The sequence below is a fragment of the Gulosibacter sediminis genome (assembly GCF_023370115.1).
Taxonomy (GTDB): Bacteria; Actinomycetota; Actinomycetes; order Actinomycetales; family Microbacteriaceae; genus Gulosibacter; species Gulosibacter sediminis_A.
In genome coordinates this window covers 2125276-2355430 of record NZ_CP097160.1, presented here as the reverse complement: position 1 = coordinate 2355430, position 230155 = coordinate 2125276, and the positions used below count along the sequence as shown (strand labels likewise).

Here is a 230155-nt window from a genome sequence, read left to right as displayed (position 1 = left end):
CCTTGCTCTCACCGGCTGTCATTCCAGTCGGCAGCAACGGTCTTCGAATGATCCCGGTGACCGCTGGCCCCACCCGTATCGAGTACCTCGCGTGGAGCAGCTTCAATCCGGCCCCCGCGGCAAGAGCATTCCTCGAAAGCCTGCCGATTCCTCAACCGGGCGACGACAAGTAGGTGCATGGGCAGGAAGTCGAGTGCCAGCCCGTCGGGTTTCGCCTCAAAAGTGCTTGACAAGTTCGACTGTTCCTTCGGGGTTCTCGGCGTGCTGGACGAATCCTTCGCTCGTGTACAGATAGACGTTCTTCGTGCTCCGCGATCCGGTGCTGAGCTCTATACGGTCGCAGGAGCTGGCGAGAGCATGCGTCGCGTGCTGGAGGAGCCAGCGCCCGATTCCCCGCCCGTAGAGATCGGGAACGACGGCGAGTCTGCCGATGTGCCCTGTTCGCGATGCGCGTCGAGCGCGAACCATTCCGATGAGACGACCGTGGAGCCAGAGTCCGACGCTCTCCCAGTCGGTGAGCCAGGCCTGCACGTCTTCGAGGGTCTCGGTGAACGGAGCGAGGTCCAGCGTTTCGTTGCTCAACGCTTCGTCGACCCAGCAGCACCGCTGCAGAACCAGTACATGCGGGGCGTCGTCGGGAGTCAATGGGCGTGTATAGCTACCGGGCAACGGTCCGACTTCGATACCGGGTCGTGCAGCCTCCCGCATGGGCTTGAGTGCGTGAGCTAGTCTGACCAGCTCCTCCAGCAAGCCGTTCGTCGACGCGGTCAGCTGTGCGCTCGGACGCACCCCGGTCGAGTCGATCGTGTCTTTCAGGCGCAGGGCGACGGTCGAACCGAGGGGGACGAGACGAAGCGTCGTTATCACCTGCTTCGCGTGCTGCACGGATCGGGTGCCTGCCGACGTGTTGCCGTAGCTCACGAACCCCATGGGCTTCCATGCCCATTCGCGGCTCAGGTAGTCGAGGGCGTTCTTGAGCGTTGCGGGCATGCCGTAGTTGTATTCAGGCGTGACCGCGATGAAGCCATCGGCCTCGTCGACGATCTTGCTCCACGCTGTGGTGTGCGGGTTTCGATAGGCGCCGAGCGCCGGATGCTCCTCCTCGTCGAAGAACGGGAGATCGAGATCGCGCAACGACACATGCTGAAGCTCGATGTCGAGTGCGTCTGCGCGGGGGATGAGGGTTTGCAGGAGCCAGTCTGCAACCGCCGGGCCCATCGCTCCGGGCCGGGTGCTGCACGTGAGGATCACGACTCTAGGAGACTTCGTTGACATGTAAGCGAGTGTAGATCGTACAATGATTACATGTCAACGAAAAGGATGGGGTCGGCGGCGCCTTGGTTGAGCGAGGATGAGGAAGTCGCCTGGCGCGCGTTCCGTCGCATGATGATCGCCGTGCGGGCCGGTGTGGTGCACGACCTTGCGGCATCGGGCCTCTCGGAGCCCGACTACGAAGTGCTCAGCACTCTGGTCGAAGCGCCGGAGATGACGAGCACACTGCATGCCCAGGCGCAGAAGATGGGGTGGTCGCGGAGCAGGCTCTCGCGTCATGCCGGCAGGATGGAAGCGCGAGAGCTGATTCGCCGTGATCCCGACCCGGCGGATGGCCGCGGCTGTCTGCTCGTGCTCGCCCCCCTCGGGCTCGACGCCCTTCGCGGAGCGACTGCCGTGCACCTGGAATCCGTGCGCCGTCGCTTCGCCGATCGGCTCGACGCGCGCGACCTCCTCGACATCGTGCGAATCTCTGGAAAGCTCGCCCACGCCCCAGAGTTGGGTCTACGACACGTAGGCCGTGAGTAGTCTGTCGAGAACCCTGTGGGACTGCCGGCGAGCCAGGTCGGTGTCATCGTGTTGGGCCGTCCAGAGGGCTGCCTCGTTCATCGCTCCGGAGAGCTGCGCGGTCGATGCATCGAGGATCTCTTCTGCAACTCCTGCCTCACGTAGTGCCTCTCGCAGATGCGTCGCCGAATTCTCCGCGTCGAGCCGGCGCCACTCCTGCCAGCCGGTCACCGCTGGTGCATCGATGAGCAGGATGCGCATGGCGGCCCCGTTCGTGATCGCATCGAGGAACGCGTGCGACCCGGCCCTGAGCTGTTCGAGAGGGTGTGGGTCTGCATTCTCCGCTGCCGCGACGACGGCTCGTGCGACATCGGCTTGGAGGCGGGCGATGACCTCGGCGAACAGTGCGACCTTGTTCCGGTAGTGGTGGTAGACCGCTCCTCGCGTGACCCCGGCGTCCCGGGCGACGTCATCGACGGAGACTTCACTGAAGCCTCGTGCTGAGAAGAGCCCCTTCGCCGAATCGAGGATGCGTTGTGCCGTCTGGGCGGCGTCGGCTGCGGATGCGCGGGGCATGGTCCTCTTCCTTTACGTACAGTGTGCATGTATGCTGGCTTCGTTACATTCATATCGTACGTAAAGGAGTGCGATGTCCGTCACCAGCCTCTATCCCGTGCTCATGTCTCGCGATGTCGACGCCGCGGCGTCCTTCTACCGCGACCTCGTCGGTTTCGAGACGACCTTTGAATCCGACTGGTATGTCAGCTTGCGCTTAGGCGCGTTCGAGCTGGCGATCTTGGCTCACGATCACTCCACGGTGCCGGCCGGATACCGTGAGCTCCCCCGAGGAGTGATCGTCAACCTCGAAGTTAGCGACGTCGATGCCGTCCACAAGCAGCTGGCCGGCAGAACAGAGGTGAACGTGGTGCTACCGCTTCGCGACGAGGACTTCGGGCAGCGGCACTTCATCGTTGCAGCCCCCGACGGCGTCCTGCTCGACATCATCCAGCCCGTGGCCCCCAGTGAGGACTACGCGAGCGCGTACGTGCAGCCATAGAGGCTCCCTTTCGGCGAGACCCTGGGTCCGGTCACCGCAGGTCTCGCCGAAGGGGAAGGAAGAGGGCGAGAATCGCCGCGATGACCGTGTATGCCACGAGGGTCGCAGCGCCGACCACAGGTGAGACCATCGTCGCGGGCGTCAGGGCTGTCTGGCTCGCGATCGCGCCGGTGAGGAAGTCAAAACTCGTCAGCGATGCCGTTGCGCCGCCCGGCAGGAACGGGTAGACCGCATTGACGCCGGGAACCATCTTCAGGACGTACTCGACGAACAGGAAGTAGCCGAGCACGACGCCGATCGCTACGAAGGATGAACGCGCCAACGCGCCGCCCCCTACTCCAAGCAGTGAATCGGCCCAGGTTCTCTGCCGCTACTTTGCGGGTTCGGGCTCCCGGGTGAGGGCCTCGTTGTGCAGCGTCTCGAACTCTATCGGGGTGAGCATCCCGAGGGAGCCGTGGACGCGGCGGTTGTTGTACCAGTCGACCCAGCCGGCGGTCGCGAACTCGACGTCCGCGAGGGTCCGGTAGGGGCCGGCGTGGAAGACGGTGGTGCGGATGCACTCGGTCTTGTAGATCCCGTTGATCGTCTCCATCAGCGCGTTGTCCAAGGCGTCGCCGACGGTCCCGATCGACGGGGCAATGCCCTCGAGGGCGAGATGCTCGGTCAGTCGAATGGCGGTGTACTGAGTCCCAGCGTCGCTGTGATGGATCAAGTTTCATGGTGAGACCGGGTTTCCTTCCCTCTCGCGGTGCCACAGCGCGATGCGCAGCGGGGTCATGACCAGGTCGGTCTGCTTCGAGGTGGAGGCGTGCCAGCCCACGATTCGCTGGGCGAAGACGTCGACGACGAACGCGACGTAGACGAACCCCGCCCAGGTGCGGACGTAGGTGAAGTCGGTGACCCAGACCCGGTTCGGAGCAGGGGCGGTGAAGTCACGATTCAGCAGGTCACCGGCCCGTTTCCCGTCCGGGCCGGGGATCGTGGTGCGGACCTTCTTCACTCGCCGGATACCCTCAAGACCGAGGGTCCGCATCGCCCGGTCCACCGCCCCGCGGGAGGTGCCGGCCAGGCCTTCCTGGCGGCGGGGCAGCGCGACCCACTTCCTACGTCCGTAGAGTCCCTCGGGCGTCATCTGGACCTGTCCGGTGGCGGGGTTGATGGTCCAGGCGAGGTCGCGGATCTTGTCCTCGACCAGGGCGTCTGTGACGGTGCGGGCCGCGATGCTGGCCGGATTCTTCCAGGCCCGGTAGGTGCGTGCAGCGATCGTCAGGCCCTGCTGACGCAGGACGCGGAGGATCGGCTCGACTGCATAACCCTCGGCTCTCATCTCGTCGATGAACGCGCAGATCAGCGGTTGCGAGGGTCGAGCTCCCCCGCGAAGAAAATCGAGGCGCGGCGCAGGATCTCATTGTCCTCCCGCAGCTGCTTGTTCTCGGCCTTCAGGCGCTTGACCTCTGCAGACTCCTCGGTCGTGATGCCGGGGCGGGTCCCGTCGTCGACCTCGGCCTGCGCCAGCCAGCGCCGCACGGACTCGCGCGAGACACCTTCCTGCCGTGCCACTGCGGTGACGGCGGCGGTCAAGGTGGCGTACTCCTGGAGGTGCTCCCTGACGAGCCGCACGCACCTCGCGCGCATCTGGGGATCGATCTTCTTCGGCATGCTGTCCATCCTCTCGGACTCAAACAGCAGCGGCATCAAACCTGGGCCGATTCAGGGCCGGCGTCGAGGCCTTGGTTGGTGAGGTGGTGGCGCAGCTCGATGATGCGGGCGCGGATCTCGTCGGCGATGGCGTGGGGATGCGTGTTTGGGGTGCGGGGTTTGGGGTCGAGGCCGGTGGGGCCTTCCGCGTGGTAGCGGGCGAGGAGGCGGTGGAGGTGTTGTCGGCTGACCTCGTAGTGTCGGGCGGCTTCACTGACGGTCATGGTGCCGTGGACGATGGCGTAGACCGCGAGTTTGTGGGCGTGCATGAGAGCACTGTCCCGGATGTCGCAGATGTCCCGACTCAGGTGTCGCGGATGCCGCGACGCAGCTGTCGCTGATGTCCCGACTCAGCTGGTTTCCGCGTGAAGCTAGGGTGCGGAGTGTCGCGTATGTCGCGCTGCAGGTGTCGCGTTCAGGTTGTCGCGTATGTCGTGAACCTAGACACCCTATCCTCCGCAAAGCTCCGGATATGGGTGCTCATCCCAAACAATCTGCGATGCAGATTGCGAATCCCGCATCCTCCGCAAAGCTCCGGATACGGGATGCCAACCTCAATCAATCTGCTACGCAGATTACAAATCCCGTATCCTCCGCAAAACACGAGCCGCGATGTCTGATGACATCGCGGCTCTCTGCTTGTGAAACGGACCTACGACTGGGTGACGTCGAGGCTGAACTCGAGCTGGCCCTCCGGCTCGACCTCGACGAAGCCGAGGCTCGGCGCATCCACGCCATAGTCGGCGAAGGTGAGTGGCACCGTGCCGACGATCTGCGCCGTGTCGCCGTTCACGACGACCTCGAGCGTCGCCGTCACGGTCTGTGCGACGCCGTGCAGCGTGAGAGTTCCGGTGACGTCGACCGACACGGTTTCACCGCTCGTCACGTCGTCGGGCAGCTCGGCCGCCTCGGCGAGTTCGAAGGATGCGGTGGGGTAGGTGCTCGCCTCCATCGCGTCGTTCACGAAGTAGTCGTCGCGGTTCGAGTTGTCGGTCGCTATCGACGCGACGTCGACCTCGATGGTGCCCTCGGTGAGGGTGGTGCCGTCGATCGTGAACGACCCCGACACCTCCTCGGTGCGGCCGACGACCGTGACGTCGTCGCCCTGCAGTACCTCGTCGACGCGATAGCCGGCATAGCCGCTGTCGACGCTCCACTCGCCCGAAACGTCGTCCGATCCACTCGCGGTCGAGGCCGAAGTCGTCTGCGAGATCGAGGGCTCGGCGACGTCGCTGCTGCCGCCGAACACGGCGCGATACATCGTGGGCGCGAGCAGCGCTGCGGCGATGAGCACCACCACGACGATGCTCGCGACCCAGAGGGTGATCTTCTTGCCTCGGCTCATGGGGGTGCGGGTGGCGTCAGCCATGCGAAACTCCTTCGACACGGCTTGCGGCCGCGGGGTGGGGGGACTCTTCTCTCGTCGCGATCGAAGATAGGCAAGCGTAAAATGCTGCGACTATGCGGATGCTAGGAGTCACCTATGCGGGTTGGCCTCCCGCGCCTACGCGTGCGGCAGCGACTCGTCGCGCCCGTAGCCGCCTGGCTCGAGCTGGAACGTGCAGTGCTCGATGCGCACCTCGAAGTGCTCGCGCACGCACTCCTGCAGCTCGCGCAGCACGGTTTCGGTGTGCGCCTTGTCGAGGCACTCGTGCTCGACCTCGATGTGCGCCGTGAGCACGGGCAGGCCGGTGCCGATCGAAGTGACGTGCAGGTCGTGCACCTGCCGCACGTGCTCGTTCTCGAGCAGGTGCTGGCGCAGCAGGTCGAGGTCGAGGCCCGCGGGCACGGCTTCCATGAGCACCCGCACGCTCCGACGCAGAATCGAGACGGCGCGGGGCAGGATGAGCGCGGCGATGAGCAGGCCGGCGATCGTGTCGACGGTGGTCCAGCCCGTCGCGGCGATGACGATCGCGCTCACGATCACCGCGACCGAGCCGAGCGCATCGTTGATCACCTCGAGGAACGCGGCGCGCAGGTTGAGGTTGTTGTTGCGCGAGCTCGCGAGCACGGCGATCGACGCGATGTTGCCGACGAGGCCGATGATGCCGAACACGAGCAGTCCCTGGCTCGGCACCTCGGCGGGCGCGAAGAGGCGCGCGATGCCCGAGACGATCGCGTAGACGCCCACCGCGAGCAGCACGAGCGACTGCGCGGCCGCCGCGAGCACCTCGGCGCGCCGCAGGCCCCACGTGTGGGTGGTCGACGCGGGCTTGACCATGAGGTTCGCGGCCACGAGCGCAAGCAGCAGGCCGCCCGCATCCGTGAGCATATGCGCCGTGTCGACGAGCAGCGCGAGCGAATTGGTGAGGATCGCGCCGACGAGCTGGGCGACAAACACGGTGGCGGTGATGCCGAAGGCGATCGCGAGCCGGGAGCGGCCCGGGGCCACCGCATCCGACTGGCCGTGATCGTGATCGTGGTCGTGCACCGCAACCTCCGTATATATAAACAAATACTTATATTTCAGAGTAGCTCGCCGAGCTCGCTTCGGCCACCCCGATTCTGCCGCGCGAACGCTGGCCAGTAGGCTGTCTCGGTGAATTCCGTCGTTATCGCCGTCGTCGTCATGCTTGCGCTCTCACTTGCGCGGTTGCATGTCGTGCTCTCCCTCTTTATCGGCGCGGTGGTCGGTGGCCTCGTCGGCGGCCTCGGCCTCGACGGCACCATGCTCGCATTCCAAGACGGTCTCGGCGCCGGCGCGAAGATCGCGCTGAGCTACGCGCTGCTCGGCGCCTTCGCGATGGCGGTCGCGAACTCCGGCCTACCGCGGCTACTCGCGGATGCGCTCATCCGCCGGCTCGAGGGCGACGGGGCGAGCGCTTCGACCCGCACCGTGACGATCACGAAGTACGCCATGCTCGCGGGCATTCTCGCGATGTCGGTCATGAGTCAGAACCTCATTCCGGTGCACATCGCGTTCATCCCGCTGCTCGTGCCGCCGCTGCTCAGCGTCATGAACAAGCTGCGCATCGATCGACGCCTCGTCGCCTGCGTGCTCACGTTCGGCCTCGTGACGACCTACATGTACCTGCCGTTCGGCTTCGGCAAGATCTTTCTCGAAGACATCCTGCTCGGCAACATTGCCAAGGCGGGCCTCGACACCACGGGCATTAACGTCATGGAGGCGATGGCGATCCCGGCGCTCGGCATGGTCGCTGGCCTGCTCATCGCGCTGTTCGTGAGCTACCGCAAGCCGCGCGACTACGAGGACCTCCCGATCATCGGGGCGAACGTCGAAGAGGAGGAGCACCCGACGCCGTACCGCGTGGCCGTGTCGCTGCTCGCGATCGTCGCCTGCTTCGCGACGCAGCTCATCATGAACGCGGTCGGCGCGCAGGCCGACGCGCTGCTCGTCGGCGCGCTGCTCGGGCTCGCGATCTTCCTGCTCACCGGCGCCGTGAAGTGGAGTGAGGCCGACGACGTCTTCACGCAGGGCATGCGCATGATGGCGCTCATCGGCTTCATCATGATCACCGCACAAGGCTTCGCCGCGGTGATGGATGCGACGGGTGACGTCGCGCCGATGGTCACGGCGGTCGAGCAGGTCTTCGGCGACAACAAAGCGATGGCCGCGTTCGCGATGCTCTTCGTCGGCCTCGTCGTCACGATGGGCATCGGATCGTCGTTCTCGACGCTGCCGATCATCACGACCATCTACGTGCCGCTCTGCCTTGCCCTTGGCTTTTCGCCGCTCGCGACGGTCTCGATCATCGGCACGGCCGGCGCGCTCGGTGATGCCGGTTCGCCCGCATCCGACTCGACGCTCGGGCCGACGGCCGGGCTCAACGCCGACGGGCAGCACGACCACATTCGCGACTCGGTGATCCCGACGTTCCTGCACTACAACTTGCCGCTGCTCGCGGCCGGTTGGGTGGCAGCGATGATGCTTTAGCCCGCGCGCACCGGCAGGTCGTAGCGGCGGCGGATGCTCGAGCCGAGCTTGCGAATGTCGGCACCGTACACGTGGATCGAGATCGCAAGAGCGTCGCCCGAGTTCCATACCTCGTGCAGGTCGCCGGGAGGGGCGAAGCCCTCGACGCTGCCCTGCAGGTTCACACCAGTGCCGGTCTCGACGAGGTAGTCGCCGGCGGCATCCTCGACGACGCGGTAGCGCAGCTCCGACTCGTTGCCCTCGTAGACGCCGACGACGCACCACGAAATGTGGTCGTGCACCGGCGTGCGCTGGCCGGGCAGCCAGACGAGCGCGACGATCGAGAAGCTGCCGTCGTCCTCGACGTGCAGCAGGTTCTGCTGGTAGGCCTCGGGGTTGGATGCGCGGGCCGACTCGGGCACGAGGCCGGGCACGTCGAGGTACTGCTCGAGCACGGCGGAGACAGCCTGTGAGGTCGGGGCGGCCGCTTCGGCGCGGGCCACAATCTGGCGGATCTTGCTGATTAACTCTGCGCGCGCATCCGCCGCCGCATCAATCGTCATAGTCACTGCTCTTTCCTGGGCCGTCGCCACGAGCAGGAGCCTACGCCGCTGGCATGACCGGAAAAGTAAAGGACCCCCCGCGCACCCGCCAGAGCCTGGTTACCCTTGCTTCGTTTCCGACCTGGGGGAGTTGGCCTGGGTGGCGCCACGCGGGGAGCCGACTTGTAGTTTACCTGACGGTCGAGGAGGCGCGCACGTCGGGCGGGCCGCTGCGCCGCAACAGCCCAGCCGCCGGTCGCCGGGCGTCGTTACGATGACACCGTGACCGCGAGCATCTACATCACGTCATCCGAAGGTTTTTCCGGCAAGCAGGCCGTTGCACTCGGCGTGCTCGAGACCCTCACGCAGCACAGTGGCCGCGTAGGTCTGTTCCGTCCCGTTACGCAGAGCGCGACCCGCGACGACATCCTCAAGCATCTGCTCGAGCGACTCGACCCGAACCTCGGCCTCACGCCCGAGCTCGGGGTTGGTGTGACCTACGACGAGGTGCATGCCGACGCGACGTCGGCGCTGGGGAAGATCCTCCAACGCTACGACGCGGTCGCGAGCCGCTGCGACGTCGTCGTGATTCTTGGCAGCGACTTCACCGACGTCGGGAACCCGGCCGAGCTCGACTTCAACGCCCGCGTCGCCGCGAACCTCGGCGCGCCCGTGCTGCTCGTGCTCACCGGCCTCAACCCGGACGACCGCAGCGCCCGCACGCCGGCCGAGCTCGCGCAGGTCGCCGCGAGCACGCTGCCAGTGCTCGAGGCCGAGCACGCCCAGCTACTCGCCGTCGTGGTGAACCGCGTCGGCGAAGGTCACCTCGACGAGGTGCGCACCGGCGTGCAGGCGGCAGTGCGGGATGCCGAGGTCGCAGCCACCGCCGAGGTGCCGGTCTGGTGCCTGCCCGAGAATAAGGTCCTCAACGCCCCGAGTGTCGACGAGCTGCGCGCCGCGCTTGGCGCCGAGCTCTACTCGGGCGACGAAAAGCTGCTGGGCCGCGAGGTGCTCGGCATCACGGTGGCCGGCATGTCGATGGAGCACGTGCTCGAGCGCACCTTCGAGTCGGGCGTCGTCGTGGTTGCCGCCGACCGCACCGAGACGATCGTCGCGCTGCTGCTCGCCCAGCAGGCGCGCACGATGCCCTCGCTTGCGGCGCTCGTCGTGAACGGGCCGTTCGAATTCTCGCCGATCGTCGAGTCGCTCATTCGCGGCGTCGACCTTGAGCTGCCGATGCTGCGCACGAATCTCGGCACCTACGAGACGGCGCAGCGCATCGTGAACACTCGCGGCCGTTTCCTTGCCTCAATGGTCCGCAAGGTCGACACCGCGCTCGCCGACTTCGCCGAGTACGTCGACCGGGACGCGCTGCTCGGCCTGCTCGACGTGCCGGAACCGCAGGTGGTCACGCCGCTCATGTTCGAGCACACCCTGCTCGCGCGCGCCCGCGCCGAACGCAAGCACATCGTGCTGCCCGAGGGCAACGACGACCGGATCCTTCAGGCTGCCTCGACGCTGCTCACGCGCGAGGTCGCCGAGCTGACGATCCTCGGCGACGAGCCGAGCATCCGCAACCGCGCATCCGAGCTCGGCCTCGACCTCGCCGAGGCGCACATCGTCTCACCGCAGGACCCGGCCATGCTCGAGCGCTTCAGCGAGGAATACGCGCGGCTGCGCGCCCACAAGGGCGTCACGATCGACCAGGCCCGCGATCGGGTGCAGGACGTCTCGTACTTCGGCACGATGATGGTGCACCTCGGCCTCGCCGATGGCATGGTGTCGGGCGCGGCCCACACGACGGCACACACGATCAAGCCGTCGTTCGAGATCGTGAAGACCCGGCCGAACGTGTCGATCGTCTCGAGCGTGTTCCTCATGTCGCTCGCCGACCGCGTGCTCGTGTACGGCGACTGCGCCGTGAACCCCGACCCGACGGCCGAGCAACTCGCCGACATCGCGATCTCGTCGGCCGAGACGGCGAAGCAGTTCAACATCGAGCCGCGCGTCGCCATGCTGAGCTACTCGACGGGCGACTCGGGCGCTGGCGCCGACGTCGACAAGGTGCGCGAGGCGACCCGCCTCGTGCGCGAGCGCGCGCCCGAGCTACTCGTCGAGGGGCCGCTGCAGTACGACGCGGCGACCGACATGGCGGTGGCCTCGAAGAAGCTGCCCGGCAGCGACGTGGCGGGCCGGGCGACCGTGTTCATCTTCCCCGACCTCAACACCGGCAACAACACGTACAAGGCGGTGCAGGGCTCGGCGGGCGCGCTCGCGATCGGCCCCGTGCTGCAGGGGCTCAACAAGCCGATTAACGATCTCTCGCGGGGCGCGCTCGTGAGCGACATCGTGAACACCGTCGCGATCACGGCGATCCAGGCGCAGGCAGACGCGTAGGCCGCGGCCCCGCGACGAAAGGCAAGACATGACCATCGTGCTCGTGGTGAACTCCGGTTCCTCCTCGCTGAAATACCAGCTGCTCGACATGGCGAGCGAGACGACGCTCGCCGCGGGCCTCGTCGAGCGCATCGGCGAGCCGAGCGGCAGCGTGCGCCACACGAACGCCGACGGGAAGCACGAGCGTGAAGTGCCGATTGCCTCCCACGACGATGCGTTCGAGGCGATGCTCGCAAACTTCGCCGAGCTCGGCCCGACGCTCGAGTCGGCGCCGCCAGCCGCAGTCGGTCACCGCGTCGTACAGGGCGCGCGCCGCTTCTTCGGCCCGACCATCATCGACGACGACGTCGAGCGCAACATCGACGAACTCAGCCCGCTTGCGCCCCTCCACAACCCCGCGAACCTCGCGGGCATCCGGGGGGCGCGCCGGGTGTTCCAGAGCATCCCGCACGTCGCGGTGTTCGACACCGCCTTCCACACGACGATGAGCGACGCCGCGAGCACCTACGCGCTCAACCGCGAGGTGGCCGAGGCGAACCGCGTGCGCAAGTATGGCGCGCACGGCACGAGCCACAAGTTCGTGTCGGAGGCGGCTGCCGACTTTCTCGACCGGTCGCTCGAGTCGCTGCGCACCGTCGTGCTGCACATCGGCAACGGTGCCTCGGCCTGCGCGGTCGACGGCGGCAAGTCGGTCGACACCTCGATGGGCATGACGCCGCTCGAGGGCCTCGTCATGGGCACGCGCACTGGCGACATCGACCCGGCCGTGCTCTTTCACCTGCACCGCAAGGCCGGGTACACGGTCGACGAGCTCGACGACCTGCTCAACCGCCGCTCGGGCCTGCTCGGGCTCACCGGCACGAACGACGTGCGCGATGTCACGCAGCGCGCGGCGGCGGGGGATGCGGCGGCCCAGCTCGGCCTCGACGTCTACGTGCATCGACTGCGGCACTACCTCGGTTCGTACCTCGTCACGCTCGGCGGTGGCGACGCGATCGTGTTCACCGCCGGCGTGGGCGAGAACTCGGCCGAGGTGCGGCGGCGCACCCTTGAGGGCCTCGAGTGGCTCGGGGTCGAGCTCGACCCCGAGCGCAACCAGCTGCCGAACGACGGCATCCGGGTGATCTCGACCGGCGCCTCCCGCGTGACCGTGCTCGTCGTGCCGACGAACGAAGAGGTCGAGATCGCGCGGCAGACGCTCGCGCAAACGGGGCTGTAGCGCCACAGGCGCACCTGTGGATGACCCGGCATGCGGGTCGGTGGCGACCTCTACGATGGAGGGCATGGTTGCTGCCCTGTATCGCCGATATCGGCCCGAGACGTTCGCCGAAATGATCGGTCAGCAACAGGTGACCGACCCGCTCTCGGTGGCGATTCGCTCGGGCCGCATCAACCATGCGTACCTCTTCTCTGGCCCGCGCGGCTGCGGCAAGACCTCGTCGGCGCGCATCCTCGCTCGCTGCCTCAACTGCGCAGAGGGGCCGACGCCCGAGCCGTGCGGCAAGTGCGACTCGTGCCTCGAGCTCGGCCGCGAGGGCGGCGGCTCGCTCGACGTCGCCGAGATCGACGCCGCGAGCCACGGTGGTGTCGACGACGCCCGCGAACTGCGCGAGCGCGCCGTCATGGCCCCGAGCCGCGACCGCTACCGCATCTTCATCATCGACGAGGCGCACATGGTCACCTCGCAGGGCTTCAACGCGCTGCTCAAGGTGGTGGAGGAGCCGCCAGAGCACGTGCTCTTTATTTTCGCGACGACCGAGCCCGAGAAGGTCATAGGCACGATTCGCTCGCGCACGCACCACTACCCGTTCCGGCTGATTCCGCCGGCGCCGATGCTCGAGTACCTCGAGCGCATCTGCGCCGCCGAGGGCATCTCGGCCGAGCCGGGTGTGCTGCCGCTCGTCGTGCGCGCGGGCGGTGGCTCGGCGCGCGACACGATGTCGCTGCTCGACCAGCTCATCGCTGGCACCGAGGGCGAGACGATGCAGTACCAGCTCGCGACGCAGGTGCTCGGTTTCACGGCGCAAGACCTCCTCGACGAGACGATCGCGGCCTTCGCCGACGGTGATGCCTCGGCCGCGTACCGCTCGGTTGACTCGGTGATTCAGTCGGGGCAAGATCCGCGGCGCTTTGTCGAAGACCTGCTTGAACGAGTGCGTGACCTCATCGTGGTGAAGGCAATCGGCCAGGGCGCCGAGGCGGTCTTGCGCGGCATCTCGCCCGACGAGCTCGAGCGCATGCACACGAACGCCGCGCGATTTACCCCGCGCGCGCTGTCGGGCATGGCCGATGCGGTGAACGCGACGCTGTCGGAGATGACTGGCGTGACCGCGCCCCGACTGCAGCTCGAGCTCATGATCGCGCGCGTGCTCGTGGCGCAGCGCGCGGCGTTTGCCGAGGCGGATGCGCCCGGTGCGGCACCGGGGCAGGATGCGCGCGGGCAGCGCGACGCGAGTGGACAGCGCGCGCCCGGGCAGCCGGATGCGCCGGGTCGCGGTGCACCCGCGGCCGATCGCGGTCAGGGGGCCGCGCCGACGCGCGCGCCGCACGACGAACGACCGGCGCCGCAGCGTGAGCCGGAGCGTGCGCCGCAGCGGCGGCCCGAGCCGGAGGCGCCTAAGGTGTCTGCGGCCGAGGCCGCCAAGGCGGCGTGGGCGACGCCGGGTGTGACTGACGCTGGGCCGACAGTGCCGCCGGCTGGTGCCGCGGGTGCACCAGTCTCGCGTGAGGGCGGACAACAGGCAGACGGTTCGCCGTCGCGCGAGCCTGGGCAGGCGCCTGGCGCGCGCGAATCTGGTCAGCAGCGTGCGGATTCCGCTCCGACGCAGGCGAACGGTGCGCCGTCGAGTGGGCCTGGGCAGGCGCCTGGCGCGCACGAATCTGGTCAGCAGCGCGTGAATTCGGCTCCGCCGCAGGCGAATGGGTCTGCAGCGGGTGCCCGGGCCGGGCGCCCCGACGCACCCGAACCTTGGCGCACCGAGCAGCCTGCCGCATCCGCCCCGGCACCTGCCGAATCGGGCCAGGGGTCGACCGGAGCATCCGGTTCGGCGCGAGCCAGCGCGAACCGGCCCGACGCGGGCCAGCCGGAAGCCGGCCAAGGCGCAGGCAGAGCATCCGAGTCGACGCAGACTGGCGCGGGCCAGCGCGGCGCAGACCAAGCCGGCGCGAAGCAGCCCGACGCAGGCCAGGTGCAGGACGCCTGGCCAAGCGTGCTCGAGGCCGTGAACCGTCTCGGCGGGCGCTCGACCTGGTCGGTCGTGCGGGGACTGCAGCCGCTCGGTTACGCCGACGGCGTGCTTGCGCTGTGGTTCCCTAACCGCGCGGTTTTCGACCAGGCGCGTCAGGCTCGCGACGGCCAGCCGTCGCCGAGCGACCACCTCAAGAGCGCGCTTCGTGAGGTGTTCGGCGTCGACATGAAGATCGCCCCGAAGATCGAGCGCAGCCCCGGTCGCGAGTCGGCGGCACCGGCGGCGGATGCGCCATCCGCGCCATCCGACGAGGAACGTCACCGAGGCAGGGCGAGCCAGGCTCCAGCACCGGCGGCAACCTCCGGCGGGGGAGCCACGTGGAACGTCGCGCCGATTCCCGGTGAGCCGCGGGTTGCCGATGACGGCCCGGGCTCGGCCTGGGACGAATTCGCGACCGGCCCCGAGCCGAGCGATGCCGGCCAGCCGAACGACCCGGCGCCCCAGACTGTCGACCCGGTCGATGCCGCGCCCACCAATGCGGGCGAGAACAGAGCGAACGCGGCCAATTCCGGTTCTGACTCCAGCGCTGGATTCGCGACGGCTTCCCAGCCGAGCGCCGCCGCAAGCGCCGAACCCGCGGGCTCTGACGCCGTGAGCTCTGAAGCGGCGGCCGCTGAGCCTGTGCGCGAGGGACACTCGGTCGAAGAGGTCGCGGCGACCGATGCGAGCGAGCGCGAGCACGACGCGACCCCCGTGGCGATGCCCGAGGCGACGCTGCACGCGGCGCCCGGCACCGAGGTGCGCAACCCCGTCGACCCGGCGTCGTCGCGATCCGCTTCAGCCGGAGCCTCGCGGGGCACAGCCGACCAGAACCAAACGCGCCAGGCGAATTCCGAGACGGTAGCCACCGGCGACCAGCAGTCCGGTGCCGAGCCAGCAAGCACCGCACCCGCGGCGCCGAGCTGGAACGTCGTCGCCGTTCCGGGCTCCGAACCCGAGCCCGTTGCCGAACCCGAACCAGAACCCGAGCCCGAGGAACCCGCCGCACCGAAGCATCCTGCGCTCGCGGCGGGCCAGGAGCGCTACGGTGAGTCGGTTATTCGTGAACGGCTCGGCGCGCGCTTCGTCGGCGAAGAGTTGCGGGCCCTGCCGGGGCCGTCGGGCCCGTTCGATGAGGCGCCCGACGACTTCGAAGCGCCGCCAGAGGAGTACTAGGCATGTACGAGGGAATTGTTCAGGACCTCATCGATGAGCTCGGGCGCCTGCCCGGCGTCGGCCCGAAGTCGGCGCAGCGCATCGCGTTCCACATTGTGCAGACGCAGAACTTTGACGTGTCGCGGCTCGCGAAAATCCTGCTCGAGGTGCGCGACAAGGTGAAGTTCTGCAAGTACTGCGGCAACGTCGCGGAGCAGGACGTCTGCATCATTTGTGGCGACCCGAACCGCGACCGCTCGCTCATCTGCGTCGTCGAGGAACCGAAGGACGTCGGCGCCATCGAGCGCACCAACGAGTACGAGGGGCTCTACCACGTGCTCGGCGGCGCGATCTCGCCGATCGACGGCATTGGCCCCGATCAGCTCAACATTCGCGGGCTCATGCCGCGGCTCGAAACGGGCGACGTCGTTGAGGTCATCATCGCGACCGACCCGAACCTCGAGGGCGACGCCACCGCGTCGTATCTCTCCCGCCTACTCAAAGCGGTCGGCCTCAAGGTCTCGCGCCTCGCATCCGGCCTGCCCGTCGGCGGCGACCTTGAGTACGCCGACGAAGTAACGCTCGGGCGCGCCTTCGCGGGCCGACGCGTCATTTCTTAGCTGTATCCACAGCGTCGCCACGCGCATCCGACCGGCTAAGCTGGCCGATGGTGCGCAGCCGCGCGGAAGGGAGCCCCTGTGAGCCTCATTGTGCAGAAATATGGCGGATCGTCGGTTGCCGACGCCGAAAGCATCCGCCGCGTCGCGAAGCGCATTGTCGACACGAAGCGTGCCGGCAATGAAGTGGTCGTCACCGTCTCGGCGATGGGTGACTCCACCGATGAGCTGATCGACCTTGCACACGAGATCACGCCGATTCCCGACCCCCGCGAGTTCGACATGCTCGTCACCACGGGCGAGCGCATCTCGATGGCGCTGCTCGCGATGGCGATCAAATCGATGGGCTACGACGCCCGCTCGTACACCGGTAGCCAGGCCGGCATGATTACCGACGCGAAGCACGGCGACGCCCGCATCGTCGACGTCACGCCGGTGCGCGTGCGCGAGGCACTCGACGAGGGTGCGATCGCGATCGTCGCCGGGTTCCAGGGCTTCAACCGCGACACTCGCGACATCACGACGCTCGGCCGCGGCGGCTCTGACACGACCGCCGTCGCGCTTGCGGCCGCCCTCGACGCCGACAAGTGCGAAATTTACTCCGACGTCGACGGTATTTTCACCGCCGATCCGCGTATCGTGCCGAAGGCGCACAAGATCGATCACATCTCGAGCGAAGAGATGCTCGAGCTGGCGGGCAGCGGCGCGAAGGTGCTGCACATCCGCGCCGTCGAGTACGCCCGCCGCCAGGGCGTCACGCTCGTCGTGCGTTCGTCGTTCTCGAGCGACCCCGGCACCATCGTCTACAACCCCGAAACTTCTAAGGAGTACGCAGTGGAAGAAGCCTCGATCGCCGGCGTCTCGCACGACCTCAGCCAGGCGAAGATCACCGTCGTCGGTGTTCCGGATGTTCCGGGCTCGGCCGCCGCGATCTTCAACATCGTCGCCCAGCAGGGCGCGAACATCGACATGATCGTGCAGAACGTGCAGACGCAGAACGACGGCGTCACCGACATCTCGTTCACGCTGCCGAAGACCTCGGCCGAGCAGGTGCTGCGCGCGCTCGAGGGCAACCACGAGACGCTCGGCTACGAGTCGCTGCGCTTTGACGACCAGATCGGCAAGGTCTCGCTCGTCGGTTCGGGCATGCGCACGAACATCGGCGTCTCGGCGACGCTCTTCGAGGCGCTCAAGACTGCGGGCATCAACATCGACATGATCTCGACCTCCGAGATTCGCATCTCGATCATCACGAATGCGGATGTTGTGCCCGAGGCCGCGCGCGTCATCCACACCGCGTTTGGTCTCGACGGCGACTCCGAGGCCGTCGTCTACGCCGGTACCGGCCGCTAACGCTCCACCCGCGTCGCCACTCAACCCCCTTACTTGGTGGGGCGGCGGGACGTGTGTTGGGCGGTTAAGCTGGTGGGCATGGTCAAGAAGATGAATGTTGCCGTTGTCGGTGCCACCGGTCAGGTGGGTGGCGTCATGCGCCGCCTCCTCATTGAGCGGAACTTCCCGATTGCGTCGATTCGCCTCTTCGCCTCGGCCCGTTCGGCGGGCAAGCAGATCGAGTTCGACGGCGAGCAACTCACCGTCGAAGACGTCGCCACCGCCGACCTCAGCGGCATCGACATTGCCCTCTTCTCAGCCGGCGGCGCCACCTCGCGCGCCCAGGCAGAGCGTTTCGCCGCCGCCGGTGCGGTGGTCATTGACAACTCGTCGGCATGGCGCGGTGACGCTGAGGTGCCGCTCGTCGTGTCGGAGGTCAACCCTGGCGACATCGCGAACCGCCCCAAGGGCATCATTGCGAACCCGAACTGCACCACGATGGCGGCCATGCCGGCCCTGCGCGCGCTCAACGACGCCGCGGGCCTCGAACGCCTCATCGTCACCACCTTCCAGGCCGTTTCGGGCTCTGGCCTTGCGGGCGCCCGCGAGCTTTCGAGCCAGGCGGTCGCCGCCGTGAACCAGGGCGAGGACGCCCTGCTCGGTCTCGTGCAAGACGGGCACGCGGTCGAGCTGCCCGAACCAGAGCTCTACGTGCATCCCATCGCCTTCAACGTCGTTGCCCAGGCGGGCAACTTCGTCGACGACGGCACAGGTGAGACCGACGAAGAGCAGAAGCTTCGCAATGAGTCGCGCAAGATCCTCCACTTGCCCGACCTCCGCGTCGCCGGCACCTGCGTGCGCGTGCCGGTCTTTACCGGCCACTCGCTCTCGATCAACGCCGAGTTCGCGAACGACATCACCCCCGAGCGCGCCACCGAAATCCTCGCCGAGGCGCCCGGTGTCAAACTGCAGGATGTGCCGAGCCCGCTCGACGCCGCCGGCACCGACCCGAGCCTCGTTGGCCGCATCCGTGCCGACCAGTCGGCACCCGAGGGCAAGGGTCTCAGCCTCTTCATCTCCAACGACAATCTGCGCAAGGGCGCAGCCCTCAACGCGATCCAGATTGCCGAGCTCGTGGCCGAGGAACTCTCGGCCTAATTAGCGCATCCGCGAACAATCGCGGGTCACACCAACTGAATAGCGCACCCAAAGCGTGCCGAAGCCCGGGAGTAAGGTAGTTACGTGACGAACCCGAAGATCTACGATGCTGTCCTCATTGGCGGCGGTGTTATGTCGGCGACCCTGGCGACACTGCTCCACGAACTCGAACCCGACTGGTCGATCAAGATCATTGAGCGACTCGACGATGTCGCTCAGGAGTCGTCCGGCCCCTGGAACAACGCGGGTACCGGCCACTCGGCGCTGTGCGAGCTCAATTACACGCCCGAGACCGACGGCAAGATCGACATCTCGAAGGCGCTCACGATCAACGAGCAGTTCCAGGTGTCGCGCCAGCTCTGGTCGACGCTCGTGACTCGCGGCCAGCTGCCCGAGCCCACGAAGTTCATCAACCCCGTGCCGCACATGACGTTCGTGACCGGCGAAGAGAACGTCGAGTTCCTCCGCCGCCGCTGGAACATCCTCAAGGAACAGCCGCTGTTCTCGACGATGCAGTTCAGCGACGACCCCACGCAGATCTTCGAGTGGGCTCCCGCGCTCATGGTCGGCCGTGCGAAGGACGAGAAGGTCGCCGCGACCTTCGTCGAGCAGGGCACCGACGTCGACTTCGGTTCGCTCACGCGCCTGCTTTTCCAGGCAGCGATCGAGAACGGCGCCGTCGTGCGCCTCGGCACCGAGGTTGTCGACCTCCGCCAGCGCCCGGATGGGGTCTGGCAGGTCGCGACGAAGGTCGCGAGCGGCGCCGAAAAGGGCCGCAAGAACGTCACCCACGGGCGCTTCGTGTTCGTCGGCGCGGGCGGCGGCGCGCTGCCGCTGCTGCAGAAGTCGGGCATCCCCGAGATTAAGGCGTTTGGTGGCTTCCCGATTTCGGGCGAGTTCTTCCGCACCGACAACCCCGAGGTCGTCGCGAAGCACCAGGCGAAGGTCTACGCCATGCCTCCGGTCGGCGCACCACCGATGTCGGTGCCGCACCTCGACACCCGCGTGGTTGACGGAAAGGCCTCGCTGATGTTCGGCCCCTACGCCGGCTTCAACACCCGCTACCTCAAGCAGGGTTCCCTGCTCGACATGTTCAAGTCGCTGCGCGTCGACAACATCCCGACCTACCTCGGCGTTGGTGTCACGAACCTCGACCTCGTCACCTACCTCGTGGGCCAGCTCGCCGCGTCGCCGGCGAAGAAGTTCGAGTCGCTCGCCGAGTTCTTCCCCGAGGCGAAGAGCGAAGACTGGCGCCTCATCACGGCCGGTCAGCGCGTGCAGGTCATGAAGAAGAACCCGAAGGGCAAGGGTTACCTGCTCGTCATGGGCACCGAGGTGGTCACCAAGGCCGACGGCTCGATCGCGGGCCTGCTCGGTGCCTCGCCCGGCGCATCCGTCGCCCCGTCGGCGATGATCTCGCTGCTTGAGCGCTGCTTCCCGGAGCAGTGGCCGAGCTGGTCTGAGAAGATCACCGACCTCGTGCCGTCGTACGGCCAGACGCTCAACGACAAGCCGGAGCTGGCCAAGCAGGTGCAGAACGACACCGCGAAGGTGCTCGGCATCGCCCCCGTCGCGTAACTTGGGCCAGCCATTCGTTGTCGGCATCGCCGGCGGATCAGGAAGCGGGAAGACCGCGCTCACGCGCGCCCTCGCCGAACGGTTCGCCGACGATGCCGCGGTGATTTTCCACGACAACTACTACAACCGACAGGATGCGCTGAGTTACGACGAGCGCGTGCTCGTGAACTATGACGCGCCCGAAGCCTTCGACAATGCGTTACTGGTGGAGCACCTCGACGAACTGCTTGCGGGTCGCGATGTCGAATCGCCGACCTACGACTACGCGCAGCACAATCGTTCCGACGTCACGGTGCCGGTGTGCAGCCGGCCGATCATCTTCGTCGAGGGCGTGCTCGTGCTCGCCGACGAGGCGCTGCGGGCCCGCTTCGATCTCAAGCTGTACGTCGACACCGACGCCGATGTGCGCATCCTGCGACGCATCAAGCGCGACGTGCTCGAGCGCGGTCGCACGCTCGAGTCGGTCGAGGCGCAGTACCTCGCGACGGTGAAGCCGATGCATGAGCGCTATGTCGAGTCGTCGAAGCTCTGGGCCGACGTCATCGTGCCCGAGGGTGGGCGCAACTCGGTCGCGCTGGAGACGATCGCCGGCGGCCTCGTCGCAAACCTGCGCGGCCTCGCGCACGAGTCCCTCCGCACCATCGGTGAGGAGTAAGCATGGCCAAGCTCTATTTCCGCTACGGCGCCATGAACTCGGGCAAGTCGACGGCGCTGCTGCAAACTGCCTTTAACTACGAGGAGCGCGGGCAGGCCGTCGTGCTGCTCAAGCCGCGCCTCGACACGAAGGGTGCCGACTCGATCTCGTCGCGCCTCGGCATGGACCGCAAGGTCGACATCCTGCTCGACGACGGCGCGTCCCCGAGGGAAGCCCTCGCCGGCCTCGTGGCTGAGCGCGGCGCGATCGCTTGCCTGCTCGTTGACGAGGCACAGTTCCTCAGCCCGCAGCAGATCGACGAGCTGTTTCGTATCGCGGTGCTCGACGGCATCCCGGTGCTGAGCTACGGCATCCGTACCGATTTCCAGACACTCGCGTTCCCGGGTGCCCGTCGGCTGCTCGAGATCGCGCACTCGGTCGAAGAGCTGAAGACGATCTGCCGCTGCGGCCGCAAGGCTGTGTTCAATGCGCGCAACGTCGACGGCAAGTTCACGTTCGCGGGCGACCAGGTGGCGATCGACGGCGGCTCGGTCACCTACGAGTCGCTCTGCGGCCAGTGCTACCTGCTCGAGTCGGGTGGGCGCCTCGCGAGCGACGTCGCCGACGCATAAATACTTGCATGAGCATCATCAGGTGTTCGTGAGGCCATCACCCCGTACGCTATGTGGCACGAATCAATGGTGATTCGTGAACCAAAGGACGGCACATATGGAACCTCACGACGACGTGCGACTCGCGCGCATGAAACGGTTTGACCTCGAACCCGAGCTCAGCCTCACCGTGACCAAGCTCGCCTACTCCACCCCGGCTGAAATCTTTGACGTCGTGCGCAACCCCACCCTGCACATCGACTTCGACCCGAAAGAGATGATTGTGAGCGTCGACCCGTCGTCGGCCGACCCGATCACGCAGGTGGGCGACACCTTCACGATGAACATGTCCTCGCCGAAGATGGGCGGCGCGTATCGCATGGTGAACCACGTGACGCGGCTCGAAAAGAACGCGGCGATCGCCTGGAAGCCGGCGACCGAGGGCTACCCTCCGATCGGGCACCGGTGGACGTGGACGCTCGAACCGCGTGACGCCGAGTCGACGTACGTCTCGCTCACCTACGACTGGCTCGACGTGACGCACGAGGGGTTTCTCGCGAAGAACACGTTCCCGATTTTCCCGCTCGAGAGCTTCCACGAGTCGGTGGATGCGCTGGTCGAGTTCGTCGAGAGCGACTGGGGCGACGGCTATGAGGATGCGGTCGCGCACGGCTAGCGATGCAGCTCGGCCCCGCGCCGGCACGCAGGCACGTCAGGCTCGCGGCGGCCCGCTAACGGGGCAGCGTGAGGATGCGCGGGCCGTCCTCGGTAATCGCCACGGTGTGCTCGGTGTGGGCCGTCAGGCAGCCTGTGGCGCTGCGCAGGGTCCAGCCATCGGCGTCGGTGACGAGCTCGGCGGTGTCGAGCATCGCCCAGGGCTCGATCGCGAGCAGGATGCCCGGGCGCAGCTTCCAGCCTCGACCCGCCTTGCCCCAGTTCGGGATGTGCGGGTCTTGGTGCATGGTTGAGCCGACGCCGTGGCCGCCGAACTCGAGGTTCACGGGGTAGCCTGCGCCCTGCAGGACGGTGCCGATCGCGTGCGCAATGTCGCCGATGCGGCCGCCCGGCTGTGCTGCCTCGATGCCCGCGTCCAGGGCGCGCTCGGTCGCCTCGATGAGCGCCTGGCCCTCTGGACTCGGGGTACCGATGAAGAAGCTGATCGCCGCATCCGCCACGACGCCCTGCAGCGAGATCGCGAGGTCGAGTGTGAGGAGGTCGCCGTCGCGCAGCGCATAGTCGTGCGGCTTGCCGTGCAGCACTGCGTCGTTCACCGAGGTGCAGATGTAGTAGCCGAACGGGCCCTCGCCGAACGACGGCTCGTAGTCGACGTAGCAAGACTCGGCGCCCGCGGCGAGCATCATGTCGCGCGCGAGTGCGTCGATCTCAAGCAGGTTCGTGCCGACCTTCGCGCGCGCCTTCGCGGTGTGGAGGATGTCGGCGACGAGGGCACCGGTGTCGGCGCCGAGGGCGATTTCGGTGGGGGAGAGCAACTCGATCATGTGATTGCCCATGCTACTCGCGCGGCTTGAGGCGCGTGATGGGCAGTGGCGGTGCCGGCAGCGGATCGGGTTGGCCGTCGGGGAAGTCGCCGAAGAGCGGGCGTTTGCCGGCATCCTGCGGGTCCGCGGGCTCGAAGCCGAGCTCGGCCTGGTAGCGGCGGCGGATCTCGACGATCTCCTCGTGATTACGACCGACGAAGTTCCACCACATGAGAATCCGTTCGCCGAGCGGCACGCCTCCGAGCAGCACGATGCGGGCTCCTGCCGGCCCCGCGGTGACTGTGAGGGTGTCGGCGCCGGTGGGCGCGTAGGCGAGCTCGCGGTGCGCGGTTGGCGTGCCGTTGACGCTGATCTCACTGTCCTCCGCCAGCACCCCGTGTTCGAACTCGCGCCGTACGGGAACCGTGAGCGTCGCATCCGGGTCGAGCAGGAGCTCGGCGCCGAGGAGCTCGGGCGTGCGCGTTTCGACCGGAGAGGTCGAGCCGAACAGCGAGCCGATGAACACACGGGCGGATGCGCCTGGCAGTTCGACAGGTTCGGGCGCGTAGTGCACGAACTCGTTCTCGCCGAAGCGCGTTGCCTCGGGCAGTGCATACCAGAGTTGCACGCCGTGGAGCGTCGTCGTGGCGTGGTCGGAGAGCTCCTGGTGGGTGACGCCGCGGCCCGCGATCATGAGGTTGAGCTCGCCCGGCACGACGGCGGCAGCGTTGCCGCCCGAGTCGAGGTGCTCGATGCAGCCGGTGAACAGCCACGAGACAGTCGCGAGGCCGGTGTGCGGATGCCGGGGCACGAACATCCCGCCGGTGTCGCCGACATCGTCGGGGCCGTAGTGGTCGGCGAAGCACCAGGCGCCGACGAGCGAGCGCTGGCGCTGTGGCAGGGTGCGATAGACGGTCATCGCGCGCACACCGCCGAGCGGCACGAGGCGCGGCTCGAGCACCTCGATTTCGGTGCAGGGCTGGCCCGGCTCGAGCAGTTCGAGCTCGGGCCGCTGGTCGAGATTCGTCATCGAGTCACCTGACTTGGGGAGTGGGGTCTTGGCCCATTGTGCCCAGGATGCGGTGGGTCGCGCCAGTTTGGTTGTTGGTTGCAGGTTGCAGGTTGCAGGTAGTGCTGTCTAGCCGTTAGCCGTTAGCCGTTAGCCGTTAGCCGTTAGCCGTTAGCCGTTAGCCGTTAGCCGTTGGCCGCTGGTCAGGTTGGTCAGGTGGCGGAGGCTGAGCTGCTGGCTGTGTCTGGCGGCTCGGTGACGGATGCGTGTGGGGTCGGGGGCGAGTTGGCGGTCGTCGATCGATGGTTGCGCTGGTGGAGGCGAGTAAGTCATCGGTGTTTCAGAGCAGTTAGTCGTGCAGGTCACTTGGCGCAGGACATGAGCGGCTGGGGCAATGACCTGCCGCTCGTGGCCTGAGTCGGTGGCTGGGGCTCGCAGCCACCGTCGTGTCGAGGGCGTCACAGTTGTGTCGGTGGCTCGGGTGACAATGAAGCTGCGTTGGGGAACCGGCGCCGACCGCTCGCTGCGGTAGGTGCCAGAATCTGGAAACCTGGGGGCCAGCTTCGAACATAACTACTAAAAATATTGACTTTGGCTTGGAAAACCGTAGTATATAAATACGCACTGTTGCAGTCACCGATGGGAGGTGATTCCGATGTCCGTCACGACGTTCTCTGACTATTTGCGCGCGGATCGTTCCCACGCGGGGCGCTTGCGTGCGAGGTTTACCGAGTTGCTGGGGTCGTGGGAATCCCTCACCCACGGGCGGGGGTCGTCGGAGGATCTCGCGTTCTCGCTGAATGGGGCGGATGATGCGGACGTGCTCGACTTTCTCCAGCAGCTTGGGGCGATGCAACGCCAGTTGGGTGCGGCGGTCGCGGTCGTCGCGAACGAGGTCGCGGTGCGCTCTGACGTGACGCGGGGCGAGGATGCGTTAGCGCGACGCCATGGCTGCCGCGATGCCGGCGACCTTATTGCCGAGGTGCTCCGGTCTGAAAAGCGTGACGCTGACGCGTACGTGCGCATCGGCAAAGAAGTCGTAGGGGAAGACCACTGGACCGGTGACCGGTGCGTCCCGCGGGCACCGCATGTCGCGGTCGCGCTGCAGGAAGGCGAACTCGGTATCGCGCACGCGAACGAGATCGTGAAACTCCGCCACCGCATGGCACCCCGCGTGCTCGACGACGACCTCGCCGAGGGCGAACGCGAGATCGTCGAGGTCGCGAAGACCGGGATGCGCCTGCCCGACTTCCGCAAAGTCGAAGCCCGCCTCGAAGCGCAACTCGACCCCGACGGGCTCGCGCCCTCGTTCCGCAAGCAACGCCGCGAACGCAGCGTCAAGATCTACACCGATATCGACACGGGCATGCTCAACGTGAAGGCGAAGCTTGACCCGGAGTCCGGCATGTATGTCGCGAAGTTCTTCGAGGCGTATTGCACGAACGCGCTGCGCACGTCGCGTGGCCAGAACGTGAAGGGTGATCCGGAGGTCCCGACGGATGGTGAGGTCGCGGGGTCGACGGTCATGTTCCGCCCGACCGATGACGGGGTTGAGCCGGTCGCGGTTGACCAGGACACGCGGTCGATCGCGCAGATGCAGGCCGACGCCCTCGTTGAGGCGTGCAAGCATTTGCTCGGGTGTGCCCAGGATGAGGTCCCGGGCGTGACGACGACCGTGCTGATTCGGATGCACGCGGACGGCCTCCACGAGCACTTGTCCGGCAAGTGCGAGGCGGCGGAGTCCGAGAGCGGCGCAATGTTGGATGCGGCGACCCTGCGTCGTCGTGCCGCGGCCGCGAATATCATCCCCGTCGTGCTCGGGGGTGACAGTGAGGTGCTGGATTTGGGTCGGGAGCACCGCCACTTCTCTCGGGCGCAGCGCCTCGCGCTGGTCGAGCGTGATGGTGGCTGCGCGTACTGTGGCCTGCCACCTGGGATGACGGAGGCGCACCATATTGATTGGTGGAAAGCGCATGACGGCACGACGGATCTTGATAACGGGGTGTTGTTGTGTACCTCGTGTCACCATCGCGTGCATGAGGGGTGGGGTGTCCGGATTGCGCATGAGCCGGGGTCGCCGGCGCGAGTCGCGCGCGAGAAATCGCGGGGTGGTGGCACGGTGTGGTTCATCCCGCCGGAGCATCTGGATTGGACGCAAGAGCCACGCCTTGGCGGGCGCAAACGGTTCGATATCGGGTACCGGCTCGAGCAACCACCGACCCCGCTGCCCGAGGTGCGCGGGCGCGACTGGTAGCGACGGACGAGAACTCTGCCCTGAGCCGCGTCGTGGAGTAGATGCAGCTGCGACACCATTCGGGCGGCCCGCCGGAAACGAAGAAGTCGCGGGCATCGAATACTCGATACCCGCGACTTCACAAACGTCGGGATGACAGGATTTGAACCTGCGACCTCCTCGTCCCGAACGAGGCGCGCTACCAAGCTGCGCCACATCCCGATGTGCCAACCAGGTCGGCAACTCGTCAATACTACCCCAAATCAGGGTGCCGTCCAATCACACGATTCGCGCCGAGCGAGGGTCGCTAGGCCCGTGCCGTCAACGTGATGAGCGACGCCTCGGGCGGGCAGAAGGTGCGATACGGCGCGTAGATCGAGGTGCCAAGTCCGCGCGACACGTGCAGCGGCACGCTGCGACCACCGGCCGACCACTCCGAAACCCCGCCCGCCTGATCCTTCGGCAGGTCGCAGTTCGCGATGATCGCACGGCCGCCCGGCAGGCAGACCTGGCCGCCGTGGGTGTGGCCGGCGAAGATCGCCGCGACGTCCGTGTCTTCGACGTAGCGATTGAGAATGCGCTGGTACGGCGCGTGCACGAGCCCGAGCGTCACCTCCCACTCGCCACCGCGGCGCGCGAGCCGCTCGAGGTCGGCGAGCGCAGCATCCGGCTTGTCGAGGTGGATGTGCGGGTCGTCGACGCCGACGGCACGGATGCGCAGCCCGCCCGCGCGCACGATCGCGGCCGAGTTCGTGAGATCGACCCAGCCGAGGTCATCGAACAGCAGCTCGCGCAGGCCGGCCTCGTCGAGATCGGGCTGGCGCTCGACCTTGATCTTCTTGCCGGTGAAATAGGTGAACGGGTTCTTGAAGATTGGCCCGTAGTAGTCGTTCGAGCCGAACACGCTGAGCCCCGGCACGCCGCGGAACGGCTCGAGCATCTCGGCGATGCCAGCGAGCCCATCGCGGTGCCCGTAGTTGTCGCCGGTCGCGACGATGAGGTCGGGATCGTGCTTCGCGAGACTGCGCACGAAACGCTGCTTCTTGCGCTGTCCCGGCGCGTAGTGGAAGTCGGCAAGGTGCAGCACCTTCACGGGCGCGGCACCGGCCGGAAGCACCGGCAGTTCGTACCGACGCAGCGTGAACCGGCGCCGCTCGATGGCCGCAGCCCAGGCAACGAAACCGAGGCCGCCCGCAATCAGCGTGGCGGCCCCGGTTCCGAGAATGCGTGCGATGCGCACCCTAGTCTTCGGCCTGAATGGTCACGGTGTCGTCTGGTCCGACAACCTCACCGGCGGCGGGTGACGTGCTCTTGACGGGATTGTCCTTCGACCCCTGCCACTGGAACTGCGTGCCCTGGTCGCCGAGGCCGGCTTCGGAGAGCGCGTCGACGGCCTCGTCATACGACATGCCGACGATGTCTGGCATCGGGATGCCGTCCGACGAATCGCTGTCACCGCTCGACGGACTGATGGTCACGGTCGATCCCTCTTGCGCACTCGTGTTCGCCGAGGGGTTGGTGCGCGCGACGGTGCCCGATGCCTCGTCAGAGGCGACCGAGTCGCCCACCGTCACGGTGAATCCAGCGGACTCGAGGGCAGAAGTGGCGGCGTCGACCGACATGCCGACCACGTCGGGCACGGTCACGTTCTTCCGCTGCACGGTGTCACCCGTCGGGGCCGGGAACGTTTCGGCGCCGTACTCGGTGATGCCAGCCGCGAGGATCGGTCTCGCAACCTCGTGACGCGTCCAGCCGAAGCCGATATCACGCATCGAGGCGAGGCGACCCTCGTAGGCCTCGGTGTTACCCACCCAGACCGCGAGCGAGAAGCCGGTGGTGGCCGCGACCATCCACGTCTGGGCCGCACCGTTACCGTTGCCCACCGTTCCACCGGTGGTACCGGTCTTACCGATGATCTCGGAGGTCAGGCCCGGGTTCGACGCGGTACCCGAACCGGCCGACATCACGGTCTTCATCGCGAGCTCCATGGCATGCGCAACCTCGGGATCGATCGCCTGCGTGCAGTTGCTCGAAGGCGGATCCACCTCAGTGCCGTCGCGCAGCGTGATGCTCTCGATGGCGATCGGGTCGCAGGACTCACCGCTGTTGGCGATGGCCGCAAAGGCGACCGCGAGCGACATCGGCGACACGTAGTTCTGGCCCGAGCCGATGATGTCCGACGGATAGGTCTTCAGCGGGGAGCCATCGGCGTTGTGCACACCGAGCGCCTCGGCGATGTCTGCAGTCGTGCACTGGTCGAGCTTCTCAGCCATGGCGAGGAAGCCGGTGTTAATCGAGTCCTGCGTTGCCTGCACGGCGTTGATATTGCCGTACTTCGCACCCGCGTCGTTGCCGGGCTCGAACGAATCGCTGCCGCCAACGCGGTCACACGACTGATAGAAGTTCGTGTAGGCGCGGTCGGACGCATTGAACGACTCATAGAGTGAATGGCCGGATTGCAACCAGTTCGCGAGCGTAAAGACCTTGTACGTCGAACCAGGCTGGAAACCCGATGAACCGCCGTAGTCGAAGTCGGTGTTGTAGTTGATCACCGTTGCCGCGGGATTATCGGCCGCCGCATCGGTTGGGTCGTACTCGGTGTTCTGCTGCATCGCGAGGATGTTGCCGGTGCCCGGCTGAATCGCAACCGCGGTGCCACCGAAGTTGACGCCCTCGATCGCCGCCGGCAGGTTCGAGTGAATGGTGTCGGTCACGGTCTGCTGCAGGTCGAGGTCGATCGTCGTGTCGATCTGGTAGCCCTTGGTCTGGAACGCGAAGCGACGTTCCTCGTACGTTGCGCCGAATGCGGGGTCGTTGAGCACGACCTTCTCAACGTAGTCACAGAAGTACTGGGTGTTGTACTTCGCGTTCATGCACCCCTGCTCACTCGGGGTGATGTTCGGCGTGATCTCCTCCGCCTTCGCCTCGTCGTACTCGGCCTGGGTGATCGCGCCCTCGTCGAGCATTCGGCCCAGCACGTAGTTGCGCCGGTTCGTCGACGCCTCGAGGTTGTCGGGGTTGTCGATGCGGAACGCGTTCGGGTTCTGCACGGTACCCACGAGGGTCGCCGACTCCGAGAGCGTGAGGTCCTTGGCAGGCTTGCCGAAGTAGTACTGCGCGGCCGCCTCGATACCGTAAATCTGGCCGCCGAAGAGCGCGATGTTGAGGTAGCCCTGGAGGATCTCATCCTTCGAGAACTGCTGCTCGACACCGATCGCGAGACGCATCTCCTGGAGCTTGCGGCCCATCGACACCTCGGTGGCGTCCTGGAACGCGGCGTCGCGCTCGTCGGGGTCGAGGATGGCCTCGGCCGCCTGCACGCGCTGGTTACGCACGTACTGCATCGTGATCGTCGACGCGCCACCGCCGTCGTCGCCGATCAGGCCGACGAGGAGGGCTCGGGTCGCCGAGATGACGTCGACGCCGCCGTGCTCGTAGAAGCGGGGGTCCTCCGTCGACACCGCGGCCTCGGCGACATACGGCGAGATGTCGTCGAGCGCCACCTCAACGCGGTTCTGCGAGTAGAACTCGGCGAACTTGACGCGCTCGCCGTTCAAGTCACCGTAGAGCTCGGTCTTCTGCTGCAGTGGCTGGATCTCGAGGTAGTCGGGAAGCGATTCGAACAGCGTGATTGACGAGTTCGCCGCAACACCGGCAACGGCAATGAGCGGGGTCACGAGAGCTGCGACCAACACGCCCGCGATACCGCTCATCCCAAGAAGGCCGAGAATTGTCGCAACGACGTTGCGTTTCGGCGCAGTGGAGGAGTTGTTAGGCATGGCAACTAGGGTAATTGGAAACGTGTAATTACGGGCGGTGCGTTCAGGAAACTGGCTCCCGCCCCGGGGCGTTCTCGCCCGCAAACACGGGCGAATCTCGCAGCCAGAAACACATCGACGGAGGGCCATGACCATGACCAACTGGGAGTACTTCATCACGCCGCTGCCCCTGCACACGCCGGGTGCAATCCTCAACAACTGGGGCAAGCAGGGCTGGGAACTCGTGCAGATCGTCACGAATGAGCAGGGTGGCTCCGTCGCCTACATGAAGCGTCCGCTCGCCGACGACGCGACCGCCTAAGCCGCACCACTACGAAGGAGAACCCAGATGAGCCGTGTTGAATCCGCCCTGCGCGAACTTGGCCTGACCCTGCCCACCGTCGCCGCCCCGGCCGGCGACTACGTGCCCGCCCTCGTCGACCGCGGCACGGTCTACACCTCGGGCCAGCTGCCGTTCGTCGACGGCACCCTCAAGGCGACCGGCCACGTCGGCGCCGAGGTCACGGTCGATGAGGCGCAGGAGCTCGCCGAGCTGTCGGCCCTCGGCGCCCTCGCGGCGATCAAGCAGCAGATTGGCGACCTCGACCGCGTCACCCGCGTGCTCAAGGTCACGGTGTTCGTGAACTCGACCGCCGACTTCACGCAGCAGCCCCAGGTCGCGAACGGCGCATCCGGCCTGCTCGGCAAGGCGTTCGGCGAGCGCGGCCGCCACACCCGCTCGGCCGTGGGTGTCGCGGCCCTGCCGCTCAACTCGCCGGTCGAGCTCGAGGTGACCGTCGCATTCGAGTAGGCGCGCGCATCCGCTCGTAACCGCAAAAACGCCTCGGCGGTGTCGTCTCCGACACCGCCGAGGCGTTTTTGTGGCTGGGGCTAGTCCTGCGCGCCGGCCGCGACGTTGTCGGCGATCGACGCCATCACGTTCGCGTCGGTGAGCGTCGTCGTGTCGCCGACGGTGCGCCCCTCGGCGACGTCCTTGAGCAGACGGCGCATGATCTTGCCCGAGCGCGTCTTCGGCAGTTCGTCGACGACGAACACCTGGCGCGGGCGGGCGATGGCGCCGATGCGGTCGGCGACGAACTTGCGCAGCTCCTCGGGCACGTCGGCCTTCGCGATCGCGTCGGCCTGCGAACGCTTGAGCACCGCGAACGCCACGACGGCCTGGCCCTTCACCTCGTCGGCCGCGCCGACGACCGCCGACTCGGCGACGAAGGGATGCTCGACCAGGGTCGACTCGATCTCGGTGGTGGAGAGGCGGTGGCCCGACACGTTCATGACGTCGTCGACGCGGCCGAGCAGCCAGAGGTCGCCGTCGAGGTCGACGCCCGCGCCATCGCCAGCGAAGTAGCGGCCCGGGAACTGCGACCAGTAGGTCTCCTTGAAGCGCTCGTCGTCGCCCCAGATGCCGCGGGCCATCGAGGGCCACGGCTCGGTGATCGTGAGCAGGCCCATCTCGCCCGGGTTGACGCGGTTGCCGGCCTCATCGACGACCTCGACGACCACACCGGGAACCGGCTTCTGCGCCGAACCCGCCTTGAGCGCATCCTGCGTCGGAATCGGCGCGATCATGTGTGCGCCCGTTTCGGTCTGCCACCAGGTGTCGACGATCGGGGTCTTGCCCGAGCCGATGACGTCGCGGAACCACTCCCAGGCCTCGGGGTTGATCGGCTCGCCCACCGAGCCGAGCAGGCGCAGCGACGAGAGGTCGTGGCGCAGCGGAATCTCGCGTCCGGTCTTCATGAAGCCACGGATCGCGGTCGGCGCCGTGTAGAAAATCGTCACCTTGTAGTTCTCGATGATCTCGAACCAGCGGTCGAGCGACGGATAGTCGTTCGTGCCTTCGTACATCACCTGGGTCGCGCCCGCGAGCAGCGGGCCATAGATGAGGTAGCTGTGGCCGGTGACCCAGCCGATGTCGGCGCTGAGCCAGTACATGTCGTCGTCGCGGAGGTCGAACATCGTGCGGAACGTGAGGTTGACCTGGGTGAGGTAGCCGCCCGTCGCGTGCCAGAGGCCCTTCGGCTTGCCGGTCGTACCCGAGGTGTAGAGGATGAACAGCGGGTGCTCGGCGTCGAACGCCTCGGCCTCGTGCACGGCGGGCTGGTCGGCGACCGCCTCGTGCCACCAGAGGTCACGGCCTTCGACCATCTCGACGTCGTACTCGGGGCGCTTCACGACGAGCACGTGCTCGACGGTGTGGCCCGGAGCCTTGAGGGCCTCATCGACGGTGGGCTTGAGCGGGAAGACCTTGCCCTTGCGGTTCGACCCGTTCGCGGTGATGATCAGCTTCGCGTCGGCGTCATCGGCGCGTTGACGGATGGCGTCGGACGAGAAACCCGCGAAGATCACCGAGTGGATCGCGCCGATGCGCGCGCAGGCGAGCAGCGCGACGACGGCCTCAGGAATCATCGGCAGGTAGATGGCGACCACATCGCCCTTCTTGATGCCGAGCGAGAGCAGCATGTTCGCCGCCTGCTGCACCTCGCGGTGAAGGTCGTTGTAGGTGATGGCGCGCTTGTCGCCGGGCTCGCCCTCCCAATGGATCGCGACACGGTCGCCGTTGCCGGCTTCGACGTGGCGATCGACCGCGTTGACGGTGGCGTTGATCTTGCCGTCGGCGAACCAGCGGGCGCGGGGCGCATTGCTCCAGTCGAGCACCTCGGTGAAGTCCTGACCCCATGTGAGTTCGCGTGCCTGATCGGCCCAGAACCCGAGCCGGTCCGCCTCCGCTCGATCGCGGAGGTCGGTGGGGACCTTCGTGCCCGCAATGAAGTCCTCGCTCGGCGGGAACGTCTCAATCGGGTTGACGAGCTTCTCGATCTTGTCGTCGCTGGCAGCAACCATAGGAACCTCACTTCGTTGTGATGCGGAATCTGCACGCGAAGTCTATGCCTCGGGTTTCGAGGTGCGCTCGGCATACCAACTTTGGTAGGTAGTTGCTCGGCGCGTCGCGCCGCCTCCCGCGACGGCGGTGGATGCGCGACTCTCCACAGCTGCCCGGCCTCGGCGAGCGCGCGGATCGCGAGCCGAGCATCCTGGTGCGCATGCAACGCACTTCGTTTGACGCTTACGACACCGGCGACCCCGAGCCGTTCGTGCTGCAACGCGCGGCCGACCGGCCCGCGCAGGTGCAGCTCGTGGCTCGCCCCGGTCGCCCCGACGACGCGCGACCCCGGCGTGAGCTGACGCGCGGCCAGGCCGAGGCGTTCGGCCCGCTCGCCGGCTATGTCGCCGACGGCGAGGTGACCGATCTGTTCGTGAACGGCATGGCCGGGCTCTGGGTCGACCGAGGTTCGGGAGCCGAGCTCGACCGCTCGTGGAAGGCGCCCGGCGAGCGCGCGCTGCGCGAGCTCGCGACCCGCATCATCGCGGCGGGCGGGCGCCACCTCGACGAGGCGGCGCCGACCGTCGACGTGCGCATCGGCGCGGGCATCCGCGTGCATGCCGTGCTGCCGCCGGTGTCGACGACGGGCACGCTGCTCTCGATCCGCGCACCCCGGGCGACCCGGCTCAGCCTCGACGACCTCGCCGCCGCCGGCTTCTTCTACGACGACGCCGAAGAGATCGTGCGCCGAGCGCTCGCCGATCGCGCGAACATCCTCGTCACCGGCGCGGGCGGCTCGGGCAAGACGACCCTGCTCGGCGCGATGCTCGGCGAGGCGCCGAAAGATGAGCGGCTCGTGGTGATCGAGGACGTCGCCGAGCTGCGCATCCGGCACCCGCACGTCGTGCAGATGGAGGCACGGCAGGCGAACGTCGAGGGCGCGGGTGAGGTCACGCTCGAGCGACTCGTGCGCGAGGCCCTGCGGATGCGCCCCGACCGCCTCGTGCTCGGCGAGTGCCGCGGCGCCGAGCTGCGCGAACTGCTCGCCGCGCTGAACACGGGGCACGACGGCGGGGCGGGCACCCTGCACGCGAACTCGCTCGCCGACGTGCCCGCACGGCTCGAGGCACTCGGCGCCCTCGCCGGCATGTCGCAGGAGGCGGTGGCCCGGCAGACCGTATCGGCGCTCGATCTCGTGATGCACATCGAGCGCGACCGCGGCCTACGCCAGCTCGTCGACATGGGCGAGTTCGGGCTCGACGACAACGGCCGTCTGCGGGTTACGAGCGTGCGCACCGGCAAGCGGCTGGAGCGTTCGGGTGGCTAGGCGGCACGAGTCGGAGCACACCGCGGCGGTGGTCGAGCGGCTCGCGACGCTGCTCGGCGGCGGCGTCGTGCCCGACACTGCTTGGCAGCGGGTGGCGCAGGCGGATGCGCTCGAGCAGGCCGCTGAGGGCAGGCGGCGGCGCTCGCCCGAGACGACGATCGCCCGTCTCGCGCGCGAGGTGGGCTGCGGCAGCGATGCCGGCGCCCTGCTGCAGGGGCACCCCGACGCGACCTGGCGCGCCCTCGGCGTCACCTGGGCGCTCGCGACGCGCACCGGCGCCCCGCTCGCGCAGTCGCTGCGGCAGCTCGCGAACGGCTTCCGCGACCTTGGCCAGTCGGCCCGCGACGTGCAGGTCGAGCTGGCGGGCCCCGCATCCGCCTCGCGCATCGTGCTGCTGTTGCCAGTCGTCGGGCTCGTGCTTGGCGCCGCCCTCGGCTTCGACACGATCGGGGTGCTCACGGGCAGCGCGCTCGGCTTCGGCTGCCTTGCTGTCGGCGGGGTGCTCATGCTCGTCGGCTGGCTCTGGAACCGCCGCATGATCGCGAAGGCGACGCAGCATCCCACGACCCCGGGCTTCGGGCTCGACCTCATCGCCATGGTGATGCTGTCGGGCCGCAGCGCCGAGCACGCCAAGGCGGCCGTGCGCGACGCCCTGCGCGAGTGGCGGCTTGAGGAGAGCGGCTTCGAGCGAGCCGAGGGCATCGTGCACCTCGCCGCCGAGGCCGGAGTGCCGGCGGGCGAGCTGCTGAGGTCGGAGGCGACGCTCGAGCGGGCGCGCGCCCGGGCCGACGCGGCGCAGGCGGCCGCGAAGCTCGGCGTGCAGCTCATGCTGCCGCTGGGCGCGTGCATCCTGCCGGCGTTTCTCGCCGTCGGTGTCGCGCCCCTCGTCATCGCCGTGCTGCAGCGAACCATCGGGTAGCCCGCAACAACGTGCCGTGCATCCACCACCACGAGAGGAAGCCAATGTCCGAGATCCTGACACCCGAATCCCCCGACCGAAACTGGTTGCAGCGACTGCTGCGCGACGAGCGCGGCGCCGCCACCGCAGAGTATGCAATTGTGATAATGGCTGCGGTAGCGCTGGCCGGCGTACTTGTCGCCGTCGTGCAGTCCGACGCGGTGCGCCAGATCATCGAAGACCTCGTCATCAGCGCGTTCGGTTAGGCGCGACGATGCGGATGTGGTGGCCGCGTTCGCGGCGCCGGCAACGGATGCGCGCCGACGAACGCGGGTCGGTTGCGGTCGAGTTCGCGGTCACCATGCCCGCCGTCGTGCTCGTGCTCGCGCTCTGCGTCGGCGCGGTCGTCGGATCGGCCGCGTTCGTGCAGGCGCAGGACTCCGCGGGCGAGGTCGCGCGGCTCGCGGCCCGCGGTGACGATTACGGCGCCGCGCTTTCGGGCCGCGGCGATGGCGCGAGCGCCGAGGTGTGGGATGCGGGCGAGTTTCGCTGCGCGCGCGTCACGGTGCCGATCCGCCTGCTCGGCGCATCCCTCGGCGTGAGCGCCGACGCCACCTCGTGCGCGCTCCGGGACGTCGACGGATGAGTCGGGTGGGGTGCGGTGCGCGCGCAGAGCGGGGGAGCGGCAGCGTACTCGCGATGGCGATCATTGGGGCGACGGTGTCGATCGCGGTCGCGCTCTGCCTCGTGCTCGCGGCCCACGCGGCGAACACGCGGGCGCAGGTCGCCGCCGATGCGGCGGCGCTCGCGGCGGCCGATACCGCGTCGGGCCGCATCCCGGGAGACGCCTGCGGTCGCGCCGCCGCCATTGCCGCGGAACACGGCGTCGCCCTCAACGGCTGCGACGCCGGCCGCACCGAGACCTTCGTCACCGTCTCGCTCGACTTCGGCTGGATCACCCTGACGGCGGCGTCGAGGGCCGGGCTGCCCGACTCCGTGCCGTGACCGAGTTTCATGTCGGAGGCTCGGGAGAGAGTTCAGGTGCGTGAGAAATCACACTCATGCGGCTTCGCAGCCGGGCTCCGGGCTGCCTTCCGAGAAAGACGCACACCACCATGACTGATGGCGTAGCTGGCTCCAACGACCGCGTTCCGTTCTCCGACAACCGCATGCCGCAGCTCCCGCCGCTGCAGCAGCCCCCGCAGCCGGTTCCCAACCCCAACCCCGAGTTCGGCCGGCCCACGCCTGCCACGATGCACAACCGGGGCGCGGGCACGCCGGCTCAGGGGCCGACCCGTGCGCGGCTGAAGAAGCGGAAGACGCCGTCGCGCAAGGCGCGGGTCGGCATCGCGATCGGCGCACTGGTGGTTGTGCTCGCCGCCGCGCTGATCGTGCCTCCGCTGGTGAACCAGCCGAACCTGGCCGACTATCGCGAGCAGGTCAGCAAGCTCGAGGGCGTCATTTCCGACTCCGAGTCGCTGCTCAGTGAAGTGCCCGAGGGCTACGAAGCGAGCCTAGTCGCAGACATCGAGAGCGATGTCCAGGCAGCCAGCGCGCTGCTCGACGCCGACGAACCCCACCCGTACTCGTTCACGATCCGGGCACAGGCCGACGAAATCTACGAGGTGCGCCAGGACATTCTTGCGCTGACGGCCGACCTGGGTTCCGCGCTGCTGGCCAGGGACGACTACGACGACTACGTGAGTCACGCCAACGACGTCATCGCCGATGCGCAGAGCCTCCTCGAAACGACCTCCGGTCAGGTCGACAACGACGCCACGCGCACGGAACTCGCGGACGCGATCGACTCCCTCGAATGGGAGCTGGGGCTCGAGTCGGACCACGCCGAGGCTGATGGCTACTCGGAGGCGCTGGCTGACCTCGAGGGCGCCGTCGACGACGTCGAGAGTGCATCGGACAACGTCGAAACCAGCAACGAGGCCTGGGTTGTGGCCGAAGAAGAGAAGGCGAAGACCGACCCCGCGAACTACGGCACGATCTCCGACCGCGACTGGCAGCTGCTCGAGCGCGATGCCAACAGCCACACGGGCGAGAAGTACGTGCTGTACGGCTATGTGACGCAGGCCGACAGTGCGATGGGGACCTACGGCATCCGTGTGAATACCTCAGGCGAACAGCTTGGCAGGTGGTACGACTACGAGATCAACACGATCGTGCTGGCAGCCAGCGACGACCTCTTGTCCACCGTAATCGCCGGCGACACCGTCAAGCTCCTGGTCGAGGTGCAGGGGTCGACGTCCTACGACACCACCATCGGAGGCACCGCGACCGCCATCACCGTGCTGGCCTACTCCGTCGAGGTCATCGGGTAGGCGACGCGAGTTCAGGAGCCGCGGGCTCAGTCCTCTTCAAGTGAGTAGCGCCGGGCCAGGTCGACGTTCGCCTCTGCGGGGCGCGCGTCGACCTTGGTGAGCGCGAACTCGAAGGCGGGCTCGGGTCCGTCGGCCGCGTCGAGCCACCCGGCGAGTCCGTCGACGCGGTACCAGCCGTTCTCGAGCTCGACCCGCGGCCCGCCGTAGCCGGCGTACCGCTCGAGCAGTGCATCCACGGTGCTCTCCGTGAACTCTCCGAGGACGTGCCACGTGAACAGCTCGAGCGAACCGTGCTCGACGTGCAGCGCGTAGCCGTCGCCGCGGTGCTCGAGCTGGGCACCCGGCTCGAGCAGCCGGGGTGCGTCCGGCGCCGTGACGAACGCCACGGTGTAGGGCAGGTTCTCGACACCGGGGATGAGCAGCAGCACGCCCGACTCGACCGCGCGGTCGGCGGCCTCGGTGGTCGTGAACTCGGTCGCGAGATCCGCGGGGAGCTCCTCGCGCGTCGCGAAATCGCGCAGCGCCCGAATGTCGGCGAGGAGGAAATAGTCGATGAGGTCGTTGAGAACTTCGGTGAACTCGTGACGTATGGCGGTCGGACTCCTCGTTCGGCGTGGGTACTTCGCGGCGGTTAGTCGACCCGTTGCCAGTGCTCTGCCCAGGCGATGCGGGTCGGCCACACCTCGTGCGTGGCCGACGATAGCTGGCCCGCGGAAATGAGTGCCGCGAGCGCCTCGCCCGACCGGCGACCAAACTCGTGCGGCTGGGTATCGAGCGCCGAGATCTGCGGCGCATTCACCTCGCTGAGCGGGTCGCCAGCGCACGAGGCGATCCAGGGCACGGCGGAATCGGCGTAGCCGAGGCGCAGGGCGGCCGAGCACACCGCGGCGAGCCGCTGGCCGGCGAAGATCATCGAGTCGGGCGCATCCGGCTGCTCAAGCTCGCCACGCACGAGGGCGACGATGTCGGCATCCGGCCCGTTGACGGGGAACATCCGCACCGCTGCCGGCACTCCGAGCCGCTCGCACCAGCCCTCGAACGCGGCCGTCACGCGGTCGCGCCACGACGACGCGAGCGAGAGATCGGGCGCGATGAGCATCGGCCGGCGCGCCCCCGACGCGAACGCCGAGCGCAGCAGCTGGCCCATGACCTCGTCGTAGTCGATGTCGATCGACAGGTTCGGGTGCGGTCCGGACACGGGCGCGCCATCGGCCGCGACCACCGGTACCCCAAAGGCGATGAGCTCGCGGAGGCGCTCCGAGTCCTCCTCGGCGTCGATGAATACGGCGCCGTCGGCCGCGAGCAGGCCGCCCGAGCGGGGCCGATCCGCGGTCGTGAGCAGCACATCCAGCCCCGCGGCGGCGGCCGCGTCGACGACGCCAAACGCGAAGTCGATGTAGAACGAGAGGTGCCGGGCGTTGCGCGGCAGGTGCAGCTCGATCGCCTGCGTCGCCCCGACCTTTAAATTTCGCGCCGCCGAGTTCTTGCGGTAGCCCCGGGCCGCGGCGTGGTCGATCACGCGCTGCCGCGTTGCCGGCGCCACCCTGCCGGTGCCGCTCAGCGCGCTCGACACGGTGCCGACGCTCACGCCGAGCTCGCGGGCAAGCTGGGGAATCGTGACTCGGTCGGCGGCCATGTCGTCGATCCTACGGGGATGCTTGCGCGTCGCGGCCGCACCATGACAAGATGTCGAAACGTTTCAGCACAGCAGCCGAAACGTCGACACCAACCACGTCGCACCCAATGGAGGGCGCCTACATGACGACTGCCACCACCCTGTTCCGTGCACGCACCGTGCGGTCGCCCGAGCGCGTGCTCGGCGACACCGTCGCAGTCGCCGACGGCCAGATCGCCGCGGTCGGGGAGTGGGAGGAGCTCCGCAGGGCGCATACCGACGCCGAGGTGCTCGAGTACCCTGGCGCCACGATCACGGCGGGCCTCATCGACGGCCACAGCCACCCCATTTGGGGCCTCGCAATGGCCCGCGGCGTCGACCTCACCGGCCTCGAGACGCGGCCAGAGATCATCGCGGCACTCACGAGCGGCGCGGCAGACCTCCCCGAGGGCGAGTGGCTCTTCGGCTGGGGCCTCGCCCCGAACGCGCTCGAGGGCCCGGTCGACAACACGACCATCCACGAGGCGGTCGGCCCCGACCTGCCCGTCTACCTCATGCTCTTCGACGCCCACTCGGCGCTGCTCTCCGACGCGGCGCTGCGCGAGGTCGGCGTCACCGAGCCCCACCGCACCGTCGACGGCGGCGGCTTCACGGCGCGCGCCGACGGCCGGCTCTCGGGCCACGCGCTCGAGTTCGCGGCGATGGGAGAAATCGCCGACCTCGTGCCGCAGGAGCCGCTCACGACGCGGGCCGACAAGCTCGACGCGCTGCTGCACGGCATGGCCGCGACCGGCCTCACCTCGCTCGTCGTGGCGGATGCGCAGGGCGGCGACGCGGTCACCGACGTGCTCGAGGAACTCGAGCGCCGCGGTGAACTGCCGTTGCGCCTGCGCATCGCGCCGTGGTGCACACCCGACCTCAGCGAGCTGCAGGTGCGCGAGCTCGTCGCTGGCCTCGGCCGGCATGGTCGCCGCTGGCGCTACGAGGGCGTGAAGCTGTTCATCGACGGCACGATCGACAACGGCACCGCGTGGCTGCACGAACCCGACACCGAGGGCGAGGGTCGCGCCGGCTTCTGGCATGACCCGCAGACCTACGCCGCGCGCATCCAGCTGCTGCACTCGCTCGGCGTGCCGACCCTGACCCACGCGATCGGCGATCGAGGCGTGCGCTTCGTCGCTGAGACGCTCGCGGCGCTGCCGAAGACCGGCGTGCAGCACCGCATCGAGCACCTCGAGCTCGCCGACGACGAGACCGTCGCGATTCTCGCCGAGCACAACATCGCGGTGTGCGTGCAGCCGACGCACTGCACGCTCTTCGTGCATCCCGACCAGGGCGACTCGTGGTCGCAGCGCCTCGGCGAGCCCCGCAACCAGCAAGGCTTCCGCACGGGCGACTTCGCGGCGGCTGGCATCGTGCAGGCGCTCGCGAGCGACTGGCCGGTCGCGCCGTACGACCCGCGCATCACCTTCGCGGATGCGCAGCTCCGGCACCCGCACGACCAAGACAGCCCGGCGGTCGGCGCGCAGCAGGCCCTGACACCAGAGCAGATCCTCGCGGGCTACACGACCGCCGGTCGCGCATCCATCGGCGAGACCGGCAGCGGTCTGCGGCCGGGCGAACCCGCCGACCTCACTATCTGGGCCGCCGACCCCATCACCGCGTCACCACACGATGTCGCCGACATTCGCATCCTTGCCACCACACTCGACGGCGTCGTGGTGGCGCAGTACGCATCTTCGAAAGGTACGACGGCATGACCACGAACCAGCCGCAGCTCAAGCGAGCGATGGGCACCCCGACCCTGCTCATGTTCGGCATCGCCTACATGGTGCCGCTCACGATCTTCAGCACCTACGGTGTCGTCAGCGACATCACCGGCGGCCGCCTGCCGCTCGCCTACATCGTGACGACCATCGCGATGCTCTTCACAGCGCTGAGCTACGCGAGCATTGTGCGCCGTCTGCCGACCGCTGGCAGCGCCTACGGCTACGCGCGCCAGGCGTTCGGCCGCGGCGTCGGCTTCGTCACCGGTTGGGGCCTCATGGTCGACTACATGCTGCTGCCGATGCTCAACTACATGCTCGTCGGGCTCTACGTAAACAGCCAGTTCCCGGATGTACCGGTGTGGCTCGTCATCGTGCTCGCGATCGCGCTCGTCACGGTGCTCAATATCATCGGCATCGAGGTCGTGCGCAACATCAACGTGCTGCTCGTCGCGTTCCAGGTGCTGTTCCTCGTCTTCTTCGTGGTGCTCGCCCTCGGCAAGTTCTCGCCCGACGCGAGCGCGACCGCACCCTTCGCGTTTGCGCCCGACTTCGCGACCGTGGTCGCGGGCTCGGCGATCCTCGCGCTCTCGTTCCTCGGATTCGACGCGGTCTCGACCCTCGCCGAAGAGGCGAAGGATGCGCGCCGCACGGTTCCGCGCGCGGTGCTGCTCACCGTCGTGGTCGGTGGCGTGATGTTCGTGTTCGTCTCATGGATCGGCGCCATGGTCTGGCCCGACCCTGCGACGTTCGAAAACCTCGACACGGCACCGAACGAGCTGTTCGGCCTCGTCGGCGGCTCGGCGCTGCAGGCATTCTTCCTCGCCGCCTACATCGTCGGCTGTGTCGCGAGCGCCCTAAGTTCACAGGCCTCGACCTCGCGCGTGCTCTATTCGATGGGTCGCGACCGGATGCTGCCACAGCCGCTGTTCGGCAAAATCAACGCGCGTTTTCAGACGCCGAGCAACGCGATTCTCGTGGTCGCGGCGGTCTCACTGCTTGCCCTCGTGCTGCCCCTCGACACCGTGATCTCGGTCGTGAGCTTCGGTGCCCTCGCCGCCTTCTCGATGGTGAACCTCGCGGTCATCAAGTTCTTCCTCATCGACGCGAAGGAACGCGGCGCGAAGGCGATCGTGCTCTATGGCGTGCTGCCGGCCGTCGGTTTCGGGCTCACGATGTGGCTCTGGTTCTCGCTCAGCGCAGAGGCACTCACGGTCGGTCTCGTCTGGGTCGCGATCGGCATCATCTATCTCGCGGTGATCTCGAAGGGATTCCGCAAGATCCCCGATTCGAGCATCGACACGAAGGCGATCATGCACCTCGACGAGCGCGAGCGCGCCGAGCTCGAACGCGACGCGTAGGGTCGAATTCGGGCACACTCGGAGACGGGTGCATATATAAAGGGATGACTTCGCTCTGTGGAGAACCCCGGCGCCGCACGCTGATGTTGCGCTACTCTGCGCAACGTGGCAGTTTTTGTCGGAATGCGCTGCACTCCCCGTCACGGGCATCCCCCAACCCGTGTGCGTCGGGCGCAGCCGCACATCGCCGCACCCCCAACCCCGCAACAGAAAGCACATCGTGTCGCACAAGCTCGTCATCGTCGAGTCACCCACCAAGGTCAAGAGCATCTCGAAGTACCTGGGCGACGACTACACGGTGATGGCATCGGTCGGTCACATTCGCGACCTGATCGAGCCAAAGAACCTCCCCGCCGAGCAGAAGAAGGGCTCGCTGGGTAAATTCTCGGTCGATGTCGAGAACGGCTTCGAACCGTTCTACGTCGTCAGCGACGCGAAGAAGAAGACCGTCACCGAGCTCAAGCGGGCGCTCAAGGATTCCGACGAACTCATCCTCGCAACCGATGAAGACCGCGAGGGCGAGGCCATCGCGTGGCACCTGCTTGAGGTGCTCAAGCCCAAGGTGCCGGTCAAGCGCATGGTCTTCCACGAAATCACGCAGGAGGCGATCGAGGCCGCCCGCGACAAGACCCGCGACATCGACGACCACCTCGTCGACGCGCAGGAGACCCGCCGCATCCTCGACCGCCTCTACGGCTACGAGATCTCGCCCGTGCTCTGGCGCAAGGTCGGCCCGGGCCTGAGCGCCGGCCGTGTGCAGTCGGCCGCGACCCGCCTCATCGTCGACCGCGAGCGTGAGCGCCTCGCATTCATCGCCGCGAGCTACTGGGGCGTCGAGGCCGACCTCGCCGCATCCGGCCAGGCCTTCGGCGTGCGCCTCACGCGCGTCGACGGCAGCCGCGTCGCCACCGGCCGCGACTTCGACGACCACGGCCAGCTCACTGGCGACGCGACGATCCTCACCGAGCCGACCGCGACGGCCCTCGCTGACGCGCTCGCGGCGGGCAACATCGACGTCACCGTCTCGAACATCGAGTCGAAGCCGTACACCCGCCGCCCCGCCGCGCCGTTCACGACGTCGACGCTGCAGCAGGAGGCCTCGCGCAAGCTCGGCTTCTCGGCCCGCCAGACGATGTCGGTCGCCCAGTCGCTCTACGAAAATGGGCACATTACCTATATGCGTACCGACTCGCCGAACCTGTCGGCGCAGGCGCTCAACGCGGCCCGCAGCCAGGCTCGCGAACTCTACGGCGCCGAGACGGTGCCCGAGAAGCCGCGCTTCTACGGCTCGAAGTCAAAGAACGCGCAGGAGGCGCACGAGGCGATTCGCCCCGCGGGCAGCGAGTTCTCGCGCCCGCGTGAGCTGAGCGGCGTCAACGACAACGAGCGCAAGCTCTACGACCTCATCTGGAAGCGCACCGTCGCGAGCCAGATGGCCGACGCGAAGGGCCAGACCCAGACCATTACGTTCGCGGGCGCCGCCCACGAGCTGCCGGATGCGGCGGGCACGTTGACGAAGATCTCCACCGAATATCAGGTGTCGGGCACCGTCATCACTTTCCGTGGCTTCCTCGCCGCGTACGAGGAGGGCCGCGACGAGACCCGCAACTCGCAGGACGCGAGCGACGGCAACGCGAAGCTGCCCGAGCTCACGACCGGCGCGCAGGTCGACGTCGCGGGCGCCGAGGCGAAGCCGCACGAGACGACTCCGCCGCCGCGCTACACCGAAGCGAGCCTCGTCAAGGTGCTCGACGACCTCGGCATCGGCCGCCCGTCGACGTACGCGTCGATCATTGCGACGATCCAAGACCGCGGTTACGTGAACCGTCGTGGCAACGCGCTTGTGCCGAGCTGGACCGCCTTCAGCGTCGTGCGCCTGCTCGAAGACCACTTCACCGACTTGGTTGAGTATGACTTCACGGCGCAGATGGAGTCCGACCTCGACGCCATCGCCTCGGGCGAGCAGGACCGCGTCGAGTGGCTCGACGGCTTCTACTTCGGCAACGACGACCACCCGGGCCTGCGCCGGGTCGTCGACAACCTCGGTGACATCGACGCACGAGCGATCAACTCGACGCGCCTCACCGACACGGCGACGCTGCGCATCGGCCGTTACGGCCCGTACATCGAGGTCGCGCAGGGCGAGGGCGAAGACCCGCGCCGCATCAATGTGCCCGAAGAACTCGCGCCCGACGAGCTCACCGCCGACAAGGTGCAGGAGCTCATCGACGCGCCCGTTGCCGGCGACCGCGTGCTCGGCCAAGACCCCGAGTCGGGCCACGACATCGTGGTGAAAGACGGGCGCTTCGGCCCCTACGTCTCCGAGATCATTCCCGAACCCGAGCAGCCCGAGGGCGCGAAGCGCAAGAAGGCCGCGCCGAAGCCGCGCACCGCATCCCTCTTCAAGTCGATGTCGCCCGACACGCTCACGTTTGAGCAGGCCCTGCAGCTACTGAGCCTGCCGCGCGTCGTCGGCACCGACGAGGAGTCGGGCAACGACATCACCGCGCAGAACGGCCGCTACGGCGCCTACCTCAAGAAGGGCACCGACACGCGTTCGCTGCCCGACGAGGAATCGATCTTCTCGATCGACCTCGCGGGCGCGCAGGAGCTCTTCGCGCAGCCGAAGTACGCGAACCGCCAGTCGAAGACCGTCATTCTCGACTTCGCCGAGCCCGACCCCGTGTCGGGCAAGGTCGTCAAGGTGAAGGACGGCCGATTCGGTCCGTACGTCACCGACGGCGAGACGAACGTCACGGTGCCGCGCGGGCAGGACGCCGCGACGATCACCTTCGCGCGCGCCGTCGAGATGATTGCCGAAAAGCGGGCGAAGGGCCCGGCTAAGAAGCGCACCACGGTGGCCAAGAAGCCGGCGGCGAAGAAGACGACCACCGCGCGCAAGACCACCACCGCGAAGAAGCCCGCGGCGAAGAAGACGACCGCCGCCAAGACCACCGCGGCCAAGAAGCCGGCGACGACGCGCGCGACGAAGACCACCACCGAGTCGGCCGAATAGTGGCGTCGCGGGGCATGTTCATCACCTTCGAGGGCGGGGATGGTGCGGGCAAGTCGTCGCACGCCACTCGCGTCGTCGAATGGTTGCGCGGCCTCGGGCACGAGGTCGTGCAGACGCGTGAGCCCGGCGGCACCGAGCTCGGGCAGCAGCTGCGCAACATCGTGCTTCACGGCCCCGACGACCTCTCGGACCGCGCCGAGGCACTCATCTTCGCGGCCGACCGGGCCCACCACATCCAGTCGCTCGTGCGCCCGGCGCTCGAGCGCGGCGCGATCGTGGTGCAGGACCGCTACCTCGACTCGTCGATCGTCTACCAGGGCCGCGGACGCGGCCTCGGCTCGCAGCAGATTCGCGACCTCTCGGTCTGGGCCGCCGACGGGCTCATGCCCGACCTCACGGTGCTCCTCGACCTCAAGCCCGAGATCGCGATGCAGCGGATGCGCACCGGTCGCGGCCGCCTCGATCGCCTCGAATCGCTCGGCCTCGATTTCCACCTCAGCGTGCGCGAGCAGTTCCTCCAACTCGCGCAGGAGGAGCCCGAGCGCATCCGCGTCGTCGACGCCGACCGCCCCGAACGGCTCGTGAGCGAGGAAATCCGCGCGCTCGTCGCGGCGAAGCTCGAGGAGCTGCAGCAAGCGTGAGTGTCTGGGATGAGGTCGTCGGCCAGCCGCGCGCGGTCGGGACTTTCCAGCGCGCCGTGCTCGGCGCCCGCCGCGGCGCCGAGGACCCGCAGGCGTTCACGAACTCGTGGCTCGTCACCGGGCCCGCGGGCTCGGGGCGCTCGACCATCGCCTACGCCTTCGCGGCCGCGCTGCTCTGCCCCGATAACGGCTGCGGTGTCTGCCCGAGTTGCCAGCAGGTCGCCGCGCGCAGCCACGCCGATCTCACGGCAGTCGCGACCGAGAAGGTGTCAATCGACATTGGTACGGCGCGCGAGCTCGTCACGCGCGCCTCGAACTCGCCGGTCAACTCCGACTACCGCGTCATCGTGGTGGAGGACGCCGACCGCATGATCGAGCGCACCTCGAACACGCTGCTCAAGGCGATCGAGGAGCCCGTCGACTCGACCGTTTGGGTGCTCTGCGCGCCGAGCGAGGCCGATCTGTTGCCGACCATCCGCTCGCGCGTGCGGGTCGTCGCGCTCTCGACGCCGCCGATCGACGACGTCGCCGAGCTGCTCGAGCGCCGCCACGGCATCGACCACGAGATCGCCATGCGCGCGGCCCGGGAGGCGCAGTCGCACGTCGGCATGGCCTCGCGACTCGTCACCTCGCCTGAGGCCTGGCAGCGACGCGACTCGTCGCTCGACGGCGTGCTCAGCCTCGCCTCGACCGGCGACGCGGTGCGCAAGGCGCAGCAGTGGGCCGACCTCGCGAAGTCCGACGGCGAAGCGCACTTTGCCGATCGGGCCGAGCGTGAGAAGCAGGAAACCTACCGCAGCCTTGGGCTCGATCCGGGGCAGGCGGTGCCGCGCAAGCTGCAGAGCATTTTTCGCGATCTCGAGCGCGACCAGAAGCAGCGGGCGAAGCGCGCGACGATCGACGGCGTCGACCGCATCCTTACCGACATACAGTCGCTGCTGCGCGATCTCCTCATGCTGAAGTTGCAAGTTGGCGTGCCGCTCGTGAATGAATCTCGGCGTGGCGAACTCGAAGCCGTCGCAAATCGTGCGCCCGCGTCGCACACGATCGCTAGCATTGAGGCAATTGCGCTGGTGCGCGAACGATTGGCGGCAAATGTGCCGCCGCAGCTCGCGCTCGAGGAATTGCTGATCGGTTACGCCATCGGCTCGAGCTAGCGCGACCCCGCCCGAAGCCCGCGCTGAGAGGACACCGATGCGAGAAGCAGCGAAGCGACGACGAGCAAGACTGATTGGCGCCGGGGCGATCACGCTCACCGCATCCCTCGTGCTCAGCGGCTGCACCCTGATTCAGGAGCTGCAGACGCCCGACGAGCAGCAGACGAACGAGGAAGAGACCGACGGCGACAGCGACGGCGCCGTTGGCATCCCCGAGTCGGTCGCGCCGGGCGGCGAAGACTTTTACGAGCAGGGCATCGAGTGGGGCGAGTGCCCCGAGGAGTATGCGGCGGCCGACGACACCGCCGAGTGCGCCTACGTTGACGCGCCCCTGAACTGGGCCGATCCCGGCTCCGATGAGCCCATCGAGCTCGCACTCGTGAAACTGCCCGCCACCGGCGGCAACTCGCAGGGCGCGCTGTTCACGAACCCGGGTGGCCCGGGTGCGGGCGGCGTCGACTTCGTCGCGCAGAGCGGCGACTACATGTTCTCGAGCGAGCTGCGCGAGAACTTCGACATCGTCGGCTGGGACCCCCGCGGCGTCGGCTACTCGAGCTCGGTCTACTGCGTCGACGACGCGGGCATGGACGACTACCTCTACGGTGTGCCCGACGGCTACGCCGACATGACCGAGGATGAGCTGCTCGCGTATCAGCAGGCGAAGGCCGCCGCGTTCGGCGACTCCTGCTACGAGAACACCGGCCCGCTGCTCGAGTACGTCGACACGAAGTCGACGGTGCAGGACCTCGACATGCTCCGCTACGTCGTGGGCGAGGGCAGCGCGCTGAACTACTTCGGCTTCTCGTACGGCACCGACATCGGTGCTCAGTACATCGACATGTTCCCCGAGCAGGTCGGTCGCGTCGTGCTTGACGGCGCCACCGACCCGACCGTGCCGATGTTCGACGTGATCCTCGACCAGCAGGAGAAGTTCAGCGACTCGATCCGCGCGTACCTCGAGGATTGCCTCACCGCGGCCGAGTGCCCCTTTGACCAGGCGGGCGGCGTCGACGGCGCGATCGACGAGATCAGCGACATCATGAATGACGTCGACGAGGCGACCCCGCGCGCCTCCGACGGCCGCGTGTTCACCTCGAGCATCATCTACCAGGCGATCGTCGCGGGCATGTACGACGAGACGAGCTGGCAGTACGTCACGCAGGCGTTCGTGCAGTGGGAGCACAATAAGGACTCGAGCATCTTCTTCGCGCTCACCGACTCGTACAACGGCCGCGACCCGAGCGGCACGTACTACTCAAACCAGGAAGAGGCGTTCACCGCGATCAACTGCCTCGATTACCCGCTCGTGACCGACAAGGCGACGATCAAGGAGTTCAACCAGAAGCTGCAGGACGTCACGCTGTTCCAGGATCCGATGTCGGAGGCGCAGCTCGAGGTCGGCGACGTCACCTGCGAGAACTGGCCCGTGCAATCGCGCGTGACCGAACAGCAGCCCGTCGTCGGTGCCGGCGCGGCCCCCGTGCTCGTCGTCGCGACGACGAATGACCCCGCGACCCCGCTCAAGTGGGCCGAGGCCGTCGCCGAGCAGCTCGAGTCGGCGTCGCTCCTCGTATACGAGGGCGAGGGCCACATTGCCTACGACGAGGGCAGCGAGTGCGTTATCGGCACGGTCGATGACTACCTGATCACGGGCAACCTACCCGAGGGCGACATCAACTGTTAGCCCGCTAGAACGCTCGCAGCATCGCGCTCTGTGACTCCTCGAGATGTTGGAGTTGCAGGGCGCGAGCTGCTTCGCCGTCGTTGCGAGCGATCGCGGCGAGGATGGACTCGTGCGCCTCGCGTTCGGTCGTCGACGAGATGTGGGCGCCGAGGCCCGGCAACACGAAGTGCAGCCGATTGATCTCGTCGACGAGTGGCCGCAGCGTTGAGGCGGCGCGGTGGTTGCCGCTCAGCATCGCCACCTTGACGTGGAACTCGGCCGCGAACTCAACCTGCTGGGCAAGGCCGATGCCGGACTGATGCTGGTTCGCGATGATCTCCTCGATCTCGGCGATCGCCTCCCTCGCTGGGGCGATCGCGGCGCGCGCCGCGAGCTCCGGCTCGAGGATGATGCGCATGTCCATGACCTCGCGAATGTCGGTGAGGTTGAGCGGCCGCACGAGGTAGCCCTTGCGGGGAAGCACCTGGAGCCAGCCCTCGGTTGTGAGCAGGCGGAAGGTCTCGCGCACCGGTGTGCGTGAGACACCGAACTCTTCGGTGAACTGGTTTTCCGCGATCACTTCGCCCGGGGCTATCTGCGCCGTTCGGATTCGGTCTCGAATCGCGACGAGCAGCGATTCTGTTCTCGACTGCATGGCTTCTCCGCGGTATCTCCGTCGACGTCCGGCAGTGAGCCGACGGTCAAACTAGGCTAACGCCCCCGTCAACGGCCAGAATCTGGCCTGTTACGTAGCCTAGATCGGCGAGCGCGAGGATCGCCTGAGCCGCGTCCTCGACCTCACCAAGCCGACCGGCAGGCGCGGTGGCGAGGATGCGCTCGCGGGCGGCGGTCCAGGAGTTCGTGAGTGGAGTGTCGACGTAGCCCGGGGCTATGGCGTTGACTCGAACGCTCGGCCCGAGGGCGACGGCGAGGAGCTTCGTCAGGTGGATGACGCCAGCCTTGGAGACGGCGTACGGGATCGAGCTGCCGTCAACCGAGAGCCCCGCGATCGAGGCGACGTTGATGACCTGTCCCTTCGCCTCGGCCAGGGCTCCGGCGCAGGCCCGCACGAGGTTCCATGGGCCCTTGAGGTTCGTGCGCATGACCGTATCCCAGAAGTCGTCCTCGACGGCCTGCAGGTCGGGGTGGGGGATCGGCTTTGCGATGCCCGCGTTGTTCACGACGAGGTCGAGTCGGCCGAACTCTGCGAGCGCGCGATCGCGCAGCAGCGCGGCTACCGATGAGTCGCCAACGTCTCCATCGACGTAGGCAGCGCGCTCGCCGAGCTGCGCCACGAGCTCGTCGCCCTGCTGCTGCGTGCGGTAGCCGTTGAACACGATGCCGTACCCCCGCTCGTATAGACGAAGCGCGGTGGCCTTGCCGATGCCGCTGGTCGAGCCGGTGACGATGGCGCTCTTCATGGTGGGTCCTACTCTGTTACGTTCGGGTCGGTTACGGGAGCGGTGTCGGGCAGCGACGAGGTCACGAGGGCGGCGAAGGATGCGTCGGGGTGCGCACCGCTCGCCGCAAACCAGCTCGCCTCGATGCTCGGGAGGAGTGCGCTGCGCACGCCGGAGCTTGCGACGAGCTCGTGCACGTGGCGAAGATCCTTCTCGAACTTCGTGAGCCCCGCGCCGTCGGGCGCAAACTCGCCGGTCATCGAGTCGACCAGCTGTAGCTCGAGGCGGCGCGAGCCGGCCCAGCCGCCCGACAGGGCCTGGAGCGCGACGTCCGGTGCCACGCCGGCTTGCCGCAGCAGCGCGGCGGCATCCGCGGCGGCGACCGAGTGCGCCGCGACAAGGAACTGATTGACGAGCTTGAGGGTTTCACCGGCGCCGACCGGGCCGGCGCGGACGACGCTCGCGCACGTGGGCTGCAGCAGTGCCTCGATCTCGTCGAAGTCGCTGGAGACGCAGCCGACCATTGCCGAGAGTGTGCCCTGCTCGGCGCCGGCTGGCCCACCCGAGACCGGGGCATCCGCGAACCGGATGCCAAGCTTCGCGAGCTCGGCCGCTGTCTCGACGACGAACTCGGGCGCGAGCGTGGCGTGCTCGACGATGAGGGCGCCTGGATCGAGGAGCGACGCGAGGCCGTCAGACCCGAAGTAAACCTCCCGCACCGCATGCTCGTCGAGCAGGCACGACACGACGACGTCGCGGCCGCGCAGCTCGGCGCGCTCGGTCGTCGCCGCGAGCCCCTCGGCCTTGAGCACCTGCAGTTTCGCCTCGCTCCTTAGCCAGACCAGGGGTCCATGGCCAGCGTCGGTGAGGCGTCGAGCCAGAGGGAGCCCCATAACTCCGGCGCCGACCATGCCGATTTGCGGTGTCGCGCGGGTAGTCATTTGGGCGTCCCGTTCGATTCGAGGAACGTGAAGTCGCACCCCTCGTGCGGCTGCGTGACGTACTGCTGGAACAGCCACCGGTACCCGCGCTCCGCGGGGGCAGGCGGCGTGGCGGCCGGGCGGCGTTCGAACTCCTCGGCGGGAACGCGGTGCTCTATCGTGCCCGCGATCGCGTCGACGAAAAGGGTGTCGCCCGTGTTGAGCTGGGCGAGGGGGCCTCCGACGGCTGCTTCGGGGCTGACATGGAGCACGACGGAGCCGGTCGAGGTGCCGCTCATGCGCGCATCCGAAATGCGAAGCAGATCGGTGACGCCGCGGCGCTGCAGCTGCTCTGGGATCGGGATGTGCCCGACCTCCGGCATGCCGGGGGCGCCCCGCACACCGAGGCCGCGGAGCACGAGGATGCTGTTCTCGTCGGCCTCGAGGGCCGGGTCGTCGATGCGTGCGTGGAGGTCATCGAGCCCATCGAACACGATCGCCTTGCCGAGAAACTGCGTCGGCATGCCCGGGTTGAGTTTCATGACGCAGCCCTCCGGCGCGAGGTTGCCGCGCAACATCCGGAGGCCTGCGTTTGCCTCGGGGGCGCTCGCGTCGTCGCGAATCGCGGGCCCGGACTTCTGTGGCTGCTCGGCGAGGACCTCACCCCATGACGTGCCGTTCGAGGTCAGCGTCGTGGGGTGGATGCGTGTGCCGAGCCGCCGCATCACCTCGACCACGCCGCCCGCGCGGTCGAGCTCGTCGAGGAGGTGGTCGCCGGTCGGGCGCACGTTCGCGAGCAGCTCAGTCGTATTGCTCCACTCGCGGAACCGGCCGAAGCCGATGCGGAGCCCGGCCCGGCCGGCGATGGCCTCGAGATGAATCAGCGCGTTGGTTGAGCCGCCGAGCGCGGCGACGACGCGGAATGCGTTCTCGAGCGACTCGAGCGTGATGCGCGCGGCGGGCAGCCGCTGTGCCCGCACGTGCTCGACGATCTGTTCGCCGGTGAGGCGGGCGATGTCCATGCGGGCCTTGCTCGCGGCCGAAGGCAGCGAGGAGCCCGGGGGAGCGAAGCCGAGCACCTCGGCGATGACCGCCATCGTCGTGGCGGTGCCCATCACGTTGCAGGTGCCGACACCGATGTTGGCGCTCGCCTCGAGCTCGGCCCACGACGCGTCGTCGACGTCGCCAATGCGGCGGGACTCGCAGACCGGCCAGATGTCGTCGACAGTGAACTTGTCGTTGTCCTGGTATCTCGACACGGGCCGGTGCCCCGCCGCGAGGATCAGCGCGGGGATGTTCGCGCTCACGGCGCCCATCATCTGGGCCGGGATGGTCTTGTCGCAGCCGCCGAGCAGCACGACGCCGTCGAGGGGCGCCGCATTGATCATCTCCTCGACGTCCATCGACAACAGGTTGCGCAGCACCATGCTGGTCGGGCGTGAGAAGGGTTCGGAGATCGAAATCGTCGGGAACTCGAGGGGCAGACCACCGGCCGCCGTGATGCCGGCCTTCACATGCCGGGCCAGTCCCGAAAGTCCCTGGTTGCAGGGGTTGAGCTCGCTCGCGGTCGACGCGATTCCGATCACGGGTGAGCGGCGCACCTCCTCGGCGCTGTGTCCGGCGCCTCGCAGAAACGCGCGATGCAGCAGGCCGTCCTGGCCCTCCTGTTGAAAGAGCTCGCCTCCGCGGCGGTCGATTCCCTCTTGCGACATCAATCTCTCCTCGTTGAGCACCTGATATCCATGTGATATACAAGCTATATCACAGCTCGAACCGCAACTGACAACGGAGTCACGGATGTCGAACGCCACCCTCACGCACGCCACAAACCCGACTGATTTACGCAGCGAACGGCGCAAAGTCGTCGCTGCCTCGATGATCGGTACCACGATCGAGTGGTACGACTTCTTCATTTACGCCAGCTCGGCCGCGCTGGTCTTCAATACGCTTTTCTTTGAGCCCGCCGGCGCCGAACTCGGCCTGCTCATCTCGTTCGCCACGATCGGCCTGAGCTTCCTGTTCCGCCCGCTCGGTGCGATGATTTGCGGCCACCTCGGTGACCTCTTCGGTCGCAAGCGAATCCTCGTCGCCACACTCGTGATAATGGGTGTCGCGACGTTCCTCGTCGGGCTCTTGCCGACTTACCACGACATCGGCATCATGGCGCCAATCCTGCTCGCGTCGCTGCGCATACTTCAGGGCCTCTCGGCGGGCGGTGAGTGGGGCGGCGCCGCACTCATGGCGGTCGAGTACGCACCGACGAACAAGCGGGGCGCCTTCGGCGTCGCGCCGCAGGTCGCAACCCCCATTGCCATGCTGCTTGCGAGCGGTGTCATCGCGCTCATGACCATCATCGCGCCGGGCGACGCCTACCTCGAGTGGGGCTGGCGTGTGCCCTTCATGCTGAGCGCGCTGCTTGTTGTTGTCGGCCTTGTCGTGCGTCACTCCGTCGAAGAGAGCCCGGTGTTCCGTGAAATGGAGAAGAAGAGTCAGAAGGCCCGCGTACCGCTCGTCACGCTGTTCCGTCGACACACGCCGCTCGTGCTCATCGCAGCGCTTACCTTCGCCGGCAACAACGGCGCGGGCTACATGATCGCCGGCGGGTTCATTCAGAACCAGGCTGTCGCGCCGACGAACGGCAATATGAACCTCACCGCGGTGCTCATCTCTATGGCGATTTCGTCGGTGTCGTGGGGCGTATTTACCGTCATCGGAGGATTCCTATCCGACCGCATCGGTCGCCGTGCTATGTATCTCATCGGCTGGACGGTGCTGCTCGTCGCGATCTTCCCGATGCTCTGGTCGATCAGCAGCCAGAACGTCGTGACGCTGACCGTCGGTGTCTCGTTCTTCGCGGCGGGCCTCGGACTTAGCTACGGACCGCAGTCGGCCTACTTTGCCGAGTTGTTCCCTGCATCCGTGCGCTACTCGGGCGCCTCGATCTCGTACGCCCTCGGCGCGATTCTTGGCGGTGCCTTCGCCCCGCTCATCGCAACCGCGCTCGTACAGGCGACCGGCAGCACGACCTCGGTGGGTATCTATCTGATCGGTCTCGTGCTCGTTGCGACGATTGCCACGCTGCTGCTGCGCGAGCGCCGTGGCATCCCGCTCGACGCCGCGCACGAGGAGGAGCAGGCGAAGCCTCCGTTCATCTGGGCCAAGCGCTGATTGGCCCCGAGTGGCGCGGGACACGAAACGTACGATAAGATTTCGTGTCGCCTGTCACAGGCGGCAAGCCGCCTTAGCTCAGTCGGTAGAGCGATTCACTCGTAATGAATAGGTCACCAGTTCGATTCTGGTAGGCGGCTCCGACAGCAAACGCCCCGGTCATCCGCGCAATAGCGCGAAGGTGACCGGGGCGTTTTGGTGTCGGCGGATGCGCGGGCGTAGTCGCGCCGCGCGAGCATCGCCTCGAGGGCCGCGTGCGGCAACCCGGCACGCGCGCTGGGGCTGTCGCTGCCGGAGGCCACCGCCGTCGGCTCGCCGCTGCCCCGCCACTTCGCCAGCGTCACACGAACCAGGAGTGTCTCGGTTGGGGCGGCACCGAAGGCGCGAAGTGGCGCTGCCAGCGACAAGTGGCGCCGTCAGCATCGCGCCACTTGTCGCTGAGCGCGCCACAGCCGTTCGCGTCGCGTCGCGTCCCTGACGGCGCACAACCAATCACGTCATGCCGGTCGCAACTTCACAGAGAACAGCTACGGCACGTCGCGCCAGCGGTATTCCGAGCGCGGCCGCCCGCCCGTGCCGTAGTGCGCCACGCGTTCGACCCTGCCGAGCTCGGCCAGGTGCTCAAGGTAGCGCCGCGCCGTCACGCGCGATATCCCCGCCACCTCGGCCGCCTCGGCCGCCGTCACCTGCGCCCGCGCGCGCACGACCCCGAGCACCGCCTCGAGCGACTGGGGTGACAGCCCCTTCGGCAGCGCCGTCGGCGCCGGCCGCAGCGCGCCGAGCATCGCGTCGATTTCCGACTGCGTTGCGGCGCCGGATGCATCGAGTACCCGCGCACGATAGTCGCGATACTGCTCGAGTCGCTCGCGAACATCGGCGAAGGTGAACGGTTTTACGAGGTACTGCACGGCGCCGAGCATGATCACCTGCCGCACCACCTCGGGGTCGCGCACGCTCGTGAGCGCGATCACATCGACCGGGGTTGCCTTCGCTCGCGCGTAGCGGAGCACGTCGATGCCGGTGCCGTCGGGCATCGTCATGTCGAGCAGCACGAGGTCGATCGCATCGCTGGCTCCGCCGCGGATGCTCGGGGCCAGTCGATCGAGCGCGGCCCGTGCCCCGGCGGCCTCGGCGACGACGCGAAAGCCGTCGATCCGCCCGATGTACTCGCGATGCGCCTCGAGCGCGAGGGGCTCGTCGTCGACCAGCAGCACATTAATCACCGTTGATTCTCCTCCTGCACGGCGCGGCCCGGCAGCGTCACCGTGAACAGCGTCGGTGCCTTGCTCACTTCGATCGTGCCACCGACCGCATCGACGATTGATCGTACGAGGGCGAGGCCGACGCCGCGACCCGACGCGTCACTCGGCTTCGACGACACGCCCTCCTCGAACATCCGCGCCTCGATGCCGGGCGCGAAGCCGGGCCCGCTGTCGGCGATCGCGAAGACGGCCGCGCCGTCCTCGCCGGGCATGATCGACACCTCGACCCAGCGTGGGGTCCCGCCCTCGCCCGCCGCGTCGAGGGCGTTGTCGATGAGGTTGCCGCACACCGAGACGGCGTCGACGGCGCTCAGCGTCGAACGGGGCGCCTCGGGGTCGATCTCAATCGACCATTCGATGCCGCGCTCGGCCGCGGCCGATGCCTTGCCGAGCAGCAGCGCCTGCACGGCGGGCTCGAGCCGGCTGCCGTCGGCCGCAATGTCGAGCAGCAGTTGCTGCCGGCCCGCGGTTTCGGTGAGGATGCTGATCGCCTCGTCGGTGCGCCCGAGCTCGAGCAGGCCGACGGCCGCGTGCAGGCGGTTGCCGTGCTCGTGCGCCTGGGCGCGCATCGCGGAGCTCAGCGTGCGCAGCGACTCGCGCGACGACACCGCGTCGCGGATGGTCGAGGTGGGAAGATCTCCGGCGAGCTGACGAATGCCCCGGCGCGCCAGCACCGCGCCACCGAGCCCGAGGAGCAGCACGAACAGCGACACGACTGCGACGGCCCCGAGCCGCTGCGGCAGTCCCGCGTCGATGCTCCGGATCGTGATGCCCGACGAGACCCAGCCGATTACGCGGTCGTCGTCGAGCACTGGCACGATCGTGCGAATCGAGGCGCCGAGCGAGCCGACAAACTCCTCCGAGAGCGGCTCGGGCGCATCCGGAATCGTGCCGAGGTAGTGCGCGCCGACCTGCGCGTCGGTCGGATGCGTGACGCGCGTGCCGTCGGGGCGCATGATCGTCACGAAGTCGAGGCCGGCGTCGTGCTCGACCTCGTTCACGACGGGCTGGAGGGTCTCGGTTGCGGCGGCGTCGTCGCCCGCGAGCGCCTCGCGCACGAGCGGCGAGTCGGCGAGTGCGATTGACACGGCGTGTGTCGTTACCGTGGCGTCGCCGCGGGCATCGGCCCGTGCGTCGATAACGAGGTAGGTCGACGTGACCGCCATGAACAGGGCCGAGGCGAGCGCGACGAGCACGAACACGAGCGTCGCGGCGCTCCAGCGAAATCGTGCCATCGGGCTCACCCCCTCGTGTGCGATCGACGTGCGCGCGAAGACCAATACGACCACAAGCGGGGCCCGCGCGCGTGCACACACCAGGGTAAAGGGCAGTACGGGTGCCCGCCCGCACGTGACAACGAAGTTCACAACGGAGGCAATGATGGCTCTTTCGAATCAGACACCCACGGGTGCGACCCGGGATGCGGCAAAACCGCGCGGGATCGCCGGCTGGGACAAGCACACCTGGCTCTACGTTTCGGTAATTCTCGCGGTCGTGCTCGGCGCGATCGTCGGGCTCGCGGCACCCGACTTCGCGATCGGCCTCGAACCGCTCGGCACCGCGTTCGTCGGGCTGATCAAGATGATGATCGCGCCGATCATCTTCTGCACGATCGTCGTCGGCGTGGGCTCGATCGCGAAGGCCGCGACGGTCGGCAAGATTGGCGGCCTCGCGCTCATCTACTTCCTGGTGATGTCGACGTTCGCGCTCGCGATCGGCCTCGTCGTGGGCAACATCATCCACCCGGGCGACGGCCTGAACATGGCGGGCTCGACCTACGAGGCGACTGCCGAGGCGCAGGGCACGACCGACTTCCTGCTCGGCATCATCCCGACGACCTTCTTCGCCCCATTCACCGGCGAGAACGTGCTGCAGGTGCTCTTCATCGCGCTCATCACGGGCTTCGCGCTGCAGGGGCTCGGCAAGCGCGGCACGCCGATCCTCGGCGTCGTGAAGCAGCTGCAGACGCTCGTCTTCCGCATCCTCAGCATGATCCTCTGGCTCGCCCCGATCGGCGCGTTCGGCGCGATCGCCGCCGTCATCGGCAAGACCGGCATCAGCGCGATCTTCAGCCTCGGCCTGCTCATGGTCGCGTTCTACATCACCTGCTTCCTCTTCGTCGTAGTGGTGCTCGGCACGCTGCTGTACGCCTTCACTCGGGTGAACGTGTTCCGCCTCATCGGCTACCTCGGCCGCGAGTACCTGCTCATCGTCGGCACGAGCTCGTCGGAGTCGGCGCTGCCGCGTCTCATCGCGAAGATGGAGCACCTCGGCGTCGCGAAGCCCGTCGTCGGCATCACGGTGCCGACGGGCTACTCGTTCAACCTCGACGGCACCGCGATCTACCTCACGATGGCGTCGCTCTTCATCGCCTCTGGCATGGGCTCGCCCATGTCGATCGGTGAGCAGATCGGCCTGCTCGTGTTCATGATCATCGCCTCGAAGGGCGCCGCGGGCGTCACCGGCGCGGGCCTCGCGACGCTCGCCGCGGGCCTGCAGGCCTACCGCCCCGACCTCGTCGGCGGCGTCGGCGTCATCGTGGGCATCGATCGCTTCATGTCGGAGGGCCGGGCCATCACGAACTTCAGCGGCAACGCGATCGCGACCCTGCTCATCGGCACCTGGACGAAACAGGTCGACATGGAGCGCGTGCGCCTCGTGCTCTCGGGCCAGCTGCCGTTCGACGAGTCGACGCTCGGCGCCGACGACCACGGCGCCGACGAGCACGACGCGGCCGAGGATGCGGCGGCCAAGCCGGGCGCGCAGTTTGAGCAGGCCGGCGCTCGCTAGCCACTCCCGCTGTACCCCACGACAGGGCCCGGTCGGCGCAACCCGCCGCCGGGCCCTGTCGTGGCGTTCGAACGCCGCTACTTGACGACGCGGAAGGTCGCGGCGGCCGGATCGACCGCGCCGCGCACGTAGCCCATCGGAGCGGCGGCGACGGCTTGCAGGTAGTCGACGATCTCCTCGGTGATCGTCTCACCGGGCGTGAGGTTCGGGACACCGGGCGGGTAGGCCGCGAGCGAGTCGCTCGAGACGCGACCCACCGCATCCTTCGCGAGCACGACCTCGCTCGGCGCGAAGAACGCGTCGCGCAGCGACATTGCGCGGGGGCCCGGATCGACGACGCGGGCGGCAATCGCGTTGCTCGGCATCTCGGGCAGTGCGTCGATCGCGCGCATGAAGCGGTCAACATTCGCGGTGCGGGCGGCGCCAAGCACGAACACCACGGCCCCGTCGGTCGCGAGCTCGGGCACCACACGCTGCTCGTAGGCGAGGTGCTGGTACGTCTCGAAGCCACCGATGTTGCCCGAGCGGGTGTCAATGACGAGCTTGAACGGGTCGATCGCGATCGTGTCCTCGGCCGCGAGCTGCTGCTCGCGCGCCTCGGTGAAGCGGCCGTGCTCGGCGAGGCGCACGCGCAGTTCCTCGGCCGACTCGAGGCCGCGGTTGAACGCGGTGCTCGCCTCGGTAGCGAGGAACCGACGGGTTTCATCGAGCGCCGCCATGAGCAGCGCGCTCGAGCTCGTCGAGGTGACGACCTTCGAGACGCGGTCGACCGCGGCGCCCAGCGCGGCCGCGTGCGGGCCCTGCCCGAGCAGCAGCATCGCCGACTGCGTGAGGCTTCCCGCGAGTTTGTGCGTGCTCGAGACGACGAGGTCGGCACCGAGGCGAATCGCGTTCGTCGGCAGCTCGGAGTGGAAGCCGAAGTGCGAGCCCCACGCCTCGTCGACGATGAGCGGCTTGCCCGCGTCGTGGGCGACCTTCGCAATCGCGGCAATGTCGGCGACGGCGCCCGAGTAGCTCGGGCTTACGACGAAGACGGCCGCGGCATCCGGATGCTCGGTGAGGGCCTCGGAGACCTGCTGCGGCGTGACGCCGCGCGCGAGGCTGAGGCGGAGGTCCATCGACGCCCGCATGAAGACCGGCTCGACGTTCGCGAGCATCATGCCGTCGATCGTCGACGAGTGGCAGCTGCGCTGCACGATGAGCTTGTCACCGAGCGTGCCGAGCGCGAGCATCGCGATCTGGTTGCCGGCCGAGGCACCGTTGGTGAGGAACCATGCGCGGCTCGCGCCCCACGCATCTGCCGCGAGCGTAAGCGCGCGCTGCATCGTGTCGGGCGCGTCGCCGAGGGGAATCTGCGGGTCGGCGAGCGGAAACTCGGTGAGGATCATCGGGAAGTCGAGGGCGACGGCCTTCTCGCCGAAGACGCGGGTGAGATGCGTCGAACCCTCCGCGTCGGCGCCGTGGCCGGGCACGAAGTAGCGTTCGAGCTGCAATGACGCCAAGACCTGCAGCTGTTCGGAATAGGGGGCCGCGTACTGGGAGTCGTTCAAGGCAGTCATAAGCAGATTTTTGCCCCACCTGTCGGTTTGGCACAAGCGCAGAAGTGTCGAGATCCCTCGATACTGACTATGGTGGCTACGGCTGCTCAGCCCTAGGCTGCTTGTATGTTCGACCTCCGCCAGCTCGCCGTGCTCGACGCGATTGCCCGCACCGGCTCGCTCGCCGCCGCGGCCCGCGACCTCCATTACGGCCAGCCGACGATCAGTCACCACCTGCGCGCCCTCGAGCGACACCTCGACTCCGAGCTCGTCGTCTCGAGCGCCACGGGCACGACGCTCACGGCGGCGGGCGAGCTCATGCTCGAGCACGCCCGCGCCGTGCTCACCCGCCTGCGCGTCGCCGCGCGCGACGTCGCCGAGCTCGGCCAATCGGGCGGCCCCGTGCTGCGCATGGGCACCTTCGAGTCGGCCGGCGCACGACTGCTGCCGCAGGTGCTCGCGAAGCTCGGCACGGGCCGCACGGTGCAGGTGGAACTGGTCGAGGGCGAACCGCTCGGGCTGCAGGAACAACTGCTCGACGGCTCGCTGCACTGCGCCCTGCTCTACGACCTCGACGGCGACACCTCGGTGACCGACGCCGCCCTGCGCCAGCGCACTCTTGAGCGTGAACCCTTCCGCATCATGCTCGGCGCCGACCACCCGCTTGCCGAGCGGGAGGTGATCGACCTCGCCGACCTCGCCGAGGCCGACTGGATCCGCTCGCGCAGCGTGCTCGAGGCCTCCGAACGCGCGCTGCTCACCGCCGCGGGCGCGGCTGGCTTCGTGCCGAACACCCTCCTGCAGAGCGAGGACTACTCGCTCGTGCACGCCTTCGTCGCCGCGGGCGTCGGCGTCGGCCTCATCGTCGAGTCGGCCGTTGACACCCGCTACCGGGTCGTCGCACGGCCGACGGTGCAAGACCTCGGGATGCGTCGTGTGCGCTTCGTCGCGACGGCCACCCCCGAGCCGGGTCGCGCCGCCGCCCTCGCGCGCCTCGAGGAACTGCTGATCGAGGCGGCTGAGGTGAATCCCGCAGCATCCATGGGGTCAATGACGACGTTCGTCGACGAGCGTGGCAGTATTGCCAACACATCACCGTCGTAACGACGCGAAGCCGCAAGCCAGCGCCGTGCCGTCGAAGGGAAACGAATGTCGCAGCAGCACGTTGGGCCGAGCATCGGCGCCCCGTTCAGCGAAACGGAGTTCATCGCGCGACGCGACAGCGTGCGGCAGCGGATGCGTGCCGGCGGCTTTGACGCCCTGCTCGTCGCCGACCCCGCGAACCTCTACTACCTCACGGGCTACAACGCGTGGTCGTTCTACATGCCCCAGGTGCTGTTCCTGCCGCTCGACGGCGAGCCGCTGCTCATCATGCGCGAAATGGATGCGAACGGCGCCCACCGCACCGCGACCACCTTCCCGCCCGAGCAGATTCTGGGTTACCCCGAGTCGCTCATCCACCAGCCCGACCGCCACCCTGGCGACTGGATCGCGCAGGCCTTGCTCGACCGCGTCGGTGCCGAGCCACGCCGGGTCGGGTATGAGGGCGAGGCGCACTTTTTCACGGTGCGCACCTTCCTCTCGCTGCAGGCGCACCTGCCCGGCTGGCAACTCGACGACAGTCAGGACCTCGTCGGCTGGGTGCGGCTCGTGAAGTCGCCCGCCGAGATCGAGCTCATGCGCATCGCCGGTCGGGTCGCCACCTCGGCGATGACGGCGGGCCTCGAGGCGCTGGTGCCGGGCCGGCCGCAGAACGAGGTCGCCGCGGCGATCCAGGCCGCGCAGGCGCAGGGCATCGAGGATGCGGCGGGCGACTACCCGGCGATCGTGCCGCTCATGATGGTGGGCGCGGCGGCCGACACACCCCACCTCACCTGGAGCCACGACCCGCTCCCGGCCGAAACCGGCGTCGCCCTCGAAATGACGGGCGCCCACCGCCGCTACCACGCGCCGATCGCGCGTACCGCCTACCTCGGCACCCCGAGCGCCGAGCTGCGTCGACTCGCCGACGCGACGACCGACGGGCTTGAGGCCGCGCTCGCGGCGGTGCGCCCGGGCGTCACGGCCCACGACGTGAGCGAGGCATTCACGAAGGTGATCTCGGCCGCGGGCTACGAGAAGGCCTCGCGCCTCGGCTACTCGATCGGCATCGGCTACCCGCCCGACTGGGGCGAGCGCACCGTGAGCCTGCGCCGCAACGACCCGACTGTGCTCGTCGAGAACATGACCTTCCACGTCATCGCTGGCATGTGGATGCAGGGCTACGGCTTTGAAACCTCCGAGGCGATTCGCGTCACGGCCGACGGCGTCGAGATTTTCGCCGACGTGCCCCGCAACCTCGTGCTGCGGCCGAGCGCGGGCGGTGCGGCATGAGTATTTCCGACGCGGAGCAGGCGGTCATCGACCGGCTCGACCCCGACGCGATCGCCGAGCTCACGGCCGAGCTCGTCCGCGTCGGCGGCGAGAACCCCGGCGGCACCGAGGAAGCGACGGCGACCCGCCTCGCCTTCGCGCTGCGTGCGCTCGGCGCCGAGGTGACGCTGCAGACGGTCGAGCCCGGCCGCCCGAACCTCATCGCGCGGATGGGCGACCACCGCCTCGGCGACGGCATTCTCTTTCTCGGCCACAGCGACGTCGTGCCGGCGGGGGAGGGCTGGACCCGCGACTCGTACGCGTGCCTCCGCGAGGGCGACGCGCTCTACGGCCGCGGCACGACCGACATGAAGGGCGGTCTCGCGGCCGTCGTCTCGGCCATGGCGGCGGTCAACGCCGAGCTGCCGCACCTGCCGATGACGCTCGTCGTGACCGTCGATGAGGAGCTCGGGGCGAAGGGCGTGCTCCACTACATCGAGCACGAACCCGTCGGCAGCTACCGCGCCTGCATCGTCGCCGAGCCAACGAACCTCGTGACGATCACCGCCTGCCGCGGCGCGATGAACGTCCGCGTCAGCCTCGAGGGCGCGAGCGCGCACGCCGGCAAGCCCGACGAGGGCGCGAACGCGATCATCGCAGTCACCGAGGTGATCGCCGCGGTCGAGGCCGACGACGCGGCGCTGCGCCGCCAACCGCACCCCGTGCTCGGCAGCGGCACCTGGTCGGTCGGCACCATCGAGGGTGGCCACGGCACGTCGATCGTCGCCGACCGCTGCACGCTCACGATCGACCGCCGCATTCTGCCCGACGAGCAGCCGGATGCTATCCTCAACAACCTGCTTGCGGACGCCCGCTGCAGGATCCGTGACCGAGCTCGTGTCGGCACCGACCGCATCCGCGTGAGCGGCGAGGTCGAGATGGTGATGCCTGGGTTCGAAACGGAGCCGGAATCTGAACTCGTGAACGCCGCGGTGCACGCGGTGCGCGACGCCGGAGGCGACGGCTCGGTGGGCGTGTGGACCGCAGCGTGCGAGGGCGGATTCCTGCACCGTCATCACGGCGTGGACTGCCTCGTGTTTGGCCCTGGAGACCTCACGACGCAGGCGCACCAACCCGACGAACACGTGTTCGTCTCCGATCTGCATCTCGCAGCCCGTGCCTACGCACTGATGGCCGTGCGTGCCGCCCTCGCGGGCCGGAACCCGGCGCAGACCCCCAACTGATCGACCCGCCTTCGAGCAAGAAAGGATCGCCCCACCGACACCCGAGCGCGCACGAGGCGCGCACCTTGGCCGCAGTATTCGCGGCCATGCGCAGAGAGGAAATCCGATGACTGCGACCCCACCCCCGTACGACGAACTCCCACCCATCACCAAAGAGATCGACCTCACGCCAATCCAAAAGAAGCTGGCGCGCAAGTCGGTGGCCGGTTCCGCCCTCGGTAACGCGATCGAGTGGTTTGACTACGGCATCTACGGCTACCTCGTCACGTACATTGCGGCCCACTTCTTCACCTTCGGTGACGACTCGGGCGCGTGGCCCACGATTTTCGCCTTCCTCACCTTCGCGGTGTCGTTCCTGGTGCGGCCGCTCGGCGGCATCATTCTTGGCCCGCTCGGTGACCGCGTCGGCCGCCAGAAGGTGCTCGTGCTGACGATCATCCTCATCTCGCTTGCGACCGCGGCCATCGGCATCCTGCCCACCTACGAGCAGGTCGGCTTCCTCGCCCCCGTGCTCCTGGTGCTGCTGCGTATGCTGCAGGGCTTCTCGGCCGGTGGTGAATACGCCGGCGCCGCCGTGTTCATGTCGGAGCATGCGCCCGACAACCGCCGCGGTGCTTACGGCTCGTTCCTCGAATTCGGCACGCTGCTCGGTGCGAGCTGCGCGGCGATCCTCTGCACCACCCTCACCGCCGTCGTCGGCGAAGAAGGCATGCTCGACTTCTGGTGGCGCGTGCCGTTCTTCATCACGCTCGCGCTCGGCGTCGTCGCGCTCTGGCTGCGGTCGAGCCTGCAGGAGTCGGAGACGTTCAAGCAGGATTCGAAGCACACCGATGAGAACGAGTCGGCGCTGAAGGCCCTCGGCAACCTGTTCAAGCACTACCCGAAGCAGGTGTTCAAGCTCTTCGGCTTCGTGATCCTCATCAACGTCGCGTTCTACATCGTGCTCACCTACATGCCGAGTTACATGGCGACGACGCTGGGGCAAGACCCGGTCGCGTCGAACTGGACGCTCGTTGCGATTCAGGTGGTCATGATGGCGGTGATCGTGCCATTCGGCGCGCTGAGCGACCGAATAGGGCGTAAGCCGCTGCTGATTACGGCGAGCCTCGGGTTCATCGTGCTTTCGGTGCCCGCGGTCATGCTGCTGCAGATCGAGGCCGTGTGGTCGCACCTGCTCGGCCTCGGCATCCTCGGCATCTGCCTCGTCATGGTGATCTCGACGATCTCCTCGACCCTGCCGGCGCTGTTCCCGACCGCGGTGCGCTACTCGGGCTTCGCGATTGGCTACAACATCTCGACCGCCCTGTTCGGTGGCACTGCCGGTGCCGCGAACACCTGGCTCGTCGAGGTCACGGGCAGCCCGCTCGTGCCCGGCTTCTACCTCGCCGTCGCGGGCCTCATCGGCCTCATCTCGGTGCTCACGTTCAACGAGACCGCGGGTCGATCGCTCCGCGGCAACGTGATCCCCGGCAGCGACGACGAGAAGCGCGTCGCGCGCGGCGAAAAGCTCGTCGGCAAGATCAACACCCCCGCCTAAGGGCGGGCAGCAACGGCCGGGCAGCAGACGCTGCCCGGCCGTTGCCATGCCCAAGTAGGCTAGGGCGGTCGAAAGGAGCGGCGTGAGCACGCAGCAGACGGATGCGCCCGGGCGACGGCGGGCGCCGTGGCTGGTGGCGCTGCTCGCAATTGCCCTCGTCGCCGGGCTTGCGCTCGGCGCCGGCGTCGCGCGCGCGGGCCTGCTGCCCGAGGCGGCCGCCCCCACGCCGACGCCGACCGAGGTGGTCGTGCCGCATCCGACCGTGACGACCGACTCGTCGACGCCGCGCACCTGCTCGATCGCCGACGACGTCACCTCGGCCGACGCCCTCGACTTCCACGGCATCGTCGAGCGCGCCGACACCGGCGAGGTGCTCTTCGCGCGGCAGGAGAACGAGGCGACCCCGACCGCATCCGTCATGAAGCTCGTCACCGCCGTCACTGCGCTGACGACGCTCGGCGCCGACACCCGCCTGCCCACCACCGTCTACCCCGGCACCGAGGCGGGCAGCGTCGTCATCGTCGGTGGCGGCGACCCGACGCTGAGGTCGCAGACCACGAGCTACTACGCCTCGGCCACGGCGTCGATCTCCGAACTCGCTGACGCGGTGACCGAGGCTGGCGGCGCCACCACCGTCGGTTACGACGACTCGCTGTTCACGGGCGACACCTGGCAGTCGAGTTGGAACGACGCCGACCGCATTGACGGCTCGACCTCGGCGATCTCGGCGCTCATGATCGACGCGGGCCGCGCCGACCCGACGACCGAGTACTCGCCTCGCACGCTGACGCCGTCGGAGGACGCGGCCGACGCCTTCGCCAACGCGCTCGGCGCCGACGTCGACGACTCGATCACCATCGAGCCTGACAGCGAGCCGATCGCCGAGGTCTGGTCGCCGACGATCGAGCAGCTCGTCGAGACGATGCTGCTCGACAGCGACAACGTGATTGCCGAGGTGCTCGCGCGCCTTGTGGCGATCGAGCTCGGCGCGGGTAGTGACTTCGACGCGGTGGATGCGGGGCAGCAGCTCGCGCTCGACGCGCTCGACGTGTCGACGGCCGGCTTCGTCGGCGCGGACGGCTCGGGCCTCTCGCGCGACAACCGCGGCAGCGCCGCGACAATCGTCGGCCTGCTCGAGCTCATCGACGCGGGCGAGCACGACCTCGGCGTGCTCCGCGATTACCTGCCGCAGAACATGCAGTCGGGCACGCTCGAGACGCGGCTCGACGGGGTGCCCGACGGCGCGGTGCAGGCGAAGACGGGGTACACCGATCAGGTGTACGCGCTCGCGGGCTTCATGGTGCTGCCCGACGGCACGCAGCTCACCTTCGCGATTCTCGCCGCGGTGCCCGATCCCGACAGCGACGCGACGACGACGAGCCTCGCGAACCGCAATGCCCTCGATGCCGCCGCGACGGCGATCTACGACTGCGGCGTCGAGCTCACGAACCGGTAACGCGCGCCCGAAAAGCGGTGACTCGCCAGCCGCGGCTCGATACCCTGGGCATATGACGCGCGGACTTCTCATCGTCGATGTGCAGAACGATTTCACCGAGGGTGGTGCGCTCGCCTGCAGCGGCGGCGGCCAGGTGGCCCGAGACATCTCGGAGCACCTGCGGCGCTTCGGTGACGACTACGCGTGCGTCGTCGCCTCGCGCGACTGGCACAACGCCGACGGCGACAACGGCGGGCACTTCGCCGCGACCCCCGACTTCGTCGACTCGTGGCCGGTGCACTGCGTCGCCGGCACCGAGGGTGCCGAGTTCCACCCCGACCTCGACACCTCGGCGCTCACCGCCGAGGTGCGCAAGGGCCAGGGCAAGCCCGACTACTCGGCGTTCCAGGGCGTCGACGAGCAGCATCGCCTGCTGCTCGAGGTACTCCGCGACGCCGAGGTGCACGAGCTCGACGTCGTCGGCATCGCGACCGACCACTGCGTGCGCGCCTCGGCGCTCGCCGCGCTGAGCCTCGGATTCAAGGTGCGGGTGCTGAGCGACCTCTGCGCGGGCGTCGCCCCCGAGTCCTCGGCAGCCGCCCTCGACGAACTCGAAGAGGCCGGCGCCGAGATCGAGTACGTCGGCGTCGCGTAGCCGCTACGCGAGCAACTGGTATTCGGCGAGCCGGCGGTAGAGCGGCGTCGTCTCGAGCAGTTGCTCGTGCGTGCCGCGGCCGATGATGCGGCCGCCGTCGAGCACGAGAATTTCGTCGGCGTCGGCGACCGTCGAGAGCCGGTGCGCGATCATGAGCATCGAGCGGCCCTCCGAGACGGTGTCGAGCGCGCCGCGCATGAGCGCCTCGTTCTCGCCGTCGAGGGCCGAGGTTGACTCGTCGAGCAGCAGCACCGGCGGGGCAGAAAGCAGCGTGCGCGCGATCGCGAGGCGCTGCTGCTCGCCGCCCGACAGGCGCACGCCTGACTCGCCGACCTGCGCATCCAGGCCCGCGGGGGAGCGGTCGACGACGTCGCCGAGGTTCACCTGGCGCAGCACGGCGACGCACTCGTCATCGCTCGCGCCGGGGTTACCGAGCAACAGGTTGTCGCGGATCGTGCCGGCGAGAGTCGGCGAATTCTGTTGCACGTAACCGAGCTGGCCGCGCAGCTGCGAGCGCTCGATCGCGCGGAGGTCGACGCCGCCGAGCGAGATGACGCCCGCGGTGGGGTCGTAGAAGCGCTCGATCAGCGCGAGCGAGGTCGACTTGCCGGCACCCGAGGGGCCGACGAGCGCGACCTTGTGGCCGCGCGGCACCGTGAACGACACCTCGTCGAGCACGAGCGGGGATTCGACCTGTGTCGACTCGTCGATCTGGAGCAGCTTGTCGGCGTCCTTCTGCGCCGCACGGCCGCGGGCGGTGACGAAGCCGTCGAAGCGGGCGGATGCGTCGGCTCGCGCCTGCGCGGCCCGCACAACAAGCTCCGGGTAGCGGAACGACACGTTCGCGAACTCGATCGCGGGCGCGGCGGGCTCGGCCTCGACGTTCGCGGGCCCGCGCAGCGTCACCACGGCGCCGAACGTGCGGTCGCTGGCCTCCTCGTCGGGCAGGTTCACGATCTCCTCGATGCGGCCGAGTGCTCCGAGCGCCGAGGCGACGGCCGAGATGGCGCCGAAGAACTGCGTGAGCGGCGCGATCATGAGGAACAAGAACATGATGAACGAGATGAGCGAGGCGACCGTGAGGCTGCCCGAGGCGACGCGGGCGCCGCCGACGCCGAGCACGAGCACGAGCGAGAGCTGCAGGGCGAGGAACGACACCGGCACCATGACGGCCGAGATCGCGGCGATGTCGAGCCCGCGGCGGTAGGCGCCCTCCGCATCCTCGATCACCTTGCGCTCCTCGCGCGCGGTGGCGTTTGCGGCGCGCAGCGTGCGCATCGCCGAGATGGCCCGCTCGGTCGAGGAGCTAAGCTCGCCGACCTTGGCCTGGGCGGCGGCGGATGCGCGCATCACGCGCCCGCCGAGCGCCACGACGACGACGGCCGAGACCGCGACGCAGGCGAACGTAATGAGGAACAGCACCCAGTCGAGGATGAGCATCGCGACAATCGCGCCGACGAAGGTGAGCACGCCGCCGATCGCCTCGATGAGGCCCTGCGTGAGCACGGCTCGCAGCAGCGTCGTGTCGCTGCCGACACGTGAGACGAGGTCACCGGTGCGGCGGGCGTCGAACTCCGAGATCGGCAGGCGCAGGATCTTGCGAATAAGGTTGCGGCGCGCGTTGAGCACGATCGTCTCGCCGGTACGTTGCAGCAGGAAGTGCTGCATGCCCGAGAGCAGCGCGGCGAGAATCACCACCGCCACGAGCAGCCACGCGATCCACCACTGCATCGCGCCCTGCTCGACCTGTTGAATGAGCAGGCCCATGAGCAGCGGCTGCGCGAGCGAAAAGACGGCGCCGACGAGCGAAATGACGATGATGAGCGCGAGCATGCGCTTGTCGGCGAAGAGGTACGGCCACAGCTGCCGCAGCGTTGCGCGCGGCGCCGAAGAGTCGGTGCCGCGCGCGAAGGGGGATCGAGAGGTGCTCACGGGTGGGGCTTAGTGCCAGAGCACCGCGATGGCGATGTTCGCGAAGGTGAGCGTGCCGGCGGCCCACATGACGCCCGAGGGCACCGGGTTCTTCTTGCGGTTGACCATGAGCAGCACCATGATCGCGACGAGGAAGAGCAACTTCACCGTGAGCTTGATGCGGATGTCCATGGTCACGTCGTAGAGCGCCTCGTTGAGGCCGAACATGATGAGACCGGTGAGCAGCGCGAGCCACCCCGAGTGCACCATGCCCGCGGGGATCGTCGCCTCGCCCTTGCCGATGGCCTTGATCTGCAGGAACCACCCGCCGAAGAGCCCCGCAACGCCCACGATGTGGAACACGAGCAGGATGTCCTTGAGAATTTCCATGGCTCTATTCTACGAGTTGTCGAGCTGTTGGCCACCGGCGCTGGCTCGGGGGTGATTAGGCGTCTTGCTCGTCCTCGGTGGGCACGTCGAGGTGGAGGAGGTGGCCCATCCGCTCGGCCTTCGTACGGAGGTAGCCGTCGTTGACGGCGTTGCGACCGACCTCGAGCGGCACGCGCTCGGCGACCTCGATGCCGTGCTCGGTGAGCGCGGCCTGCTTGAGCGGATTGTTCGTGAGCAGCCGCACCTGCGTGATGCCGAGGTCGCGCAGAATCGCGGCGGCGGCCGAGTAGTCGCGGGCGTCGGCGGGCAGGCCGAGCGCGAGGTTCGCGTCGACGGTGTCGAGGCCCTCCTCCTGCAGGTGATAGGCACGGAGCTTGTTGACGAGACCGATGCCGCGGCCCTCCTGGCCCCGCAGGTAGAGCACGACGCCGCCGTGCTCAGCCACCACATCCATCGCCGTGCGCAGCTGCGGGCCGCACTCGCACTTCAGCGAGCCGAAAGCTTCGCCCGTGAGGCACTCGGAGTGCAGGCGCACGAGCGGCACGTGGTCGCCCGGCACGTCGCCGATGAGCGCGAGATGGTCATCGCCCGTTTCGACGTCGTGATAGGCCCGAACGCGGAACGTGCCGTGCTCGGTCGGGAGGTGCGTCTCGACCTCGAAGCGAACCTCGTCGCTCACCTGCGGGTCACCAGCTGCTCGGCGCCACGTGCGCGGTACCCGATGCCCCAGGCCGCGACCCGCCAGATCGCCTCGAGGATGATGTTGCTCGACATCTTCGAAGCGCCGTGAATGCGTTCGACGAAGGTGATCGGCACCTCGACGACGGGCAGGCCCTTGCGCTCGTACATCCAGGCCATCTCGATCTGGAAGCAGTAGCCGGCGGCGCCGATGTTGCTCAGGTCGAAGGTCTTCAGCGTCGACGCGCGATAGCCGCGGAAACCGGCGGTGATGTCGTTGATGCGCGACTTGAGCCAGATCTTGCAGTAGAGCGCTGCGCCCCGCGACAGCAGCTGGCGAGAGAGCGGCCAGTTCTCGGTGGCGCCGCCCGGTACCCAGCGCGAGCCGATCGCGAGCTCGGCTCCAGCATCCAGCTTGTCGATGAGCTCGGGCAGCTTCGCCGCCGGGTGCGAGCCGTCGGCGTCGAACTCGAAGAGGTACTCGTAGCCGCGCGCCTGACCCCAGTCGAAGCCCTGCAGGTAGGCCGTCGCGAGGCCCTGCTTGCCGGTGCGATGCAGCACGTGCACGCGAGCGTCGCTCGCCGCCATCTGGTCGGCGATCTCGCCGGTGCCGTCGGGCGAACCGTCGTCGACGATGAGCAGGTCGATGCGGGGCGAGGCGCCAAGCACGCGCTCGGCGATCTCGGCGATGTTCTCGCGCTCGTTATAGGTGGGAATCACCACGAGCACGTCGCCCCGCGCGGTCGTCGCCTCGGGCAAGGCGTGACGCGGGCCATCGGATTGGGATGCCATGGGCAAGTTGTCCTTCGTCGTTCGGCGCGGCCTAGAGGCCGGCTCGCGTCGGGAAACCGATGCGCTCGTGTACGAGGTCGAGCGTCGCCGCGGCGCGCTCGCGTGCGCGGTCGGAGCCAGAGCGCAGGAGGCGCGTGAGCTCGCCCCGGTCGTCGAGCAGCTCGGCGGTGCGGGTGCGGATGGGCGTGAACGTCGCGTCGACGACCTCGGCGAGGCCCTTCTTCAGATCACCGTAGCCGCGGCCCGCGTACTCGTTCGCGACATCGTCGAGCTCGCGGCCCGAAAGCACCGCGAAGATCGTGAGCAGGTTCGAGACCCCCGGCTTCGTCTCGGGGTCGTAGCGAATCTCGCCGTCGGCGTCGGTGACCGCGCGCATGACTTTCTTTGTCGTCACCTTCGCGTCGTCGAGGATCGACAGCAGACCGGCCTCGCTCGGCGCCGACTTCGACATCTTCGCCGTCGGGTCCTGCAGGTCGTAGACCTTCGCGTTCGCCTTCGGGATGAAGCCTTCGGGCATCGTGAACGTCTCGCCGAAGCGCGAGTTGAAGCGCTCGGCGAGGTTGCGGGTGAGCTCGATGTGTTGCTTCTGGTCGACACCGACCGGCACCTGCTGCGTCTGGTAGAGCAGGATGTCGGCGGCCATGAGCACGGGGTAGGTGAACAGGCCGACCGTGGTCTTGTCGCTGCCGTAGCGCTGCGACTTGTCCTTGAACTGCGTCATGCGGCTCGCCTCGCCGAAGCCAGTCATGCAGCCGAGGATCCACGCGAGCTGCGCGTGCTCGGGCACGTCGGACTGCACGTAGAGGATCGACTTCTCGGGATCGATACCGGCGGCGATGTACTGCGCCGCGGTCGAGAGCGTGCGGGTGCGTAGCTGCTCCGGGTCGATGCCCGAGGTGATCGCGTGCTGGTTCACCACGCAGAAGATCGCGTCGTACTCGTTCTGCAGCTTCACCCAGTTCGTGAGGGCGCCGACGTAATTCCCCAGGTGAAGTGAATCGGCGGACGGCTGCATGCCGGAGTAGAGCACGGGCTGCGGAGGGGCAGACGGAGTCATGAAGTTCTTGGTCCTTTCGAGCACATCTGGCGATCGGCACCTCGCGCGGAGCGTGCCAGTTGCGCGAACGCGAGTGCGCTAGATGGCGTAGTCGACGACGACGGGTGCGTGATCCGACCACCTCTGATCGTAGGCGGCCGCACGGTCCACCGCGTAATTCTCGACCGTCGCCGCCAGTTTCGGCGTCGCGGCCTGGTAGTCGATGCGCCAGCCCGAGTCGTTATCGAAGGCCTGGCCGCGGTTCGACCACCACGTGTACGGGCCGGGCACCTCACCCGCGAAGACGCGGCCGACGTCGACGTAGCCGATGCCCGCGCCGACTGAGCCGTCGACGCCCGTGACCTCGGCGTCGGTCTCGCCGAACATCCGCGACAGGTACCCGCGCTCGCGGGGGAGGAATCCGGCGCGCTTCACGTTGCCCTTCCAATTCTTAATGTCGAGCTCAGTGTGGCCGATGTTGAAGTCGCCCGTGACGACGACGAAGTCGCGCTCGGCGGCCAGCTCGCGCATCCGCTCGGCCTGGGCGTCGAGGAAGCCCCACTTCGCCTCCTGCTTCGGGGTGTCGACCTCGCCGGAGTGTGTGTAGCAGCTCACGACGGTGACGACGTGCTCGCCGTGCTGCACATCGACCTCGAGCCAGCGGCCGGCCGAGTCGACCGTGTCGTCGCCGAGCGTGCGGCGCACCTCGACGGGAGCGTTGCGGGTGAGCACGGCGACGCCGGCGCGACCCTTCTGGTTGCTCTCGTCGAGGGTGACGTGCCACTCGGCGGGAATGAGCGGCTGGGCCTGCTCGATCGTGGCGCGCACCTCCTGCATGGTGATGATGTCGGGCGTGCGTTCGGTGACCCAGTCGGCCAAGCCCTTACGGGCGGCGGCGCGGATTCCGTTCACGTTGACCGTTGCGATGCGAAGCGACATGCCGGCAATCCTATCGGCGCAGGGTGATGTCGTCTTCGTCGATGCCCTCGCGCTCGGCCTTCGCCTCGAGCGGGTCGTAGCCCATGCGCAGCGTGCGGATCTCGTTTTCGGTGGCCACCTGCTCGCCGATCACGGCCTCGTACTCGCGGCGCACCTTGCGGCGGCGCCAGCGCGGCAGCTGCTCCATCTCATTCTCGATGCGCAGCCGCGTCGTCGCGAGGCGGTCGCGGCGGGCCTCGAGCTCGGCCTGGTGGGTGAGGCGCTCGGCCTCCTCGAGCGAGAGCACGCGCGGCGCCTGCCCGAGGTCGTCCATCGTCACCTTCACCCACGAGGCGGTGATGAGCAGCACCATGCAGAGGAAGTTGAAGAAGATGAGCACACCGAGAATCGTCGCGAAGGTGGCGATGAGCGGGTTCGAGGTCGCGCCGCCGAGCAGCGCGCTGCCGAGGTAGGTAAGGATGCCGATCGCGACGCCGCCGATGAGCGAGCCCGACCAGAGCGTCTTGCCGGGGATGCGGATCTGCGCGAGCACCCGCAGCATGGCCGCGACGACGGTGGTGTAGACCGCGAGCGTGACCGCCATACCGGCGAGCTGGATCATGACTCCGCCGGCGACGCCGAGATTGAGGCCAAACACGTCGCGGATCAGCCAGTTCGCGAGACCACTACCGGCGGCGACGACACCGGCGGCGAGGATGAGCATGAGCGCACCGGCGACCATGAGGCCGAGGTCGGTGAGCCGCGTTACGGCCATGCTGCGCTCGGGCGCGGCCGGCAAGTCGAACATCGCGCGGATCGCGAGGCGCGAGCCGTTGAGGAAGTTCATCGCGGTCCAGAGCGTCGAGGCGAGCGCGATGATACCGGCGATCGTGAACGAGCTGCCCGCATCGAGCGAGAGCAGGTCTTCGGCCTTGACGACGCCGCTGCCGCCGCCGGTGTCGATGAGGCCTGGCACCATGTCCGAGAGGGAGGTGATGAGCGAGTTCATCAGCTCCTTGTTGCTGCCGACGACGAGGCCGAGCACCGAGAAGAACACGAGCAGGGCGGCGAACACCGAGAACAGGGCCGAGTAGGCCATGCCACTCGCGAGGGTGCCGCCGCGGCGCTCCGACCAGTGCTTGACGACGCGCATCGGTCGGGTCGCCTGCACCCAAGTCACGAGCGCCTTCATCCGGTCGGCGAACGTCGCCTTTTCGGGCAGCGTCGGGTACGGGGGGATGATCGTGACGCGCGCGAGGGAGAGCTCAGTGTCCGCGCTGCTGTGCTGCCGCGAGCGCGAGGTGGCGGACGCAGCACCGTTGGTAGACTTCGTCGACTTTGCTGAGGTCACACAGACACCTTACGCGGCGCGCCACTACGCTGACCTAATGCGCTCTGCCCGGAGCGCACGAACCGAGCCGAAAGGTTTGCACGATGGAGCTTCACGGTTTCGGAGTCGGGACTCGAATTGCGATCGGCAATGCCGTGCGCATGCCCGACCCACTGCCCATTCCCGAGGACGTCGCGTTCCGTGGCGATGTTGCCGCCGAGCAGGAGCGCGCGAAGGCCGCAATCAAGTTGACGCAGAGCCAGATCGCCGCGCGTGCGAGCGAAGCCGAGGGCTCGCTCAAGGAGGTGCTCGAGGCGCAGTCGATGATGGCCGCCGACCCTGCCATCGAGGGCCTCGTCACCGGCGCCATCGAGGCCGGCAAGACCGCGGAGCGTGCGGTCTATGAGTCCTTCCAGCAGTTCGCCGACACCCTCAAGGCGATGGGCGGCTACATGGCCGAGCGCGCGACCGACCTCGGCGACGTGTCGCAACGCATCCGTGCCCAGCTCGCGGGCGTGCCCGCGCCCGAAGTTCCGCAGCGTGACGAGCCCTTCATCCTCGTCGCTGTCGACCTCGCCCCGGCCGACACCGGCAAGCTCGACCTCGACAAGGTGCTCGCCTTTGTGACCCGCGACGGCTCGCCCAAGGCACACACCGGCATCATCGCGGCCGAGAAGGGCCTGCCGGCCGTCGTGGCGGCCGCGGGGGCCGATGACATTCCCGATGGCGCGCTCGTCGTGGTCGACGCCGCGACCGGCCAGGTCATCGTCGGGCCGACGAAGCACCAGCTCGACGAGGCCCGCGCGAAGCAGGAGGAGCAGGCGAAGATCGCGGATGCGCCGATCGAGCCGGGCGCGCTCGGCGACGGCGAGCCCGTGCAGCTGCTCGCCAACGTCGGCAAGCCCGCCGACTCGCAGCCGGCGGTTGACCTCGGCGCCGAGGGCGTCGGCCTGTTCCGCACCGAGTTTCTGTTCCTCGACCGCAGCGCGCCGCCGACGAAGGACGAGCAGGTCGAGGTGTACACCTCGCTCATGCGCCCCTTCGCGGGCAAGAAGGTCGTCGCGCGCGTGCTCGACGCCGGCGCCGACAAGCCGCTGTCGTTCCTTAACGACTCGGCCGAGGCCAACCCGGCGCTCGGCATGCGCGGCATCCGCATCCTGCGCGAACGCGAGAGCCTGCTGCGCGACCAGCTCGCGGCGCTCGCCGAGGCCCGCGACCGCTCGGGCGTCGAGCTCTGGGTGATGGCCCCGATGGTCGCCGATGCCGCCGACAGCGAGTACTTCACGGCCGTGGGCCGCGAGTACGGCCTCGAGGTTGTCGGCTCGATGATCGAGGTGCCGTCGGCCGCGCTGCTCGCCGAGCAGGTGCTGCGCACGAGTGACTTCGTGTCGATCGGCACGAACGACCTCACCCAGTACACGCTCGCCGCCGACCGCGTGCTCGGCACCGTCGCGAACTTCCAAGATCCGTGGCACCCCGCCGTGCTGCGCCTCGTCGCCGAGACCGGCCGCGCCGGCCAGGCGACCGGCAAACCCGTCGGCGTGTGCGGTGAGGCCGCGGCCGACCCGCGCCTCGCCGTCGTGCTCGTCGGCCTCGGCGTGAAGAGCCTGTCGATGGCGCCGCCCGCGCTCGCGGGCGTGCGCGTCGAGCTGCGCAAGTTCACGCGCGAGCAGGCGAACGAGGTCGCGCAACGTGTGCTCGCCGCCGCCTCGGGCGACGAGGCGCGCCAGCTGTTCGACGCCTACGTCGCCGAGCAGGGCTAGTTCGGGATTCTGCAGAGGCTCCCCGGGCTGGCGGGGCAGGATGCGCTTGGTCGCGTGTTCCGCCCCGTCGGGTCGGGGAGTTTCTCGTTGCTGCTGGGCGTGCGGGCGGCGGCGTAGGGTGGCCTGGTGTCTGCTGAGCTCGCCCCGTGGTTGCCCGTTGCGTGGACGACCCTCGTGCTGCTCATCGTCGCCGCGTTCGGCGCGGGCTGGATTGACGCGGTCGTCGGCGGTGGCGGGCTGATTCAGCTGCCCGCGCTCGTCATCGGTCTGCCGCAGACCCTGCCGAGCCCCTATGTGCTCGGCACGAATAAGCTCGCGTCGTTCATGGGCACGCTGAGCGCGAGCCTCGTGTACCTGCGCAAACTGCGCACGCAGCTGGTGGTGATCGTGCCGCTCGCGCTCGGCGCCTACGCCGGCTCCACCGGGGGAGCGTGGTTCTCGCGCTTTCTGCCACGTGAGGTGCTCACGCCGATCGTGCTCGTCGCGGTGGTGGGCATCGGTGCGTACATCCTGTTCAAGCCGCACCTCGGACTCAGCCACGAGCCGCGCCACGAGGGCCACTCGATGGGCTGGCGCTCGGGTTTGATCGGCCTCTCGGTCGGCTTCTACGACGGCTTGCTCGGCCCCGGCACCGGCTCGTTTTTCGTGATCCTCATGGTCGCGGTGCTCGGGTTTGGCTTCCTCGAGGCGAGCGTGAACGCGAAGATCGCGAACGTCGTGACGAACATCGCCGCGATTGTGCTCTACGGCCTCCACGGCGAGGTCGTCTGGGTGCTCGGCCTCTGCATGGGCGTCGCGAACGTGCTCGGCGCCGTCATCGGCGCGCGCATGGCCGTGCGACGCGGTTCGTCATTCGTGCGCAAGATCTTCGTCGTCGCCATCTCGATCCTCGCCCTCAAACTCGGCTGGGACACCGTCGACCTCTTCTGGCTCTGACGCGCGCGACGCGTGGTGCGCGCCCCCGCCCGTCCCGCCGCATCCGGTGTGGGCCTGTCGTACCGCATCCGCGCACGACCTGCCCGGCGCATCGGTGGTGGGGGCCGACGCGCACGGGGCGGACGCGCACGGGGCCGACGCACACGCAGCGAGCGCCGGAAACGAGCCGGGGCGCGCATCCGACGAATCGGATGCGCGCCCCGGCTACCAGCCTCAGGCTACGGACGACCGCGCAGCACGGCCTGCTTGACCTCGGCGATGGCCTTGGTGACCTCGATGCCGCGGGGGCATGCGTCGGTGCAGTTGAAGGTGGTGCGGCAGCGCCACACGCCTTCCTGGTCGTTGAGGATGTCGAGACGGGTCGACGCGGCCTCGTCACGCGAGTCGAAGATGAAGCGGTGCGCGTTCACGATCGCGGCGGGGCCGAAATACTGGCCGTCGGTCCAGAACACCGGGCACGAGGTCGTGCACGCGGCGCAGAGGATGCACTTGGTCGTGTCATCGAACACGGCGCGGTCCTCGATCGACTGGATGCGCTCCTTCTCGGGCTTGTCCGAAGCCTGCAGGAAGGGCTGCACCTCCTTGAACGCCTCGAAGAAGGGGTCCATGTCGACGATGAGGTCGCGCTCGAGCGGCAGACCCTTGATGGCCTCGACGTACACCGGCTTGGTGATGTCGAGGTCCTTGATCAGCGTCTTGCACGCGAGGCGGTTGCGGCCGTTGATGCGCATCGCGTCGGAGCCACACACGCCGTGCGCGCACGAGCGGCGGAACGCGAGGGTCGAGTCCTGCTCCCACTTGATCTGGTGCAGGGCATCGAGGATGCGGTTGGTCGAGTACATGTCGACGGTGAACGACTGCCAGTACGGCTCATGGTCGGTCTCCGAGCTGTAGCGACGCACGACGATCTCGACCTTGAAGGGCTTCTCCGGCTCTTCGACCTGGGGCGCGGCGGTGTCAACCTGCGATTCAGTCATTGCGATGATCTCCCTTCAAATTCCTAGTACTTGCGTTCCTGCGGCACGTAGTGCGTCATGCGCACCGGCTTCTGCCCCAGGGTGATGTGGTCGGCCGGGTCAGCCGAGGTACGGTCACCCGTGAGGTACGCCATGGTGTGGTGCATCCAGTTCTCGTCGTCGCGCTTCGGGTAGTCGTCACGCATGTGGCCACCGCGCGATTCCTTGCGGTTGCGCGCCGTGTAGGTGACGACCTCGGCGAGGTCGAGGAGGAAGCCGAGCTCGATGGCCTCGAGCAGCTCGGTGTTGAAGCGGTGGCCCTTGTCGTGCACGTGCACGTTGCGGTAGCGCTCGCGCAGCTGGTGGACGACCTTGGTCGCCTCCTCGAGGGTCTCTTCGGTGCGGAACACCTGGACGTTGGTGTCCATGGTCTCCTGCAGCTCCTTGCGGATCTCGGCGACCGACTCGGTGTGCTGCTCGGCGTCGGTCGCGCGGAGGTCGGCGACGAGGCCGCGGACGAAGGCATCGGGGTCAGCGGGGAGCTCGACGAAGTCGGCGGTCTTCGCGTACTTCACGGCCGAGCGGCCGGCGCGCTTACCGAAGACGTTGATGTCGAGGAGCGAGTTGGTGCCGAGGCGGTTCGAGCCGTGCACCGAGACGCACGCGCACTCACCGGCGGCGTAGAGGCCGGGCACGACGTCCTCGTTGTCGTTCGCGAGCACCTCGGAGTCGTTGTTCGTCGGGATGCCACCCATGGCGTAGTGCGCGGTGGGGTAGACGGGCACAGGCTCGGTCACCGGGTCGACACCGAGGTAGGTGCGCGCGAACTCGGTGATGTCGGGGAGCTTCGTCTCGAGCACCTCGGCACCGAGGTGGGTGCAGTCGAGGTAGACGTAGTCCTTGTTCGGGCCGGCGCCACGGCCGTCGAGCACTTCCTGCACCATCGAACGGGCCACGATGTCACGCGGCGCCAGGTCCTTAATGGTCGGCGCGTAGCGCTCCATGAAGCGCTCACCCGAGTCGTTACGCAGGATCGCACCCTCACCACGCGCACCCTCGGTAAGGAGGATGCCGAGGCCGGCGAGGCCGGTCGGGTGGAACTGGAAGAACTCCATGTCTTCGAGCGGCAGGCCGTTGCGCCAGATGATGCCGACGCCGTCACCCGTGAGGGTGTGGGCGTTCGAGGTGGTCTTGAAGACCTTGCCGAAGCCACCGGTCGCGAAGATGAACGACTTGCCCTGGAACACGTGCAGGTGGCCGGTCTTGAGCTCGTACGCGATGACCGCGGCCGGGCGCTTCACGCCGTCGACCTCAACGAACGACACGTCGAGCGCGTAGTACTCGTTGAAGAAGCGGATGTTGTGCTTGACGCAGTTCTGGTACAGCGTCTGGAGGATCATGTGGCCGGTGCGGTCGGCGGCGTAGCAGGCGCGGCGAACGGGCGCCTTGCCGTGCTCGCGCGTGTGCCCACCGAAACGACGCTGGTCGATCTTGCCCTCGGGCGTGCGGTTGAAGGGGAGACCCATGTTCTCGAGGTCGAGCACGGCCTCGATGGCCTCCTTCGCGAGGATCTCGGCCGAGTCCTGGTCAACCAGGTAGTCGCCACCCTTGACGGTGTCGTAGGTGTGCCACTCCCAGTTGTCGTCCTCGACGTTCGCGAGGGCGGCGGCCATGCCACCCTGCGCCGCGCCGGTGTGCGAGCGGGTCGGGTAGAGCTTGGTGACGACGTCGATGACCGCACCGGTGCCGGCCTGCTCGGCCGCCTCGATGGCGGCGCGCATGCCCGCGCCGCCGGCGCCGACGATCACGATCTCGTTGCGGTGGAAGTGGACGGTGACGCCGTCCACAACCTTGGTGGTGTCCTTCAGCTGTTCAGCAGCCATGATGTTCGAAAAGTTCCTTCGTTCTACGCGTTCGCGAGCGGGTGTTCAGCGGCGCACTAGGCGGCGCAGACCGAAACCGACCCGGCGCCGTGGATGCAGGGGTTCACGCCGAAGGCGATGAGCACGATGACGCCGAGGATGATCTCGACAGCGCAGGCGATCCACAGCGTGGTGATGAGCGCCTTGCGCGGGCCCGGCTTGTAGACGTAGTCGTTCACGATGGTGCGAAGACCGTTGGTGCCGTGGATCATCGCGAGCACGAGCATGAGGCCGTCCCAGATGAGCCAGAACGAGAACTGGAACTTCTCGGCGACGACGAACTGGTAGTCGATCTGGTGCACGCCGTCGCCCGCGATGAGGTTCGAGTAGAGGTGCACGAAGACGAGGACGATGAGCAGCACGCCCGAGACGCGCATGAAGACCCAGCCGGTGCGTTCCCAGTTGCCGGAGCTCTTCTTGCGCTCGGCGAGCGGGGTGCGCGGGTATTCGACAGTTTCAATAGTCATGGTGCGTCCCCCTTAGTGACCGAACACGTGCGACAGGTGCATGATCGCGAACGGGATCATGACGACGAACCAGATAACGATGACTCCCCAGAACATCCCGCGCTGGATGCGGGTGCCGCCGGGGAGGAAGTCGATGAGGATGATGCGCAGGCCGTTGAAGGCGTGGTACGTGATCGCACCCACGAGACCGAGCTCGCCGAGACCCATGATCGGGTTCTTGTACGCACCGATCACGGTGTTGTACACCTCGGGGCTGACCAGCAGGAGCGCGCTGTCAAGCACGTGCACCAGCAGGAAGAAGAAGATGGCGACACCGGTGATGCGGTGGAGCACCCACGACCACATGCCCTCGTTGCCCCGATAAAGGCGACCGCCAAGGGCGCTCTTTTTCGGTGCGGTGGCAGTGGCGGGGGTGCCGGTCGAGGATGATGACACGGAACTACCCTTCTCTTGGTCTAGGCCGGCGGCGCTACGTCGCCTGGCGTGTGAGTGGCGCAGGGCACCACGTGACGTGATCTTGCGTTTTTGCACAACTCACACTTGATGCCAGGTTACCCCGTTTTGAGGCAACCTTCAGCGAGGAGCGCTATTAGGTGGGCCTTACTCGCGGCTGAATGCGGCGGCCGTTTGGGTCGCCGCGATCACGTCGTCGTAGTGACCGAGCAGCTCATCGCAGATGCCCTCCCACGAGCGGTCGAGCACGCGGCGGCGGCCGGCCTCGCCCATCCGGGCCCGCAGCATCCGGTCGCCGACGAGGCGCTCGACGTAGGCCCGCATCGAGTCGATGCCGCCGCGCAAGGCGGGGTCAAAGAGGTAGCCGTCGTCACCGTGCGTAACAAGGTCGACCGGGCCGCCGGCGAGCGGTGCCACGACGGGCAGGCCGGCGGCGTGCGCCTCCTGCAGCGTCTGGCCGAAGGTCTCTTCGGTGCCGGTGTGCACGAACAAGTCGAAGCTCGCGTAGGCGAGCGAGAGGTCGCGGCCGCTGCGGCGACCGAGGTAGGTCACTGGCATGCCGTGCAGGGCGGCGCGCACCGACTCGTCGCTCGGGCCCTCGCCGACGATCGCGAGGTGGATGCCCGGAATGCCGCGGAGCTGCGCGAGCCGCTCGACCTGCTTCTCTGGCGCGAGCCGGCCGACGTAGCCGACGACGACCTCGTCGGGCCCCGCGATGCTCGCGCGCAGCTCGGCCGCGTCGGGTGCGAGGCGGTGGTTCGGGTGGTAGGCCTCGAGGTCGACGCCGCGGCCCCAGGTCTTCACCCGCTCGAAGCGGTTGCGCTCGAGGTCGCGAATCGAGTGGGTCGACGGCGCGAGCGTGACGTCGGCCTGCGAGTGCACGCTGCGGAGGAACATCCACGTGACCTCGCGCATCGCGCCGAGGCGGTTGCGCTCGGTGTAGCCGGCGACGTCGGTCTGGAAGATGGCGACGGTCGGGATGCCTCGGCGTCGGGCGGTCGCGAGCGCGTTCCAGCCGAGCATGAAGGGGGATGCGGCGTGCACGACGTCGGGGTTGAAGTCGCGCAGCAGCTGGTCGACCTGGAGGCTCGGGAGGCCCACCGGGAACTCGCGGAGGTTCACCGTCGTCACCTCGTGCACCGGGAAACCCGCGTATTCGGCCGGCGCACCGGCCTTCGGGCAGATGACGATCGCCTCGTGCCCCCGCAGCCGCAGGTGCTCGAGCACCTTGCGCACGCTGTTGGTGACGCCGTTCAGTGTCGGCAGGAAGCTTTCGGTGACCACTGCGACTCGCATGATGTATCGACCATAGGAGGCGCCAGTAGCCGTGGGTTGAACCCCAGGCGAACTTCGGGACGAGATTGGGTTGCGTGGACGTATCTGCTGCGAACCTTGAACCGTCGGGCACTACAGTCGTGCGCATGCCCAATAACTTGGACCACTTCTATGCGGTGATTCCGGCAGGTGGCGTGGGGTCTCGCTTGTGGCCGCTGAGTCGTGCGGACCGCCCAAAATTCCTGCGCGACATCGCCGGCACCGGCACCACGCTGCTCCGCTCGACGTGGGAGCGCCTCGCACCCCTCACCGGCGACGAGCGCATCTACGTTGTGACGGGCGCCGCCCACGGCGAAGAGGTGCAGCACCAGCTGCCCGAACTGCTGCAGCACAACGTGATTCTCGAGACCGAGGGGCGCGACTCGAGCGCCGCCGTCGGGCTCGCCGCCGCGATCATCGAGCGCCGCCACCCCGGCGCCGTCATCGGCTCCTTCGCCGCCGACCACCTCATCTCGGCCGACACGCGTTTCCGCCGCGCCGTCGTCGAGGCGGTGCGCGCCGCGAATGAGGGGCTCATCGTGACGATTGGCATCCAGCCCATCGAGCCGTCGACCGCGTTCGGCTACATCCGCGCCGGTGAACCGCTCGAGATCCTCGGCGCCCCCTCGGCCCGCCAGGTCGACGCGTTCATCGAGAAGCCGAAGGCCGCGACCGCCCGCCGTTACCTCACCTCGGGTGAGTACCTCTGGAACGCCGGCATGTTCATCGCCCGCGCGAGCCGCCTGCTCGCCGAGCTCGAAGAGAACGCGCCCGAGCTCGCCGCGGGCATCCACGAGATCGCCGAGGCGTGGGATTCGCCAGCACGCGACGAGGTCGTGGCTCGCGTGTGGCCGACGCTCGACAAGATCGCGATCGACTACACCGTCGCCGAACCCGCCGCGAAGAAGGGTGGCCTTGCGGTCATCCCCGGCTTCTTCGGCTGGGACGACGTCGGCGACTTCGCCGCCGTCTCGCGCGTGCACGAGGGCGTGAGCAACTGCGACGAGGGCGTCAGCGCGATCGGATCGCCCGAGCGGGTCATCGCCTATGAGTCGAGCGGGCTCGTGATTTCCGAGACCGAGCGCGTCATTGCGATCGCTGGGCTGCAGGACGTCGTGGTGATCGACACCGAGGACGCCTTGCTCGTGACGACGCGCAAGAACGCCCAGCAGGTGAAGCAGCTAGTCGGCTTGATCAAGGAGTCCGACCATCCGGAAGTCTTGTAGCGAACCGACAGCACTGCACGGCAGGCGTAGCCAAATCGTTAGGGAGCGCGACACTAGTCGTCGCGGCTGTGAGAAAAATCAACATAGACTCAACTCAAGGTGAACATTCCGCACGGGTGCGGAACTACTTGAGGAGAACCAATGGGTATGTCTCGCAAGAAGGCGGTCGGCGCGCTCAGCGTCGCGTCGATCAGTATGCTCGCGCTCGCGGCGTGCGGTGCCCCGCCCGCTGACACCGAGGCGACCGGTGGCGCAGGCAGCGACAACAGCGACTTCCTCGCGTGCATGGTGTCGGATGAGGGCGGCTTCGACGACCGCTCGTTCAACCAGCTCGCGCACGAGGGCCTCGAGATGGCGGTCGACCAGCTTGGGATCTCCTCGGCCGAAGCGCAGTCGAGCTCGCCTGACGACTTCCAGCCGAACCTCTCGGCGATGGTTGACCAGGGCTGCAACCTGATCATCCCCGTGGGCTTCAACCTTGCCGATGCGACCCAGGCTGCCGCCGACGCCAACCCCGACACCGACTTCGCGATCGTCGACGTCGACTACCTCAGCGCTGACAACCTCCTGCAGCTCAACTACGACACGGCACAGGCCGCGTTCCTTGCCGGTTACGCTGCCGCGGGTCAGTCGGAGAGTGGCAAGGTTGCCACCTTCGGTGGCGCCCAGATTCCCTCGGTCACCATCTTCATGGATGGCTTCGCCGACGGCGTTGCCTACTACAACGAGGAAAAGGGCACCGACGTTGAGGTGCTCGGCTGGGACGTTGAGGGCCAGAACGGTGAGTTCGTCGGCAACTTCAGCGACCAGACCAAGGCGAACCAGATCACCGAGGGCTTCCTCGCCCAGGGTGCCGACATCATCCTGCCGGTTGGTGGCCCGCTCTACCAGGGTGCCGCTGAGGCGATCCGTGCCGACGGCGACAACGCGCTGCTGCTCGGCGTCGACAGCGACCTTCGCGAGAAGGAGCCGGACTACGCAGACATCATCTTCGTCTCGATCGAGAAGGGTCTCGACGTGACGGTCTACGAGGCGATCGAAAGCGCGGTCGAGGGCAACTTCGCCGGCGGCACCACCTACACTGGCACGCTCGAGAACGAGGGCGTTGGCCTCTCGGACTTCGGCGACTTCGAGTCGGAGCTGCCGGACGGCATGCTCGACGAGCTCGACACGATCCGCCAGGGCATCATCGACGGCACGATCGAGGTCGAGTCGCCTTCGTCGCCCGCGGTTTCGGAGTAACCATTCCCTCGCGCTGACGCGCGACCCGTATGCGATTTGAGCCCGGTCAAGCCCTTAGGAGCTCGGCCGGGCTCAAATCGCGCCGGTGGCCCGTTAGGCTTCCTGCAGAACCCCACCCGTTGCTTGGAGAAGGTCTCGGATGAAACTCGAACTCCGCGGTATCACGAAGCGCTTCGGCAACTTCACCGCAAACGACAGCATCGACCTCACTGTTGAGGAGGGGGAGATCCACGCGCTGCTCGGCGAGAACGGCGCGGGCAAGTCGACCCTGATGAACGTGCTCTACGGGCTCTACACGCCCGAAGAAGGTGAAATCCTCCTCGATGGTGAGGTCCAAAACTTCTCCGGGCCCGGCGACGCGATGCGCGCCGGCATCGGAATGGTGCACCAGCACTTCATGCTGATTCCCGTCTTCACGGTGGCCGAGAACCTCATGCTCGGCCACGAGCCCACGAAGGGCGCGGGCATTCTCGACCTCCAGGCCGCGCGCACCCGCGTGAACGAGATCTCGGAGCGCTTCGGCTTCCGCATCGACCCCGACTCGGTGGTCGAAGACCTCTCGGTCGGGCAGCAGCAGCGCGTCGAGATCATCAAGGCCCTGTCGCAGGAGGCGAAGGTGCTCGTGCTCGACGAGCCCACCGCCGTGCTCACGCCGCAAGAGACCGACGAGCTCATGCGCATCATGGACGAGCTGCGTCAGCAGGGCACCTCGATCGTCTTCATCTCGCACAAGCTGCGCGAGGTGCGGCACGTGAGCGACCGCATCACGGTCATCCGCCGCGGCAAGGTTGTCGGCACGGCCGAGCCGACCGCGTCGAACGAGGAACTCGCGACGCTCATGGTCGGCCACGACGTGTCGCTGACGGTGCAGAAGGATGCGCCGAAGCTCGGCTCCGCGTCGTTCCAGGTGCGCGACCTCACCGTCTTCAGCCCGACCGGCCAGCGCCTGGTGGATGGGCTCAGCTTCGAAATCCGCGAGGGCGAGATCCTCGTTGTCGCCGGCGTGCAGGGCAACGGCCAGACCGAGCTCACCGAGGCGATCCTCGGCCTCCAGCCGAAGACCGACGGCTCGATCACGCTCAACGGCAAAGAGGTGCTCGGCCTCAGCGTGAAGCAGGCGCTCAACACCGGCATCGGTTTTGTCCCTGAGGACCGCACCGTCGACGGCATCGTCGGCGAGTTCACGATCGCCGAGAACCTGATCCTCGACGAGTTCGACCGCAAGCCGTTCTCGAAGGGCATCGCGCTCGACCTCGGCGCGATTCACGAGAACGCCGAGCAGAAGGTCGAATCGTTCGACGTGCGCACACCGTCGACCGAGACCGCCGTCGGCCGCCTCTCGGGCGGTAATCAGCAGAAGGTCGTGCTCGCGCGCGAACTCGGGCGACAGCTCAAGCTGTTCATCGCATCCCAGCCCACGCGCGGCCTCGACGTCGGCTCGATCGAGTTCGTGCACGACCAGATCGTCGCGACGCGCGACTCGGGCATCCCGGTGCTCATCGTGTCGACCGAGCTCGACGAGGTCGTGCAGCTCGCCGACCGAATCATGGTGATGTACGACGGCCGCTCGATGGGCATCGTGTCGGCCGACACCTCGCGCGAAACACTTGGACAGATGATGGCAGGTATTCCCCATGGCGAATGACGCGAAACTCACGCCCGACGTCGACCAGCCGCCGGTCGACAAGGTGCGCACCGGCTCCACGAACGCCCTCGCCGACGAGCCCTGGCGCGGCGTCTGGCGCGACATCCTCGGCGGCTCGTTCGCCCGCTCGCTCATCGCGATCGTCATCGCGCTCTTCATCGGTCTGCTCATCGCGGTCTTCACCGACCCGGATGTGCAGAGCACGCTCGGCTACGTGTTCGCCGCGCCGCAGCACTTCTTCCAGGCCGCGGGCGCGCTCATCGGCGACGCCGTGCAGGCGCTCATCAACGGCGCCATCTACAACCCGAAGCGCGGGTTCCTCCCGCTGCTGACGACGCTGCAGTGGGCGACGCCGCTCATCGCCGCCGGTCTCGGCCTCGGCATCGCGTTCCGCGCCGGCCTCTTCAACATTGGTGGTCAGGGGCAGCTGCTCGTCGGCGCGTTCTTCGCCGCCTACGTGGGTTCCAACTGGGCCCTGCCCCCGGTGCTCCACCTCGTCGTCACGATCATCATCGCGATCCTCGCCGCCTCGATGTGGGCCGCGATCGTCGGCTGGCTCAAGGCACAGACCGGCGCGCACGAGGTGATCCTCACGATCATGTTCAACTGGATCGCTTACTGGGGCGTCACCTACCTGCTCAAGCAGCAGCCGTTCCAGGCCGAAAACGCACCGGGCTATGCGAAGAGCAAGGCGATTCTCGAGAGCGCCCGATTCCCCGAGATCGCGGGTGTGTTTGGCACCGGCATCGTCGTCGTGATTCTCGCGGCGGTCGCGTACTGGTGGATCATGGACCGCTCGACGATCGGCTTCCAGATTCGCGCGGTCGGGATCAACCCGAACGCGGCCCGCACCGCCGGCATCAACGTGAAGCTCGTCACGGTGCTCACGATGGCGCTCTCGGGCGGCTTCATCGGCATCGCCGCCGCGACGCAGACGCTTGAGGTGCACCCGACCGGCATCGAGCCGTCGGTGGATGCGGGCATCGGCTTCGACGCGATCACGGTCGCGCTGCTTGGCGGCAATAACCCGATCGGCATCATCTTCGCCGCGCTGCTGTTCGGCGCGCTCAAGGCGGGTGCCGTCTCGATGGAAGTCAGCGCCGGTGTGCCGAAGGACATCATCCCGGTGATCCAGGGCCTCATCGTGCTCTTCGTCGCCGCCCCGAAGTTCCTCGGCTTCCTGCCGAAGCCCACGGGCATCCAACTCGCCGACCGACTGTCGGCTCGCAAGCAGGGTTCGGAGGCGTAACCATGACGAACGACCAGCTCACCCGCGCCGAGGCGGCCCCCGCCGGGGGCGAGACCCTCGCACCCCGCAAGCTGAAGACCCCGATCTTGCTCGCGGTCTTCACGCTCGTCTCGCTGCTCGCCTTCGTGTTCACCGTCGGTGACCAGTCGACGCAGATCGACATCAGCAACCGCGGCGGCGCGATTCAGCTCGACCCGCTCGTGTTCCCGACGATGCTCACGAACGCCGTGCTCACGGTCGGCATGATCGCCCTCACCGTCTTCGCGTTCTCGCGCTCGCTCGCGCGCCAGAAGGTGCCGATGTGGGTGAGCGCCGTGTTCGCGGCGCTCTGGGCGATCGCGCTCATCATCTGGGTTGGCGCCGGCGCGAACGTGCCGCTGGCCTGGCTGCTCACCGGCACCCTCGCCCTCTCGACGCCGATCGTGTTTGGTTCGATGGCCGGCCTCGTTGCCGAACGCTCCGGCGTCGTGAATATCGCCATTGAAGGTCAGCTGCTCTCCGGTGCCTTTGCTTCGGCGCTCGTGGCGAGCCTCACGAGCAACTGGGTCGCCGGCCTCGTTGCCGCGATCGTCGCCGGTGTGCTCATCTCGGCCATCCTCGCGCTGTTCTCAATCACTTACTGGGTCGAGCAGGTCGTCGTCGGTGTCGTGATCAACATGATCGTGCTCGGCCTTACCGACTTCCTCTATTCGGGCCTCATGTCGAGCGACCCGCAGCGCTACAACAGCCCCGACCGCTATCCGACCTGGTCGATCCCGGGCCTGAGCGAGATCCCGGTGCTCGGTCCGCTGCTGTTCTCGAACACGATCGTCGTCTACGCGCTCTTCCTGCTCGTGCCGTTCATGGTGTTCATGCTCTTCAACTCGAAGTGGGGCATCCGCACCCGCGCGGTTGGCGAGCATCCCAAGGCAGCCGACACCGTCGGCATCAACGTCAACGCCACCCGCTGGCGCAACGTGCTGCTCTCGGGCGCGATCGCCGGCTTCGGTGGCTCGTACTACACGCTCGGCCTCGTCGGCGCCTTCGGCTCTGAGGTGACGAGCGGTCAGGGGTATATCGCGCTCGCGGCACTGATCTTCGGCCGCTGGCACCCGGTGTATGCGACGCTCGCGGCGATCCTGTTCGGCTTCGCGTCGAACTTCCGCACGCTCGCCTCGCAGGTGGGCGCCGACCTACCCACCGAGCTCATGGCGATGGTGCCGTACATCGTGACCGTGTTCGCCGTCGTCGGCTTCGTGGGGCAGTCCCGCGCGCCCGCCGCGAGCGGCACACCCTACATCACGCAGGGCCGGTAGCTCGTGAACGATCGGATGCGGGCCGTCGTCGACATCGACTGGGAGACGCTGCGCGCCGCCGCGCGAGAGGTGCAGGCGCACGCGTACGTGCCGTACTCGAAGTTTCGAGTCGGCGCGGCCGCCCTCGTCGACGACGGTCGCATCGTCACGGGCTGCAACGTCGAGAACGCGAGCTACGGCGTGGGCCTCTGCGCCGAGTGCGGGCTCGTGTCGGAGCTCGCGCGCACCGGCGGCGGGCAGCTCATCGCCTTTACCTGCTGCGACGGCAACGGCGAGCGGCTCATGCCGTGCGGTCGGTGTCGGCAACTGCTCAACGAGTTCGCCGCACCGGGGTGTCTCTTCGATACCATCGCCGGCATCACCGACATCGAGGGCATCCTGCCCATGGCTTTCGGGCCTCGCAACCTGAACGATTTCGACGACCGGGGCGAGCCCGCCTAGTACCGACCCGGTCGCCCGCATCGAGGAGGAAAATTGGCTGAGCAGTTTGACGCGATCGAGCTCATTCGACGCAAGCGCGACGGGGGAGCCCTGAGCGGCGACGAGATTCGCTGGTTGATCGCCCGCTACACCGACGGCTTCGTCGGCGACGAGCAGATGGCGGCCATGACCATGGCGATCTTCCTCAACGGCATGCAGCGCGACGAGATCCTCAACCTCACGAACGCGATGATCGCGTCGGGCGAGCGCCTCGACTTCTCGAGTCTGTCGAAGCCGACCACCGACAAGCATTCGACCGGCGGCGTCGGCGACAAGATCACCCTGCCGCTCATGCCCCTTGTTGCGTCGTTCGGCGCCGCGGTGCCGCAGCTCTCGGGCCGCGGCCTCGGCCACACGGGTGGCACGCTCGACAAGCTCGAGTCGATTCCTGGGTGGCGCGCCGAGCTGTCGAACGACGAGTTGCTGCGCCAGCTCGAGGAAGTCGGCGGCGTCGTCTGCGCCGCGGGGGCCGAGCTCGCGCCGGCCGACAAGAAGCTCTACGCCCTGCGCGACATCACGGGCACGGTCGAGGCGATTCCGCTCATCGCCTCGTCGATCATGTCGAAGAAGATCGCCGAGGGCACGGGCGCGCTCGTGCTCGACGTGAAGTTCGGCTCGGGCGCGTTCATGCGCGAGCGCGAGCGGGCCCGCGAGCTCGCCGAGACGATGGTGCAGCTCGGCACCGACGCCGGCGTCAACGTGTCAGCGCTGCTCACCGATATGAACACGCCCCTCGGCCGCACGATCGGCAACGCGAACGAGGTGCGCGAGTCGATCGAGGTGCTCGCCGGCGGTGGCCCCGCCGACGTCGTCGAGCTCACGGTCGCGCTCGCCCAGGAGATGCTCGAGCTCGCGGGCATCCGCGACGTCGACGTGGCCGCGCACCTGCGCGGCGGCCAGGCGATGGATGTCTGGCGCAAGTTTGTTGTGGCGCAGGGCGGCGACCCGGATGCGGCGATGCCGACCTCGCGCGAGTCGCACGAGGTGCGGGCCGAGCGCGATGGCGTCGTGACCCGGCAGGATGCCTACCAGTTCGGCCTGGCCGCGTGGCGCCTCGGCGCCGGCCGCGCGCGCAAGCAGGACCCGGTGGTGCACGCCGCGGGCATCGACCTCGCGGTGAAGCCGGGCGACACGGTGCGCCGCGGCGACTTGCTCTGGACCCTCCACGCCGATGACGCGTCGCACTTCAACCGCGCCCTCGACGCGCTCGATGGCGCGTGGGAGCTCGGCGACGCGGCGCCCGAGCCCGCCCCGCTCATCGTCGACCGCATCCGCTGAGGTTCGGCGCGCGACCCGACCGCTGGCCGGGCTAGTCGGTGGGCGTGCCGCGGTCGCGCGCCCGCCACGCGACCAGCGTCGTCCAAAGGGCGAGGGCCTCATCGGGTTGGTCGAGCTGGACTCCCCAGTCGCGCAGCGCCTGCTGGACTCGGTAGCGCACGGTGTTCTCATGCACGTGCAGGTGGGCGGCCGCGCCGGCGGGGCCGCCCTGCTCGAACCAGGCGAGCATCGTGTCGCGCCGTTCGCGCTGGCGCCGGTCGTCGGCCATGGTGACGGCCGGATGCTGCAGGTACGGATACGTCGCAAATAGCTGCCCGAGGTGGTCGGCAAGGAGCGAGGCGCGGACGTCGTCGCTACTCGTGACCGGCTGAGTTCGCTCGTGGGGCGTGCGGAGAATCGCGTCGAGTTCTTCGCGCGCGGCGACGAAGCCCACCCCGGCGGTGGTGGGGCAGGCGATGGCGGCTCGAATTGCCTGGGTGAATGAGCGCGCCGCGGCACGGATCGTGGCGGTGAGCGCATCCCGGATGCGCGACTCGGTCGCGCCCGTGACCGCGACATAGCAGGCGCCGTTCGTCAGGGCAGCCGCAACGACCGAGACTCGGGCCTGCAGCTGGTGCTCGGCGAAGGCCTGCAGCTGCCGCTCGTCGCCCGGGCTGGCCGGCTCGCCGACGAACTGCAGCGAAATCAGGCGCACCTCGGTGGTGGGCGCGAGCGAGAGCGCGACGAGGTCGCTGCTCGTCGGCGGGATCTCGAGCATCCGACCGAGCGCGGCGTCACGGCGCCGAGCCTCGGCGTCGCTCACCCGCCAGGCCGCGAGCAGGTGCGCGGCGGCCGATTGCGCGCCCCGCTCGAGCGCATCCCGTTTCTCTTCCGAGAGGGGAGCCTCGGGGCCGCCGTCCGGGTCGATCGCCCAGATGCTGCCGAGCTGCATACTGCCGGCCCGCACCGCGATGGCGGCGCGCGGCAGCTCGTGCGCGTCGAACTGCGGGAACTGCACGGGACCGTCGGTGAACTGCACCTGCCGGTACTGCTCGTGATTGCGGGTGGCGTGCGGCACCTGGCGAGTGCGGATGCCGACGCTGCGCGTCTCGTCGATGATTTGGCGCTCGACGGTCGAGTAAGCGAGCAGCGTTCGCGCATGGTTCTCGACCGCGACGGAGCCGCCGAAGACCTCCGCGATGGAGTCCGCGATCGCGAAGAGGTAGTCGGACTGCAGCAGCGACGCAGTGATGCTGGGGGAGGTCTCGCCGATTGCGAGGTCAACGACCGCCTCGAACTCGCGCCACGAGACGTGGTCGTCGAGACGCAGCAGCGCGACGCCACGCGCGGTCTGCGCGCACGCGGCGATCACCTGTTGCGGTGGTTCGCCGCCCTGAATCACGACGCCCGCAGCACCGCGCTTCGCCGCCAGCTCCACGAGGCCGCGCATCGCTTGCTGTCGCAGCGCACGCCACGAGGGGACGAGCACGAGGACGCCCTCGGCAACGCGTTCGGGGGCCGAGTCGTCGTAGAACTCGACCCCAACAATTGCCGGCAGCTCCGCATCCGGGAGGAAAAGCGCGGTGGCGAGCGGGGCCGCGTCCTCGAGCAGCGCGGCGACCGTCGACCCCTGCGGCGAAGAACTTGGAGATATCGACAGACTCATGCCATAAGACTATGAGATACCCCAAAAACAGGGGTGGTCGGCATTTGTACCGTTGCTTGCAACCAAGTTGGTGGCGTTCGCAACACCAACACCGCTGCAAAGCCATCGTGCGAGGAGACCACATGACCGCGAACCAATCGTCGCTCGAGCGTTTGGCGGACGTTTTGCCCGCCACCGCCGCTGCCGACGCCGATGGGGAACTCACGATTGGCGGCTGCCGGGTGAGCGACCTCGCAGCGGAATTCGGTACTCCGCTGCACATCTATGACGAGGCCTCGCTGCGGAGCCAGATGCGCGCGCTCGTCGATGGCCTCCATCGTCGGTGGCCGAACTCGGAAGCGGTGTTTGCTTCCAAGTCGGCGCCCATTCTCGCGATCTACGCCATCGCGGCTTCCGAGGGGATGGGCATCGACGTCGCCGGGCCGGGTGAACTTGAGCTTGCACTCGCGGCGGGGGTGACGCCAGAGCTGATCCACCTGCACGGCAACGCCAAGACGGATGCGGAACTCGCTCGAGCAATCGAGGTCGGCGTCGGTGTCATCATCGTCGACAACGAGGCCGAGCTTGACCGGCTCGAGCGTCTCGTGCCTCGCGGGCGCCGGCAGAAGTTGCTGTTCCGGGTCATGCCCGGCGTCGACGCGAAGACGCACGCGAACATGAACACGGGCGGCAACGACTCCAAGTTCGGCTTGCCGATCAGCGTCGTGAGCGAGCTGATTCAGCATCTCGCGGGCCACGATCGGCTCGAGGTCGCGGGCGTTCACGTGCACATCGGCTCTCAGATCCTCAGCGTCGAGCAGTTCGCGAGCGCGGTCGAAGCGTTGAAGCCGCTGGGCGGGCTCGCGGTCTACGACCTCGGTGGCGGCCTCGGTATCGCCCACCACGAGGGCGAGCAGGCGCCGTCCGTGGACGACTATCTCGACACGCTGATCGACGCCGCCGAACGCTATCTGCCGGCCGATGCGCGGATTCTCATCGAGCCGGGCCGCTCGACCGTCGCTCGCTCGGGAGTCACCGCCTACCGAACGGTGGTCACTAAGGAAACGGGTCGGACATTCGTCGCGGTCGATGGCGGCATGGCCGACTTCGTCGAGGTGGCCCTCACCGGCCAGCGGTTCTCGGCCCTGGTCGCGAACCGGGCGACCGCGGTGCCGAACTCCCGTGTGCAGCTCGTCGGGCGCCAGTGCGAGTCCGGAGATCTGCTCATCGATCAGGCCGAGCTGCCCGACCCGCGCATTGACGACGTCATTGTCATCCCTGCCACGGGTGCCTACACGTACACGATGACCAACAACTACAACGGTGCCGCACGGCCCGCGGTTGTCTTCGTCAAGGACGGCGAAGCACGGCTCGCCGTTCGCCGCGAAACCACCGATGACCTCCTCCGCCTCCACCAACCTGCGCTGGACCACGACTGGGCGACCAGCGCAGTCCCCGCCGCAACGATGTGACTCACAACACCAAGGAGAATTTGATGAAAACTCGTACGCTAATTGCTCTGATGGGCGCGTCCGTCCTGGCACTCACCGGTTGCTCCGCGTCAGAAACTCAGACCGAGCAACTCACTTCGGGTGTGGATGAAGCAGCGAAGGCGGCGGTGCCGCAGGAGATCCGCGACGCCGGGGTCATCAACGTGGCGGTCGACTACCCGTATCCGCCGTTCGAGTACCAGGACGATGCGGGTGAGATCACCGGGCTCGACATCGATTTGGCGTATGCGATTGGTGAGAAGCTCGACATTCCCGTGCAGATCAATAAGCAGCCGTTCGACTCCGTGGTCGCGAGCCTGCAAGCCAACAAGAACGACATCATCCTCTCGGGCATGAATGACACACTGGAGCGGCAGGAAGTGCTCGACTTCGTCGAGTACCTGCACGCTGGCTTCGCGATTGCGGTGCCCGCGGGCAACCCCGAGGGGATTAGCGACGAGCTGGACCTGTGCGGCCTGACGATCTCCTCGCAGAAAGCTTCGACAAGCGGCGACATCCTGCGCGACCTCAGCGAAGAATGCACGAGCGCCGGCAAGGCCGAGATTCAGATTCACGAACTCGCCACGACGAACGACGGCCAGACCGCGGTGCAGGCAGGCAACGCCGACGCGTTCATCGGCGACGCCCCGATTATGGAATACCTCGTTGCCACGGCCGGCGACGGCAGCACATTCGAACTCGTCGACTTCGCCGATGCACCCAAGGGGTTTGAGCCCGTGTATACCGGCGTTGGCGTCCTCAAGGACGAGGGTCTGACGGAAGCCCTTACGCTCGCCATGCAGTCAATCGAGGCGGATGGCACCTACGACGCGCTACTCGAGAAGCACGACCTGACGCAGTACCGGGTCGAGAGCATCGACGTGAACCTCGCGGAGAAGTAATGAGCACCGTGACCTCGCCCACAGCACCAAGTAGCTCGTCCGCCGAGCGCAACGGCACTCGGGTCGCTGCCGATGACCTCACTATCCGGCCACTGCGGCACCCGTGGCGGTGGATCTCTGGAGCGGCGGTCCTGTTCCTCGTCGCGATCTTCATCCACGCGATCGCGACGAACAAGAAGCTCGACTTTGCGGCCATCGGCCAGTACCTCTTCAGCCCGCGAATTCTCTCGGGGCTGGTGCTCACGATTGTGCTGACCATCCTCGCCATGGTCATCTCGACCTTGCTCGCGATCCTGATTGCGGCAATGCGGATGAGCAAGAACCCCGTCATGCAGGCGGTCTCGGCGGTCTACATCTGGGCTTTCCGCGGCACGCCGCTGCTCGTGCAGGTCGTGCTCTGGGGGTACCTCGGCTTGCTGTTCGACCGGCTCGGCATCGGCGTTCCCTTCACGAGCATCATGTTTTGGTCGATGCCTACCAACCTGCTCGTGACCCCGTTTATTGCCGGCCTGCTCGCCCTCACCCTGAACCAGGCGGCCTACTCGGCCGAGATCGTTCGCTCGGGCATGCTGTCGGTTGACTCGGGGCAGCGGGAGGCCGCCGCGTCGCTGGGCATGACTCCGGTGCGGACCTTCCGGCGCATCCTGCTGCCGCAGGCCATGCGCGTCATCATCCCGCCCATGGGCAACGAGTTCATCTCGATGCTGAAGAACACCTCGCTGCTTTCAGTCATTGCGGTGCTGGAGATCTACACGGTCGCGACGCAAATCTCGGCGCAGAACCTCAAGCAGATTGAGCTGCTGATCGTCGTGAGCCTCTGGTACCTGCTGCTCACCTCGCTCCTGGCGATTCCCCAGCACTACCTCGAGAAGTACTTCGGCCGGGGCGTTGCGGGAGCTTCCGAGAAGCGGGCCAAGACCCCGGGAACGACCGACGGTGAAACGGATGCGGCGCAGGCCGCTGGTGACGGAGCGAAGGAGGGTCAGCGATGAGCAAGACCGTGAATCCATGGACGCAAGCCACCGAAGTTTTGCACGATGATGGGCCGATCGTGCGGCTCGAATCCGTGCGAAAGCGCTTCGGCCAGAACGAAGTGCTGAAGGGCATCGACCTCACGGTTGAACGTGGCGAAGTCGTGGTGCTGCTCGGGCCGTCGGGGTGCGGAAAATCTACGCTGCTGCGCTGCATCAATCACCTGGAGACCATCGACGGTGGTCGAATCACCGTTGACGGCGAGATCATGGGGTACCGGCAGCGTGGCGACGTGCTGCACGAGTTGTCGCCCGAGCGAATCGCGCGCCAGCGCAAGTCGATCGGCATGGTGTTTCAGCGGTTCAATCTCTTCCCACACATGACGGCGCTGGAGAACGTCATCGAGGCACCGGTGGGCGTCCGCCGAATTCCCCGAGCCCAGGCGCGGGCGAGGGGGCGCATCCTGCTCGAGCGAGTCGGACTTGCGGATCGTGCCAACCATTACCCGAGCCAGCTCTCGGGCGGACAACAGCAGCGGGTCGCGATCGCGCGTTCCCTCGCGATGGATCCCGAGCTCCTGCTCTTCGATGAGCCGACATCGGCGCTGGACCCGGAGCTCGTCGGCGACGTGCTCGATGTGATGCGCGACCTCGCGGCGGCGGGCATGACCATGATCGTGGTCACGCACGAGATTGGGTTCGCGCGGCAGGTTGCCGACCGTGCCGTGTTCATGGATGGCGGCGTGGTCGTCGAACAGGGCGACCCCACCGAGTTGTTCAGCAATCCGCAGCACGAACGGACGAAGGCGTTCCTGAGTAACGTGCTGTAGCTCTGTGGCCCGGGGTAGGTGTCTGCTCCGGGCCACAACGCGGGACTCAACCCCCAATCGAATGCGGGCAACGCGGCCCAGACGCGTTAGTGTTACGACTTGTAGAAATCTGAGCAAACCGGTCATGCAGGCTGGGTAGCATCGGCGGGTGCACGATTTCGAAGACGAGGTTGGAGGTGGACTCCTGTGACACATGACCGGACCGCAACTCAGGGTGCGGAAGTCTGGCTGGCTGAGGGCGTGGATGCGCGTACCCTCCCGAAGGTGCTGCTGCACGATCACCTCGACGGCGGCCTGCGCCCCGAAACGATCCTCGACCTCGCGGAAGACGCGGGGATCGAACTGCCGGCGGCGGGGGAGCCCGAGCTACGAGAGTGGTTCCGCGCGAACGCCGACTCCGGCTCGCTCGAGCGGTACCTCGAGACCTTCGACGTGGTGCTTCGCGTGCTGCAGACGCCCGAGGCGTTGCACCGCGTCGCGCGCGAGGCGGTGGCCGACCTGGCCGCGGATGGCGTGATCTACGCCGAGCTGCGTTGGGCGCCCGAGCAGCACCTGCGCGGTGGGCTCACGCTCGACGACGTCATTTCGGCCGTTACCGCGGGTCTGCGCGAGGGCTGCGAAGCCCACGAGGGCATCGAGGTCGGCCAGCTGCTGTGCGCGATGCGCCAGGCGAACGACGCCGACACGATCGCGGATGCGGCGCTCCGGCACCGCGGCGACAGCGAGCCGGGCGGGGTGCGCGGCTTCGACCTCGCGGGCCCTGAGATCGGCTTCCCGCCGAGCCAGCACCGACGCGCACTCGAGAAGCTCGCGGGCGAGTTCATGCCCGTCACGATCCACGCGGGCGAGGCCGCCGGCCTTGAGTCGATCGCTTCGGCGCTCATTGACGGCCGTGCGCTGCGCCTCGGCCACGGCGCGCGCATCGCCGACGACATCACCCTCGAGCAGCAGGACGACTCGGGCACGCGCGTCGCGCTCGGCCCGATCGCGAGCTGGGTGCGCGAACGCGGCATCGCCCTCGAACTCGCGCCCTCGTCGAACCTACAGACCGGCCTCGAGCTCGACAGCCCGCTGTTCGAGCACCGCACCGTCGAGACCATCACGCAGCATCCGTTCGACCTGCTCTACCAGCTCGGGTTCTCGACCACGGTCAACACCGACAACCGCCTCATGAGCGCGACGAGCGCATCCGAGGAATTGCAGCTCGTCGCCGACGCCTTTGACCTGCGGGTTGGCGATCTCGAGCAGCTGCAGCTCAACGCGGCCGAGGCGGCCTTCGCGCCGCTCGAAGACCGCGAAGACCTTGCCGACCGCATCACCGAGGGCTACGCGCAGGAGGTGGGCGCGTGAGCGCAGAGACCGCGAAGACCATCTTCACCGACCCGGCGCTCGTGCGCGCCGGCGGCAAGGCCGTCGACTGGCGCGATGCGGTGAAGCAGACCACGCGCCTGCTCGTGTCGGAGGGCTACGTCACCCGGCGGTATCCCGACAAGGTCATCGCCGTGATTGACCGCTACGGGCCGTACACAGTGATTGCGCCGGGCCTCGCGCTCGTGCACGCGCAGCCGAGCGCCGACTCGATCAAGCCCGGCGCCGCCGCGATGACGTTCCCCGATGGTGTGAACTTCGGGCACGCGCACTTCGACCCGGTTGGGCTCGTCATCGCGATCGCGACCACGAACCCGTCGGCACATATCGAACTCATCGCGGACATCGCATCCCAGCTCGAACACGACGGTGGCATCGTCGTGCGCGCGATCCGCGCGAGCTCCGACGCCGCGCTCGTGAAGGCCCTCGGCGAGGTCGCCCCTTAGCTCAGCAGCGCGCGCATCGCCGCAGCGGCCGCGTCGGCGCGCTCGTTTGCCGAGGCGCGGCGATCGCCGAGCGATCCGTCGGTCGACACGGCGTCGACGTACACCTTGATCTTTGGCTCGGTGCCCGAGGGACGAATCATGAGCCGCGTGCCGTCGTCGAGCACGAGCCGCACGATGTTCGCGGGCTGCGCGTCGGTCTCGAAGTCGTGCACCTCGGCGACGGCGACGGCACCCACCTGCCTCGGAGGCGTCGCGCGCACCGAGGCCATGACTGCGGGCAGTTGCGCCGGGTCGTCGAAGCGCAGCGCCACCTGGCGCGACGCGAACGCGCCGAACAGCTCACCAAACTCGTCGTCGAGATCCTGCAACGTCTTGCCGTCGGCGGCCTGCGCGAACGCGAGGTCAAGGATGGCGAGGGCGGCAGAGAGTCCATCCTTGTCGCGCACGGTCTCGGTGTTGACGAGATAGCCGAGCGCCTCCTCGTAGCCGTAGATGATGCCATCGGCACGCGAGATCCACTTGAAGCCGGTCTGCGTTTCGGCGTAGCCGAGGCCGTAGTGCTCGGCGACCTTCGACAGTGCGGGCGACGACACGAGCGACGTCGCGAGCGTGCCGGATGCGCCGGCCGCGGTCGCGATCTTTGCCGCGCGCCAGCCGAGCAGCTTGCCGATGTCGTTGCCGCCGAAGAGGTGCCAGCCGCCCGCACCATCCGACTCGGCGACCGCGAGGCGGTCGGCGTCGGGGTCGTGCGCGATGATGAGCTGCGCGCCAACGCGGCTCGCAGTCTCGTAGGCGAGGTCGAGGGCGCCGGGCTCCTCGGGGTTTGGGAAGTCGACGGTCGGGAACGTGCCGTCGGGCTCGATCTGCTCGGGCACGATCTCGTGGGGCTCAATGCCGGCCATCTCGAGCACCCGGCGGTAGGTGTTCCAGCCGACACCGTGCATCGCGGTGTACGCCACCTTGAGCGGCACGGGGGAGTGGCGCAGCACCTTCGCGGTGGCGGCGACGTACGCGTCGACGAGTGAGGCATCGGCAACGGCATACCCGGTGTCGCGCGGCAGCTCGGTCACCTTGCGGCCGGTCGCGACGGCGGCGATCGCCGCGGCGATCTCGGCGTCGACCGGCGGCACGATCTGCGAGCCCTGGTCGGCGCCGCCGAGGTACACCTTGTAGCCGTTGTCCCACTTCGGGTTGTGCGAGGCCGTCACCATGACACCAGCGGAGGCATCGAGGTGGCGCACCGCGAACGCCGTCACGGGCGTCGGCAGGGCGCTCGGCAACAGCGTCGCGCGCACCCCGGCGGCCTGCATGAGCTCGGCCGTGTCGCGCGCGTAGATCTCGGAGTTGATGCGGGCGTCGTAGCCGATCACGACGCTCGGGTCGGCGTCGCCGCGGGCGAGCAGAAAGTCGGCGAGGCCGCGGGCCGCCTGCGCGACGACGACCCGGTTCATCCGGTTCGAGCCCGCGCCCTGGCGCCCGCGCAGGCCGGCCGTGCCGAACTGCAGGCGCGTCGCAAATCGGTCGCGCACCTCGCGCCACGCCTCGGCGCGGTCAGAGGTGTCGCTCTCGGCAATCTCCTCGCCAGCCGCGCTGACGTCGCCGAGCCGTCCGAGCAGCTCGCTCAGCTCGGCGCGGGTCGCCTCGTCGGGGTCTTGCTCAAGCCAGGCCGTCGCGGCGTGGCGCAGCGCGACCTGCGATTCGCGAATCAGCGGCAGGCTCATGCGCCCGCTCCCGCGTCGTCGGCGACGAGGATGCGCTTGACCGCGTCGGCGAGCAGGGTCGCGAGGTGCGACTCGGCGGCCTTGCCAGCGGCAATGACCTCCTCGTGGCTGAGCGGGTCGGGCGAGATACCCGCGGCGGGGTTCGTGATGAGCGACATGCCGAGCACCTCCATACCCGCCTCGCGCGCGGCGATGGCCTCGAGCGCGGTCGACATGCCGACGATGTCGCCGCCGATGGCGCCGGCCATCTTTACCTCGGCCGGCGTCTCGTAGTGCGGGCCGCGAAACTGCACGTAGACGCCCTCGTCGAGCTTCTCGACGCCGTGCACGATCGTGCGCAGGCGCTCGGAGTAGAGATCGGTGAGGTCGATGAACGTCGCGCCCTCGAGCGGCGACGCGGCGGTGAGGTTGATGTGGTCGCCGATGATCACGGGGGTGCCGGGCGCCCAGGCCGGGTTGAGCCCGCCCGCGCCGTTCGTGAGCACCATGATCTTCGCGCCGGTTGCGGCCGCGGTGCGCACCGAGTGCACGACGCGGCGTACGCCGTGGCCTTCGTAGAAGTGCGTACGCGCGCCGATGATCAGCGCGTGGTGGCCCGACTCGAGGCGCACCGAGCGGATGGTGCCGACGTGGCCGGCGAGCGCGGGCTTCGAGAAGCCGGGCACCTCGTCAGCGGCCAGCGTCGCGACGGTCTCGCCCAGGGCATCGGCCGCCTTGCCCCAGCCGGAGCCGAGCGTGAGAGCGATGTCGTGGTGGGCAACCCCACTGCGTTCTGCGATGACGCGCGCGGCTTCGGCAGCAACGTCGACCGGGCGGGCGGCTGGGTCGTCGAGCGGATGCGCGAACTGGGCGTCGTTGTTGGTCAGTTCAGCCATGGAGTCAGCGTAGGTGAGCGTCGCTGAACTCCGTGGCAAAATGAGCGACATGGGTGCGCTAGCTGCAGAACGTCATCGGATTGTTGTCATTGGTGGAGGGCCTGGCGGCTACGAGTCGGCGATCGCCGGCGCGCAGCTCGGGGCTGATGTCACGCTCGTCGAGCGGGTCGGCGTGGGCGGTTCGGCGGTGTTGACCGACGTCGTGCCGTCGAAGACCCTCATCGCGACCGCCGAGGCGGCGACGCAGGTGCAGTCGTCCGACGAGCTCGGCCTGCAGTATTTTGTGCGCGACGACGCCGATAACCCGCGCCGCCCGGAAATGGCGGTCAACCTCGGCAAGCTGAACCAGCGCATCCTGCGCCTCGCGCAGAACCAGTCGGACGACATGCGCCTCAACCTCAAGGACCGAGGGGTGCGCATCGTCGAGGGCCTCGGCCGCATTGCCGCACCCGGCGTTGTCAGCGTCAGCACCGGCGAGAACGGCCAGGAATTCGACCGCATCGAGTACGACACCCTGGTCGTGTCGGTCGGCGCGAGCCCGCGCGAACTGCCGACGGCGAAGCCTGACGGCGACCGCATCCTCACCTGGAAGCAGCTCTACAACCTGCAGGAGACCCCCGAGCACCTCATCGTGGTCGGCTCGGGTGTTACCGGCGCCGAGTTCGCCTCGGCATACCGCGCGCTCGGCATCAAGGTCACCCTCGTCTCGAGCCGCGACCGCGTGCTCCCCGGCGAGGACAAGGATGCGGCCGACGTCATCGAGGAGGTCTTCAAGCGCAACGGCATGAACGTGCTCTCGAAGACCCGCGCCGAATCGGTCGTCGTCGATGGCGACGAGGTCGTGGTCACGCTCTCGGACGGCGCCGAGGTGCGCGGCTCGCACTGCCTTATGGCGGTTGGCTCGGTGCCGAACACGAATGGCCTCGGCCTCGAGCGCGCGGGCGTGAAGACAACCGATTCGGGCCACATCATCGTCAACCGCGTCGCCGGTACGAGCGTGCCGAATATCTACGCCGCGGGCGATTGCACGAACTTCTTCCCCCTCGCCTCGGTCGCCTCGACGCAGGGCCGCACGGCCGTGTTCCACGCGCTCGGCGACGAGGTGCACCCGATCACGCTGCGCAATGTGGCTTCGAACGTCTTCACCTACCCCGAGATTGCCACCGTGGGCTGGCAGGAGAAAGACATCGAGGAGGGCAAGCGCACCGGCCGCGTCTACAAGCTCGACCTCGCGCAGAACCCGCGCGCGAAGATGCAGGGTTTCCGCGACGGCTTCGTCAAGCTCATTGCGGGCAACAACCTCGGCACGATCGTCGGCGGCGTGGTTGTCGCGCCGCGCGCATCCGAGCTGCTGCTCGCGCTCTCGATCGCGATCGAGCAGCGCGTGACCGTCGACGAGTTCGCCTCGTCGTGGGCCGTCTACCCGTCGCTCTCGGGATCGATGGTGGATGCGGCGCGCGACATGCACGTGCGCGACGCGTAAGACGGGGCGCGGGCCCGCGAATACCAGGATTTTCCCAGCCCCAGTGAATCTGATTCATATTTATAATAGGCTCAGCTCTGGGCGCTGACGCCCCAAGCGTGTTGCCGACGCCAGGCCGGTCGCCGCAACACATCCCCTCGAAACGAACTGGCGCCAGGCCGGCCCAGAGAGAAGAGAGCACACCGTGGGAAAGCCCATTAATTTTGAACGTGTCGAAGAACTCGCCAAGGTTGAAGGCGAGAAGCTGAACGAGCGGACGCAGGAGTCGAAGAACTACTACGCCAACGCGAGCAAGCACCTCGCGGGCGGCGTCGCCTCGTCGTACCAGCTGCACGACCCGTGGCCCATCTACGTCGAGAAGGGCGATGGCCCGCGCGTGTGGGACGTCGACGGCAACGAGTACTACGACTTCCACAACGGCTTCGGTTCGATGGTGCAGGGCCACTCGCACCCCGCGATCGGCAAGGCCGTCATCGACCGCTACCCGCTCGGCACGCACTTCGCCGCGCCCACCGAAGATGCGATTGTCGTCGGTGACGAGCTCGCTCGCCGCTTCGGCCTGCCCAAGTGGCGCTACACGAACTCGGGTTCGGAATCGACGATGGACGCGATCCGCATCGCTCGCGCCCTCACCGGCCGCGACACCGTCATGAAGATCTTCGGCTCGTACCACGGCCACCACGACACCGTGATGGTCGACATCGGGTGGATCGACGAGCAGGAGATCGGCCCACGCGACAACTACGCGTCGATTCCCTACGGTGCTGGTGTGCCGCAGGCGACCGTCGACATGACCGTCGCCGTCCCGTTCAACGACGCGGAGACCATGGAGAAGCGCATCCAGGCGCTCGACGCCGAGGGCCGCAAGCCCGCCTGCGTCATCATGGAAGCCGCGATGATGAACCTCGGCGTTGTGCTGCCTGAGGACGGCTACCTCCAGGCCGTGCGCGACATCACGAAGAAGTACGGCATCATCCTCATCTTCGACGAGGTCAAGACCGGTATCTGCATCGCGCCCGGTGGCGCGACCGAGAAGTTCGGCGTGCGGCCCGACATGGTCACCCTCGCCAAGGCGCTCGGTGGTGGCCTGCCTGCCGGTGCGATCGGCATGACCGAAGAGGTCGCGACCGTGGTCGAGGACGGCTCGGTGTACCAGGTGGGTACCTATAACGGCAACCCGCTGACGCTCGCCGCCGCGCGTGCCTCGCTGCTCGAGGTCATGACCGACGACGCGTACGCGCACCTCGCGCACCTCAACGACCGCATCATCGCGGGCTGCGACGACGTCATCAAGCGCTACGAGCTCGACGCCTACACCGTGGGTATCGGCTCGAAGGGCTGCGTCGTGTTCAGCGACCACAAGGTCACCGACTACGAGACCTACATGGCCAACGCGAAGACCGGCGGCAAGCTCGCCGACCTCGCCTGGCTGTTCAACATGAACCGCGGCATCTTCATGACCCCGGGTCGTGAAGAGGAGTGGACGCTCTCGGTCACCCACGACGACGCGGCGATCGACGCGTACGTCGAGGCCTTCGACCAGCTCGCGGCCGCGATCCGCAGCTAGGTTTCGCCCGCACGAAGCAGCCCGCCCCAGCATCCGAATTGGATGCTGGGGCGGGCTGCTTCGTGCGGCTGCGGCTGCGGTTAGACGAGCGAAACCTTGCGGTTCCACGAGTAGTGGGTGCGCCAGAGGCACGCCGCGGCGATGAGTGCCAGGGCGGGCAGGAACCCGAGTGGCATGACGTCGTCATTCCCGTTGCCGGCGAAGGCATCGAAGAAATTGGTTTCGAAGCTCACGACGGCGAGGTTGCCGCCCTCGAGGCCGAGGCCAAAGGGGAGGATGAGGATGGCGAACGTCGTGATGAGTTGCGTCACGAAGTAGAACGCGATGAGCACGATGATCGGGCCGCCGATGCCGAAGCGATTGAGCGGCGCCTCGCTGCCGATGGAGACGCAGAAGAAGTACTGCACCGGCCATACGAGCATGAGCAGTACGAAGGAGACGACAATGGCCGTGAGCATGCCTGAGGAGGCGTACTGCGATGCGAAGTCGAGCAATTCGCCGGCCATGGTGAACGGGTTGCCCGCGAGTCCGAGCATGGGCCCGAAGGCGGTCCAGAAGATCAGCGCCGCGGCCGCGGTCACGACCATGGCTGCGATTGAGGCCAGCCACGCCCACAACATCTTGGCCCAATAGATCGTGCTGCCCTTGGCAGGGATGGACTGCGTGAAGTAGCCGAGCTGGCGGTAGCTGGAGCGCCAGTAGTCCACGGCGAGGGCGATCTGCGTTGCGGGGAGCAGCAGGAGCGTCACGACTACGCCGAGGGCGACGCCGAGCTCCGAAAGCACGGGCCACTCCATGAGGGCGAACAGCGTTGAGAGGGCGACGATCGCGAGCCCGCCGCCGAGGAGCAGTCCGAGGAAGGTGCGGGTGCGGAGATACTCGTGCTTGAGCAGTGTGGCGGTCATCGGTACGTCTCCCTAAACAGTGCGTCGAGGCTCAGGTTGTGTTCGGCGCGGAGGTCGTCGGCGTCGCCCTGCAGCACGACGTTGCCGTGGCGCATCATGACGACGCTGTCGAGAATGGGCTCGAGGTCGTGAATGAGGTGGGTGGCGATGAGCAGCATCGAGTCCTCGTCGAGGTTGCGGAGGATGCCGTTCAAGATCACCTCCCGGGCGGCCGGGTCGACGCCGCTGATCGGCTCGTCGAGCAGGTAGAGCTTGGCGCGACGAGACATGGTGAGCGCGACCTGCACCTTTTCGCGCATCCCCTTCGACATCTGCTTGAGGCGCATGCGCTCGTCGAGGCCGAAGAAGCCGATGAGGTCGCGGGCCTTCGCCTCGTCGAAGTCGGTGAAGAAGTCGCGGTAGAGGCGGATGCAGTGGGCCACGCGGGCGTCCTGCGGCAGGAAGCTCGCGTCGGGCAGGAACGAGACGAGCGCCTTCGACGCAGGGCCCGGCTTGTGACCGAAGATGCTCACGTCGCCGCGGTAGTCGGCGATGAGACCGGCGAGGATCTTGAGCAGCGTTGTCTTGCCGCAACCGTTCTCGCCGAGCAGGCCGACGATGCGGCCCGGTGCGAGTTCGAGGCTGAGGTCGTTCAGTGCCGAGGTCTTGCCGTAGATCTTGTTGAGGTGCTGGATCTGGATTGCCGGGGTGGTCATGTCACTGCCCTCCCGTGCGGGTGTGTGCGGCGTGGTCAGAATGGACATTTGGGTCGTCCCATCGTTGTTTGATGATGTCGGCGGCCTGGCTGAGGTGCATCCCCAGACCGCGGACCCTGGAGATGTAGATATCGGTCGCGTCGCGGGCGAGATCGGCGCGCAGGGCGTCGATGCGGGCGAGGTCGTCGGTGATGAATCGGCCGCTCGTGCGTTCGGAACGGGCGAGGTCGGCACGCTCGAGCTCGGCGAGCGCGCGCTGGGCGGTGTTGGGGTTGACGCCGACTTCGGCGGCAATCTCGCGCACTCCGGGAACGCGCGAGCCTGGCTGCCACTCGCCGACGACGATGCGCCGGGAGAACTCGGCGACGAGCTGCACCCAGATGGGGGAGGCGGTGCTGAACTCCATCGGTGTCCTTGTGTTGTTGTATTAGGTGCTTAATACAGTGGCACAGGTGTGGGATGGGCGCAAGGGGTTCGGGGGAAAAGAAGCGAGCCGGCGTGGGGTCGGTGGTTAGACCGACAGCAGCTCGATGAGGTTGTCGGAGAACTGCGAGTTGTAAGCGAGGGCCGTGGTCTCGACCTGATTGCTCGAGGCGTCGGCATCGACGTAGTCGGCGACCCCGTCGGCGCGCTGCTGTTCGTTCAGCAGGCCGAGGGCGGCGAGCGACTCGGCGGAGGTGCTCGCCGAGACTGCCTCGGTGACCGGCGCGTCGGTGGTCTGGGTGACTGAAGTCTGCGTGGTGGCCTCGTCGGCGAAGGCGGGAGTGGAGAATCCGAGCGTCACGGCGACGGTGGCGACTGCTCCGAGTGCGAATGCGGCGTTGCGCCAGCCGCGGCGGCGACCGGGTGCGCGGTGGTCGGTCATTCGCGTCTCGTTGGTGTGCTGCTCAGTCATGGTGATGCTCCTTGCGTTACGGCTCGTCTTCGGGCTTGTGACTACCTTCGGTGGGCGATCTATGGGCAAGTCAGCACTTCGCTATGCGTGCGCTATGCGGGGCTCGGAGTAACGAAACTGCCGGCCCACCCGTGAGGGCGAGCCGGCAGTCGTGGTGCGCGCGGGGCGGGCTACTCGTCTTCGACCGAGAGCAGCTTCGTGCCCGAGCTGATGGTCTGGCCGGTCTCGCCAGTGATGCCGCGCACGACCCCGTCGCGCGTCGACGAGATCGGCTGCTCCATCTTCATCGCCTCGAGCACAACGAGCAGGTCGCCCTTGACGACGCGCTGGCCCTCTTCGACGGCGAACTTCACGATGGTGGCCTGCATCGGCGACGTGACGTCGTTGCCGGATGCGGTTTCGACGGTTCCGCGCGAGCGGCGGCGGGGCGCGTGGCCGGCCATGTTGCGGCCGACGCCACCGTGTTCGATGCCAGCCGAGATGACGAGGCGCTCGGGCAGCGAGACCTCGATGCGCTTGTCGTTCACCTCGACGACAACCTCGCGGCGCGCACCCGGGTGCTCAAGCTCCTCGGCCTCGCCGTCCCACGGCTCGAACTGGTTGTCGTAGTCGGTCTCGATCCAGCGCGTGTAGACACCGAACTCACCGTTCTCGGCGGTAAACGCCGGCTGGCGTACGACGTCGCGGTGGAACGGGATGACGGTCGGCATGCCGGCGACGACGAACTCGTCGAGGGCGCGGCGCGAACGCTCGAGCGCCTCCTCGCGGGTGGCGCCCGTGACGATGAGCTTCGCGATCATCGAGTCGAAGGCACCCGAGACGGTGTCGCCCTGGCGGACGCCCGAGTCGACGCGCACACCGGGGCCGGTCGGGGCCTCGTAGGTTGAAATCTTGCCGGGCGCGGGCAGGAAGTTGCGACCCGGGTCTTCACCGTTGATGCGGAACTCGAACGAGTGCTTCGTCGACACCGGGTCGTCGTAGCCGAGTTCGGCGCCCTCGGCGATGCGGAACTGTTCGCGCACGAGGTCGATGCCGGTGATCTCCTCCGAGACAGGGTGCTCGACCTGGAGGCGCGTGTTCACCTCGAGGAACGCGACGGTGCCGTCGTTCGCGAGCAGGAACTCGCAGGTGCCGGCGCCCTGGTAGCCGACGTGCTTGAGGATCGCCTTCGACGCCGAGTACATCTGTTCGCGCTGCGCATCGGTGAGGAACGGCGCGGGCGCCTCCTCGACGAGCTTCTGGTTGCGGCGCTGCAGCGAGCAGTCGCGCGTCGACACGACGACGACGTTGCCGTGCGCATCCGCGAGGCACTGCGTCTCGACGTGGCGCGGCTGGTCGAGGAACTTTTCAACGAAGCACTCGCCGCGGCCGAATGCAGCGACCGCCTCGCGCGTGGCCGAATCGAACGCGTCGGCGATCTCCGACTCCTCACGCACGATCTTGAGGCCGCGCCCGCCGCCGCCGTAGGCCGCCTTGATGGCGACCGGGAAGCCCACCTCGCGCGCGAAGTCGACGACCTCGGACGCCCCCTGCACCGGTTCGAGCGTGCCGGGCGCGAGGGGCGCGCCGACCGACTCGGCCACGTGACGCGCGGTCACCTTGTCGCCGAGGGCCTCGATCGCCTCGGGCGACGGGCCGATCCAGATCAGGCCCGCGTCGATGACCGCACGCGCGAAGTCGGCGTTCTCAGAGAGGAAGCCGTAGCCCGGGTGCACGGCGTTCGCACCCGAGCGGCGCGCCACAGAGAGCAGCTTCTCGATGACGAGGTAGGTCTCGGCACCTGTGGCACCACGAAGCGCGTACGCCTCGTCTGCGAGCCGGGCGTGCGGGGCCTCGCGATCCTGGTCGGCGTAGACGGCGACCGAGGGGATGCCGTAGTCGCGGGCGGCGCGAATGATCCGGACAGCAATCTCGCCGCGGTTGGCGATCAGGAGTTTCTCAATGCGAGGCATAATTCCCTAGCTTATGAGGAAAGGCACCGTCGGCGTTGGAACTTCCCAACAGTGTTTCTCGCGAAATCGTTGCGGAAATCACGAAGCGCTCCGGCCTAGTGCGGGTTGTCGCGGCTGGCGGCGCTGTGGGTTCGGCCGAGTTTCGTCGCGAGATCGGCGACCGCCTCGGCGAGTTGTGGCGGGCCGAGGGGCACAAATTCGAATGGGCTCATCGTCGCGAGCACCGCGACCCAGCGGGGATCGCCGCGCGTGGTGAGCAGCGTCGTCTCGTCGTCGATAGCCTCGAGGTCGCCGCGGAGCCACTCGAGCATCCGTTCGCGCACCTCAGACAGCGGAGCAAGGATGCGCAGCTGCATGGGCTCGCCGGGTTGGAAGGCGCGCGCCTGCCGCACTGCCTCGAGCGAGTCGGGTGCGTCTCGGGGTTCGAAGCGAAGCGTGGATGCGCGCGGCTCGCGGATGCGGTCGAGGCGGAACACACGCCAGTCGTCGCGGTTGACGTCGAAGGCGTGGAGGTACCAGCGCCGATCGATCGCGAGCACACGGTACGGCTCGGTGCGGCGTTCGCTCGCCTGCCCATCCGCCGCCGTATAGCCAAACTCGAGGCGCACGCCATCGCGCACCGCGCGGGCGAGCACGCGGAGCACCTCGGCATCGACAATCGGCCCGTTTGGTGCGGGCACATCAACCGACTCGGTGACCGCGGCGATCTCGGGGCGGAGCTTGGGTGGGAGCACCTGGTCGAGCTTCGTGAAAGCGCGCACGGCGCCGTCGGCGAGGCCGTCGATGCCCGAGGTTACCGCGAGTTGGAGCGACACGGCCATGGCCACGGCCTCGCTCTGGTCGAGCAGGAGGGGCGGGAGTGAGCGGCCGGCGCCGAGTTGGTACCCGCCGCCGTGGCCGGCGGCCGCGAGTACCGGATACCCGAGCTCGCGCAGACGGTCGATGTCGCGCCGAACCGAGCGGGTGGTCACGCCGAGCTCGGCCGCGAGCTCGTCGCCCGACCACACCGAACGCGACTGCAGGAGGTCGAGCAGTCGAAGCGTTCGGGCGGTCACTTCGGACATGAGAACAGTCTGGCCGAGTTTGCGGACAAAATGTGTCCGCAAATGCCGATAGTTTGGCCCGTGACCAGAGAAAAAACGACTCGATCTACAAATGCGTCGGCCACCCGAGTCTGCAAGGATAGAACCCGTTTTTACGATCGGGTCTCGCTCCACCCAGGCGCCCGACGCTCTGTCTCGAAGAAGTGGCCCACAAGGCGGTATTTCATGTTGCTTAAATTGCTCGGCAGGTATTTGCGCCCGCACCTGCCGCTCGTCATTGGCGTGCTGGTGTTCCAGTTGCTCCAGGCGTTCGCAATGCTCTACATTCCAACGCTCAACGCCGACATCATCAACAACGGTGTCGCGAAGGGCGACGTTGGCTACATCTGGCAGACGGGCGGCGTGATGCTGCTCGTCGCGATCGGCCAGCTCGTGTGCATCCTCGTCGCGACCTACTGCTCGGCTCGCGCCGCGATGTCGGTCGGCCGCGACCTGCGCCGCGACGTGTTCGACCACGTCGCCGGCTTTTCCGAGCGCGAGGTTGCCGAGTTCGGCGCCGGTTCGCTCATCACCCGCAGCACGAACGACGTGCAGCAGGTACAGATGCTCGTGTTCATGGGCGCCCTCGTCATGGTCTCGGCGCCGATGCTCGCGATCGGCGGCGTCGTCATGGCGATTCGCCAGTCGATCGAGCTCTCGTGGGTCATCGCGGTGGCGGTGCCCGTGCTGCTCATCCTCATGGGCATCATCGTCGGCCGCATGATTCCGCTTTTCGGCAAGCTGCAGGACCGCCTCGACGGCATCAACCGGGTCATGCGTGAGCAGCTCACGGGCATTCGCGTCGTGCGCGCGTTCGTGCGTGAGGACATCGAGCGCCGCCGCTTTGGCGAGGCGAACGACAACCTTGCCGACGTCGGCCGCCGCGTCGGGAACCTCTTCGTCATCGTGTTCCCCGGTGCGATGCTGATTATGGAGATCACCTCGGTCGGCGTCGTTTGGTTCGGCGGGCACCTCGTTGACGCCGGCACCATCGAGGTCGGCGCACTTATCGCCTACATCTCGTACACGATGCAGATCCTCATGGGCGTCATCATGGTGAGCTTCATGACCACGATGATTCCGCGCGCCTCGGTCTGCGCCACTCGCATCAGCGAGGTGCTGGCGACCGACACGTCGCTCAAGTTCCCCAAGCAGGGCATCGCGCAGCAGCCGACGCCGGGTCGCGTCGAGTTCGATAACGTGACGTTCGCGTACCCGGGCGCCGACAAGCCCGTGCTCAGCGACATCAACTTCACCGCTGAGCCCGGCCAGACGGTCGCCGTGATCGGCTCGACCGGCTCGGGCAAGACGACCCTCGCCAACCTCATCCCGCGGTTGTTTGACGTGACGGGCGGCGAGGTGCGCGTCGGTGGTGTGCCGGTGCGCGAGGCCGATGCGTCGAGCCTCTGGGACTCGATCGGTTACGTGCCACAGCGGCCGTACCTCTTTGCCGGCACCGTCGCATCCAACCTCGAGGTGGGTCTCGAGGGCGCGAGCGAAGAGGACATGTGGTGGGCGCTGCGCGTTGCCCAAGCCGACGACTTCGTCAGCGAGATGCCCGGCCAGCTCGAGGCGTCGATCGCCCAGGGCGGCACGAACGTCTCGGGCGGTCAGCGCCAGCGGCTCTCGATCGCCCGCGCGCTGATTCGCAAGCCGAAGCTGCTCGTGTTCGACGACTCATTCTCGGCGCTTGACCTCACGACCGACGCTCGCCTGCGCGAGGCCCTGTGGCAGGAGCTGCCGCAGACGACGAAGTTCGTCGTGGCCCAGCGCGTGTCGACGATTACCGAAGCCGACCGCATCATCGTGCTCGACGGCGGCCGCATCGTCGGTGACGGCACCCACGAGCAGCTGCTCGCGGACAACCCCACGTACCAGGAGATCGTCGAGTCGCAGCTCGGCGCGGAGGCAACTCGATGACCGACGCACCTACGACGAATTCCAACGCAACCATCGACGAGTTCGACGAAGAGACCGCCGCGGCCGCCGCTGCCGGCGGCGACTGGAGCGGCACCGGCGCGGACTCACGCCCGGCGAAGAACTTCTGGCCGAGCTTCAAGCGGCTGCTGGGCCTGCTGGCACCGTGGAAGCTGACGTTCGCGTTCGCGACCGTGCTCGGGGTGATCTGGGTGCTGCTCACGCTGTGGGCCCCGCGCCTGCTCGGTAATGCCACCAACCTCATCTTCGAGGGCGTTATCTCAGCGCAAATGCCCGCTGGCATTTCGAAGGAACAGGTGGTCGCGCAACTCGAGGCCGAGGGCCAGCACAACTTTGCCGAGATGGTGTCGGCGATGGATCTCGTGCCCGGCCAGGGCGTCGACTTCTACGCCCTCTCGCAGACGCTGCTGCTCGTGCTGGCGGTGTACCTCATTGCCATGCTGCTCGACTATTGGGTTGGGTACATGCTCAACGGCATTGTCATCAAGGCGATGCACGGCCTGCGCCGTAGCGTTGAAGCGAAGGTGCACAGCCTGCCGCTGAGCTACTTCGACCGCACGAAGCGCGGTGAGCTGCTCAGCCGCGTCACGAACGACGTGGACAACATCACCAACGCGCTGCAGCAGTCGCTCATTTACGTGATCAACGCCGTGCTGATGATCATTGGCCTGCTGATCATGATGTTCACGATCTCGTGGCTGCTCGCGCTGATTGCGCTCGTGACGCTGCCGATCACCGGCATCATCATGGCGGTCATCGGCCCGCGCTCGCAGAAGGCCTACCAGGGCCAGTGGAAGTCGACCGGTCGCCTCAACGCCCGCGTCGAGGAGTCGTTCTCGGGCCACGCGCTCGTGCGCGTCTTCGGTCGCGAGCAGGACTCGCGCGAGAAGTTCAACGCCGAGAACGACGAGCTGTTTCAGGCGTCGTTCAAGGCGCAGTTCCTTAGCGGCCTGATGATGCCGCTGATGCAGTTTGCCGGCACACTGTCGACGGTCGGTGTCGCCGTGATCGGTGGCCTGCAGATCGCCAGCGGTAACCTCCGCCTCGGTGACGTGCAGGCGTTCATGCAGTACTCGCAGCAGTTTTCGGGCCAGATGGGTCAGGTCGGCCAGATGGCTCCGGTCATCCAGTCGGCCACCGCCTCAGCCGAGCGCGTGTTCGAGTTGCTCGACGCCGAGGATGAGCCCGAGGACGACCCGAACTCGCCCGAGCTCGTGCCGGGCCCCGGCAAGATCGAGTTCGATCACGTGGCGTTCTCGTACTCGAAGGACAAGGACTCGCCCGACTGGCGCCCGCTCATCGAAGACCTCAGCTTCAGCGTGGAGCCGGGCCAGACGGTGGCCATCGTCGGGCCGACGGGTGCCGGCAAGACGACGCTCGTGAACCTCGTCATGCGGTTCTACGACGTCGACTCCGGGCAGATCCTGCTCGACGGCCAGCCGACCGGCGACCTCCGGCGCCACGACGTGCGCGCCCGCACGGGAATGGTGTTGCAGGACCCGTGGCTGTTCCAGGGGTCGATCCTCGAGAACATCCGCTACGGCAACGACGACGCGAGCGATGAGGAGATCAAGGAGGCGGCTCGTACGACCTACGTCGACCGCTTTGTGCAGTCGCTGCCCGACGGGTACGACACCATGCTCGACGAGGACGCCTCGAACGTCTCGGCCGGCGAGAAGCAGCTCATCACGATCGCCCGCGCGTTCGTCGCGAACCCTGCTGTGCTCATCCTCGATGAGGCGACGAGCTCGGTCGACACCCGCACCGAACTCCTGCTGCAGCACGCCATGAACGCGCTGCGTCAGGGCCGCACGAGCTTCGTGATCGCGCACCGCCTCTCGACGATTCGCGACGCCGACCTCATCCTCGTGATGGAGCAGGGCTCGATCGTCGAGCAGGGCAACCACGACTCCCTGCTCGCGCAGCGGGGTGCCTACTGGCGCCTCTACCAGTCGCAGTTCTCGGGCGCCGCGACCGACCTCGACGATGGCCGCGGCGACGGCACGGCCGAGCACGCGCAGACGGCGACCGGGGCGATCCCGGTGGTCGGCGAGCCGACCGGCGAGTAGCCGAGCTGCAGCCGGCTAGCTAGCGAGCCAGAACGAGTGAGGGCCGCATCCTGCAAAGGATGCGGCCCTCACTCGTGAGTTGTCGTTAGTCGTCGAAGCCCCGAATCGCCGGGGTGCGCACCTGTGTGGCGGTGAGGTCGCTCGCCGCGACCTCGGCGTAGCCCGCATCGCCGCAGTCGGCGATGTAGTCGCGGTCGCCGCGCTGGTAGATCTCACACTCGGGCGTCGACGCGATTGCGTCGCCGGGCGTCTCGGGCGCTACTTCGCCCTCGTGCCAGACGATCTGGTCGCAGATGACATCGAGGTTGGGGGAGTTCATGTCTCGGCTGGTCATGAGCGCATTCGAGTCACCGCGGAGCATGCTGAGATGACTCTCGAACGTGGTCGGGACCTGCGTCGCGGGGTCATCCTCGCGGCGCTCGCCGAGGAACATCGAGCAACCCAGTGTGCCCTGCTCGGTCGACACATATTCATTCGGGTCGACGACGCGGAACTCACCCGTAAAGATGGCGGAGTTGATCTCGTGGTCGAGCGCCGACCAGCCGGCGATGGCCCACCCGTCGCCAATGACGGCGAAGTGATCGAAGCCGTGTCCCTCGTTTTCAGACCCTTCGAGCCGGTAAAAGTCGGCTTCGGACTGCCCGGTATCGGCCAGTACATAGTTATTCGCCGCGAGGTCGGCCAGCAGTTCGTCGAACGAGGCGGTCGTTTCAACGTAGGTGTACATGACGCCGACCTCATAGTCGGTGCCATAGATCTCACAACTCATCCCACGATCGATCGGTGTCGCCGTACCGGTCGCGCCGCTGCGGTCGAGCTGGAACGTGCCGCCAGTGACCGCGACCTGTTCTTTCAATCCCCACCCGGGCATCGTGATTTCGAAGGCGGCATCGGTGGACATCAGCCCAGGGCAACTTACGGTTGCAGGTGATTCCGCCTCGGTCGTGTCAGGCGTTTCGGTCGTCGGTGCGGTCTCGGCGGGCGATGCGGCGGCGGGCGCCCCGGTGTCATTCGGCTCATCGCTGGCCTGGGTCGAGCAGCCAGCGAGTAACAACGTAGTGGCGAGGACAAGGGCGAAATGGGCGGGGCTCAAGCGTCGGCGCATGATGGTCTCCGTTATTCGTCAGGCGTACTTCATCGTCGCACGCGTCTCCTGGCGTCCTCAACGGTGAGCGATTAGCTCGCGGCGCCGGGCCGGTTCCAGAGCGCGGGCCAGGAACCGCCGAGCTCGCGTACGAGACGGCGCACGACGGGCAGCGAGATACCGATGACCGTCGATGGGTCGCCGTCGATACGGTCGATGAATGCGCCGCCGAGGGAGTCGATCGTGAATGCGCCCGCCACGTAGAGCGGTTCGCCAGAGGCGATGTACGCGTCGATCTCGGCGTCGTCGAGGTCGGCGGCGAACTCCACCGTCGCCGACTTCACCGCGCCGACACCGGCAGTGCCGTCATGGCCCTCGCGCCGATCGACGAGCCAGTGACCCGACCAGAGCGTGCCGGTCTTGCCGCGCTGCTGCTCCCAGCGCTCGCGGGCCCGCTCGGGGGTGTGGGGCTTGCCCTGGAGCACGCCGTCGACCTCAAACATCGAGTCGCCGCCGAGCACGAAGCCGTCAAGCGCTTCCTCACCATCGGCCACCGCGAGCGCCTTCGCGCGCGCGAGCGTGAGCACCGTGTCAGCCGGCGAAAGCGAGCCCGCCGCCGCGAGCACCGCATCCTCATCGACATCGCTCGGCCGCACGACCGGCTCGATGCCGGCGGCGCGGAGCACCTCGAGGCGGGCGGGTGAGGTGGAGGCAAGAATCAACGACATGCGCGCCAGTCTAGGCAGGCCGGTGAACGCGGCGAGGCGTCAGTCGCGGCGCGTGCGGATGCGCAGGCCGAGCACGAACATGACGATGCCCGCGATGAGGCACACGAGGGTGAGGATGAGCGAGGTGGCCATCGCGATGTCGTCGCCGGCGCTGCGCTGGATGCCATCTGAGCTGAGTGTCCCCACGACGATCAGAATGATGCCAATGATCATCAGGGCGACGCCGCCCTTGCGCTTTGGTGTCTCCGGAGTACTCATCGCGCCCACGCTAGCAGCCAGGGCCACGGCGGGGTGCGCCAACTAGACTTGTCAGCGTGACTGAAACCACTGCTTCCGAGCTCGTTCCGGGCCAGATCGTTGAACTGACCGTCGGCGATGTAGCCCACGGCGGCATCTTCGTTGCCCGCCACGAGTCGGGCCGCGTCGTGTTCGTCTCGGATGCGCTACCCGGCGAGCGCGTCGAGGTGCGCGTCGCCGAGGTGAAGAAGCGGTTCGCGCGCGGCGAGACGCTGCGCGTGCTTGAGGCTTCGCCTGAGCGCCGTGAGCACGTGTGGGCTGCGGCGTCGCTCGAGCGCGCGCCCGAGGACCGCGCCGGCGGCGCAGAGTTTGGGCATGCGCTGCCCGAGTTCGGCCGTGAGCTGAAGCGCCGCGTGCTCGCGGATGCGATGGCCCGCTTCGGCGGGGTCGAGGCTGAGGGTGCGCTGCTCGGCGACCTCGAGGTCGCGGGCCTGCCCGGCGACGACGAGTCCCGCGGCACCGGCTGGCGCACCCGGCTCACGCTGCACGTCGATGCGGACAAGCGCGTTGGGCCGTACGCCGCCCGCTCGCACCGCATCGTCGACGTCGACGACCTGCCGCTCGCGTTCAGCGACATCGAGGAGTCGGCGCTCGCCGAGATCCGTGCCGGCTCGCGCTCACCCGGGCACATCGATTTCGTCGCGCCGGCCGACCACGAGGTGCACCTGCGTCGCCGCCCGGATGCGAAGCCGGCCCGCGCCGCCGGCGTTGTGCACGAGCGCGTGCACGAATTCGCCTTTGACGTGAACGAAGACGGTTTCTGGCAGATCCACCGTGCCGCTGCGACGACGCTGTTCGACGCCGTTGGTGCGGCGCTCGACCGTGAGCACTTCGACGCCGCCGCGCAGCACCTCGACCTCTATGGCGGTGTCGGCCTGCTCGGAGCGGCGCTCGCGGCAGCGGCGGGGGAGTCGGGAATCCGGCTCGAGTCGGTCGAGGTGGCCGAGGAGGCGACGGTGCACGCCGCCGCAAATCTCGCGCGCTGGGAAGGAACCTCGGCGGTGACCTCGCCGGTCGACCGCTACCTGCGCGGGCTGGCGAAGAATGCGGATGCGTCGCAGCGCGCATCCCTCGCTGCCGGCACCGTCGTGCTTGACCCGCCGCGCGCGGGCGCCAAGGCCCCCGTGATCGACGCGCTCGCGGCACTCGAGCCGCAGCAGCTCATCTACGTGGCGTGCGACCCCGTCGCGCTGGGCCGCGACACCGGGCTCCTGCGCGAGCGCGGCTACGAGCTCACGCGCCTGCGCGCCTTCGACCTGTTCCCGAACACGCACCACGTCGAGGCCGTCGCCACTTTCATCCGCGCCTCCCGCTAAGCGCCCAGAACGACGCATAGGTGTTGCGTTTCGCCCCATTCGTGGCCGATTTTCGGCAGGGAATGGGGCCAAACGCAACACCTATGGCTGGGTGGCGCGGATGCGCAGCGTCGCTAGCGGTAGCGGTCGGTGAGGATTTGGTGCGCAGTGACGCCGCCGCGGGTGGCGCGCTGCGTGCGCTCCCAGGGCGTGAGCCGCGCGGGGCGGTCGCGCGGCCGGTCGACTGACACCCCCGCGGCGAACATGACCCCGAGGGTGCCCGCGATCGCGGCGAGCTCGTCTTCGGTCGGGTTGCCGCGCAGCAGTCGCGCGTCGCCCGGCGTGAGCGAGTCGGTGAGATCGATGTCCGGAATCCGGACCTTCGGTTGCTTCGTCATTAGAGCGGAATGTTCCCGTGCTTCTTCGGCGGCAGCGATGCGCGCTTCGAGCGCAGCGACCGCAGCGCCTTCGTCAGCGTGACGCGGGTCGACGCCGGTTCGATGATCGAGTCGAGCTCGCCGCGCTCGGCCGCGAGGTACGGCGTCGCCACCGAGTAGGTGTACTCGTCGGCGAGCTTCTTGCCGAGCGCCGCGGCGTCCTCGCCGGCCTCTTCGGCCGCCTTGATGTCGCGGCGGTAGAGGATGTTCACGGCGCCCTGGCCGCCCATCACGGCGATCTCGGCGGTCGGCCATGCGAAGTTGAGGTCGGCGCCGATCTGCTTTGAGCCCATGACGATGTACGCGCCGCCGTAGGCCTTACGCAGAATCACGGTGACGAGGGGCACGGTCGCCTCGGCGTACGCGTAGAGCAGCTTCGCGCCGCGGCGGATGACGCCCGACCACTCCTCTTCGGTGCCGGGCAGGTAGCCGGGCACGTCGACGAGGGTGACGATCGGAATCGAGAACGAGTCGCACATCCGCAGGAAGCGCGCCGCCTTCTCCCCGGCCGCGATGTTGAGCGTGCCGGCCATCTGGTTTGGCTGGTTCGCGATGATGCCGATTGGCGAGCCTTCGAGCCGGGCGAAGCCGACGATGACGTTCGGCGCGTAGAGCTCCTGCACCTGCAGGAACTCGCCGTCGTCGACGACCGACTCGATCACGGTGAGCATGTCGTACGGCTGGTTCGGCGAGTCGGGCACGATCGCGTTGAGCTGGCGGTCGGCGTCGGTGACCTCGAGGGTCGAGACCGCGTCGTAGGTCGGCAGCTCGGCGAGGTTGTTGTCGGGCAGGTAGCTGAGCAGATTGCGCGCGTAGTCGAGCGCATCCTCTTCATCCGACGCGAGGTAATGCGAGACGCCAGAGACCTTGTTGTGCGCGAGCGCGCCGCCGAGCTCCTCCATACCGACGTCCTCGCCCGTGACGGTCTTAATCACGTCGGGGCCGGTGACGAACATGTGTGAGGTCTTGTCGACCATGATCACGAAGTCGGTGAGCGCGGGCGAGTACACGGCGCCACCGGCCGCGGGGCCCATGACGATCGAGATCTGCGGAATCACGCCCGAGGCGCGCGTGTTGAGGCGGAAGATCTCGCCGTACTTGCCGAGGGCGATCACGCCCTCCTGGATGCGCGCCCCGCCCGAGTCGAGGATGCCGATGATCGGCACGCCGGTCTTGAGCGCGTGCTCCATGATCTTCACGATCTTCTGCCCGGCGACCTCGCCGAGCGAGCCGCCGAACACGGTGAAGTTCTGCGAGTAGACGGCGACGTTGCGGCCGTGGATGGTGCCGGTGCCGATCACGACGGAGTCACCGAATGGCCGGCTCTTGTCCATGCCGAAGGCGGTGGTGCGGTGGCGCACGTACTCGTCGAACTCGACGAACGAGCCCGGGTCGAGCAGCGCGAGGATGCGCTCGCGGGCGGTGTTCTTACCCTTGGCGTGCTGCTTCTCGGCGGCACGGGCTTCGGCGTCGGTGACGGCCTCGGCGTGGCGGTGCTTCAGGTCTCGGATGCGGCCTGCGGTCGAGAGGTCGACCTCGGGCTCGCGCTCGGCGGGCTTGTCATTCATCCTGCCCACCCTATACGCGCCGAGGCCCCAATCTGTGGATGAAACCTCGTATACATCGCGGAATATTCTTGACGAATGCCACAAAGCGCGACCCGCGGCCGCATGATCGCGCACGGATGCAGCCCGATCTCGGGCGATGCCGCCAATAATGGGAGCACTATGACTGCTGCCAGCGCACCCCAGATCGAATGGCTCGACACCGTCGACTCGACCAACGAGGCCGTCCGCCGCCGCTTTGCCGACGAGGAGCAGTTCGCGCAGTTTCAGACTGTCGCCACCACGAACCAGACCGCGGGCCGCGGCCGGCTCGACCGCGAGTGGATCGAGACGCCGGATGCGTCGCTCGCGATCTCGACCTACCTCGAGTTCTCGGCGGATGCGGCGCGCACGTCGATCGGCTGGGTCACGCTCGCGGCTGGTCTCGCGCTGCGGGCGACGCTCGCCGAGCTGGCGAGCCAGCACCAGGCGAGCCGCCTGCAGCTGAAGTGGCCGAACGACGTGCTGATCGAGGGCCGCAAGACCGCGGGCATCCTCGGCGAGATCCTCGGCGTCATCGCCGGCGGTGAGCGCTTCGCCTGCGTCGTCGGCACCGGCATCAACCTGCGCGACCCGCAGGCGCTCACGACGCCGATCCCGATCGTGGCGCCGCCGGCGGCCGCGGGCGCCGCGTTCGCCGCGGCCCAGGTGTCGGAGGCGTTCGCCAATGCCGACGCCCTTGCGAACGCGACCTCGATCGCCGACCTCGGCGTGCATGTGCCGCATGAGGATCTCGCGGCCCGCTATATCGGCGAGCTCGCGGCGCGCATCGACGCGCTCATCGCGCACGACGGCGACGCCGAGGCCTCGGGGCTGGCGGCCGAGCTGCGCGACAACCTCACGACCCTCGGCCGGCGTGTGCGGGTCAACCGCCTCGAAGACACCGACCTCGTCGGCATCGCGAGCGGCGTCGCCCCGACGGGCGAACTGCTCGTCACCGATGACGCCGGCACCGAGCACGCCGTGCGCGTCGGCGACGTGCAGCACCTCCGCCTCGACGACGGGTCGCTCGCGTGAGCAGCCCCTTCGCTCCCGGTGGCGGGCACCCGCAGCACGCGGGCGCGCCGCAAGCTGCTGGCCAGCCGCAGGCGAGCGGCCCCGCGCATCCGCCCCGCCACGCGCAACCCGTGCACCAGGCCCAACCCCCGCGCGGCGTCGCCGAGGTGACCATTGCGCGCATCCGGCAGCACGCAAATCGCATCGTGATCCCGAGCCTCGTGACCATCGTGTGCGCCGCGTTCATCGGCTACGCGTTCCGTGAGCTGCGCGAGTCGGGCCCGTGGCTCTGGTGGGGCATCATCGCGGCCGTCGCGCTCCTGCTGCTCGGTCTCGTGCCGATCATCCTCTGGCTGCGCACCCGCTACACCATCACTACCTACCGCACCTCGACCCGCAAGGGACAACCGCACAACACCACGAACGAGCTGCCGCATCACCTCGTCTCGAGCGTCGAGATGCACCGCAACGGCTGGCAGGCGATCTTCGGCAGTGGCACAATCACGCTGCTGTCGGTCTCGGGTCTGCGGATGCAGCTGCGCGACGTGCCGAACGCGGTCACCGTGACCCAGGCGTTGCGTGAGCTGACGGGAAACCCCGAGCGGTAGGGTCAAACCACTGCAATTACTAGGAGGCCTGCATGAGCATGGATGTCTTTGAACGACGCGAATCTGAGGTCCGAGGGTACATCCGCGCATTCCCGGCCGTCTTCACCTCGGCGAAGGGTTCGCGACTCATCGCCGAAGACGGCACCGAATACATCGACTTCTTCGCCGGTGCCGGAACGCTCAACTACGGGCACAACAACGACAACTTCAAGCAGGCGCTGCTCGACTACATCGAGGAGGACGGCATCGTGCACGGCCTCGACATGGCGACGAGCGCGAAGCGTGGGTTCCTCGAGGCGTTTGAGCAGCACATCCTCACGCCGCGCGGGCTCGACTACCGCGTGCAGTTCACCGGCCCGACCGGCGCGAACACCGTCGAGGCGGCGCTGAAGCTCGCGCGTATGGCGACGGGCCGCAGCAACGTCATCGCGTTCACGAACGCGTTCCACGGCGTCTCGCTCGGCGCGGTCGCCGCCACCGCTGGCTCCGGCTTCCGCAAGGCCGCCGGCGTCGACCTCGGCAATGTCACGCGCATGCCCTACGACGGCTACCTCGGCGCCGACTTCGACACGCTCGACCTGCTCGAGAAGATGCTCGACGACGCGTCGGGCGGCGTCGACGCCCCGGCGGCCGTGATCGTCGAAACGGTGCAGGGCGAGGGCGGCATCAACGTCGCCTCGCGCGAGTGGCTGCAGCACCTGCGCAAGCTCACCGCCGATCGCGACATCCTGCTCATCGTCGACGACATCCAGGTCGGCGTCGGCCGCACCGGTCAGTTCTTCAGCTGGGAAGACTCGGGCATCGTGCCCGACCTCGTCACGCTCTCGAAGTCGATCGGTGGCTACGGCCTGCCGATGGCGCTGCTGCTCATCCGCCCCGACCTTGACGTCTGGAAGCCGGGCCAGCACTCGGGCACCTTCCGCGGCCTCAACCTGTCGTTCGTCGCCGCGCGCCGCGCGATCGAGACGTACTGGACCACCGACGAGTTCGAGCGAGGCATTGCCGAGCGCAGCGAGGTGCTGCGCGAGGAACTCGAGAAGCTCGCCGCCGAGCATCCCGAACTCGAGCTCGAGGTGCGCGGTCGCGGCCTCGTCTACGGCATCGAGTCGAAGGTCGACCGCTCGTGGGCCGGTCGCATGAGCAAGGAAGCCTTCAAGAACGGCGTCATCATCGAGTGCGCGGGTTCGGACGACCAGGTGCTCAAGTTCCTGCCGCCGCTCGTCATCGAGCTCGACGAGCTGCGCGCGGGCGTGGATGTGCTCGCGCGCTCGGCGCGTGACCTCGCGGCGGTCGTGAGCTAGCCAGTCCGCCGGTCGCGCGGCCGCTAGGCGGTCGCGCGGCTGGGGGAGTAGACCCACCAGCGGTAGAGCACGAAGCGGAATACCGAGCCGAGCCCGATACCGACGAGCTTCGAAATGTTGTCGGCGATCGGGCTCGTCCAGCCCATGCCGTAGTGGGTGAACCACAGCGGCAGCAGGCCGATGAGCATGCCGGCGAGGCTTACGGCGAAGAACTCGATTGCCTCGCGCGAGGTCGAGGTGTGGTGGCGTTCCTTGCGGAACGTCCAGAAGCGGTTGCCGGCCCAGTTGAAGACGATTGCGACAAGGGTCGCGATGATGTTTGCGGCCATCGGCCCCCACGTGACCTCTGACGGCGAGAGCACGGTCGCGCGCAGCCAGTTGAACACACCCATGTCGACGACGACACCGAGGCCGCCGATGAGGCCGAACTTCATGAGCTGCTTGAACAGATGACCCCACCACGCGGCAGTGCCGCGGCGCGGGTGATCTTCGGGGTGGGTCCGCGCGTCGGCCTCTTCAGCAGCAATGATCGCGATCGCACCCGATTGGGGGTGTCTGGTGTCGCGCCACGACGGGTCGTGGTGGGGATGCTGCTGTTCAGTCAATGCGTATCCGATGGGTCGGGTGCAGGGAAAGTCCTCGCGGGCCGTCGCCCATTCTCGCATGAGAGGCCACTGGGAACGCTGATCTGCCGGTTGCGGATGCCAGAATGGAGAGGATGTCGGCGGGCAGCGTGCACGTCATACAACTAGCGGAGGATTTTCATGCCAGTGCCAATTGTGGGTGTTATCGGCGGCGGCCAGCTCGCCCGAATGATGGTGCCGCAGGCGCTCGAACTTGGCATTGAGATCCGCGTGCTCGCCGAGGCGGAGGGCTCCTCGGCCCGGCTCGCGGCGACCGAGGTTGGCGACTATCGCGACCTCGAGACGGTGCGCGAGTTCGCCCGCGGGGTTGACGTCGTCACCTTCGACCACGAGCACGTGCCGCAGGAAATCCTCCGCGCCCTCATCGACGACGGCGTCGCCGTGCATCCCGGCCCCCACGCCCTCGAGTTCGCGCAGGACAAGCTTGCGATGCGCCGCCGCCTCACTGAGCTCGGCGCCCCGGTGCCCGAATGGGCCGAAGTGCGCACCGAGGCCGAACTCGACGCGTTCATCGCCGCACACGGCGGCGCGGCCGTGCTCAAGACGCCGCGCGGCGGCTACGACGGCCACGGCGTGCGCATCGTGCGCGCCGGCAGCGAGGGCGCCGACTGGTTCGGCGACTTCGATGCCCTGCTCGTCGAGGAACTCGTCGACTTCCGCCGCGAGCTCGCGCAGCTCGTAGCGCGCCGCCCATCCGGCGAGATCGTGGCCTGGCCGCTCGTCGAGTCGGTGCAGCAAAACGGTGTGTGCAAGGAGGTGCTTGCGCCGGCGCCCTCCGCCTCCCCGCGCGAGAACGAGGTGACGCGCGCGATTGCCGAGCAGATCGCATCCGGCCTCGACGTCACCGGCGTGCTCGCGGTCGAGCTGTTCGAGACCACCGACGACCGTGTGCTCATCAACGAGCTCGCGATGCGCCCGCACAACACGGGGCACTGGACGATGGACGGTGCCCGCACGAGCCAGTTCGAGCAGCACCTGCGCGCCGTACTCGACCTGCCCCTCGGCGACGCCAGCGCCCGCGACGCCGCGAGCGTCATGATCAACATTCTCGGCGGCCCGCAGCACGAGGCGATCACCGACCGCTTCGCGGCGGTGATGGCCCGCCACCCCGAGGCGAAGCTGCACACCTACGGCAAGTCGGCACGCCCCGGCCGCAAGGTGGGCCACGTCACGGTGAGCGGCGGCAACCTCGACGAGGTCGCTTACGCCGCTCGCGCCGCGGCCGCCATGTTCGACGATGAGGAGAGCGCGGAATGACCACCGAAACTTCGCCCCGCGTGGGCATCATCATGGGCTCTGACTCTGACTGGCGAGTCATGCACGAGGCCCGCGACATCCTCGCCGAGTTCGGTGTCGCGTGCGAGGTCGAGGTCGTCTCGGCCCACCGCACGCCCGACAAGATGGTCGACTATGCCCGGCAGGCGCGCTCGCGCGGCATCGAGGTGATTATCGCGGGCGCTGGCGGCGCCGCGCACCTGCCCGGCATGGTCGCCTCGATGACGACGCTGCCGGTCGTCGGCGTACCCGTACCGCTCAAATACCTCGACGGGATGGACTCGCTGCTGTCGATCGTGCAGATGCCCGCGGGTATCCCGGTCGCCACTGTGTCGATCGGCGGGGCGAAGAACGCGGGTATCCTCGCTGCGCGCATCCTCGGCTCGCACGATGCGACGGTGGCGGATCGCCTGCAGGAGTACGCCGACGGGCTCACCGCGATGGTCGACGAGAAGAACGCCGCGCTCAAGGCGCAGCTCTAGCACTCGGCTTGGCCGACGGTTTTTCGCGAGCGCGCCGGGTATATTCCCTCGGGGCGTGATTGCCGTGTTCCGTCAGACGCGCCCCTTCGCGTCCGCGACCTAGGCCTTTCATTTATGCACTCATCTTTCGCCCGCCCGCTGCGTCAGCCCGACGTGTCCTCACCCGAGTTCATGACGCGTCGGGCGTGGTGGTTGCTCGTCGCCAACCTGCTCGTGCCGGGTGCCGGGCCGCTGCTCGCGGGCAACCGCCGCTTCGGCCGCGCGGGCCTGCGGCTGTGGCTGCTCTGGGTGTACGTACTCATCGCCGCACTTGTGCTCTGGTTCGTGCTGCGCAGCGTGCTGTTCTTCCCGCTCACCACTTCGTGGGGGCTGCGGCTGCTCGCGTGGGTGTTCCTCGGCTACGGCATCTGGATGGCCGTCACGATGGTCGAGACCATGCGGCAGGCGAAGCTGATTCGCGTGGATGCGCTCGCCCGCGGCCTGGTGCTTGTGGTCGCGCTCATTGCGACCTTGATTCCGGTGTTTGTGGGCGGCTTCGTTGCGACGCAGATCGGGGTCGTGCGCAACACGATCGACAACATCTTTGGTGGCCCGAACGCGGGGCTCAAGGTGCCGGCCGACGGCCGCATCAACATCATGCTGCTCGGCGGCGACGAGGGCGAAGATCGCGAGGGTGTGCGCCCTGACTCGATCAGCGTCATGAGCTTCGACGTGTTCACGGGTCGGGTCACGACCATCGGCTTGCCGCGTACCCTCACCGACTTCGGCTTCGTCGACGGGCCGATGCACGACATGTACCCCGACGGCTACACCGGCTGCAACGTCGACGTCTGCTACCTCAATTCGGTCTACACCGAGGTGACGGTGTGGGACTACGACATGTATCAGGACGCCGCCGACCACGGCTCCGAGCCCGGCATCGAGGCGACGAAGGATGCGGTCGAGTGGATCACCGGCCTCGACATTCAGTACTACGTCATGATCAATATGCAGGGCTTCGCCGACCTCGTGGATGCGATGGGCGGCGTCGAGATCGATGTGCAGGAGCGCATCGCGATGGGCATTAACGACGACGGTTCGCCGGGCTGGACGCCGCCAACCGCATACATCGAGCCGGGCCTGCAGACCCTGAACGGCGACCACGCGCTCTGGTACGCGCGCAGCCGGTACGAGACCACCGACTACGCCCGCATGGAGCGCCAGCGCGAGCTGCAGGATGCGATCATCGCGCAGCTGCCCGGCGCGATGGCGCAGCACTCGACCGACATCATGAACGCGCTCGACGAGGTCGTGACGACCGATATTCCGAAGGGCGAGATCGGTGTCGTCGCCGACCTCGCGCTGAAGTCGCGTGGGCGCGACGACAACGTGCGCCTCGACCTTGCGCCGCCGGTCTTCGAGATCGAAAACGTCGCGCCCGACTACGACTACGGCCACACCCTCATCGAGGACGCCCTCGACGGCAACGTCCCCGACGCCACCCAAACCTCCCAATAGCACTCCCGGCCACCGCAGCACCTTTGCGCAGGTGCCGGTGGCGGGTTGAGTGGTCACTTTTTGTAGTCCTGGCGGTGCCAGAACTACAAAAAGTGACTACTCAACCCAACCCTACGTGGCCGGGGCGGCTAGCCGAGGCCGAGGCGCGAGTACGTCGAGAGGAGGAGGCGCTCGGAGTCGGCGAGGTAGTTCGTGAGCGCAGCGGAGGCGGCGGGCAGGTCGTCGGCCTCGATGGACGCGAGAATTACCTCGTTTCGCCCCATGAAGGGGCGGTGGAGCCCCTCGGGGTCGTTGAGGCGCAGGAACGCGAGCCGCATTTCGGCGACGACGTTCTCGAACGCGCTGATGAGGCGCGGGCTGTCGCTGAAGCGCGCGAGTGCTGAATGGAAGCGCATGTTGTCGGTGCCGACGGTCGACCAGTCGCTGGTGCGCTCCGCTGCCCGCGCATCCGTCACCGCCTCCCGCATGGTCGCGAAGGCAGGATGCAGCGCTGACGCGGTCTGGAGCGCGCCGAGTTCGAGGATGCGGCGCATCCGGTAGATATCGATGACGTCGGCCACCTTGGGGGACGCGACGGAAACCCCGCGATTCGGGACCCGAACGAGCAGGCGTTGTTCGGCGAGCGCCTGGAAGGACTCGCGCAGCGTGTTGCGCGATACGCCGAACGAGTCGGCGACGGCGATCTCGGAGAGTCGTTCTCCGGGTGCGTACTGCCCGGCCGCGATCGCCTCTCGCAACTCGTGCGCGACGCGGGGGAGCGCAGTGCGCTCGGGCAGCGGGGTCATGTTCGCGAGCGTAGTCGACTCGAGACGACGGCCTAAATGAAGTGCAAAGAAAGATTAAGGACTATTGCGCGTAAAAAAAAGACATGGGTAATGTGAGCAGCAATCCAGAACAAACTGTTGAACAATCCTTGCGTGACTGTTCAGCACGACGTAGGGTCGCAACCACGCACTACGCGCACCCCGTCAATGAAGCCGAGGAGTTCGTCATGGCCGACGATCGCACCATTTCTGCCGACACCAAACGCACATCGAAGCAAACGGCGAAAGAATTCGCCAAGTCTCGTCGAGGTCCGATCCTCGGCGCCATCTTCCTTATGGCAACGAGCGCCATCGGGCCGGGCTTTATCACCCAGACCGCCACCTTCACCTTCCAGATGGGCGCCGCGTTCGCGTTCGCGATTCTCGTGTCGATCATCATCGACTTTGCGGTGCAGATGAACATCTGGCGCATCATCACCGTCGCAGGCAAGCGGGCTGGCCAGCTCGCGAACGAGGCGGTGCCGGGCTTCGGGTACGTACTTGGCATCCTCATCGTCATCGGGGGCCTCGCCTTCAACATCGGCAACATCGCCGGCGGCGGCCTGGGCCTCAACGCCATGCTCGGCATCGACGCCAAGCTTGGCGGCATCATCACCGGCCTGCTGGCGATCTGCATCTTCCTCTGGAAGCGGGCGGGCCGCATCGTCGACATCGTCGTGATGGTGCTCGGCGTCGGCATGATCGTGCTCACGATCGTCATGGCGATCGTCTCGAACCCGCCGGTCGGCGATGCCCTGCGCCAGACCGTGTTGCCCGACGACATCAACTTCGCGACGATCACGACGATCGTCGGCGGCACCGTCGGCGGCTATATCACCTACGCGGGCGCGCACCGCTACCTCGACTCGGGCCTCACCGGCCCCGAGCACGTCAAGGCCGTCTCGGGCGCGTCGATGAACGGCATCCTCGTCACCGGCATCATGCGCTACGTGCTGTTCCTCGCCATCCTCGGCGTCGCGGCCTCGGGCTTCACCCTCGACATGGCCGACCCGAACCTCAACCCGGCGGGCGCCGCGTTCCAGTACGCGATGGGCGAGGCCGGCCTCCGCGTCTTCGGCGTCATCTTCTGGGCGGCCGCGATCAGCTCGGTCATCGGTGCCGCGTACACGTCGGCGACGTTCCTCTCAGTCTTCAGCAAGAAGCTCAACGACGGCTGGCCGCTGCGCATCGCGACCGTCGCGTTCATCGCGGTCTCGCTCGTGCTTTACATGCTCTGGGGCGCCGCGCCCGCGTCGATCCTCGTGTTCGTCGGCGGCTTCAACGGCCTCATCCTGCCGATCGGCCTCACGATCTTCATGTACATCGGCTGGTTCCGTCAGAAGGACCTGCTGCACGGCTACAAGTACCCCGTGTGGTTGCTCGTCTTCGGTACCCTCGCGACCGCGCTCACCTGGTACATGGGCGCCGTCTCGATCGTGCCGATCTTCGAAATGATCACCGGCGCCTAAGCGCCAAGGAAGGAAACATAGATGGCCACCATCGACCTCAACTCCGACCTCGGCGAGAACACCCCGGACCGCCAGGTCGCCGACGACGCCGCGATGCTCGAGATCGTCACGAGCGCGAACGTCGCGGTCGCCTTCCACGCGGGCGACCCCGTCGGCATCCGCGACACCCTGACGAAAGCGCGCGAGCACGGCGTGACCGTCGGCGCGCATCCGGGCTACCGCGACTACGCGAACTTCGGTCGCGTCGCCGTCGACATCGACGACGCGACTCTGCAGGCCGACGTCGAGTACCAGCTCGGCGCGCTGCAGGCCCTAGCGAAGAGCGTCGGCACACCAGTGAAATACGTGAAGCCGCACGGCGCGCTCTACAACACGATCGCGAAGGATGCGCGGCAGGCGAAGGTCGTGGCCGCGGCGGTTCGCGCGATCGACCCGAACCTCGTGTTCCTCGGGCTCGCGGGCGGCGTGAGTATTGAGATCGCCGAGCGGGCGGGCGTCACCGTGGCCCGCGAGGCCTTCGCCGACCGCGCCTACGAGGCCGACGGCTCGCTCATGTCGCGCACGAAGGAGGGGTCGGTCCTCCACGACGCCCAGCTCGTCGCCGAGCGGATGCTGCGCCTCGTCAACGAGGGCATCATCACCGCCGCTGACGGTACTGAGGTGCACCTCGCTGCCGACTCGATCTGCGTGCACGGCGACAGCGCCGGCGCGATCCAGATGGCCGCGGCGGTGCGCGAGGTGCTCACCGGCCAGGGCGTCGACCTCGCCGCATTCGCGAAGTAGGCGACACGATGCTTATCTACGCCACCGGCGACGACCTCGCCTCGGCCCAGGCTGCACGCAGCGCGGCCCGCGGGGGTAACGATGCGCCGACCAGCGGGGTCGCGTCGGGTGTCGTCCAGACGAACTTCATCTCGGTGCCCCAGGAATGGGCGTACGACGTGTTGCTCTACGCGCAGCGGAACCCGAAGCCATGCCCCGTGCTCGAGGTGATCGAAGACGGCGACTTCGAGTCGAAGCTCGCGCCGGGCAGCGACTTGCGCACCGACGTGCCGCGATATCGCGTGTGGCGCGACGGCGTGCTCGCCGAAGAACCGAGGGATGCGCGCGAGGCGTGGGCCGAGCATCCCGACCTCGTCACGTTCCTAATCGGCTGCAGCTTCACGTTCGAGGCGGGGCTTGCGGCGGCGAACATTGAGATCCGCCACCAGACCCTCGGCCGCAACGTGCCGATGTACCGCACCGCCGTCGATTGCGATCCAGCGGGTCGCCTGCGCGGCAAGCTGGTTGTCTCGATGCGGCCGATTCCGGCCGACCGGGTTGCCGATGCGGTGCAGATTTCCGGTCGTACCCCGGCCGTGCACGGCGCTCCGGTGCACATCGGCGACCCCGCCGTGCTCGGCATCGACCTCGACAACCCCGAGTTCGGCGACGCCCCCGCGCCGCTGCGCGACGGCGAGGTGCCCGTGTTCTGGGCCTGCGGCGTGACCCCGCAGGCGGCGATCATGGAGTCGGGCGTGCCCTTTGCGATCACCCACGCACCGGGGCGCATGTTCGTCACCGATGTGCGCAACGAAAGCTACGCGGTATGACCGCACCCGCCATCACCCGCATCCTGCCGATGAGCGACCGCGCGCTCCTCGTCGAGTACGCCGACCTGGATGCGGTGCTCGCGCACTTCCCGGCGGTCGAGTCGGCCGCGCTGGCCGGCGTCGAGGAGCTGATCCCGGCCGCGAGCACGACCATGGTGCGCTTCGACCCGAGCCTGACGGATGCGCGCAGGCTGGCCGCGCGCATCCGCGAGGTACCCACGGCCGAGCAGACAGCATCCGAGCACGAGGCCGTGACAATCGAGGTCGTCTACGCGGGCGACGACCTCGACGAGCTCGCCGGCACCCTCGGCGTCTCGCGCGACGAGCTCGTACGACGCCACACGGAAGCGACCTGGCGCGGCGCCTTCGCCGGCTTCGCCCCGGGCTTCGTCTACTGCGTCGGCGACGATCCGCTGTTCGAGGTGCCGCGCCGGCCGTCGCCGCGCACGCGCATCCCCGCCGGTTCGGTCGCGCTCGCCGGCAACTTCTCGGCCGTCTACCCGCGCGAGTCGCCGGGCGGCTGGCAGCTCATCGGCCGCACCCCGCAGCGGATGTGGGACCTCGACCGCACGCCGCCCGCGTTCGTGCAGCCCGGGCAGGAGGTGCGCTATCGCGCCGTGCGCGAGAGCGTCGACCTCGGCAACGCCGCACCCCGCAACTCGACGAGCCGCGCGCCAGAAAAGCCGGCCCGCGCCCTCGAGGTCGTGCGCCCGGGCGCACAGCTGCTGCTGCAAGACCTCGGCCGGGCCGGGATGCTCGGCATGGGGGTCGCGGCCTCGGGCGCGGCCGACCGCCGCGCCCTACGCACCGCGAATCGCGTCGTCGGCAACGCCACCGACGCGGCCGCCCTCGAACTCGCGGGCGGCGGCGCCGAGTTCGTCGCCCAAGTCGACGGCGTCGTCGCCTGGGCTGGCGCGAGCGGCCGCCGCAGCATCGTCGACGCCAACGGCACCGAGCTGCCGTTCGAGCGCGAACGGCCAACCGCCGTGCAGGCGGGCGACCGCATCCGCATCTCGGGATTCACGCGCGGGCTGCGCGGCTACCTCGCCGTGCGCGGCGGCTTCGCCGTCGAGGCGGTGCTCGGCAGCCGCACGACCGACACGCTCTCGGGCGTCGGCCCGCAGCCCCTCGCCGCGGGCGACGTGCTGCCGCTCGGTGACGATCACGCCGCCCGCGCGGTCGAACCGAACGACGCCCCGAGCCCCGAACTGCCACCGCACGACGAGCTCGTCGAACTCGACGTCGTGCTCGGCCCACGCACCGACTGGTTCGACGCCGACGCGGTCGCGACCCTCAGGGGCCAGGACTGGCTCGTCACTCCACATTCCGACCGCGTCGGCGTGCGGCTGCAGGGCGACACCCCGCTCGCGCGCGCCGTGACCGCCGAGCTGCCGAGCGAGGGCGCGGCCACCGGAGCCATCCAGGTGCCGCCGAACGGCCAGCCCGTGCTGTTCCTACCCGACCATCCGCTCACCGGCGGTTACCCCGTCATCGGCGCCGTCGTCGACGCCGACCTCGACCGCGCCGGGCAGCTCGCCCCCGGCATGCGCGTGCGCTTCCGCATCGTGCGCGAATTCACCGAACTGTAAGCCCGAAAGGCCCCATCATGCAGCGCATCCTCATCGCCAACCGTGGCGAAATCGCCGTGCGCGTCGCGCGCGCCTGCGCCGACGCCGGCTACACCTCGATCGCGGTCTACGCCGACCAAGACGCCGACGCGATGCACGTGCGGCTCGCCGACGAGGCCTACGCGCTCGGCGGCACGACGCCCGCCGACAGCTACCTCAACATCGACCGCCTACTCGAGGTCGCGCGCGAGGCCGGCGCCGACGCCGTGCACCCGGGCTACGGCTTCCTCAGCGAGAACGCCGCGTTCGCCCGAGCGGTCGAGGACGCGGGACTCACCTTCATCGGCCCGACCCCCGAGTCGATCGACCAGCTCGGCGACAAGGTGACCGCCCGCCAGATCGCCACCTCGGTCGGCGCGCCGCTCGTGCCCGGCACCGACAAGCCCCTCGAGAGCGCGGATGAGGCGATCGCCTTCGCGCGCGAGGCCGGCCTGCCCGTCGCCATCAAGGCCGCGTACGGCGGCGGCGGGCGGGGGCTCAAGGTCGTGCGCCGGCTCGACGAGGTCGGCGACGCCTTCGAGTCGGCCACCCGCGAGGCCGTCACCGCCTTCGGTCGCGGCGAGTGCTACATCGAGCGCTTTCTCGACCGCCCCCGCCACGTCGAGGTGCAGGTGGTCGGCGACGGCGCCGGCCGCGTGCTCGTCGTCGGCGACCGCGACTGCTCGCTGCAGCGCCGCAACCAGAAGCTCGTCGAGGAGTCGCCGGCGCCCGACCTGCCCGCCGACGCGCGCGAGCGCATCCACACCGCTGCTCGCGAGATCTGCGGCGCCGTGAACTACCGCGGCGCGGGCACCGTCGAGTTCCTGCTCGGCGAAGACGGCACCGTGTCGTTCCTCGAGGTGAACACGCGCCTGCAGGTCGAGCACCCGGTCACCGAACTCACGAGCGGCGTCGACCTCGTGCTCGAGCAATTCCGGGTCGCCGAGGGCCGCGGCCTCTCGCGCACCGACACCCCCGAGCCGGTCGGCCACGCCATCGAGTTCCGCATCAACGCCGAAGACCCGGGCCGCGGCTTCCTCCCCTCGCCCGGCGCGGTCGAGCACCTGCACCAGCCCGGCGGCCCCGGCGTGCGCTGGGACGGCGGTGTCGAGTCCGGCGACCGCGTCGAGGGTGCCTTCGACTCGATGATCGCGAAGCTCATCGTCGTGGGCGACGACCGCGCCACGGCGCTCGCGCGCTCGCGGCGGGCCCTGCGCGAGACGACGATCGACGGGGTCGCGACCGTGCTGCCGTTCCACCGAGTCGTCGTCGAGCATCCGGCCTTCGTGGGGGAGCGGCTCGGCGTCTACACGCAGTGGATCGAGACCGAACTCTTGCCCGAGCTCGAGGCGCAGCCGCGCGCAAAGGCCGCGCCCGCGCCGGCCCTGCGCCGCGTCTTCATCGAGGTCGACGGACGTCGCGTCGAGCTCGGCCTACCGCCGGAGCTGCTCGGCAGCCTGCGCGCCGCCGACGCCGGCGCATCCGACCCTGCCGCAGCACCCGAGGCCCCCGCACCGCACGAGGATGCGCTGCTCGCGCCGGTCTCGGGCACGCTCGTGCGCCGCCTCGTCGCCGAGGGCACCCAAGTGGCCGAGGGCGACGCCGTCGCGGTGTGCGAGGCAATGAAGATGGAGACGCAGGTGCTCGCTGAGCGCGCGGGCACGATCGCCTGGCTCGTTGAGGAAGGCGCGGCGGTCACCGTCGACGCCCCGATCGCCCGCGTCACCGAGTAGGCGCGCGCCGGCCCTAGAGGTCGGCGTGCAGCCGCCACACGAGGTCGGCCGAGTAGCCCCACGAGTAGATCGGGAAGCGGTCGTGGCCCGCGGTGACGAGGCTCTCGCGGAGCTCCTCGTCGCCGAGCACGTTCTTCAGCGCAACCGAGAGGCGCTCGACGAAAGTTGACTCGTCGGCGAGCGGCACGTGGATGCCCGCCCCACCAGCGACCTCCATGAGCGCCGGCACATCGGTGTGCACCACGGCGGTGCCCGCGCGGAACGCCTCGAGAATCGGCAGGCCGAAGCCCTCGTCGATCGAGGGCATGCAGAACACCGTCGCGCGATCGTAGGCCACGGCGAGGTCGGTGTTCGAGATAAAGCCGAGGGACTTCACCCGCGAGCGCTCGACGCCGGCGTCGGCGCAGAGCGAGTCCCAGTTCACATCGCCCCAGCCGTCGGGGCCAGCGTGCACGAGCTGGGCGTCGGGAATTTTCGCGAGCGCCTCGACGAGCTTGTTTAGGCCCTTGCGGGGCTCGAGCGTGCCGACGGCGAGGATATACGTGTCGGGCAGCTCGAGCCGCTCGGCGGCCTCGTCGGGGTTCTCGGGCAGGTGCACGTCGCGCGACGGCGCGCCCGGAATCACGCGCAGCCGGTCGCCGAAGTTGTAGAGCTCGGCGACCTGTTCGGCGACCGCGTGGGTCGGCGTGACGATGGCAGCGGCGTGCTGCCAGGCGCGCTTGAGCTGGCGCTTGTGCCAGCGCACCCCGTTCGAGGTGAGGGTTTCGGGATGCGTCCACGGCACGGTGTCGTGCACCGTCACGACGGTCTGTACGCCGCCGTCGCTGCCGAGCGGCTGCAGCGGCGCGAACAGGCTGGGTGCGTGAATGAGCCCGCCGCCGATTGCGCCGGTGAGCAGGCCGCGCGACCACGACTGCGCGAGCGTCGAACGGCTCAGCTTGGTGACCTCGAGGTGCGCGAGGCCGGGGAAACGCTCTTCGATCTGCTCGACCGTGGGCGCACCCTCACTCTTCGGCGGGGTGATGATGCCCTCAACCTCGCAGCCCGCGGGGGCGCGCGAAATGACCTCGCGAGCGAGGTTCTCGGCGTACCGCCCGATGCCTCCGGGCACGGGCGCGACGAGCTGGTCGAGCAGAAACTTGAGCGTCACCATGTGGACGTGAGCACTCCATCCTCAGCGGCCGCCTCGAGGGCGTCGCGCCAATTGCGCATCGGCTCGATGCCCGCGGCGCGCCAGGCGTCGTGGCCGAGCACTGAGTAGGCCGGGCGCGCGGCGGGGCGCACGAAGGCGGTCGAGTCGGTGGGCTTCACGCGTTCGGAGTCGTGCCCGGCGAGGTGGAAGATCTCTCGGGCGAAGCCGAACCAGGTCGTCTCGCCCGAGTTCGTGCCGTGGTAGATGCCGGCCGGCGCATCCGCGTCGAGCAGCTTCACCGTCTGCTCGGCGAGGTCGCGCGTGTAGGTCGGCTGCCCGAGCTGGTCGTTCACGACCGTGATCTCGGGGTTGTTCTCGGCGAGCTTCACCATGGTCTTCGCAAAGTTCGGGCCGCCGGCGCCGTAGAGCCAGGCGGTGCGCACGATGAACGTGCCGTCCGGATGCGCGGCGAGCGCGAGCTCCTCGCCGGCGGCCTTCGTGCGCCCGTAGGCATTGAGCGGGTCGCGCTGCTCGTTCTCGGCATACGGCGTCGAGGCATCGCCCTGAAACACGTAGTCGGTCGAGTAGTGCACGAGCTTCGCGCCGGTCTCGGCCGCGGCCTTCGCGAGGTGCTCGACGGCGGTCGCGTTGATCGCGTACGCGGCGTCCTCATCGGTCTCGGCGTTGTCGACCGCGGTGTACGCCGCGGCGTTGATCACAACGTCGTAGCCGGCCACCGCGGCGCGCACGGCCTCGGCGTCGGTAACGTCGAGGTCCTGCCGCGTCAGCGCCGTGACCTCACGGCCGGCGAGGGCGCGCTGCAGGTCCTGCCCGAGCATCCCCGCCGAGCCGGTAATGAGGTACCGGGTCACTTCTGCGCCTCCAGGGCGGCGCGCTCCTTCAGCGGCTCCCACCAAGCGCGGTTGTCGCGGTACCACTGCACGACGTCGGCGAGGCCCTGCTCGAACGGCACCTGCGGCTCGTAGCCGAGCTCGTTCTGGATCTTCGAGATGTCGACGCAGTAGCGCAGGTCGTGACCCTTGCGATCCTCGACGTGGTCGACGTACGAGTCGTCCTTGCCCATGAGCTCGAGGATCTTCTCGGTGATCTCGACGTTCGTCAGCTGCGTGCCGCCGCCGATGTTGTAGACCTCGCCGGCGCGGCCGTTTGCGAACACGAGCGCGATGCCGCGGCAGTGGTCGTCAACGTGCAGCCAGTCGCGCACGTTCTCGCCGGTGCCGTAGAGCGGCACGTGCTTGTCGTCCATGAGGTTCGTGACGAACAGCGGGATGAGCTTCTCGGGGAAGTGGTACGGGCCGTAGTTGTTCGAGCAGCGGGTGATCGACGCGTTGAAGCCGTGGGTGCGGAAGTACGAGCGCACGAGCAGGTCGCTGCCCGCCTTCGACGCCGAGTACGGCGAGTTCGGCTCGAGCGGGAACTCTTCGGTCCACTCGCCCTCTTCGATCGAGCCGTAGACCTCGTCGGTCGACACGTGCACGAAGCGCTTCGTGCCGTGCTTCAGCGCCGCGTCGAGCAGGCGCTGCGTGCCGAGCACGTTCGTCTCGACGAAGATCGCGGCGTCGCGCACCGAGCGGTCGACGTGCGACTCGGCGGCGAAGTGCACGACGCCATCGATGGTCGGGAAGATCTCGTCGAGCAGCGCGGCGTCGCGAATGTCACCCTCAATAAAGGTGTAGCGAGGCGAGTCGGCGATCGGGTCGAGGTTCTCGCGCACGCCCGAGTAGGTGAGCGAGTCGAGCACGACGATCTCGGCGCCCTCGACGCCGGGGAGTTCGTCGCGCAGCGCGCGGCGAACGAAGTTCGAGCCGATGAAGCCGGCCCCGCCGGTGACGAGCAGTTTCATTGCAGTCCTCCCTGTGAGCGTGCGGCAGCGAGCCCGCCGCACTCCGCGCAGCGCGCAGAAACAGCCCTTAGCCTACCGGCACGACGCCGAAAACCACGTTGAATCGGTAGCGTTGAGGTGTGAAGAGTGCCGAAGCTGTGGGCAAGATCGTCGCCATCGTCGTGAGCTGGAACGGCGGCGATGAGACCGTCGCCGCGCTCGCGTCGCTCGTCGAGCAGGATGCGGGGGTCACCCGCGACGGTGACGCGCGCCAACTGCAGGTGGTGGCGGCCGACAACCACTCGAGCGACGACTCGGTCGCGCGCATCCGTGCCGGCGTGCCCGAGGCCGACGTGCTCGAACTCGGCGACAACCTCGGCTACGGGCCCGCCGCGAACCGCGCGATGGCCGCGTACCCGGCCGACGCCTACGTGATCTGCAACCAGGATGCGGTGTACCAGCCCGGCTTCATCGCCGCGCTCGCGGATGCGCTCGAGGGCGACCCGCGCGCCGGAGCCGCGACTGCGCAGGTGCGGCTCGCGGGGCGCTTCGTGCGGGTTGCGGAGGACGGCCTTCGGCCGGGCGAGCGCGTGCTCGTCGGCCACGACGGCGCCCGGTGGCGGGATGCGCGCGACGGCGAGGCGGGCGAGGAACTGCTCAACTCGACCGGCAATCAGGTGACGAAGTCGGGCAACGGCCTCGACCGCGGCTGGCTGCAGCCGGTCGGCACCGAGTTCCCGGCAGCAGTCTTTGGCCTGCACGGCGGTGCCGCGATGCTGCGCGCGGCGGCGGTCGAGCCGCTCGGTGGCTTTGACGAGGGCTACTTCATGTACTACGAAGACACCGACCTCTCGTGGCGGCTGCGGAAGGCGGGCTGGCGCGTGGCCTACGCGGCGGGGGCCGTGTCGGTGCACGCGCACGCCGGGTCGTCGGGCACCGAGTCGGCGAACTTCGTGCGCTGGAACCGCCGCAACCGGCTGCGCTGCGCGCTGCGTAACGGGCCGATCGACATGAAGCTGCGGGCCCTCGTGCGCACCGGCGGGGCGTCGGCGAAGGCGGCGCTGCGGTCGGCGCGGGCCGCGCGGGCAACGGCAACCGCCCCAGCCGCGGCCGAGACGCCCGGCCGAGACCTCGCATCCGAGCACCTCGTGCTCGACTTCACCTCGCTGCCGCCGCAGCTCGGTGGAGTGGGGCGCTACCTCGAGGGGCTCGCGACCGGGCTCGCCGAGCTCGACGCCGCCGGGCAGCGCGTCGCGCGCACCTACCTCGTGAAGCCCGAGCACGTCGAGCACTTCCGCGCGCTCGACGACGCCGCGAGCATCGAGGCCGTGCCCGCGTGGGTGGGCAAGCGGGGCCTGCGCTTCGTGTGGGAGCAGACGCATCTGCCGCGTGCCGTGCGCGCGCTCGGTGGCACGGCGCTGCTCTCGCCGCACTACACGTTCCCGCTGTCGGCGCGGGGCATCCGCCGGCTCGTCACGGTGCACGACGCGACCTTCTTCTCTGACCCCGAGGCACACTCGTCGCTGAAGCGGTGGTTCTTCACGGAGTGGATCAAGCGCGGCGTGCGCGCCGACGTGCAGCTCATCGCGCCGAGTGCCGCCACCGCCGCCGAGGTCGCGCGGTACGCGGGCGAGCCGCGGCGCGAGATCGTCGTCGCCCACCACGGCGTCAACCTCGACGTTTTCCACCGCCCGAGCGAGGCCGAGCTGGCCGAGTTCCGCGCCGAACACGGCGTCGAACGCTGGGTCGCGTTCCTCGGCACGATCGAGCCGCGCAAGCGCGTCGGCGAGCTCATCGATGCCCACGCCGCGCTGCCCGACGCGCCGCCGTTGCTCATCTCGGGCCAGCGCGGCTGGGATGCCGACGCCGCCGCGAAACTCGATGCCGCGAAGGCCGACGCGAGCTCGCGCATCCGGGAGCTCGGCTACCTGCCGCTCGAGCAGCTACGCGTGCTGCTCGGCGGCGCGGATGCGTTCGTCTACGCCTCGATCGCCGAGGGCTTCGGCCTGCCCGTGCTCGAGGCAATGGCGTCGGGTGCGCCCGTGATCACGACGAAGCTCTCGGCGCTGCCCGAGGTGGGCGGCGACGCCGTGAAGTACTGCGAGCCGACCGCCGCGTCGATCGCCACCGCGCTCGGCGACTTGCTCGCGGATGCGCCGGTGCGCGCCGCGCTCTCGGCCGCCGGCGCCGAGCGGGCCGCGACCTTCACTTGGCGCCGCTGCGCGAGCATCCACCTCGCCGCCCTCGCCCGCTAGCCGTACTTCGTTGAGAGACGGAGGCCATCCGGTATTGACGCAGTCACCACAGCGTTGAAGAGCTAGGCGGCCGGGTCTCGGTCAAGGGCCGCGGTGACGGTGCGCAGGTAGGTCGCGGTGACGTGGCTCGAGTCCATAAAGACGTAGATGTCGCCGCGCACCGGCGCGCACTCGCCATCGGGGCAGATGAGGTTGTTGCGGTCGATGTAGTCGCCGCCCGCGGCCTCGACGCGCGATTGCAGGTCGAGGTTCGGCTCGGCGAGGCTCGTCGTGAAGCTGCAGCGCTCGGCGTCGACGCCCCACTGCTCGGTGCACATGAACGGGTTGAAGGTCGTGCGTGGCGCATCGCGCACCGCGATCACGTGGATGCCCTCGTCGGTGAGCCGCTCGATCCAGTCGGTGATGCCCGGCAGTTCTTCCTCGCGGTCGTCCTCGTACGAGCGCGTCGCCATGACGAGCACGGTCTTCGGCTTGTCCTCGAGGATCTGGGCGGTCATGTTCTCCCAGAACTCATCGCACTCGTCCTCGACATCAGGCTGAACACCCTCGCCGCCGAACTGGCACGAGAACAGGATGTACGCGCGCACCGGCCCCTCGATGAGCGGAATCGACTGCTGCGCCTGCGAGTTGCCGACGACCCAGGTGTCGGCGTCCTCGTCGCCGAGGCAGTACTGCTCGAGATCGTCGTCGATGGTCGCGAGCGTCTCGCGCGAGCAGCTCGGCAGCTGCGCGAGATCGTCGCGCACGATCAGTTCGCTCGGCCACTGCGGCTCCCCGTCAAGGTCGGGCGCGCTCGCGCCGTACGAATCGGCGGGAACGGCGAGGGCCTCGACGCGGGCGCCGTGCATGCGCGCCGACAGGATGCCCTGGCCGACCCCCAGCGTTGCCAGCGTCACGGCGGGCAGGGCGACCACGACGACGCCGGCGCGTGCGAGCGTGCCGAGCCCGCGCATCCGCTTCGGCGCCTGGCGCCCCGCGAGAAACTCGGCGATCGGCGCCTCGACGAGCTTCGTCAGCGCCCACGCGAGCGCGGCCGAGATGCCGAGCAGCCCGGCGCCCTCGAGGAACGACACCGAGTCGGTGCGCGCGACGAAGAGGTAGATGACGAGCACGGGCCAGTGCGTCAGGTAGAGCGCGAAGCTGTAGTTCGCGGCCGACTGCATGAGCGAGTTGTTGAGTAGCAGCCCGGCGCCGTAGCGCGGCGCGCCCGCCGAGACGACGACGAAGCTCGCCGAGAGGATCGGCCAGAGCGCCGCCCAGCCGGGGAACGACGCCTCGACCGGCAGCACCCAGCCGCAGAGCACGATGCCTGCGACGCCGGCCCAGCCGAGCACCGCCTTCGCGATGCCGGGTAGCCGAATCCACGGCAGCACGAGCGCGAGCACGGCGCCGGCCGCGAACTCCCACACCCGCGCGAACATGCTGAAGTAGGCGGCCTGCTGATCAACCTCGGTGTAGCGCACCGAGAACGCGAAGCCGAGCGCGAGCACGAGCCCGAAGCCGCCGAGGGCGACCTTGCGCGTGTCGAGTTTCGTCACCTTCGCGACGAACCAGAGCAGCGCGAACAGCAGCGGCCAGATGACGAACACCTGCCCCTGCACCGCGAGCGACCAGTAGTGCTGGAACGGGGATGCGGTGCTGCGGTCGACCGCGAAGTAGTCGATCTGCTGCTGCTGCAGGTAGATGTTCTGCCAGTACGTTGACGACGCGAAGCCCTGCGTCAGGATCATCGGTGACTCGGAGGTCGGCAACAAGAGCAGTGACGCGGCGACGATGAGCAGCGCCGCCGTCAACGTCAACGGCAGCAGGCGGGCGAAGCGCCGCAGGATTGTCGAGAGCGGCCGGGGCGACGCTCCCCGCTCGGCCGCGCCGATCATCGAGCGCGTGAGGAGGAATGCCGAGATAAAGAGGAAGACGTCGACGCCGCCGGAGACCTTGCCGAACCAGATGTGATAGGCCGCGACCAGGGCGAGTGCGAGCGTGCGCGCGCCCTGGACTTCGGGGATCCACTTGGCAGCCATAAGCTTCTAGGCTAACCACGCGGGGCGTCCCTGTCGCCCCGCGGCCGAGAAACCGGCGTTAAAACAGCCCGAGCACGAGCGTGCCGGCGAGCGCGAGTTGGTCGCGACGCCGGCGTCGAAACTCCGACACACGGCGCGCGAGCCGCAGCCGGTCGAGGTAGTTCAGGCGCTCGAGCCGCACGCGCATCCACTCGAGCCGGCCGCGCTCGGGGGGCGAGGCGACCTCGAGGCAGGCCTCGACGACGCCGAGGGCGTTGCGGCGGAACTGGCCGTTCGCGATCGAGCGAAAGCGGCGCACGTACTGGCTCAGGCCCTCGTTCGCGCCGAGCGCGTTCTTGCCGTGCTGGCGGTATTCGACCGACGATTCGCCGTCGATGAACCAGCGGCCGCCTGAGGCGCGCACGAGCGCGTAGGCGAGCCAGTCGTGCGCGGCGGTCGCGTCGGCGACGCTGTCGGGCGCGAGCAGGCGGCGCTGCACGAGGGCGAACGCCTCGGGCCGCAGCAGGAACGTTGAGCCGGGCCCTGCCGATTCGAACATGTAGTCGGCGCTGCGCTGCAGCTGGTTCTTCACCACGAGCTGCCGCTCGCCCGCCGAGGTGAACGCCGTGACGTTCGACGAGACGCCCGAATACGGGCCGCGCCCGTCGAGCCCGTTCGGCAGCGCGAGCACGTTGAAGTGCCGCTCGAGCTTGCCAGGCACCCACACGTCGTCCTGGTCGCAAAACCCGACCGCGTCGTAGCCGGCGACGTCGGCGTCGCGCATGATCCGAAAGAAGTTGGCGGTGGCCGAGCCGAACACGCCCGGCTTGAGCAGGCGCATCCGGTCCTCGGATGCGGCGGCGTAGCGCGCGAGAATCTCACCCGTGCCGTCGGTCGAGGCGTCGTCCGACACGAGCACGTCGACGTCGACGCCGCGCTGCGAGAGCACGGAGTCGAGCTGTTCCTCGAGAAACGCCGCACCGTTGTGCGTCGTCAGCAGCACGAGGATGCGCGGCGGGGTCGATCGGGTCATGAAGCTCTCGGTTGGGCGGGGGAGTACGGGACAGCGAAGTCGATCGTATGCGAGCGGACTTGAAGATCCCCCGGTCGCCCCACCGCGGTGGCGCCTGAGCGTTTGCCGAATGGACGGCTACCATTTGGTAGTACTTGCTCGCTTGGCCTGTGTCAGGAAACTCTTTTTATGCGCGTCTTTGTTCAGATTCCTTGCCTCAATGAGGAGGAGACCCTCCCGCTCGTGATCAACTCGATCCCGCGCGAGATTCCCGGGGTCGACGAGGTCGTCATTCTCGTGATCGACGACGGCTCGACCGACCGCACCGTTGAGGTGGCGCGCGAGCTCGGCGTCGAGCACTTCGTGCTGCATGCCCGCAATATGGGCCTCGCGCGTTCGTTTAGCGACGGCGTCGACTACGCGCTCTCGCACGGCGCCGACATCGTCGTGAACACCGACGGCGACAACCAGTACCCGCAGGACCGCATCCCCGACCTGCTCGCGCCGGTCATGGCGGGCGAGGCCGACATCGCGATCGCCGACCGCCAGACCGCGAAGATCGCCCACTTCTCGGCATTCAAGAAGCAGATGCAGAAGGTCGGCTCGGACGTCGTGAACCTCGCCGCGGGCACGCAGCTGCCGGATGCGGCGTCGGGCTTCCGCGCCTACTCGCGCAACTCGCTGTTCCGCCTCAACGTCGTGACGCAGTTCAGCTACTGCATGGAGACGATCATTCAGGCGGGCAACAAGCGCCTGCGCATCGCCTCGGTGCCGGTCGAGACGAACGAGAAGACGCGCGAGTCGCGCCTGTTCAAGAACATCTGGCAGCACATGTTCAAGTCGGGCACGGCGATCACGCGCTCGTTCCTCATGTTCAAGCCGCACGTCGTGCTCGGCACGATCGGCACGGTCATGCTCGTGCTCGGCCTGATTCCGTTCGTGCGCTTCCTCATCCTCATGATCATGGGCACCGCGGGCGGCCACGTGCAGTCGCTGCTCTTCGGTGCGGTTATGTTGCTCGCCGCGTTCATGTCGTACGTGTTGCTCGTCATCGCCGACCTCCAGCGCACGAACCGCGTGCTGCTTGAGGACACGCTCGAGCGGGTGAAACGCGTGCAGCTTGGCGGCCCGAACGTCGCGGGCACGCAGTACACCGTAATTGACCTGCCGGCCGACACCGCGGGTGTCGAAGAGGTGCAGCGGTTCCCGCGCACCGACGCGATCCAGCAGATCGTGCAGCCGCACCTCGACCGCGAGCACCTCGACCGCGAGCGTGCGTTGCAGGACCGCCACGACCACCGCTAACCCGGTGGCGGGTGCGATTCGCGCCACCCAGTGCCGGTATCGTTGAGCACCATGAGCAAACTTTCTGTGATCGGTTGCGGCTACCTCGGCGCGGTGCACGCCGCGAGCATGGCTGAGGTCGGGCATCAGGTGGTTGGAATCGACACCGACGCCGACAAGGTGGCCCTGCTTTCGGCAGGCAAGTCGCCGTTCTACGAGCCGGGGTTTGACGAACTGTTGCGTCGCAACGTCGAGTCGGGTCGCCTGACCTTCTCAACCGACTTCGCCGCCGCGGCCGACGCCGACGTGCACTTCATTGGCGTCGGCACTCCGCAGCGTCGGGACGGCCAGGGCGCCGACCTCACGTACGTGCACGCGGCGACGGATGCGCTGCTCGCGGTGCTCCCGGATCACCCAGAGAACCCCTCGCTCGTCGCGGGCAAGTCGACCGTGCCGGTCGGCACCGCCGCGGTACTCGCCGACAAGTTTGCGGCGAAGGGCGCGATCGTCGCGTGGAACCCCGAGTTCCTCCGTGAAGGCTTCGCGGTCGACGACACGCTGCGCCCCGACCGCCTCGTCTACGGCCTGCCGGCCGACCCGGCCCAGGCCGAGCTCGCTGAGGCGAAGCTCGACGAGGCCTACGCGAAGATCCTCTCGGGCGAGACCTACGAAGGCCTCGACTGGAGCGAGACGCCGAAGGTCGTCACCGACTACGCGACCGCCGAACTCGTGAAGGTCGCCGCCAACTCGTTCCTCGCGACGAAGATCTCGTTCATCAACGCGATGGCCGAGATTTGCGACGCCACGGGCGGCAACGTCACCACGCTCGCCGAGGCGATCGGCTACGACGACCGCATCGGCAAGAAGTTTCTCCGCGCCGGCGTCGGCTTCGGCGGCGGCTGCCTGCCGAAGGACATCCGCGCATTCCAGGCGCGCGTCGACGAGCTCGGCCTCGACGACACCCTCGACTTCCTCAGCGACATCGACGCCGTGAACGTGCGCCAGCGCTCGCGCGTCGTCGCGAAGCTCGCGGATGCGCTCGGCGGCAGCGTCGAAGGCAAGACCATCGCGGTGCTCGGCGCCGCGTTCAAGCCTGACAGCGACGACATTCGCGACTCGCCCGCGGTTGACGTCGCGCGGCAGCTCGCGGCGGCGGGCGCCGACGTGCGCGTGACCGACCCGAAGGCCGGCCCCGTGGTCGCGCGCTTCGCCGACGACCTCAACTTCGTCGACTCGATCGACGACGCGGTGACGGGCGTGGACGCGGTGGCCGTGCTGACCGAGTGGAAGCAGTTCCAGCAGCTCGACGCGGCGAAGGTGGCTGAGCTCGCGACCGGCCGCATCGTGGTCGATGGCCGCAACTGCCTCGACCGCGGGAACTGGGAGTCGGCGGGCTTCACCTACCTCGCGATGGGTCGCTAACCCCGCACCAATCCTTGTCACGCCAAGCGGCGCTGACGTACGCTTGAACGTCTGTCTCGAGGACAGAGCGAGAAGGAGTGCCTCGAAATAATGCTCAAGAAGCTGAAGTCGACCGTCAAGAATGTGCTCGCGAACCCACAGGTTCGGGCCATCTACAACGGAACCAACCGCGCCGTCCTTGCCGTCGCCGCGTCCAACCGGCTCACCGCGACGCTCTACTCGACGGTCGGGTTTGCGACCTTCAACCGTGAGCAGTACGCCGTGCTGCGCGGCCGTAGCCACTACTACCGCGACATCAACCGCCCGCAGCGCAACAACGTCGGCCTGCGCCGCAACATTCACCGCCTCGAAAAGGGCATGGTGATGCAGCCGCGCCGCGACGTGTTCGCGCTCGACTACCTCGGCGAGACGATCGAGTTTCTCGAGGGTGCGCTGAGCCGCCGCAGCGGCGCCGTGCGCGTCGACCCGAACGAGATCGCCTGGGCGAAGGACGTGCTCTTGGCCTACTTCGCGATGGTCGACCTGAGCAACCCCGTGATCGCGCAGGCGAAGGAGCGCTTCGAGAATGTCATCGGCACGCTCGAGCCGGTCGAGGGCATCGACGAGCACCCGACCGACCGCGCCGTGAGCGACGTCGTCTCGCGTTCGCCGTTCCTCGCGGGCCAGCGCACGGCCCCTGACGTGTCGTACGAGCAGATGCTCAACCTCGCGACGCACCGCCGCAGCGTGCGGTGGTTCGAACAGCGCGAGGTGCCGGTCGAGCTCGTCGACCAGGCGCTCGCTGTGGCTCGCCAGTCGCCGACCGCCTGCAACCGCGAACCCTACGAGTTCAAGGTATTCACCGACGCGACCATGGCGCGTGAGGTTGCGGGCATCCCCTTCGGCACGGGTGGCTATTCCGAGCAGGTGCCTGCCGTCGCCGTGGTCGTGGGCAAGCTCGAGAACTACTTCAGCCCGCGTGACCGTCACGCGATCTACGTGGACTCTTCGCTCGCCGCGATGTCGTTCATCTACGGCCTCGAGACGCTCGGCCTGAGCAGCACGATCATCAACTGGCCCGACTTCGAGCCGCTCGAGATTCAGATGCAGAAAAAGCTCGGCCTCGACGCGAGCGAGCGTGTGATCATGCTCATCGCGTTCGGCTTCGCCGACCCGAACGGCGGCGTGCCGTTCTCGCAGAAGAAGTCGATCGAGTCGATTCGCTCGATCAATGCGAAGAAGTAGTCGTTGAAGAAGGCGCTGAAGGTCGCGTCGAAGATCCTGCCCTGGGTCATCATCGCCGCGATCGCGCTGTTTTTCTGGCGCGCGCTCTCGAACAACATCGAGGCGCTCCGCGACGTCGACCTGCACCTTGACTGGTGGCTCGTCGGCAGCGCCGTGCTGCTCACGCTCGCGGTCGTCGTCTCCGGCCTGCTCTGGGGCCGACTGCTCGCGCACATGGCGGGCACGAAGGTGTCGATCTCCGACGCGGTGCGCATCCACGCCGCCTCGTGGGTGCTCAAGTACATTCCCGGCCAGGTCGGCTCGGTGCTCAACAAGATCGCCTGGGGCAACAAGGTCGGGCTGAGCAAGAAGACGGTTACGAACTCGTTCATTTACGAGAACGTGCTCATGGTGATCGCGAGCGTATTGCTGTCGATCCCGGTGGTGTTCATGTTCAGCGACGAGCTCGCGTCGAACGCGGGGCTGTTCCTCCCCTTGCTCGTCGTCGTGCCGATGCTCATCATCTTCTTCCCAAAGGCGTTCTACTGGCTCCTCAACAAGGCGCTCTCGATCGTCAAGCGTGAGCCCTTCGCCGAGACTGACGTCATCCGCCCGCTGCCGCTCGCCGGCTTCCAGCTCGGGTATCTGCTGCCGCGCATCCTCAACGGCATCGGCTTCGTGTTCATCATGCAGTCGATGGTCGGGATGCGCCCGGAGTGGATTTTTGGCGTGGCCGCGACCTACATCCTCGCGAGCATCATCGGCATGCTCGCCATCTTCGTGCCCGGCGGCCTCGGCGTGCGCGAGGCGGTCGCCGTCGCGCTCCTCAGCGCGTACATCCCGGTTGCGCAAGCGATCGTCGTAACGTTGGTTGCACGCCTGGTTGCGACCGTGTCGGATGCGCTTGTCGCACTCATCTACCTCATTCTCAATAAGGGAAGGCTCAAGCAGCAGTGACCTACAACATCGTCATCATCGGCTCTGCCCTCTCGGGCAACAAGGGCGCGGCCGCCATGCTCGAGAGCGCCGTGCAGACCCTCACCGAGGCGCTCGGCGACGTGCGCTTCACCCTGCTGAGCATGTACCCCGAAGAGGACCGCCGGCTCAACACCTACCCGAACCTCGACATCGTCGCGGCCGACCCCCTGACCCTCGGCGTGAAGATCAACTCGGCCGCGCTCGCGTACCGGCTGCTGCCGCCGCTGCGCCGCACGCTGCGCACGAAGTCGCCCGCGGCCCGCGCGCTCGCGCAGGCCGACATTCTGCTTGACCAGGGCGGCATCACCTTCGTCGACGGCCGCGAGAAGTTCCTCATCTACAACGTCGCGAGCATCCTGCCCGCGCTCAACGAGAACGTGCCCGTCTTCAAGTGCGCGCAGGCGCTCGGCCCGTTCGAGAACCCCGCGAACAAGGCCGCCGCGAAGGTGTTCCTGCCGAAGATGGCGAAGATCATCTCGCGCGGTGCGATCACCCAGGAGCACCTCGACGGCCTCGGCCTCACGAACACGGTGCCCGGCGCCGACTACGCGTTCCTGCTCGAGCTCACCGACGACGAGAAGCGCGAGGCCGAGACGCACTTCGACGCCTCGTTCTTCGGCGACAAACCGGTCGTCGGCATCTCGCCGAGCGTCGTGATGCAGAAGAAGATCGACGCCGCTGGGGGCGACTACGTCGGCGAGCTGGCCTCGTTCGTGCAGTACCTCATCGGCGAGCGCGGCTACCGCGTCGCGCTCATTCCGCACAGCGTGCGCACCGGCACCGACAAGACCCACAACAACGACCTGCCGATGGTGCGCGAGCTCGCCGACCGCATCGGCGCGAGCGACGACCTGCTGTTTATCGACAGCGAGATGTCGTCGCAGGGCCTGCGCCACGTCATCGGCTTGTGCGACCTCTTCGTTGCCTCGCGCTTCCACGCGATGGTGTCGTCGCTCGCGATGGCCGTGCCGACCCTCGTGATCGGATGGAGCCACAAGTACCAAGAGGTGCTCGACATGTTCGGCCTCGCCGAGTGGGCATTCGGCAAGGACAAGTTCTCGCAGTCGCACCTGCGCTCGGAGTTCGACCGCCTCGCGGCGAACGAAGAGGAGGTGCGCGGCAAGCTCAGTGAGTCGCTGCCGCAGGTGAAGGACCGCTCGCGCGTTCAGGTCGACGAGATCGTCAAGATCGTGACGGGCGCGAACTAGGCCTCGCTACGCGATCACAGACGGCGCTGCCTGCTCGGCAGCGCCGTCTTTTTTGTTAGCGCCGTCTTGTTCGTTGGTGGCGGCCGGGGCGTCGTCGAAAAGTTCCTTGGTCGTCGAGAGGCGGGCGGCGAGCACCGCCGTGGCAATGGCGGTGACGGTCGCGAGCAGGATCACAAGGGCGTCGACCCACGAGGGTAGGGCGAGGTGATGTTGTGCGTTCGTCTGCCACGTGGCGGTCTCCATGACTATCCCGTTCGTTTGCCAGAACATGGTCCAGCGCCGCGAAACCATGAACGGCAGGCACACAGCAGTGATGGCAACGGGCGCTGCGACGCCGACCATGGTCAGGATGCTGCGGGCTCGCGTGCTTGCGCGGCGAAGTATCAGCAGCCAGCAGGCTCCGATTGCGATCGCGACCGCGACGATTCCGCCAAAGAGGTAGCGGCCTTGCACGCCGCGGCTCGGGTCGGAGGTGTCCCAATAGATGCCATGGGCGTTGTTGAAGATTGTCGCTGCGATGAGCAGCGGGAACAGCGCGGTGATGAAGAACATGCTGCGGGTCTGGCGCGTCAACAAGGCCACGATGAGGACGAAGATGAGCGCGACACCTGCGATGGTGACGACTTCGGCGGGCAACAGGTTGCGGCCCCAAAAGGTGCCGTTGAGTCGCTCAAAGAAGGCACCGACGAACCTGCCGAAATCGTAACCGCTGAACGCGTTCTCGTGTCGCTCACGGTCGCCGAGCTGGCTGGGCTGAATCTTGCCGAGGAGTAGCAGGTTTCGCGCCCACCACCAGCCGCCGATGGCGAAGGCAATCGCAGCCGGAACCAGCAACTGCACTACGAAGTGGAGCACCGATCGACGCCGACGCCAGGCCACCCAGAAGGCGAGGATGACCACGGTCGGGGCGAGCATCAGTGCGAACCCTTTCGTGAAGAGCGCGACGCCATAGGCGACTCCCGCGAGGGGGAGGAGCCATGCGCTAGGGCGAGCTTCGCGAACCCCTCGAACGAGCAGGTACATGGTCGCGGAGCAGGCGAGGAGTAGGAGTGTGTCGTTCGAGGCGTATCCGCCCAGGCCGGTAAAGAACGGCACACAGAGCAAACCGACGCCACCGAGGATGCCGATGAGGCGGCTCCTGGTCACTCTGCGGACGGTGCCAACGATGAAGGGGATTGCGCCCGCAACGATCGCGGCCGAGACACCCCGCACAATAAACTGGGCATGGTCCCACCGCAGCTCGCCGCCCCCAAGGGCGGCGACGACGGTCGCGGCCACGGCATAGTACCCGGGGGGATGCTGCAGCATCGTGTCGCGACCCTTGTCTTGACTTGTGCCGTACTCGAATAACGTGCTGCGGTAAATGGGATCAAGGAGTTCGCGCACCGCGCCGTCCTGTGTGACGACTACGGAGCCCTCGAGTTCAGCCTGGTGCGTTGCGCCGGTAACGACGGCTTCGTAGGGCATCGGCCAGCCGCCGCCATCAACCAGTCTCGATATGGAATTAATGTGTCGGCTCTCGTCGGGCCCGTCGAAGAAGGGCGAGTTGAATGCCCAGAGCAGCGAGAACGCAAAGAAGAGGAGGCTGGTTGTCGCGATCGCGAGCGAGTAGAGGCGGTTGCCGTTGGTGTCCTCGTGCACACCTTGGCGATGGTGAGCGGGTGGCTCGAACACGGATGCTCGTCGATCCATAGTCGTTGGCTCCGGCTCCTCGGCAGTGGGTGGTTGCCCGCGGTACGCGATCCTGCGGTGCAATGGTGTCAGTGTGCTCGTGTCATTTTATGGCGGGGCGCGGCCGTCCCTATCATTGAGAGTTGGCACCGCCGATCGTTCGGCGTTCGATGTGGGGAGACTCTTGGGAATACGGATCGCTGAACGCACCCGCGGTGGCAGCCATCAGGCACCCGATATTCGGGACGGATGGTTCCGCCGGCTCCTGCGCCCAGAGCCAATTGTTGCTGCGATCGGGTGGGCAGCGCTCGTGTGCTTCACGATCGTTGCGGTCGTCCCAGGCCTCCTCGAGGGGCGCGTATTCGCCAGCACCAACATTCTGATGAGCTCGGCGATGTTTTGGGAAGCGACCGACGTCCGGTCGAATTCCGGCAACGTGTTCGCGACCGACACCGTCGACAGCGTCCTCCCGAGCACGCTGCTGTTCGGTGAGCGGCTCAGCCAGGGCGACTTCGCCTTCCGCAATCCTTTCCAGAGCGGTGGTGCCGAGCTGGGCGGGATGCCGAATGGCGGCTACTTCTCCCCGCTCACCTGGCCCTACTGGGTCTTTCCGACCGAGGTGGCTCCGGGCGTTGTCAAGCTGCTCGAAATCGCGGCGATCGCTCTGGGGATGTCGCTGTTCCTGCGCCGCCTCAAGATCACGCCGGCGGCTTGGCCTGTCGCGAGCCTCCTCTACGCTTCCTCCGGCTTTATGCTCGCCTGGACCGGTTGGCCGCAAACGCGCGTGGCCGCGCTGATTCCACTCCTGTTCTGGGCGACCGAACGGCTCATTGCAACGCGAAGGTGGACGTCGATCCCGCTGCTCGGTCTTGTCCTCGGAGCGATGTGGCTTTGTGGCTTCCCGGCGATTGTCTTCTACAGCCTCTACCTCATCACGGCCTATGCGGTCATCCGGGCGTTCACGCTGTGGCGCGGCAATACTCAAGCGGGGTGGCTCGACATCCTTTGGCAGGCGCTGCGGTACGCGGGCGGCATCCTGTCGGGCGTGCTCGTCGCGGCGGTCCACCTCCTCCCATTCGTGCTTGCATCGAACGACCTCATTGACTTCGAGGGCCGCGGCGGAAACAAGGGCGTGCACATCAATACGTCTGCGCTCTCGACGACGCTGTTCCCGTATCTGTTCGGTCGACCCGACTTCACTCACTATTGGGGCACGGGGCACCCGATCGAGATGCTGTCGTATTTCGGTATAGGGGGCATCGCGCTCGTCGTCATCGCCCTCGTGCTCCGCCGCCGCCTGCCGGTTCCAAACCCGATCATGTGGTTCTTCGTCGGTGCGGTCGCCCTCATTGGGGCGGGCATGTACTGGGGCGGGCCGGCCCTTGCCCTGATCCAGGAACTGCCGACGTTGAGCTCGAGCCTCTCGGGCCGCCTGCGGAGTGTCCTCGGATTCCTCCTCGCGGTGCTCGCAGCCTTCGGCCTGCACGCGATTCTGCGACCTAAACCGCAGGTGCTTGGCACGAAGTGGGGGCGGCGGGCGCTCGACTTGGCGGGCCTTGCACTCGCCATCGCGATCGTAATCGCGCTGGTTATGACCTCGACGAACGCGATTCTCAACTCGCCGACGCCGCCGCTCGTCGAGCGCTGGTTGCAGTTCACGCTGCTCGCCGTCGCGGTGTTCGTGGGCATCACCACGGCCCTGTCGAAGTACCCGCATTGGCTGTTCAAGGTCACAGCGGGCCTCGCCATCTACGCAATGGTGGCCCTGCCCGCCGCGCAGGTCGCGCGGCAGTGGTGGACCGTCAACGACGCCGACACCTTCTACCCGCAAACGCAGGCCACCGACTACCTCGCGGAAAACCTCGACGACCAGCGCTTCATTTCGTTCGGTAACTCGATCTACATCGGTGTTTCGAGCGTGTATGAACTGCGTGACTTCGCGGGCCGCGGCTTTACCACTTCCGAATGGCGCGACCTCATCGCAACCGCTGTGCCCGGGGCACAGCGCACGATCACGTATGCGCAGCCACCGGTCGAGGCAATCCCGGAAGCAAGCTCGAATAACATCCTCGATCGATACGGCGTGCACTACGCGACGATGCCCTCGAGCGATCAGTTGCCGGGTCCTGTCGAGGAAGTTACCGGCCGTGTGGAGACCACCCTCGTGCTGAGCGATGACAGCTCGATTGCGACAGCCGAAGTCACGGGGCCGAGCCGCGGCGTGATTCTGTCTGCCGCAGGCGTGACCGATCTCCCGTGGGATGGCATGAAGGTCGAGGTCAAGGCGGTCGACAGCGATGGCAATGTGCTCACCACAAATGAGCAGGAACTCCGACAAGTCGACGACTCGATCTTCCTCGCGCTCGACGCTGACGAGTTCGACGCCGACCTGGAGTGGACCGTCGAGGTATCGACCACGACGCCCGACGCGACCATCAACTTCTGGTCGGAAGACGGCGACGCGTCGCTGCAGGTGGTCCGGCCGCAGGACGATGACCTCAACGTTGTCGACACCGGGGACGTGACCATCGTCGAACGCGATACGGCACTCGAACGCATCCGCTGGGCGAGCGACTCGACTGTCATCGAGGACCGCGAAGAGCGGCTCGAATACCTCGACACCGAGGCCACTCCCGACGAGGTTGTCCTCGAGGATGCGGCGGATGAACAGCCGGGTGGCGGCGAGGGCAGCGTCGTGGTTACTGACTCGGGAGACCTCGACATCACGACTGCAACGGTGACGACGGACGGCCCTGGCTGGGTCATCTTTGCTGACTCGATGCGTCGCGACGGCTGGACCGTAACGCTCAACGGCGAGGAGGCGGAGCTCGTCGACGCCGAGCACGCGGGCGCCGCGGTCTACGTGCCTGCTGCTGGAGTCTATGAACTCAAACTCGAGTTCGTGACGCCGGGCTTCTTCCCGGGCCTTGTCGTCACGGGTGTGACGCTGCTTGGATTCGTCGGCGTCGGTGTCTGGGCGCTCGTGGCGCAACGGCGCCGCCGGGAGGCCGACGCGACGGTCGAGGCTCGCAACGTGGAAACCTCCGAGGCATAGGCACGAGCTCCTCCTACACTTGACCTCATGGAGATTCGCGAACTCAGCATCCCCGGAACCTTCGAGATCACACCGAAGCAGTTCCCCGACGACCGCGGTGTGTTCTTCGAGTACTACCGCTTCGACAAGCTCGAAGAGGCCGTCGGCCACCCGCTTGACCTCAAGCAGGCGAACACCTCGGTCTCGAAGCGCGGCACCGTGCGCGGCATTCACTTTGCGGATGTGCCGCCGAGCCAGGCGAAGTACGTCACCTGCACCCGTGGCGCCGTCGTCGACTACGTCATCGACATTCGCGTGGGCTCGCCCACCTTCGGCAAGTGGGACAGCGTGCGCCTCGACGACGTCGACTGCCGGGCCATCTACATTCCCGAGGGCTTCGGCCACTGCTTCGTCGCGCTCGAGGACGACTCGACCGTGAGCTACCTCTGCTCGTCGACGTACGCACCCGGGCGCGAGCACGGCATCCACCCGCTCTGCAAGACCGTCGGCCTCGACTTCGAGATCGACGAGGCCGAGCTGCTGCTCTCGCCGAAGGACACCGAGGCACCGGGCCTTCTCGAGGCACAGAAGCAGGGTCTGCTACCCGAGTACGAGGCGTGCCTCGCGTTCTATGAGCAGCTCAACGCAGGCGCTAAGGAGGCCAAGTAGTGAAGGGCATTATTCTCGCCGGCGGTTCCGGCACCCGGCTGTGGCCGATCACCAAGGGCATTTCGAAGCAGCTGATGCCGATCTATGACAAGCCGATGATCTACTACCCGCTGTCGACGCTGATGATGGCCGACATCAACGAGATCCTCATCATCACGACTCCCGAGTACAACTCGCAGTTCCGTGCGCTGTTCGGTGACGGCTCCGACCTCGGCATCCGCATCGAGTACGCCGAGCAACCCTCGCCCGATGGGCTCGCGCAGGCGTTCATCATCGGCGAGGAGTTCATCGGCGACGACTCGGTCGCACTCGTGCTCGGCGACAACATCTTCCACGGCACCGGCCTCGGCTCGTCGCTGCGCTCACACGGCGAGATCGACGGCGGCCTCATCTTCGCCTACCAGGTCGCCGAACCCCGCGCCTACGGCGTCGTTGAGTTCGACGAGCACATGAAGGCGCTCTCGATCGAAGAGAAGCCGCAAGAACCGAAGTCGAACTACGCGGTGCCCGGCCTCTACTTCTACGACAACGACGTGGTCGAGATCGCAAAGAACGTCGAGCCGTCCGACCGTGGTGAGCTCGAGATCTCGTCGATCAACGCCGAGTACCTCAAGCGCGGCAAGCTGCAGGTGCACGTGCTCGACCGTGGCACGGCCTGGCTCGACACCGGCACGTTCGAGTCGATGATGCAGGCGTCGGAGTACGTCAAGGTCATCGAAGACCGCCAGGGCCTCAAGCTCGGCTGCATCGAGGAGATCGCCTGGCGCGCCGGCTGGATCGACGATGCTCAGCTCGCTGAGCTCGCGACGCCGCTCGAGAAGTCGGGCTACGGTAAGTACCTCAAGCGACTACTCAAGGTCGGTAAGTAGGCGGAGCAAACGCAACAAAGAACGGGGCGAACCGAAAGGTTCGCCCCGTTCTCGTATGGGCGGGCTAACGCAGGAGGCCCTTGATGCGGTCGACGGGCGACTTCGCCGCCTCGGCGATGCGCACGATCGTGCGGTTGCGGAAGTCCTCGAGCTCGCCGTCGGCCCGCGTGAGGTCCTTGTCGAGCTGGCGGATGCGCTCCTTCATCTGTTCGTGTCGGCTGAGGAACAGCTCGCGCTCATCGCCCCAGTCGGCGAGCTCCTCGATGCGCTCATGCTGGAGGGCATTGTGCCGCTGCAGCTCGGCCACCTCGACCATGAGCTCGTCAATGCGCGCCTGGAGCCCCCCTGCGGCCTCCTGCTGCAGTTCGTTGTGGCGGGCCGCCTCAAGCAGCCGAGCGTCGGCCTCGGCGAGCGCCGCGGCCCGCTCGTCCTCGAGTGCCACCACCACGGCGTCGAGGTGCGAGAACCGCTCGTCGAGCTCGGCCGACTCGGTCGCGCCGAGCGCGACGGCCTCACCGGGCACAACCCCGGCCTCGGTTAGGCGCTCCGCCAACCGCGTGTCCTGCCGGAAACCCTCCGCACGGCGCCCCTGCGGGTGGCGCGCGCCGTAGAACATCTTCAAGATCCCGACGGCATCCCAGCGGTAGTCGCGCATGAGGTGGTGGCGGGGGCTCGGGTGCAGGTCGGGGCTCGACGCGTAGATCTCGCCGCCGACCCGCACGCGGTCGCGGTATTGCTGCCACGAGCGCATCGGGAAGTGCAGCACCTCGAGGCCGATGTCGGCGGGCAGCTCGTCGGCCTGCTCGAACGACGAGAAGTGGTTGCCCTGCGCGACCTCGACGGTGTCGGAACCGGGGTGAATGAGGTTCTGGGTGGGATGCGCGTGCAGGCCGACCCGGTGCAGCGCCTCAGGGCTGCGCTCGTCGCGCCACACGGCGGCGGTGATGTCGAAGCCGCTCTCGAGCACGGGTCCGAACATGTTCACGACCTGGACGGGGTAGGAGACCTTGGCCTCCGGGAGGCGAGCCAGCGCATCCGCCACCGGCTCGCCGTTCTCGGTCACCCAGAACTCGTCGGCATCGGAGTTCAGTACCCAATCGGCGCCGTACTCGCTCGAGGCGCGGCGGGCCATGCCTGTGACGACCTCGAACTGCCGCTTGTCCTGCTCCAGCCGGTCGTGCAGCTCGATGCGGCCTGCGTCGGCGTACTCGCCGAGCACCTCGCGCGTGCCGTCGACCGACCCGTTGTCGGTGACGATGATCTGAGTGAACCCCTGGGAGAGGTGGTAATCGAGCCAGGTGCGGATGAGATCGATCTCGTCGCGCACCATCAGGGTCATGACGACAACGGGTTCGGGTGAGCTAGGCACGGCTTCCTCCACTGGTAAACGTCGATGCGGCGGCCGCGTACACCGGGCCGATGCTCTCGGGGCCGGCCTCGGCACGGAACTCACCGAGGTCGTCGCGGCGTGCGAGCTCGTGCCGCTGGTCGTCCTGGAACGTCGTCGTGACGAGGTAGTCGCCCGCGCCGATCGAGAGGTTCGGCAGGGTAAAGCGAATCGTGTGCTCACCGACCGACAGCGGCGCGTTCTTCAGCCCCGAGGCGTGCGTCGAGGTGACGAGTACCGTCGTGCCGAGCTGGTTGACGAGCGCGACCGTGAGGTCCCAGGCGTTCAGCTCGAGCTGCGTTCGGAACGTCACCGCGACATCGAGTGTCGTGCCCGGCATGAGGTGCTCGCCCTCGCGCGGCGTCGAGGACACGTTCGTGATCTGGACCATCGCGCGGCGGCGGTCAATCTCCGCCTCGCGGGCGCGGTCGCGTTCGAGGCGCGCCCGCTCGGATTCGGCCTGGTCGGCGGAGTCGAAACCTGCTCGGAGAATGCTCACCGCGTCCTCGGGCTGGCCGTCGAAGACGACCTGACCGTGGCCCATGACGACGGCGCGGGTGCAGAGCTCGACGATCTGCTCGAGCGAGTGCGACACGATGATGATCGTGCGGCCCTCTTCCTGAAACTGCTTGATCTTGTCGAGGCACTTCTTCTGGAAGGCCTCGTCACCGACCGCGAGCACCTCGTCGACGAGTAGCACGTCGGGGTTCACGTTGATCGCGACCGCGAAGGCGAGACGCACGTACATGCCCGAGGAGTAGAACTTCACCTGCGTGTCGATGAAGGGGCGGATGCCCGAGAACTCGACGATCTCGTCGAAGCGGGCCTCGGTCTCCTCGCGGTCCATGCCGAGGATGGCGGCGTTGAGGTAGACGTTCTCGCGGCCGGTGAGGTCGGGGTGGAAGCCCGCGCCGAGCTCGAGCAGCGCGGCGAGGCGGCCGCGCGAGTAGACGGCGCCCGAGGAGGGCTCGATGATGCCGCCGATGGTCTTCAGCAGCGTCGACTTGCCGGAGCCGTTCGGGCCGATGAGGCCGATCGTGCTGCCCGCCTCGATGTCGAGGCTGACGCCCTTGAGGGCCCAGAAGTCGTCGCGGTGCTCGTGCGAGCGGCGGGGGTGGAGGACGCGCTCCTTGAGCGACTTGTCCTTGTGCATCACGAAGCGCTTCGAGACGTCGCGGATCTCGACAACGTTCGGGCGCGCGCCCTCGGCAATGAAATCTTGGGTAGTCATGTGTTACAGCTCCTGCGCAAAGTTGCCCTGCAGCCGCGCGAAGATGCGCTGGCCGAACCACACGAGCAGCAACCCGAAGATGATCGAGATGCCCATCCGGGTCATGAGCTCGGGCGGGAACTCGGCCGTGGGGGAGCTCGGCGACCAGAAGGCCACCTGGAAGCCCAGCACGGCAAGCGTCACGGGGTTGTTGACGTAGATCTCGGTGAGCCACGGCACGCCGAAGCTCACGAAGGCGTCGTGCACGAAGGTCCAGGAATAGACGATCGGGCTGAACCACATGAGCAGCATCATGAGCACTTCGACGAGGTACTGCACGTCGCGGAAGTACACGTTCGTCGACGCGAGGATGAGGCCGAGGCCGGTCGCGTAGAGCAGGATCACGATGACCGCGACGACGCCGTACATGAGGTGCCAGCCGAGCGTGAGCGAGCCGGTGAACGCGGCGGCGGCGATGAGAATCACCATCTGCAGCACGAAGTTGAACAGCGACGAGCCGAGCGTCGCGAGCGGGAAGATCTCGCGCGGCAGGTACACCTTCTTCACGAGGCCGGCATTCGCGATGATCGAGCCGGTCATCGCCGTCAGCGTCTCCGAGAAGAGGCTGTAGAGCGTCAGGCCGGTAAAGATGTAGACCGCGAAGTTCTCGATCGAGCGGGCAGCGCCGAGGAACTGGCCCATCACCAGGTAGTAAATGAGCAGCTGCGTCAGCGGGCGAATCAGGCTCCAGGCGAAGCCGAGCACCGAGTCCTTATACCTGCCGACGACCTCGCGTCGCACGAGCAGGCCGAGCAGGTTGTGGTGCTCGCGCAGCTCGCGGATCGCGGTGATGAACCCCGAAATCGGGTTGCGGGGTTGCTTGCGCGTTTCGAGCTCAAGTGAGGCCAGCCGGCGCATGCGCTCGTCTGAAACCTGCTGCATTTCATTGAAGTACGTCATAGAAGTGTTGGTGACCTCGCGGGGTTGCGGGCGAAAAAGACGGAGTTCCCAGGGGATCGCGGGTCACGCTGGTGAAAGTCTAATGTTGGTCGCCTGATACGGCGGCGATTTCGCCCGCGACGGCGCCACCTTAGCGCTCGCCCGGGCCCGCCTCGCTAGTCTTAGCTGCAGTCAATCAAGGAGATGTGCGTGCGACGGTTTGTGTTTTTTCTGCTCTACGACCCCGACGGGTACGTTGACAGTGCGGTGCTGCACACCCTGAACGGCCTGCGCCCGCACGTCGAACACATCATGGTCGTCTCGAACGGCTTTCTGCAGGCTGAGTCACGCGAGCGGCTGGAAGCGGTGGTCGACGAGGTCTTCGAGCGCGAGAACGTGGGCTTCGATTCGGGCGCCTACCGCAGTGCGATCGGCCGCGTGGGCTATTCGAAGCTCGCCGAGTACGACGAAGTGCTCCTCATTAACTACACCTTCTTCGGGCCGGTCACCTCGTTTGACGACTTGTTCGCGCGCATGGATCTGAAGCCCATCGATTTCTGGGGCATGACCGACCACGTTGCCGTCTCACCGCATCCGATGCTCGGCAAGGGCATCATGCCCGAGCACCTGCAGTCGTACTGGATCGCGTTCCGCAAGAGCCTCGTCACGAGCGTCGACTTCCGCGAGTACTGGGCCTCGCTGCCGAACGGCATGTCGTACCACGACGTCATCACGGTGTTCGAGACCGCGCTCACCCGCCACTTCGGCGACCTCGGCTACGCGTGGGAGAGCGCCTACCCGGCCGACGACTACTCGGTGAACAACGCCTCGATGGAGCAGCCGCTGCGCCTGCTCGACGACGGCTGCCCCATGTTCAAGCGGCGCCTCTACTTCCACGACGTCGTCGACCTCGACACCCGTGATGTCGCGGCGAGCGAGGTCACGGCGCGGGCGCTCGAACTCGGCTTCCCCCGCGATGTGCTCATCGACGGGGTGATTCGCCGCACTTCGGCGCGCGCGCTCGCGACTGGCCTCGGCTTGCTGCACCTCGTCGACGACGCCGCGGCGCCGGGCGAGCCGGATGCGCGGCTCGCCCGCCGCACCGGCCGCGTGTGGCGCAGCTGGTTGCGCGACGGCATCGACCCGTTTGCCGGCGCCGAGGTGCTCGTCATCGACGGCGTCACCGACGACGAGCTCGCCGACGGCCCCGCTGCTGAATACACGAACGCGAACCTCGACGAAGCACAGCTGCTGCGCGCTCGCGGCGGCATCGTCGACCGCCTCGCCGACACGCTCGGCGCGTTCGACACCGACGCGCGTCTCGGTGTGTTGGTACCGCTCGCCGAGCATCGCGCCTCGACCCGCCTCGGTTACGGCTGGCGCGGGCTGCGCACGGCGGCGAACCGCGTGGCCGAGGCCCTCGGCCTGATCGGCCCGCTCGAGCGTCACGCGCCGTTGGCGCCGCTCGCCGGCGTCGCCGCCTACCGCGCGGATGCGTTCGCCGGCCTCGCCGAGCGCGTCGAGTCGGCTGGTGGTTGGGCCTCGCTCGTACGCCTCGCCGAGGTTGAAGAGGACGAGCTCGACCTCATTTTTGACCTGCTCGCCGCCGACGTCGCAAAGACGAATGGCTACGTCGCCTCGGAGTCCGCGCGCCGCAGCGACTTCGTGCGCTCGTCGCAGCTGCTGCAATACAAGTTTGCCGACACGAGCGCGCGCTTCGGCCCCGAGCAGCGCGGCCCGTTCATGGGCCCGCTGACCCACCCGAACTCGTTCATCCGGCCGCTCGTGGGCGACTGGTTGCGCACCAAGGCCCCGTCGACGGCGAAGGTCGTGCTCAAAGGCGAGGAGTCGGCGCGCAAGCAGGCGGGCGCCGCCAAGCGTGCGATCACGCGCATCGTGAAGAAGGGGCGCTAGCGTGACGCGTCGCCTCATTGCCGTTGCCCTGCGCGAACCCGACAAACGCCCGAGCGAGGCCGCGCTGCGATTGCTGCACGCCGCAAGCACCGCGGCCGAGCAGCTCGTCGTCATCTACGGCGGTGGCAAGCGCCCGCCCGCGCCCGAGTGGCAGCAAATCGGCGAGCTCGCCGACTCGGTCTGGCCGGTCGCGAAGGTCGAGTCGTTCGGCACGACCTATCAGGTGCTCCGCCAGCGCGTCGGCAAGGCCGCGCTGCAGGAGCTCGACGAGGTGCTCGTGCTCGACGACTCGCTGCTCGGCCCGATCGGCGCTGACGCGACGTTCCCGGGCATCCGGGGCGACGATCAGCACGGCTCGACGCTCGTCGAACCCGAGCGCGGCGACGGCCTCGAGGCCACCGAACTGCCGTATCTCACCCTGCGCGGCAGCGTGTTCGGCGACGGCCGGTTCTGGACCGCCGTCGACGAGATCGGCGGCGACTTCGCGCGCTTCACCACGGGGCTGCGCGAGGCGGGCTTCGAACTCAGCGCGATCCATCCGCGCGTCGCCGAGAACGAGCACTACTTCCTGCGTGACTCGATCATTCGGTTGCTGGGGGAGGGCCTCGAGTTCATTCCGTGGCGCACGTTCACGATCGACCCGATGCTCAACGACCGCTGGGGCATCGTGCCGCGCGAGAGCTACGACCTCATCGCCGAGCGCGGCTACTCGACCGAGCTGGTCTGGGCGAAGCTGCTCACGGCAGTGCCGCCGCGCACCTGGTACACGAACCTCGCGATGGCCGAGGTGCTGCCGACGAACGTCGCGCCCGAGGCGCCCGTGACGCTCACGACCGCGGTGATCGCGCACATCTACTACGTCGATATGGCCGAGGAGCTCCTCGAACTCGCCGCGCGCATCCCCGGCCGGGTGCGGCTCATCGCGACGGCGGCGGATGAGCCGCGTCGCGCCGAGCTCGAGGCGCAGATCGGCGACGACCCCCGCTTCGAATCGGTCGAGGTGCGCGCCGTGACGAGCAACCTTGGCCGCGACATCACCGCGTTCCTCGTCGACTGCGAGGACGTGCTGCGCGACCCCGAGGTCGACCTCGTGGTGAAGCTGCACTCGAAGCGCTCGGTGCAGGACCCACCCTCGGTGAGCGGGTGGTTCCGCCGCCACCTGTTCGAGAGCCTCTTCGCGAGCGAGCAGTACGTGCGCAACGTCTACGAGCTGTTTGAGTCGGAGCCGCAGCTCGGCATGGTGTTCGCTCCGACCATCCACATGGGCCTGCCGACGCTCGGGCATGCCTGGTCGCTCAACCGCGGGCCGGCCGAGGCACTCGCGCCGCGGCTCGGGCTGACGACGCCGTTCGACGCGAACACGCCGCTGTCGCCGTACGGCTCGATGTTCATCGCTCGCCGGGATGCGCTCGAGCCGCTGCTCGAGGCGAACTTCAGCATCAATGAGTTCCCCGATGCCCACGAATACCGTGACGGCTCGCTCGCACACGTGCTCGAGCGGCTGCTCAGCTACGTCGTGTTCAGCAAGGGGTACTACGCCAAGACCGTGACGAGCCCGCGCATCGCCTCGGTGAGCGAGCCGCAACTCGAATACAAGCTCGCGTCGCTGAGCGAGTACCTGCCCGCCTACGGCTTCGAGCAGGTGCAGACGCTGCGTGGCCGCGGGCAGACCTGGCCGATTCTCTACATGATTCGCCGCGTGCTGTGGGTGCGCGCCGAAACGAAGGTGCCGGGCGCCGGTCGCTTCATGAGTCGCGTGTTCGGCGGCCTGCGGTCGCTGCGAAGCAAATTACGCCGCTAATCGGCGAAGCCAAGACGGGGTCGGGGAGCGAAGTTGCGCTTCCCGGCCCCGTCTGCTTGTACTCCCGAAACGTCGTATCCCCGGGTGACACGCCGATGGTTGCGTGAATTCTTTGCGTAAAGTCCCAGTTTCACGTGACAATCGTGACCGGTGTGAATACTGTGAATGTCGTTAACTCGTGTGACGACACGCCGAGGAGGAGAAAATGTTGAACGGGAATCTTCACCCCCGCCGCAGTGCTCCGTTTGTTGCCAGCTCCGTAGCGGTGGTCGCCGCGGGGCTGTTGCTCGCGGGATGCTCGACCGGGACAACGGCGGGAAACGTCGCTGCGGAGTCGCCAACTCCGACCGAGGCCACCGAGACCGCGGTCGCAACGGAGCCGGCTGAGACGGTCGAACCGACGCAGACCGAGGAACCGGATGCCACTGCGACGCCGGAGGCGACCCCAGATGGCACCGAGCTTCCGGTCATGATCAACAGCGCCTTCCTCGACGCCGGCGCCGGCACCATCGAGGTGCGTGGCACGGTGACGGGCTTCATCGGCGACGGCACGTGCACTGTGACCGCGGTGAACGCCGACGGCACCGAGCTCACGGCGGAATCAGCAGCGACCCCGGATGCGCAGAGCACGATCTGCGCGCCGATCACCGTTACCGGCGCTTCTGCCGGCGACTGGCAGGTCACTCTCTCGTTCGAGGGCGACGGGGTTTGGGGCGAGTCTGAGCCGCTGCCCGCGGAGGCTGGCTAATGAAGAACCTCGTCAAGATTCTCTCCGGAGTGGCCGCGGCCGCGCTCGCGGCGACGGGCCTCGTGCTCGGCGTCGGCAGCGCGCAGCAGGCCGACGCGGCGAACGCCGCGAACTTCAACCCCGGTTACATCGTGTCGGACGCCCAGTTCTATAACGACAACGCGATGACCGCGGCGCAGGTGCAGACGTTCCTCACCCAGAAGGGCGGCAACTGCACGAACAACTGCCTCAAGGACTACAAGGTCACGACCCAGTCGATGGCCGCCACGTCGCGCTGTGACGCGTACCAGGGTAAGACGAACCAGAGCGCTGCCGAGATCATCTACAACGTCGCCAAGGCGTGCAACATCTCGCAGAAGACGCTGCTCGTGCTGCTCGAGAAGGAAACCTCGCTCGTCACGATCGACTACCCGGCGAACTGGCGCTACGACCGCGCCATGGGCTATTACTGCCCGGACGACCCGGCACGACCCGGCTGGTGCGCCCCCCAATACGGTGGGTTCTTCAACCAGGTCTACAACTCGGCGGCGCAGTATCAGCGCTACGCCCAGTCGCCGAACTCGTGGAACTACGTCGCGGGTCGCACCAACAACATCCTCTACAACCCGAGCGCATCCTGCGGTTCGGGCCCCGTGTACATCCAGAACCAGGCAACTGCCGCGCTCTACATCTACACGCCCTACCAGCCGAACCGGGCTGCCCTGAACAACCTCTACGGCACGGGTGACAGTTGTTCGGCGTACGGTAACCGCAACTTCTGGCGCCTGTGGACCGACTGGTTCGGGTCGCCGACCGCGCCGATCACCGACGACGAGCCGGCCGTTGAGCCGAGCCCGACGCCCACTCCCGCGGCGAACAAGCCGCAGGCGACCCTCGACTCGGTCAAGGTCAACTCCGACCAGACGGTGTCGCTGCGCGGTTGGGCGTTCGACGCCGACACTCCGAACGACTCGATTCGCGTGCACGTCTACATCGACGGCAAGCCGTACAAGTCGATCGCGGCTGACCAGGCGCGCGCAGACGTCAACAAGGCGTACTCGGTGCTGAAGACCGACAACGTCGGGTTTAACTACACGACGAACGCCCTCTCGGCGGGCGAGCACACCATCAAGCTCTACGCCATCAACGTTGGCAGCGGCTCGAACACGGTGATTGCCACGAAGACCGTGACGGTCAAGGCACCGACCTCGACGCCGAAGCCCACCGCCACGGCGACCCCGAAGCCGACGGCCACACCGACGCCGACCCCCACTGCGACGCCGACACCGACCTCGACGCCGAAGCCTGCGGTGAACAAGCCGAAGGCGACGCTTGACTCGATCAAGGTGAACGCGAATCAGACCGTTTCGTTGCGTGGTTGGGCGTTCGACGCCGACACCCCGACGAGTTCGATTCGGGTGCACATCTACATCGATGGCAAGGGTTATAAATCGATCGCCGCCGACGTGAAGCGTTCCGACGTGAACAAGGCCTACGCCGTGCTGAAGACCGACAACGTCGGCTTCAACTACACGACCGGTGCGCTCTCGGCGGGCGAGCACAAGATCACGATGTACGCGATCAATGTTGGTAGTGGCTCGAACACCGTGATCGCATCGCAGACGGTGACGGTGAAGGCCCCGGCGGCCACCGCGAAGCCCACAGCGACGGCCACGCCGAAGCCGACGGATACGGCGACGCCGAAGCCCACGGCGACAGCCACGCCGAAGCCGACGTCGACGCGCACGCCGACGAACTCGGTCAAGCGCCCGCTCACCGTGATCCCTTCGGGCTTCGCGCCGAGCGTCAAGGACCTGACCGCGGATGCGAAGGGCGGCATCGAGGCGCCGGGCACGGTTGCGCCTGGTGACACGATCGTCGTCTCCGTGCCGGAGGCGAAGATTGGCAGCACCGTGACCGCGGTGGCGTTCTCGGAACCGCAGGAACTCGGCGATCTCACAATCACCGAGGACAGCACGGTCGCGATCGAGGTGCCGGCGGACTTCCCGGAGGGTGACCACCGCCTCGCCATCTACGACGACGAGGGCGAGATCCTCGGCTGGCAGGACGTGACCGTTGCGGCTGCCGCGGACGAGCCCGAGCCTGCTCCCGCCGCATCCGAGCCCGCGACCGAGACCGAGACTGGCACGACCGAGCCAGGCACCACCGAGGCCGCGACCCCGGCTGCCGACCCGGTCGCGACGACGAGCCCGGGCGCATCCGCGTCGACCGAGGTCGAAGCCAGCGACGAGGACAGCGACGAGCAGGAGTCGACCACGGCCCCGCTCTCGGTGATCCCGCCCGCGAACGGTGGCAACTCGGCACCGCAGGCCGACACCGGTGGGCTTGCCGTCACCGGCCCCGCGAACGTGACGCCAATCATTGCGATCGTCGCGCTCGGTGTGGCCGCCGGCCTGGGTCTGCTGATCCTGGCCCGACGCGACCGCATGGACGCGTAGCCAATCCGAATCGACGAGTGGCCCGGTACTCCGGTACCGGGCCACTCGTCGTTTGCGCGCCGAGCTACGAGCGTGTGAACGAGTGCTTAACCGTTGAGCTGAGTGTCGAGCACGACGCGCACGGGGCCCGTCTTTGTGCTCACGGTGCGACGTGGCAGCATCGCCGGATCCTGGATGCGCAGCTTCGCGTAGATCGCAAAGTAGCACAGCAGCAGCCAGGCGCCTTCGATGAGCAGCCGCGACTCGGTCATGGCTTGCACGACGAGCGCGACCATGATGAAGAACGGCGCGGCGGTCGCGGCCGAGAGGTGCGGGCGGCCGCCCGGTCGATACGGCGGGATGCGCGGGGCGTCGGGCACGTCGATCGAGATCCACCAGGTGCGAATCAGCGTGCTGAAGACGAGCCCGACGAACAGCAGCAGCCCGATGACGCCGACCTGCATCCAGACGTCGAGGAACGCGTTGTGCGCCTGGTGGTACGGCATGCCCTCGACGATCGCGAGGCTGTGGAACTCCGGCAGCCAGGGTGCCCAGTAGCTGATCCAACCGTGGCCGAGCGCTGGCGATTCGCTGCCGAGTGCGAGCACGGCCCGCCAGATTGAGCCGCGTCCCGACATGTCGGAGCTGCGGTTCATGAGTGCGAAGACCTCGTTGTTGAACACGACGACGAGGGTGCCGCCCGCGACGAGGCAGGCGCCGACGACGCAGTAGAGCACCCAGCGCAGCTGGCGATGGATACGCCGGCCGATGAGCACGAGCGCCGCGCCAAGCAGCACGAAGGCGCCGGCGACGTAGGCGGTGGCCGAGTCGGTGAGCAAGATGGCGGCGACGGCTGCGGCGCTCGCGAAGAGCGCGTACCAGCGCGACACCATGCGGTCGAGCAGCTCCACAACGGTAACGATGAGGGCAATGAGGGCGACGATCGCGAGCAGGTTGCGGTTGCCCATGAGTCCCTGCAGCGGGCCGCCGTCGAACAGCTCGGAGTGGGTCCAATAGAACCCGCCGGGCAGCGGCTCAGGCACGCGATCGGTGCCGAGGAGCGACTGGAGCACGCCGGGCCGGAGGTAGGTCGGCGGCAGCACGCCCGCCGGCATCGCGATGGCGGCGAAGAGTTCGAAGGCGAGCGAGCCGAAGACGAGCCAGCGCATCGCGGCGCCGAGGGTGCGCAGGAACTGCATGCGGGTGAGCGAAACCGCGGTGACGAGCGCGACGAAGACCGTGGCCAACTGCACCGCCGAGCCCGCGAGCGTCTCGAGGCGGTATCCCGACCAAATCACCGAGACGAGACACCACGCAGTAAATAAGAGGAGCATGAGCGGCAGATGCCGCAGCCGCAGCTGTGGCTTTCGGCGCACGAGCAGCACGACCGAGAGCGCGACGAGCAGGCCGACGATGGCGCCGTAGCCGGTCCAGCCGATCGTGTAGCGGAAGGTGTCGCCACTGAACGCGACGACGAGCGCGGCGAACGTCAGCAGCATCGCCTTCGAGTACGGCTGACCGTCGGGGAGCCGCAGCCGTTCCAGCAGTTTCGCCCCCGTACCGGGAGCGCCGGCAGTGTTCGGGGACGCAGTCATGCGCCCAATTCTCGCACGCAGGCCCAGACCGGGCGGTTGCTCACCGAGACGGGCTACCCTCACAGGTGATGTTTGTGCCGCTGAAAAACACGCCAATGCGCTACGCCTGGGGCTCCCGTGGAGCCATTAGCGATCTGCTCGGAACGGGCGGTGTGCTCGACGAACCCGAGCTCAATTCGCCGCTGCAGGCTGAGCTGTGGTTCGGCGCGCATCCGGCCTCGCCATCGAGGATTCCCGACCCCGAACTGGCCGGGGGTGCGGCCACGCTGCGCGACTGGATCGCCGACGCGCCCGACGCGGCGCTCGGTGCCCGGGCCGCTCAGGTGCATCCGGGCGAGCCGCAGCTGCCATTCCTCCTCAAAGTGCTCGCGGCGGCGCAGCCGCTGTCGCTGCAGGTGCACCCGACGCTCGCCGAGGCGCGCGCCGGCTACGACGCTGAGGATGCGGCCGGGGTCGCGGTTGACGCGCCCGAGCGCAACTACCGCGACCGCCTGCACAAGCCCGAACTGCTCGTCGCGCTTAGCGAGACGATGTCGGCGCTCGCGGGCTTCCGCGCGGTCGACTCGGTGCGCGAGCTTGTTGCCGACGTCGCCGCCGCGGTCGCCGGCACTCCGGCCGAGGCCGACTTCGCGCCGTTTGTGCGGCTCGTCGGCGGGGCCGATGACGAGGCGGCCATGCGCGAGTTGCTGACTTGGATCCTCACCGACGCAGCGGCGAAGCCCGCGTCGGCGGCACTGGATGCGTGGGTCGCGACCGACGGCGAGGTGTTCGCCGTCGAGCGGCACAACCTCCGGCGCATCCGCGAGGCCTTCCCCGGCGACGCGAGCGCGCTCATCGCGCTGCTCATGAACCATGTCGTGCTGCACCGCGGCGAGGCGCTCTACGTGCGCGCCGGCGTACTCCACGCCTACCTCGAGGGCCTCGGCATTGAGGTCATGGCCTCGAGCGACAACGTGCTGCGAGGCGGGCTCACCGTGAAGCATATTGACGTCGACGAGCTCATGCGCATCCTTACTGTTGTGCCCGAGGACGCACCGCTGCTCGCGCCCGTGGTGCACGGCAACGTGGCGGACTTCGTGCCGCAGGAACCCGACTTCATGCTGCAGCGCGCGGCCGCCGAACACCTCGACGACCATCTCGAGTGTGTCGGCCCCGGCATCGCCGTGTGCGTGGCCGGCACGGTGCAGCTCGAGGGAGGCGCTTCGGGCACTGCGAAGACGCTCGGTCGCGGCGACGCGGTGTTCATCACGCCCGATGAGCGCTCAGTGCACGTGCGCGGCCGCGGCAACCTGCTGCTTGCCACGATGAACCCGCATGCGGGGGATTCTCAGGAGATGCCCGCCTGATCAGGTATTGATCTTCGCCGGGCAAATGCCGCGAGATCGTTGTGAAGGCGGGCGACACGCCGTGGCGGTCGTTGCACGAATGTCTCAAGTGTTGCATTAGGGTTTCCGGCTCTCCCACTTGACGCGCACCGAATGACAACGATGTAATTAGTGCGGTGGCTCGGGCAAGTCGCTCGAGGAAAAGCGTGGGAGACGTGATATGGCAAAGATGATCCGTCCAGTTCCTGAGAACTGGTACGTCGATCCGCTGGAGCTGGGGGTACCCGGCACCGGCAACCAGATCGGCGACGACAATCCGCTTGCCTGGCAAGCGGACGCGCTGTGTGCGCAGACCGACCCGGAGGCGTTCTTCCCCGAAAAGGGAGGCTCGACTCGCGACGCCAAGATGATCTGTCAGTCCTGCGAGGTGCGCGCGCAGTGCCTCGAGTACGCCCTCGAGCGCGACGAGCGCTTCGGCATCTGGGGCGGGCTCTCCGAGCGCGAACGCCGGAAGCTGCGTAAGCAGGCCTAGCGAGGCCCGCGGAAGCAGTCCGGCACCACCCACGCCCGGCCGGATGCTTCCGTCACTCCGGTCGGGCGGGGGAACGAATTCTTGGCTTGCCGAGATGAATCCCCACGGCCGGTGCCCTGCGACCTAGCATTCGACAAATGCGACCAAGAGTAACGGCCATCGTCGTGGCGCAAAACGCCGCCGAGGCGCTCGCTCGAACCCTCCCCGCGCTCGAGGAGCAGACGCGAGCGCCGGAACGACGTATCTTCGTCAGCCTTGAGTCGCGAGATGACACCGAGGAAGTTCTGCGGGCAGCGTCGCCCGAGGTCCTCGTCACGCTGCCAGAGCGCACCTCGTTCGGCGAGGCCGCGCGCGCCGCGGTCACGCAGCTCGCCGAGATCGACGAGGGTGACGCCGCCCGCATCGAAGAGTTCGGCACCGAGGGGGAGACTCCGAACGACTGGATCTGGCTACTCGCGGCCGATAACGCGCCCGACCCGGACGCGCTCGAGGAACTTCTCGACACGACCGAACGCAACCCCTCGCTGGAGGTGACCGGCCCGAAGGTCGTGCGCACCGACGACCCCGCCGTCATCGTCGAATACGGCGAGTCGGTGACGCACACCGGTGTTTCGGTGCGCCTGCACCAGGACTCCCTCGACCAAGGCCAGTTCGAGCACCTCAGCGACGTGCTCGGCGTCGGCGCTGGCGGCATGCTCGTGCGCCGCGACACTTGGGATCGCCTCGACGGCTTCGACCGCGGGCTCGACGCCGTCGATGATGGCCTCGACTTCTCGGTGCGCACCTGGCTCTCGGGCGGTCGCGTGCTGCTGAGCCCCCGCGCCCGCGTCGAATCGCTCGCCGAGGAGGCTGCCGGCACGGCCCGCTATGGCCAGCGCACACGCAGCCTGCAGCGCTACCGCATCCGCCGCACCGCGCAGCTGCACCGGCAGCTCGTCTGGGCTGGCCGCGTCGAGTTCTTCTTGAGTTGGCTCATGCTGCTGCCGGGCGCGCTCTTGCGCACCCTGCTGCACCTGCTGCGCAAGAACCCCGGGCGCATCCTGCCCGACCTGCGCGCCGCGCTCACCGTGTTCTTCCTGCAGACCGGCGTGCCGTCGTCGCGCCGCCAGTTCCGGCGCACCACGCAGCAGCCATTGAATACGGTCGATCAATTGCTCATCTCGCCCACCGAGTGGCGCAAGATGCGCGCGAATCGGCGCGACGAGTATCGCGCGGCCTCGCAACACGGCCGCGACCGCTTCAACTTCATCACCGGTGGCGGCGGTTGGCTGCTCATCGTCGCGATCATCGCGGCGGTCGCGCTGTTCTTCCCGCTCATCGGCGCGGGCTCTCTCGCGGGCGGCGCGCTGCTGCCGCTGTCGGGCACCATCGGCGAACTCTGGGGCACGACCGGCTACGGCCTGCGCGACACCGGTGGCGGCATCGGCGTCGCCGACCCGTTCAACCTCGTGCTCGCGGTGTTCGGCTCGCTCACGTTCTGGAACCCGAGCTTCATCATCGTGCTGCTCTGGCTGCTCGCGATTCCCGTCGCGGCGGTCGGCGGCTGGTTCCTCGCCGCTCGCTTCACGCGCAGCCCCTGGCTGCGCGCATTCTTCGGCCTCGTCTGGATGGCGGCCCCACCACTGCACGTCGCGCTCGCCGAGGGCCGCGTCACGGGCGTGCTCGTGCACCTCGCGCTGCCCTGGCTCTTCTTCACCTGCATCGCCGCGGCGCGGTCGTGGGCGGCGGCGGCCGTGTGCTCCCTGCTCGCGCTCGTCGTTGCCGCGAGCTCGCCGAGCCTGATCCCGGCGCTCGCCATTACCTGGCTGCTCTCGGTGTTCATCGCCGGTCGCGGCTGGGTGCGGCTCGCGCTCACGCCGGTGCCGACCGTCGTGATGTTCCTGCCGCTGCTCATCACGCAGCTCAACCGCGGCCGGCCGTTCGCGATGTTCGCCGACCCGGGCATGCCCGTGGTCTCGGAGCCCGCGCGCGGCTGGAACGCCGCGACCCTGTTCGCCGAACAGCCGCCGCACGGCTGGGCGCAACTTTTCCAGACCCTCGGTATTACCTGGGACCCCTGGATCGTGCTCGCCTTGCTGCAGGTGCCGCTCGCGGTGCTCGCGCTCATCGGTGTCTTCACGCGCGGCTGGCGCGTCGCGCTCGTTGGGCTCGGCACCGCGGCCCTCGGCTACGTCACGGCCGGCGTTGCGGGTGGCTTCGCGTTTGCGACCACCGGCGGCGTCGCGGTGCCGCTGTGGATCGGCCCCGCGCAGTCGTTTGGCTTCCTCGGCTTGCTCGTCGCGGCCGGCGCCGGTGCGGTCGCGATTCGCGGCTTCCGGGTGCCCGTCACCGCGGTCGCCCTGCTCGCGATCGTCGCGCTGATCGTGCCGGTTGCGCCGAACCAGCTCACCGGCACCTCGCCGGTCGCGGCCTCGGACGGACGCACGCTGCCCGCCCTTGTGGATGCACAGGGCCGCGCCGCTGAACAGCTCGGCACGCTCGTCATCACCCCGACGAGTGCCGACACACTGCGCGTCGAGCTCATTCGCGGCTCGGGGCAGAAGCTCAACCAATTCTCGACGCTCGAGACGACGAACCTCGTGCCGACGCAGGCCGACGAGCAGCTCGCGAACATCGCTGTCGGCTTCCTCTCCGCCGGCGCATCCAACCCCACCGCCCAGCTGCACGAACTCGGAATCGGTTTCGTGCTCGTCGAGAACGCGCCCTCCGGCGGCGGCGCGATCGAGCAGCGCCTCGTCACCGCGATGTCGACGAACGAGGCGCTCTCGTCGGCCGGGCAGACCGCCGAATACGGCACGCTCTTCCAGGTCGTCAACGCGGCCGAAACGCCCACCGACCCCGACCTCGCCGGCGCGCTCGAGACGACGAACTGGCAGCACCAGCTCGGCCGCAGCATGCTCATCGTGCAGCTCGCGGTGCTGCTGTTCGTGATCCTGCTTGCCCTGCCCACGGGCGGCCTCGAGTCACGTGTGCGGGCGAGCCGTGCCTTGGGTCGCCGCCATTGGGAAGACCTCGATCGAGGCCGCGAGACCTTCACCGAGTTCGGTGCGGTGTCGCAAGAGACGGTGCACGTCTATGCCGACCAACCCACCGGCGACCACATCGACACCGAGGGAGACACTCGTGCCTGACCGCTCGCCCCGCCCTGTCGACTCGTACCGCGACTTCGGCATCGACCCCGAACTCGTTGCGGCGCCCGCACTGCCCGACGAAGACGAGCCCCTGCGTCTCGATGAGCTGGCCGGCGTGCCCGCGTATGTGGGCAGCGCTGTGACGGAAGATCAGCGCAGCAGCGAAGTTGCGCTGCTTGACGAGCCCGAGCCGGATGCGAGCGAGAGCGAAGCGAGCGACACCCCGGTCACCGAATCTAGCGCCCCGCCCAAGCCGCGCTCGCGCCGCAACCGTCAGCGCGCATCCGGCCGCTCGCGCGCCCAGGAACGCCGTCGCCGCGGCGCCGCCTCGACCGCCGCGCGCACGGGCGGCACGGTCGCGGCCCTCGCGATCGTCGCGGTGGGCGTCTGGGCCCTCGGCTGGATGCCCCTGCCGCAGTTCCAGGCCGAGGCCGTGCCGGTCTCGGTGACGCCCGAGCCGGGTGAACAGCTGCGCGTGTGCCCCGGCCCGCTGCAGCAGCTTGGCGTTTCGTCGGATGCGTCCGAGATCACCGCGGTCGGTTCGCCCACCGTGGCGAGCGCGGCGACCGGCGGCGAGCCCGAGACGACCGAGCTCGGCGGCACGGGCGAGGGTTCGGGCCCGAGCGTGCTGAGCATGCCCGGCATCGTCGACGGCGAAATCACTCAGCTCACGGCCGCGCAAACGGTGATCGCCACGGGCGGCAACGCGAGCGGCTTCTCGGCGACCGCGTGCATGCAGCCGACGTCGTCCCAGTGGCTGCTCGCCGGCGACACCACCGTCGGGCACACGCTCGTCATCGACGTCGTGAACCCCGGCAATGTCGAGGCGCGCGTCAACTTCAATGCCTACGACGAGACCGGCCCGGTGTCACCCTCGATTCCCGAGACTGTCGTCGGCCCGGGCGAGCGGCAGGAGATCTCGCTCGCGGGCATCGCACCGGATGCCGCATCCCTCGCCATTCAGGTCACTTCGACCGGCGCCGAGGTCGCGAGCTACCTCCACGAGACCATCACGAGCACACTCGACCCCGCGGGCAGCGACATCGTGGGGCCCTCGGCACTGCCCTCGACCGAGCAGGTGCTGCCCGGCCTCTACGTGTACGAGCGGGCGGAGGACGACGAGACCGAATCGACCACCGTGGGCACGACGGTGCGCCTCGCGAACCCGAATGACACGGCCACGAACGCGAGCCTGCAGCTCTTCACCGAAGACGGCGCGCAGGCCGAGCAGATCGACCTCGAGCTGCAGCCGAACGTAGTCATCGACTATCCGATCACCTCGCTCGCGAGCGGCACCTACTCGGTGCGCGTCGAATCCGACCAGCCGGTCGCGGTCTCGGGTCGCGTCGCGCCGCTCGAAGCCGGTGAGTTCGGTTGGTTGGCGTCGTCGCCCACGCTGAGCGACGACGTCATGGTGGCGGTGCCGAGCGGGCCGAGCGCGACGCTCTCGCTCACGAACTTTACGGATGCGCCGCGCACCGTGACGATCGACGGCGACGAGATGACGCTCGAGCCGAACGCGACGCACCGCGTCGACGCTGCCGGCGAGATCGAGCTCATCGACGCCGACGGCCTGTACGCCGCCGTGAGCTACGCCGAGGGCGGCCGCATCGCGATGTTCCCCGTGCAGCCGGGCAACGCCGACGCCGAGCCGATTCAGGTCACGCGCTAGCTCGCGGCTAGCGCGGCGGGTCGAGCAGGTCGTCGTTGATAATGCCGCCGAGGCCGCCGTCGAGCAGCTCGTTGACGGCCGAGATCACGGCGCGCTCGATGTACTCGCGGTAGCGAATCTGGTCGCGCGGGTCAGACAACGAGAGCTTCGCGAGTCGCTCGAGCGGCACGCGGTAGAGGATCACGTCGTTCGGCGGGCGAATCTGCCAGCGGTCCATGCCGTCGCGGTGCTGGTCGTCGGGCGGCATCGGGGCCGTGTAGACGCGCACCTCGGCGAGCTGCTCGGGCGCCATTGAGCGCAGGAAGCCGAGCGTCTCGGCGACGATGAGGTGAAATCGGGGAACCCGGCCCGTCAGCTGCGGCAGCCACGGCCCGGCCGCGCTCGAGCGCAGGCTGCGCCCGTGGCGGCTGCGGGATCCCCGGCTGCGGCGTGCATCAGCGAGCCGACGCTTCGAAGACCTAGGCATAGCCGCCAGCCTACCCCGGCGAGGTGAGCGGCGGACTAGCATGGCGGTATGCGTTCCCGTCCCTGTAGTCGAGTTGGGTGCTCGCGGCGTGCCGCCTACACGCTCACCTTCGACTACCGCGATCAGATGGCCGCGATCGGGCCGCTCGCGTTCCGGGCCGAGCCCCACGCCTACGACCTCTGCCCCCTGCACGCGGGTCGCACATCCGTGCCCGAGGGTTGGACCCTCATCAAGCCCGTGCCGATCGGCCGCGTCGACTAGGCGCGCTAGCGAATCGCGTCGGCGATCGGGGTGTCGCCGTCGTAGAAGTTCACCTTCGTGCGCGAGGCGGCGCCGGTGGCGACGACGTGGGCGATGACGGCCGCGACGTTGTCGCGCGAGGTGACCTTCGCGTCGTCGGCGATCGGAGCGTCGACGCCCTCACCGTTGGCGTCGGCGACGAGCACCTTGCCCGATCCAGGCTCGAGCGTGAGGTTCCCCGGCCCCAGGATCGTGAAGTCGAGTTGAGATGCGCGGAGGTAGGCGTCCGCGTCGTGCTTCGCCTTCGCGTAGGCGTAGAAGCTATTGCTCTCGGGCAGCGCATCGACGTCGAGGTCGGCACGGTTGTACGACACCATCACGTAGCGCGAGACGTTGGCCTGCTGCGCAGCATCCATCGACCGCGTCGCGGCGAGGTAGTCGACCTGGTGTGTGCGCTCGGGGTTGCCACCGCCGGCACCCGCCGAGAATACGACCGCCTGGGCGCCCCTGAACAGTTCGGCGAGTTCATCGACCGTCGCGGTCTCGATGTCGAGGATGCGCGGGGTCGCGCCGACGGCCTCGACGTCGGCCGCGTGTTCGGGGTTGCGGATCACGGCGTCGACGGCGAAGCCCGCCGCCGTGAGCTTTGGTGCCGCGAGCTGCGCAACCTTGCCGTGGCCGCCGAGGATAACGATGCGGTTGTTGGAAGTCATAGTGGTCCTCCTTTTGCGTCGAAATGGCGCTAGATCGCGCCCTGCACTCGAGTCCAACGCATCCCTCCCGGGCAGTATTCCGGCGCGAAAGCGGGCGCGGCTGGGCGGGCTCCGGCCGCCGAGCGACTACATTTGCGCCTATGCATACTGCGATTTCGGCTATCGAACCTGAGCTTCGCGGTGACCTGACCCAGGTCGTCAAGAACTACGACATCCGCGGCCTCGTCGGTGACACACTCACCGCACCGCTCGTCACCGCGCTCGGCGCCGCCACCGTCGATGAGCTTGGGCTCGCCGACCTCGAGCTCGTCATCGGGCACGACATGCGCGACTCCAGCCCCGAGTTCGCCGAGGCCTTCGCCCGCGGTGCGACCGCCCGCGGCGCCCGCGTCACGCACCTCGGCCTGTGCTCGACCGACATGGACTACTTCGCCTCGGGACGGCGGGGCGCCGCCGCGGCGATGTTCACGGCCTCACACAACCCGGCTGCCTACAACGGCATCAAGATCTCGGCCGCAGGCGCGAAGGGCATCTCGTTCGACTCCGGACTCAGCGCGATCCGCGACCGCGCGGCCGCGTACCTCGACGCGGGCATCCCCGAGGCCGAGCACACACACGAACCGCAGCGAGTGGATGTTCTGGCCGACTACGCGCGCCACCTGCGTTCGCTCGTCGACCTGTCGGGCATCCGCCCCCTCAAGCTCGTCATCGACGCCGGCAACGGCATGGGCGGCTACACGGTGCCCGCGGTGTTGCAGGAGGCCGCCGGCCTGCCCTCGTTGCCGCTCGAAATCGTGCCGATGTACTTCGAACTCGACGGCAACTTCCCGAACCACGAGGCGAACCCGCTCGACCCGAAGAACCTCGTTGACCTCCAGGCGCGCGTCGTCGCCGAGGGCGCCGACCTCGGCCTCGCCTTCGATGGCGACGCCGACCGCTGCTTCGTCGTCGACGAGCAGGGCGAACCCGTGTCGCCGTCGGCGGTGTGCGCCATCGTTGCCGCGCGGGAGATCGCTCGGGCGAACACCGCGGGCGAGTCGCAGCCGACCGTGATCCACAACCTGCTCACCTCGCGTCACGTCGAGGAGGTCGTGCGCGAGCTCGGGGGCGAGCCCGTGCGTACCCGCGTCGGCCACTCGCTCATCAAGGCCGAGATGGCGCGCACCGGCGCGGTCTTCGGCGGCGAGCACTCAGCGCACTACTACTTCCGCGATTTCTGGGGTGCCGACAACGGCATGCTCGCGGCGATGCACGTGCTCGCGGAGCTTGGCGCATCCGGTCGCCGGGTCTCCGAGCTTGCGGCCGAGCACACGCCCTACTTCGCGTCGGGCGAGATCAACTCGACCGTCGCCGACGCGGCCGCCGTGCTCGAGCGTCTCCGCACCGAGTTCGCGGGCATCGAGCTCGACGAGCTCGATGGCCTCACCATCAGCGAAGGCAGCAGCGGTGAGTGGTGGTGGGCGAACGTGCGCCCCTCGAACACCGAGCCGCTGCTGCGGCTTAACATCGAGGCGTCGACGCCCGAGCTCATGGCGCACGTGCGCGACGAGTTCCTCGGGCACATCCGTCAGGACGCCTGACACCTCGGGCACCAGGCAGACCGCCGCGTGCCTCCTTCACGCTGCCCCGAGGCGTGCGTGCCCTCAAGAATGACGGTGCCGCAACGTCGGCAGGCGTGGCCCGCGCGGCCAAACACGTAGCTGCGCTGGCCGGGCCGCGGGTTACCCGTGAAGGTGCGTTCGACGCGGTCGCGGTTCTCGAGCATGAGGTCGCGGGCGTGCGCAAGCAGCTCGTCGAGGTCGCCCGCGTCGCCCACGCGCCGGTCGGGGCGAATGCCCCGCAGAAACAGCAGCTCGGTCACGTACTCGTTGCCAAGGCCTGCGACGTTGCCTTGGTCGAGCAGCGCGGCGGTGAGCGGCCGCTCGGGCTCGAGGCGGATGCGCCGGGCGGCCTCTTCGAGGTCGGGTTCCGGCGAGAGCAGGTCGGGCCCGAGCCAGCCGAGCTTGCTCGCCTCGTCGCGCGTGCGCCAGAGCGCGAGCTTCGCGAGGTCGATGCCGAGGGCAACCACCGCATCCGTGCCGATCACCGCGCGAAGCCGATGCCGCGCCGGCCACGAGGCGCGACCTGCCTCGCCTGGGCGCACGAGCCGCCAACTGCCATCCATGCCGAAATGTGACTGCACCGTGAACTCACCGATGCGCAGCAGCACGTGCTTGCCACGCGCGTCGGCGCCCTCGATGCGCTCGCCCCGCAGATCGGCGGTCGCGTGCGCGGGCACCCGCAGGGAAAAGTCCGTCACCTCGCGCCCCGCGAGCGACCTCGCGAGGTGGTGGGCGGCGCGGTAGGCGCTATCGCCTTCCGGCATACCCGGACTCTGGCTTGAGCCGCAGGCCGCGCGGCGTCGTGACGAAACCGGCCTCCTGCAGCCACGTCGAAATGCCGTGCTCGAACACCGAGGCACCGTTGGCGCGTTCGATGACGAGGCCCGGGATGCGCGCCCGCCGCACCGTGTCGCTGAGGCTGTAGGCCGCCTGCCGCAGCAGCGTGTCGTCGTCGGTGAACGTGAGCATCGTCTTGCCGCCGCGCTCCACGTAGAGTACGAGTGCGCCGTCGGCGAGCGTCACGAGCCCGCCCGCCTTGCGACCGGGGCGATGGGTCGACGCGTGCTCGGGCCACGCGACCGCGGCGCCGTAGGCGTTCGCCGGGTCGGTCGCGGCGAGTGTGAGCAGGCGCGCCTCGCGGTCGGTCTCGAGTCGCTGCTGCACGGCGCGGAGCCGGTCGATCGCTCCGGCCGCCGCGAATTGCGAGGCGCCGAGGTGTTCGACGAAGTAACCGCGACGGGCATGACCCGACTCCTCGAAACGGGCAAGCACGCGATAGACGAGTGCGAAGCCGCCGACGACGCCGCTCGCCTCGACCGAGCCGCGCGTGACGACGCCGTAGCGGTCGAGCAGGAGGTCGCCGAGCGCCTGCGCCCGCGTGGTGGCGCCCTCGTCACTCGTCGGCGCGATCGACCAACGTCCCGTGCCCTGCGGCGGGGTGCTCGGGCCGGCGGTGGCCGCGGCGTGGCCGCGCCAGAGTCGGCCCCGCGCGGGCCGTGCCGCCGTGCGATGCGCTGAGGTCGACTTGCTGCCCGCATTGCCCGAGAGCAACGCGCGCAGGGGCGTGAGCGCGTCGTTGGCGGCGATGCCAAGCCACGTGAGCTCCCAGAGTGCGTCGATGACGGCGTCGATGCGCGGCGGGGCGGCGTCGGGCTCGAGCTGCTCGAGTCGGCGGATGAGCTCGGTCACGAACATTGCGCCGCCCTGCTCGAGCACCTCGGCGCAGCGGGCTGCGAGTGGGCTCGGCGCTTCGCGGTCGGCGGGGGCTTCAGGCAGGGTGAACGCGGCGGTATCGCGCAGGTGGAGGCTGACCCAACCGTCGGCGCTGCCGATCGCGCCGTGGCCGAGCCAGAGCACCTCGCCGCCGCCGAGGAGCTCGTCGAGCATAGCGGGCGAGTAGTCACGCACGCGGGCGGGCAGCACGAGCGACTCCCAGGCGGATGCCGGGATCGGCACCCCCTGTAGCTGGTCGATGACGGTGACGACGCCGTCGATGCCGTGCAGCTCGTCGCCGACGTGCTGCCACTCGGGCAGGAACGCGCCGAGGGATTGCTGCGTGACCGGCTCGATCTCGCTGCGCAGCTTCGCGAGGGTGCGCGAGCGGATGCGCCGGAGCACGCCCGCGTCGACCCACTCGACGCCGTCGACGCCTGGCGTGAATTCGCCTCGCTGCACCGTGCCGGTGATCTCGAGGCGCCGCAGCACGTCGGCGACTACCGCCTGGCCGAGCCCGAACTCGTCGGTGAGCTGCGCGGCGCGGAAGGGTGCGTGCGTGCGCGCATAGCGGCGTACGAGGTCGCCGAGGGGGTCAGCGACGGGCTCGAGCATCGCGGTCGGCACACCGATCGGCAGCGGCACGCCGAGGGCGTCGCGCAGGCGCGCGGCATCCTCGACGCCGGTGAGCCGTTCGGTGCCCTGCACGCGCAGCCAGAGCGCGCGCTTCGCCGTGATGAGCGTGTCGGCGAGCGACGCGACGAACTCGGCCGGGGCATCCGGCAGCTCGGCGGCCTCGTCGTGCGGGTCGGCGTCGGGGTGCCGCACGCGTCGGCGCAGCTCGTCGAGCGAGAGCGGGCCAACCACACGCAGCAGATCGGCGAGGCCCTCGGCGTCGCGTGCCCGCCGCGACGGCTCAAGCCATTGCAGCTGGGCCTCGACGTCGTGGATTGCGTCGAGGTCGAGCAGCTCGCGCAGCGAGCTCGCGCCAAGGAGGTCAGCGAGCAGGTTCGTGTCGAGCTGCAGGGCGGCCGCGCGGCGCTCGGCGAGCGGCTGGTCGCCCTCGTACATGAACTCGCCGACGTAGCCAAATAGGAGCGACTGCGCGAAGGGCGACGGCGACTCGGTCGTTACCTCGGCGAGTCGCACCTCGCGCGTCGCGAGCTTCGCGAACAGCTCGGTGAGCGAGTCGAGGTCGTAGACGTCGTGGAGGACCTCGCGCACGGTTTCGAGGATCATCGGGAACTCGGGGTACTTGCGCGCGACCTCGAGCAGCTGCGCGGCGCGCAGGCGCTGCTGCCACAGCGGCGCCCGCTTGCCGGGATGCAGCCGCGGCAGCAGCAGCGCGCGGGCCGCGTTCTCGCGGAAGCGGGCGGCGAACAGCGCCGATGTGCCGACCTCGCGCGTGATGGTGGACTCGACCTCGTCGCGTTCGAAAGCGAAGAGGTCGGCCCCGGGCGGCTCGTCGTCGACGTCGGGGATGCGCACGATGATGCCGTCGTCGAGCGCCATCGCGCTCGCCTCCATGCCGAAGCGCTCGCGCACCCGCGCCGTCACCATGAGGGCCCAGGGCGCGTGCACGGGGCGACCGTAGGGCGAGTGAAGGATGATGCGCCAGTCGCCGAGCTCGTCGCGCACCCGCTCGATGAGCAGCTGGCGGTCGGTTGGCACGTGGCCGGTTACCTCGAGTTGCTCGCGCACATACGCGGAGATATTCGCCTGCGCGAAGTCGTCGCACACCCGGGCGAGGCTGTCGGGCAGGCGCGCGTCGTTCCCGGCGATCTCGCGCACAGTGGCGCCGATCGCCGCGCCGAGCTCGGCGGGGCGGCCGATACCGTCGCCCTTCCAGAATGGCAGGCGCCCGGGCTCGCCGAACGCCGGCACGACGAGCACGCGGTCGGGGCCGATCTCGCGGATGCGCCACGACGTCGCGCCGAGCGCGATGACGTCGCCGACACGCGACTCGTAGACCATCTCTTCGTCGAGCTCACCGACGCGCTTGCCGCCGCCGTCGGTGCCGTCGATCATGAACACGCCGAACATGCCGCGGTCGGGGATCGTGCCGCCCGAGACCACGGCGAGGCGTTGCGCACCCGGCCTGCCCTCGAACCAGTCGGCGTCGCGATCCCACACGAGGCGCGGCCGCAGGGTCGCGAACTCGTCGGAGGGGTACTTGCCAGCGAGCAGGTCGAGCACCGACTCGAGCAGCGCCGAACTGAGCTGCGCGAACGGGGCGCTCCGGCGCACGAGCGCGAGCCACTCCTGCACCTGCCAGCGGTCGAGCGCGGCCGCCGACACGGTGTGCTGGGCGAGGACGTCGAGCGGCTGCTCGATGGTGGTCATGCGCTCGATGTTGCCGTCGAGCATGCGCGAGGTCGCGACGGCAGTGTGGAGCACATCCGCCCGGTGCTTGGGATAGAGCCGGGCGCGCGACACCTCGCCGACCTGATGGCCGGCCCGGCCGACGCGCTGGAGGCCGCTCGCGACACTCGGCGGTGACTCGACCTGAATCACGAGGTCGACGTCGCCCATGTCGATGCCGAGTTCAAGGCTCGAGGTGGCGACGACGCAGCGCAGCGTGCCCGACTTCAGGGCGTCTTCGACCTGCGCCCGCTGCTCTTTCGACACCGAGCCGTGGTGGGCGCGGGCGAGGTCGGCGCTCGCGCCGTCGAACGCGCCCGAGCCGCCCATGAGCTGCGCGCCGAGCGTGCGGGGCGCCGGTTCGTCGGTGCTCGCGGGTGCGTCGGCGGCGAGGCGTCGCTCGTATTCTTCGTTGAGGCGGGCGGTAAGCCGTTCGGCGAGCCCGCGCGAGTTGACGAACACGATCGTCGAGCGATGCCCGAGCACGCGGTCGACGATCGCCGACTCGATGTGTGGCCAAATCGTGCCGGTGCGCCGCGGATCGGGGTCGCGAATGCCCTGGGTCGCGTCGCCGAAGACGAGGTCGTCTTTCGGCTCGGCGACGGGAATGTCATTGAGATCGGCGACGGGCACGACGACTCGCAGATCGAACGCCTTCTCGCTCGCGGGCGCGACGATCTCGACCGGCGCCTGCCCGCCGAGGAAGCGCGCGACCGTCTCGAGCGGTCGCACCGTGGCCGAGAGGCCGACGCGCTGCGCAGGCGACTCGAGCAGGGCATCCAGGCGTTCGAGCGAGAGCGCGAGGTGCGAGCCTCGCTTGCTCGCCGCGACGGCGTGCACCTCGTCGATAATGACGGTGCGCACGCCCCGCAGCGCCTTGCGCGCGCTCGACGTGAGCATGAGGTAGAGCGACTCGGGCGTCGTGATCAAGATGTCGGGCGGCTTCGACACCTGCGCACGGCGTTCGGATGGCGTCGTGTCGCCCGAGCGCACGCCGACCGTGATCTCGGGCACCTCGTGGCCGAGGCGCACCGCGGTTTGGCGGATGCCGACGAGCGGTGCTGCGAGGTTGCGCTCGACGTCGACGCCAAGCGCTTTGAGCGGGGAGATATAGAGGATGCGCGTGCCTCGCCCCGCTTCGTTCGCGCGCTCCTGGATGAGCTGGTCGATGGCCCAAAGGAACGCCGCGAGCGTCTTGCCCGAACCGGTTGGAGCGACGACGAGCGTGTGGTGGCCGTGCCGGATGGCGGCCCAGGCCTCGCGCTGGGCGCGCGTTGGCGCATCGAACGCGCCACGAAACCACGTGGTGGTCGACTCGCTGAACCCGGCGAGGGCATCCGAACTGCTCACTGTTTGATCCAACCACCACCCACCGACATGCTCCCCGCACGCCAGCGGGAATGGGGCACAATGAGCACATGGACGTGAGCACCCCGGACCCCGAGTCATCAGGCTGGTTGAGCGACGACGATCTCGAGCTCATCCGCCGACGCACACCGATCATCTACGTCGAGGCCATTCCCGTGCTGCTTGACGGTCGCGGCGAGGTCGAGGCGATCGGCCTGCTGCTGCGCGCGAATCCCGAGGGACTCATCACGCGCACATTCGTGTCGGGCCGGGTGCACTACGGCGAATCGATTCGCAGCGCGCTGTTGCGCCACCTGGAGAAGGACCTCGGCACGATGGCCTTCCCGCAGCTGCCCGCCTCGCTGCAGCCGTTCACGGTGGCCGAGTTTTCACCTCTGCCCGTGACCGAGCTCTATGACGAGCGGCAGCACGCGGTCGCGCTCGAGTACATCGTGCCGGTGACGGGCGAGTGCATTCCGCGTCAGGATGCGCTTGAGGTCACCTGGGTCACGCCGGATGAGGCGAAGGACCCGGATCTGCTCGAAGAACTCGAGGGTGGCCGCGGCTCGATTCTGCGCCAGGCCATCGGTTTCCTCGGCGCCTGGTAAGCGAGGTCGACTTCGAGGCGGCGGGAACTTTTTCGCGCTTGCAACCATCAGAATGTACGTTCGCTGTGTCCGCATTCGTGCCCAGGAGGAATCATGAGCCAGCAGTACCCCCAGCAACAGCAGCAGCCGTACTACCAGCAGGGGTATCAGACTGCGGGCTACCAGCCTGCTCAGCAGGTGGTCAGTGCTGACAGCGTTGGCAGCTGGGTGCTCACGATCTTCCTGATGGGCATTCCGCTCGTGGGGCTCATCTACATGATCGTGCTCGCGGCCGGCGATGGTCGCTCGCTTGCGAAGCGGAACTTTGCGCGCGCCTACCTTATTTGGGTCGGCATCAGCATCGCGCTGGCGATCATTCTTGGCATTATTGCCGCGGTCACCGGTGGGCTGTTCTTTAGCGCCGTCTTCAGCGAGCTAAATAACTCAACGAGCTACTCCTCGCACAGCTACTAGCGGTTCGCGTCCCAGTCGCGCCACGCCTGTTCGGCCCGCGCTCGCGTGTCTGAGACGGGCGCGGTGCGTGGATGCTCGGGGCGGCTTGCGCCGTCGCGGCTCGCGTCGATCGCGAAGCCGCTCGGTTCGGGCGCGGTCGGGCGCACCGCATCCTCGAGAATCATGAAGTCGCGCTGCGAGAGCTCGACCCAGCCGTCGCGGAGCTGCTCGCCCCAAAATCTGGTGTCGCGTGTGAGTTCGAGCATGTCGCGCAGGGGGCGGATGGGCGCGATGCGTGCGCCCGGCAGCCAATCGACCGGCGCGACCCAGCGCGGCGTGCCGTGCCCGCCGAGTTGATAGGCCTCGCCCGTGACTCGGCCGGCGGCGACGGCTGCGCGGAGTGGCTCACCGTCGGGGTTGTATTCGCGCGGCGAGTAGATGATGACGCCGTCGGCTTCGCGGAATGACCAAACTGGCTGCTCGTTGCCCCACGTCACGCGCGCGACGCCCGTTTCGACGAGCTCGCGGGCGCGATCGAGTGGGTGGACGAGCAGCCAGTATCGAATCGCCACGGTGGGTTAGCGCAGCGCGGTGCTTGGCATGCGCGTGTAGATCTCGCCGGCGACGACGAGGTCCTGCCAGGGCATGCCCACGGTCTTGTACACGGTGGGCTTGCTGCGGTCGATGCGCACGTCGCCGCGCACGACGTCGCGCACGGGAATGAGCGACTCGCGGCTGAGCACGCCCTCGGCGATTGCGTGGGCGATTTCACCCGACTCGTTCACCGCGGTGTCGACGTCCTCAACAATGACGTTCGACCGTGCCATGAGCGCGGTGTCGAGCTCGCTGCGCTCGTTATTGTGCGTGCCGAGCGCGACCACGAGCGTGCCCGGGCGCACGAGGGAGCCGTCGAAGAGTGGCTCACCCGAGCCGGTGGCGGTGATGATGAGGTCGGCCTGCGGAATCGCGGTCTGCGGCGGCATGGCCTGGCCGATGCGAGCGTTCCACCCGAGCTCGGCCGCGGTGGCGGCGAACATTTCGGTCTTGCGGGCGTTGCGCCCGGCGACCACGAGCTTCTTGAGCTGTGGGTGAAGTTCGCGCAGCACCTGCGCGTGCTTGCGTGCTTGGGCGCCGTAGCCGTACATGACGACGCTGCTGGAGTCGAGGTTGATGAAGCGCGAGGTGACGAGGCTCGTCATGGCGGCGGTGCGGAGGTCGGTGAGCTCGTCGCCGTCGATGATCGCCTTCGGCGTGGTCGTGAGGGCATCCATGAGCACGTAGAGGCCTTGTGCTCGGTCGACGTTGCGGGCCGGGTTGCCCTCGTTGACCGACATGATCTTCGCGCCGACCCATTCGGGGGCGTGCGAAGCCATGAACAGGAGGCGCTTGCCCTCGTCGAGTTGGAAGAAGCTGCGGGGGAAGTCTTGCGACGGGTCGATCTCGGTCCTGAGTGCGCGCTCGAGGGCGTCGACCGCGTCACCGACTCGTATGTGATCGAGGATGTGCTTGTTGGTGATGTGTGGAATGTTCACGGAAGCGGGTGCTCCTTCAACGCTCGACGGGATGCAGCGGCGAATACCGGGGCCTCGCCGCCCCGTTGTAGGTGAGCGGCCGTGCCTGGCAGAAATGCTACCCGCAGCAGCGGCGTGCTTGCCGAGGGATGACGGCTGGATACGCCTGGAGTTCGTCGTACGCGCGAAATAGCCGGTGCGCCCTGACCTCTCCGTGTGGGGATTCCAACTCGGAGATCCCGTTGCCCAGATGTCGGTATCGCCACGGTCGTTGGTGTTTCAGGATGTGGTGTTGTCGACACAGGTGTGCCTGGTTATCGACGGATGTTTTGCCGCCCGCGGCCCACGGCGTGATGTGATCCAAAGCCGAGTCGACGCCCTGGCGCCCGTCAGCGCTGGCTCCCAAACCTCGACAGACGCACTCCCCAGTGCCCGTCCTTAGCCCCGCCTACCCAAGCTCCGCGCGAATCGCGTCAACAAGGTGCTCGATCGCGGCATCCGGGGTGTCCCACGACGCCATGAGGCGCACGGCGCCCGGCATCGGCGGCCAGTCGTAGAACCGCACGGTGTCGTGCGCGCGCACACGATCGGCCACGCCCTCGGGCAGCACCGGGAACACCGCGTTCGCCTCAATCTCGAGCGGCACCTCGACACCGGGCAGCTCGGCGAGCCGGCGACCGAGCTCACGTGCCTGCCCATTCGCGTGTTCCGCGTTGCGGCGCCAGAGGTCGCCCTCGAACAGCGCGAGCAGCTGGGCCGACACGAAGCGCTGCTTCGAGGCGAGCTGCGTCGTGATCTTGCGCAGGTAGGCGGTGCCGGCCACCGCATCCGGATTCACGACGATGACTGCCTCGGCCCCGAGCGCACCGTTCTTCGTGCCGCCGAGCGAGATCACGTCGGCGCCCTGTGCGACCTCGGCAGGGGTCACACCCTGCGCTGCCGCCGCGTTGCTCAGGCGCGAGCCGTCGAGGTGCAGGAACATGCCTGCCTCGTGCACGGCCTCGGCAAGGCGCGCGAACTCCTCGGGCGAATACACCGTGCCGAGCTCGGTCGAATTGCTCACCGAAACTACCTGCGGGGATGCGCGGTGCACGTCGTCGGGATCGGGCTCGATGAGGAGCTCGGGCAGCAATTTGCCGCCCGGCGCCTCGACCGGTAGCAGCTTGATACCGCCGACGCGCTCGGGCGCTGCCTGCTCGTCGGTGTTGATGTGTGCCGCGGTGGTGCACAGGGCCGTGCCCCACCGCGGCAACATCGCCTGCAGCGACACCACGTTCGCCCCAGTGCCGTTGAACACGGGGAACACTTCGGTCTGCTCACCGAACCAGCCGCGAACGACCTCCTGGAAATGCTGCGTGTAGGGGTCGTCACCGTAGGCGAGCACGTGCCCGCCGTTCGCCACGGCGATCGCCTCGAGGACTTCCGGGTGCACCCCCGCGTAGTTGTCGGAGCCGAAGTGGTACTGAGTAGCGTCATGCAGCGGTGAGATCACGGCGACTATTCTGCCCCCGCGCGCCCGAAGGTTTTACGAGCGCGCGCTGCGCGTTGGTGTCGCGATCCTCGCCGCGAGCTCCTCGGGCGATCGCTCGCGCCACTCAATAAGAAATCTGCGGTCGAACCGCCGCGTGCACTTGCCGCACGACATCGGCCGCGTGGGCCGCCGAAAGCGCACGACCTCGTGGCCGTTGGGGCACTCGCCGTGCCAGCGCGCGAACTCGCGTGCGACCGGGCCATCGTGCGTGCGGCTGCCGGTGTAGCCGATGCTGCGGGCAAGCACGAGCCACACCTCGCCGTGGCCGGCCTCGGGCCCGGCGAGCGCGTGCGCGATTTCGTGCAGCAGGGTCTGCTCGACGTCATCCAGCGTCGAGCGTGCCGCCAGATGCTTCGACACCGAGATCGTGCGCTTCGTGAAATTACACAGACCCGCGCGGGTCTTCGCGGTGTCAAAACGGAACGACCACTCGGGGGAAAGATGGCGGGACATCAGTTCAAGGGCGCGAGCGCGCACCACATCAAGATCAGCCATGGTCAATGCCTCTCGTTCGTGCGGCCACGCCCACCGGGCGCCGCCGCGTGCTGCCCCGCACGGCAACCACAGCATCGCACCAGCCACCGACATGACAGTCGGCGCCGGCGAAAACCGCTAGGCGTTGATCGAGGTGATGGGGTCGTCGAACTCGTCGGGTGTGCGGTCGCCCTCGAGCTTCGCCCGCACGACGCGAATCGCGAACTTCGTCGAGTTGGCGTGATCGGCGGGAATCCCATCGCTCTCGCGGAACTTCAGCGCGCGCTCGAAGTCGGCGAGCGCCTCGTCGTAACGCTCGAGCTCGAACAACACCTTGCCGCGGTGCTGCAGCGCAAAGCCGGCGAGCTCGGCCCAATCGTGGGCAATCGCCTCTTCGACGCAGTTCGTGAGCTCGTTCAACGACAGATCGAGCTTGCCCTGGTACTGCGTGACCTGGGCGCGTCGCACCCGAGCGGCGAGCGAGTCCTCGCGCGAGCCGGTGAAGCGGGACTGCCGGGCCGCTGCCTGCGCCTTGTCGTACGCCTCGTCGAGGCGATCGAGCATGCGCAGCAGCGCGACCTGCTCGTTGAGGGCAGCGAGGGAACGGAACTGCGAAATCTCTTCAAGCCGTGCCGTCGCCGCATCAACATCGATGCGCTCGCGCAGCGTCTCGGGGTCATAGCCAAGAATGATCGGTGAGTCAGACACGCCCCCGAGAGTAGTGCGCCCGCCTCCAAATGCGCGCGTGCCACCCCGTTACGGGCGGAGCTAGCCGCGATCGCGCCCGCGGCCGGTCGTGAAGATGCCCCGGCCGGGCACGGGCGAGTCGGTCGCCTCGGCGTCGTGCACCTCGCTCGCGCCGCGCAGCCACTCGATTGTCTGCGGCGCCGAGTGCACGGTGGCGGGCGGGAAGCCGGATGCGGCGAGGCGCGGCAACATCGGCAGTTCGAGTTCCTCACGGCTCGCCACCGCGACGATGTTGCCGAAACGGCGGCCCTTGAGTACTGCGGGGTCGCTGATCAGCAGCGTCGGGCCGATCGCGGCGCGGATGCTCGCCACCTCCCCGCGCGCGAAACGCAACTCGTGCCCATCGGCCACGTTGACGAGCACGACGCCGTCGGGCGCGAGGAAGGTCGCGATCTCTTCGAAGAACTCGACGCTCGTGACATGGGCTGGCGTCGACGGGCCGGCGAACACATCCACGACGATGACCTCGACGCTGCCCGCCAGGCCCCGGGGCAGCTTCGCGAGCTGCTCGCGCGCATCCCCGTAGCGAACCCGAATGGATGCGCTGGCCGGCAGCGGCGCGACCTCGCGCACGAACTCCACGAGGTCGCGCTCGAGCTCGATCACCTGTTGGCGGGAGCCGGGGCGAGTCGCTTCGACGTAACGCGGGATCGACAGGGCGCCGGCCCCGAGGTGCAGCGCGGTGATCGCCTGGCGCTCGCCGAAGGCGAGGTCGAGCACGTGCCCCATGTGGCGGATGTAGCCGAAGCCGAGGCTCGTCGGGTTGGCCCGGTCGACCTGCGACTGCGGGGTGCCGTCAACGATGAGCTGCACGATGTCGCCGTCGAGGACGAACTGGGCTTGCCGGCCCGAAGCGAGGGTGCGGGTGAGTTCGGGGGAGTGCTGGCGCGCCATGCTTCGATTATGGCCGCTCGCCCACGACCACCGCGGGCCAGCCCATCCAGCCAATTCAATGGACGGACTTAGGTTGACCTTATTTTGATTAGTTCAAAAGAACGATACGGTTGTCACATGACCACCACGCACGAGCGCGCCGCACCGGAGGCCTGGGCTGCGCGCATCCGCGAGGTCGGACTCCGTGTGACGCCGCGTCGCGTCGCGCTGCTCGAGGCACTTGCCGAGCATCCGCACTCGACGGTCGACGAGGTGCATGTGCGCGCATCGTCCGCGGTGCCGCACCTCACGAAGCAGGCGGTTTACGTGAGCCTCGGCGACTTTGAGCACCACGGTCTCGTGCGCCGCATTGACCCGCCGAACTCGCCGGCCCGGTACGAAACGCGCACCGACGACAACCACCACCACCTCGTGTGCGACAACTGCGGCACGATCGTCGACGTCGACTGCTCGGTCGGCGCCGCGCCGTGCCTGCACCCGGCCGACGACGCCGGCTTCGAGGTGCACCTCGCCGAGGTGACCTACCGCGGCCTCTGCGCCGACTGCCTGGTCGAGCGCAACGCCGCTCGCCAGGCCAACCAGACCACCCCATCCACCCCTACCGAAGAACAGGAGTGATCGTGACCCAGATCGATCCCAACGCACCTGCGACTCGCCAGAATGGCGCGCCCGCCGAGAGCAACCGCAACTCGCTGACCGTCGGCCCGAACGGGCCCATCACCCTTAACGACGTGCACCTCATCGAGACGCTCGCCGCGTTCAACCGCGAGCGCGTGCCGGAGCGCAACCCGCACGCCAAGGGCGCCGGCGCCTTCGGCGAGTGGGAGGTCACGGAGGACGTCTCGAAGTACACGCGCGCCGCCGCGTTCCAGCCGGGCGCAAAGGGTCGCGTCGCGATCCGCTTCTCGACCGTCGCGGGCGAGCAGGGCTCGCCCGACACCTGGCGCGACGTTCGCGGCTTCTCGCTGCGCTTCTACACCGAAGAGGGCAACCTCGACATCGTCGGCAACAACACCCCGGTGTTCTTCATGCGCGACCCCATCAAGTTCCCGAACTTCATCCGTTCGCAGAAGCGCCTGCCCGCCTCGGGCCTGCGCGACAACACGATGCAGTTCGACTTCTGGACTCTCAACCCCGAGTCGGCCCACCAGGTGACCTACCTCATGGGTTCGCGCGGCCTGCCCCGCTCGTGGCGCGAGATGAACGGCTACAGCTCGCACACCTACGCGTGGATCAACGCCGAGGGCGAGCGCTTCTGGGTGAAGTACCACTTCCACTCCGACCAGGGCGTGCACAGCCTCACCGACGACGAGGCCGAGCGCCTCGCGGGTGAGGACGCTGAGTACCACCGCCGCGACCTGTTCGACGCGATCGAGGCGGGCAACTTCCCCAGCTGGCAGATCAAGATGCAGATCATGCCCTACGAGGACGCGAAGACCTACCGCTTCAACCCCTTCGACCTCACGAAGGTGTGGCCGCACAGCGACTACCCGCTGATCCCGGTCGGCAAGTTCACGCTCAACGAGAACCCGACGAACTTCTTCGCACAGATCGAGCAGGCGGCGTTTTCGCCCGGCAACTACGTGCCCGGCACCGGCATCTCGCCCGACAAGATGCTCGTCGCGCGCAGCTTCGCCTACGCCGACGCGCAGCGCGCCCGCATCGGCACCAACTACAACCAGCTGCCGGTGAACCAGCCCATCAACCCGACGAACAGCTACACGTTCGACGGCAACATGCGCTTCGACCACTCGGGCGACGCCCCGGTGTACGCGCCGAACTCGTTCGGCCGCCCCTACGCCGATGAGGTTGGCCAGGTCGAGAACAGCTGGGAGTCGGACGGCGAGCTCGTGCGCAGCACCTACGAGCTGCACGCTGAGGACGACGACTTCGGTCAGGCCGGCACGCTCGTGCGCGAGGTCTGGGACGACGCGGAGCGCGAGCGCTTCGTGAACACCGTCGCCGGCGCCCTCGCGACCGTGCAGGAGCCCGTGCTCTCGAACGCCTTCCAGTACTGGAAGAACGTCGACCAGGCCACCGGTGAGCGCATCGAGGCGAAGGTCCGCGAGGGCCTCGCGAACGCCGGCGAGATCCCCGGCGGCGACCCGCAGCCCGGCACGTAACGCCAGCCGCAAGCCGCACTACACCGCGCGTGGCGCTCCCGAGTACTCGGGAGCGCCACGCGCGGTTTTGCGGATGCTCGGGCTACGCGCCGCTGAACGCGTCGGTGTTCGGGTCGGCCGGCGGCAGCCCGCCGGTGAGGCGCCACGCGTTGAGGAAGCCGCGCTCGCGGCCGAGCGTTGAGGGCAGCCCGTGGCCTGGGTAGAAGATCGTGTCGTCGGCGAAGCGGCGGAAGATGCGCTCGACGACGTCGCCGAGCAGCTGGGCGTACGCATCCGAGTCGCCGAAGGTGTTGCCGATGCCGCCCGGGAAGAGCGAGTCGCCCGTAATCAGGCGCACCGGATGCTCAGGCACGCGCAGCGCGAGGGCGACCGAGCCGGGCGTGTGGCCGCGCAGACCGACGACCTCGATCTGCTGGTCGCCGAGCGCGACGGTGTCACCGTCGCCCAGCGTGTGCTCGGTCTCGCCGGGGAGCTCTGGCGCATCCTCGGCGCCGGCATAGCTCGCCACCTCGAAGTGGGCCTTCGTCGCTTCGAGCGCCTGCCAATGGTCCTGGTGGCGGTGGGTCGTGAGCACGCCCGTGACGCGCACCTGCGCGGCCCCGGCGTCGGCGGCGCGGCGGCTCGCGAGGTCGACCAGTTCGATGATCGCGGGCAGGTTGTCGGCGGCGTCGACGATGAGCGCGGCACCGGTCGGCACGTCGACGATGACGTAGCAGTTGTTCTCATAGTCGTTGACCTCGGCGTAGTGGATCTCGAGGTTGCCGAACGCGTCGAGCTTGGGAGAGAAGGGATGCGACATGCCACGAGGCTAGCGGGGAAGCCTGGCCCCGCGCATCCGCACCCGACATCCAGAGATCGGGCCCCGCCTTCGCGCATGAGTCTGCTCTGGTACACCGCCGTTATCGATTCCGAACAGCCGATCGAGTTTGTGGTGGTGCCAGAGAAGAAGGAGCGCAAGAACCGCCTCCACCTCGACCTCGCCCCGCATAGCAGCCAGGATCGCGACGTCGAGATCGCTAGCCGGAGACGGGGTAGGCTAAACGCTGCGGTGGGATATGCAAAACTCTCTCTGGACACTACGAAATGTGTCGGGTTATAGTAGATCCTTGCGCTTCGTCGCTCCTTGCCTTCATATTGCGGTCGGCTCGGTTGCTGCAATTCACAAGTCCCTCAGCCCGAAACGCGCGTTTCGGGTGCCGTGCCGGGAGTCGAGTTCCAGGTGTTCAACCTGAAGAATTCCTCCGAATCACAGGGGAGGCGATGACTTTCGGCAACGGACGGCGATGCCCCCCTCACGCCCAATGCAATCGCGTCCCGCTGGCCAGCGGGACCTGTGGAGGTAACTCTTTTGGCTGCTGCGAATAACGCAACTTACACGCCGAAGTCCGGTCGCGACGCTCACCGCCTGTCGTTCGCGAACATCAAGGACACGCTCGAGGTTCCCGATCTGCTCTCGCTGCAGACCGAGTCCTTCGACTGGCTCATCGGCAACGAGTACTGGAAGGCTCGTCGCGACTACGAAATCGAAAACGGTGGCAACGATGTGCCGCGTGTCTCGGGCCTGGAGGAGATCTTCGAAGAGATCTCGCCCATCGAAGACAACGCGGACCAGATGCAGCTGACGTTCCGCAACCCGCAGCTCGAGCCCGAGAAGTACTCGATCGACGAGTGCAAGGAGCGCGGCAAGACCTACTCGGCCCCGCTCTACGTCGAGGCCGAGTTCATGCGCTACGAGACCGGCGAGATCAAGACCCAGACGGTCTTCATGGGTGACTTCCCGCTCATGACCCCCATGGGTACCTTCATCATCAACGGCACCGAGCGTGTCGTCGTTTCGCAGCTCGTCCGCTCGCCGGGTGTCTACTTCGAGCGCACCCCCGAGAAGAACTCCGACATCGACGTCTACTCGTCGCGCGTGATCCCCTCGCGCGGTGCCTGGCTCGAGTTCGAGGTCGACAAGAAGGGCCTCGTCGCCGTTCGCATCGACCGCAAGCGCAAGCAGTCGGTCACCGTCTTCCTGCGCGCCATCGGCCTGTCGGAAGAAGAGATCCGCGCCGAGTTCGCCGGCTACGAGACGCTCCTCGACACCCTGTCGAAGGACGACCCGAAGATCCAGACGCAGGAAGATGCCCTCCGCGACATCTACAAAAAGCTGCGCCCGGGCGAGCAGGTGGCCTCGGAGGCCGCCAAGGCGCTCCTCGAGAACTACTACTTCAACGACAAGCGCTACGACCTCGCGAAGGTCGGCCGCTACAAGATCAACCGCAAGCTTGGTCTCGAGGCGCCGATCAGCGACTCGGTGCTGTCGGTTGAAGACATCGTCGGCACGATCAAGTACCTCGTCGCGCTCCAGAAGGGCGAGACGACGATCGAGGGCACGCGCAACGGCGGCGAGCTCACCGACATCCCGCTCGACGTCGACGACATCGACCACTTCGGTAACCGCCGCATCCGCGCCGTCGGCGAGCTGATCCAGAACCAGGTTCGCACCGGCCTCAGCCGCATGGAGCGCGTCGTGCGTGAGCGCATGACGACGCAGGAGATTGACTCGATCACCCCGCAGTCGCTCATCAACGTGCGCCCCGTCGTCGCTGCGATCAAGGAGTTCTTCGGAACCTCGCAGCTCTCGCAGTTCATGGACCAGAACAACCCGCTCGCGGGCATCACGCACAAGCGTCGCCTCAACGCGCTCGGCCCCGGTGGTCTGAGCCGTGAGCGCGCCGGCGTCGAGGTGCGAGACGTGCACGCTTCGCACTACGGCCGTATGTGCCCGATCGAGACGCCTGAAGGCCCGAACATTGGTCTGATCGGCTCGCTCGCAACGTTCGCGCGCATCAACGCGTTCGGCTTCATCGAGACGCCGTACCGCCGCGTCGAGAACGGCGTGGTGTCGCAGACCATCGAGTACCTCACCGCAGCAGACGAGGACGAGTTCGTGGTGGCCCAGGCCAACGCGCCGCTCGACGCCAACGGTCGCTACATCGAGGACGACGTGCTCGTGCGCACCAAGGGAGGCGAGGTTGAGCTCGTGCCCGCTGGTGAGGTCGACTACATGGACGTCTCGCCGCGCCAGATGGTGTCGGTGGGTACCTCGCTCATCCCGTTCCTCGAGCACGACGACACGAACCGCGCGCTCATGGGTGCGAACATGCAGCGCCAGGCAGTGCCGCTGCTTCGTTCGACCTCGCCGATCGTCGGTACCGGTATGGAGGGCTACACCGCCATCGACGCTGGTGACGTGGTCACCGCGCAGCACGCCGGTGTCGTCACTTCGGTGTCGGCCGACCAGGTGGTCGTGCAGACCGACGAGGGCGGCAGCGAGTCGTACTGGCTCCGCAAGTTCGAGCGTTCGAACGCGGGTACCTGCTACAACCACCGCGTCATCGTCACTGCTGGTGACCGCGTTGAGGTCGGCGAGGTCATCGCCGACGGCCCCGCGACCGAAGACGGCGAGCTCGCGCTCGGCAAGAACCTCCTCGTGGCCTTCATGCCGTGGGAGGGTCACAACTTCGAGGACGCGATCATCATCAGCCAGAACCTCGTGAAGAACGACGTGCTTTCGTCGATTCACATCGAGGAGTACGAGGTTGACGCTCGCGACACGAAGCTCGGTAAGGAAGAAATCACCGCCGACCTGCCGAACGTGGGTCAGGACATGCTCAAGGACCTCGACGAGCGCGGCATCATCCGCGTCGGCGCCGAGGTGCAGGCTGGCGACATCCTCGTCGGTAAGGTCACTCCGAAGGGTGAGACCGAGCTCAGCGCCGAAGAGCGCCTGCTGCGCGCGATCTTCAACGAGAAGAGCCGCGAGGTGCGCGACACGTCGCTCAAGGTTCCCCACGGCCAGACCGGCACCATCATCGGCGTCAAGGTGTTCGACGTCGAGAACGGTGACGACGAGCTCGGCTCGGGCGTGAACCAGCGCGTGGTCGTCTACATCGCCCAGAAGCGCAAGATCACCGAGGGTGACAAGCTCGCTGGCCGTCACGGTAACAAGGGTGTCATCGCGAAGATCCTGCCCGAGGAAGACATGCCCTTCCTTGAGGACGGCACGCCGGTCGACATCATCCTGAACCCGCTCGGTATTCCGAAGCGCATGAACCTCGGTCAGGTGCTCGAGTCGCACCTCGGCTGGATCGCGACGCAGGGTTGGGACATCGAGGGCAACCCGGAGTGGGCAGCAAACCTCTCCGAGGAGGCCTACCACGTTGCTCCCGGCACCAAGGTCGCGACCCCCGTGTTCGACGGTGCGACGCAGGAGCAGCTCCAGGGCCTGCTCACGTCGACCCGCCCGAACGACGACGGCGAGCGCCTCGTGAAGGAAAACGGCAAGGCGCGTCTGTTCGACGGCCGCTCCGGCGAGCCGTTCCCCGACCCGATTTCGGTGGGCTACATGTACATGCTCAAGCTCCACCACCTGGTCGACGACAAGATCCACGCGCGTTCGACTGGTCCATACTCGATGATCACCCAGCAGCCGCTCGGTGGTAAGGCCCAGTTCGGTGGCCAGCGCTTCGGTGAGATGGAGGTGTGGGCCCTCGAGGCCTACGGCGCCGCCTACACGCTGCAGGAGCTGCTCACGATCAAGTCGGACGACATTGTCGGCCGCGTGAAGGCCTACGAGTCGATCGTTAAGGGCGAAAACATCCAGAAGGCCGGTATCCCCGAGTCGTTCCGAGTGCTCGTGCGCGAAATGCGTTCGCTGTGCCTGAACGTCGAGGTGCTCGCCGCCGACGGCTCCATCGTCAGCCTCGAAGAGAACGACGATGACGCCTACCGTGCTGCCGAAGAACTCGGCATCAACATCTCCACTCGCTTCGAGTCGTCTTCGGTCGACGAGATCTAGTCCACCCCCGATTACGAAGCTTTGTTCCTAGGGAGAATCAAGAATTGATCGACGCAACTAAGTTCGACAGCATCAGCATCGGGCTGGCAACTAGCGAGGACATCCTCGGTTGGTCGCGTGGCGAGGTAAAGAAGCCCGAGACCATCAACTACCGCACCCTCAAGCCCGAGAAGGACGGTCTGTTCGGTGAGCAGATCTTCGGCCCCTCGCGCGACTGGGAGTGCGCCTGCGGTAAGTACAAGCGCGTGCGCTTTAAGGGCATCATCTGTGAGCGCTGCGGCGTTGAGGTGACGAAGTCGGCGGTGCGCCGTGAGCGCATGGGCCACATCAAGCTCGCCGCGCCCGTGACGCACATCTGGTACTTCAAGGGTGTTCCTTCGCGCCTCGGCTACCTGCTCGACATGGCGCCGAAGGACCTCGAGAAGGTCATCTACTTCGCCGCCTACATGGTGGTCGAGATCGACGAAGAGGGTCGTCGTGACGACCTGACCGACCTCGAAAAGGAGAAGAACCTCGAGGTCGACACCCGCGGCAAGCAGCGCGATTCGCAGATCAACGAGCGGATGGCGCAGCTTGAGAAGGACCTCGAGGCACTCGAGGAAGAAGGCGCAACCGCCGACCAGAAGAAGAAGACCAAGGATGCGGCCGAGAAGGAAATGGCTCGGATTCGCAAGGAGGTCGACAACGACATCGCGCAGATCGAGCGCGTCTACGAGGGCTTCAAGAACCTGAAGGTTGGCGAGCTCAAGCCGGACGACGCCGACTTCGCCGAGCTCATCGACCGCTACGGTGACTACTTCGAGGCCTACATGGGCGCCGAGGCGATCAAGCGCCGCCTGCAGGACTTCGACCTCGCCACCGAGGCCGAACTGCTGCGCGACCAGATCCAGAACGGCAAGGGTCAGAAGAAGATCCGCGCCATCAAGCGACTCAAGGTCGTCACGGCGTTCCTCCAGACCGAGAACAAGCCGGCCGCGATGGTCCTCGACGTGATCCCCGTGATCCCGCCGGAGCTGCGCCCGATGGTGCAGCTCGATGGTGGCCGCTTCGCAACGAGCGACCTCAACGACCTCTACCGTCGCGTGATCAACCGCAACAACCGCCTCATGCGTCTGCTTGAGCTCGGTGCGCCCGAGATCATCGTGAACAACGAGAAGCGCATGCTGCAGGAGGCCGTCGACGCACTGTTCGACAACGGCCGCCGCGGTCGCCCCGTCACCGGTACCGGTAACCGTGCCCTCAAGTCCCTCAGCGACATGCTGAAGGGTAAGCAGGGTCGTTTCCGCCAGAACCTGCTCGGTAAGCGCGTCGACTACTCGGGTCGTTCGGTGATTATCGTTGGCCCGCAGCTGCAGATGCACCAGTGCGGTCTGCCGAAGCAGATGGCACTCGAGCTGTTCAAGCCGTACGTGATCAAGCGCCTTATCGACCTCGGCCACGCGAGCAACATCAAGGCCGCGAAGCGCGCCGTTGAGCGCGCCAAGCCCGAGGTGTGGGACGTCCTCGAAGAGGTCATCCGCGAGCGCCCCGTGCTGCTGAACCGTGCGCCTACGCTGCACCGTCTCGGCATCCAGGCGTTCGAGCCGCAGCTCGTCGAGGGTAAGGCGATCCAGCTGCACCCGCTCGCTTGCTCGGCGTTCAACGCCGACTTCGACGGTGACCAGATGGCCGTGCACCTGCCGCTTTCGGTCGAGGCACAGGCCGAGGCCCGCGTGCTCATGCTCGCGTCGAACAACATCCTCAAGCCGTCCGACGGCCGCCCCGTGACCCTGCCTTCGCAGGACATGGTTGCCGGTCTGTACCACCTCACGTTCCTCCGTGAGGATGCGGTCGGCGCCGGCCGCGTGTTCGGCTCGGTTGCCGAGGCGATCATGGCGCAGGACGAGGGCACGCTGCACCTCAACGCTCCCGTCAAGATTCGCCTCGAGGGCGTCACGTTCCACCCGGCCGAGGCCCCCGAGGGTTTCGTCGAGGGTCGTCCGGTCGTCAAGGAGACGACGCTGGGTCGCGCGTTGTTCAACGAGCTGCTGCCCGACACCTACCCGTACCTCGAGGACGTCATGACCAAGGGTCGTCTCTCGGGCGTGGTGAACTACCTCGCCGAGCGGTACGACAAGGACGTAGTGGCAGCGACGCTTGACCGCATCAAGGACTCGGGCTTCTACTGGGCCACGCGTTCGGGCATCTCGCTGTCGGTCTCCGACGTCGTGATTCCCGACACCAAGGCCGAGATCGTCGCCGAGACCGAGACCAAGGTTGCGCAGCTGCGTGAGGACTACCAGATGGGTCTGTCGACCCAGCAGGAGTACCGCGACCAGACCATCGCGCTGTGGGAGGAGGCGACCGAACGCGTCGCCGCCGACACCCGCGAGCAGTTCCCCGAGACCAACTCGATTCACCGCATGGTGACGGCTGGTGCAAACGGTAACTGGCTGCAGGTTCGTCAGATCGCCGGTATGCGCGGCATCGTGGCCAACCCGAAGGGTGAGAAGATCGCCCGCCCGATCATTCACTCGTACCGCGAGGGTCTGACCGTACTCGAGTACTTCTCGTCAACCCACGGTGCGCGAAAGGGTCTGGCCGACACCGCGCTCAAGACCGCCGACTCGGGTTACCTCACGCGTCGTCTCGTCGACGTGTCGCAGGACGTCATCATCCGTGAAGACGACTGCGGTACCCACAAGGGCATCGTGCTGCCGATCGCGCAGACCGACAAGGACGGCAACGTCACGCTCGCGGACAACGTCGAGAACTCGGTCTACGCTCGTACGCTCGCGACCGACGTCACGAACGCTGCCGGCGACGTGCTCGCCCACGCGGGCGAGTCGGTCGGTGACGTGCTCATCGAGCGCCTGCTCGGCGAAGGCGTCCGCGAGGTCACCATCCGTTCGGTGCTGTCCTGCGAGTCGCAGGTCGGTGTCTGCGCCAAGTGCTACGGCCGTTCGATGGCGTCGAGCGAGCTCGCCGACCTCGGCGAGGCCGTCGGCATCATCGCGGCTCAGTCGATCGGTGAGCCCGGTACCCAGCTGACCATGCGTACCTTCCACACCGGTGGTATCGCCGGTGCGGCCGACATCACGCAGGGTCTCCCGCGTGTGCAGGAGCTCTTCGAGGCGCGTACCCCGAAGGGTGCGGCGCCGCTCGCGAAGGTTGCCGGTACGGTGACGTTCCAGGACACCGAGCGCCAGCGCAAGATCGTGCTCGAGCCCGACAACAAGGACGACGAGACACTCACCTACCCGGTGTCGCGCTTCGCCGAGTTCCTTGTCGAGGACGGCGACCACGTCGAGCCCGGCCAGCAGCTCGTTGAGGGTCCGCTCGACCCGAAGGACGTGCTCGAGGTGCTCGGCACCACCGCGGTGCAGAAGTACCTCGTCGGTGGTGTGCAGGACGTCTACAACTCGCAGGGTGTGCCGATCCACGACAAGCACATTGAGGTCATCGTGCGCCAGATGCTGCGCAAGGTCACCATCAACGACTCGGGCGAGACCGACATGCTCCCCGGCGAGCTTGTCGACCGTCAGCGCTTCCAGGCAACCAACCGCCAGTCGGTTGCCGAGGGCCGCCGCCCCGCGTCGGGTCGTCCCGAGGTCATGGGTATCACCAAGGCCTCGCTCGCGACCGAGTCGTGGCTGTCGGCCGCGTCGTTCCAGGAGACCACTCGCGTGCTGACCCAGGCCGCGATGGAGCAGAAGACCGACCCGCTGCTCGGCCTCAAGGAGAACGTCATCATCGGTCGTCTCATCACCGCCGGTACCGGTATGCCCGAGTACGCCGAGCAGGTTGTTGAACCCACCGAAGAGGCGCGCAACGAGCGCTACCCGTACGCCGAGGCCGACGCGCTCGACTTCAGCAACGACCTGTCGTTCGCTGACTTCGACTCGTTCTCGGGTAACGACGACTTCGGCAGCATCGACTTCAACTAGAAGCCGTCGCGACCGAACTCGCACACCGAAGCGATGCCCCGAACCTGTTGGTTCGGGGCATCGCCCGTTTCCGCGTGCCGTAGCGCGGAAACAAGCCCGCTGACCGTTAGCCTGGCGGCATGAGTGACCAGTACCGACCGCAGCCGTACGACGATGGGCCCCGCACGACCGTCGACCCGCACCTGCTGCCCCAGCGTCCCGCCTCGGCTGCTTCGCAGCCCGAGCAGGCGGATGCGCCGCAGGCGACGGACGCGCCGGTCGAGAACCCGACTCCAGCTTCCGAGCCCAGCACCGCATCCGAGCCCGCGCCCGAGGCGCCGGCGGATGCTGCCGAGCAGCCGAGCAGCGCATTTGCCGTCGGCGCTGACGGCGAGACCTCGCGCGAGACGCCCGCCGAGGGCTTCGACGCGCCGACCGCCGCGCCTGCTGGCGACTCGCGTCTGAGCGAGGCCGTGGCCCGCTCGCGTTCGATCCCGGTCGATGAGACCGCTGATTTCGAGGCAAACTCGTCTGACACCGTGGCTGCGCCGGCAGGCGAGGCCGACACCGCGACGCGCGCGTACGACGCCGACGCGTTTGGCGCGGATGCTTCGACCGAGTCCGCCGCCGACACGAACGCGACGCCGTTGGATATGCCCGACGCCGCGGTCAATGACCGCACCGACGAGCCCGACATCTACGCCGACGCAGACCCGGCGACGACGCCACTCGAAGAACCTGTGGCAGCGCCGGCCCCGGCACCCGCTGCCGAGACGTCGCCGACCGAAGGCCTCATCGTCGAGCCTGACAAGCGCGGCAACCGCGGCTTCGCCTTCTTCACCGCGCTGCTCGCAACCGTCGTGTTCGGCGCGCTCTACGCGGTGGCCTTCGCGGCAGCCCGCGTGATCTTCACGACCGGCGGCGACTTCGTCGGCGGCATCTTCGAGTTCATGGGCACGGCGCCGTTCTACGTACCGGTCGCGCTGTTCGGTGTCTTCCTCATCGTGTGGTCGCTCATCGCGAACCGCGCGGGCTGGTGGTCGTACATCGTCGCGAGCCTCATCGCGGCCGTGCTGACCGGAGGCGGCTACTACGTCGGCGTCGCCTTCCAGGACGTCGTGAACGGCCAGGCGTGGTCGAACGAGGCGTTCGAGACCGCCATCCGCTCGGCTGAGCACCTGCCCGGCGCGCTGCTCGCCTTCATCACGGGCCGCGAGAGCGCGCTGTGGATCGGTGGCATCGCGGCGCTTCGTGGCCGCAGCGTGAAGAAGCGCAACGCCGCCGAGCGCGCCGAGTACGAACGCAAGGTTGCCGAGGAGCGCGAGTACGAGGCGCAGCGCACCTCGATCACCTTCGACGAGGGGCGCTAGCTTCATGGCGCAAGTCGCGGCGACGTTCGAGGTGCCGAACGGCTGGGAGAAGTTCGAGTGGGAGGGCACACTCGGGGGAGTGCGCCACCTCACCGCGACCGGCGACTTCCATCCAAACGTACTCGTCACCCTCGACAAGTGGCCGGGCCAGGTCAGTGCGCAGCAGGCCGATGAGATTCTCGGTCAGCAGCTCACGTTGGCGGGCGCCGAGGTCCTCGAACGCGAGACGTTCGAGGAACCACGCCCCGGCGTCGAGGTCGCGACGCTGCAGCGCGACGAAGCTGGGGCAACCGTTCGGGTGCGCTATCGACTGCAACTGCTCGCCGCCGGCGCCAATACGCTCGTGCTCACCGCGGTCGCGACCTACCTGCTCGAGCAGGCTGACGGCGTCGACGCCGACGTCACCAGCATCCTCCGCAGTGTGGATCTCACGACCTCAGCGACACGCGACGCTTGACCGGCACATTCTGTCTGGTTAAACTAGATCGGTACGCCGCCCTCTGGCGTGCCTCAAATTCATGCCGTCGCCGCGGTCACAGCGGTCGGTAGGGATGCTCGCCCGGCGCAGCCCAGGCAGAGCATGTATCCAGTCCAGCGTCGTCCATGCACGGCCGCGACGGGGTGAGGCGCGAGTTTCAGAGCAGCTGCCGCGTGCAGCAAGGCGAAAGCACAATCAATTCCAAGGAGATTAACCAGTGCCAACCATTCAGCAGTTGGTCCGCAAGGGCCGCAAGCCCAAGGTGACCTCGTCCAAGTCGCCGGCTCTGAAGGGCAACCCCCAGCAGCGTGGCGTATGCACCCGTGTGTACACCACCACCCCGAAGAAGCCGAACTCGGCACTGCGCAAGGTGGCCCGTGTGAAGCTCTCGAACGGCACCGAAGTTACCGCCTACATCCCCGGTGAGGGCCACAACCTGCAGGAGCACTCGATGGTGCTCGTGCGCGGCGGTCGTGTGAAGGACCTCCCGGGTGTGCGTTACCGCATCGTCCGCGGTGCCCTCGACACTCAGTCGGTCAAGGACCGCAAGCAGGCCCGTAGCCGCTACGGCGCGAAGAAGGAGAAGTAATGCCTCGTAAGGGTCCCGCGCCTAAGCGCCCCGTAGTGATCGACCCGGTGTACGGTTCGCCGGTCGTTACGCAGCTCATCAACAAGATCCTCCTCGACGGTAAGAAGTCGCAGGCCGAGCGCATCGTTTACGGTGCCCTCGAGAACGTCGCGAAGAAGTCCGACCAGGACGCCGTCGCGACCCTCAAGAAGGCCCTCGACAACGTCCGCCCGACCCTTGAGGTTCGTTCGCGCCGCGTCGGCGGTTCGACCTACCAGGTTCCGGTTGAGGTCAAGCCGCTTCGCGCGAACACCCTCGCGCTGCGCTGGCTCACCGGCTACGCCAAGGCTCGTCGCGAGAAGTCGATGACCGAGCGTCTCACCAACGAGATCCTCGACGCCTCGAACGGCCTCGGTGCCGCCGTGAAGCGTCGCGAAGACACGCACAAGATGGCCGAGTCGAACAAGGCCTTCGCGCACTACCGCTGGTAGTTCGTTGACCGGTCAACGTGACGTGCTAAGCACTCATGTTGGCCGGTCTTACGTCAGCCGCGTTAACCGGCGAATCCTCGCTTTTTCAGTTCCAAACACAACGGGAGACATCCGTGGCACAGGCAGTGCAGACGAACCTCAACAAGGTTCGCAATATCGGCATCATGGCGCACATCGATGCTGGTAAGACCACGACCACCGAGCGCATTCTTTTCTACACGGGTGTGAACCACAAGATCGGTGAGACCCACGACGGTGCCGCCACCATGGACTGGATGGCACAGGAGCAGGAACGCGGTATCACCATTACCTCCGCGGCAACGACCTGCTCGTGGGGTGACACCCAGATCAACATCATCGACACCCCCGGTCACGTTGACTTCACTGTTGAGGTTGAGCGCTCGCTGCGCGTCCTCGACGGTGCCGTCGCCGTGTTCGACGGCAAGGAGGGCGTTGAGCCCCAGTCGGAGACCGTGTGGCGTCAGGCCGACAAGTACAACGTTCCCCGCATCTGCTTCGTCAACAAGATGGACAAGCTCGGCGCGGACTTCTACTACTCGATCGACACGATCAAGTCGCGCCTCGGCGTGAAGCCGCTCGTGCTGCAGCTGCCGATCGGTGTCGAGAACGACTTCATCGGTGTTGTCGACCTCATCAACATGCGTGCGCTCACCTGGCGCGGCGACGCCAAGGGCGTCGTGGCACAGGGTGCCGAGGCTGAGATCGAGGAGATCCCGGCTGACCTGCTCGAGCGTGCCGAAGAGTACCGCGCTGAGCTGCTCGAGGCCGTTGCAGAGTCGAGCGACGAGCTGCTCGAGAAGTACCTCGGTGGCGAAGAGATCTCGATTGAAGAGCTCCAGGCCGGCATTCGCCAGCTCACCATCGCGGGCGAGGCATTCCCCGTGCTCTGCGGTACCGCGTTCAAGAACCGCGGCATCCAGCCGATGCTCGACGCAGTCGTCTCCTTCCTTCCTTCGCCTCTCGACGTGCCGCCCATGATTGGCCACGACGTCAAGGACGAAGAGGTCGAGATCATCCGCGAGCCTTCGACCGACGAGCCCTTCGCGGCGCTCGCGTTCAAGGTTGTTGCGCACCCGTTCTACGGTCGCCTGACCTACCTCCGCGTTTACTCGGGCCACGTCGAGGCCGGCACCCAGGTGCTCAACTCGACGAAGGGCAAGAAGGAGCGCATCGGCAAGCTCTTCCAGATGCACGCCAACAAGGAGAACCCAGTCGAGTCGGTTACCGCTGGTCACATCTACGCCGCGATCGGCCTGAAGGACACCACCACCGGTGACACCCTCTCGGCAATCGACGCGCCCGTGATCCTCGAGTCGATGAGCTTCCCGGAGCCCGTCATCTCGGTGGCCATCGAGCCGAACTCGAAGGCCGACCAGGAGAAGCTCGGCACCGCGATCCAGAAGCTCGCCGAAGAGGACCCGACGTTCCGCGTCGAGCTCAACCACGAGACCGGTCAGACGACCATCTCGGGCATGGGTGAGCTCCACCTCGACATCCTTGTCGACCGCATGAAGCGCGAGTTCAAGGTTGAGGCGAACATCGGTAAGCCGCAGGTTGCGTACCGCGAGACCCTCCGTCGCCCGGTCGAGAAGTACGACTACACCCACAAGAAGCAGACCGGTGGTTCCGGTCAGTTCGCGAAGGTGCAGATCAGCCTCGAGCCCATGGAGGTCGAGGGCGACAAGGTGTACGAGTTCGAGAACGCCGTGACCGGTGGTCGCGTGCCTCGCGAGTACATCCCCTCGGTTGACGCGGGTATCCAGGACGCGATGCGTGTTGGTATCCTCGCTGGCTACCCCATGGTCGGCGTCAAGGCGATCCTGGTTGATGGCGCGTACCACGACGTTGACTCGTCGGAAATGGCCTTCAAGATTGCTGGTTCGATGGCGTTCAAGGAGGCCGCTCCCAAGGCAAGCCCCGCGCTGCTCGAGCCGCTCATGAAGGTCGAGGTGCGCACGCCTGAGGAGTACATGGGTGACGTTATCGGTGACCTGAACTCCCGTCGTGGCCAGATCCAGTCGATGGAAGACGCCTCGGGCGTCAAGGTGGTGCGCGCGCTCGTGCCGCTGTCCGAGATGTTCGGGTACATCGGCGACCTGCGCAGCAAGACCTCGGGTCGCGCTGTGTACTCGATGGAGTTTGACTCCTACTCGGAGGTCCCGAAGGCTGTTGCCGACGAGATCATCCAGAAGAGCAAGGGCGAGTAGCTTCCCCAAAGCTCAGGCTTCGGTCAGGCGCCATGCGCTAGGCCGAGTAACATTTATTCATCTGTCCAAGTTCTATAGTTTCGATCCGCGCTGTATCGTGGAGCGATTCCAGTAACAGTCCTGAGGAGGACCCACAGTGGCCAAGGCCAAGTTCGAGCGGACCAAGCCGCACGTAAACATCGGAACGATCGGTCACGTCGACCACGGCAAGACGACGCTCTCCGCCGCAATCTCGAAGGTGCTTGCTGACAAGTACCCCTCGGACACGAACGTGCAGCGCGACTTCGCGACGATCGACTCGGCTCCGGAAGAGCGCCAGCGCGGTATCACGATCAACATCTCGCACATCGAGTACGAGACCCCGAAGCGTCACTACGCCCACGTTGACGCACCGGGTCACGCTGACTACGTGAAGAACATGATCACCGGTGCTGCCCAGATGGACGGCGCGATCCTCGTTGTCGCCGCCACCGACGGCCCGATGGCGCAGACCCGCGAGCACGTGCTGCTCGCCAAGCAGGTTGGCGTTCCCTACCTGGTTGCTGCCCTCAACAAGTCGGACATGGTTGACGACGAAGAGATCCTGGAGCTCGTCGAGCTCGAGGTCCGCGAGCTCCTCGCTTCGCAGGGCTTCGACGAGGACGCTCCTGTCGTTCGCGTGTCGGCGCTCAAGGCGCTCGAGGGCGACGAGAAGTGGGTCCAGTCGGTTCTCGAGCTCATGGAAGCTGTCGACGAGAACGTTCCCGACCCGGAGCGTGACCGCGAGAAGCCCTTCCTCATGCCGATCGAGGACGTTTTCACCATCACCGGTCGTGGCACCGTCGTGACCGGCCGCGCCGAGCGCGGTACCCTCGCCATCAACTCCGAGGTCGAGATCGTCGGCATCCGCCCGACGCAGAAGACCACGGTCACTGGTATCGAGATGTTCCACAAGCAGCTCGACGAGGCATGGGCCGGCGAGAACTGTGGCCTCCTGCTCCGCGGTCTCAAGCGTGAAGACGTTGAGCGTGGCCAGGTTGTCGTCAAGCCGGGTAGCGTGACCCCGCACACCAACTTCGAGGGCACTGCCTATATCCTCTCGAAGGACGAGGGTGGCCGTCACAACCCGTTCTACTCGAACTACCGCCCGCAGTTCTACTTCCGTACCACGGACGTGACCGGCGTCATCACCCTGCCCGAGGGCAAGGAAATGGTTATGCCTGGTGACACCGTTGACATCACGGTCGAGCTCATCCAGCCGATCGCCATGGAAGAGGGCCTCGGCTTCGCGATCCGTGAGGGTGGCCGCACCGTTGGTGCCGGTACCGTCACCTCGATCCAGAAGTAGTTTCTGACTCCGCTCTGCGGGCCGGACGCAATCGCGTACGGCCCGCAGTCGTTTTCCCGGCTTGTGGATAACCGGCTGGCCGGGTGGCAGTTTGCTGGCATGCTGGATTGCAGGGAACTTTCCTGCGGTTCGGGCACTCCAATGTCTAGGTGTGCCTTTAGGTCTGTGGCCATCGTGAATTCTGAGCAGCAAAAGGGTGAGGCATGTCGAACCAACAACCACCGAGCGACCCGTACGGGAACCAGTGGCGAGGAGTGCCGCCTGAGGGGGAGGGTGGCCAGGCCTGGCCCCAGCACGAGTGGAATCATCCGAATCAACTTGACGGCGGGTCGGCCTATGGGGCGGATGCGCAGGGGCAGCCGTATGGATCCGCACAGCAGGGATATGGCCAAGCGCAATCAGGCCAGCAGCCGGCATATGGTCAGCCGCAGAACTACGGCCAGGAAGGTCAGTACGGACAGGCCGAGCAGTTCGACCAGCAGCAGGGTTACGTCCCTCAGCAGGGCTACGGTCAGCAGCCGCAGTACGGCCAGAGCCAGCAGCAGTTCGGTCAGCCGCAGTACGGTTACCAGGCATCACAGGGATACGCGGGCAACGACGCGAACGCGGGTAACCCCTGGCAGCAGCAGGGTCAGGCGCCGAAGCGCCGGCGTAAGTGGCTCATCCCCGTCGCTGCGATTGCCGCCGTTGCGGTGATCGGCGGCGCGATCTGGGGCGGAATCGCACTCTTCAGCGGTCAGGGCCGGGGCGCCGCATCCGCGGAGGAAGCGGTCGACAAGCTCATCACGTCGGGAACCAACCTCGATTACCTCGGCTCATTCGCCATGGTCGCACCAAGCGAGGCCGACATCTTCACCACGGCGGCCGAGCGACTGCTCGCGAGCGACTTCGGCGATGTCGGGGACGGTGTCAGCCTGAGCGACGGTCTCGCCGACCTCGCCTCAGCGTCGACGACGAAGACCGAGGGGCTCGAGTACGAGACGGAGGAGCTCGCCGAGGGCGTTGAACGCGTGACTATCACTGCGGGCACGGTCACGGTCGATGGTGACCAGGAGGCGATTACTCAGGCAACCGAAAGCGTCATTCGCTCGCTCGCCTACGAGGGTGCACTGCTCGCTGGTGAGAGCGAAAGCGAAGCAGTCTCGGCTGCTGACGATGCCGCTGAGGAGGCGATGAGCGACTACAACTTCGACGACGAGTACCCGCAGACGTTCGACTTTGCCGACGAAGACTTCAACACGTTGATCTCGACGTACGAAGGCGGCAAGTGGTACGTGAGCATGATGCTGAGCGGTGCCGACTACGCGCTTGGTGGAATGAGTGGCGACAAGCTGTCGAGCCTTGACGTTGTCGAGGGGAATGGTGCCTCGGGCCCCGAAGAAGCCGGTATGCAGGCCCTCGAATCAGTGTTCGAACTAGGGCTCGGCGGCGGCGACTTCGACACGGCCGTTGCGACCTTCGCTCGGCCGGAACGACTCTTGTTCTCGATGTTCTCGCAGTCCTTCGGGTCGGGGAGCGGGTACAGCTCCTACAGCGACTACGAGTTTGGCGGCGGCTTCACAACGATCGATGTCAACGGGGTGACGATGATTCGTCCCGACAACATCACGATCGACGACGGCTATCAAACGATCACCATTGACGGCACCTGCTACGAAGTCAGCAATTCGTACTCTGAACCGATGTGCCTCGAAGACATCCCGGTTGTTAGCGCCCTGGGGCTCGACGAACTCGGTATCGCGGTGGTGCAGGAAGACTCCGGCTGGGTCGTCAGCCTCTACAAGACCGCCGAGGTGTGGCTCGACACTGCGGTGGAGAACTACCTCGTCCTCCGTGACGAGGGCCGTCTCGACGAACTGCAGTTCTAGCCGACGCTGACTACGCGGGGGCGCCACCAGAGAGATGCGGTTTTCTCGTGGAGATGCAGTTACAGCTGCATCTCCACGAGAAAACCGCATCTTTGTCACGGGGCCCGGCGCAGCGGCTGGTGGCGGTGTGCCGGCGGCCCCATCACAGGCCTTCAGCAAGACCACTTGACGAGCAGATGACGTGACCTCCCGGTCGCCCTGTGGAGGAGCCCCTGTTCAAAGTCGCCGGGCAAAGTCCCCGGCGAACTCTCGCTCGCTGCAGGATGAGCACATGGCACACCGCATCCTGCTCACCCGACGCGATCTCGACGGCCACGGCGCCTACTATCAGCACGCGCGAGCCGACGACGCCGGCGGATGCGGCGGACAGGGTGGATGCGGCGGGCGAGACGGGTGTGCGGGTGCGTCGGAAACGGCGGTAGGGTGGTGGGGGGGCGGAGCGCGGTGAAGGTGCCGCGCGGACCGTCTGGCGGAGGCCCGGAATGGCGGGCGAGAAATCGCGACACGCCCGGGTTGCATGAACTTGAAATGTCGGGCTAGACTAAACCAGTTCAACATTCCTGTTGTGCCGTGGTGCTGTTGTGCCCGGCCTGCAGCAGGATCACTGCCGAACACGTGACTCGCCGCCCGACTCTTTCGGAGGCAGGCGGGTCCGGCGGCAGGAGAGCACGGCTCCGGTGCGTACCGGAAACACCGAGGTGCAAACCTCGACCGTATCCCCGCGTGCCGTACATCAGCCTGAGCGCACGCGCTCCGGGCAGGTGAACTTGACAGATAAACAGTGGTGCACTTTTCAGCTGGTCACAGCCGAGATTGCATGTGAGGCCAAACCGGCCCGAACGAATTAGGAGTAGGACATGGCGGGACAGAAGATCCGCATCCGACTGAAGTCGTATGACCACGAGGTCATCGACAGCTCCGCGCGCAAGATCGTCGACACGGTTACTCGCGCTGGTGCCTCCGTCATTGGGCCCGTCCCGCTTCCGACGGAAAAGAGCGTGGTGACGGTTATCCGTTCGCCCCACAAGTACAAGGACAGCCGCGAGCAGTTCGAGAAGCGCACCCACAAGCGCCTGATCGACATTGTCGACCCCACTCCGAAGGCTGTCGACTCGCTCATGCGCCTCGACCTTCCGGCCGATGTCAACATCGAGATCAAGCTCTAGAGGGATTCATGTCTACCGCTACTAAGACCTACAAGGGGCTGCTCGGCACCAAGCTGGGCATGACCCAGCAGTGGGACGCAGAGAACCGTCTCGTCCCCCTCACCGTTATTCAGGTGAGCCCCAACGTCGTGACCCAGATCCTGACGCAGGAAAAGAACGGCTACGACGCCATTCAGATCGCCGCGGGCGCTATCGAGCTCCGCAAGGTTTCGCAGCCCCTCGCCGGCCACTTCAAGGCCGCAGGTGTGACGCCGCGTCGCCACGTCACTGAAATCCGCACCGCTGACGCCGCAGACTACGAGCTCGGCCAGGAGCTCAACGTCGACCTTTTCGAGGCCGGCCAGCTCGTCGACGTCGTTGGTACGTCGAAGGGTAAGGGTTTCGCGGGCACCATGAAGCGCCACAACTTCAAGGGTGTTGGCGCATCGCACGGTGCTCACAAGAACCACCGCAAGCCCGGCTCGATCGGTGCTTCGGCCACCCCGAGCCGTGTCTTCAAGGGCACGCGCATGGCTGGCCGCATGGGTCACGACCGCGTGACCGTCCAGAACCTCACCCTCCACGGCATCGACGTGGAGCGGGGTCTGCTGCTGGTCAAGGGTGCCGTTCCCGGCGCCAAGGGCCGCCTCGTTTTCGTCCGTAACGCAGTGAAGGGGGCCTAGCCAAATGGCTGCCAACACCATTGATGTCCTCGACGCAACCGGCAAGAAGTCGGGCACCGTTGAGCTCCCCGCCGAGCTCTTCGACGTCGAGCTGAACGTCCCCCTCGTGCACCAGGTGGTCGTGGCCCAGCAGGCCGCAGCGCGCCAGGGCACGCACAAGACCAAGAACCGTGGCGAGCGCTCGGGCGCCGGCCGCAAGCCGTTCAAGCAGAAGGGCACGGGTAACGCCCGTCAGGGTTCGATCCGCATGCCGCAGCACCGCGGCGGTGGCATCGTTCACGGCCCGACCCCGCGTGACTACTCGCAGCGCACCCCCAAGAAGATGGTTGCCGCAGCCCTGCTGCAGTCGCTGTCGGACCGCGCCCGCGGTGGCCGCGTGCACGTGTTCACCGAACTCGTGACCGGCGAGGTTCCCTCGACCAAGGCTGCGATTTCGGCTTTCCGTACCGCTGCCGAGGGCCGCAACGTGCTCGTCATCGTCGAGCACGACGACCTTCTCACCCGCCGTTCGGTGCGCAACATCGAGCACGCTCACGTGCTCTCGGCGGACCAGCTGAACGCATACGACGTGCTCGTTGCCGATGACGTGGTCTTCCTCAAGAGCGCGTTCGACGGCTTCGTCGCCGCGAAGACCAACAAGGAGCTGCAGGCATGAGCGACATCTACAAGGACCCGCGCGATGTCATCATCCGCCCGGTGATCTCGGAGAAGAGCTACGGCCTCATCGACCAGGGCAAGTACACCTTCGAGGTGGCACCCGACGCGAACAAGACCGAGATCAAGATCGCGATCGAGCGCATCTTCGACGTGCAGGTTGACCGCATCAACACCCTTAACCGTCAGGGCAAGACTCGCCGGACTCGCTTCGGCATGGGCAAGCGCAAGGACACCAAGCGCGCCATCGTGACCCTGAAGTCCGGCACTATCGACATCTTCTCGAACGTCGGCTAACCGGAGGACTGAGTAAAAATGGCGATTCGTAATTTCAAGCCCACGACTCCCGGTCGTCGTGGCGGTTCGGTCTCGGAGTTCACCGAGATCACCCGCTCGACCCCCGAGAAGTCGCTGCTGCGCCCGCTGCCCAAGACCGGTGGCCGCAACAACCAGGGTCGTATCACGACCCGTCACATCGGTGGTGGCCACAAGCGCCAGTACCGTGTGATCGACTTCCGTCGCAACGACAAGGACGGCGTCAACGCGAAGGTCGCGCACATCGAGTACGACCCGAACCGTACCGCTCGCATCGCGCTCCTGCACTACTTCGACGGCACCAAGCGATACATCATCGCGCCGAACAAGCTCAAGCAGGGCGACATCATCGAGTCGGGCGCTAACGCCGACATCAAGCCCGGCAACAACCTGCCGCTGCGCAACATCCCGACCGGTACCGTCGTGCACGCCGTTGAGCTGCGCCCCGGTGGCGGCGCGAAGCTCGGCCGCTCGGCCGGCGCCTCGATCCGCCTCGTCGCGAAGGACGGCCCCTACGCCCAGCTGCGCCTCCCCTCGGGTGAGGTCCGCAACGTGGATGCACGCTGCCGCGCGACCGTCGGCGAGGTTGGTAACGCTGAGCAGTCGAACATCGACCTCGGTAAGGCCGGCCGCAAGCGCTGGAAGGGCGTTCGCCCGACCGTGCGTGGTGTCGTCATGAACCCGATCGACCACCCGCACGGTGGTGGTGAGGGTCGCACCTCGGGTGGTCGCCACCCGGTGAGCCCGTGGGGTCAGCCTGAGGGCCGCACCCGCAAGCCCAACAAGGATTCGGACAAGCTCATTGTCCGCCGCCGCCCGACTGGCAAGAAGCGCAAGTAGTAGGAGTTCAAGAAGATGCCTCGCAGTCTGAAGAAGGGCCCCTTCGTTGACGAGCACCTGCTGCAGAAGGTGCTGAAGCAGAACGAAGCCGGTTCGAAGAATGTCATCAAGACCTGGTCGCGCCGATCGATGATTGTGCCCGACATGCTCGGCCACACCATCGCGGTGCACGACGGTCGCAAGCACATCCCGGTATTCGTTACCGAGACGATGGTTGGCCACAAGCTCGGTGAGTTCGCACCGACCCGTACCTTCCGCGGTCACGTGAAGGACGACAAGAAGGGTCGCCGCCGCTAAGCGGGGGCGTGAAGGAGGAAATTATGGTGGAGTCGATCGCCCGCGCGCGTCACATCCGCGTTACCCCTCAGAAGGCTCGCCGCGTCGTCAACCTGATCCGCGGCAAGCAGGCGCTCGAAGCGCTTGCCATTCTGAAGTTTGCACCGCAGGGTGCTTCGGAGCCGGTGTACAAGGTCGTGGCCTCGGCCATCGCCAACGCCCGCGTCAAGGCAGACAACTCGAACGAGTTCCTTGACGAGCGTGACCTGTACGTCAGCACCGCATTCGTCGATGAGGGTGTCACCCTCAAGCGTTTCCGTCCGCGCGCCCAGGGGCGTGCCGGTCGTATCAACAAGCGCACCAGCCACATCACGGTCATTGTCTCGACCCCCGAGACCGAAGAGCAGAAGGCGGCGAACTAATGGGCCAGAAGATCAATCCGTACGGCTTCCGCCTCGGTGTCACCACTGACCACCGTTCGCGCTGGTACGCCGACTCGACCAAGCCCGGTCAGCGCTACTCGGACTACGTGAACGAGGACATCCGCATCCGGACGCACCTCACCGAGTCGCTTGACCGCGCCGGCATCGCGTACATCGCCATCGAGCGCACCCGCGACCGCGTCCGCGTCGACATTCACACCGCCCGCCCGGGCATCGTGATCGGTCGCCGCGGTGCGGAGGCCGAGCGCATCCGCGGTGAGCTCGAGAAGCTCACCGGCAAGCAGATCCAGCTGAACATCCTCGAGGTCAAGAACCCCGACCAGGAAGCTCAGCTCGTCGCACAGGGAATCGCTGAGCAGCTTGCAGCACGTGTGGCCTTCCGCCGCGCGATGCGCAAGGGTCTGCAGAGCGCCCAGCGCGCCGGCGCCAAGGGTATTCGTATCCAGGTGTCGGGCCGTCTGGGTGGCGCTGAAATGAGCCGCTCGGAGTTCTACCGCGAGGGCCGCGTGCCCCTGCACACCCTCCGCGCCAACATCGACTACGGCTTCTACGAGGCCAAGACCACCTACGGTCGCATCGGTGTCAAGGTGTGGATCTACAAGGGTGACCTCACCAACAAGGAGCTTGCTCGCGAGCAGGCCAACCAGAAGTCGTCACGCGACAACCGTGGCGACCGTCCGCGTCGCAACCGCCGCAACAACGAGCAGGTTGCCGCAGGAGCGGAGGCGTAAGACATGCTGATTCCACGACGAGTTAAGTACCGCAAGCAGCACCACCCCGGCCGTTCCGGCCAGGCAACCGGTGGCACCAAGGTCTCCTTCGGTGAGTACGGCATCCAGGCCCTGAGCCCGGCATACGTGACGAACCGCCAGATCGAGGCCGCACGTATCGCCATGACCCGCCACATCAAGCGTGGCGGCAAGGTCTGGATCAACATCTACCCGGACCGCCCGCTCACCAAGAAGCCCGCCGAAGTCCGCATGGGTTCCGGTAAGGGTTCGCCCGAGTGGTGGGTCGCCAACGTCAAGCCCGGTCGCGTCCTCTTCGAGGTCGGCGGCGTTGACGAAGAACTGGCCCGCGAAGCACTCATGCGCGCAATCCACAAGCTGCCGCTCAAGGCACGCATCATTACCCGTGAGGAAGGCGAGTAGACATGGCGATTGGATCGAAGGAGCTCGCCATCACCGAGCTCGACACCTTTGAGAACGGCCGTCTTACCGACGAGCTGAAGAAGGCCAAGGAAGAGCTGTTCAACCTGCGCTTCCAGGCCGCCACCGGCCAGGGCGAAGAGCGTGGCCGCATCCGCGCCGTGAAGCGCGACATCGCTCGCATCTACACGGTTATCCGTGAGCGCGAGCTCGGCATCCGTGCGACTCCGGCCCCGGCTGAGAAGCCGGCCAAGAAGACTCGCGCGAAGAAGGCTGAGAAGGCCGAGAACGAGGAGACCAACTAATGGCTGAGACCACGAACGCGTCGGCTGCCGAGGTCAACGAGGCTGCCGCGCAGCACCGCAACTACCGCAAGACCCGCCGCGGCTACGTCACCAGCGACAAGATGGAAAAGACCATCACCGTGCTGGTCGAGGACCGCGTGAAGCACCCCCTTTACGGCAAGGTGCTCCGCCGCTCCACCAAGATCAAGGCGCACGACGAGGAGAACACCGCCGGCATCGGCGACCTCGTGCTCATCGCCGAGACCCGTCCCCTCAGCGCCTCCAAGCGCTGGCGGCTGGTCGAGATCCTCGAGAAGGCCAAGTAGGCCCCGGCCTACGAAGCCTGGACACAGCCAAGGAGACTGACACATGATTCAGCAGGAATCCCGCCTCCGCGTCGCCGACAACACCGGCGCCAAGGAGATCCTCACCATCCGCGTTCTGGGTGGCTCGGGTCGCCGCTACGCCGGCCTCGGTGACGTCATCGTCGCGACCGTCAAGGACGCGATCCCCGGCGGCAACGTGAAGAAGGGCGATGTCGTCAAGGCAGTCGTCGTTCGCACGAAGAAGGCCACCCGTCGCGTTGACGGTTCGTACATCAAGTTCGACGAGAACGCTGCCGTGATTCTCAAGAACGACGGTGAGCCGCGCGGTACGCGCATCTTCGGCCCGATCGGCCGCGAGCTGCGCGACAAGCGGTTCATGAAGATTATTTCGCTCGCTCCGGAGGTGCTCTAACTCATGGCGAAGATTCGCAAGGGCGACCTCGTCGAGGTCATCAGCGGTGGCGACAAGGGCAAGCAGGGCAAGGTCCTCGAGGTCCTCGTCGCGCAGAGCCGCGTCATCGTTGAAGGCGTCAACTACGCCACGAAGCACACTCGCGTCGGCCAGACGCAGCGTGGTTCGAAGACCGGTGGCATCGAGACCGTCGAGGCCCCCATCCACGTTTCGAACGTTGCACTCGTGAACCCCGAGACCGGCAAGCCCGCCCGCGTGGGCGTCAAGGTCGAAGAGGTCACCGAGGGTGGCGTTACCAAGACGGTTCGTACCCGTGAGTTCAAGGCGTCGCGTCGCGACAGCGCAGCTGCCGCGCCGGCGAAGAAGACCACGAAGAAGGCCGCAGCAAAGAAGGACAGCGAGTAGCAGATGACTGACACTGCCACGGCGGCTGGCAAAATCCAGCCCCGACTCAAGGTCAAGTACCGCAACGAACTCAAGGCCAAGCTCCAGGAGGAGCTCGGTGTTGCCAACGTGCACCAGATTCCGGCGCTCGAGAAGATCGTCGTGAACATGGGTGTTGGCGAGGCAGCTCGTGACGGCAAGGTGATCGAGGGTGCGATCAGCGACCTCACCCAGATCACCGGCCAGAAGCCGAAGGTGACCCGCGCACGCAAGTCGATCGCGCAGTTCAAGCTTCGCGAAGGCCAGCCCATCGGCACCCACGTCACCCTCCGCGGTGACCGCATGTGGGAGTTCCTCGACCGCCTGCTGGCGCTCGCGCTGCCCCGTATCCGCGACTTCCGCGGTCTCTCGGACAAGCAGTTCGACGGCAACGGCAACTACACCTTTGGTCTCACGGAGCAGGTTATGTTCCACGAGATCGATCCGGACCGGATCGACCGCACCCGCGGTATGGACATCACCGTGGTCACCACCGCGAAGGACGACGAGAGCGGCCGCGCACTGCTTCGCGCTCTCGGCTTCCCCTTCACCGCGGGCCTGAAGTAGACTCTACGTTTGGCCCATTGCCCGCCGGGAACCCTCGGCGGGCAACACCACAGGTCGGCGTGCCGTGTACGGCGCGTCGAAACCAGGCGAAAGGAAATATCGAGTCATGACTATGACCGACCCCGTCGCAGACATGCTTACCCGTCTGCGCAACGCGAGCAACGCCCACCACGACGCAGTGTCGATGCCGGGTTCGAAGCTCAAGAAGAACATCGCAGAGATCCTCAAGCGCGAGGGATACATCACCGACTGGAGCGTCGAGAACGCCCGCGTCGGCGAGACCCTCAACCTCTCGCTCAAGTTCGGCCAGGACCGCCGTCCCGCTCTGTCGGGCATCAAGCGCGTTTCGAAGCCGGGCCTGCGCGTCTACGCGAAGTCGACCGAGCTGCCCACCGTTCTTGGTGGCCTCGGCATCGCGATCCTGTCCACTTCCTCCGGCATGCTGACTGACCGCGAGGCCGAGCAGAAGGGCGTGGGTGGGGAAGTCCTCGCCTACGTGTGGTGATTAAGAATGTCGCGTATTGGACGTCTTCCCATCGAAATCCCCGCCGGCGTCGAGGTCAAGCTTGACGGCGCACTCGTCTCGGTTAAGGGCCCCAAGGGTGAGCTCAGCCTCACCGTTGCCGAGCCCATCGAGGTGAAGGTCGAAGAGGGCCAGGTGCTCGTCACCCGCCCCGACGACGAGCGTGAGTCGCGTGCCCTGCACGGCCTGACCCGCACCCTCATCTTCAACAACATCATTGGCGTGACCGCCGGCTACACCAAGGACCTCGAGGTCGTTGGTACCGGTTACCGCGTGATGGCCAAGGGCTCGGACCTCGAGTTCGCACTCGGCTTCTCGCACCCGGTCAACGTGCCCGCCCCCGAAGGCATCACCTTCAAGGTCGAGGGTCAGAACAAGATCTCGATCCAGGGCATCGACAAGCAGCTGGTCGGCGAGACCGCTGCGAACATCCGCAAGATTCGTCCGCCGGAGCCCTACAAGGGCAAGGGCATCCGCTACGCGGGCGAGCAGGTACGCCGCAAGGCCGGAAAGGCTGGTAAGTAAGCATGGCTCAGCAGAGCAAGCAGGCCGCCCGTGGCCGTCGCCACAACCGGCTGCGCAAGAAGATCGAGGGCACCGCAGCGCGCCCCCGTCTGTCCGTTACCCGTTCCGCTCGCCACGTGTTCGTCCAGGTCATCGACGACGCGAAGGGGCACACCCTCGCTTCGGCATCGACCATGGAAGCCGAGCTTCGCAGCTTCGACGGTGACAAGACCGCCAAGGCTCGTCGCGTAGGTGAACTGGTTGCCGAGCGCGCCAAGGAAGCCGGAGTCGAGACCGTCGTGTTCGACCGCGGTGGAAACAAGTACGCCGGCCGTGTCGCCGCGATTGCCGATGGAGCACGAGAGGCAGGGCTGAACCTGTGACCGAGAACAACACGAACAACGTCCCTGACAACATGACCGACACCCCGGTTGAGACCGCCGCTTCGAGCGAGACCAACCAGCGTGAGGATGGACGCGAGCGCCGCAGCGGCAACCGCGACCGTCAGCAGCGCGACGGTGGCCGTGGCGGCCGTGGTGGCCGTGGCCGTGACGACGACAAGGCGAACGAATTCCTCGAGCGCGTTGTCACCATCAACCGCGTCTCCAAGGTCGTTAAGGGTGGTCGTCGCTTCAGCTTCACCGCGCTCGTCGTCGTTGGCGACGGTAACGGTCTCGTGGGCGTCGGCTACGGCAAGGCTCGCGAGGTGCCCCTGGCAATCTCGAAGGGTGTCGAGGAAGCGAAGAAGAACTTCTTCCGCGTTCCCCGCGTGCTCAAGACCATCCCGCACCCCGTGCAGGGTGAGGCCGGCGCTGGCGTCGTCCTCCTCCGCCCGGCCGCACAGGGTACCGGTGTTATCGCCGGTGGTCCCGTCCGCGCCGTGCTCGAGTGCGCTGGTATCCACGACGTCCTGAGCAAGTCGCTCGGCTCGTCGAACACCATCAACATCGTTCACGCGACGGTTGAGGCGCTCAAGCTGCTCGAAGAGCCGCGAGCCGTCGCCGCCCGTCGTGGCCTCGACGTCGAGCACGTCGTGCCGGAGCGCATCCTGCGCGACCAGGCACGCGCCGCTGACGAGGCCGCCAAGGCTGCAAAGGTTGGTGCCTAATGGCTACGACTCTCAAGGTGACCCAGATCAAGTCGGTCATTAGCGAAAAGCAGAACCAGCGCGAAACCCTGCGCTCGCTCGGCCTGAAGCGCATCGGCGACTCGGTTGTTCGTGAGGACAGCCAGCAGCTGCGTGGCTATGTGCGTGCGGTCGCTCACCTGGTCAAGGTTGAGGAGATCAACGAATAATGACGAACAACGAGAACACGACCGGACCCGAGGACGGCAAGCTCAAGCTGCACGACCTCCGTCCGGCTCCGGGAGCCAAGAAGTCGCGCATCCGTAAGGGTCGCGGTGAGGGCTCGAAGGGCAAGACCGCTGGTCGCGGTACCAAGGGTTCGAAGGCACGTACCACCGTGCGTCTCGGATTCGAGGGTGGCCAGATGCCGCAGCACATGCGTACCCCGAAGCTGCGCGGGTTCAAGAACCCGTTCCGCAAGGAGTACCAGGTGGTGAACCTGTTCCAGCTGGAGCAGGCCTACCCCCAGGGTGGCGACGTCACAATCGAGGACCTCGTGAAGAAGGGCCTCGTTCGCAAGAACGAGCTCGTCAAGGTGCTCGGTACTGGCGAGGTAACCGTTAAGCTGAATGTTGCCGTCGACAAGGTCTCGAGCTCAGCAGAGCAGAAGATCGTCGACGCTGGCGGCTCCATCAAGTAATTTCCCGAGAACGGGGCCGGCTTTCACCGGCCCCGTTCTCGTTTGTCCACATTAGGAAAGCAGGCTTCCCGCGTGTTCAGTGCTATCTCACGGGTGTTCCGAACGCCGGATCTTCGACGCAAGATCCTGTTCACACTCGGCATGATCGCCCTTTACCGGTTGGGTACCACCATCCCGGCACCGCACGTGAACTTCGCGAACGTGCAGACCTGTGTGGACGGCATGAACACCGACGGACAGACCAACCTGTTCTCGATGCTCAACCTCTTCTCGGGCGGCGCGCTCATGCAGCTGTCGATCTTCGCGCTCGGCATCATGCCGTACATCACCGCGTCGATCATCATTCAGCTGCTCCGCGTCGTCGTGCCGCACTTTGAGGCGCTCCACAAGGAGGGCCAGTCGGGCCAGACGAAGCTGACGCAGTACACGCGTTACCTCACCATCGCTCTCGCGGTGCTGCAGGCAACCACGCTGCTCACCGTCGCCCGCACGGGTGGCCTCTTCGGTGCGAACACCGACGCGGCCTGCTCGAACGTCCTCGACCTCGTCGCCGAGACGACCGGCTTCGATGTGACGACCAACATCATCCGCATGGTGATCATGGTCACCGCGATGACTGCGGGCACCGCGGCCATCATGTGGTTCGGCGAGCTCATCACCGAGCGCGGCGTCGGCAACGGCATGTCGCTGCTCATCTTCACCTCGATCTGCGCCTCGTTCCCGCAGGCCATGTGGTCGCTCATGAGCGGCACCGGCGGCGGCATCACCTTCGCGGTCATCATCGTGCTCGCGTTCCTCGTGCTCGTGGCCGTCATCTACGTCGAACAGTCGCAGCGCCGCATCCCGGTGCAGTACGCGCGCCGCATGGTCGGTCGCCGCACCTACGGCGGCCAGTCGACCTACATCCCGATCAAGGTGAACCAGGCGGGCGTGATCCCGGTCATCTTCGCCTCGTCGCTGCTGATGCTGCCGTCGCTCGTCGCGCAGTTCAACACGCCGACCGATGGCACGACCGCCCCCGAGTGGGTCATCTGGATTCAGAACAACTTCGTTTCGGGCGACACGTGGCCATACATGCTCACGTACTTCCTGCTCATCATCGGCTTCGCGTACTTCTACGTCTACATCGCGTTCAACCCCGACGAGGTCGCCGAGAACATGCGCCGCCAGGGCGGCTTCGTGCCCGGCATCCGTGCCGGCCAGCCGACCGCCGATTACCTCGCGCACGTGCTCAACCGAATCACCTTCCCGGGGTCGATTTACCTCGGAATTATCGCGCTGCTGCCGCTCATCGCGCTCGCCACCGTTTCGGCGAACCAGAACTTCCCCCTCGGCGGTGCGTCTATCCTGATCCTCGTTGGTGTCGGTCTTGAAACTGTGAAACAGATCGACGCCCAGCTCCAGCAACGCAACTACGAAGGACTTCTGCGATGACGCAAACTGCACCCGCTCGACTGCTGATTGTTGGCCCTCCCGGCGCGGGCAAGGGCACCCAGGCAACCGGCCTCGCCGAGGCCTACGGCATCCCCGCGATCTCAACCGGAGACATCTTCCGCGAGAACATCAAGAACGGCACCGAGCTCGGCAAGAAAGTGCAGGAGATCACCGCCGCTGGTGAGCTCGTGCCCGACTCGCTGACGAACGAGCTCGTGCAGGACCGCATCGGCCAGGACGACGCCAAGGGCGGCTTCCTGCTCGACGGCTACCCGCGCACGCTCGGCCAGGTCGAGTTCCTCACGGGGCTGCTCGAGGCCGAGGGTCAGGCAATCGACGCCGTGGTGCAGCTCGAGGTCGACACGGATGCAGTCGTCGCCCGCCTGCTCAAGCGTGCGCAGGAGCTCGGTCGCGTCGATGACACCGAAGAGGTCATCCGCCACCGCCAGGACGTCTACGCGAACGAGACGGCGCCGATCCTCGGCGTGTACGAACAGCGTGGCTCGCTCGTCAAGGTGGACGGCATGGGCTCGGTCGAGGAAGTCGCGCAGCGCATCCTCGACGCGCTCGAGGCACGCGTGCCGCGCGCCTAACAGCTCTTCATCAAGAGGGGGTGAAACCGAACAGGTTCACCCCCTCTCGTCGTGCGCGGCAGGTCTAGCATTCCCTCTTGGATGGTCCACAGAGAGGGCAGCATGGAAGTTCAGCTTCTCGACCAAGAGGATGCGCGCTGGCCGACGTTGCTCGCACGCGTGCGGCACGACATCGACCACCTGCCCTGCTATCTCGCGGCGAGCGACCGCCGGCGGGGGAGCACCTCCGTGCTCGCGCACGTGCGCGACGGCGACAACGTGTTCGCCGTGCCCTTGCGGTTCATCGAGCTGCCGGATGGGATGCGGGACGCGGTCTCAGCGGAGCTGCGCGCATCCCCGCTCTGCACCGAGGGCACGAGCGCCCAGTGGCGTCAGGCCGCCATCCGCGCTCTGCTCGAGTATCTGCGGAGCAGGGGCACCGTGTCGTTGTTCTTGCGCTTTCATCCGTTGCTCGAAGGCCACCGCAGTGACTTTGCCGCCTTCGGCGCCATCGTCGAGCACGGCGCGACCTACGACATTCCCCTCGATCACCCGCTCGAGGAGATTCGGGCGAACATGCGGCGCAGCCACCGCCAGAGCATCCGCAAGTTCCGGGCGTGCGACTTCCGCTTCGAGCGTGAGCCTGCCTGTGACAACCTCGCGGCGTTTCACGAGCTCTACGAACTCTCGATGCAGCGGGTGCACGCGCGCGACGAGTACCGCTTCTCACTCGGCTACTTCGAGGATGTTGTCGTCGCGCTCGGCGACCGGGTCGCGCTCTGGGTGCTCCGCTCGGGCGAGCAGATCGTCGCGGCGCACCTCGTGACCGACTGCTGCGGCATCGTGCAGGGGCTCTACGCGGGCGTGCATCCTGACTTCCACAGCCAGGTGCCGCAGGTGGCGCTCTACGACCAGGAACTCGAGTGGGCCCAGGCGACGGGGCACCGCGACTACTTCATCGGCGGCGCGGGCACCGAATCGCTGCACCAGTTCAAGGCCGGCATTACGAAGGTGCGGCCCGTCGAGTACAGCGCGCGCATCGTCGTGAACCACACCGAGTTTGGGCGACGCTGCGAGGCGTGGCAGCAGCGCACGGGCCTGCTCGTCGGCCGCACTGACGAATTCTTCCCGCCGTACCGCGACAGCACGCGCATCGAGGTCGTGGCGGGGCATACTGCGGGGTGAAAGCTAGCGACATCCGCGGGTGAACCCGCAGATTTCTGAGAGTCTCGAAGCACGGCGGCCGACGACACCCCGCAAGGCCGCAGCGGCCGAGAGGGGCGCTGGAGCGCATGCAAGCACAACTACTCGACATCGGTGACGAGCGGTGGGATGCGCTGCTTGCAACTGTGCAGCACGACGTGGACCACCTGCCGGCTTACCTCGCGGCGCACGACGCCTTCCGGGGAGGGGCCTCGCAGCTTGCCGTCGTCGAGGATGACGTGGGTGCCTTGCTCGTGCCCCTGCGCATCCTGGGAAGGAACGGCGGGAGTCTCGATGCGGCCTCGTCGGAGGTGCGCTCGGCGCCCCTGTTTACCGACGGCACCTCGATCGAGTGGCGACGGGAGGCGATTCGCGAGCTGCTGATATTTCTGCGCCGCCGCGGCGTCGTCTCGCTGTTTCTCCGGTTTCACCCGCTGCTCGACTCGTCGGCGGCTGAGTTCTCGCGATTCGGCGCGGTCGTCGAGCACGGACCGACCTTCAACATCCAGCTCGACCGGCCGCTCGACGATATCCGCGCCGCGATGAGCAAGAGCCACCGGCGGGGCATTCGGAAGTTTCAGGCGGCCGGCTATGACTATTCCCCCGACCCTGATTGGGAGGCGCTGCCTGACTTTCATGCCATCTACGCGCAAACCATGGAGCGTGTGGGCGCGAGTGATGACTTCCGTTTCACACTCGACTATTTCGAGCGGCTCCGCGACACCCTGAGCGATCACGTGTCGCTTTGGACGCTCGAAGTCGACGGTCTCCTCGCCATGGGCGGCATCGTCACCGAGTGCGGCGGGATCGTCCAGGGCCTCTACGGCGCGGTGAACGCCGAGTTTCACGGTGAAATTCCGCAGATCGGCTCCTACGACGCCGAGGTGCAGTGGGCGCTCGCCCGCAGAGCGCAAAACTACTTCTTCGATGGCGCCGCGTACGAGTCGCTGCGGCGATTCAAGGCCGGTATGACCACACATCAGCCGGTTTCCTCGAGCGCGCGCATCGTCATCGACCCCGTTGAATTCGGGCGGCAATGCGCCGCCTGGGAGCTCGTCGCGGAGCGTCCGGTGCCCCACAGCGACGACTTCTTCCCACCGTATCGACGGACCGGGGTGACCGGCAGGGGTGAAAGGCACGCTGCGACGGTGGAGGCCGACGAGCCGTCTGCAACGATCAGAGATCTGGCGGGGTCGTAGACCGCGATCAACCGCATGAGAAGGGTAGTCGTTGCGTTGGACGTTGAATTCCTTGAACTCGCTGACCCGCGCTGGCCGGCACTCCTGAGCCGCGTGCGACACGACATCGATCATCTGCCGGCCGCACTCACTGCCTACGATGCCTTCCGCGGCGTGTCCTCGCAGCTCCTCATGGTCGAGGATGCGGAGGGCACGACACCGCAGTGGCGCAGGCAGGCGATCGGCGAGCTCCTTGACTTCCTGCAGCTGCGCGGCGTTGTGACGCTCTTCCTTCGCCTGCATCCGCTGCTTGACTCCGCCGAGGCCGACCTCGCCCGCTTCGGCGCGATCGTTGACCACGGCCCGACTTTCGATATCCCACTCGACCGCCCCCTCGAAGAGATCCGGGGCGGCATGCGGATGAACCACCGGCGGGGCATCCGCTCGTTTCACGCCAATGGGTTCAGCTGCGAGCCCGACACTGAGTGGCGGTACCTGGACGAGTTCTACCACCTGTACTCGCTCGAGTTCTTCGAGCAGCTCCGCGACGGCCTCGGTGACATCGCCGAGCTGCTCTACGTCGGTGCGAACCCGCAGTACCAGCAGCAGGTGCCACAGATCGGACTCTACGACCGCGAACTCGAGTGGGCGCACGGGCAGGGCCTGCACGATTACTTCCTCGACGAAGGGGCACACGAATCGCTGCGGCACTTTAAGGCGGGAATCACGAAGGTGCAGCCGATCGCGTCGAGCGCGCGCATCGTCGTCGACCCGGTCGAATACGGCCGACTCTGCGCCCTTTGGGAGCGAGAACACGAGCGGGTCGTCGGGCGCACCGACGGCTTCTTCCCGCCGTACCTGCAGCCCGCCGAATCGAGTATGGACGAGCCCGCCCGTGCCTGACTTCACTGTGCTCGTGGCCTCAGGTGGGCGCCGCCCCTACCTGGTGCGCTGGTTCCGCGACGCGCTGCGGCGCAACGGTGTCGCGGGCCGTGTCATTGTCGCCGACCTTGACCCGTTCTCGCCCGCGGCCGCCGTCGCCGATGCCTTCGTCGAGGCCTTGCCGGTCACCGACCCCGGCTACGCCGACTGGCTCGAGGCGACGCTGCGGCGCGGGGCGGTGACGCTCGCAGTGAGCATCAACGACTTTGAACTCTCGCGTTGGGCCCGCCTCGACGAGCGGCCCGCCTTCGACGTGCTCGTGCGGCTCGACGCCGAGCACCAGCGCATCGTCGAAGACAAGCTCGCGACGGCCCAGTTGCTCGCGAACGCCGGCGTGACGAGCCCCGAGACGCTGCTCGCATCGACGGCACTGCGCCTCGGCGTCTCGGCGTTGAGCGAGCGTCTCGGCGCCGATGAGTTCGTCGTGAAGGGGCGCTTCGGCAGCGGCTCCCGTGGCCTCGGGTTCGCGAGCGCCGCATCCCTGCCCGAGGCCATCGCCCGCGCGCGCGGCGAGGTGACCCACCGCGACGGCCGAAGCGAGCCCGAACCCGACGCCGCCGACGAACTCATCGTTGTGCAGCCGCGGCTGCGGGGCGTCGAGCACGGCGTCGACGTCGTGACCGACTTGCGCGGCGAGTTCGCGACCGCGCTCGTGCGCCGCAAGATCGCGATGCGCGCCGGCGAAACCGACCGCGCCGAATCGGTCGACGCGACGCCCTACCTCGAGCTCGCGCGCGGCGTCGCGCGAGCCCTCGGGCACCGCGGGCTCGTCGATCTCGACGTGATCCGTACGGATGCGGGGGAGCTGTCGGTCATCGACGTCAACCCGCGCTTCGGCGGCGGCTACCCGCTCTCGCACGTCGCCGGGGCCGACATCCCCGCCGCCTACGTGGCGTGGGGCCTCGGCCGCGACCCCGAACCCGACTGGCTCCGCACCCGACCGGGCACGATCGCGGCGAAGGCCGTCGAGGTGCTGGCTGTCGCAACCGACCGCATCCCTCAGGAGGACCCCCATGGCGCAGCCGCGAGTGTATGACGTCGTGAAGCGCGGGCTCGACATCGTCGCGGCGACTGCCGGGCTCATCTTGCTCGCGCCGGTGATCGCGGGCACCGCGCTCGCGGTGCGCACGAAGCTCGGCGCGCCGGTGCTGTTTCGGCAGGCGCGGGCCGGCCGGGACGGGCGCACCTTCACGCTGCTGAAGTTCCGCAGCATGCTCGACGACCGGGATGCGCAGGGTCGCCTGCTCGAGGACGAGGATCGCCTCACGCCATTCGGCAGCGCGCTGCGCTCGTCGAGCCTCGACGAGCTGCCGTCGCTCTGGAACGTGCTGCGCGGCGACATGAGCGTCGTCGGGCCCCGGCCGTTGCTCGTGCACTACCTCGACGGCTACACGCCCCGGCAGGCGCGCCGCCACGAGGTGCGCCCCGGCATCACCGGGCTCGCGCAGGTGAGCGGCCGCAACTCGCTCGAGTGGGACGAGATCTTCGAACTCGACGTCGAGTACGTCGACCACCGCAGCGCGGGCCTCGACCTGCGCATCCTCGGGCGCACCATCGCGACCGTGCTGAAGCGCGACGGCATCTCGGCCGAGGGCCACGCGACCCGCGAAGCGTTTCGCGAGGAGCCCACGGCATGATCCCGACGCCCGCCTTCGTGGTCGACGAGCCGCTGCTCGCGCTGTTCGCCGAGCGGTTCGAGTCGGCGCTCGAGCGGCATTGGCCGAACTCGATCCTGTCGTACTCGTTCAAGACGAACGCGCTGCCGTGGCTGATCTCGTACCTGCGCGAACGCGGCTTCTGGGCCGAGGTGGTCTCCGACCACGAGTACGAGCTCGCGCTCGCCCTCGGCTACCCGGCCGAGCGCATCGTCTACAACGGCCCGGTGAAGGGCCGCGAGCGGCTGCGCGCGGCGCTCGCGGCGGGGTCGATCGTGAACCTCGACGCGAAGCGCGAGGTCGAGTGGGCCGCCGAGCTCGGCCGAGAGCTGCCGGATGCACAGCTCGCCGTTGGCCTGCGGGTGAACTGGGACCTCGAGGCCCGCGTGCCGGGCGAGAGCACGACGGGCGCGGCGGGCAGCCGCTTCGGCTTCAACGTCGACAACGGCGAGCTCGATGAGGCGATCGCGCGGCTGCGCGCCGGGGGAGTGCGCCTCGCGGGGTTGCACATGCACCGCAACTCGCGCAGTCAGGCGGTTGACGTGTACCGTGCATCCGCCACCCTCGCCGCCGAGCTCATCGCCGAGCGCGGGCTCGAGCTCGACTGGGTCGACATCGGCGGTGGCTTCTTCGGCAGCGTCGACGGCCGCCCGACCTTCGATGACTACGTCGGCGCCATTCTCGAGTGCCTCGCGGGCGCCGTTGACCCTGCGCGCACGCGGCTGATCGTCGAACCGGGCGGCTCGCTCACGGCGGTGCCGATCGAGTTTCACGCGAGCGTCGTCGATGTGAAGTGGGTGGGCGACAGCCGCTTCGTCGTGACCGACACGAGCCGCACCGACCTCGACCCGCTGTTTCGCCGGAGCCGGCCCTTCGCCGTCGACCTCACCACGACGTCGACGGCGACCGTCCCCTCGCAGATCGTCAGCGGCTTCACCTGCATGGAGGACGACCGCCTCCTCACGCTCGAGGGTGCGCCCGGACTGCGAGTCGGCGACCGGCTCGTCTTCCGCAACGTCGGCGCCTACACGATGTCGTACCAGTCGACCTTCATCGAGCTGCCGCCCGCGGTCTACGTGCGCGACGCTACTGGCGCCTACACGCAGGTCCGCGAGCGAGCATCCGTCGCTGACTACCTCCGAGGCAACACCTGGCTCCCTGCCCGGATTCTGGCGCGTTAGTTGGCGAAGGCGTTTTGGCCCGTGAGGTGCTGGCCGATGATGAGGGTGTGGACCTCGTCGGTGCCTTCGTAGGTGCGCACTGACTCGAGGTTGTTCGCGTGGCGCAGCACGGAGTTCTCGAGCAGGATGCCGTTGCCGCCCAGGATCGTGCGCGCCTCGCGGCAGATGTCGATCGCGGCGCGGCAGTTGTTGAGCTTGCCGACCGAGATCATGTGGCGCTCGAGCTTGCCGGCGTCCTTGAGGCGGCCGATGCGCAGTGAAAGCAGCTGGCCCTTGACGATCTCGAGTGCCATGTCGGTGAGCTTCTTCTGGGTGAGCTGGAACGACGAGAGCGGCCGGTTGAACTGGTGGCGCTCGCCGGCGTAGCTCGCGGCCTTCTCGAAGGCGTCGCGGGCGGCGCCCATCGCGCCCCACACGATGCCGTAGCGGGCCTCATTGAGGCACTCGAACGGTGCGCGCAGGCTCGTCGCGCCCGGCAGGCGGTCGGCCTCGGTGAGGCGGATGTTGTCGAAGGTGAGCTCGGTCTGGATCGACGCGCGCATCGACAGTTTCGGCTCGAGCGCCTTCGCGGAGAAGCCCTCGGCGTCGGTCGGAACGATGAAGCCGCGCACGCCCTCGTCGGTCTTCGCCCACACAATGGCGATCTGCGCGATCGTGCCGAGGCCGATCCAGCGCTTCGAGCCGTTGAGCACCCAGCCGTCGCCATCTCGCACGGCGGTCGTCTGCATCCCGGCCGGGTCGCTGCCGGCCTCGGGCTCGGTGAGGCCGAAGCAGCCGACGACGCGGCCGGCGGCCATCTCGGGCAGCCAGTGCTGCTTCTGCTCCTCAGAGCCGTGCTTCGCGATCGCGCTCATCGCGAGCGAGCCCTGCACCGACACGAAGGTGCGCAGGCCCGAGTCGCCCGCCTCGAGCTCCTGCATCGCGATGCCGTATTCGGTCGCGCTGCGGCCGGCGCAGCCGTAGCCCTGAATGTGCATGCCGAGCAGGCCGAGCTCGGCCATCTCGGGGATGATCTCGGTCGGGAACACGGCGTCCTCGTACCACTGCTCGATGTTCGGGCGGATGCGACGGTCGACGAATTCGCGCACGCGGTCGCGCAGCGCGAGCTCCTCTTCGGTGAACTCGGCTTCGAGATTGAGCAGGTCGGTCAGTTCAGACATTGCTGGGCCTTTCGGTGTTCGGGGCGTCGGTGTCTCGGTAGCGCGCGCGGATCTCGTCGCCGTCGGCGTCGAGGGCTGGCGGGCCGACGAGGGGCAGGGGGAACTCGGGGGTGTAGCGGATGGGGTGGCGCAGGCCGCTCGACGCAACGCCGTCGCGCTCGAGCGGCACGACGGGGTCGATGCCGAGCTCCTGCGCGAGGGCGATGCCCTCGGCGATCGTGTTCACCTTACCGACGGCGAGGCCCGCGGGCACGAGCTGGTCTTGCCACTCGGCCGCCGGCTTCGCGGCGAGGGCCTCGCTGAGCAGTGGGCGGAGCTCTTCGCGATGCTCGACCCGCAGCGGGTTCGTCGCGAAGCGCTCGTCGTCGGCGAGCTGCGGCACGCCGAGCTCGCGCACGAACACGCGGAACTGCTTGTCGTTGCCGACCGCGACGGCGAGCTCGCCCTCGGCGCACGGCAGCGACTCGTAGGGGCAGATCGACGGGTGCATGTTCCCCAGGCGGGTGGGCGAGGCGCCGGCGCCGACGACGGCCTGCGACTGGTTCGCGAGGGCCTGCTGGATGCTCGAGAGCAGATTGACCTCGACGTGCATGCCCGTGCCGGTCGCGTCGCGGTGACGGAGCGCCGCGAGCACGCCGATGGTGAGATCCTTCGCGGCGAGGATGTCGACGAGCGCGACGCCGACCTTCATGGCCGCGCCGTCGCGCTCGCCGGTGACGTGCATGAGGCCGCTGAGTGCCTGCACGACGAAGTCGTAGCCGGGGCGGCTCGCGCCGCCGGTCGAGCCGAAGCCCGAGATCGTGGCGGTGACAATGCGGGGGTTGAGTTCGCGCATCGTCTCGTGGCCGATGCCGAGGCGGTCGAGTGCGCCCGGCAGGAAGTTGTCGACGGCGATGTCGGCGTCGCGGATGAGCCCGCGCACGACGCGCAGATCGTCTGCGTTTGTGAAATCCAGCGCAACCGATTGTTTATTGCGATTCGCCGTCTGGAAGTAGGTGGCCGTGCCGTCCTCGGCGTAGGGAGGGCCCCAGGTGCGGGTGTCATCGCCCGCGCCCGCGCGCTCGACCTTGACCACCTCGGCGCCGAGGTCGGCGAGCGTCATTGCGGCCATCGGGCCGGCGAGAATCCGCGAAAGATCAAGCACGCGCAAGCCCGCGAGGGGTCCGGCCGGCTGTTGTGGTGTCGTCATGTTGCTCCCCGGGGCCGCGCATCGTTGCGCGCGATCCCCGTTGTCATCGTAGGCAGTCAGACCGGGTCAGTTCCAATCCTCAACTGAAACTCATTCGTTTAATCTGCAGTGGTCGGATGCGATTCGAAGATGTATGTTTGCAATACGCGCAATATCTGGCAAATTAACGGCGAATTTCGGAGCTTCCAACGACGTCTGTCAAGGAAGATCGCCCCAGGAGGTGAAAACTGCTCTCCCCTTCCCCCTTGTCTAAACCTGCAGGATTGCTAGTATTGCCGGCATCCGGGCGACACCGTAGTCGACCGGGGTTAGTCCCAAGATCTGATTCGGCACGGACGAGGCAGCCACGACGGCTTAAACCTCTAAAAGTGAACTGAATCACCTGCTCAGAGAGGTCGGAGCCCTCCATGGAGACTTCAACGCACAATCAACCGCCCACCGCCGAGGGCGAACTTCACATCGAGAGCGAGTTCAAGCGCGATATGGGGTTCTGGGGCAACCTTGCCCTCGGCTTTACCTATCTCTCGCCGGTCGTCGGCGTCTACACCACCTTCGCCGCGTCGATCGCGATCGCCGGCCCGCCAGCGTTCTGGATGCTCGTCATCGCGGGCCTCGGACAGCTGCTCGTCGCGTGCGTGTTCGGCGAGGTTGTCTCGCAGTACCCGGTCGCCGGCGGCATTTACCCCTGGAACCGCCGCCTCTGGGGCCCCAAGTGGGGCTGGATCTCGGGCTGGATCTACATGATCGCGATCAACGCGACCATCGCATCCGTCGCCTACGGTGCCGGCCCGTTCCTCGGCGCCCTCTTCGGTATCGAGATGAACGCGACCGCCAACGTGCTGCTCGCGCTCTTGCTACTCGTGCTCGCGACCCTCGTGAACTTTGGTGGCACGAAGTTCCTCGCGAACGTCGCGTTCATCGGCTTCGTGGTTGAGATCATCGCGACGGTGTTCATCGGCGCCTGGCTGCTCATCGCCTCGCGCCACCACGATCTCAGCGCGCTATTCACCGACTTCCGCACCCCCGAGATGCAGGAGGCGACGCCGTTCCTCGCGGCCTTCATCGGCTCGGCGATCTTCGGTATCTACCTCTATTACGGCTTCGAGGCGAACGGTGACGTCGCCGAAGAGGTGAAGAATCCGGGCCGCGTGATCCCGCGCGCCATGCGCATGACGATCTACGTCGGCGGCGTGGCCTCGATGTTCATCGCGCTCGGCCTGATCCTCGCAGTGCCCGACTTCACCGCGGTGATGGACGGCACGGCGACCGACCCGGTGAGCGAGATCTTCCTCGCGACCTTCGGCCCGGTCGGCTTCCGGCTCGTCATGATCATCGTGCTTGTCTCATTCCTCTCGTGCACGATCTCGCTGCAGGCCGCAGCCTCGCGCCTCATGTACTCGATGGGTCGCGACAAGCAGCTGCCGCTGTCGAAGGCGCTCGCGAAGTTCAACCGCAAGCGCGCGGTGCCGCCATACGCGCTCCTCGGCGCAGCGCTGCTGCCAGCGATCGTGCTCGTCATCTCGCTGCTCAGCGCCGACGCGCTCATCGCGATCATCTCGTTCGCGGCCTTTGGCATCTACCTCGCCTTCGCGAGCGTCGTCATTGCATCGCTGCGTGCGCGCGCGAAGGGCTGGAAGCCGAAGGGCCAGTTCACGATGGGCAACGCGGGCTGGGTCGTCGCGATCGCCGCGCTGATCTACCAGGCATTCGCGATCTACACGCTCATTCAGCCGGTGCCCGACGTGAACTGGTTCCAGGCCTGGATGGTGCTCATCGTCGGCACGCTCGTGGTCATCGTCGGCCTGCTCTACCTGTTCATCGCGAAGCCGCACCTCAACGCCCCGGCGCAGCTCGCGGGCACCGGGGTCGTCGACCTCAGCTACGCGACGCCGATCGCGCAGTCCGAGGAGGCCGTAGACCTCGCTATGCGGCTCAGTGGCAAGAAGCCGCACGTCTATCCCGAGCGTGGACCGGGCGACGACGCGCGGGGCTAGTCGCGATACAGCAGTCGTAGGCCGAGCCCAGGGGTTGGGATGCTCACGCACGAAAACCTCTGCGGCACGGCCGCGACGAGCACCCCGGTGCTGAACTCGCCCGAGTTCCCAACGAGTACCTGGTTGTGCCGGCTCAGCACCGCGGCCCCGCGGGGGAGCGGCGCGAGCATCGGAATCAGCACCCGCTCGAGATCGTCCATGCGCACATCCGAGCCGACGATGCCCACCTTGCGTTCGCCGACGAACGCGGGCACCGTGAGCGTGCTGATGTAGTAGTCGACGCCGAGGTGGTCGATGTACGGCCCGGCAATCGTGCGCGACTCGTGGTGAAAGCCGCCGCGAAACCAGTCGAGCTTCTCGAAGTCGTAAAAGCGCTCGGAGCTCGGGTCGAGGATGAAGTTGTTGCGCTGAAACTTCTCGCCGTCGCGCAGCCACCACTCGAGCCGGGCCTTCGCCGGGTCGAGCTGCGCGAGCTCGAACACGATGCCGGCGCCATCACTGCGCGGGTGCCGCTCGAGAAACGCCACCGAGATCTGGCGGATGCGCTCGCTCACCGGCGGCGAGATCACGACGGGGCGCGCATCCGTAAATACCGAAGCGAGCTCGGCGGTGATTTCATCGCGGAGGCGCTCGATATCGACGAAATAGCCCTCGAACCAGTCGGCGATTTCGGTGACGGCGGCGGCGGGGGTCGTCATGAAGCTGCGTTCCCTTCGGAGTCGGGGCGGTCGAGCGTGAGCTTGACGTCGATGATCCGGTACGTGGTTTGTCGAATGAGGTTGCCGATGGTCGCTTCGGCGAGTTCGGGGTCGCGCTGGCGCAGGGCGTCGGCGACCTGGATGCGCGCATACTTTGCCGCCTCGGAGCTCGTCGCGGCGGCGGCCGGCGACCACTTCAGCGTCGACACTTCGCTCTGGAGGCGCATTTGCGCGCGCATGAGGCGCTGCGACTGCGACTCGGCCCCGAGCTGCACATAGAAGCGGTTGTCGAGGCTGACCTGTGCCGTGAGGTCGTCGGTCTCGGCCTGCTGCTGCGCCTGTTCGGCGAGCGCGTCGAGGTCTTGGTCGAGCGCGCGCTGACTCACGAGGCGAGCGATGCCGCCGGCGACCGCCGTGTGCTCGTCGCTGTAGTCGCGCAGGTCGATGATGCTGAGCGAGCGCAGGTACTCGCGCACCTGCGCGTCGCTCGGGAACGGCACGCGCATCACGAACGTGCCGCCGTCGCGCCCGCGCCGCGTCTCGACGACCTGCTGCGACCGCAACACCGCGAGGCTCTTGCGCAGGGTCGCGACCGCGACACCGAACTCCGCCGCGAGGTCGATCTCGGCCGGCAGCCGGTCGCCCACGGCGATGGAGCCGAGCGAGATCGCCGCGGTGATCGTATCGGCGAGCTCGTCGCCAGACGTCAGCGACGCCGGCAGTCGGGGCCGGACGGGACTGAAGAGCGACGCGGTGTTCATCTTGGTGTCAGTCTAGGAACCTTTCGCCTCGGCGCCCAGCACTCCGGGCAACCATTCGAGGGCAACGTCGCTCGGGAGGTCCCAGGACGAGGCGTCGTGGCGCCCGTAGTCGCCGACCCGGGTCGCGCCGAGCTCGGTGAAGCGGCGGTCGAGGTGCTCGCTGCCCTGGCTGTAGGTCTCCTC

At 67.5% G+C, this 230155-nt stretch carries 204 protein-coding genes, 2 tRNA genes, 1 other RNA gene and 2 pseudogenes (2 of these 209 running past the window's edge); 130 read left to right on the top strand and 79 right to left on the bottom strand.

Going from position 1 to position 230155, the window contains the following annotated elements:
• On the top strand, window positions 1-173 hold the final stretch of the coding sequence (locus M3M28_RS10805) for a LysR family transcriptional regulator (RefSeq protein ID WP_249386468.1). Its footprint begins 718 nt before the window's first position; the window shows 173 of its 891 coding nt (coding positions 719-891); its start codon lies beyond the left edge, outside the window; it ends in the stop codon at window positions 171-173.
• Window positions 174-216: 43 nt separating this feature from the next.
• Here M3M28_RS10805 and M3M28_RS10800 read toward each other — a convergent pair whose 3' ends face one another.
• Window positions 217-1275 (bottom strand): bifunctional NAD(P)H-dependent oxidoreductase/GNAT family N-acetyltransferase, encoded by a 1059-nt coding sequence (locus tag M3M28_RS10800; protein ID WP_249386467.1) that lies wholly within the window; start codon window positions 1273-1275, stop codon window positions 217-219.
• Window positions 1276-1305: 30 nt separating this feature from the next.
• On the opposite strand from M3M28_RS10800, the gene M3M28_RS10795 reads away from it, so the two are divergent.
• The gene (locus M3M28_RS10795) at window positions 1306-1800 is read left to right on the top strand and encodes a MarR family winged helix-turn-helix transcriptional regulator (protein ID WP_249386466.1); all 495 of its coding nucleotides are present in this window, start codon (window positions 1306-1308) and stop codon (window positions 1798-1800) included.
• Here the strand turns inward: M3M28_RS10795 and M3M28_RS10790 are convergent.
• Entirely contained in the window at window positions 1777-2355 is a 579-nt protein-coding gene (locus M3M28_RS10790; RefSeq protein ID WP_249386465.1) for a TetR/AcrR family transcriptional regulator, read from the bottom strand. The two genes, M3M28_RS10795 and M3M28_RS10790, sit on opposite strands and share 24 nt — an antisense overlap.
• A 73-nt stretch (window positions 2356-2428) precedes the next feature.
• Between M3M28_RS10790 and M3M28_RS10785 the strand changes: the two genes are divergently transcribed.
• Window positions 2429-2836, top strand: a complete 408-nt coding sequence (locus tag M3M28_RS10785) for a VOC family protein (protein ID WP_249386464.1) — start codon at window positions 2429-2431, stop codon at window positions 2834-2836.
• 31 nt (window positions 2837-2867) lie between these two features.
• Here the strand turns inward: M3M28_RS10785 and M3M28_RS10780 are convergent, their stop codons facing one another.
• The 5 genes and pseudogenes from M3M28_RS10780 to M3M28_RS10760 all read right to left on the bottom strand — a co-directional run bounded on the left by M3M28_RS10780 (window position 2868) and on the right by M3M28_RS10760 (window position 6965).
• Window positions 2868-3158, bottom strand: coding sequence for a hypothetical protein (locus tag M3M28_RS10780; protein ID WP_249386463.1), 291 nt, complete (start codon window positions 3156-3158; stop codon window positions 2868-2870).
• A 48-nt stretch (window positions 3159-3206) separates the two neighbouring features.
• Window positions 3207-4495: pseudogene (locus M3M28_RS10775) on the bottom strand (IS3 family transposase).
• Window positions 4496-4530: 35 nt separating this feature from the next.
• Window positions 4531-4803 (bottom strand): helix-turn-helix domain-containing protein, encoded by a 273-nt coding sequence (locus M3M28_RS10770; RefSeq protein ID WP_249386462.1) that lies wholly within the window; start codon window positions 4801-4803, stop codon window positions 4531-4533.
• 383 nt (window positions 4804-5186) lie between these two features.
• Window positions 5187-5903: a YceI family protein gene (locus M3M28_RS10765; protein ID WP_249386461.1), complete on the bottom strand. Its 717-nt coding sequence runs from the start codon at window positions 5901-5903 to the stop codon at window positions 5187-5189.
• A gap of 135 nt (window positions 5904-6038) precedes the next feature.
• Window positions 6039-6965 (bottom strand): cation diffusion facilitator family transporter, encoded by a 927-nt coding sequence (locus tag M3M28_RS10760; RefSeq protein WP_249386460.1) that lies wholly within the window; start codon window positions 6963-6965, stop codon window positions 6039-6041.
• A gap of 108 nt (window positions 6966-7073) precedes the next feature.
• Between M3M28_RS10760 and M3M28_RS10755 the strand changes: the two genes are divergently transcribed.
• A complete protein-coding gene (locus M3M28_RS10755; RefSeq protein ID WP_249386459.1) occupies window positions 7074-8429 on the top strand; it encodes a Na+/H+ antiporter family protein in 1356 nt (451 codons plus the stop codon).
• On the opposite strand, the gene M3M28_RS10750 is transcribed toward M3M28_RS10755, so the two are convergent.
• Both M3M28_RS10750 and ffs read right to left on the bottom strand, forming a co-directional pair.
• On the bottom strand, window positions 8426-8971 hold the full coding sequence (locus tag M3M28_RS10750) for a cysteine dioxygenase family protein (RefSeq protein WP_249388042.1): 546 nt from the start codon (window positions 8969-8971) through the stop codon (window positions 8426-8428). The genes M3M28_RS10755 and M3M28_RS10750 overlap by 4 nt on opposite strands.
• A gap of 65 nt (window positions 8972-9036) precedes the next feature.
• Window positions 9037-9133: signal recognition particle sRNA small type (ffs, locus tag M3M28_RS10745), an RNA gene on the bottom strand.
• Window positions 9134-9232: 99 nt separating this feature from the next.
• Between ffs and pta the strand changes: the two genes are divergently transcribed.
• The 10 genes from pta to M3M28_RS10695 all read left to right on the top strand — a co-directional run bounded on the left by pta (window position 9233) and on the right by M3M28_RS10695 (window position 22335).
• Entirely contained in the window at window positions 9233-11347 is a 2115-nt protein-coding gene (gene pta, locus M3M28_RS10740) for a phosphate acetyltransferase (protein WP_249386458.1), read from the top strand.
• A 28-nt stretch (window positions 11348-11375) separates the two neighbouring features.
• Window positions 11376-12566, top strand: a complete 1191-nt coding sequence (locus M3M28_RS10735) for an acetate/propionate family kinase (protein WP_249386457.1) — start codon at window positions 11376-11378, stop codon at window positions 12564-12566.
• A 64-nt stretch (window positions 12567-12630) separates the two neighbouring features.
• On the top strand, window positions 12631-15750 hold the full coding sequence (locus tag M3M28_RS10730) for a DNA polymerase III subunit gamma and tau (protein WP_249386456.1): 3120 nt from the start codon (window positions 12631-12633) through the stop codon (window positions 15748-15750).
• A gap of 2 nt (window positions 15751-15752) precedes the next feature.
• Complete coding sequence (gene recR / locus M3M28_RS10725; protein ID WP_125106810.1) at window positions 15753-16349, top strand: recombination mediator RecR; 597 nt, start codon at window positions 15753-15755, stop codon at window positions 16347-16349.
• Between the two features lie 78 nt (window positions 16350-16427).
• Window positions 16428-17699: an aspartate kinase gene (locus M3M28_RS10720; protein WP_249386455.1), complete on the top strand. Its 1272-nt coding sequence runs from the start codon at window positions 16428-16430 to the stop codon at window positions 17697-17699.
• 78 nt (window positions 17700-17777) lie between these two features.
• Entirely contained in the window at window positions 17778-18836 is a 1059-nt protein-coding gene (locus M3M28_RS10715) for an aspartate-semialdehyde dehydrogenase (RefSeq protein ID WP_249386454.1), read from the top strand.
• A gap of 132 nt (window positions 18837-18968) precedes the next feature.
• Entirely contained in the window at window positions 18969-20414 is a 1446-nt protein-coding gene (gene mqo, locus M3M28_RS10710; protein WP_431193870.1) for a malate dehydrogenase (quinone), read from the top strand.
• A 1-nt stretch (window position 20415) separates the two neighbouring features.
• Window positions 20416-21069, top strand: a complete 654-nt coding sequence (gene udk / locus M3M28_RS10705) for a uridine kinase (protein ID WP_249386452.1) — start codon at window positions 20416-20418, stop codon at window positions 21067-21069.
• Window positions 21070-21071: 2 nt separating this feature from the next.
• Window positions 21072-21680 (top strand): thymidine kinase, encoded by a 609-nt coding sequence (locus M3M28_RS10700; RefSeq protein WP_249386451.1) that lies wholly within the window; start codon window positions 21072-21074, stop codon window positions 21678-21680.
• 97 nt (window positions 21681-21777) lie between these two features.
• Window positions 21778-22335, top strand: coding sequence for an SRPBCC family protein (locus tag M3M28_RS10695; RefSeq protein WP_249386450.1), 558 nt, complete (start codon window positions 21778-21780; stop codon window positions 22333-22335).
• A gap of 55 nt (window positions 22336-22390) precedes the next feature.
• Here the strand turns inward: M3M28_RS10695 and map are convergent, their stop codons facing one another.
• Together map and M3M28_RS10685 are read right to left on the bottom strand one after the other, a co-directional pair.
• Window positions 22391-23158: a type I methionyl aminopeptidase gene (gene map / locus M3M28_RS10690; protein WP_249386449.1), complete on the bottom strand. Its 768-nt coding sequence runs from the start codon at window positions 23156-23158 to the stop codon at window positions 22391-22393.
• A gap of 13 nt (window positions 23159-23171) precedes the next feature.
• Window positions 23172-24167 carry a pirin family protein gene (locus M3M28_RS10685; RefSeq protein WP_249386448.1) on the bottom strand — a complete coding sequence of 332 codons (996 nt, stop codon included), beginning with the start codon at window positions 24165-24167 and terminating at the stop codon, window positions 23172-23174.
• Window positions 24168-24801: 634 nt separating this feature from the next.
• Between M3M28_RS10685 and M3M28_RS10680 the strand changes: the two genes are divergently transcribed.
• On the top strand, window positions 24802-26400 hold the full coding sequence (locus tag M3M28_RS10680) for an HNH endonuclease (RefSeq protein WP_249386447.1): 1599 nt from the start codon (window positions 24802-24804) through the stop codon (window positions 26398-26400).
• 127 nt (window positions 26401-26527) lie between these two features.
• Here M3M28_RS10680 and M3M28_RS10675 read toward each other — a convergent pair.
• The 3 genes from M3M28_RS10675 to M3M28_RS10665 all read right to left on the bottom strand — a co-directional run bounded on the left by M3M28_RS10675 (window position 26528) and on the right by M3M28_RS10665 (window position 30158).
• Window positions 26528-26601 (bottom strand) — tRNA-Pro (locus tag M3M28_RS10675).
• A gap of 85 nt (window positions 26602-26686) precedes the next feature.
• On the bottom strand, window positions 26687-27619 hold the full coding sequence (locus M3M28_RS10670; protein WP_249386446.1) for a metallophosphoesterase: 933 nt from the start codon (window positions 27617-27619) through the stop codon (window positions 26687-26689).
• Between the two features lies 1 nt (window position 27620).
• A complete protein-coding gene (locus M3M28_RS10665; protein WP_249386445.1) occupies window positions 27621-30158 on the bottom strand; it encodes a transglycosylase domain-containing protein in 2538 nt (845 codons plus the stop codon).
• 127 nt (window positions 30159-30285) lie between these two features.
• Between M3M28_RS10665 and M3M28_RS10660 the strand changes: the two genes are divergently transcribed.
• Together M3M28_RS10660 and M3M28_RS10655 are read left to right on the top strand one after the other, a co-directional pair.
• Window positions 30286-30459, top strand: coding sequence for a DUF4177 domain-containing protein (locus M3M28_RS10660; RefSeq protein ID WP_345957658.1), 174 nt, complete (start codon window positions 30286-30288; stop codon window positions 30457-30459).
• Window positions 30460-30486: 27 nt separating this feature from the next.
• On the top strand, window positions 30487-30948 hold the full coding sequence (locus M3M28_RS10655) for a RidA family protein (RefSeq protein ID WP_249386444.1): 462 nt from the start codon (window positions 30487-30489) through the stop codon (window positions 30946-30948).
• A gap of 80 nt (window positions 30949-31028) precedes the next feature.
• Here M3M28_RS10655 and acs read toward each other — a convergent pair whose 3' ends face one another.
• A complete protein-coding gene (gene acs, locus M3M28_RS10650; protein ID WP_249386443.1) occupies window positions 31029-32999 on the bottom strand; it encodes an acetate--CoA ligase in 1971 nt (656 codons plus the stop codon).
• Between the two features lie 131 nt (window positions 33000-33130).
• On the opposite strand from acs, the gene M3M28_RS10645 reads away from it, so the two are divergent.
• The 6 genes from M3M28_RS10645 to M3M28_RS10620 all read left to right on the top strand — a co-directional run bounded on the left by M3M28_RS10645 (window position 33131) and on the right by M3M28_RS10620 (window position 37537).
• Window positions 33131-34306 (top strand): TadA family conjugal transfer-associated ATPase, encoded by a 1176-nt coding sequence (locus tag M3M28_RS10645; RefSeq protein ID WP_249386442.1) that lies wholly within the window; start codon window positions 33131-33133, stop codon window positions 34304-34306.
• A complete protein-coding gene (locus M3M28_RS10640; RefSeq protein ID WP_249386441.1) occupies window positions 34299-35225 on the top strand; it encodes a type II secretion system F family protein in 927 nt (308 codons plus the stop codon). Before M3M28_RS10645 ends, M3M28_RS10640 begins: the two co-directional genes overlap by 8 nt.
• 44 nt (window positions 35226-35269) lie before the next feature.
• The gene (locus M3M28_RS10635) at window positions 35270-35470 is read left to right on the top strand and encodes a DUF4244 domain-containing protein (protein ID WP_249386440.1); all 201 of its coding nucleotides are present in this window, start codon (window positions 35270-35272) and stop codon (window positions 35468-35470) included.
• Window positions 35471-35484: 14 nt separating this feature from the next.
• The gene (locus tag M3M28_RS10630) at window positions 35485-35850 is read left to right on the top strand and encodes a TadE family type IV pilus minor pilin (protein ID WP_249386439.1); all 366 of its coding nucleotides are present in this window, start codon (window positions 35485-35487) and stop codon (window positions 35848-35850) included.
• Window positions 35851-35903: 53 nt separating this feature from the next.
• Window positions 35904-36209: a helicase gene (locus M3M28_RS10625; protein ID WP_249386438.1), complete on the top strand. Its 306-nt coding sequence runs from the start codon at window positions 35904-35906 to the stop codon at window positions 36207-36209.
• A gap of 110 nt (window positions 36210-36319) precedes the next feature.
• Window positions 36320-37537, top strand: a complete 1218-nt coding sequence (locus M3M28_RS10620; protein ID WP_249386437.1) for a hypothetical protein — start codon at window positions 36320-36322, stop codon at window positions 37535-37537.
• 26 nt (window positions 37538-37563) lie between these two features.
• Here M3M28_RS10620 and M3M28_RS10615 read toward each other — a convergent pair whose 3' ends face one another.
• Together M3M28_RS10615 and M3M28_RS10610 are read right to left on the bottom strand one after the other, a co-directional pair.
• Entirely contained in the window at window positions 37564-38217 is a 654-nt protein-coding gene (locus M3M28_RS10615) for a hypothetical protein (protein WP_249386436.1), read from the bottom strand.
• A complete protein-coding gene (locus tag M3M28_RS10610) occupies window positions 38169-39173 on the bottom strand; it encodes a substrate-binding domain-containing protein (RefSeq protein WP_249386435.1) in 1005 nt (334 codons plus the stop codon). Before M3M28_RS10610 ends, M3M28_RS10615 begins: the two co-directional genes overlap by 49 nt.
• Window positions 39174-39295: 122 nt before the next feature.
• On the opposite strand from M3M28_RS10610, the gene M3M28_RS10605 reads away from it, so the two are divergent.
• From M3M28_RS10605 to M3M28_RS10580, 6 genes are all read left to right on the top strand, one after another.
• Window positions 39296-40912, top strand: coding sequence for an amidohydrolase (locus M3M28_RS10605; protein ID WP_249386434.1), 1617 nt, complete (start codon window positions 39296-39298; stop codon window positions 40910-40912).
• Window positions 40909-42279, top strand: coding sequence for an APC family permease (locus tag M3M28_RS10600; RefSeq protein ID WP_249386433.1), 1371 nt, complete (start codon window positions 40909-40911; stop codon window positions 42277-42279). Before M3M28_RS10605 ends, M3M28_RS10600 begins: the two co-directional genes overlap by 4 nt.
• A 220-nt stretch (window positions 42280-42499) precedes the next feature.
• A complete protein-coding gene (gene topA / locus M3M28_RS10595) occupies window positions 42500-45295 on the top strand; it encodes a type I DNA topoisomerase (RefSeq protein ID WP_249386432.1) in 2796 nt (931 codons plus the stop codon).
• A gap of 14 nt (window positions 45296-45309) precedes the next feature.
• Window positions 45310-45936, top strand: a complete 627-nt coding sequence (gene tmk, locus M3M28_RS10590) for a dTMP kinase (RefSeq protein ID WP_249386431.1) — start codon at window positions 45310-45312, stop codon at window positions 45934-45936.
• Complete coding sequence (locus M3M28_RS10585; RefSeq protein WP_249386430.1) at window positions 45933-47093, top strand: DNA polymerase III subunit delta'; 1161 nt, start codon at window positions 45933-45935, stop codon at window positions 47091-47093. The genes tmk and M3M28_RS10585 overlap by 4 nt, the downstream gene beginning before the upstream one ends.
• A gap of 37 nt (window positions 47094-47130) precedes the next feature.
• Window positions 47131-48777 (top strand): alpha/beta hydrolase, encoded by a 1647-nt coding sequence (locus M3M28_RS10580; protein WP_249386429.1) that lies wholly within the window; start codon window positions 47131-47133, stop codon window positions 48775-48777.
• A 4-nt stretch (window positions 48778-48781) separates the two neighbouring features.
• On the opposite strand, the gene M3M28_RS10575 is transcribed toward M3M28_RS10580, so the two are convergent.
• From M3M28_RS10575 to M3M28_RS10560, 4 genes are read right to left on the bottom strand one after another with little or no spacing between them, the layout of a single operon-like run.
• Entirely contained in the window at window positions 48782-49411 is a 630-nt protein-coding gene (locus M3M28_RS10575) for a GntR family transcriptional regulator (RefSeq protein ID WP_249386428.1), read from the bottom strand.
• Window positions 49412-49457: 46 nt separating this feature from the next.
• On the bottom strand, window positions 49458-50177 hold the full coding sequence (locus M3M28_RS10570; RefSeq protein ID WP_249386427.1) for an SDR family NAD(P)-dependent oxidoreductase: 720 nt from the start codon (window positions 50175-50177) through the stop codon (window positions 49458-49460).
• An 8-nt stretch (window positions 50178-50185) separates the two neighbouring features.
• The gene (locus M3M28_RS10565) at window positions 50186-51097 is read right to left on the bottom strand and encodes an NAD(P)-dependent oxidoreductase (RefSeq protein WP_249386426.1); all 912 of its coding nucleotides are present in this window, start codon (window positions 51095-51097) and stop codon (window positions 50186-50188) included.
• Window positions 51094-52788 (bottom strand): dihydroxy-acid dehydratase, encoded by a 1695-nt coding sequence (locus M3M28_RS10560; protein WP_249386425.1) that lies wholly within the window; start codon window positions 52786-52788, stop codon window positions 51094-51096. The genes M3M28_RS10565 and M3M28_RS10560 overlap by 4 nt, the downstream gene beginning before the upstream one ends.
• Window positions 52789-52873: 85 nt before the next feature.
• Between M3M28_RS10560 and M3M28_RS10555 the strand changes: the two genes are divergently transcribed.
• Entirely contained in the window at window positions 52874-54244 is a 1371-nt protein-coding gene (locus M3M28_RS10555) for an MFS transporter (protein WP_249386424.1), read from the top strand.
• A gap of 67 nt (window positions 54245-54311) precedes the next feature.
• A tRNA-Thr gene (locus M3M28_RS10550) sits at window positions 54312-54384 on the top strand.
• A 387-nt stretch (window positions 54385-54771) separates the two neighbouring features.
• On the opposite strand, the gene M3M28_RS10545 is transcribed toward M3M28_RS10550, so the two are convergent.
• Window positions 54772-55467, bottom strand: coding sequence for a response regulator (locus M3M28_RS10545; RefSeq protein ID WP_249386423.1), 696 nt, complete (start codon window positions 55465-55467; stop codon window positions 54772-54774).
• Window positions 55464-56741: an ATP-binding protein gene (locus tag M3M28_RS10540; RefSeq protein ID WP_249386422.1), complete on the bottom strand. Its 1278-nt coding sequence runs from the start codon at window positions 56739-56741 to the stop codon at window positions 55464-55466. Before M3M28_RS10540 ends, M3M28_RS10545 begins: the two co-directional genes overlap by 4 nt.
• Window positions 56742-56886: 145 nt before the next feature.
• On the opposite strand from M3M28_RS10540, the gene M3M28_RS10535 reads away from it, so the two are divergent.
• The gene (locus M3M28_RS10535; RefSeq protein ID WP_249386421.1) at window positions 56887-58296 is read left to right on the top strand and encodes a cation:dicarboxylate symporter family transporter; all 1410 of its coding nucleotides are present in this window, start codon (window positions 56887-56889) and stop codon (window positions 58294-58296) included.
• 77 nt (window positions 58297-58373) lie between these two features.
• Here M3M28_RS10535 and M3M28_RS10530 read toward each other — a convergent pair whose 3' ends face one another.
• The gene (locus M3M28_RS10530; RefSeq protein WP_249386420.1) at window positions 58374-59855 is read right to left on the bottom strand and encodes an aminotransferase class I/II-fold pyridoxal phosphate-dependent enzyme; all 1482 of its coding nucleotides are present in this window, start codon (window positions 59853-59855) and stop codon (window positions 58374-58376) included.
• Window positions 59856-59960: 105 nt separating this feature from the next.
• On the opposite strand from M3M28_RS10530, the gene M3M28_RS10525 reads away from it, so the two are divergent.
• The 6 genes from M3M28_RS10525 (at window position 59961) to M3M28_RS10500 (ending at window position 67057) form a co-directional block, all read left to right on the top strand.
• On the top strand, window positions 59961-60938 hold the full coding sequence (locus M3M28_RS10525; RefSeq protein ID WP_249386419.1) for a LysR family transcriptional regulator: 978 nt from the start codon (window positions 59961-59963) through the stop codon (window positions 60936-60938).
• A 45-nt stretch (window positions 60939-60983) separates the two neighbouring features.
• Entirely contained in the window at window positions 60984-62207 is a 1224-nt protein-coding gene (locus M3M28_RS10520; RefSeq protein WP_249386418.1) for a M24 family metallopeptidase, read from the top strand.
• Window positions 62204-63430, top strand: coding sequence for a M20 family metallopeptidase (locus M3M28_RS10515; RefSeq protein ID WP_249386417.1), 1227 nt, complete (start codon window positions 62204-62206; stop codon window positions 63428-63430). The genes M3M28_RS10520 and M3M28_RS10515 overlap by 4 nt, the downstream gene beginning before the upstream one ends.
• Window positions 63431-63536: 106 nt before the next feature.
• Window positions 63537-64967 (top strand): MFS transporter, encoded by a 1431-nt coding sequence (locus tag M3M28_RS10510; protein WP_249386416.1) that lies wholly within the window; start codon window positions 63537-63539, stop codon window positions 64965-64967.
• A gap of 82 nt (window positions 64968-65049) precedes the next feature.
• A complete protein-coding gene (locus M3M28_RS10505) occupies window positions 65050-66423 on the top strand; it encodes a D-alanyl-D-alanine carboxypeptidase (protein ID WP_249386415.1) in 1374 nt (457 codons plus the stop codon).
• A gap of 52 nt (window positions 66424-66475) precedes the next feature.
• Window positions 66476-67057: an isochorismatase family protein gene (locus M3M28_RS10500; RefSeq protein WP_249386414.1), complete on the top strand. Its 582-nt coding sequence runs from the start codon at window positions 66476-66478 to the stop codon at window positions 67055-67057.
• Between the two features lie 3 nt (window positions 67058-67060).
• On the opposite strand, the gene M3M28_RS10495 is transcribed toward M3M28_RS10500, so the two are convergent.
• The 7 genes from M3M28_RS10495 to M3M28_RS10465 all read right to left on the bottom strand — a co-directional run bounded on the left by M3M28_RS10495 (window position 67061) and on the right by M3M28_RS10465 (window position 74133).
• A complete protein-coding gene (locus M3M28_RS10495) occupies window positions 67061-68989 on the bottom strand; it encodes an ABC transporter ATP-binding protein (RefSeq protein ID WP_249386413.1) in 1929 nt (642 codons plus the stop codon).
• 9 nt (window positions 68990-68998) lie between these two features.
• Window positions 68999-69358, bottom strand: a complete 360-nt coding sequence (locus M3M28_RS10490; RefSeq protein ID WP_249386412.1) for a hypothetical protein — start codon at window positions 69356-69358, stop codon at window positions 68999-69001.
• A gap of 55 nt (window positions 69359-69413) precedes the next feature.
• The gene (gene ribA, locus M3M28_RS10485) at window positions 69414-70037 is read right to left on the bottom strand and encodes a GTP cyclohydrolase II (RefSeq protein ID WP_431193845.1); all 624 of its coding nucleotides are present in this window, start codon (window positions 70035-70037) and stop codon (window positions 69414-69416) included.
• Window positions 70034-70828, bottom strand: a complete 795-nt coding sequence (locus M3M28_RS10480) for a polyprenol monophosphomannose synthase (RefSeq protein WP_249386411.1) — start codon at window positions 70826-70828, stop codon at window positions 70034-70036. Before M3M28_RS10480 ends, ribA begins: the two co-directional genes overlap by 4 nt.
• A 31-nt stretch (window positions 70829-70859) precedes the next feature.
• Entirely contained in the window at window positions 70860-71885 is a 1026-nt protein-coding gene (gene trpS / locus M3M28_RS10475; protein WP_249386410.1) for a tryptophan--tRNA ligase, read from the bottom strand.
• Between the two features lie 78 nt (window positions 71886-71963).
• Window positions 71964-72803: an exodeoxyribonuclease III gene (locus M3M28_RS10470; RefSeq protein ID WP_249386409.1), complete on the bottom strand. Its 840-nt coding sequence runs from the start codon at window positions 72801-72803 to the stop codon at window positions 71964-71966.
• Window positions 72804-72813: 10 nt separating this feature from the next.
• Complete coding sequence (locus M3M28_RS10465; protein WP_249386408.1) at window positions 72814-74133, bottom strand: YihY/virulence factor BrkB family protein; 1320 nt, start codon at window positions 74131-74133, stop codon at window positions 72814-72816.
• 83 nt (window positions 74134-74216) lie between these two features.
• On the opposite strand from M3M28_RS10465, the gene ptsP reads away from it, so the two are divergent.
• Both ptsP and M3M28_RS10455 read left to right on the top strand, forming a co-directional pair.
• Entirely contained in the window at window positions 74217-75875 is a 1659-nt protein-coding gene (gene ptsP, locus M3M28_RS10460; RefSeq protein ID WP_249386407.1) for a phosphoenolpyruvate--protein phosphotransferase, read from the top strand.
• 126 nt (window positions 75876-76001) lie between these two features.
• A complete protein-coding gene (locus M3M28_RS10455; protein WP_249386406.1) occupies window positions 76002-76811 on the top strand; it encodes a TSUP family transporter in 810 nt (269 codons plus the stop codon).
• 218 nt (window positions 76812-77029) lie between these two features.
• Here M3M28_RS10455 and M3M28_RS10450 read toward each other — a convergent pair whose 3' ends face one another.
• The 5 genes from M3M28_RS10450 to M3M28_RS10430 all read right to left on the bottom strand — a co-directional run bounded on the left by M3M28_RS10450 (window position 77030) and on the right by M3M28_RS10430 (window position 81905).
• Window positions 77030-77788, bottom strand: coding sequence for a succinate dehydrogenase iron-sulfur subunit (locus M3M28_RS10450; protein WP_249386405.1), 759 nt, complete (start codon window positions 77786-77788; stop codon window positions 77030-77032).
• 23 nt (window positions 77789-77811) lie between these two features.
• Window positions 77812-79650 (bottom strand): succinate dehydrogenase flavoprotein subunit, encoded by a 1839-nt coding sequence (gene sdhA / locus M3M28_RS10445; protein WP_249386404.1) that lies wholly within the window; start codon window positions 79648-79650, stop codon window positions 77812-77814.
• Between the two features lie 56 nt (window positions 79651-79706).
• On the bottom strand, window positions 79707-80156 hold the full coding sequence (locus M3M28_RS10440; RefSeq protein ID WP_249386403.1) for a succinate dehydrogenase hydrophobic membrane anchor subunit: 450 nt from the start codon (window positions 80154-80156) through the stop codon (window positions 79707-79709).
• A gap of 12 nt (window positions 80157-80168) precedes the next feature.
• Complete coding sequence (sdhC, locus tag M3M28_RS10435) at window positions 80169-80591, bottom strand: succinate dehydrogenase, cytochrome b556 subunit (RefSeq protein WP_431193844.1); 423 nt, start codon at window positions 80589-80591, stop codon at window positions 80169-80171.
• A 165-nt stretch (window positions 80592-80756) separates the two neighbouring features.
• Window positions 80757-81905, bottom strand: coding sequence for a glycosyltransferase family 4 protein (locus tag M3M28_RS10430; protein ID WP_249386402.1), 1149 nt, complete (start codon window positions 81903-81905; stop codon window positions 80757-80759).
• A gap of 125 nt (window positions 81906-82030) precedes the next feature.
• Here M3M28_RS10430 and M3M28_RS10425 point away from each other — a divergent pair, with 125 nt between their 5' ends.
• The 7 genes from M3M28_RS10425 to M3M28_RS10395 all read left to right on the top strand — a co-directional run bounded on the left by M3M28_RS10425 (window position 82031) and on the right by M3M28_RS10395 (window position 90338).
• Window positions 82031-83149 (top strand): mannose-1-phosphate guanylyltransferase, encoded by a 1119-nt coding sequence (locus tag M3M28_RS10425; RefSeq protein WP_249386401.1) that lies wholly within the window; start codon window positions 82031-82033, stop codon window positions 83147-83149.
• Between the two features lie 141 nt (window positions 83150-83290).
• Window positions 83291-84391, top strand: coding sequence for a BMP family lipoprotein (locus tag M3M28_RS10420; protein ID WP_249386400.1), 1101 nt, complete (start codon window positions 83291-83293; stop codon window positions 84389-84391).
• A gap of 139 nt (window positions 84392-84530) precedes the next feature.
• Window positions 84531-86036, top strand: coding sequence for an ABC transporter ATP-binding protein (locus M3M28_RS10415; protein ID WP_249386399.1), 1506 nt, complete (start codon window positions 84531-84533; stop codon window positions 86034-86036).
• On the top strand, window positions 86026-87285 hold the full coding sequence (locus M3M28_RS10410; RefSeq protein ID WP_249386398.1) for an ABC transporter permease: 1260 nt from the start codon (window positions 86026-86028) through the stop codon (window positions 87283-87285). Before M3M28_RS10415 ends, M3M28_RS10410 begins: the two co-directional genes overlap by 11 nt.
• A gap of 2 nt (window positions 87286-87287) precedes the next feature.
• Window positions 87288-88580 (top strand): ABC transporter permease, encoded by a 1293-nt coding sequence (locus M3M28_RS10405; RefSeq protein WP_249386397.1) that lies wholly within the window; start codon window positions 87288-87290, stop codon window positions 88578-88580.
• A 15-nt stretch (window positions 88581-88595) separates the two neighbouring features.
• Complete coding sequence (locus M3M28_RS10400) at window positions 88596-89021, top strand: cytidine deaminase (RefSeq protein ID WP_125106863.1); 426 nt, start codon at window positions 88596-88598, stop codon at window positions 89019-89021.
• 33 nt (window positions 89022-89054) lie between these two features.
• Complete coding sequence (locus M3M28_RS10395; RefSeq protein ID WP_249386396.1) at window positions 89055-90338, top strand: thymidine phosphorylase; 1284 nt, start codon at window positions 89055-89057, stop codon at window positions 90336-90338.
• A gap of 31 nt (window positions 90339-90369) precedes the next feature.
• Here M3M28_RS10395 and M3M28_RS10390 read toward each other — a convergent pair whose 3' ends face one another.
• Window positions 90370-91983 (bottom strand): helix-turn-helix domain-containing protein, encoded by a 1614-nt coding sequence (locus M3M28_RS10390; RefSeq protein ID WP_249386395.1) that lies wholly within the window; start codon window positions 91981-91983, stop codon window positions 90370-90372.
• Window positions 91984-92105: 122 nt separating this feature from the next.
• Here M3M28_RS10390 and lysA point away from each other — a divergent pair, with 122 nt between their 5' ends.
• The 6 genes from lysA (at window position 92106) to M3M28_RS10360 (ending at window position 97969) form a co-directional block, all read left to right on the top strand.
• Window positions 92106-93434: a diaminopimelate decarboxylase gene (gene lysA, locus M3M28_RS10385; protein ID WP_249386394.1), complete on the top strand. Its 1329-nt coding sequence runs from the start codon at window positions 92106-92108 to the stop codon at window positions 93432-93434.
• Window positions 93435-93556: 122 nt separating this feature from the next.
• On the top strand, window positions 93557-94354 hold the full coding sequence (locus M3M28_RS10380) for an ABC transporter substrate-binding protein (protein WP_249386393.1): 798 nt from the start codon (window positions 93557-93559) through the stop codon (window positions 94352-94354).
• Window positions 94354-95346: an amino acid ABC transporter permease gene (locus M3M28_RS10375; RefSeq protein ID WP_249386392.1), complete on the top strand. Its 993-nt coding sequence runs from the start codon at window positions 94354-94356 to the stop codon at window positions 95344-95346. Before M3M28_RS10380 ends, M3M28_RS10375 begins: the two co-directional genes overlap by 1 nt.
• Window positions 95343-96155, top strand: a complete 813-nt coding sequence (locus tag M3M28_RS10370; RefSeq protein ID WP_283255705.1) for an amino acid ABC transporter ATP-binding protein — start codon at window positions 95343-95345, stop codon at window positions 96153-96155. Before M3M28_RS10375 ends, M3M28_RS10370 begins: the two co-directional genes overlap by 4 nt.
• A gap of 186 nt (window positions 96156-96341) precedes the next feature.
• Window positions 96342-97505: an adenosine deaminase gene (locus M3M28_RS10365; RefSeq protein ID WP_249386391.1), complete on the top strand. Its 1164-nt coding sequence runs from the start codon at window positions 96342-96344 to the stop codon at window positions 97503-97505.
• The gene (locus M3M28_RS10360) at window positions 97502-97969 is read left to right on the top strand and encodes a PTS sugar transporter subunit IIA (RefSeq protein ID WP_249386390.1); all 468 of its coding nucleotides are present in this window, start codon (window positions 97502-97504) and stop codon (window positions 97967-97969) included. The genes M3M28_RS10365 and M3M28_RS10360 overlap by 4 nt, the downstream gene beginning before the upstream one ends.
• Here the strand turns inward: M3M28_RS10360 and M3M28_RS10355 are convergent.
• Together M3M28_RS10355 and M3M28_RS10350 are read right to left on the bottom strand one after the other, a co-directional pair.
• Window positions 97966-99690, bottom strand: a complete 1725-nt coding sequence (locus tag M3M28_RS10355) for a phospho-sugar mutase (protein ID WP_249386389.1) — start codon at window positions 99688-99690, stop codon at window positions 97966-97968. The genes M3M28_RS10360 and M3M28_RS10355 overlap by 4 nt on opposite strands.
• Complete coding sequence (locus M3M28_RS10350) at window positions 99687-100565, bottom strand: purine-nucleoside phosphorylase (RefSeq protein WP_249386388.1); 879 nt, start codon at window positions 100563-100565, stop codon at window positions 99687-99689. The genes M3M28_RS10355 and M3M28_RS10350 overlap by 4 nt, the downstream gene beginning before the upstream one ends.
• 49 nt (window positions 100566-100614) lie before the next feature.
• Between M3M28_RS10350 and M3M28_RS10345 the strand changes: the two genes are divergently transcribed.
• Both M3M28_RS10345 and M3M28_RS10340 read left to right on the top strand, forming a co-directional pair.
• Window positions 100615-102048, top strand: a complete 1434-nt coding sequence (locus M3M28_RS10345) for an NAD(P)H-quinone dehydrogenase (RefSeq protein ID WP_249386387.1) — start codon at window positions 100615-100617, stop codon at window positions 102046-102048.
• Between the two features lie 184 nt (window positions 102049-102232).
• On the top strand, window positions 102233-103615 hold the full coding sequence (locus M3M28_RS10340; protein WP_249386386.1) for an aspartate aminotransferase family protein: 1383 nt from the start codon (window positions 102233-102235) through the stop codon (window positions 103613-103615).
• Between the two features lie 80 nt (window positions 103616-103695).
• Here the strand turns inward: M3M28_RS10340 and M3M28_RS10335 are convergent, their stop codons facing one another.
• The 6 genes from M3M28_RS10335 to M3M28_RS10310 all read right to left on the bottom strand — a co-directional run bounded on the left by M3M28_RS10335 (window position 103696) and on the right by M3M28_RS10310 (window position 109126).
• Window positions 103696-104520: a hypothetical protein gene (locus M3M28_RS10335; protein ID WP_249386385.1), complete on the bottom strand. Its 825-nt coding sequence runs from the start codon at window positions 104518-104520 to the stop codon at window positions 103696-103698.
• Window positions 104517-105215: an ABC transporter ATP-binding protein gene (locus M3M28_RS10330; RefSeq protein ID WP_249386384.1), complete on the bottom strand. Its 699-nt coding sequence runs from the start codon at window positions 105213-105215 to the stop codon at window positions 104517-104519. The genes M3M28_RS10335 and M3M28_RS10330 overlap by 4 nt, the downstream gene beginning before the upstream one ends.
• A gap of 1 nt (window position 105216) precedes the next feature.
• On the bottom strand, window positions 105217-105621 hold the full coding sequence (locus tag M3M28_RS10325) for a GntR family transcriptional regulator (RefSeq protein ID WP_249386383.1): 405 nt from the start codon (window positions 105619-105621) through the stop codon (window positions 105217-105219).
• A gap of 105 nt (window positions 105622-105726) precedes the next feature.
• The gene (locus tag M3M28_RS10320; protein ID WP_249386382.1) at window positions 105727-106110 is read right to left on the bottom strand and encodes a hypothetical protein; all 384 of its coding nucleotides are present in this window, start codon (window positions 106108-106110) and stop codon (window positions 105727-105729) included.
• Window positions 106111-106280: 170 nt separating this feature from the next.
• Window positions 106281-108062, bottom strand: coding sequence for an acetyl/propionyl/methylcrotonyl-CoA carboxylase subunit alpha (locus M3M28_RS10315; protein ID WP_249386381.1), 1782 nt, complete (start codon window positions 108060-108062; stop codon window positions 106281-106283).
• A 95-nt stretch (window positions 108063-108157) separates the two neighbouring features.
• The gene (locus M3M28_RS10310) at window positions 108158-109126 is read right to left on the bottom strand and encodes a helix-turn-helix transcriptional regulator (RefSeq protein WP_249386380.1); all 969 of its coding nucleotides are present in this window, start codon (window positions 109124-109126) and stop codon (window positions 108158-108160) included.
• A gap of 204 nt (window positions 109127-109330) precedes the next feature.
• On the opposite strand from M3M28_RS10310, the gene M3M28_RS10305 reads away from it, so the two are divergent.
• Complete coding sequence (locus M3M28_RS10305; RefSeq protein WP_249386379.1) at window positions 109331-111064, top strand: ABC transporter ATP-binding protein; 1734 nt, start codon at window positions 109331-109333, stop codon at window positions 111062-111064.
• On the top strand, window positions 111061-113151 hold the full coding sequence (locus M3M28_RS10300) for an ABC transporter ATP-binding protein (protein ID WP_249386378.1): 2091 nt from the start codon (window positions 111061-111063) through the stop codon (window positions 113149-113151). Before M3M28_RS10305 ends, M3M28_RS10300 begins: the two co-directional genes overlap by 4 nt.
• A gap of 85 nt (window positions 113152-113236) precedes the next feature.
• Here the strand turns inward: M3M28_RS10300 and M3M28_RS10295 are convergent, their stop codons facing one another.
• The 3 genes from M3M28_RS10295 to M3M28_RS10285 form a co-directional block, all read right to left on the bottom strand.
• Window positions 113237-114052 carry a hypothetical protein gene (locus tag M3M28_RS10295; protein WP_249386377.1) on the bottom strand — a complete coding sequence of 272 codons (816 nt, stop codon included), beginning with the start codon at window positions 114050-114052 and terminating at the stop codon, window positions 113237-113239.
• 275 nt (window positions 114053-114327) lie between these two features.
• The gene (locus tag M3M28_RS10290) at window positions 114328-114963 is read right to left on the bottom strand and encodes a Maf family protein (protein ID WP_249386376.1); all 636 of its coding nucleotides are present in this window, start codon (window positions 114961-114963) and stop codon (window positions 114328-114330) included.
• Window positions 114964-115002: 39 nt separating this feature from the next.
• Window positions 115003-115221, bottom strand: a complete 219-nt coding sequence (locus M3M28_RS10285; RefSeq protein WP_249386375.1) for a hypothetical protein — start codon at window positions 115219-115221, stop codon at window positions 115003-115005.
• A 56-nt stretch (window positions 115222-115277) separates the two neighbouring features.
• On the opposite strand from M3M28_RS10285, the gene M3M28_RS10280 reads away from it, so the two are divergent.
• Window positions 115278-116576, top strand: a complete 1299-nt coding sequence (locus M3M28_RS10280; protein WP_249386374.1) for a class I SAM-dependent RNA methyltransferase — start codon at window positions 115278-115280, stop codon at window positions 116574-116576.
• A 113-nt stretch (window positions 116577-116689) separates the two neighbouring features.
• Here M3M28_RS10280 and M3M28_RS10275 read toward each other — a convergent pair whose 3' ends face one another.
• Both M3M28_RS10275 and M3M28_RS10270 read right to left on the bottom strand, forming a co-directional pair.
• A complete protein-coding gene (locus tag M3M28_RS10275; RefSeq protein WP_249386373.1) occupies window positions 116690-116953 on the bottom strand; it encodes an acyl-CoA carboxylase subunit epsilon in 264 nt (87 codons plus the stop codon).
• Window positions 116953-118560 (bottom strand): acyl-CoA carboxylase subunit beta, encoded by a 1608-nt coding sequence (locus M3M28_RS10270; RefSeq protein ID WP_249386372.1) that lies wholly within the window; start codon window positions 118558-118560, stop codon window positions 116953-116955. Before M3M28_RS10270 ends, M3M28_RS10275 begins: the two co-directional genes overlap by 1 nt.
• 159 nt (window positions 118561-118719) lie before the next feature.
• Between M3M28_RS10270 and M3M28_RS10265 the strand changes: the two genes are divergently transcribed.
• Genes M3M28_RS10265 through ectB form a run of 3 tightly spaced genes read left to right on the top strand, consistent with a single transcriptional unit; the run spans window position 118720 to window position 121501 of the window.
• Window positions 118720-119613 carry a biotin--[acetyl-CoA-carboxylase] ligase gene (locus M3M28_RS10265; protein ID WP_249386371.1) on the top strand — a complete coding sequence of 298 codons (894 nt, stop codon included), beginning with the start codon at window positions 118720-118722 and terminating at the stop codon, window positions 119611-119613.
• The gene (locus M3M28_RS10260; RefSeq protein ID WP_249386370.1) at window positions 119610-120200 is read left to right on the top strand and encodes a PH domain-containing protein; all 591 of its coding nucleotides are present in this window, start codon (window positions 119610-119612) and stop codon (window positions 120198-120200) included. The genes M3M28_RS10265 and M3M28_RS10260 overlap by 4 nt, the downstream gene beginning before the upstream one ends.
• Before the next feature lie 32 nt (window positions 120201-120232).
• Window positions 120233-121501, top strand: coding sequence for a diaminobutyrate--2-oxoglutarate transaminase (gene ectB / locus M3M28_RS10255; RefSeq protein ID WP_249386369.1), 1269 nt, complete (start codon window positions 120233-120235; stop codon window positions 121499-121501).
• A 23-nt stretch (window positions 121502-121524) separates the two neighbouring features.
• Here ectB and M3M28_RS10250 read toward each other — a convergent pair whose 3' ends face one another.
• Window positions 121525-122106 carry a GtrA family protein gene (locus M3M28_RS10250; RefSeq protein ID WP_249386368.1) on the bottom strand — a complete coding sequence of 194 codons (582 nt, stop codon included), beginning with the start codon at window positions 122104-122106 and terminating at the stop codon, window positions 121525-121527.
• Between the two features lie 159 nt (window positions 122107-122265).
• Between M3M28_RS10250 and M3M28_RS10245 the strand changes: the two genes are divergently transcribed.
• From M3M28_RS10245 to M3M28_RS10235, 3 genes are all read left to right on the top strand, one after another.
• A complete protein-coding gene (locus M3M28_RS10245) occupies window positions 122266-123402 on the top strand; it encodes a 5-(carboxyamino)imidazole ribonucleotide synthase (RefSeq protein WP_249386367.1) in 1137 nt (378 codons plus the stop codon).
• Window positions 123399-123902, top strand: coding sequence for a 5-(carboxyamino)imidazole ribonucleotide mutase (gene purE / locus M3M28_RS10240; protein ID WP_249386366.1), 504 nt, complete (start codon window positions 123399-123401; stop codon window positions 123900-123902). The genes M3M28_RS10245 and purE overlap by 4 nt, the downstream gene beginning before the upstream one ends.
• Window positions 123903-124016: 114 nt before the next feature.
• A complete protein-coding gene (locus M3M28_RS10235; RefSeq protein WP_249386365.1) occupies window positions 124017-125399 on the top strand; it encodes an LCP family protein in 1383 nt (460 codons plus the stop codon).
• A 128-nt stretch (window positions 125400-125527) separates the two neighbouring features.
• On the opposite strand, the gene M3M28_RS10230 is transcribed toward M3M28_RS10235, so the two are convergent.
• Complete coding sequence (locus M3M28_RS10230; RefSeq protein WP_249386364.1) at window positions 125528-126184, bottom strand: GntR family transcriptional regulator; 657 nt, start codon at window positions 126182-126184, stop codon at window positions 125528-125530.
• A 206-nt stretch (window positions 126185-126390) separates the two neighbouring features.
• Between M3M28_RS10230 and M3M28_RS10225 the strand changes: the two genes are divergently transcribed.
• Genes M3M28_RS10225 through M3M28_RS10205 form a run of 5 tightly spaced genes read left to right on the top strand, consistent with a single transcriptional unit; the run spans window position 126391 to window position 132603 of the window.
• Window positions 126391-127671, top strand: a complete 1281-nt coding sequence (locus tag M3M28_RS10225; protein ID WP_249386363.1) for an NRAMP family divalent metal transporter — start codon at window positions 126391-126393, stop codon at window positions 127669-127671.
• Between the two features lie 21 nt (window positions 127672-127692).
• Complete coding sequence (locus tag M3M28_RS10220) at window positions 127693-128454, top strand: LamB/YcsF family protein (RefSeq protein ID WP_249386362.1); 762 nt, start codon at window positions 127693-127695, stop codon at window positions 128452-128454.
• An 8-nt stretch (window positions 128455-128462) separates the two neighbouring features.
• Window positions 128463-129263 (top strand): putative hydro-lyase, encoded by an 801-nt coding sequence (locus M3M28_RS10215; protein WP_249386361.1) that lies wholly within the window; start codon window positions 128463-128465, stop codon window positions 129261-129263.
• On the top strand, window positions 129260-130852 hold the full coding sequence (locus M3M28_RS10210; RefSeq protein WP_249386360.1) for a 5-oxoprolinase subunit B/C family protein: 1593 nt from the start codon (window positions 129260-129262) through the stop codon (window positions 130850-130852). Before M3M28_RS10215 ends, M3M28_RS10210 begins: the two co-directional genes overlap by 4 nt.
• Before the next feature lie 17 nt (window positions 130853-130869).
• Window positions 130870-132603, top strand: coding sequence for an acetyl/propionyl/methylcrotonyl-CoA carboxylase subunit alpha (locus tag M3M28_RS10205; protein ID WP_249386359.1), 1734 nt, complete (start codon window positions 130870-130872; stop codon window positions 132601-132603).
• 13 nt (window positions 132604-132616) lie between these two features.
• On the opposite strand, the gene M3M28_RS10200 is transcribed toward M3M28_RS10205, so the two are convergent.
• From M3M28_RS10200 to rfbB, 3 genes are read right to left on the bottom strand one after another with little or no spacing between them, the layout of a single operon-like run.
• Complete coding sequence (locus tag M3M28_RS10200) at window positions 132617-133756, bottom strand: glycosyltransferase family 4 protein (RefSeq protein ID WP_249386358.1); 1140 nt, start codon at window positions 133754-133756, stop codon at window positions 132617-132619.
• The gene (gene rfbD / locus M3M28_RS10195; RefSeq protein WP_249386357.1) at window positions 133750-134607 is read right to left on the bottom strand and encodes a dTDP-4-dehydrorhamnose reductase; all 858 of its coding nucleotides are present in this window, start codon (window positions 134605-134607) and stop codon (window positions 133750-133752) included. The genes M3M28_RS10200 and rfbD overlap by 7 nt, the downstream gene beginning before the upstream one ends.
• Window positions 134604-135599: a dTDP-glucose 4,6-dehydratase gene (gene rfbB / locus M3M28_RS10190; protein ID WP_249386356.1), complete on the bottom strand. Its 996-nt coding sequence runs from the start codon at window positions 135597-135599 to the stop codon at window positions 134604-134606. Before rfbB ends, rfbD begins: the two co-directional genes overlap by 4 nt.
• Before the next feature lie 119 nt (window positions 135600-135718).
• Here rfbB and M3M28_RS10185 point away from each other — a divergent pair, with 119 nt between their 5' ends.
• Window positions 135719-137833 carry a glycosyltransferase gene (locus M3M28_RS10185; protein ID WP_249386355.1) on the top strand — a complete coding sequence of 705 codons (2115 nt, stop codon included), beginning with the start codon at window positions 135719-135721 and terminating at the stop codon, window positions 137831-137833.
• 62 nt (window positions 137834-137895) lie between these two features.
• Here the strand turns inward: M3M28_RS10185 and M3M28_RS10180 are convergent, their stop codons facing one another.
• Both M3M28_RS10180 and M3M28_RS10175 read right to left on the bottom strand, forming a co-directional pair.
• Complete coding sequence (locus M3M28_RS10180) at window positions 137896-139854, bottom strand: acyltransferase family protein (RefSeq protein ID WP_249386354.1); 1959 nt, start codon at window positions 139852-139854, stop codon at window positions 137896-137898.
• A gap of 58 nt (window positions 139855-139912) precedes the next feature.
• Complete coding sequence (locus M3M28_RS10175) at window positions 139913-140866, bottom strand: glycosyltransferase (protein ID WP_249386353.1); 954 nt, start codon at window positions 140864-140866, stop codon at window positions 139913-139915.
• Between the two features lie 168 nt (window positions 140867-141034).
• Between M3M28_RS10175 and M3M28_RS10170 the strand changes: the two genes are divergently transcribed.
• From M3M28_RS10170 to M3M28_RS10150, 5 genes are all read left to right on the top strand, one after another.
• Window positions 141035-142150: a glycosyltransferase family 2 protein gene (locus M3M28_RS10170; RefSeq protein WP_249386352.1), complete on the top strand. Its 1116-nt coding sequence runs from the start codon at window positions 141035-141037 to the stop codon at window positions 142148-142150.
• A gap of 51 nt (window positions 142151-142201) precedes the next feature.
• The gene (locus M3M28_RS10165; protein ID WP_249386351.1) at window positions 142202-143551 is read left to right on the top strand and encodes a UDP-glucose dehydrogenase family protein; all 1350 of its coding nucleotides are present in this window, start codon (window positions 142202-142204) and stop codon (window positions 143549-143551) included.
• Window positions 143552-143641: 90 nt separating this feature from the next.
• Entirely contained in the window at window positions 143642-144775 is a 1134-nt protein-coding gene (locus M3M28_RS10160; protein WP_249386350.1) for a nitroreductase family protein, read from the top strand.
• A 3-nt stretch (window positions 144776-144778) separates the two neighbouring features.
• A complete protein-coding gene (locus tag M3M28_RS10155; protein WP_249386349.1) occupies window positions 144779-145711 on the top strand; it encodes a lysylphosphatidylglycerol synthase domain-containing protein in 933 nt (310 codons plus the stop codon).
• Window positions 145708-146940 (top strand): polysaccharide pyruvyl transferase family protein, encoded by a 1233-nt coding sequence (locus M3M28_RS10150; RefSeq protein ID WP_249386348.1) that lies wholly within the window; start codon window positions 145708-145710, stop codon window positions 146938-146940. Before M3M28_RS10155 ends, M3M28_RS10150 begins: the two co-directional genes overlap by 4 nt.
• 6 nt (window positions 146941-146946) lie before the next feature.
• Here the strand turns inward: M3M28_RS10150 and M3M28_RS10145 are convergent, their stop codons facing one another.
• A complete protein-coding gene (locus M3M28_RS10145) occupies window positions 146947-148614 on the bottom strand; it encodes a DUF2142 domain-containing protein (RefSeq protein WP_249386347.1) in 1668 nt (555 codons plus the stop codon).
• A gap of 391 nt (window positions 148615-149005) precedes the next feature.
• On the opposite strand from M3M28_RS10145, the gene M3M28_RS10140 reads away from it, so the two are divergent.
• From M3M28_RS10140 to rfbA, 3 genes are read left to right on the top strand one after another with little or no spacing between them, the layout of a single operon-like run.
• Entirely contained in the window at window positions 149006-151666 is a 2661-nt protein-coding gene (locus M3M28_RS10140) for a YfhO family protein (protein ID WP_249386346.1), read from the top strand.
• Window positions 151667-151693: 27 nt separating this feature from the next.
• Complete coding sequence (locus M3M28_RS10135) at window positions 151694-152314, top strand: dTDP-4-dehydrorhamnose 3,5-epimerase family protein (protein ID WP_249386345.1); 621 nt, start codon at window positions 151694-151696, stop codon at window positions 152312-152314.
• Window positions 152314-153183, top strand: coding sequence for a glucose-1-phosphate thymidylyltransferase RfbA (gene rfbA / locus M3M28_RS10130; RefSeq protein WP_249386344.1), 870 nt, complete (start codon window positions 152314-152316; stop codon window positions 153181-153183). The genes M3M28_RS10135 and rfbA overlap by 1 nt, the downstream gene beginning before the upstream one ends.
• Before the next feature lie 64 nt (window positions 153184-153247).
• On the opposite strand, the gene M3M28_RS10125 is transcribed toward rfbA, so the two are convergent.
• The 3 genes from M3M28_RS10125 to M3M28_RS10115 are packed head-to-tail and all read right to left on the bottom strand — an operon-like array spanning window position 153248 to window position 156740.
• On the bottom strand, window positions 153248-154552 hold the full coding sequence (locus M3M28_RS10125) for a glycosyltransferase family 2 protein (RefSeq protein WP_249386343.1): 1305 nt from the start codon (window positions 154550-154552) through the stop codon (window positions 153248-153250).
• Window positions 154545-155801, bottom strand: coding sequence for an ABC transporter ATP-binding protein (locus M3M28_RS10120; RefSeq protein WP_249386342.1), 1257 nt, complete (start codon window positions 155799-155801; stop codon window positions 154545-154547). Before M3M28_RS10120 ends, M3M28_RS10125 begins: the two co-directional genes overlap by 8 nt.
• Before the next feature lie 3 nt (window positions 155802-155804).
• The gene (locus tag M3M28_RS10115) at window positions 155805-156740 is read right to left on the bottom strand and encodes an ABC transporter permease (RefSeq protein ID WP_249386341.1); all 936 of its coding nucleotides are present in this window, start codon (window positions 156738-156740) and stop codon (window positions 155805-155807) included.
• Between the two features lie 189 nt (window positions 156741-156929).
• Between M3M28_RS10115 and M3M28_RS10110 the strand changes: the two genes are divergently transcribed.
• The 4 genes from M3M28_RS10110 to M3M28_RS10095 all read left to right on the top strand — a co-directional run bounded on the left by M3M28_RS10110 (window position 156930) and on the right by M3M28_RS10095 (window position 163620).
• The gene (locus M3M28_RS10110) at window positions 156930-158633 is read left to right on the top strand and encodes a rhamnan synthesis F family protein (RefSeq protein ID WP_249386340.1); all 1704 of its coding nucleotides are present in this window, start codon (window positions 156930-156932) and stop codon (window positions 158631-158633) included.
• A gap of 1 nt (window position 158634) precedes the next feature.
• Window positions 158635-160434, top strand: a complete 1800-nt coding sequence (locus tag M3M28_RS10105; RefSeq protein ID WP_249386339.1) for a rhamnan synthesis F family protein — start codon at window positions 158635-158637, stop codon at window positions 160432-160434.
• A 205-nt stretch (window positions 160435-160639) separates the two neighbouring features.
• Window positions 160640-161182 carry a hypothetical protein gene (locus M3M28_RS10100; RefSeq protein WP_249386338.1) on the top strand — a complete coding sequence of 181 codons (543 nt, stop codon included), beginning with the start codon at window positions 160640-160642 and terminating at the stop codon, window positions 161180-161182.
• Window positions 161182-163620, top strand: a complete 2439-nt coding sequence (locus M3M28_RS10095) for a hypothetical protein (protein WP_249386337.1) — start codon at window positions 161182-161184, stop codon at window positions 163618-163620. The genes M3M28_RS10100 and M3M28_RS10095 overlap by 1 nt, the downstream gene beginning before the upstream one ends.
• Window positions 163621-163706: 86 nt before the next feature.
• Here the strand turns inward: M3M28_RS10095 and M3M28_RS10090 are convergent, their stop codons facing one another.
• On the bottom strand, window positions 163707-165194 hold the full coding sequence (locus M3M28_RS10090) for an O-antigen ligase family protein (protein WP_249386336.1): 1488 nt from the start codon (window positions 165192-165194) through the stop codon (window positions 163707-163709).
• Between the two features lie 74 nt (window positions 165195-165268).
• Here M3M28_RS10090 and manA point away from each other — a divergent pair, with 74 nt between their 5' ends.
• The 4 genes from manA (at window position 165269) to M3M28_RS10070 (ending at window position 171854) form a co-directional block, all read left to right on the top strand.
• The gene (gene manA / locus M3M28_RS10085) at window positions 165269-166540 is read left to right on the top strand and encodes a mannose-6-phosphate isomerase, class I (RefSeq protein WP_249386335.1); all 1272 of its coding nucleotides are present in this window, start codon (window positions 165269-165271) and stop codon (window positions 166538-166540) included.
• Between the two features lie 199 nt (window positions 166541-166739).
• Window positions 166740-167051 carry a WhiB family transcriptional regulator gene (locus tag M3M28_RS10080; RefSeq protein ID WP_249386334.1) on the top strand — a complete coding sequence of 104 codons (312 nt, stop codon included), beginning with the start codon at window positions 166740-166742 and terminating at the stop codon, window positions 167049-167051.
• Between the two features lie 137 nt (window positions 167052-167188).
• Window positions 167189-170182 (top strand): glycosyltransferase, encoded by a 2994-nt coding sequence (locus tag M3M28_RS10075; RefSeq protein ID WP_249386333.1) that lies wholly within the window; start codon window positions 167189-167191, stop codon window positions 170180-170182.
• Entirely contained in the window at window positions 170175-171854 is a 1680-nt protein-coding gene (locus tag M3M28_RS10070) for a DUF5719 family protein (RefSeq protein ID WP_249386332.1), read from the top strand. The genes M3M28_RS10075 and M3M28_RS10070 overlap by 8 nt, the downstream gene beginning before the upstream one ends.
• A gap of 7 nt (window positions 171855-171861) precedes the next feature.
• On the opposite strand, the gene M3M28_RS10065 is transcribed toward M3M28_RS10070, so the two are convergent.
• Complete coding sequence (locus M3M28_RS10065; RefSeq protein WP_249386331.1) at window positions 171862-172320, bottom strand: hypothetical protein; 459 nt, start codon at window positions 172318-172320, stop codon at window positions 171862-171864.
• Window positions 172321-172368: 48 nt separating this feature from the next.
• Here M3M28_RS10065 and M3M28_RS10060 point away from each other — a divergent pair, with 48 nt between their 5' ends.
• Complete coding sequence (locus tag M3M28_RS10060; RefSeq protein ID WP_249386330.1) at window positions 172369-172581, top strand: DUF3499 family protein; 213 nt, start codon at window positions 172369-172371, stop codon at window positions 172579-172581.
• Between the two features lie 5 nt (window positions 172582-172586).
• Here the strand turns inward: M3M28_RS10060 and M3M28_RS10055 are convergent, their stop codons facing one another.
• Entirely contained in the window at window positions 172587-173273 is a 687-nt protein-coding gene (locus M3M28_RS10055; RefSeq protein WP_249386329.1) for an NAD(P)H-binding protein, read from the bottom strand.
• A gap of 140 nt (window positions 173274-173413) precedes the next feature.
• Here M3M28_RS10055 and M3M28_RS10050 point away from each other — a divergent pair, with 140 nt between their 5' ends.
• The gene (locus M3M28_RS10050) at window positions 173414-174853 is read left to right on the top strand and encodes a phosphomannomutase/phosphoglucomutase (protein WP_249386328.1); all 1440 of its coding nucleotides are present in this window, start codon (window positions 173414-173416) and stop codon (window positions 174851-174853) included.
• On the opposite strand, the gene M3M28_RS10045 is transcribed toward M3M28_RS10050, so the two are convergent.
• Both M3M28_RS10045 and M3M28_RS10040 read right to left on the bottom strand, forming a co-directional pair.
• On the bottom strand, window positions 174841-175638 hold the full coding sequence (locus M3M28_RS10045; RefSeq protein ID WP_249386327.1) for a DNA-formamidopyrimidine glycosylase family protein: 798 nt from the start codon (window positions 175636-175638) through the stop codon (window positions 174841-174843). The genes M3M28_RS10050 and M3M28_RS10045 overlap by 13 nt on opposite strands.
• Complete coding sequence (locus M3M28_RS10040; protein WP_249386326.1) at window positions 175622-180298, bottom strand: ATP-dependent helicase; 4677 nt, start codon at window positions 180296-180298, stop codon at window positions 175622-175624. The genes M3M28_RS10045 and M3M28_RS10040 overlap by 17 nt, the downstream gene beginning before the upstream one ends.
• 68 nt (window positions 180299-180366) lie before the next feature.
• Here M3M28_RS10040 and M3M28_RS10035 point away from each other — a divergent pair, with 68 nt between their 5' ends.
• Together M3M28_RS10035 and M3M28_RS10030 are read left to right on the top strand one after the other, a co-directional pair.
• Window positions 180367-180903: a DUF4916 domain-containing protein gene (locus M3M28_RS10035; RefSeq protein WP_249386325.1), complete on the top strand. Its 537-nt coding sequence runs from the start codon at window positions 180367-180369 to the stop codon at window positions 180901-180903.
• A 93-nt stretch (window positions 180904-180996) separates the two neighbouring features.
• On the top strand, window positions 180997-181356 hold the full coding sequence (locus M3M28_RS10030; protein WP_249386324.1) for a hypothetical protein: 360 nt from the start codon (window positions 180997-180999) through the stop codon (window positions 181354-181356).
• Here M3M28_RS10030 and M3M28_RS10025 read toward each other — a convergent pair.
• From M3M28_RS10025 to M3M28_RS09995, 7 genes are all read right to left on the bottom strand, one after another.
• The gene (locus M3M28_RS10025) at window positions 181353-181907 is read right to left on the bottom strand and encodes an EVE domain-containing protein (RefSeq protein WP_249386323.1); all 555 of its coding nucleotides are present in this window, start codon (window positions 181905-181907) and stop codon (window positions 181353-181355) included. The genes M3M28_RS10030 and M3M28_RS10025 overlap by 4 nt on opposite strands.
• Window positions 181908-181913: 6 nt before the next feature.
• Window positions 181914-182867, bottom strand: a complete 954-nt coding sequence (locus tag M3M28_RS10020; protein WP_249386322.1) for an ornithine cyclodeaminase family protein — start codon at window positions 182865-182867, stop codon at window positions 181914-181916.
• 97 nt (window positions 182868-182964) lie between these two features.
• Window positions 182965-183210, bottom strand: a complete 246-nt coding sequence (locus M3M28_RS10015) for an HNH endonuclease signature motif containing protein (protein ID WP_249386321.1) — start codon at window positions 183208-183210, stop codon at window positions 182965-182967.
• Between the two features lie 84 nt (window positions 183211-183294).
• A complete protein-coding gene (locus M3M28_RS10010) occupies window positions 183295-184338 on the bottom strand; it encodes a threonine aldolase family protein (protein ID WP_249386320.1) in 1044 nt (347 codons plus the stop codon).
• 33 nt (window positions 184339-184371) lie between these two features.
• Window positions 184372-184872: a SprT-like domain-containing protein gene (locus M3M28_RS10005; RefSeq protein ID WP_249386319.1), complete on the bottom strand. Its 501-nt coding sequence runs from the start codon at window positions 184870-184872 to the stop codon at window positions 184372-184374.
• A gap of 117 nt (window positions 184873-184989) precedes the next feature.
• Entirely contained in the window at window positions 184990-185559 is a 570-nt protein-coding gene (locus tag M3M28_RS10000; protein WP_249386318.1) for a tetratricopeptide repeat protein, read from the bottom strand.
• A 60-nt stretch (window positions 185560-185619) separates the two neighbouring features.
• Window positions 185620-186492, bottom strand: a complete 873-nt coding sequence (locus M3M28_RS09995; protein ID WP_249386317.1) for a spermidine synthase — start codon at window positions 186490-186492, stop codon at window positions 185620-185622.
• A 117-nt stretch (window positions 186493-186609) separates the two neighbouring features.
• Here M3M28_RS09995 and M3M28_RS09990 point away from each other — a divergent pair, with 117 nt between their 5' ends.
• Both M3M28_RS09990 and M3M28_RS09985 read left to right on the top strand, forming a co-directional pair.
• A complete protein-coding gene (locus M3M28_RS09990) occupies window positions 186610-187110 on the top strand; it encodes a Fur family transcriptional regulator (protein ID WP_249386316.1) in 501 nt (166 codons plus the stop codon).
• A gap of 2 nt (window positions 187111-187112) precedes the next feature.
• Window positions 187113-188615: a catalase gene (locus M3M28_RS09985; RefSeq protein WP_249386315.1), complete on the top strand. Its 1503-nt coding sequence runs from the start codon at window positions 187113-187115 to the stop codon at window positions 188613-188615.
• A gap of 82 nt (window positions 188616-188697) precedes the next feature.
• On the opposite strand, the gene M3M28_RS09980 is transcribed toward M3M28_RS09985, so the two are convergent.
• Entirely contained in the window at window positions 188698-189414 is a 717-nt protein-coding gene (locus M3M28_RS09980) for an MBL fold metallo-hydrolase (RefSeq protein ID WP_249386314.1), read from the bottom strand.
• A gap of 549 nt (window positions 189415-189963) precedes the next feature.
• On the opposite strand from M3M28_RS09980, the gene rpoB reads away from it, so the two are divergent.
• The 37 genes and pseudogenes from rpoB to M3M28_RS09795 all read left to right on the top strand — a co-directional run bounded on the left by rpoB (window position 189964) and on the right by M3M28_RS09795 (window position 224170).
• Window positions 189964-193461, top strand: a complete 3498-nt coding sequence (rpoB, locus tag M3M28_RS09975; protein WP_249386313.1) for a DNA-directed RNA polymerase subunit beta — start codon at window positions 189964-189966, stop codon at window positions 193459-193461.
• 44 nt (window positions 193462-193505) lie between these two features.
• Entirely contained in the window at window positions 193506-197387 is a 3882-nt protein-coding gene (rpoC, locus tag M3M28_RS09970; protein ID WP_249386312.1) for a DNA-directed RNA polymerase subunit beta', read from the top strand.
• Window positions 197388-197506: 119 nt separating this feature from the next.
• Complete coding sequence (locus tag M3M28_RS09965) at window positions 197507-198736, top strand: hypothetical protein (RefSeq protein WP_249386311.1); 1230 nt, start codon at window positions 197507-197509, stop codon at window positions 198734-198736.
• Between the two features lie 4 nt (window positions 198737-198740).
• Window positions 198741-199193 (top strand): hypothetical protein, encoded by a 453-nt coding sequence (locus tag M3M28_RS09960; protein WP_249386310.1) that lies wholly within the window; start codon window positions 198741-198743, stop codon window positions 199191-199193.
• Between the two features lie 238 nt (window positions 199194-199431).
• Window positions 199432-199803: a 30S ribosomal protein S12 gene (gene rpsL, locus M3M28_RS09955; RefSeq protein WP_019619557.1), complete on the top strand. Its 372-nt coding sequence runs from the start codon at window positions 199432-199434 to the stop codon at window positions 199801-199803.
• Window positions 199803-200273, top strand: coding sequence for a 30S ribosomal protein S7 (gene rpsG / locus M3M28_RS09950; RefSeq protein WP_249386309.1), 471 nt, complete (start codon window positions 199803-199805; stop codon window positions 200271-200273). Before rpsL ends, rpsG begins: the two co-directional genes overlap by 1 nt.
• Window positions 200274-200386: 113 nt before the next feature.
• The gene (gene fusA, locus M3M28_RS09945; protein WP_249386308.1) at window positions 200387-202501 is read left to right on the top strand and encodes an elongation factor G; all 2115 of its coding nucleotides are present in this window, start codon (window positions 200387-200389) and stop codon (window positions 202499-202501) included.
• Window positions 202502-202637: 136 nt separating this feature from the next.
• A complete protein-coding gene (gene tuf, locus M3M28_RS09940) occupies window positions 202638-203828 on the top strand; it encodes an elongation factor Tu (RefSeq protein ID WP_249386307.1) in 1191 nt (396 codons plus the stop codon).
• A gap of 203 nt (window positions 203829-204031) precedes the next feature.
• The gene (locus tag M3M28_RS09935; RefSeq protein ID WP_249386306.1) at window positions 204032-205696 is read left to right on the top strand and encodes a hypothetical protein; all 1665 of its coding nucleotides are present in this window, start codon (window positions 204032-204034) and stop codon (window positions 205694-205696) included.
• Between the two features lie 857 nt (window positions 205697-206553).
• Window positions 206554-206862, top strand: a complete 309-nt coding sequence (rpsJ, locus tag M3M28_RS09930) for a 30S ribosomal protein S10 (RefSeq protein WP_019619551.1) — start codon at window positions 206554-206556, stop codon at window positions 206860-206862.
• Window positions 206863-206870: 8 nt separating this feature from the next.
• Window positions 206871-207524 (top strand): 50S ribosomal protein L3, encoded by a 654-nt coding sequence (rplC, locus tag M3M28_RS09925; RefSeq protein WP_249386305.1) that lies wholly within the window; start codon window positions 206871-206873, stop codon window positions 207522-207524.
• A gap of 4 nt (window positions 207525-207528) precedes the next feature.
• Window positions 207529-208179: a 50S ribosomal protein L4 gene (rplD, locus tag M3M28_RS09920; protein ID WP_249386304.1), complete on the top strand. Its 651-nt coding sequence runs from the start codon at window positions 207529-207531 to the stop codon at window positions 208177-208179.
• On the top strand, window positions 208176-208475 hold the full coding sequence (rplW, locus tag M3M28_RS09915; RefSeq protein ID WP_125106972.1) for a 50S ribosomal protein L23: 300 nt from the start codon (window positions 208176-208178) through the stop codon (window positions 208473-208475). Before rplD ends, rplW begins: the two co-directional genes overlap by 4 nt.
• Before the next feature lie 18 nt (window positions 208476-208493).
• Complete coding sequence (gene rplB, locus M3M28_RS09910; RefSeq protein ID WP_249386303.1) at window positions 208494-209333, top strand: 50S ribosomal protein L2; 840 nt, start codon at window positions 208494-208496, stop codon at window positions 209331-209333.
• Window positions 209334-209348: 15 nt separating this feature from the next.
• The gene (rpsS, locus tag M3M28_RS09905; RefSeq protein ID WP_019619546.1) at window positions 209349-209630 is read left to right on the top strand and encodes a 30S ribosomal protein S19; all 282 of its coding nucleotides are present in this window, start codon (window positions 209349-209351) and stop codon (window positions 209628-209630) included.
• Between the two features lie 23 nt (window positions 209631-209653).
• Window positions 209654-210031 (top strand): 50S ribosomal protein L22, encoded by a 378-nt coding sequence (gene rplV, locus M3M28_RS09900; protein ID WP_125106974.1) that lies wholly within the window; start codon window positions 209654-209656, stop codon window positions 210029-210031.
• Window positions 210031-210783, top strand: coding sequence for a 30S ribosomal protein S3 (gene rpsC / locus M3M28_RS09895; protein WP_249386302.1), 753 nt, complete (start codon window positions 210031-210033; stop codon window positions 210781-210783). The genes rplV and rpsC overlap by 1 nt, the downstream gene beginning before the upstream one ends.
• 3 nt (window positions 210784-210786) lie before the next feature.
• Window positions 210787-211203, top strand: a complete 417-nt coding sequence (gene rplP / locus M3M28_RS09890; RefSeq protein ID WP_125106976.1) for a 50S ribosomal protein L16 — start codon at window positions 210787-210789, stop codon at window positions 211201-211203.
• A gap of 2 nt (window positions 211204-211205) precedes the next feature.
• Window positions 211206-211505 (top strand): 50S ribosomal protein L29, encoded by a 300-nt coding sequence (rpmC, locus tag M3M28_RS12740; RefSeq protein WP_283255704.1) that lies wholly within the window; start codon window positions 211206-211208, stop codon window positions 211503-211505.
• The gene (gene rpsQ, locus M3M28_RS09880; protein ID WP_249386301.1) at window positions 211505-211810 is read left to right on the top strand and encodes a 30S ribosomal protein S17; all 306 of its coding nucleotides are present in this window, start codon (window positions 211505-211507) and stop codon (window positions 211808-211810) included. Before rpmC ends, rpsQ begins: the two co-directional genes overlap by 1 nt.
• A gap of 43 nt (window positions 211811-211853) precedes the next feature.
• The gene (rplN, locus tag M3M28_RS09875) at window positions 211854-212222 is read left to right on the top strand and encodes a 50S ribosomal protein L14 (RefSeq protein WP_125106979.1); all 369 of its coding nucleotides are present in this window, start codon (window positions 211854-211856) and stop codon (window positions 212220-212222) included.
• Window positions 212223-212225: 3 nt separating this feature from the next.
• Window positions 212226-212564 (top strand): annotated as a pseudogene (gene rplX, locus M3M28_RS09870) (50S ribosomal protein L24); the annotation flags it as partial.
• Between the two features lie 66 nt (window positions 212565-212630).
• Entirely contained in the window at window positions 212631-213212 is a 582-nt protein-coding gene (gene rplE / locus M3M28_RS09865; RefSeq protein ID WP_249386300.1) for a 50S ribosomal protein L5, read from the top strand.
• Window positions 213213-213318: 106 nt separating this feature from the next.
• Entirely contained in the window at window positions 213319-213717 is a 399-nt protein-coding gene (rpsH, locus tag M3M28_RS09860; protein ID WP_249386299.1) for a 30S ribosomal protein S8, read from the top strand.
• Between the two features lie 6 nt (window positions 213718-213723).
• On the top strand, window positions 213724-214260 hold the full coding sequence (rplF, locus tag M3M28_RS09855) for a 50S ribosomal protein L6 (RefSeq protein ID WP_249386298.1): 537 nt from the start codon (window positions 213724-213726) through the stop codon (window positions 214258-214260).
• Window positions 214261-214262: 2 nt separating this feature from the next.
• Window positions 214263-214622, top strand: a complete 360-nt coding sequence (rplR, locus tag M3M28_RS09850) for a 50S ribosomal protein L18 (RefSeq protein ID WP_249386297.1) — start codon at window positions 214263-214265, stop codon at window positions 214620-214622.
• A 32-nt stretch (window positions 214623-214654) separates the two neighbouring features.
• Window positions 214655-215347 (top strand): 30S ribosomal protein S5, encoded by a 693-nt coding sequence (gene rpsE, locus M3M28_RS09845; protein WP_283255719.1) that lies wholly within the window; start codon window positions 214655-214657, stop codon window positions 215345-215347.
• Window positions 215347-215535 carry a 50S ribosomal protein L30 gene (gene rpmD / locus M3M28_RS09840; RefSeq protein ID WP_125106985.1) on the top strand — a complete coding sequence of 63 codons (189 nt, stop codon included), beginning with the start codon at window positions 215347-215349 and terminating at the stop codon, window positions 215533-215535. The genes rpsE and rpmD overlap by 1 nt, the downstream gene beginning before the upstream one ends.
• Window positions 215535-216005, top strand: a complete 471-nt coding sequence (gene rplO / locus M3M28_RS09835; protein WP_249386296.1) for a 50S ribosomal protein L15 — start codon at window positions 215535-215537, stop codon at window positions 216003-216005. The genes rpmD and rplO overlap by 1 nt, the downstream gene beginning before the upstream one ends.
• A gap of 72 nt (window positions 216006-216077) precedes the next feature.
• Window positions 216078-217439, top strand: coding sequence for a preprotein translocase subunit SecY (gene secY / locus M3M28_RS09830; RefSeq protein WP_249386295.1), 1362 nt, complete (start codon window positions 216078-216080; stop codon window positions 217437-217439).
• Window positions 217436-218032, top strand: coding sequence for an adenylate kinase (locus M3M28_RS09825; protein ID WP_249386294.1), 597 nt, complete (start codon window positions 217436-217438; stop codon window positions 218030-218032). The genes secY and M3M28_RS09825 overlap by 4 nt, the downstream gene beginning before the upstream one ends.
• Before the next feature lie 102 nt (window positions 218033-218134).
• A complete protein-coding gene (locus tag M3M28_RS09820; protein WP_249386293.1) occupies window positions 218135-219196 on the top strand; it encodes a GNAT family N-acetyltransferase in 1062 nt (353 codons plus the stop codon).
• Between the two features lie 164 nt (window positions 219197-219360).
• The gene (locus M3M28_RS09815) at window positions 219361-220413 is read left to right on the top strand and encodes a GNAT family protein (protein ID WP_249386292.1); all 1053 of its coding nucleotides are present in this window, start codon (window positions 219361-219363) and stop codon (window positions 220411-220413) included.
• A 153-nt stretch (window positions 220414-220566) separates the two neighbouring features.
• On the top strand, window positions 220567-221295 hold the full coding sequence (locus M3M28_RS09810) for a hypothetical protein (protein ID WP_249386291.1): 729 nt from the start codon (window positions 220567-220569) through the stop codon (window positions 221293-221295).
• On the top strand, window positions 221288-222370 hold the full coding sequence (locus tag M3M28_RS09805) for an ATP-grasp domain-containing protein (protein ID WP_249386290.1): 1083 nt from the start codon (window positions 221288-221290) through the stop codon (window positions 222368-222370). The genes M3M28_RS09810 and M3M28_RS09805 overlap by 8 nt, the downstream gene beginning before the upstream one ends.
• Window positions 222348-222971 carry a sugar transferase gene (locus M3M28_RS09800; protein WP_249386289.1) on the top strand — a complete coding sequence of 208 codons (624 nt, stop codon included), beginning with the start codon at window positions 222348-222350 and terminating at the stop codon, window positions 222969-222971. The genes M3M28_RS09805 and M3M28_RS09800 overlap by 23 nt, the downstream gene beginning before the upstream one ends.
• Window positions 222968-224170 carry a type III PLP-dependent enzyme domain-containing protein gene (locus tag M3M28_RS09795; protein ID WP_249386288.1) on the top strand — a complete coding sequence of 401 codons (1203 nt, stop codon included), beginning with the start codon at window positions 222968-222970 and terminating at the stop codon, window positions 224168-224170. Before M3M28_RS09800 ends, M3M28_RS09795 begins: the two co-directional genes overlap by 4 nt.
• Here the strand turns inward: M3M28_RS09795 and M3M28_RS09790 are convergent.
• Both M3M28_RS09790 and M3M28_RS09785 read right to left on the bottom strand, forming a co-directional pair.
• A complete protein-coding gene (locus M3M28_RS09790; RefSeq protein ID WP_249386287.1) occupies window positions 224167-225330 on the bottom strand; it encodes an acyl-CoA dehydrogenase family protein in 1164 nt (387 codons plus the stop codon). The genes M3M28_RS09795 and M3M28_RS09790 overlap by 4 nt on opposite strands.
• Complete coding sequence (locus M3M28_RS09785; RefSeq protein ID WP_249386286.1) at window positions 225323-226519, bottom strand: CaiB/BaiF CoA transferase family protein; 1197 nt, start codon at window positions 226517-226519, stop codon at window positions 225323-225325. The genes M3M28_RS09790 and M3M28_RS09785 overlap by 8 nt, the downstream gene beginning before the upstream one ends.
• Window positions 226520-226926: 407 nt before the next feature.
• On the opposite strand from M3M28_RS09785, the gene M3M28_RS09780 reads away from it, so the two are divergent.
• Window positions 226927-228513, top strand: a complete 1587-nt coding sequence (locus tag M3M28_RS09780; RefSeq protein WP_249386285.1) for an APC family permease — start codon at window positions 226927-226929, stop codon at window positions 228511-228513.
• On the opposite strand, the gene M3M28_RS09775 is transcribed toward M3M28_RS09780, so the two are convergent.
• The 3 genes in view from M3M28_RS09775 to M3M28_RS09765 are tightly spaced (at most 12 nt apart) and all read right to left on the bottom strand, a layout consistent with a single transcriptional unit that may run on beyond the window.
• Window positions 228510-229211 (bottom strand): cache domain-containing protein, encoded by a 702-nt coding sequence (locus tag M3M28_RS09775; RefSeq protein WP_249386284.1) that lies wholly within the window; start codon window positions 229209-229211, stop codon window positions 228510-228512. The two genes, M3M28_RS09780 and M3M28_RS09775, sit on opposite strands and share 4 nt — an antisense overlap.
• Window positions 229208-229972, bottom strand: a complete 765-nt coding sequence (locus tag M3M28_RS09770) for a FadR/GntR family transcriptional regulator (RefSeq protein WP_249386283.1) — start codon at window positions 229970-229972, stop codon at window positions 229208-229210. Before M3M28_RS09770 ends, M3M28_RS09775 begins: the two co-directional genes overlap by 4 nt.
• A 12-nt stretch (window positions 229973-229984) precedes the next feature.
• A protein-coding gene (locus M3M28_RS09765; protein WP_249386282.1) for a flavodoxin domain-containing protein crosses the window boundary here: on the bottom strand, window positions 229985-230155 show its final stretch. The gene runs 288 nt beyond the window's last position; the window shows 171 of its 459 coding nt (coding positions 289-459); its start codon lies beyond the right edge, outside the window; its stop codon occupies window positions 229985-229987.

What these genes read in the sequence shown, in the direction of transcription:
- rplO (WP_249386296.1), top strand. Translation starts at nt 215,535, where the DNA reads ATGACGAACAACGAGAACACGACCGGACCCGAGGACGGCAAGCTCAAG.
- rpmD (WP_125106985.1), top strand. Translation starts at nt 215,347, where the DNA reads ATGGCTACGACTCTCAAGGTGACCCAGATCAAGTCGGTCATTAGCGAA.
- M3M28_RS10470 (WP_249386409.1), bottom strand. Translation starts at nt 72,803, where the DNA reads ATGTCGCTTCGCATCGCAACGGTCAACGTGAACGGAATCCGCGCCGCC.
- M3M28_RS10635 (WP_249386440.1), top strand. Translation starts at nt 35,270, where the DNA reads ATGTCCGAGATCCTGACACCCGAATCCCCCGACCGAAACTGGTTGCAG.
- M3M28_RS10265 (WP_249386371.1), top strand. Translation starts at nt 118,720, where the DNA reads ATGACTGCTGCCAGCGCACCCCAGATCGAATGGCTCGACACCGTCGAC.
- M3M28_RS10270 (WP_249386372.1), bottom strand. Translation starts at nt 118,560, where the DNA reads ATGAATGACAAGCCCGCCGAGCGCGAGCCCGAGGTCGACCTCTCGACC.
- M3M28_RS10605 (WP_249386434.1), top strand. Translation starts at nt 39,296, where the DNA reads ATGACGACTGCCACCACCCTGTTCCGTGCACGCACCGTGCGGTCGCCC.
- rpmC (WP_283255704.1), top strand. Translation starts at nt 211,206, where the DNA reads ATGGCGATTGGATCGAAGGAGCTCGCCATCACCGAGCTCGACACCTTT.
- M3M28_RS10100 (WP_249386338.1), top strand. Translation starts at nt 160,640, where the DNA reads ATGTTGAACGGGAATCTTCACCCCCGCCGCAGTGCTCCGTTTGTTGCC.
- M3M28_RS10355 (WP_249386389.1), bottom strand. Translation starts at nt 99,690, where the DNA reads ATGAGCCTGCCGCTGATTCGCGAATCGCAGGTCGCGCTGCGCCACGCC.
- M3M28_RS10335 (WP_249386385.1), bottom strand. Translation starts at nt 104,520, where the DNA reads ATGACCGCCACACTGCTCAAGCACGAGTATCTCCGCACCCGCACCTTC.
- M3M28_RS09820 (WP_249386293.1), top strand. Translation starts at nt 218,135, where the DNA reads ATGGAAGTTCAGCTTCTCGACCAAGAGGATGCGCGCTGGCCGACGTTG.
- M3M28_RS10165 (WP_249386351.1), top strand. Translation starts at nt 142,202, where the DNA reads ATGAGCAAACTTTCTGTGATCGGTTGCGGCTACCTCGGCGCGGTGCAC.
- M3M28_RS10200 (WP_249386358.1), bottom strand. Translation starts at nt 133,756, where the DNA reads ATGGTGACGCTCAAGTTTCTGCTCGACCAGCTCGTCGCGCCCGTGCCC.
- M3M28_RS09795 (WP_249386288.1), top strand. Translation starts at nt 222,968, where the DNA reads ATGATCCCGACGCCCGCCTTCGTGGTCGACGAGCCGCTGCTCGCGCTG.
- M3M28_RS10515 (WP_249386417.1), top strand. Translation starts at nt 62,204, where the DNA reads ATGAGTATTTCCGACGCGGAGCAGGCGGTCATCGACCGGCTCGACCCC.
- M3M28_RS10490 (WP_249386412.1), bottom strand. Translation starts at nt 69,358, where the DNA reads ATGGAAATTCTCAAGGACATCCTGCTCGTGTTCCACATCGTGGGCGTT.
- M3M28_RS10450 (WP_249386405.1), bottom strand. Translation starts at nt 77,788, where the DNA reads ATGACTGAATCGCAGGTTGACACCGCCGCGCCCCAGGTCGAAGAGCCG.
- M3M28_RS10765 (WP_249386461.1), bottom strand. Translation starts at nt 5,903, where the DNA reads ATGGCTGACGCCACCCGCACCCCCATGAGCCGAGGCAAGAAGATCACC.
- rpsJ (WP_019619551.1), top strand. Translation starts at nt 206,554, where the DNA reads ATGGCGGGACAGAAGATCCGCATCCGACTGAAGTCGTATGACCACGAG.
- M3M28_RS10060 (WP_249386330.1), top strand. Translation starts at nt 172,369, where the DNA reads ATGCGTTCCCGTCCCTGTAGTCGAGTTGGGTGCTCGCGGCGTGCCGCC.
- M3M28_RS10575 (WP_249386428.1), bottom strand. Translation starts at nt 49,411, where the DNA reads ATGCAGTCGAGAACAGAATCGCTGCTCGTCGCGATTCGAGACCGAATC.
- M3M28_RS09995 (WP_249386317.1), bottom strand. Translation starts at nt 186,492, where the DNA reads ATGGCGCGCCAGCACTCCCCCGAACTCACCCGCACCCTCGCTTCGGGC.
- rplE (WP_249386300.1), top strand. Translation starts at nt 212,631, where the DNA reads ATGACTGACACTGCCACGGCGGCTGGCAAAATCCAGCCCCGACTCAAG.
- M3M28_RS10555 (WP_249386424.1), top strand. Translation starts at nt 52,874, where the DNA reads ATGTCGAACGCCACCCTCACGCACGCCACAAACCCGACTGATTTACGC.
- M3M28_RS10520 (WP_249386418.1), top strand. Translation starts at nt 60,984, where the DNA reads ATGTCGCAGCAGCACGTTGGGCCGAGCATCGGCGCCCCGTTCAGCGAA.
- rplN (WP_125106979.1), top strand. Translation starts at nt 211,854, where the DNA reads ATGATTCAGCAGGAATCCCGCCTCCGCGTCGCCGACAACACCGGCGCC.
- M3M28_RS10030 (WP_249386324.1), top strand. Translation starts at nt 180,997, where the DNA reads ATGAGCCAGCAGTACCCCCAGCAACAGCAGCAGCCGTACTACCAGCAG.
- M3M28_RS09770 (WP_249386283.1), bottom strand. Translation starts at nt 229,972, where the DNA reads ATGAACACCGCGTCGCTCTTCAGTCCCGTCCGGCCCCGACTGCCGGCG.
- M3M28_RS10075 (WP_249386333.1), top strand. Translation starts at nt 167,189, where the DNA reads ATGCGACCAAGAGTAACGGCCATCGTCGTGGCGCAAAACGCCGCCGAG.
- M3M28_RS10305 (WP_249386379.1), top strand. Translation starts at nt 109,331, where the DNA reads ATGTTGCTTAAATTGCTCGGCAGGTATTTGCGCCCGCACCTGCCGCTC.
- M3M28_RS09780 (WP_249386285.1), top strand. Translation starts at nt 226,927, where the DNA reads ATGGAGACTTCAACGCACAATCAACCGCCCACCGCCGAGGGCGAACTT.
- acs (WP_249386443.1), bottom strand. Translation starts at nt 32,999, where the DNA reads ATGGTTGCTGCCAGCGACGACAAGATCGAGAAGCTCGTCAACCCGATT.
- M3M28_RS09800 (WP_249386289.1), top strand. Translation starts at nt 222,348, where the DNA reads ATGGCGCAGCCGCGAGTGTATGACGTCGTGAAGCGCGGGCTCGACATC.
- rpsE (WP_283255719.1), top strand. Translation starts at nt 214,655, where the DNA reads ATGACCGACACCCCGGTTGAGACCGCCGCTTCGAGCGAGACCAACCAG.
- M3M28_RS10045 (WP_249386327.1), bottom strand. Translation starts at nt 175,638, where the DNA reads ATGCCGGAAGGCGATAGCGCCTACCGCGCCGCCCACCACCTCGCGAGG.
- M3M28_RS10735 (WP_249386457.1), top strand. Translation starts at nt 11,376, where the DNA reads ATGACCATCGTGCTCGTGGTGAACTCCGGTTCCTCCTCGCTGAAATAC.
- M3M28_RS10275 (WP_249386373.1), bottom strand. Translation starts at nt 116,953, where the DNA reads ATGACGAAGCAACCGAAGGTCCGGATTCCGGACATCGATCTCACCGAC.
- M3M28_RS10095 (WP_249386337.1), top strand. Translation starts at nt 161,182, where the DNA reads ATGAAGAACCTCGTCAAGATTCTCTCCGGAGTGGCCGCGGCCGCGCTC.
- M3M28_RS10425 (WP_249386401.1), top strand. Translation starts at nt 82,031, where the DNA reads ATGCCCAATAACTTGGACCACTTCTATGCGGTGATTCCGGCAGGTGGC.
- M3M28_RS10390 (WP_249386395.1), bottom strand. Translation starts at nt 91,983, where the DNA reads ATGAGTCTGTCGATATCTCCAAGTTCTTCGCCGCAGGGGTCGACGGTC.
- M3M28_RS10180 (WP_249386354.1), bottom strand. Translation starts at nt 139,854, where the DNA reads ATGGCTGCCAAGTGGATCCCCGAAGTCCAGGGCGCGCGCACGCTCGCA.
- rpsC (WP_249386302.1), top strand. Translation starts at nt 210,031, where the DNA reads ATGGGCCAGAAGATCAATCCGTACGGCTTCCGCCTCGGTGTCACCACT.
- M3M28_RS10665 (WP_249386445.1), bottom strand. Translation starts at nt 30,158, where the DNA reads ATGCCTAACAACTCCTCCACTGCGCCGAAACGCAACGTCGTTGCGACA.
- rplP (WP_125106976.1), top strand. Translation starts at nt 210,787, where the DNA reads ATGCTGATTCCACGACGAGTTAAGTACCGCAAGCAGCACCACCCCGGC.
- M3M28_RS09825 (WP_249386294.1), top strand. Translation starts at nt 217,436, where the DNA reads ATGACGCAAACTGCACCCGCTCGACTGCTGATTGTTGGCCCTCCCGGC.
- M3M28_RS09965 (WP_249386311.1), top strand. Translation starts at nt 197,507, where the DNA reads ATGAGTGACCAGTACCGACCGCAGCCGTACGACGATGGGCCCCGCACG.
- M3M28_RS10035 (WP_249386325.1), top strand. Translation starts at nt 180,367, where the DNA reads ATGGACGTGAGCACCCCGGACCCCGAGTCATCAGGCTGGTTGAGCGAC.
- M3M28_RS10350 (WP_249386388.1), bottom strand. Translation starts at nt 100,565, where the DNA reads ATGGCTGAACTGACCAACAACGACGCCCAGTTCGCGCATCCGCTCGAC.
- M3M28_RS10685 (WP_249386448.1), bottom strand. Translation starts at nt 24,167, where the DNA reads ATGACGAATCTCGACCAGCGGCCCGAGCTCGAACTGCTCGAGCCGGGC.
- ptsP (WP_249386407.1), top strand. Translation starts at nt 74,217, where the DNA reads ATGGAGCTTCACGGTTTCGGAGTCGGGACTCGAATTGCGATCGGCAAT.
- M3M28_RS10175 (WP_249386353.1), bottom strand. Translation starts at nt 140,866, where the DNA reads ATGACCCGATCGACCCCGCCGCGCATCCTCGTGCTGCTGACGACGCAC.
- M3M28_RS10785 (WP_249386464.1), top strand. Translation starts at nt 2,429, where the DNA reads ATGTCCGTCACCAGCCTCTATCCCGTGCTCATGTCTCGCGATGTCGAC.
- map (WP_249386449.1), bottom strand. Translation starts at nt 23,158, where the DNA reads ATGATCGAGTTGCTCTCCCCCACCGAAATCGCCCTCGGCGCCGACACC.
- purE (WP_249386366.1), top strand. Translation starts at nt 123,399, where the DNA reads ATGACCACCGAAACTTCGCCCCGCGTGGGCATCATCATGGGCTCTGAC.
- M3M28_RS10375 (WP_249386392.1), top strand. Translation starts at nt 94,354, where the DNA reads ATGAGCACCGTGACCTCGCCCACAGCACCAAGTAGCTCGTCCGCCGAG.
- M3M28_RS10625 (WP_249386438.1), top strand. Translation starts at nt 35,904, where the DNA reads ATGGCGATCATTGGGGCGACGGTGTCGATCGCGGTCGCGCTCTGCCTC.
- M3M28_RS10440 (WP_249386403.1), bottom strand. Translation starts at nt 80,156, where the DNA reads ATGACTATTGAAACTGTCGAATACCCGCGCACCCCGCTCGCCGAGCGC.
- M3M28_RS10790 (WP_249386465.1), bottom strand. Translation starts at nt 2,355, where the DNA reads ATGCCCCGCGCATCCGCAGCCGACGCCGCCCAGACGGCACAACGCATC.
- M3M28_RS10405 (WP_249386397.1), top strand. Translation starts at nt 87,288, where the DNA reads ATGACGAACGACCAGCTCACCCGCGCCGAGGCGGCCCCCGCCGGGGGC.
- M3M28_RS10325 (WP_249386383.1), bottom strand. Translation starts at nt 105,621, where the DNA reads ATGGAGTTCAGCACCGCCTCCCCCATCTGGGTGCAGCTCGTCGCCGAG.
- M3M28_RS10500 (WP_249386414.1), top strand. Translation starts at nt 66,476, where the DNA reads ATGACGCGCGGACTTCTCATCGTCGATGTGCAGAACGATTTCACCGAG.
- M3M28_RS10310 (WP_249386380.1), bottom strand. Translation starts at nt 109,126, where the DNA reads ATGTCCGAAGTGACCGCCCGAACGCTTCGACTGCTCGACCTCCTGCAG.
- recR (WP_125106810.1), top strand. Translation starts at nt 15,753, where the DNA reads ATGTACGAGGGAATTGTTCAGGACCTCATCGATGAGCTCGGGCGCCTG.
- M3M28_RS10005 (WP_249386319.1), bottom strand. Translation starts at nt 184,872, where the DNA reads ATGGCTGATCTTGATGTGGTGCGCGCTCGCGCCCTTGAACTGATGTCC.
- M3M28_RS10215 (WP_249386361.1), top strand. Translation starts at nt 128,463, where the DNA reads ATGCTTATCTACGCCACCGGCGACGACCTCGCCTCGGCCCAGGCTGCA.
- M3M28_RS10565 (WP_249386426.1), bottom strand. Translation starts at nt 51,097, where the DNA reads ATGACTACCCGCGCGACACCGCAAATCGGCATGGTCGGCGCCGGAGTT.
- M3M28_RS10140 (WP_249386346.1), top strand. Translation starts at nt 149,006, where the DNA reads ATGTTTTGGGAAGCGACCGACGTCCGGTCGAATTCCGGCAACGTGTTC.
- rplB (WP_249386303.1), top strand. Translation starts at nt 208,494, where the DNA reads ATGGCGATTCGTAATTTCAAGCCCACGACTCCCGGTCGTCGTGGCGGT.
- rplC (WP_249386305.1), top strand. Translation starts at nt 206,871, where the DNA reads ATGTCTACCGCTACTAAGACCTACAAGGGGCTGCTCGGCACCAAGCTG.
- M3M28_RS10700 (WP_249386451.1), top strand. Translation starts at nt 21,072, where the DNA reads ATGGCCAAGCTCTATTTCCGCTACGGCGCCATGAACTCGGGCAAGTCG.
- M3M28_RS10770 (WP_249386462.1), bottom strand. Translation starts at nt 4,803, where the DNA reads ATGCACGCCCACAAACTCGCGGTCTACGCCATCGTCCACGGCACCATG.
- M3M28_RS10660 (WP_345957658.1), top strand. Translation starts at nt 30,286, where the DNA reads ATGACCATGACCAACTGGGAGTACTTCATCACGCCGCTGCCCCTGCAC.
- tmk (WP_249386431.1), top strand. Translation starts at nt 45,310, where the DNA reads ATGTTCATCACCTTCGAGGGCGGGGATGGTGCGGGCAAGTCGTCGCAC.
- M3M28_RS10055 (WP_249386329.1), bottom strand. Translation starts at nt 173,273, where the DNA reads ATGACTTCCAACAACCGCATCGTTATCCTCGGCGGCCACGGCAAGGTT.
- M3M28_RS10400 (WP_125106863.1), top strand. Translation starts at nt 88,596, where the DNA reads ATGCGGGCCGTCGTCGACATCGACTGGGAGACGCTGCGCGCCGCCGCG.
- M3M28_RS10330 (WP_249386384.1), bottom strand. Translation starts at nt 105,215, where the DNA reads ATGACCACCCCGGCAATCCAGATCCAGCACCTCAACAAGATCTACGGC.
- M3M28_RS10525 (WP_249386419.1), top strand. Translation starts at nt 59,961, where the DNA reads ATGTTCGACCTCCGCCAGCTCGCCGTGCTCGACGCGATTGCCCGCACC.
- M3M28_RS09790 (WP_249386287.1), bottom strand. Translation starts at nt 225,330, where the DNA reads ATGTCTGAACTGACCGACCTGCTCAATCTCGAAGCCGAGTTCACCGAA.
- rpsS (WP_019619546.1), top strand. Translation starts at nt 209,349, where the DNA reads ATGCCTCGCAGTCTGAAGAAGGGCCCCTTCGTTGACGAGCACCTGCTG.
- M3M28_RS10410 (WP_249386398.1), top strand. Translation starts at nt 86,026, where the DNA reads ATGGCGAATGACGCGAAACTCACGCCCGACGTCGACCAGCCGCCGGTC.
- M3M28_RS10680 (WP_249386447.1), top strand. Translation starts at nt 24,802, where the DNA reads ATGTCCGTCACGACGTTCTCTGACTATTTGCGCGCGGATCGTTCCCAC.
- M3M28_RS10600 (WP_249386433.1), top strand. Translation starts at nt 40,909, where the DNA reads ATGACCACGAACCAGCCGCAGCTCAAGCGAGCGATGGGCACCCCGACC.
- M3M28_RS10695 (WP_249386450.1), top strand. Translation starts at nt 21,778, where the DNA reads ATGGAACCTCACGACGACGTGCGACTCGCGCGCATGAAACGGTTTGAC.
- M3M28_RS10205 (WP_249386359.1), top strand. Translation starts at nt 130,870, where the DNA reads ATGCAGCGCATCCTCATCGCCAACCGTGGCGAAATCGCCGTGCGCGTC.
- M3M28_RS10220 (WP_249386362.1), top strand. Translation starts at nt 127,693, where the DNA reads ATGGCCACCATCGACCTCAACTCCGACCTCGGCGAGAACACCCCGGAC.
- M3M28_RS10115 (WP_249386341.1), bottom strand. Translation starts at nt 156,740, where the DNA reads ATGACGTACTTCAATGAAATGCAGCAGGTTTCAGACGAGCGCATGCGC.
- sdhA (WP_249386404.1), bottom strand. Translation starts at nt 79,650, where the DNA reads ATGGCTGCTGAACAGCTGAAGGACACCACCAAGGTTGTGGACGGCGTC.
- M3M28_RS09990 (WP_249386316.1), top strand. Translation starts at nt 186,610, where the DNA reads ATGACCACCACGCACGAGCGCGCCGCACCGGAGGCCTGGGCTGCGCGC.
- M3M28_RS10225 (WP_249386363.1), top strand. Translation starts at nt 126,391, where the DNA reads ATGGCCGACGATCGCACCATTTCTGCCGACACCAAACGCACATCGAAG.
- M3M28_RS10210 (WP_249386360.1), top strand. Translation starts at nt 129,260, where the DNA reads ATGACCGCACCCGCCATCACCCGCATCCTGCCGATGAGCGACCGCGCG.
- M3M28_RS10420 (WP_249386400.1), top strand. Translation starts at nt 83,291, where the DNA reads ATGGGTATGTCTCGCAAGAAGGCGGTCGGCGCGCTCAGCGTCGCGTCG.
- M3M28_RS10090 (WP_249386336.1), bottom strand. Translation starts at nt 165,194, where the DNA reads ATGACTGCGTCCCCGAACACTGCCGGCGCTCCCGGTACGGGGGCGAAA.
- M3M28_RS10795 (WP_249386466.1), top strand. Translation starts at nt 1,306, where the DNA reads ATGTCAACGAAAAGGATGGGGTCGGCGGCGCCTTGGTTGAGCGAGGAT.
- M3M28_RS10535 (WP_249386421.1), top strand. Translation starts at nt 56,887, where the DNA reads ATGGCTCTTTCGAATCAGACACCCACGGGTGCGACCCGGGATGCGGCA.
- M3M28_RS10160 (WP_249386350.1), top strand. Translation starts at nt 143,642, where the DNA reads ATGCTCAAGAAGCTGAAGTCGACCGTCAAGAATGTGCTCGCGAACCCA.
- mqo (WP_431193870.1), top strand. Translation starts at nt 18,969, where the DNA reads ATGTCGGCGACCCTGGCGACACTGCTCCACGAACTCGAACCCGACTGG.
- M3M28_RS10315 (WP_249386381.1), bottom strand. Translation starts at nt 108,062, where the DNA reads ATGCCTCGCATTGAGAAACTCCTGATCGCCAACCGCGGCGAGATTGCT.
- rplW (WP_125106972.1), top strand. Translation starts at nt 208,176, where the DNA reads ATGAGCGACATCTACAAGGACCCGCGCGATGTCATCATCCGCCCGGTG.
- M3M28_RS09775 (WP_249386284.1), bottom strand. Translation starts at nt 229,211, where the DNA reads ATGACGACCCCCGCCGCCGCCGTCACCGAAATCGCCGACTGGTTCGAG.
- rplV (WP_125106974.1), top strand. Translation starts at nt 209,654, where the DNA reads ATGGTGGAGTCGATCGCCCGCGCGCGTCACATCCGCGTTACCCCTCAG.
- rpsQ (WP_249386301.1), top strand. Translation starts at nt 211,505, where the DNA reads ATGGCTGAGACCACGAACGCGTCGGCTGCCGAGGTCAACGAGGCTGCC.
- M3M28_RS10620 (WP_249386437.1), top strand. Translation starts at nt 36,320, where the DNA reads ATGACTGATGGCGTAGCTGGCTCCAACGACCGCGTTCCGTTCTCCGAC.
- M3M28_RS10540 (WP_249386422.1), bottom strand. Translation starts at nt 56,741, where the DNA reads ATGGCACGATTTCGCTGGAGCGCCGCGACGCTCGTGTTCGTGCTCGTC.
- rfbB (WP_249386356.1), bottom strand. Translation starts at nt 135,599, where the DNA reads ATGAAACTGCTCGTCACCGGCGGGGCCGGCTTCATCGGCTCGAACTTC.
- M3M28_RS10645 (WP_249386442.1), top strand. Translation starts at nt 33,131, where the DNA reads ATGCGCGACTCTCCACAGCTGCCCGGCCTCGGCGAGCGCGCGGATCGC.
- M3M28_RS10610 (WP_249386435.1), bottom strand. Translation starts at nt 39,173, where the DNA reads ATGGCCGCCGACCGAGTCACGATTCCCCAGCTTGCCCGCGAGCTCGGC.
- rpsH (WP_249386299.1), top strand. Translation starts at nt 213,319, where the DNA reads ATGACTATGACCGACCCCGTCGCAGACATGCTTACCCGTCTGCGCAAC.
- M3M28_RS10230 (WP_249386364.1), bottom strand. Translation starts at nt 126,184, where the DNA reads ATGACCCCGCTGCCCGAGCGCACTGCGCTCCCCCGCGTCGCGCACGAG.
- M3M28_RS10135 (WP_249386345.1), top strand. Translation starts at nt 151,694, where the DNA reads ATGGAGATTCGCGAACTCAGCATCCCCGGAACCTTCGAGATCACACCG.
- M3M28_RS10570 (WP_249386427.1), bottom strand. Translation starts at nt 50,177, where the DNA reads ATGAAGAGCGCCATCGTCACCGGCTCGACCAGCGGCATCGGCAAGGCC.
- M3M28_RS10290 (WP_249386376.1), bottom strand. Translation starts at nt 114,963, where the DNA reads ATGTCGTTGATTCTTGCCTCCACCTCACCCGCCCGCCTCGAGGTGCTC.
- rpsG (WP_249386309.1), top strand. Translation starts at nt 199,803, where the DNA reads ATGCCTCGTAAGGGTCCCGCGCCTAAGCGCCCCGTAGTGATCGACCCG.
- M3M28_RS09935 (WP_249386306.1), top strand. Translation starts at nt 204,032, where the DNA reads ATGTCGAACCAACAACCACCGAGCGACCCGTACGGGAACCAGTGGCGA.
- lysA (WP_249386394.1), top strand. Translation starts at nt 92,106, where the DNA reads ATGACCGCGAACCAATCGTCGCTCGAGCGTTTGGCGGACGTTTTGCCC.
- M3M28_RS10050 (WP_249386328.1), top strand. Translation starts at nt 173,414, where the DNA reads ATGCATACTGCGATTTCGGCTATCGAACCTGAGCTTCGCGGTGACCTG.
- M3M28_RS10430 (WP_249386402.1), bottom strand. Translation starts at nt 81,905, where the DNA reads ATGCGAGTCGCAGTGGTCACCGAAAGCTTCCTGCCGACACTGAACGGC.
- M3M28_RS10750 (WP_249388042.1), bottom strand. Translation starts at nt 8,971, where the DNA reads ATGACGATTGATGCGGCGGCGGATGCGCGCGCAGAGTTAATCAGCAAG.
- M3M28_RS10730 (WP_249386456.1), top strand. Translation starts at nt 12,631, where the DNA reads ATGGTTGCTGCCCTGTATCGCCGATATCGGCCCGAGACGTTCGCCGAA.
- trpS (WP_249386410.1), bottom strand. Translation starts at nt 71,885, where the DNA reads ATGACTCCGTCTGCCCCTCCGCAGCCCGTGCTCTACTCCGGCATGCAG.
- M3M28_RS10655 (WP_249386444.1), top strand. Translation starts at nt 30,487, where the DNA reads ATGAGCCGTGTTGAATCCGCCCTGCGCGAACTTGGCCTGACCCTGCCC.
- M3M28_RS09785 (WP_249386286.1), bottom strand. Translation starts at nt 226,519, where the DNA reads ATGACGACACCACAACAGCCGGCCGGACCCCTCGCGGGCTTGCGCGTG.
- rplR (WP_249386297.1), top strand. Translation starts at nt 214,263, where the DNA reads ATGGCTCAGCAGAGCAAGCAGGCCGCCCGTGGCCGTCGCCACAACCGG.
- M3M28_RS10345 (WP_249386387.1), top strand. Translation starts at nt 100,615, where the DNA reads ATGGGTGCGCTAGCTGCAGAACGTCATCGGATTGTTGTCATTGGTGGA.
- M3M28_RS10415 (WP_249386399.1), top strand. Translation starts at nt 84,531, where the DNA reads ATGAAACTCGAACTCCGCGGTATCACGAAGCGCTTCGGCAACTTCACC.
- M3M28_RS10580 (WP_249386429.1), top strand. Translation starts at nt 47,131, where the DNA reads ATGCGAGAAGCAGCGAAGCGACGACGAGCAAGACTGATTGGCGCCGGG.
- M3M28_RS10320 (WP_249386382.1), bottom strand. Translation starts at nt 106,110, where the DNA reads ATGACTGAGCAGCACACCAACGAGACGCGAATGACCGACCACCGCGCA.
- M3M28_RS10065 (WP_249386331.1), bottom strand. Translation starts at nt 172,320, where the DNA reads ATGCCTAGGTCTTCGAAGCGTCGGCTCGCTGATGCACGCCGCAGCCGG.
- rplD (WP_249386304.1), top strand. Translation starts at nt 207,529, where the DNA reads ATGGCTGCCAACACCATTGATGTCCTCGACGCAACCGGCAAGAAGTCG.
- M3M28_RS10510 (WP_249386416.1), top strand. Translation starts at nt 63,537, where the DNA reads ATGACTGCGACCCCACCCCCGTACGACGAACTCCCACCCATCACCAAA.
- rplF (WP_249386298.1), top strand. Translation starts at nt 213,724, where the DNA reads ATGTCGCGTATTGGACGTCTTCCCATCGAAATCCCCGCCGGCGTCGAG.
- M3M28_RS10235 (WP_249386365.1), top strand. Translation starts at nt 124,017, where the DNA reads ATGCACTCATCTTTCGCCCGCCCGCTGCGTCAGCCCGACGTGTCCTCA.
- M3M28_RS10300 (WP_249386378.1), top strand. Translation starts at nt 111,061, where the DNA reads ATGACCGACGCACCTACGACGAATTCCAACGCAACCATCGACGAGTTC.
- M3M28_RS10080 (WP_249386334.1), top strand. Translation starts at nt 166,740, where the DNA reads ATGGCAAAGATGATCCGTCCAGTTCCTGAGAACTGGTACGTCGATCCG.
- M3M28_RS10530 (WP_249386420.1), bottom strand. Translation starts at nt 59,855, where the DNA reads ATGACTGCCTTGAACGACTCCCAGTACGCGGCCCCCTATTCCGAACAG.
- M3M28_RS10285 (WP_249386375.1), bottom strand. Translation starts at nt 115,221, where the DNA reads ATGAGTACTCCGGAGACACCAAAGCGCAAGGGCGGCGTCGCCCTGATG.
- M3M28_RS09980 (WP_249386314.1), bottom strand. Translation starts at nt 189,414, where the DNA reads ATGTCGCATCCCTTCTCTCCCAAGCTCGACGCGTTCGGCAACCTCGAG.
- M3M28_RS10560 (WP_249386425.1), bottom strand. Translation starts at nt 52,788, where the DNA reads ATGTCGCAAGAGGGAATCGACCGCCGCGGAGGCGAGCTCTTTCAACAG.
- M3M28_RS10245 (WP_249386367.1), top strand. Translation starts at nt 122,266, where the DNA reads ATGCCAGTGCCAATTGTGGGTGTTATCGGCGGCGGCCAGCTCGCCCGA.
- ectB (WP_249386369.1), top strand. Translation starts at nt 120,233, where the DNA reads ATGAGCATGGATGTCTTTGAACGACGCGAATCTGAGGTCCGAGGGTAC.
- M3M28_RS10295 (WP_249386377.1), bottom strand. Translation starts at nt 114,052, where the DNA reads ATGTCCACCGATGCCGCCTTCGAAATCACGATGCCCGGGTGGGGATTG.
- M3M28_RS10480 (WP_249386411.1), bottom strand. Translation starts at nt 70,828, where the DNA reads ATGGCATCCCAATCCGATGGCCCGCGTCACGCCTTGCCCGAGGCGACG.
- M3M28_RS10800 (WP_249386467.1), bottom strand. Translation starts at nt 1,275, where the DNA reads ATGTCAACGAAGTCTCCTAGAGTCGTGATCCTCACGTGCAGCACCCGG.
- M3M28_RS10630 (WP_249386439.1), top strand. Translation starts at nt 35,485, where the DNA reads ATGTGGTGGCCGCGTTCGCGGCGCCGGCAACGGATGCGCGCCGACGAA.
- M3M28_RS10170 (WP_249386352.1), top strand. Translation starts at nt 141,035, where the DNA reads ATGCGCGTCTTTGTTCAGATTCCTTGCCTCAATGAGGAGGAGACCCTC.
- M3M28_RS10120 (WP_249386342.1), bottom strand. Translation starts at nt 155,801, where the DNA reads ATGACTACCCAAGATTTCATTGCCGAGGGCGCGCGCCCGAACGTTGTC.
- M3M28_RS10370 (WP_283255705.1), top strand. Translation starts at nt 95,343, where the DNA reads ATGAGCAAGACCGTGAATCCATGGACGCAAGCCACCGAAGTTTTGCAC.
- M3M28_RS09960 (WP_249386310.1), top strand. Translation starts at nt 198,741, where the DNA reads ATGGCGCAAGTCGCGGCGACGTTCGAGGTGCCGAACGGCTGGGAGAAG.
- M3M28_RS10715 (WP_249386454.1), top strand. Translation starts at nt 17,778, where the DNA reads ATGGTCAAGAAGATGAATGTTGCCGTTGTCGGTGCCACCGGTCAGGTG.